Source organism: Bifidobacterium sp. W8114 (assembly GCF_016101165.1).
In the GTDB taxonomy this organism is placed as follows: Bacteria; Actinomycetota; Actinomycetes; order Actinomycetales; family Bifidobacteriaceae; genus Bombiscardovia; species Bombiscardovia asteroides.
The window spans coordinates 339,443-570,128 of record NZ_JACFRA010000001.1 but is presented as its reverse complement, the minus strand read 5'-3'; the positions used below and the strand labels follow the sequence as shown (position 1 = coordinate 570,128).

The following is a 230,686-nucleotide window of genomic DNA, read 5'->3' as shown; positions in this document are numbered from 1 at the left end:
GAGCCAACAGCTGCTCCTTGGTGCGTGCTCCCACGGTCAGGGCCTCGACGAAGTAGACGAAGTAGGAGCGCATGCCCTGGCGCGAGGTGCGCCGCAGGCTGCGATGATCGGCCTCTGGCATGACATGGGCCAGGTTGCGCTCCAGCTGTCTGACGCCGCCTATCCGGAAGAGCCAGCAGAGGTCGGCCGCTGCCAGGAAGAGGCCGCGCAACAGCCCCTCGGGCATCAGACGCGCGTGCTGCGCCAGAAAGATGAGCAGTCGGTCCGGCATAGGCTCACTCGTGGTTGGGATTGGCAGGCTGCGGGTTGCGGCCCATGTCCTTGGCGACGTGGCTGATCCGCTGCCAGACGGTGACGATGCCCAGCAAAGCCAGCAGGACCAGGAAGCAGCTGAGCACGGCCAAGGGCAGCCCGGCACCGGTCAGGGCCATGCCCACCAGGATGATGACCAGCCGGTCCGACCTGGTGGCGATGCCGTTCTTGGCCTCGAAGCCCTCGGCCTCGGCCCGGGCCCGGGCGTAGGAGGTGACGAAGGAGGTCATGATGGCGAAGAGCGCAGCAGCCATGCCCACCTGGGCCCAGATGTCGGGACCCTGGTGGCTGCCATCGGCCACCCAGGCCAGCTCGTGGCGGCGCAGGTAGATGATGACCCCGGTCAGGACGGCCCAGTCGGCTATCCGGTCAAGGGTGGAGTCCAGGAAGCCCCCAAACTGGGTGCCACCGCCGGTCAGTGCGGCCACGGAACCATCCAGGGAGTCGAAGGCCACCAGGATGGCCAGGACGATGGCCCCGGGCAGGAGCCAGCCGGTGAACCCGGTCACGATGGCAACCAGTGTGGTGCCTACGGCTCCGATGATGGTGACACCGTTGGCGCTCACGCCCAGACGAACCAGGCCGCGGGCGATGGGGGCGATGATGCGCTTCCAGGGGCGCCGTAGATGCTCGAACATTGGTCAGTCCTGACTGCAGGAGGTGTTTGCTCGGAAGTCGTCCGCCGAGTTGATCTGGGCGCGGACCTTGATGGCCTCGTTGATCCAGGCGCGGGCCTGCTCCACGGGCACGCCGTTGAGCTGGCTGCCGTCGCGGAAGCGGAAGGAGACCGCGTTCTTGGAGACATCCTCCTCGCCGGCGATCAGGATGAAGGGGGCCTTGGACTTGGCCGCGTTGCGGATCTTCTTGCCGAAGCGGTCGTCGGAGCGGTCGATCTCGCAGCGGACCATGTCATCGCGCAGCTGGTCCAGCAGGTGCTCCAGGTGGGGGGCGAACTCGTCGGCCACGGGCACGGCCTGCACCTGGACCGGGGCCAGCCAGGCTGGGAAAGCGCCGGCGTAGTGCTCCAGCAGGATGGCGAAGAAGCGCTCGATGGATCCGAAGAGTGCCCGGTGGATCATGACCGGACGCTGGTGGGAGCCGTCGGCGGCGATGTACTCCAGCTGGAAGCGCTCGGGCAGGTTGAAGTCCAGCTGAATGGTGGAGACCTGCCAGGTGCGTCCGATGGCATCCCGGGCCTGCACGGAGATCTTGGGCCCGTAGAAGGCGGCGCCCTCGGGGTCGTCGACCAGCTCCAGCCCGGAGTCCTTGGCCACCTCGGCCAGGGTGTTGGTGGCCTCCTCCCAGACCTCGTCGGAGCCGACGAACTTGTTGGGATCCTTGGTGGACAGCTCCAGGTAGAAGTCGTTGAGGCCGAAGTCCTTCAAGACCTTGAGCACGAACTGGAGCAGGTTGGTCAGCTCCCCCTTCATCTGGTCCCTGGTGCAGTAGATGTGGGAGTCGTCCTGGGTCAGGCCGCGCACGCGGGTCAGGCCGTGGACCTCGCCGGACTTCTCGTAGCGGTAGACAGTGCCGAACTCGAACAGCCGCAGGGGCAGCTCCTTGTAGGAGCGCTGGCGGGACTTGAAGATCAGGTTGTGCATGGGGCAGTTCATGGGCTTCAGGTAGTAGTCGAAGCCCTGGCGGGTGACCTTGCCGTTGGCGTCCTTCTCCTCGTCCAGGTGCATGGGCGGGTACATGCCGTCCTTGTACCACTGCAGGTGGCCCGAAATCTCGTAGAGGTGGCCCTTGGTGATATGCGGGGTCTGCACGAAGGAGTAGCCGTTGCGCCGGTGCATCTGACGGGAGTAGTCCTCCATGGCGTTGATGACGGCCGCGCCCTTGGGGTGGAAGACGGGCAGTCCGGGCCCGATCTCGTCGGGGAATGAGAAGAGGTCCATCTCGGCGCCCAGCTTGCGGTGGTCGCGGCGTGCGGCCTCCTCCAGACGGGCGGCGTAGGCCTTCATGTCGTCCTTGTTGGCCCAGGCAGTGCCGTAGATGCGCTGGAGCATGGGGTTCTTCTCGTCCCCGCGCCAGTAAGCGGCTGCCGTGCGCATGAGCTTGAAGCTGCGGATGTAGCGGGTGTTGGGCAGGTGGGGGCCCCGGCAGAGGTCCTTCCAGACCGTGTTGCCCTCGCGGTCCAGGTTGTCATACATGGTCAGCTCGCCGCCGGTGGCCACCTCGGTGGCCTCCTCGCTGTTGATCTCGGCCTCCTTGGCTCCGATCAGCTCCAGCTTGTAGGGCTGGTCGGCCTCCTCCTTGCGGGCCTCCTCCTCGGTGACCACGCGCCGGCGGAAGCTCTGGGAGGACTTGATGATCCGCTTCATCCGCTGCTCGATCTGCTTGAGGTCGTCGGGGGTGAAGGGCCTGTCCACGTCGAAGTCGTAATAGAAGCCATCCTTGATGGCCGGACCGATGCCCAGCTTGGCGTCCGGACGAATCTCCTGGACGGCCTGCGCCATGACGTGGGTGGCCGAGTGCCGCATGATGGCCAATCCCTGGTCGCTCTCCAGGGTGATGGGCTCGACCTTGTCGCCCTCATGCAGGGGTGTGTAGAGGTCACGTGGCTGCCCGTTGAGGTCGACGGCGATGATGTCCTTGTCGTCAGCAAAAAGCTGGACGCCGGTCTGATCCGCCGCCACCTCCTTTCGTTCGCCCTTGACGATGATGGAGATGCTCGACTGTGTCATGAATGCCGTCCTTGCTATCGGAGCCCGCGTTACAGGGTGCAGGCTGGACATGGTTATCGAGCCACAGCCTAGGTCGTCACTCAGACAAGGAGGGGCCTTTGTTGCCCATGGAGCGCAGATAATCCTCGGCTTCCCGGACCAGCTCCTCGGCGGCCGGCTCGTCCACCTGGGCCTGGTCGACATCCATCTCCAGACGGTGGACGTAGTTGGCCAGGTCGTCGTTGCAGCGCAGCAGCATGCCGGCCTGGGCCTTCCATTCGGCGGCCTTGTGGGGCAGCTCCCCCTCGTCAAGGTGGACACCAAGCATGGCCGAGAGTCTTTGCAGGAGCTGCAGGGTGCCCTGGGCGCACTCGTCGCTGCCCAGGTACTGGGGCACGGAGACCCAGATGGACTCGGTGCTGTAGCCGTCCTGGGTGGCCAGGGCATCCAGGACGGTGGGGATTCCTATGGGGCCGGAGTGACCGTCGGTGTCGGTCTTGGGCTGGTCGCCGGCCAGATCGTCGATGGGCAGGGGCCTGGTGTGGGGGCAGTCGGCGAACATGGCGCCCAGGGTGATGATGGCCTCCGCCTCGTCGTCTTCGGCCCAGTGGATGCTGCGTCGGCAGAAGTCGCTCCAGTGGTAGTTGGGCTCCGGACCCATCTCCAGCAGGAGAGTGTGGGTGTCATCAATCTGCACCCGGTAGATCTTGGCGGAGGGCCAGATGATCCGCCGCCGACCCTGCACATGGCAGAGCATGGGCCGTGACATCTGATAGTCGTAGAACCCGTCGCCCGGAATGCTGCCGATCTCGTGGGACTCGTAGACGTTCAAAAGGTGGCGGATGACGTTGGTCGAGGCTGAGCACGCATCGTTCCAGCCATCGAAGGCGGCCACCATGGTGCAGTGCTGCCTGGCTTCTTCACTCATACCTCTCACCCTACCGGTAGGAAGCCTTGTATTGCGCGGCTTTGCCATCAGCGGAGGGTGGCTCTATGACGCGGCGACACGCGCTTTTTGCCAAGTGCGGAGGTCTACGCTACAGTAGTGCAACGTGCTTCGGCAGTCACCACCACGGTGAAAGTTGAATGTGCGGGCATAGCTTAGTTGGTAAAGCGCGACCTTGCCAAGGTCGAGACCGCGGGTCCGAGTCCCGTTGCCCGCTCGAGGTTTCGAGCAGTTTAACCAATACGGTGGGTTAGCCAAGCGGTTAGGCAGCGGCCTGCAAAGCCGTATAGACGAGTTCGACTCTCGTACCCACCTCTCTCTCGAAACGAGAATGACCCGGGCGGTTGGCGCAGAGGTAGCGCACTTCCCTGACACGGAAGGGGTCACTGGTTCGAATCCAGTATCGCCCACGAGGATCACTTCGGTGGTCTTTTCCAATCCGGGCGATTGGCGCAGCGGCTAGCGCACTTCGTTCACACCGAAGGGGTCGCAGGTTCGATTCCTGCATCGCCCACCTGGATTTTCTACCTCTCCCCTATCTCCTTTCTAGTGATAGTCATCAGTCAGTGTTTGTTGGTTTGCAAACCTTATCAACTCTCATTGATATTCGACTCGCAGATTACTGAATCAGGAATTTAGCTAATAAATTATTGTTACCAATCCATCCAAGGTTTACTGTTCAGGCTCGCTTAGAGCAGCCAATCCCGCTGAATTGCGCACTGTCTGGCGCTTGCAATGCCGGTTGTCATTGCGGATAGCGAACGGAGTGTTGAGCATGTCCGGGACCTTGTGATAATTTGCTCTTAGCAACAGGTCGGGGGACCTGCCAGAAACGGGAGTACCTGATGCATCCTTGAAGAGGTGATAGTATGAAGAAAGGCCTAGGCCAATGAGGGCACGTAACTAGCCTGGCTGATTCTGCAATGCATCACAGCTTGAGGAAACTGTGGGCTCCCTGTTTTACCTATGTCATACTTGCGTGGTCTGTCTGTGTGGCCACGTCCCGGTTGTCGCCAGTGGCGACAACCGTGCTGTAAAGCTCCTCCGGCGGCACAGAAATATACCCCCCTCTCCTGCCGCCGGAGGTTTTACTTTTTAGGCCCTATTTGAGGGCCTGCAGGTACCGGTAGAGGGTGGGGATCGAAATCTTGAGCTCGGGGGCTACGATGCCCACCGCGCCCTTGATGAGGAAGATGCCCCGGTCCTTGATGTTGCGGATGATGTCCAACCTGTCCTGCTTGGTCAGCTTGTCCATGGGGATGTTGAACTGGCGGACCTCATCCCGGGTGATCCTGCGGATGTTCTCCGCGGGCTCCTCGCTTATGTGGCTGCGCGAGGTCTCCGTTGAGATCTGCACATCGTCGGAGTCGATCGAGGACAGGGTCTGCAGCACATGGGCGGCCTGCTGCAGCTCGGTGATGTTGATGCTGATGCAGAGCAGGCCAATGACGGTTTGCTCCAGGTTGCGGACCAGGTAGGAGGAAACGCGGAACTCGTGCTTGTTCAGGCGGCGCCCACGATAGTCGGAGACGAAGTCGGCCCCGTCCTGGTCGGCCCGTATGGCCAGTTGGAGCGTCTGATCAGTAATCCCGTCACCCAGGGAGCGTCCGGAGAGCTGCCCGTTGCGGATGAAGACGATGGAATTCTCCGGGCGGGTGATGTCATGCACAACAATCTCGGCCATAGGACCGAAGGAATCGGCTATGAATTCTGCCAGGGGAAATACCTCTTCAAGGTTGTCTACTGTGAAATGCATGGCTGATCCTCAACATCCTAACAGGGCGGCTTGTAGCCACCGGTTGGTGCTGCGGGAAGCGAAAGGTATTGGATGGCGTGATATGGTCCATCACCTCCATACCAGCCAATCGGCCTCCTCTAATCCCGTATATTAGACCTTCTTTTGCGCACTTCAGTCCTTTGCATACGGCCTATTGAGACCGCAGGAGTGCCGAAGTGCCGAAGGAGTTTTCATGGTAACGCATCAAGGCAGCTGAATCTTGCTTTTCGTAAACCCGGCCAGTCGTAACGGACTCGGCATCGTAGCGGAGCTGCTTGACACGAATCCTGCAGGCCAGAAAGACGGCGGAAACCTGGTAATCGTGGAAAACCGAGTGATTCAGAAGCCGAGCATCATTGCCTGTAGCGTGTCTATGACAAAGTACAGGAATAATGTGAATCTGGTCATATTATTCGGGATCGGCTGGATTTGAAAGCGACTTTGCCATAGATGTTGAACGGGCTGATACGATACATGCCTATATGAGCAAACAGTAGCCGGGCTGGCTATGGGTTTCTGCCAGTGGCCAGCCTGGCCGCTGTTCCTCCTCTCTGAGGCAGGGCGGGGGCGTGCATGCCTGCCCTTGGCTTCTTTCTGCAGAAGTGTGGTGGGGGCGCGAGAGGAAGTGTCAGCTTTCTTGGGGCTGAGCCTTCAGGGACACTTTTCCTCTCAGCTCCCCCTATGTGGCCGGGGGCGGGGGGATTGATACGCCTCCCGGCCTGTCTACTCGTGCGAAGCGTGAAGCAGCTGGTGCTGTTCTCTTCGGTGGCGGCGTGAGGCCAGGACCCCGCACATGCCAGTCATGCCGGTGCTCAGGGCCAGCAGGATGCCTTCCCCTCCGGCTCTTGGGAGCACGCCTGCGGGCAGGTACGTGTATCGGAGGGAGGTGTCCGGCGTTTGGGGTGTACCGCCCAGCGTGTAGTCCACGCTGACCGTGACCATGCCCGGCTGGTGTGCGGGCGTGAGTACGCTGACGCTGCCGCCATCGCCGCTTTTCAAGTTCGTGCCGGGGCTGGTGTCGAATCTGACGCCGGTTATCACCGGCGGCAGGTTGAACACCACCGGCACAGGAACAAGACTCCCGGCTTTGTTGTTATTTGAGCCTGTAGGGATGCTGTTGTTGCCGAGCTGGCCATAGCCGTTGTCTCCCCAGGCGTAGGCGTTGCCGTCACTGCCCAAGGCCAGCGAATGATATTGCCCGGTGCTGACCAGTACGGCTTTCAGTCCCTTGCTTGTGTCAGTGGGGCTGGCGGAATCAGACACAAGCACGGGAACAGTCGAATCCTTGCTGCTGTTGTTGCCGAGCTGACCCTTGCTGTTGTATCCCCAGGCGTAGACGTTGCCGTCACTGCCCAAGGCCAGCGAATACCAGAATCCGGCTGTGACATTTACAACTTTCAGCCCTTTGTCCGCATCATTGGGGCTGGCGGGGTTGCGCACGCGCACAGGATTAGGATTCGGGCTAAAGAGTCCGCTTTTGCTGTTGTTTCCGAGCTGGCCATAGTAGTTCCATCCCCAGGCGTAGGCGTATCCGTCGCTGCCAACGGCCAGCGAAAACTGGTATCCGGCACCGATCTGTGTATAGGTAAAATCCGTGGGCGTGCCTGTAGGTGTCCCCACTTTGACCGGCGTAGCTCGGTCGGTGCTCGTCCCGTCGCCGAGCTGGCCAAAGTTGTTTAATCCCCAGGCATAGACGTTCCCGTCGCTGCCCAGAGCCAGCGAATGAAAAGCTCCGGCACTGATCTGCACGTAGCTGAAATCCGTGGGCGTGCCTGCAGGCTTCTTGACCCTGACCGGCGTATGCCGTTCGGTGGTCGTCCCGTCGCCGAGCCGGCCATAGCCGTTCAATCCCCATGCGTAGGCGTTTCCGTCGCTGCCCACGGCCAGCGAATGATAGCTTCCGGCGCTGACCTGCACGTAGGTGAAATCCGCAGGCAAGTCCGGATACGTCTTGCGATCAGGCTGCTTCACCATGACCGGCGTAGACCGGGCGTTTTCGGAGGTTGTCCCGTCTCCGAGCTCACCCTGCTTGTTGCCTCCCCAGGCGTAGGCGTTGCCGTCGCTGCCCACGGCCAAAGAAAAACCAAAGTCTGTAGCCGGGACGAATGATGATGCGCTGACCTGGCTGAATCTGATGCCTCGCCTGGCGCTGTCTGGCGGGGTGATGGTCGTGGATTCGCCGCCCAGTTGACTGCCCTTGTCGGGACTGATGCTCCATGTGCTGTTCCGGCTTTTCGGCGTCCACTTAGCGGTCAGGGTCAGGTTCTTGTCGACGGGCTTGCTGAAATCATAGGCGATCTGACCGATGAACCACCCGTCGAACAGGAAGCCCTCACGCGCCGGGTCTGGGGAGGGCCTCTTCACCCTGCCGTTCGGAGTGGCGAAATTCTGGTCTGCTGGTTCTGGTTTTCCTCCGCCCGTATCGAAGTGGACCGTGAGTGTGGATCGTGGTTCAACGTCTCGTGTCAGCGGCTGGTCGACCGTGTACTTCAGGCTCCTGGTGAAGGGCTGGCCGTCCTGCCTGCCGGTGATGGTGATGGCGGCTGGTCCCGGCTTGTGGGCGGGTATGTTCGTCTGCCATAAGTCGTTGTTCCTGGTGAGTTTGAGCGGCTGGCCGTCCATGCTGGCTGTTTCCAGGCTGGGCACCTGGGTTGTGTCGAGTCTGGCTGGCTTGCCGGGCTGACCCTGCTCGTCCAGGCTCCACGCGAACATGTTGCCCTGCCGGTCGATGGCGGTGATCCTGCTGCCGGCCTTGACGGCCTGCATGTACTGCTGGCTCCCGTCATCCGCCCGGATGGGTGTTTCACCGGGCTTCCAAGCCCAGATGCGGCCTTTGGAATCAACCAAAGCTGCTTGTGTTGTATTGACGCTTATTGCTGTCACGGCAGAATGATCGGGCAAGAACAGCGATTCTGTCTGGCTTTGTCCATTGTCTAGATAGCTGGTCTGGCCTGTCGAGTCCAGCAGCACGAAGCCATGATGCATGGATGATACCTGAACAATGCGGTTGGCAAGCTTGATTGGTTGGATCTGTTTAGCATCAGTAGCCGCCGGCTTCCAAGTCCAGACCTGGCCCTTGTTATCCAAGGCGAGCAGGCGGTCCGCATTACCAGTCACCTTGACTGCCAATGCCTGTCTGGGCAAACTTATGGCCTTTCCTGTTGACTCACCCATATTGGTCCAAACATGGACTTTACCGTTTTGGCCCACAGCTATGAGGTGGTCAGCAGCTATGGCAATGCTGGCGTACGTTGTGGAGTCTGAGACGAGCAAAGCTGGCGTATCCTCGCTCTTATTCCAGGTGTAGATGCGGTGGTCCTGGCTCAAGGCCGCGTAGCTATCACCAACGACTCCAGCTATGAATCGCATGTCGTCGGACGCATTTGAAGGTGATGGCACCTGAACAGGCATTTCAGCGTTCGGTGTCCAGGTGAATAGGCGGCCATCGCCGGTCATGCCGATCAGCTTGTCGTCATAGGCTGCCAATGTGCTGAAGGAAAGCGAATCCGCATTCGGGGGTGTGATGGTGATGCTGGTGTCACCAGAAGCCGGAGCATGGTCAGGATTGAGCGCCCAATTAGAAACAGGGGTCCACCTGGCCTTCAAGATGATGTCCCTGGTGATCGGGGTGTGGAAATCCATCAGTGTGTCACGCTCGGACCAGCCGTCAAACCGGTAGCCGTCACGCTTCGGATTATCAGCAGGTGGTGATGCCAAGGCTCCATCCTGCACGGTCACGCGTTCAGATCTGGTCCCATCGGCGGGGTCGAACACCACAGTGTGCGAATCGGTAGAAGGCTGGCTTTCGATAGGTGGAGAAGGGCTAGACGGGGAGATTCTCGGGGATTGGGAAGGACCAGTTGGAGACTGACTAGTAGAAGGGGAAATTGATGAAGTCGTCAGCGGCGAGGGTGAAGGCAGACTGGAAGGTTGTAGATGGCCTAGGGAACCGTCATCTATTTGATCAGGATAGCTGCCCTCTCCCTCGTTGGCATCTGAAACAGAGGCGAAGACTGTGCCGGTTGCCATGCCGGTCAGCAGCAGGGGTATCAGCAATAATGCTGATAGTAGTGACCTTAGGCTAAACCTATGGATACAAAAATCGGCAGACGTCGACAACGAAGCCACGGCAAACCTCCCCAAAGAATGCAGGATGCCCACTGACCCCTGTCCCCCGCAACCTTGGGCATCACGTGGCCAAATCCTATCACGTAGCCAAGTGAGCGTCGAATCCCCCGGCAGTTCACCCAGGCTCAGCTGGCCGCCACGCCGCCTACTGCGGGCAGGGCGCCGACCATGAGCATGATGGCCACGAAGATGGCCAGGCCGATCCGGTAGATGACGAATCCCCGGTAGGAGAAGCGCGAGACGATCTTCAAAAAGGCGATGATGACGATGTATCCCAGCAGGAAGCTGACCACGGTGGCGCAGATGGTGGCCCCCCAGCCAGGGAAGGCGGCGTCCGCGTTGATGTTTTTCAAGGATTTTACCGTCTCGAGTATGCCGGCGCCGAAGACGGCGGGAATGGCCATGAGGAAGCTGACCCGGGTGGCGGACTCGCGGGTGTAGCCCAGGGCGCGGCCGAAGGTCATGGTGCCGCCCGAGCGGGATACGCCGGGGATAAGGGCCAGCATCTGCCCGATGCCGAAGAGCAGGGCGTCCCGGGCGCTCATCTGGCGGATCTCCTTGTTCTGGCGGCCGTGGCGGTCGAAGTAGTCCAGCAACAGGCCGAAGACGATCAGCACCACCACGGTGATCCAGAGGTTGCGCAGCTTGGTCTCGATGATCTTCTGGAAGAGCAGGCCAGCCACCACGATGGGCAGGGTTCCCAGAATGATGTACCAGCCCAGGGCCGCGTCATGGTCCTTGGAACCCATCCGCTCGCGCCAGGAGGAGCCGTCCTTGCCGGCCAGGCAGCGGAACCAGTGGGTCAGTATGCGGGCGATGTCATGCCGGAAGTAGAGCAGGACCGCCAGCTCGGTGCCGAATTGGATGATGGCCGTGAAGGCCGCGCCCGGATCCTGGCCCAGCAGGCCGCCCACAATGCGGATATGGGCGCTGGATGAAACGGGGAAATACTCCGTCAGGGCCTGCACCAGGCCGAACAGAATGGCTTCGAAGAAATTCATGGACCCCTCTTGCTATGTCGGACAACAATGGCAAGCATAGCCACCGCGCAGGGCAGGCAGAGCCAAGGGCCGGGCATGTCTCGCAGAATGCCCACAATGGGTCTTGTCGGAATCGACGACTCGACGAATAGGGGTGTGGATCATCATGGCCAAGACCTACAGAAAATCCAGGGGCGGGGCCCCGGCGGGATTCTTCGAGTGCGAGGGGCGCGGGCTTCAATGGCTGGGTCAGGCCCAGGCGCAGGGCGGTCCCCGGGTGGTGGATGTCTATGACTGGGGCCCGGACTACCTGGACATCGAGGAGGTGACCTCCGCCTCCCCCACGCCTGGCGCGGCCTACCGCTTCGGCGCCCAGCTGGCCCATATGCATGATGCCGGGGCCGACCACTTCGGTTCCGCGCCCGAGGGCTACACGGGCACCTGCTACTTCGGACCCCTGCAGGATCCGCTGCCCATGGACGTGGGTGACTGGGAAGACCCGGCCACCTACTGGGGCGAGGGGCGGCTGGAGCCCATGGTGGGCATGGCCATGGATCGGCGTGCCCTGAACCGCGATGACATGAAGATGACCGAAGAGGTGATTCAGGCTCTGCCGGAGCTGCTGGGCGCTGCCGCCAAGGACAAGCCCGCCCGGGTCCACGGGGACCTTTGGAGCGGGAACGTCATGTGGACCAGGAACGACGGGAACACCCAGGCCGTCCTGATCGACCCTGCGGCCCACGGCGGCCACCGCGAGGAGGACCTGGCCATGCTGCAGCTGTTCGGCATCCCCTACCTGGGGCAGATTCTGGACGGCTACCAGAGCGTGCACCCGCTGGCGGCCGGTTACCGGAACCGGACCACGCTCTGGCAGCTCTACGCCATCGCCGGGCACTGCGCTTTCTTTGGCGGCGGTTATGTGAGCGAATACAGGTCCATGTGCCGGTCGCTGCTGGGCTGAATCAGCTGACTCAGCTGAAGATGTCCTTGAGCTTGCCGAAGATTCCCTTGCGGCCCCCCACTCCGGCAGGCTTGGCACTCTGCGGGACCTGCTTGGCTTCGGAGTCGTGGCTGTTGGCGAAGTCCTCAATCAGGCGGCGCTGATCGTCGTCAAGCTTGGTGGGGATCTGGACCAGCACGTGGACGATGATGTCGCCGCGCTCCTCCCGGTTGCCCAGTCTGGTGACGCCCAGGCCCTTGATGGTGATCTCCTGGTCGGGCTGGCAGCCGGCGGGAATGTCCACCTGGCGCTGACCGTCGAAGGTTTCCAGGTCAACCTGGTGGCCCAGCACGGCCCAGGTCATGGGCACGGCAATCCAGCAGTGCAGGTCCTGGCCGCTGCGGGTGTAGTGCTTGTCGGGCTTGATGCTGATGTCCACATACAGGTCGCCGGCTGCGCCGCCGCCCTCGCCCACCTCTCCCTGGGAGGCCAGCCGCAGCCGGGAGCCGTCAGCCACGCCTGCGGGCACGTTGACGCCCACCTCGCGCCTGGTGCGCACACGGCCATGGCCGTTGCAGACCGGGCAGGGGTGCTCGATGATGGTGCCGTGGCCCTCGCACCGCTCGCAGGGTGCCTGGCTCATCATCTGCCCCAGCAGGGTCCGTACCACCTTCTGGGCATAGCCCTTGCCGTTGCAGACCGGGCAGGTCACCGGCGAGGTTCCCTTCTGGGCCCCCGAGCCGCCGCACTCCTGGCAGAGGCCGTAGGTGCTGATGGGGGTGCGCACCACGCCGCCGAAGATGGCGGTCTTCATGTCCACGGAGACCTGGGCCAGGGCGTCCCGGCCGGGCTGGGTGCGCGGAATGGGCCCTTGGGTGGTGCCCCCGAAGCCGCCGCCGAAGAACTGGTTGAAGACGTCGCCCATGTCGAAGGGGCCGCCTGCCTGGGAGGCCTGGGGATCGTTGGGGTCCACGCCCGCGTCGTACATGCGCCGCTTTTCGGGGTCGGAGAGCACCTCGTAGGCGCTGTTGACCTCCTTGAACTTGTCCTCGTATTCAGGCCCGGCGATGTCCGGGTGGTACTTGCGGCTCATCTTGCGATAGGCACGCTTGATGTCCTGATCGCTCGCGCCGCGCTCGACTCCCAAAACCTCGTAGTAATCTGCCACCGATCATCCTTTTCGTTTGATGCCCTCTCGACCCATAGTTGCATGGGCCCACGATACCTATGACTTATGCGTTTGCCTTGACGGTCACGGTTCCCCGTCGCCGGCCAGGAAACCGGTCAGATAGGAGGCCACGGCACGAACCGCGCTCATGGTCGCCGGATAGTCCATATGGGTCGGGCCGATGGAGCCTACAAAGGCGACCGGCTCGTCGGCTTCGGAGCCGTCGGTCTGCCTGGACCGGGCATGCCCGTATCCGCTGGTGACCACTGAGGCGTGGGCCAGCTCAGGGGTCCGGGTCTCGGTGCCGATGGCCACACTGACCCCATTGCTCTCACGTGAGAGCTCGCTCTGGGCCCGCATGAGCCGCATGAGCACCACCTGCTCCTCCAGGGCGTCCAAGAGTGAGCCCAAGTCTCCCAGGGAGACGGCCTGGCTGTGGGTCAGCTGTGAGGTGCCGGCCATATAGAGGCCGCTGGTCTGCTCCCGGGTGGCCATCTCGTCGAAGACCGTGGCCACCAGGCGCAGCATGGATTTGTCGCGGCCCTCGGCAAGGGAGTCGGCCAGCAGGCGGCAGCGGTCGGCGGCGCGGTCCAGGGGCAGGTCCTGGCACTGCCTGTTGATCTGGTCGGAGAGGTCCGCCAGGGCGTTCGGATCCTCCTGCAGGGGCCCGTGCAGGGTGCGCTGGACCACCCGGCCGGTGTCGGTGATGACCACCATAAGTACGGTCCCCCGGCTCAGTCCTATAAGCTCGGCTCTGCGCAGGTTCGAGCTGGCCAGGGAGGGCGAGGCCACCACGGCGATCTGCCCGGTAATCTGGGCCAGAAGCCGGGCGGCGTGCTGCAGGGTGTCCTCAAGGTTGACCGACCCGGACAGGAAGGCGTTGATCCCCCGGCGCTGGGCGGCGGACAGGGGCACGATGGTGGCCAGCCTGTCGACGAAGTAACGGTAGCCCTTCTGGGTGGGGATGCGGCCGGCCGAGGTGTGGGGCTGGATCAGGTAGCCCTCGCTCTCCAGGGCCGCCATGTCGTTGCGCACGGTGGCGGAGCTGACTCCAAGCTGATGATTTCTGGTGAGCGAACCCGACCCTACCGGCTCGCGAGAACGGATATAGTCCTCGACGACCGCGCGCAGCACCAGCATGCGTCTGGTATTAGGCAATGTCGCTCCTTCCGTCATGGTTTCATTATTAGCACTCGGGTCATGAGAGTGCCAAAACGTCGTGCGAAGAGCCGAATTGTGTCGTCTCAAACCGATACGATGGAAACGCATAGTGAAGGTAATCGAACATTTTCGACACAAGTCGAACATGGAGACCTCTACATTGGAAGGAAAGCAGCACCATATGGCAGATTTCACATGGTCCGAACTCGATGAGCGGGCTGTCAAGATGGCCAAGGTCCTCTCGGCCGACGCGGTCGAGAAGGCCGGAAGCGGCCACCCCGGCTCCCCTATTTCGCTGGCGCCCATCGCCTACGCGCTCTACCAGCACTTCATCCGTCACGACCCCAACGACCCCGACTGGGTTGGGCGTGATCGGTTCATTCTTTCCGGCGGCCACGCCTCGCTGACCCAGTACGTGCAGCTATACTTCTCCGGATACGGACTGACCCTGGACGATCTGAAGCGCTTCCGCACCGCCGGCACCAGGACCCCCGGCCACCCCGAGTACGGCCTGACCCCCGGCATCGAGATGACCACCGGCCCGCTGGGCCAGGGTCTGGCCTCGGCCGTGGGCTTCGCCTATGGACAGCGTTACGAGCGCGGTCTGCTGGATCCGGACGCACCCGAGGGGCAGTCCCCCTTCGACCATAAGGTCTGGGTCATCTGCGGCGAGGGAGACGTCGAGGAGGGCGTCTCCTCCGAGGCCAGCTCCCTGGCCGGCGACCAGCGCCTGGGCAACCTGACCGTCATCTTCGATGCCAACCACATCCAGATCGAGGGCGACACCCGCATCGCCCTGGGTGAGGACATTCTCAAGCGCTACCAGGCCTACGGCTGGTACACCGACGAGTTCAGCTTCATCCAGCCCGACGGCTCCTACAAGGAGGACGTCGAGGGCCTGGCTGCCGTCCTGGAGAAGGCCGAACAGGTCACCGACCGTCCCAAGTTCATCAAGGTGGACACCCTGATGGCCTGGCCCACCCCCGGCAAGACCAACGATCCTTCAGCCCACGGCTCCGCCCTGGGTGCCGAGGCCGTCGCCGGTCTGAAGAAGACCCTGGGCTACGACCCTGAGCAGAGCTTCCAGATTGATGAGGAGGCCTTGGCCCACGCCCGCGAGGTCGCCCAGCGCGGCCTGGCCGCCCACAAGGACTGGGACGAGAAGTACCAGGCCTGGCGCAAGGCCAACCCCGACAAGGCTGCCCTCTATGACCGCATCCATGCCGGCAAGCTGCCCGAGGGCTTCGATAAGGCCCTGAACGACCTGGAGTCTGGCTTCGAGCCCGGCTCCAAGGTGGCCACCCGCAAGGCCTCCGGCGCGGTCATCAACGCCCTGGCCCCCATCATGCCCGAGCTCTGGGGAGGATCCGCCGATCTGGGCGGCTCCAACAACACCAACATCAACGGTGCCGTCTCCTTCGCCCCCGAGGCCGACAAGACCGTCCAGTGGCCCAAGGCCAGCAAGTACGGCCGCCAGCTGCACTTCGGCGTGCGCGAGTTCGGCATGGGCGCCATCACCAACGGCATCCTGCTGGGTTCGGACACCAGGCCCTACAACGGGACCTTCTTCCAGTTCAGCGACTATGAGCGCCCCTCGGTGCGTCTGGCCGCCCTGATGGACATCCCCAACCTGTATGTGTGGACCCACGACTCCGTGGCCCTGGGCGAGGATGGCCCCACCCACCAGCCCATCGAGCACCTGACCGCCGTGCGCGCCATCCCCCAGATGGAGGTTGTGCGCCCGGCCGACCAGTACGAGACCGCTGAGGCCTACCGCGCCTTCTTCGAGAAGGACAACACGCACCCCACGGCCATGATCCTGACCAGGCAGGGCGTGCCCACCCTGGAGGAGACCAAGGCCAAGGCCCGCGAGGGCGTCCGCAAGGGCGCCTACGTGCTGGTCGACACCGAAGGCCAGCCCGACGTACTGATCATGGCCACCGGTTCCGAGGTGCAGCACGCTGTGGCAGCCTCCAAGACCCTGGCCGAGCAGGGCGTCAAGGCCCGCGTCATCTCCGTGCCCTCGCTGGAGTGGTTCGAGGAGCAGGACGACGAGTACAAGGAAGCTGTTCTGCCCGCCTCCGTCAAGGCCCGCGTCTCCGTCGAGGCCGGACTGGCCACGCCCTGGTACAAGTACCTGGGCAGCTATGGCAAGCCCGTCTCCATCGAGCAGTTCGGCCTGCAAGGAAGCGGCGATGAGAACATGCGCGACCTGGGCATCACCGCCGATCATGTGGTCGAAGCAGCACAGGCCTCCCTGGAGGAAGTCCGTCGGGCCAACTGAACCCGGCATCGTGATCAATAGGGGGGCCGTCCGTGACGCCGGCCCCCTCCCCTTGCAGGCACGCCCGAAACGCGGGCCTGTGGGAATACAGCAACAGACTTCCCGGTAGTGCATAGTGAATGTGATTCCATCGGGAACCCAAATAAGGAGTGACAAGATGGCAGAAAATGCAAACACCCAGCGCACCAGCGATTCAGGTGTCTCGATCTGGCTGGACGATCTGAGCCGCACCCGCATCGAATCGGGCAATCTGCAGCAGCTGATCGCCGAGCGCAATGTGGTGGGCGTGACCACCAACCCCTCGATTTTCCAGAAGGCACTGAGCCAGGTGGGTCCCTATGACGAACAGCTCAAGCAGCTGGGCCGCATCCCCGTCGAGGAAGCCGTCCGCGAGCTGACCACCACCGACGTGCGCAACGCCACCGACATCTTCCGGGAAGTTGCCGAGAAGACCGACTATGTGGATGGACGTGTCTCCATCGAGGTCGATCCTCGTCTGGCCCATAACACCGAAGAGACCGAGAAGCAGGCCGAGGAACTCTGGGCCAAGGTCGACCGTCCCAACGCCATGATCAAGATTCCCGCCACTTTGGAGGGCCTGCCTGCCATCACCGCCACCCTGGCCAAGGGCATCTCGGTCAACGTGACCCTGATCTTCTCCCTGGAGCGCTACAAGCAGGTCATTGACGCCTTCATCGAGGGCATGGTCCAGGCCGACAAGAACGGCCATGACCTGAAGCACATGGGCTCGGTCGCCTCCTTCTTCGTCTCCCGCGTGGACACCGCGGTTGACAAGCTGCTGGAGGCCAATGGCTCGGACGAGGCCAAGTCCCTGGAGGGCAAGGCCGCTGTGGCCAACGCCCGCCTGGCCTACGAGCTCTTCGAGAAGGCTTTCGACAGCGATCCCCGCTGGGCCGATCTGGAAGCCAAGGGCGCCAAGCGTCAGCGTCCGCTCTGGGCCTCCACCGGCACCAAGAACGCCGCCTACTCCGACTGCAAGTACGTGGACGAGCTGGTGGCCCCTGACGTGGTCAACACCATGCCTGAGAAGACCCTGAACGCTCTGGCCGACCACGGCAACGGCGCTCCTTCGGTCAAGGGCACCTACGAGGAGAGCCACCAGGTGATGCAGAAGCTGGCTGACCTGGGCATCAGCATCAAGGACGTGACGGACAAGCTGGAGGCCGATGGCGTCGCCGCCTTCATCGACTCCTGGGATTCGGTCCTCTCCGACGTGCAGAAGGGCATCGACCGCGTCAACGGATGAACGCCTGACTGACAGCTGCTGACTGACACTCGCTGCCAATAAAGATTGTGCCCCCGTCCGGCTCAAACCGGACGGGGGCACAATTCGTATCAGTTACTCGGCCTTGGTCTCCTCGACCACCTGCTGCAGGGTGGCGATCAGGGCTGGGCTGTCGTTGGGCATGTTCAGCCTGGTCAGGGTGCCGCCGGCGGATTCGATGGCCTTGGCCAGCTCCATGTCCACGTCGTAGCAGATCTCCAGGTTGTCGGCGATGAAGCCGATGGAGGCGGAGACAATGGTCTTCATGCCGCTCTTGGTGATCAGATCCTTGGCCACGGTGACGAAATCAGGCCCGATCCAGGGCTCCTGGGTGCGGCCTGCCGACTGCCACGCCAGTACGTACTGGTCCTCATTGAGACCGGCTGCCCGAGCCACAGCATTGCTTAGGCCGATGACCTCATCCTTGTAGGGGTCCCCTCCCTGGATGATGCGCAGGGGCAGGGAGTGGGCGCTGAAGATCACCTTGGTGTCCGGCCGGTCGGTCAGATCCTTCTTGGCCACCAGCTGGTCGCTCCAGAAGTGGATCAGCTCCTGGTGGTTCCACCAGGACCGCACCGGCAGGTATTCCATGCCCGGATGGGCCTCGACGGCCTTGCGGGCACGGTTGTGGTAGTCCTCGCTCGAATAGGAGGAGTACTGCGGGGCCAGTGGCAGGCCGATGACCCTGGTGATGCCGTCGGCGGCGATCTGGTCGACCGCATCCTTGATGAAGGGGGTGATGTACTTCAGCCCCTCGTAGACCTTGTAGGCGCCGGGATGGGCCTTGTCCAGCGCAGCCTGGAGGCCGTCGCGCTGGGCCGTGGTGATCCTGGCCAGGGGCGAAGGCAGGCCGATGGCCTTGTAACGGCCGACCAGCTGGTCCATGAGCGGCTTGGGCGGCTCCTGCCCATGGCGGATGTTGGTGTAGTACCCCCTGATGTCGGACTCCTGGTAGGGGGTGCCGTACGCCATGAGGAGGACTGCTGTAGGTTCAGTCATCAGCAACTTCTTTCTGTGAAAATGGAATGCAGTATGTCAGGCCGATATTGACCAGGGCTATGACGATGACCACCAGGAACATGTTCCTGTAGGAGGCCAGCCCGGCCTGTCCGCCCGCCTTGCCCAGCTCAATGGCTGAGGCGAAGAGCAGGGGGGCGATGGTGGTGCCGATCTTCTTGCAGGCCGACAGCCCGCCGATGGCCTGCATACGGTTCTCGGGCCCGGCCAGCCTTCCGGCGATGACCTGGAGTGGCGAGGACATCATGGAGCCCATGCCCACCCCCATCAGGAAGGACAGGACCATGAAGAGCTGCAGGTTGTGCAGGGTAAGGGTGATCACCAGGGCCATCAGGCCTATCAGCGATGAGGAGAAGACGAGCGTGGTCCGATAGCCGAACTTGTCGACCAGGAGCCCGCCAAGCCAGGACCCGACCACAGAGCCGAGCCCGACGCCAACCATGACCATGCCGGCCGAGCGGACCGGGAGCCCGAAGACGGAGTGGACGTAGGTTGGAATGTAGACGAAGAGGGAGAAGAACATGCCTCCCAGGGTCCCCAGCAGCAGGGTGAGTCCATAGGAGGGCAGCTTGAGCAGGCGGATGGGCAGGAAGGGCATGGTCTCGCTTGAACCGCCAAGATTGCGCTCATGCACCAGGAAGACCGCGCCGGCCACCACGGTGACCAGGAGGCATCCGATGATCAGGGCCAGATAGGCGGTTCCGTACTGCAGGAAGGTGATCGCCACCATCAGCAGGGCCAGAGCGATGCTGAAGGAGCCCAGGCCCAGGTAGTCGGTCTTCCAGGCGCGGTCGGTCTGGGAGTCGCCCATCATGAACCAGGCCAGGATGAACAAAATGGCCAGGAAAGGCAGCATCATGAAGTAGTAGGCCCGCCATCCGTGGGTGATGCCCAGGAGCATGCCCGAAAGGACCGGGCTGACCATGGCGGAAAGACCGGCGATGATGCCCACCGTGGAGACCTTCCTGCCCTGGTTGTTCCTGCGGGCGCGCTGCAGCAGGACGTTCATGGACAGGACCATGATGCCGCTGTCTCCCAGGGACTGGATGAACCGGCCCAGCAGCATGACCGCATAGTTGGGCGAGACCGCCGTCATCAGACATCCAAGGAACCAGAAGGCCAGCTCCCAGAGGAAGACCTTCCTGGTCCCGTGGGCGTCGGAGAGGTTGGAGGTGATGGGGGTGCCCACCACCAGTCCCAGGGTGTAGAGTCCGACCACCCAGGAGGAGCCCATGGTGGTCAGGCCGAAGGTCCGTGTGATGGACGGCAGCATGGTCGGCACCGCTCCCCCATCCAGCTGGGTGATGAAGACGATGACCATGAAGAACCATATGGGCGTGGAAAGGATCGATCTTCGCTCTCTTGTCGTCATGGTGCTACTGTCCCATCTGATCCGTGAGCAGCCTGTCAATGCGCTCGGGATCGGTCTGGGTGCCTACCAGGAAATAGGGGAATTCGCCGTAGATGGAGCTGGCTTCGATGTAGCGCATCTCGGTGACGATCTTCTTGAATTCGACGGGGTCGTCGGCAAAGAGGGTGACGCCCCACTCGTAATCGTCCAGGCCGATGGAGCCCGTCAGGATGATGGAGACCCTGCCGGCGTAGGAACGGCCGATCTTGCCGTGGTCGTGCATGTAGGCCTTGCGCTGGTCGTAGGGCAGCGTGTACCAGTTGGCGCCCGGAACGCGGGTCTTCGACATGGGATAGAAGCAGATGTAGGGCTTGTCGGGCGTCTTGGGATGAAGGCTGGCATTGACATAGGACCATCCACGGTCCGTGGTCGGCTTGCCCGAGTAGAGGCCCACTTCAGTGACCGACACATAGGAGATGGTCGGCTCCAGATAATCGGACAGGCGCAGCTTCTCCAGGGCGGTCTCGACCTCCTGCAGCTGATCCAGGGTCTCTCTGAGAACCATCAGGCCCAGGTCGGCTTTTTGCCCGTTGACCCGGCACCAGTAGTGGCTTCCCTGGCCCTGGGACTGGACCTGGTCCAGCTGTGCGGCCAGAGCCTTGAACTCATTCAGGCATTCCCGGCGTTGATCCTGGGGCACTCGGCGCCACTTGGCCCAATCGATCTTCCAGAAGAGGTGGAGACAGAACCAGCCCTCCAGGCTCGGTGCAGCTTGCTCAGCCATGAGCACTTCCTTTCGCTTGCTTGGCTTGCACGACATTGTGTGGTGCGCCGCTCGTCAGGCACACCGTTCTCTACTCTATCCGTAAGGCGGCTGGATCGTTGGATTATCGGTGCATTGTGAATGACATATTGTGGTAATAGTCAAGGACTATGAGCCTTGCGCCACCGTCGCCCAGATATGGAAAAACCCCGGTCGATGCCGGGGTCAGGTATTGCAGGTATTGGTTGCTGGAATCAGGCCAGCTTGTACTTGGCGATGAGATCCAGGGCGATGATGATGGCTACCCAGATCAGGGCCACGATAATGGTCAGCCGGTTCAGATTCTTCTCAGCTGCGCCCGAGGTGCCCGCGTTGGAGCCGATTCCACCGCCGAACATGTCGGACAGGCCACCGCCCTTGCCCTTGTGCAACAGAATCAGCATGGTCAGCAGTATGCTGGCGAGGATCACAACGACTTCGAGCACAATCTTGACAATGGTCACAGCGCATACCTCCATGTAAGGAACTGGAAACAAGTATACAGATACCCGGGGAAAAACGCATCAGCCCTTGGCGGCCAGTCGCACGATTCGCGAGAATTCCTCCACATCCAGGGAGGCGCCGCCCACCAGAAAACCGTCCACGTCCGGCTGGGTGATCATCTGTGAGGCGTTCTTGGAGGTGACCGAGCCGCCGTAGAGGATGCGCACGGCCTGGCCGGCTGGCTCCCCGAACTTGTTTGAGATGTGGTCGCGGATGGCCCTGGCGGCCTGCTGGGCGGTGTCGGGAGTAGCCACCATGCCGGTACCGATGGCCCATACCGGTTCGTAGGCCACGATCAGGTTGGCCATGTCCTCCTTGGCCAGGTCTCGGGTGACGTCATTGACCTGTCCTACAGCGAAGTCCAGCTGTATGCCCTGGCGACGCTCCTCGTAGCTCTCCCCCACGCAGAGGATGGGCTTCATGTCCGCAGCTAGGACGGCCCGGACCTGGTCGACGATGTTGGCATCGTCCTCAGGATGGTACTTGCGCCGCTCGGAATGGCCCACGATGACGTAGCTGCAGCCCAGCTGAGCCAGCATGTCCGCGGACACATCCCCGGTGAAGGCCCCCTGGGTGGTGACGGAGACGGCCTGGGCCCCATACTCGATGGGCAGGTTGTCGGCCTCCACCAGCACCTGGACGGAACGCAGGGCGGTGAAGGCGGGCATCAGAGCCACCCGGCAGCGCCTGCGGTCGAAGTGGGCGTCGCGCAGGAGCCAGGCCAGCTTCTGCACGAAATAGGTGGCTTCCAGGTGGTCGAAGTTCATCTTCCAATTACCGGCCACCAGGGGAATGCGTGCCATACCAGACCTTTCCATCCGCGCAACAACAGCAATGCCGGGCCGCCGGATGCGAAACCCGGTGACCCGGCATTGCCCGTCTGTTTGCCGATTTTACTCCAGCACCTTCAGACCCGGAAGCTCCTTGCCCTCAAGGAACTCCAGCGAGGCGCCGCCGCCGGTGGAGATATGCGAGAAACCATCCTCGGGGAAGCCCAGATTGCGCACGGCCGAGGCGGAGTCACCGCCGCCGACGATGGTGAATGCTCCGGCCTTGGTGGCATCGACCAGCCCCTGGGCCACAGCCCTGGTGCCATCGGCGAATGCCGGGAACTCGAAGACGCCCATGGGGCCGTTCCAGACCACGGTCTTGGAGTCCACGATCTTGTCGTGGAAGAGCTTCTGGGAGTCAGGACCGATGTCCAGACCCATCTTGTCTGCGGGGATGCCGTCGGCGGGAACCACCTGGTGGGGCGAATCCGCCTTGAACTCGTCAGCCACCACGATGTCGGTGGGCAGGACCAGCTCCACGCCCTTCTCACGGGCGGTGGCGATGTAGCCCTTGACGGTGTCGACCTGGTCCTCCTCCAGCAGGGAGGAGCCGACCTCATAGCCCTCGGCCTTGAGGAAGGTGAAGACCATGCCGCCGCCGATGACCAGACGGTCGGCCTTGCTGAGCAGGTTCTCGATGACGCCCAGCTTGTCGGAGACCTTGGAGCCGCCCAGGACCACAGTGAAGGGGCGCTCGGGGTTCTCGGTCGCCTTGGACAGGGCCTTGACTTCCTTCTCGACCAGCAGGCCGGCTGCGGAAGGCAGGAACTTGGCTACGGAGTAATTGGAGCCCTGGGCCCGGTGGACCACGCCGAATCCGTCGGAGACGAAGACGTCGCCCAGATCGGCGATCTTGCGGGCATAGGCGTCACGCTCGGCCTCGTCCTTGCTGGTCTCCTCGGGGTTGTAGCGCACATTCTGCAGCAGGACCACGTCGCCGTCGTTCATGGCGGCCACCTTGGCATGGGCATCGGGGCCGTAGGTGTCCTCAGCCAGAGGAACCTGCACGCCCAGCAGCTCACCCAGGCGAGCGGCAACGGGGGCCAGGCTCAGCTCGGGAACGACCTTGCCCTTGGGGCGACCCAGGTGGGCCATGAGGATGACCTTGGCGCCCTGGCCACGAAGCTGCTCGATGGTTGGCAAGGCGGCGCGGATGCGGCCGTCGTCCGTAATGGTGGTGCCGTCCAGCGGCACGTTGAAGTCCGCGCGGACGAGCACGCGCTTGCCCTTGAGATCACCGAGGCTCTTCAGTGTTTTCATGCGTATCCTTTCTGACTGCGGGTCCATGCGCCCGCTCCCCTGCAATGGTACTCAGGCAGACCGACCTGTGTGAGCTATCTCACTCTTGTTTGGCCTGCTTCTCGGCCCTCTTCTTTTCCACCTTGGTGGCCAGCTGCAGCAGACGGCGGATACGCCCGGCGATGGCATCCTTGGTGACCGGCGGATCAGCCAGGCGGCCCAGCTCTTCGAGGGAGGCCTCACGGTGATCCAGCCGAAGCTGGCCGGCTGCACGCAGATTCTCGGGGATGTCGTCGCCCAGAATTTCAAAGGCCTTGGTGACCTTGGCGCTGGCCTCGACGGCTGCCTTGGCGGAGCGGCGCATGTTGGCGTCGTCGAAGTTGGCCAGGCGGTTGGCCTTGCCACGGGATTCACCGTCGCTGCGCTTGCCGGTCCACTCCCTGGAGGACTTGGGGGCGCCCATCAGGTTGAGCATGCGTTCGATGACGTCCGGGTCGCGCAGGGTGACGCGCTCGGAGCTGCGCACCTGGCGGGCCTTGGCGTTGATACCCAGACGGCGGGCTGCGCCCACCAGGGCCAGGGCGGCCTCGGATCCAGGGCAGACGATTTCCAAGTAGGACGCCTTGCCCGGGTCGGACAGCTCGCCATGGGCCAGGAAGGCCCCTCTCCAGGCGGCCTTGACCTGGGCGATGTTGCCGGAGACTATGTCGGCGGGAAGACCACGAACCGGATGCTTGCGGCGGTCCAGCAGACCGGTCTGCAGGGCCAGGGCACCGCCCGCCCGCAGCACGCGGACCGAGTAGCGGGTCAGGTTCCCGGTGGGGGCCTGCCTGTTGACCTGGATCAGATCGGAATCATGGCCATAGACGTCCCTGATGGTGTTCTGCAACCACTGCGCTGCCGGCAGGGAGTCGAATTGCGCTTCCACCACAATGTGGCGCTGAATGATGTGCAGACCGCCACCGAAGCGGATCATGGCCGCTGATTGTGCTTTCTTGGCAGAGGGGGGTTCGTTGTCAATCGCGGCCAGCTCGCTTTTGACATCATCAAGTAGGGCCAAGAGCCGTCCTCCTACGAAAAAATACTGAAAAATGAATACTTCCAGGCCGCGCGACACACCAGCCGTGCAAACCACCGGATTACTGTGATACCGAATATCTTGGACAAATTGCGCCTTTGGCTATCCGCGGGAACGGTGCGGCAGCTCGCGGGCTGAGACGGTCACCTCCATTCCCCGGGACCGCAAACGGGCGGCCAGAGCGTCGGCCATGGCCACCGAGCGGTGCTGTCCGCCAGTGCAGCCAAAGGCGATGGTCACATAGTGCTTGTCCTCACGCGCATAGCCGCTGAGCGCGGTCAGAATGGCGGTGGTGTATGCATCCAGGAACTCCCTGGCTCCCTTGCTGGCCATCACATAGTCACGGACGGGGCCATCATGGCCATTCAGGTCGCGCAGCTCGGGGACCCAGTAGGGGTTGGGCAGGAAGCGGACGTCGGCGACGAAGTCGGCATCGATGGGCAGGCCGTACTTGAATCCGAAGCTCATGATGTGCACGCCCACGGTGGTCGGACCGGAGCCCAGGATCATTTCATAGAGTCGGGTTGAGAGCTGGTGGATGCTCAGGTTGGAGGTGTCGATGACTATATCGGCGCGCTCCTTGAGTCCACCCAGCAGGCGGCGCTCCTCGTGGATGCCGTCGATCAGGCGGCCCGAGCCCTGCAGGGGGTGGGGACGGCGGACGGACTCATATCGTTTGACCAGCACCTGATCGGAGGCATCCAGAAAGAGGATGCGGCAACGTACGCCCAGGTCGTCCAGATGGCTGAGCACAGCTGACAGGTCGTCGAAGTAGGAGCGGGAGCGAACATCGATGACGGCGGCCAGGCGGTGCAGGGAGCTCCCGGCCGAGGTCATCATGTCGACCAGTGGCACCAGCAGGCGCGGGGGCATGTTGTCGACCACATACCAGCCCATGTCCTCCATGGAATCGGCAGCGCGGGAGCGGCCTGCGCCGGACATGCCTGTGATCAGCAATACTTCGAAGCCTGCGAAGGGCGGTTTTCCCGTTGTCATCGTCATGCCTCCCTCAAAGCTTGGTCCATAGCAGCCACCGGAACAGCGGCCAGGGGTCGGTCGGTCATCAGTGCCACCTGACGCACGGCCTGATAGAGCAACATGCGTTCACCGCTTATCACCCGAGCGCCCGGCTGGCGGCGGAAGGCCCTCATGAGCGGGGTGGGCCGGGGGTCATAGACCACGTCGAGCAGGACCGGACCCAGTCGTCCATCTTCGTCGGCCTCGGCCCTCTCGGCTGTGCTGAGCAGACGGGCAAGGGGATCGGCTGCACCCGAAGGCAGGGTGGAGACGACAATATCAGCCCTGGTCAAAGCTCTTTGGGCTGCCTCAACCTGATCCATCGCGGTGACCGTTGGTTCGGGCAGACCCAATCGGGAAGCAAGGTCCAACATGTGGTCGCAGTGTTCCGAGTTGCGAACCAGCAGATCCACACGCTCGACCCCCAGCACCTTCAAGGCGCAGAAGGCGGACTCGGCTGTATTCCCATTGCCGATGACCAGGGCCTGCGCCCCTGGGTACGGTTGATCGGGAAGCCGGTCCTGCCGGTCCTGGCCGGCAGCCTCCAGCAGGGCGGCCAGATCGTCAGGGTCCTCATCGGCCCGGCAGCGGTCGGCTGCTTCCAAGAGGGCAGCTACAATCCCCTCTACATCTGTGTTGTACAAAGAGATGCCTTTGGCGGGGCCGCCCTGTGCAAAGACTGCTGTGTTGGCAACTCCTAGGGTTTTGGACCAGCAGTCGCGAAAATCTCCCAGGGGGCCAACAGCACTCTTCAAGGGCATGGTCAGGCTTAGTCCTGCCCAGGACGGGTCAAGGCCGTGGATAAAGTCCGCAAGACCGTCAGCGTCCATGCACACCCGGTCGTAGCGCCAGCCGTCCAGGCCCAGTGCTGCATAGGCTGATCCATGCAGGAGGGGCGAAAGAGAATGGCTGATTGGGTCGCCCAGGACGGCACAACGACGATCAGGTCCATTCATATCCGCAATCACGCACCAATCAAGATCAGGGCACGGCCCTCTGCCAGCCTCCTGAGCCATTTTATCGCTGGCTGTCCCCGGTTTGGTCTTGGTCACTGTGCAAGGCCTGGTAGATGGCCTCGGCCTTGGCGGAGCCGATGCCTTTGACGGCTTCAAGCTCCTCCTGGGATGCCTGGCGCATGCGCTTGACCGACCCGAAGTGATTGAGCAGCTTCTTCTGGTAGGTAGGGCCGATGCCCGGAATCTCGTCCAGGGCCGAACGGAGGGCACCCTTGCGCCGGGTCTGCCGGTGGTAGGTGATGGCGAAGCGGTGGGACTCGTCGCGCACCCGCTGTAGCAGGTACATGCCCTCGGACTGGCGCTTGAGGATGATGGGATAGTCGTCGTCAGGCACCCAGACCTCCTCCAGGCGCTTGGCCAGGCCGCACAGTGCCACATCGTCCACCCCGCAGTCGTGCAGGGCCCGGGCGGCCGCGGTCACCTGTGGCTTGCCGCCATCGACCACGATCAGGTTGGGCTTGTAAGCGAAGTGGCGGGCGGCGGTGTTCTGCTGGACGATGGCTCCCTCCTCCTGCTCCACCAGCTCGGGTGCCTTGTCGCTGGCCTTTCGCTCGGCCTCCATGCTGTCGCCGCTATCGCCGGCGATGTTGCCGTGACGGAAGCGCCGGGTCAGGGTCTCGTAGATGGCACTCGTGTCGTCTATAGCGCCCTTGCCGTCCTCGCCGCGGATGGCGAATCGACGGTACTCGGACTTCTTGGGGACGGCATCCTCGAAGACCACCATGGAGGCCACCTGGAACTGGCCGCCCACGGTGTTGGAGATGTCGTAGCACTCGATGCGCAGCGGGGCGCGGTCCAGCCCGAGGGCCTTGGCCACGTCGTTCATGGCCTGGGTGCGGGTGCCCATGTCGCTCATGCGGCTGAGCTTGCTGCGCTGCAGGGCCTGACGGGCGTTGGCGTTGGCCCGGTCCATCAGGGACTTCTTCTCCCCCCGGCTGGCCACCCGAATGGTCACTGCGGATCCGCGCAGCTCCCGCAGCCACTCCTGCAGGTCACCGGTCCGATCCGGCTGGATGGGGACAATGACCTCGGGAGGCACGGGCGAGATGGGGGCCAGCAGGTCGGCACGACCGGTCTGATCCTGATGCTGGTGTCGGCTCCTGGTGGCCCTGGCCCGGGCTTCTGCATCCAGGGCCGTGACCTTCTGGGTGGAGCCCATGGCATCCCTGTCCTGGCTGATGGAGACAGGGGTATCCGACTCTCCGGGCAGCTTATGCAGCTCGCTGTCGTTCTCATTCATCAGGTCCGAGTAGACCTGCACCAGCAGGTCGCTGATCAGTTCGCTGTCGGAGACGTCCTCGACCCGCTCCACGCTCCAGTTGCGTTCTCCGCGGATGGCTCCTGAGCGCACAAAGAAGGCGTGGACCGAGGCCTCCAGTTCGTCGGAGGCCACACCGAAGACGTCCACATCCACGTTGGAGGCGAAGGCGACGGCATTCTGCTCGATGACCGTGTCCAGCATGGCGATCTGGTCGCGCAGGCGGGCGGCCTTCTCGAAGTCCAGCTCCTTGCTGGCCTTCTGCATGCTCCTGGTCAGCCCGGCACGGTAGCTCTTGCCCAGCCTGCCGGTGATGACCCCGGTCAGCTCCGTGCACAGACGCCGGTGGTCGCTGGCGCTGATCCGGCCCACGCAGGGGGCCGAGCACTTGCCGATGGAGGCCAGCAGGCAGGGGCGGCCGCTGAGCTTGGCCTTGCGGAAGACACCGGAGGTGCAGGTGCGCACCGGGTAGGTTTTGAGCAGGGCATCCAGGGTGTGCTTCATGTCCCAGACCTTGGCATAGGGGCCGAAGTAACGGGTGTCGTGCCGCTTGCGCACGCGGGTCATCCAGACCCGGGGAAACTCCTCCCCCACGGAGACGGCCAGGTAGGGGTAGGTCTTGTCATCCCGCAGCTTGACGTTGAAGCGGGGGTCGAACTCCTTGATCCAGGTGTATTCCAGGGTCAGGGACTCCAGGTCGGTGCCCACCACGGTCCACTCCAGGCTCCGGGCCGTCAGCACCATGGTCTGGGTGCGAGGATGCATGTTTTCCAGGGGCTGGAAGTAGTTGGTCAGACGGTTGCGCAGGTTCTTTGCCTTGCCCACGTAGATGACCCGACCATCGCCGTCCCGCCACTTGTATACCCCCGGCTGGGCGGGGATGTCCGAGGTCTTGGGGCGGAAGAGGTCGCGGCTGTCCCCCAGCAGGGGTGCGCCGTTCTTGTTGACGCCGGTCGTGGTGCCGGTGGCTGACTCCTCTTCCAGGGCTTGGGCGGTGCGTCGCCATACCTGCGGCGTGTGCCGCTCGAAGCAGCTGCGGGTCATGATCGAGTGGCCTTGGCTACCTTGGCGGGATCCAGCATGGGCTTCAGATACTTGCCGGTCCAGCTGTCCGGATTGGCGGCCACCTGCTCGGGAGTGCCCTGGGCCACCACGGTGCCGCCGCCGTCGCCGCCCTCGGGTCCCAGATCGATGATCCAGTCGGCGGTCTTGATCACATCCAGGTTGTGTTCTATGACGATGACCGTGTTGCCCTTGTCGACCAGGCCGTGCAGGACCTTGAGCAGCTTGCGGACATCCTCGAAGTGCAGACCCGTGGTGGGCTCGTCCAGGATATATACGGTCTTGCCATCGGAGCGCCGCTGCAGCTCGGTGGCCAGCTTGACCCGCTGGGACTCGCCTCCGGACAGGGTGGGAGCCGGCTGTCCCAGGCGGATATAGCCCAGACCCACGTCCACCAGGGTGTCCAGGTAGCGGGCGATGGAGGGATAGGCCTTGAAGAAGTGCGCGGCCTCCTCGATGGGCATGTCCAGCACGTCCGAGACGGTCTTGCCGTTGTAGGTGACCTCCAGGGTCTCCCTGTTGTAGCGCTTGCCATGGCAGGTCTCGCACTGGACGTAGACATCGGGCAGGAAGTTCATCTCGATCTTGATGGTTCCGTCACCGTGGCAGGTCTCGCAACGGCCACCCTTGACGTTGAAGGAGAAGCGGCCTGGACCGTAGCCGCGCACCTGGGCCTCGGGGGTCTTGGCGAAGAGCTGGCGAATCTTGTCCCAGACGCCGGTGTAGGTGGCCGGGTTGGAGCGCGGGGTGCGGCCGATGGGGTTCTGGTCCACGTGGATGACCTTGCGCACCTGGTCCACGCCCTCCACCCGGGTGTGCTTGCCGGGCACGATGCGGGCGTTGTTGAGCTGGTCGGCAAGCACCGGATAGAGGATGGAGTTGACCAGGGTGGACTTGCCGGAGCCGGAGACGCCGGTGACCAGGGTCATGACCCCCAGCGGGAAGGAGACCTTGAGATTCTTCAGGTTGTTCTCGCGAGCCCCCACCACGGTCAGCTGTCTGGTCTTGCTGGTCTTGCGGCGGCGCTTGGGCACTTCGATGGAACGGCGACCGGCGATGTAGTCGGCGGTGATTGAACGGGAGGCCTTGACCAGGTCCTGCGAGCGCCCGGAGAAGATGACCTCCCCGCCATGCTCGCCGGCCCCCGGGCCGATGTCGACCAGCCAGTCGGCCTGGCGGATGGTGTCCTCGTCGTGCTCGACCACAATCAGGGTGTTGCCCAGGTCGCGCAGCCGTTGCAGGGTCTTGATCAGCCGGTCGTTGTCCCGCTGGTGCAGGCCGATGGAGGGCTCGTCCAGCACGTACATGACGCCCACCAGGCCCGAGCCGATCTGGGTGGCCAGGCGGATGCGCTGGGCCTCGCCTCCGGAGAGGGTTGCCGCAGCCCTGGACAGGGTCAGGTAGTTCAGGCCCACGTCGTTGAGGAAGCGCAGACGGGCGCGGATCTCCTTGAGGACCTCGCCGGCGATCTTGGCCTGGGCGCCCTCCATGTGCAGGCCCTCAACCCATTTCAGACTGGCGGACACGGCCATGTCGCAGACCTGGGCGATGGACAGGCCGTCCACGGTCACTGCCAGCACCTCGGGCTTCAGACGCTTGCCCTGGCAGACCTGGCAGGGCACCTCGCGCATGTAGGACTCGTAGTACTGCTTCATGGGCTGCGAGTCGGTCTCGTCGTGGCGGCGCATCAGGGTGCGGACCACGCCTTCGAACCCGGTGGTGTACTCGCGCAGGCGGCCCCAGCGGTTCCGGTAGGAGACGTCCACCTTGAAGTCGTGCCCGTACATGACGGCGTGGCGGACTTCCTCGGGCAGGTCCTTCCAGGGGGTCGAGGTGGAGAAGCCCATTTCCTTGGCCAGGCCGTCCAGCAGGTGGCCGTAGAAGCGCTGCTGGCTCTTGGTGCCGCTCCAGGGCTCCACGGCCCCGTCCTTGAGGCTCTTCTCCGGGTCGGGCACCACCAGCTCGGGGTCGATCTCCAGGTTGAATCCCAGGCCTGTGCAGGCCGGGCAGGCTCCGTAGGGGGCGTTGAAGGAGAAGGTCCTGGGCTCGATCTCGTCCAGCTCCAGCTCGTGGCCGTTGGGGCAGGACCGCTTCTCGGAGAAGGGCTGGCGACGCTCGGGATCCTTGGCATCCAGATCCACGAAGTCGGCCACCACCGTGCCCTTGGCCAGCCTCAGTGCGGTCTCCACAGAGTCGGTCAGGCGCTGGCGCATGCCCTCGCGGATGACCAGCCGGTCCACCACCACCTCGATGGTGTGCTTCTTCTGCTTGGTCAGCTTGATGGAGTCGGACAGCTGGTGCATGTCCCCGTCGATGATGGCCCGGGAGTAGCCGTCGGAGCGCAGGAGCTCTAGGGTCTCAACGAACTCGCCCTTGCGGCCCTTGACGATGGGGGCCAGCAGCTGGAAACGGGTCCCCTCCGGCCTGGACATGAGGGTGTCGACGATCTGCTGCGGCGACTGGGCCCGCACCTCGGCCCCGCAGACCGGGCAGTGGGGAATGCCTGTCCTGGCGAAGAGCAGGCGCAGGTAGTCGTAGACCTCTGTGATGGTGCCCACGGTGGAACGGGGGTTGCGGTTGGTGGTCTTCTGATCGATGGAGACGGCAGGGCTCAGGCCCTCGATGAAGTCCACGTCGGGCTTGTCCATCTGGCCCAGGAACTGGCGGGCATAGGCTGAGAGGGACTCCACATAGCGGCGCTGACCCTCGGCGAAGAGGGTGTCAAAGGCCAGGGAGGACTTGCCGGAGCCTGACAGACCGGTGAAGACCACCATCCGGTTGCGGGGTATGGACAGGTTGACGTTCTTGAGGTTGTGGGCCCGGGCGCCCTGGATGACGATTTTGCGGTCGTTGGGCACCATGGACAGGTCCGCCACCAGGGACCCCTTGGATTCGATCATGCGCGGGTTCTCGATGGCCGCGTCCACTGTCGACTTAGGCTTGTTCTGCTGCTTCACGTGCTTCCCATCCGCTTCCCTGAAGACCCATGGCCAAGGCTGAGGCCAAAGCCTGACCATAATATCGCCGGGGCCGAATAATTCGAACAGGTGTTCGACGATGGCTTAGATGGCCGGGTCCGGCGGATCCAGGGGCGGGCGGCCGCAGCCGTTGAGGAAGCAGTCGTGCTGATGGTCGTTGATCATGCCGGCCGCCTGGAGGAAGGAGTGGACCGTCACGGGCCCCAGGAAGCGCAGACCCAGGTCACGCATGTCCTTGCAGACGATGGCCGACAGATGGTCGTAGCGTGGTATGGATGAATCGTCCGGGTAGTCGTGGTTGATGGTCAGCCCGCCGGTGAAGGACCAGCAGTAGCGGTCGAACTCCTCCCCGGGAAATTGGCGGGCGATCAGGGTGGCGTTGGCCACCGTGGCCTCGATTTTCCGTCGATTGCGGATGATGGCCGGGTCGGCCATGAGAGAGTCGATGCGGCCGGCATCGAAGGCGGCGACCGATTGAATATCGAAGTTGTCGAAATCCTTGAGGAAGGCCTGGCGGCGATGCAGGACCAGTTGCCAGCTGAGTCCGCACTGGAATATCTCCAGGGAGAGCATGGCGAAGAGCCTTTGGGAGCCGTGCAGGGGGCGGCCCCACTCGCGGTCGTGATAGCTGCGCATAAGCGGATCAGCCACCTGAGCCCAGTCGCATCGATGTGAAGGTTCGGCCATGCTGCACTCCCCTTTCCAGCGTTCGGCTTCAGGCTAGCACCGGCGGCCGCCCGGGCCGGGTGGTCAATACCACCGAGCAAGGCTGGCCGATTTAGAGTTGAGACAGAGGCCGGCCGGCCCGTGCCCGGGGACATCCCCACGGCGGGCAGCAGGGTTGCGGCCGGCAAGGAGAGGAAGCATGTGCCATGACTGACAAGGACAATCCGCGCAGACTCTGGACCGACGATGAGGACCCGGTCGAGAGGGCCAAGCGCACTTCCCCTGCCATGCAGGGCAGCCAATCGGCTTCGGGATCGACTTCGGCAACCGGGAGTTCAAGGAATGGAAGTTCGGCATCGTCTGATGCGTCGGCTTCGAATTCATCCAGCTCGGGTTCATCGCCTTCGGTAGCCGCAGCCAAGCGGTCCGGTGATTCGTCGAAGAAGGCATCGACTGGAAAAGCCAGTGCCGATGAGACCACCAACAAAGGCAAGAGCAGTTCTGATCGCAGCGGCAATGAGGCAGCGCAGGGATCAAACCAAGCACAGAACCAGCAGCAAAAGCAGGGTCAGACCGAAAAGGAGCAGGAATCCTCCAAGGGCCGAGGCTGGAAGCTGTTCGAGGACATCCTGCTCTGGGTGGCCTGGGTGGCCATGGTGGGTTTCAACGGCTATGCGGAGGTCTACCACTTCAATGGCACGACAGTTGGAGGCCTGGCTCGCAAGGTGGACCTTTGGATCATGCCCGCCGGCTACGTCTTCGCCATCTGGGGGGTCATCTACATCGCCCTGGCCATCTGGCTCTTCCGCTTTTGCCTGGCCGGTCCCAGCCGCAAGCGTCTGGGTTTCCTGCCCTTCACACTGAGCGGGCTGCTCTTCGTGGCCACCTGCTGCCTGAACATCGCCTGGCTGGCCCTGTGGCACATGGAGCGCAACTTCTGGGCCCTGGTCATCATCCTCATCCTGACTGTGCTGGCCTGGATGCTCTATGCCCTGGTGCGTCGGGATGCCACCAAGGCCGGGACCCCCACCGCCGCCAAGGCCCTGGACTGGATTCCGCTGTCCATCTACGCCAGCTGGCTGAGCGTAGCCACCCTGGTCAATGCCGGATACATGGTGGTGGCCGGGCACAAGGTCGGCAGTGCCGTCCAGGGATTCGCCACCATCATCGTGGTCGGCGCGCTCCTGGCGGTCGCCTACCTGATGAACAGGCACGGCAAGGACTGGGTCTTCGGCCTGGTGGTCATCTGGGCCTGCCTGGGCATCGGCATCAGGATCTTCTCCTTCGCGGCCGCCATGGGTGTGCTGGTCATCGCCCTGACCGCTGTGGGCGCCTTCCTGGTCTACTTCCCCTGGAACAGGTTCAGGCTGGTCCGCCGCTGACCCACCCGTGGTTCATCCATTGCCCCGTCAGCCGAGACGCACTGGCGGGGATTGCTTCTTGCTACCATGATTCCTTGCAAGTTTTGAATCCATGAGGAAAGCGGGGTCGGAGGCGGCATGGCTATTGAGGCGCAGGGACTTGAGATCCGGATAGGTGCCCGACTACTGCTGCAAGCCACCGACTTCCACGTGACCAAGGGCGACCGGATCGGCCTGGTGGGCCGCAACGGCGCCGGCAAGACCACGCTGACCCGGGTCATCACCGGCGACATGCTCCCCTCGGCCGGCAAGGTGCGGGTGACCGGACAGCTGGGGTATCTGCCCCAGTCCACCCATGCGGGCGACTCCGAGCAGACCGCCCTGGACCGGGTCATGAGCGCCAGGGACATCGCCGCCATCATCCAGCGGATGCGCAAGGCCGAGACCGAGATGACCAGTCCTGACCCCAAGGTCATGGAAAAGGCCATGAAGCGTTACGACAAGGCCCAGCAGGACTTCGAGAACGCCGGCGGCTATGCGGCCCAATCGCAGGCCATCGTCATGGGCGAGAGCCTGGGGCTGAGCCAGGAGACCCTGCAGCAGGCACTGGGCACCCTCTCCGGCGGACAGCGCCGACGGGTCGAGCTGGCCAGGATCCTCTTCTCTGACGCCGACACCCTGATTCTGGACGAGCCCACCAACCATTTGGATGCCGACTCCATCGAGTGGCTCAAGGGCTACCTGCGCCGATTCGAGGGCGGCTTCCTGATCATCTCCCATTCCACCGAACTGCTGGACGAGACCGTCAACCGCATCTGGCACCTGGACGCCCAGCGCTCCTGCATCGACATGTACACCATGGGATGGAAGGCCTACCTGCGCCAGCGGGTGGTGGACGAGGAACGCCGGCGCCGCGAACGCGAGGTGGCCGAGAAGAAGGCCGACCGACTGATGCGGCAGGGAATCCGTCTGCATGCCAAGGCCACCAAGGCTGTGGCGGCACAGAACATGATGCGTCGCGCCCAACGTCTGCTGGCCGACACCCAGGAGGCGGAAAAGGCCGAAAAGGTGGCCGACCTGCGCTTCCCGGATCCCGCCCCCTGCGGCCGCACGCCCATCATGGCCGAGGACCTGTCCAAGGCCTACGGCTCCAACATCGTCTTCGCCGGCATCAACCTGGCCATCGATAAGGGCTCCCGGGTGGTCATCCTGGGTTACAACGGCGCCGGCAAGACCACTACCCTGCGGCTGCTGGCCGGCATCGAGCAGCCCGATACGGGCAAGGTGACCCTGGGGCATGGGGCCAAGATCGGCTACTTCGCCCAGGAGCACGACACACTGGATAACGATGTCACCGTTCTTGAGAACCTGCAGCATGTGGCCCCTGACCTGGACAACACCCAGGCGCGGACCATCCTTGGCTCCTTCCTCTTCTCAGGGGACGATGCCATGAAGCCCACCAAGGTGCTCTCCGGCGGAGAGAAGACCCGCCTGGCCCTGGCCACCCTGGTGACCAGCCGGGCCAACGTCCTGTTGCTGGACGAGCCCACCAACAACCTGGACCCCGCTTCGCGCGACGAGATACTGAAGGCCATCGCCAAGTACGAGGGGGCCATAGTGCTGGTCACCCACGACGAGGGGGCCGTCAAGGCCCTCAACCCTGAGCGGGTCCTGCTCATGCCCGACGGAGATGAGGACCTCTGGAGCGACGACTACCTGGATCTGGTGGCCGAAGAGTAGCCAGCCACCGGTTGGCCCGTGCCAGCAGGTTGTATGTCGTCAGCGGGTCAGTCGTCCTCCCCCAGGACTTCCACGCCCTTGACACCTGGAGTCTGGCCGATGGATTCAACCAGCTCGGTCACATCACCCTTGCCCAGCAGGTTGACGGTGACATCGGCCCCCTTCCAGGCATCCCGGTGCAGCTCGTGGATGGTCAGCACCCGGGACTCGAAGCCCATGCGGGTGGCCAACAGCAGGGATTCGCGCAGGCAGCCGTGACCGTCCTGGTAAACAATACGCAGAACCGTGTTCTGACGGTTGCGCAGGAACCACTTGAGGATGGGCGCGATGACCAGAACAGCCAGGAAGTAGAAGACGACCGCCAGGATGGCGATGGCGAAGAGCTGGACCCCGCAGGCCATGCCCACGGCGGCGGCCACCCAGATGGCGCTGGCCGTCGTCAGACCCTTGACCGAATCATGGTTGAAGAAGATGACCCCGGCACCGATGAAGCCGATGCCAGAGGCCACCCCGGCCGCGATTCGCGAGGCATCCCAGGAGTAGTTGCCTACAGCGGCCTGTATGCCATAGAGGGAGACCATGGTAAACAGGCAGCTGCCCAGACCCACCAGAATGTGGGTGCGGATGCCAGCGTCGTGTTTGAGGAACTCGCGCTCGAAGCCGATCAGGCCACAGAGAACCACCGTCAAAACCACCGCCATGATCTGGCCCTGATTCGGCATTGCGAATCCCTGCATGATTTCCTTTCCTGCCCTCTTAAATAGGCAGACCTTATAACGCTTGCAGGACATGGCCATCGGATAGAGTGGAGCCAGCACGTAGCCGGCCACGCCGCCGAACGTGGACCTGTTGAATGAGGGGTGTGATGCCATGAAGCCGTCACCAGATGAACGACGCGAAGCCCGCCGGACCCTGGCCACCAGCGCCTATTCCGCCGATATGATCAGATCATTGGAGCAGCCGTTTTTGGATGACGGGGTGCCCCTGATGCGTGTCGCCGCCGGATCCCTGGCCTCCGTGGCCGACGTCATGCTGACCCAGGCCGGGCTGGAGCCTGCAGGCGCCAGGATCGTTCTGCTGGCGGGGGCCGGCAACAATGGCGGCGACGGTCTCTATGCCTCGGCTGACCTGGCCGGACATGGGGCCGATGTGACCGTGGTGGCAACCGGTCGAAGCCTCCACCAGGGCGGGTTGGACGCCCTACTGCGTGCCGGCGGAGTAGTCACGGCCCTGGACCCCCAGGCGGCCATCCTCGGCTGTGAGACCCCCTCCGGACCGGACCAGGCATCCGAGGAGCTGGATCAGGCCCTGGAACTGTGCAGACAGGCGGATCTGATTATCGATGCCATGACCGGGATCGGCCTCAAGGGGGCGCTGCGCGGCATTCCCGCCGCTCTGGCCGCAGAACTGGGCATGGAGAGCGGTCTGCCCGACAGGCCCGCCTGGCACGACCCCGCCAGTCAGGATGGGCCACTGGTTCTGGCCGTGGATACCCCCTCCGGCTTGGATGTGGACGAGGGTACCCTGCCCGGCGCCTACATCCCGGCGGATGTGACCGTAACCATGGGAGCCATGAAACCCTGTCTGATGCTGCCCCCGGCCGCCTACGTCTGCGGCAGAATCGTCCTGGTGGACTTCGGTTTTGACACCTCGGCCCTGGTTCCCAGCGTCTCCTGTATGAGCGCGGAAGAATGCGCCAGTCTCCTGCGGGCGCCACGGGTGGATGACACCAAGTACAGCCGGGGCGTGGTCGGCCTGGTCACCGGATCCGCCCTCTACCATGGCGCAGGATTGCTCTCCAGCAAGGCTGCTGCCAGAGGCAACGTGGGCATGATCCGCTACTGCGGCCCCGAACAGGTGGGTGACCTGATCCTGCAGGAGCTGCCTGAGACAGTCCTGGGCCGGGGAAGGGTTGAATCCTGGGTGCTGGGCTCTGGTGTACCCAACGGGCAGGCCCAGGAGGCCGCCGGACCTGAAGGCCAGGACGGTCAGCGGGATCTGATTGCCGATATACTCAGCCGTCAGGCCGCCGATCTGGACGAGGACGAGGCGGCAGCCGACCCGCCGGTGGTAGTGGACGCCGGTGCTTTGGATCTGCTGCCGGACCGGCTGGGCCCGCGCACGGTGCTGACCCCACATGCTGGTGAAATGGCCGCTCTGCTCAATTCACATGGCGAGAACGTGGACGGCGACCAGGTCATGGCCGAACCCCTGCACTGGGCGATTCGAGCCTGTCAGCTTACCGGGGCCACCATTCTGCTCAAGGGAGCCATCACGCTGGTCGTCGGCGAGGACGGCACCGACCGTCCCCGCGTCATGACCACCGGTTTCGGCCCAGCCTGGCTGTCCACAGCCGGATCGGGAGACGTGCTCTCCGGAACCATCGGGGCCATGCTGGCCCAGAACGCCGGCCCAATCCAGGATGATGCCACACTGATGGTGGATCTGACGGCTGCCGCGGCCTTCCTGCACGGGCTTGCCGGTTCCCTGGCCAGTGGCGGCAGGCAGACCGGCTGGGAGCAGCCGTTGATCTTCGACCCGCGCAAGCCCCAGGATTTCGTGGATCTGGTAACAGAGGACGACCAACCGGAAGGTCATGGATTTGCTACAGGACTCATAGGACAGCCAATCCGTGCCGGGCAGGTGGCCGATGCCCTGCCCAGGGCCATAGGTCTGGTGATGTCAAGGGCCGAGGGGACCACTGACCCTATCGAGCAATCCGCACAGGATGGAGACGATGCCTCCCTCTTCTTCGAGAACAGCTCGCTCTGGTTCTAAAAACACGTCATCAGAAAAGGAGTCGATTTGGTGACCTCGCAACTCATCGTCATGCGTCACGGGGAAAGCGCCTGGACCCAGAAGTCGGTCAACCGTTTCGCCGGTTGGGTGGACGTGCCCCTGACGGAACGCGGACTGCGACAGGCCCGCCATGCCGGACGGCTGCTCAAGGAATCAGGCCTGCTGCCCGACCTGGTCTTCACATCGTTGCTGACCCGCAGCATAGTCACTGCCAACACTGTGCTGGATCTGGTTGGTCGGGCCTGGATTCCGGTGGAGCGCACTTGGAGGTTGAACGAACGCCACTATGGCGCCTTCCAGGGGCAGACGCGACCGGCAATGCTTGAACGTTACGGTCAGCATCAATTCGACATCTTCCGGCGTTCCTACGATGTTCGGCCTCCGGCCATCGAAACCGAGTCACCCTACTTCCAGGGACAGGATCCGCGCTATGCCCCAGCCATGGGGGACGGGCTGGACGGTCGGAATCCGGCAGACATCCGCGCCGAGTGCCTCAAGGATCTGTTGAAACGTCTGCATCCCTACTGGCGTAGCCGAATAGCCCCCAACCTGGAGCAAGGACGGAATCTGCTCATCGTCACCCACGGCTCGGTGGTCCGCAGCCTGATCAAGGTTCTTGAGGATGTTGACGATAAGGACATCCAATCCATCAATGTCCCCACCGGCGTCCCCATGGTATACAGTTTCGAGACCGATGAAGACGGCAACCCCCAGGTCCTGGGTCCGGGGCGCTATCTCGATCAGGAGGCCGCGGCCCAGGGCATGGCTGAAACTGCAGCCCTGGGCCGATAGAGCCTTGGGTATAGATTGGCTTGTATGACACTGCTCCAACTGCGCTACATCGTCAAGATTGTCGAATGCGGTTCCATGAACGAGGCCTCGCATGAGCTCTACATCTCCCAGCCTGCCCTGAGCTCATCGGTCAAGGAGCTGGAGAACGAGCTGGGAATCGAGATCTTCACCCGTCATTCCCAGGGGATCGCTCTGACCGTGGACGGGGCGGAATTCCTGACCTACGCCCGTCAGATACTGGACCAGACCGACCTTCTGGAGGCCCGCTACCGGCAGGTCAGGCCCCGCAAGCAGCTCTGCCGGGTCTCCACGCAGCACTACATGTTCGCAGTCGAAGCATTCGTGGAGATGATCAACTCCATCGATTCCGACGAGTACGAATTCACCATACGTGAGACGCGCACCAGGGACATCATCGACCAGGTGGCCACCCTACAGTCCGAAATCGGCATCATCTACGAATCCGACTTCAACAAACGGGTTCTGTCCAAGATGCTCCGCGAGAAGCACCTGGACTTCCACCCTCTTTTCCGGGCGGACCTGCATGTCTTCATCGCCCGGACCAATCCGCTGGCCGATCGGGCCATGGTGACCATGAAGGATCTGGAGCCCTACCCCTTCCTGCAGTATGAGCAGGGCGAAGAAGGCTCCTTCTACTTCGCCGAGGAGGCTGTCTGGCCCGACTACTCCCCCAAGCAGATCACCGTGAGCGACCGGGCAACCATGCTCAACTTCATCGTCGGGCTGAACGCCTACACGGTCTGCACCGGCATCGACAACGAGGACCTGAACAACGAGAAGATCGTCAGCGTCCCCCTGGAGTCGGATGAATCCATGCTTGTGGGCTGGATCGTGAACAGTCGGACCAAGCTGTCCCATGCCGCCGAACTCTACCTGGACAAACTGCGCCAGGTGGTGTCCAACCATGGATACTCGCTGATCGAGCAGGAGCCAGTCGAGTAACAGCAAAGCAAGCAGCGGGTTACTGTACTTCCAGCGCTTTTCCTTGGGCTCCGATGGAGGGCATCTTTCCTTGTTGGCCCACATCCTGTGATTTGAGTCCCAGGGCCTTGAGCAGGGCCCGGTCCAGATGTTCCAGGCCTCCCTGGCTCTTCGCCGCTGCAGTCAGATCCCAGACCTTGCCGTTGATCATGATGGTGGGGGTCGAAAACTCCCCCTTGGCGTCCTTGGCATCCTTGCGGGTGATGGAGTAGGCGTTGACCTTGTCAACCCATGGCCTGTATGTACCCTGTGCGAAGCGGTCTGCCAGGGACCTTGGCACACCTACTCCTACAGCCTGGTCGGCCAGACGGGCATCGGAGACCGCCTGATAGGAGCTTTCATCGGGCTGGAAATCAGCTGCGAAGACGGCGGCGGCGAAGGCCGGCAGGTGGTCCGGGTCCTCCTGTGCCACCATGGCCAGGGCGTTGTCCACGCGGCTGGAGTACTGGTCGCTGGATACTGAATCCAGGAAGTTCAAAAAGTTGTAGGTGACGTTGATCTGACCGGCGCTGATCATGCGCTGCAGCTGGGGATCGATGACCCGGCCCACCTTGCCGCACCAGGGGCACATGGGATCCATGAAGATCTCAAGGGTAGGCGCATCGGCAACCTTCTTCCTGCCGCCGACCCCCTTGGCCGAAACGGTCAGCCCTCCCTGGTCGTCGGCCACCGATGGCTTTACAGCGACCTCCTGCAGGGCCTTGTAGGCCTTGGCGTCACCGCTGGGTCCCCGATTGGAGTGGACGGACGACGATTCGGCGGAAGAGTTATGATCTGTCCGGGCGTCTCCTGTACGGCTGGTCCATAGCATGTAGATGCCTGCAACAAGAACCAACACAAGAGCCACTGCAACCAGTATCAGCGGCAGCCTCCGGGCTCGCTGGGCAGGCTTGTTCTCTTCTTCAGGCTCGCCTTCTTGAGGCCGGCCTGTCTCTACCGGTTCCTCAACAGTCGAAAGACGCCCATCAGCATGTTCTGCAGCATCCGAAGATTTCACTGCGTCAGCTGACGTGGCCGCGACGGCAGGCTTGGCGTTTTTCAATTCGTCGTCTTCAGTCTGGTCAGGTTTATCATGACCATTCTGCTCCAGCGGTTTCGTCACGATCCATGGCCTTCCTTGCGATGATGATCCGAGGTATGCCCGTCGGACCTTTACCAATCTACACGAAGGTCGTCCGACAGCATGACCATCCGAAGAATGTGCGTCGATGTGGCATGTAAGCACAATCGACTTGCCAGCGTGAGCCAGGCTTTTACTCAGGCCCCGTAACGCTCCAGGTAGTCCCTGGCGGCATCGGCCGTGCTCCGGTCCAGGATGGGCGACCCATCCGAGCCTTTGATGGAGGCAGCCGCATCGAAAATCTGACGGACGTTGACAATGCTGATGACCGGGAAGTGGAATTCGTCCATAATTGACTCCACAGCCGAGCCCCGGCCTTGACCGGTGCGCTCCATCCGGTCCACAGAGAGCACCAGACCGACTATGGTCACCTTGGCCTGGGACATGATCTTGGGTACCACCTGGCGAACCGCGGTCCCGGCGGTCATGACGTCATCCACCAGAAGCACCCTCATGCCGTCCCTGAGCTGGGTGCCGACCATGAGGCCTCCGTCTCCATGGTCCTTGACCTCCTTGCGGTCGAAGGTGTAGCCGACCGGCATCCCATGTGCCCCGCTCAGTGCAATGGCCGTGGAGACGGCCAGGGGAATCCCCTTATAGGCCGGACCGAACACCGTGTCGATGTCGGCGGGCAGGGTCCCCTGCTTCACGGCCTGCACGATGGTGCGGGCGTAGAACTCACCCAGCAGGGCGATCAGCCGTCCGTCGTTGAAGGCCCCCGCGTTGATGAAGTAGGGCGAGCGACGCCCCGACTTCAGGGTGAAATCACCGAACTTGAGGGCTCCGCTCTGCAGCAGGAAGCTGGTGAAGCCCTCCTGGATGCGGCGGGTCTGCTCCTGGGCATCCCCGTCATGCCCGGCCTTGTTTTCAGCTGCGGATGCGCTCATCGCCAGCACTCCCCTTTCTTGAGCAAATCGGCCAGATCGGGCCGCTCGTCCAACAGATCGTCCAGCTCCCTGGCCACCCTCATGGGCGCCACAGGGTCCACCAGGGCCGCAGCCCCCACCTCCACGGCGTTGGCCCCCGCATAGAGGAATTCCAAGGCCGTGCGTCCCGAGTCGATGCCCCCGATGCCGATGATGGGAATGTCGGGCAGTGCCTGGCGCACCCGCCAGACGAAGGACAAGGCAATGGGCAGGATGCAAGGGCCGGAGACGCCGCCGGTGCCTTGCGCCAGGATGGGTTTGCCTGTAGTAATGTCGATGCGCATGCCTACCAGGGTGTTGATCAGGCTGAGGGCATCCGCTCCCCCATCCACCGCCGCCCGGGCCACCTCCACGATGTCGGTGACGTTGGGGGTCAGCTTGACCACCATTGGTTTGTCGGTCAGACCCCGCAGCCGGGTGATCAACCGGTTCAGGGCCTTGGCGTCGGTGCCCACTGACATCCCCCCATGAGAGACGTTGGGGCAGGAGACGTTGATCTCCAGCATATCCGCGGAGGAGTCTGCCAGGCGTTCCACAACGATGGCGTAGTCCTCGTCGCTGTGGCCGGCCACATTGGTGACCACGTTGGCTCCCAGGGCCTTGAGCCTGGGCAGTTCGTCCACCAGGTAATGGTCCACGCCCGGGTTTTGCAGCCCCACGGAGTTGACCATGCCGGCGGGGCTCTCGGCTGTCCTGGGCGTGGGGTTGCCTTCCCAGGGTACCGGCGAAACCCCCTTGGTGGAGATGGCGCCCATCTGGGAGACATCGTAATAATCCCCGCAGGCATCCAGGTTGAAGGTGCCTGAAGCGGTGCCCACAGGGTTCTTCCATGGCGTGCCGGCCACAACAGTGCCATGCCGCCAGGCGTGCGGTTCCAGCGGATCCATCGTTATGGCCGTCTGCGTCCCTGCGATTGTCAGCCCGCTCATCGTGCCTCCTTCTTGACCCGGTCCGCATCCCAGATCAGACGGTCGGCGGCAAAGACCGGTCCATCCTTACAGACCTTGAGCCTGCCATCAACGGTGTCGACCACGCAGGCCACGCAGGTGCCGTAGCCACAACCCATACGGGACTCCATGCAGCACTGGGCCGGCAGGCTGTATTTGCGGGCCCAGGCGGCCACGGCCCGCATCATGGGCAGAGGTCCGCAGGTCAGGATGATGGTCCGCTCGGGATCGATGTCGCCGCGAACCCGATCCAAGAGGGTTATGACATCCCCGGAGGCGTTGTCGATGGACTCCAGCTGATCGGTCAGCGAGCCCATGATGGCATCGGCGAACCGATGGTCCCGGTATCCCAGCAGGGCGGTGGTACGCACAGCGGACCGGCCTTGAAGGCACTGCGCTGCGCGGATCAGCGGAGGAACGCCCAGGCCGCCGCCCACCAGCAGATAATGAGCCGGCTTCTCCAGGTCGAAGCCATGGCCCAGGGGTCCCAGCAGGTCCACAGCCATGCCTGGCTGCAGGCGGGAGAATTCATAGGTCCCCTGGCCAACTACGGCGAAGATGATCTCAATCTGCTCGCCATCCAGAACTCGGCTGATACCGAAGGGTCTGGGCATCATGGTCATGCGATCGGCCGAGTAGAGGTTGATGAAGGCTCCTGCCGGGGCGTGGGCTGCCAGGTAGGGGTCTTGGATGGTCATCCGCCAGACCTGCCGGTCCAAGGGCTCCATGCCGGTGACCTGGGCCGTGCGGCGTCCGGGCATCCGGCCTGCCTGTCGGGCCTGATCCTCCACCCGGCTGGTGGATATGAAGAGGTTGGGTTTCATCGGGCCTCCTTGATCGCCTGATTGAGAGCGTCCTTCATGGCCTGTGCGGCTTGGCGGGCATCGCGGGTGACCATGCCAAGGGCCGCCTGAACGCTGAGCCGCGGGCTGTAGTCCGGATCCTTCCGCCATGCTGCGATGATCCCCCGGGAGGAGTTGACCACAGCGCCGCCGCCGGACCGGTCGAACATGGGTGCCACGTCGGCCGCCGAACCGCCCTGGGCTCCGTAGCCGGGGACCAGGAAGAAGGTGTGGGGCATGGCCCGGCGCAAAAGGGCTCCGTCCTCGGGGTGGGTGGCACCGACCACGGCTCCAAGTCTGGAGTATCCTGATTCGCCGATTGAGGGCCGCCCCCAGGATTCGATCAAGTCACCCAGGTGCTGATAGATGGTGCCGCCACCCGAGTCGGCGTCCAGGCCCAGCTCCTGGATCTGGCTGCCTGAGGGGTTGGAGGTGCGCACCAGGGCGAAGAGGTCACCCTGAATCTGCTCGGCCGCCTGCAGGAAGGGTTCCACCCCGTCGGAGCCCAGGTAGACATTGATGGTCAGGGCATCCTCGTACCAGGGGAACCTCCCGCCTGCTCGGGTCGGCCCACCCATTGTCTGTCCAGGATTGAGGGGCAGGGGAAGCCCGTCCAGGTGGGCGGCGTAGGCTTCGGCGGTTGATCCGATGTCACCGCGCTTGACATCCCCGATGACGTAGAGGCCACGGTCTGCCGCAGCCCGGCAGGTGCCGGTGTAGGCCCTGATGCCCCAGGGTCCAAGGGCCTCGTACATGGCAATCTGGGGCTTGACTGCAGGCACCAGGTCGGCAACGCCCTCCAGGATGGCCAGGTTGAAGCGCAGATAGGCCCGGGCCAGGTGGTCCGCCCAGACAGCCTGGGCTTGCTCGTCTTGGGTCTGCTGCGGGTCCTTGGGGTCCAGACCCATCTGGGCCATGCTCCCGGCTGCGCGCTGTCTGGCCTGTTCGATCAGCTGGCTGGGCAGCAGTTCCGGTCGCGGATCCAGACCGACCACGGTCGGATTGTGCTTGTCCTCAATGAGCGCGGTCAATCGGTCCATGCTCAGATCCTTTCCCTGGTGATGACGCGGCTTGCGGGCAGTCGGGAGAAGACCAGACGCCCATCCTTGATGGTGGCCATGACCCGGCCGGACAATTCCGCCCCGGCGAAGGGGGTGTTCCGTGCCTTGGAATGGAAGCGGCTGGGATCAACCTTCCACTTGGCATCAGGGTCCAAGATGACCAGATCGACGGGCGGCTGGCCGGTGTCGCTGCGCCGGTCGGCCTCCAGTTGCAGATGACCGGCCTTACAGCCCCTGTTTGCCTTGTGCGAGGGCAGGTCTTCAGGCAGGAGTCGATGCATGCCCATGAGTTCGGCCGGAGCCAGGGACATGAGCTCGATCATGCGGTCATGGCTGATGAGCCCGCTCTTGACCAGGACCTGGTTGCAGACCGCATAGGCAGTCTCCAGGCCGACGATGCCATTGGGCGCGTCCTTGAGCCCCAGCGCTTTCTCGGCAAGAGTATGCGGGGCGTGGTCGGTGGCGATCATGTCCACAGTACCGTCGGCTACGGCCTCAAGCGCAGCCTGTTGGTCGGCGCGGGAGCGCAGCGGAGGGTTCATCTTGGCCATGCTGCCGCAGCGCAGCAGATCCTCGTCACAGAGGGCCAGATAGTGGGGCGCGGTCTCGCAGGTGACCGGCAGACCACGGGCCTTGGCCCGTCGGACGGCTTCGAATCCCCCGGTAGTGCTGACATGCTGCAGATGCACCCTGGTGCCGGTGCGTTCCGCCTGTTCGATGTCGCGATTGATGATGGCGGTCTCGGTTGAGGCGGGAATCCCTTCCAGTCCCAGTTGGCGGCTGATGGTACCCAGGTTGACCTGACCGTGCTCGTGGTGTTCGCAGTGATCCAGGATGGGCAGGTCGAAAGCCCTTGCGTTGGCGGCCACAGCCTCAAGGGTTTGGTTGGTTACTGCCGATCCGTCGTCACTGATGGCCACTACGGGGTGTGCCCATCCGTGGCCGGGCAGGTGCCCCGACCATTCGTTCGGGTTTGAGGCCTGACGGCCGGCCCGGTCCATGGTGGCGGCCACACAGAGGGCGTAGTCCACCGGCAGGCGCAGCCCATGGTCCCGCTCATAGGATTCCAGATAGTCGATGACCGTGCGCCCGTCGGCCATCCTGGCGTGTCCATCCATGGCAGGTTGGGTGTTGGGCATGAGCAGTATCAGCCCGTAGCCTCCGGCCGCTGCGGCAGCTGTGCCGGTGACCATGTCCTCCTTGTCGGTCTGACCGGGGTCCCGCAGGTGGACATGCGGATCGACCAGTGCCGGGGCCAGCACCAGCCCCGAAGCATCTATCCGGTCCACATCTGCCGACATGGCGCCGGTCTCGTCAATCAGCCTGCTGTCAACCGCCTGGGGAAGCACCAGATCGGCTGCCCTGCCGCTGCGCCAATCGGTCAACCCCAGCAGCCGCATGTCAGTCTTCAGCCTTCTCGTCGCAGTAGTCGCAGCGGTAGACCCCGGCAGCGTCCAGGTGGAAGCGCTGATCCACGCCGGTCTCCACCGTGGTGACGCAACGAGGGTTGACACAGGTGATGACGTTGACCAGATGGTTGGGGCGGTCCGGCTGATGCTTGCTGACGATCCTGCCCTGTCGCACCACATCGACGGTGGCCTCGGGGGCGATGAATCCCAGGGCGGTCAGATCCAGATCCCCGGTCTGCTCGATCTTGATGATGTCCTTGGACCCGTACTTGCGACTATCCGTGTTCATGATCAGGGCCAGCCGCGTCTTCGCCGGGTCCACACGCAGGTAGTGCAGCACCTTCAGGGCTGTACCCGCACGGACATGGTCGATGATGATGCCGTCAACAATGCTGGTGACCTTCATGCCGCCACCTCCTTCCGCTCGCGGTAACCGGGCAGCTCGTCACCCAGCAGGGCGCTCTCCAGGGCCATTCTGACCAGCATGCCGTTGCGAACCTGCTGGAAGTAGGCCGCACGCTGATCATCGTCCACCTCCACGGCGATCTCATTGACCCTGGGCAGGGGGTGGAGGATGGCCATGTCGGGGCGCGCAGCCCTAAGCTTGTCGGCATTCAGAATGTAGGTGTCGCGCAGACGCAGGTAGTCGTCCTCGTTGAAGAAGCGCTCCTGCTGGACACGGGTCATGTAGAGCACATCCAGGTCGCCGATGACCCCGTTCAGGTCCCCGGTCTCCCGGTAGGTGCAGTCGGCCGAGGAGCGGATCCTCTCCAGGACGTATTCCGGGGTGCGCAGCTCGTCGGGACTGATCAGGACGAAGTCCACGTGGCCCAGGCGGCAGAGGGTGGTGATCAGGGAGTGGACGGTGCGGCCGAAGGTCAGATCCCCGCACAGGCCGATGGCCAGGTGGTTCAGCCGACCCTTGCGGGCGCGGATGGTGGCCAGGTCGGTCAGGGTCTGGGTCGGGTGCATGTGTCCGCCGTCGCCGGCGTTGATGACCGGGACCGTGGCTGCCTTGGATGCCACCAGGGCGGCACCCTCCTTGGGGTGCCGGATGGCCACGATGTCGGCGTAGTTGGAGACGGTCTTCAGGGTGTCGCTGATGGACTCACCCTTGGAGACGCTGGCCAGCTGGGCGCCGGCGAACCCGATGACCTGGCCGCCCAGACGGAGCATGGCCGTCTCGAAGCTGAGCCGGGTGCGGGTGCTGGGTTCATAGAAGAGCGTGGCCAGGACCCGGCCGTCGCAGGTGTGGGCCACCTGGCGGCGGTGGGTGTCGATGTAGGCCGCACGATCCAGCAGGTCCAGGATCTGGGTCATGGGAATGTCGTCGAGGGTCACCACACTTCGCCCACGAAGCGGAACGGTATTTGCGGGGCCGGAACGAGAATCGACGGCGGAAGAGGTGTTGGATGCGTGATCAACTTGTTGGGACAACGGCTCACCTTCCTCAAGGTGGCCACCTTATGTGACCTGAACAAGCATACGACCCCGGATGGACCCAGGGTCAGCTCCCGTAGAAGAGTCGTTCCATGACCTGCCTGCAGCGGCGCATGGCCGCCAGCAGCTCGTTGACGAAGCGCTGGCCTCGGTGGGCCGGATAGCCCAGGCAGACCGCTATACCCCCCAGAACCTGCCCGTCGTCCGGCAGAATGTCCGCCTGCAGGACACGTCCGGACCAGAGGAAGTTGGCGTTGCGGGCTGCGGTGCAGAGCACCCAGCTGCGGCGCAAGGCCTTGGCATCCTTGGCCTCGATAAGTCCCGCAGTCTCCAGGGCGTCCAGGGCGGTCAGCGTGCCGGTGACCTGTAGCTCGGGCAGATCGTGGGCGTGACGCAGCTGGAGGAGCTGAACCGTCCACTCCACGTCGGACAGCCCTCCCCGCCCCAGCTTCAGATGCCGATCCCGACGCACGCCGCGTGGCAACCGCTCCGCCTCCATCCTGGCCTTGAGACGGCGGATCTGCCCCAGCTCCTCCTCATTGGGCGGCTGTTGAGGGTAGCGAAGCGGATTGGCTATGCCCTCCAAAAAGTCCTTGGCCAAGCCGGCGTTCCCTGCTGCGAATCTGGCCCGGATCAAGGCCTGATGTTCCCAGGTTTCCGACCATTCGCGGTAGTAGCGCCGGTAGGAGTCGAGTGAACGCACCAGAGGCCCCTGACGTCCTTCAGGGCGCAGGTCAAAGTCCAGGTCGATACCGGGCTCCAGGCTGGCCGGTCCGGCCAGGACGGCCCGCAGGTCGGTGGTCACTCCACGGGCGAATTCGGCAGCCTGGTCCTGGTCGGCGCCTGATGCAGGACGGTAGACCAGCATGATGTCGGCATCCGAGTTGAAATTGACCTCCCGGCCACCGTAGCGCCCCATTGCGATCAAGGCCATCTCTGCCGGCGCTTGACGCGGGTCTTCGTCACCCGAACCTGTCTGCCCCAGACGGTGATTCACGGCCCAGTCCAAGGCCGCGTCAATGGCTGCATCGTAGACATCGGACATGCCCGCCAGGCAGGCCCGCTGATCGTCCACCCCGCTCATCCAGCCCAGCCCGATCCGTTCGATCTCCTGGCGGCGCATGGCCCGCACCGCAGTGGCGAACTCCTCAAGCGAGTCCGCATGCCGGGTTCGATAGGCTGCGGTCCGCTTGTCCAAGGTGTCCCGATCACGGGGGATCATGTCCTGGTCATGCCCCAGCCAGGTCACCGACTGGACGGACCGGGCCAGGGCGCCGGACAGGTAGCGGGAGTTGGACAGGATGTGGCATAGGCGGCGGGCGGCCGAGGCGGAGTCCCGCAGGAAGCCCAGATAGGTGCTCTTGCCGCCGAAATGTTCCTCCAGGGTTCGCCAGCCCAGGAGTCCCATGTCCGGATCCTGTCCCTCCCCCAGCCACTGGAGAACGGCGGGCATGAGAATGCGGTTGATCCGCGCCGAGCGGGTGACCCCTGTGGTCAGGGCCGTGACGTGGCGAATGGCTGCATCGGGGTCGGCAAAACCGATGGATGCGAACCGTGCGCGGGCCGCCTGGGGGCGCAGACTGACTTCGTCCTCGTCCACCTGGGCGTTGATGGGCAGCATGGGGCGGAAGTAGATGGCCTGATGAAGGTTACGTACCTCGATCCTGGTGGCCTGGTATTGGGCCAGCATCTGGTCGGCATGCAGGCCGAAGGCTCGGGCCAGCCGTCGCAGATCGCGGTTGCTCTCCAGTTCCTCAAGGCTGGGCGGCCGCTGACCAAGGGTGCCTGAACGGTTGATTTTCGGGAAGAGATGGGTGCGACGCAGCTGCCACATCTGCAGGCGATGCTCCATGACCCGCTCGAACCGGTAGTCATGGTCCAGCTGTTCGCCGTGTTTACGTGAAATGTAGCCGCCCTTGGACAATGCCTGCAGGGCATCAAGCGTCGCCGGACAACGCAGATCGACATCGCTGGAACCATGGACCAGCTGGAGCATCTGAACGGTGAATTCAACGTCCCGCAGCCCTCCCCGGCCCAGCTTGATCTCACGCTCCTTGCGATCCTCCGGTATCAGCCGCTCAACCCGCTGGCGCATCCTCTGACAGTCGTAGACGAAGTTGGGACGCTGGCAGGCACCCCAGACCAGGGGGGCGATCATGGACGAATAGTCCTGGCCCAGGGCCTTGTCGCCAGCGACCGGACGGGCCTTGAGCAGGGCCTGGAACTCCCAATTCTCGGCCCATTGGGCATAGTAGTCGGCGTAAGAGGCCAGACGGCGCACCAGGGGGCCGTCACGTCCCTCGGGCCGCAGGGCGGTATCAACCTTCCAAAGCGGCGGCTCAGTCGATCCGGGAATGACCGCCTGGCAGACCCGCTGCAGGAGGACGGCCATGGCAGTGCCCACGGCAATGGGATCGGCCCCGTTCGTATCCACCTCCGAGGCAGGCTCCACTATGTACATGAGGTCCACATCGGATACGTAGTTGAGTTCCTGGGCACCGAGCTTGCCCATGCCAATGACGGTCAGACGGCATGAATCCGCATTGGGAACCTGACGACTGGCGATGCTCAGAGCCCCTTGCAGTGCAGCGTCGGCCATGTCCGACAGGGCCCGGCTGATTTCTGGCTCCGGCTCCAGGGGATCCTCAGATGCCAGGTCCCGGGCCATGACGGCAGCCAGCTGCAGCCGGTATTCGAACCGCAGTGCATCGGCATAGGCCACCAGCGGGGGCTCTGAGTCCGAATTTGTCTCCACCTTGTCCAAGGCGTCAAGAACCCGCTTCTGCCTGGTTTCCGCCGTGCAGTCAGCAAGGTGGTCGGGGTCTTTGGCGGCCGCCTCTACCAACTCCGGCCGCGAGCGCATCAGTCGGCCCATGGCCTCCGAGGCCCCCAGCACCCTGATCAGTGACTGGGCCGCCTCTTGAATTTCCTGCGGGGATCCGGCCAGAAAGCCCGGCCGGTCTCCCTGCGGAAACTGCTCCAGAATTCGTATCAGCCCAGCAAGGGCTTCGTCAGGATCACAGGCCTGGTCGAGGCTCTGGACCAGGGTTTGTTCCAGCTCCTGATCGTCAACCAGACGGGCAAGCCGATCCAGCCGGAACCGGGCCTTGTCCAGGTCGTGCAACCCAAGGTGTATCAGGGTCGAAGTGGTCGGTTGCGCCGGATCTTCCATGACTCATCCCCTGCCTTTGCTGAGGTTCCGCGACGACTCTGATGCCCCGGAACCGGTACAGGCATTATAGGGGTGACGGGTCGTCAGCCCCTGTGGCACTCCCGGAATACGCAGTATATGGTGAAGATCAGCTTGGGTCATGGAACTTGCTGCCTTCCCGCACCGCTTCAGTCAGAGAGAGGATACGATAGCCAATGCCGGCGGAGCATAGGCGACTCCGCCATTCGCATCGACAACGCAACGAATCCCGAAGTAGTGGTCCTGGAGGCATTCTGAACACGACCTGGGACGGGTTTCCAAATCCCCATGGGGAGACTCTTCAACACATGCTTTTCCCTGACACCATCGTTTCCATGGAGGTGCTCCCTGCCCGCCATCCATTATCGATTCCGCTCTGTGGCGGCTATGATAGCTGTCTATAGCGTCCACGAACACATTGATGTGCGAACAAGTTCGCAGGTCGATCATCGTAGAGGAGCTGACCTGGAATGCATGAAATGCCGCCTTGTCCGTCATGCAGTCCGCCAAGGCGCTCAACTACATCAAACGCATGCGTACCAGGGCCGCGTCATTCTCCGGTCTGCCACGATTTGTTGGACGTTTTCGCGGCTTTCGCACGCATAGCAGTCATACGCGGCGCCAGAAAGGCCTTACCCGGGCAATCATGTACGAAGGAACCCTGGAATGCAGCTGACCGATACCCTACTGACCATCGCCTGTGTCTTGATAGGATTGGTATGGGGGCTGATATGCGGACTTCTACCGAAGAAAAACGACCGACTGACCGATTCGCAGCAACGCTGGACACCGGTCCTACCCCTGGTCGGTGTCGGCCTGGTGGTGATGCTCATTCTGCTGGGACATGATCTGGCCTCCTGGATAACCATCGGAGGGATGATCCTTGGGCTGTTGATTGGCATGATACCGCCGTTGCACAGAGCCGCGCTCAAAGCTCTGCCATGGCTGAGACCCCGCAATGACGATTGAGGACGAAGCGCAACTGAAAGTTGAGAACCACGCTCGCTCGATCATCAATGCGGGGCACAATACACCGCTTTTACGCCGTCAACTCTTATCACTGGAGGACTCTGAGTTGGCGCCCACCTGCCGGAAGAGGTGACGGACGTTGTGCCAGATGCGCCTGGTGACGCCGGAATGGTTCATGGAGTAAAGGTGGATGCCATCCACCCCATGGGCCACCAGGTCGGCGATCTGCTGTGAGGCGTATATGATGCCCGCCTCGCGCAGGCTGGCCCGGTCGTCGCCCCAACGTTCCAGGATGGACTCGACCGCAGCCGGGATCCGCGCCTTGCAGACCTCGCTCATGTGCCGCACCTGGCCCTCGTTGGTGATGGGCATGATGCCGGCCTCAATGGGCACCTGGATGCCGGCTGCCCGTGCCCGGTCCAGGAAGTCCAGAAAATCAGCATTGTCGTAGAAGAGTTGCGAAACCAGATGATCCACGCCGGAATCCACCTTGATTCGCAGATTCTCAATGTCCTCCTCGGGCGAGGCGGCCTCCGGATGGGTCTCAGGATAACAGGCCCCGTATATAGACAGGTTGGGCCGACGGGACCGGATGTAGGCGGCAAGGTCGCTGGCATGCTCGAAGACCCCGGCAGGCTCACGGCCCTCCACGCTGTCGCCTCGCAGGGCCAGCACCGCTGCCACACCTGCATCGTCGAACATGTCCAGTGCCTGGTCGATCACCTGGCGGTCCGCGTACTGGGCGGTCAAGTGCGCCACGGCAGGGATGCCGTACTCGGTATGGATGGTCTTGGCTATGCGGGCCGTGGCCGTGCGGTCCGAACGCCTGCCGGTCCCGTAGGTCACCGAGATGAAGTCGGGCATCAACCCTTCCAGTCCATCCAAGGTGTCATAGATGGTGCCCACCGGGGCATCGCGCTTGGGGGGAAAGACCTCCAGGGAAAAGATAGGCTCATGCATGATCCGACTCCTGACTGGACGATAGCTCCGCGCGCACCTGATGGGCGGCGGCCACCATGTGCTCCAGGCTGGGCCAGGTCTCCTTGTCCCCTCTGGTTTTCAATCCGCAGTCGGGGTTGATCCAGACCTTGGCCGCATCCAGCTTCTTCAGGATGGCGTGGATCCGGTCCACGATCTCCTCGGTGGAGGGGATGCGGGGCGAGTGGATGTCGTAGACTCCGGGGCCTGCCTCAGTCTCGAACTTGGCCTCCTGGATGGCATCCAGTACGGTCAGGTCGGAGCGGGAGGCTTCGAAGGAGATCACATCGGCGTCCATGGCATCAATGTCCTTGATGATGTCGTTGAACTCCGAGTAGCACATGTGGGTGTGAATCTGGGTAGTGGGTTTGACCCCGGAATGGACCAGCCGGAAGGCGGGAATGGCCCAGTCCAGGTATCGGCTGTGCCAGTCGGAGCGCCTCAGCGGCAGCTTCTCGCGCAGGGCGGCCTCGTCGATCTGGATGATGCGGATGCCCGCAGCCTCCAGATCCAGGACCTCGTCACGGATGGCCAGGGCCAGTTGTCGGGTCTGCTGCTTGTGATCGATGTCCTCGCGGGGCCAGGACCAGTTGAGGATGGTCACCGGACCGGTCAGCATGCCCTTGACCACATGGTTGGTGCGGGACTGGGCGTACGAGGACCAGCGCACGGTGATGGGCCGGGCGCGGGAGATGTCCCCCCAGACGATGGGAGGCTTGACGCAGCGGGTGCCATAGGACTGAACCCAGGCATTCCGGGTGAACAGGTAGCCCTTGAGGTTCTGGCCGAAGTACTCGACCATGTCGTTGCGCTCGAACTCGCCGTGGACCAGAACGTCCAGGCCGATCTGCTCCTGGTGGTCGATGACCTGGTCGATCTTGCGGGCGATGAAGTCGTCGTAGTCCTCCTGGCTGATCTCCTTCTTGCGCAGGCGGGCCCGCTCGGCGCGGACCTCGGCGGTCTGGGGGAAGGAGCCGATGGTGGTGGTGGGCAGCAGGGGCAGACCCAGCTCCTGTGCCTGGATCCTCTGGCGCTCGGGCCGGGCCGGGGTGCGCACAAAGTCCTCGTCCTTAAGGCCGGCCAGGCGCTGCTGCACCTGGGGGTCGGGCTGGACGCGGCTGCCATCGAAGAGCTTCTGGTTATCGGCAAGGGCCTTGCTGGAGCGACGCTGGTCCTCATCGGCATCGGCCAGCCGGGCCAGGTCGTGCAGTTCGCCCAGCTTCTCCAGGGCGAAGGCGAAGTGGGGCCGCACGGTGTCGGCATCCAGCCCATCCTCGTCGGCCACGGTGTAGGGCACATGCAGGAGGGAACATGCGGTGGAAACCACCACATTCGAGGTCACCTGGTGCAGGGCATCCAGAAGGCCCAGGCTGACCGCGTAGTCATTGCGCCAAATGTTGCGTCCGTTGACCAGGCCGGCGAAGATGGTGGTTCCCTCGGGCACGCCGTGCTCCTTGAGGGCCGCCAGATTCTCATCCCTGCCCTCGACCAGATCCAGACCGATCCCGTCGAAGCCCAGTTCAGCAAGCCGGTCGTAACAGTCGCCCACATGGCCGAAGTAGGTGTTGAGCAGAATACGGACCTTGCCTTGGTCACTCTCGCGGGCATTGAGGATTGGCTCATAAAGAGTTCCAAAGAGGTCCAGGTCGCCCTGTTCCTTGTCCAGAACCAGGTAGGGCTCGTCCAGCTGTACCCAGTCGGCGCCAAGGCTGATGAACCGCTCCAGAATGGTCGCATAGGCCTTGCCCAGGTCCCGGACCAGTGCCGGGTCAGGATCCAGCAGCTCGCCCTGGGGGCCGCGTGCCAGCTTGAGGAAGGTATAGGGGCCGATCAGCACCGGCTTGGCGGCGATGCCCTGCTCGCGCGCCTCCTGGAACTCCTTGAAGGGCTTGTCTCCTTCAAGGGCGATTTTGGTGTTCTGATCGATCTCGGGAACCAGGTAGTGGTAATTGGTGGTGAACCACTTCTTCATGGGCAGGGCGGTCACGTCACCCTGCTCCCCCTGGTAGCCGCGGCCCATGGCGAAGAGGATGTCTTCGGGACCCAGGCCCAGCTTCCGATAGCGCTCCGGCACGACGCCTAAGAGGATGGAAGTATCCAGGACCTGGTCGTAGTAGCTGAAATCATTGACGGGAATCAGGTCGACGCCGGCCTCCTGCTGAAGCTGCCAGTGCCTGGAGCGCAGGTCGGCGGCCGTGCGCCGGACCTCCTCCAGATTCCGTTCGCCCTTCCAGTAGCCCTCGATGGCCCTCTTGAGTTCACGATGCGCACCGATGCGCGGGAACCCGGACACGGATGTAATCGCTGCCATGAAACCTCCCAGTTTCGTCCTGATGTCTTCGGTCAGCCTATCAGCGGTGGGGTGAGGCGGGTAATTGGTGCAAATAAGGTGTCGCCATAACCTGAATCGATAACGACATAACCGCAGCCACGGGATTACCGGTCGCTAAGACTGCCTATAGAGGATTTCCACGGCTTGTTCTTCCGGTCAGTCTTCAAGATCCTGGGGCCCAAGAATACCAAGCAAACGGGACTGGTGGGTTCCCCAGTCGGTCAATGGTCGCTCAGACCCCAGCACGACCATAGTGGCCGGAGGGAGTCCTAGATTGAGCAGGTCCAAAAGGTCGGGGTCGGAGTTGTCCTCGGCCAGCCACTGTGAGCAGATAGACATGGTGGGCTCATGACCCAGGATGAGGACCCGGCGGTCACGGTCCTCGGTCTGCGCCAACTGGTCGAAGACCGCCTGCATGCCGGATTCATAGAGGGATTCCCGGTAATCGACCCGCGGCCCATCCCCCAGGGGCTTGAGCATGCCGTCCAGGGTCTGACGGGCCCGAGGCGCACCCGAGCAGATGATGCGGTCGGGCACCAGGCCCAGAGCGGTCAATCCACGGCCCATGGTCCGGGCCTGCCGCTGGCCCCGGTCGGTCAGCTGACGGCTGCGATCGCCCTGTGACCCCTGGCGTTCGGTCTTGGCGTGACGCATGAGCATGAGGGTTCGGCTGCACCGCCGCAGATCCTCAACCTTCAGACCCTTTCGCAAACCCATGCATACTTCCTTTCCCGACGATCTCATCAGTCGCCATTTCCATTATGGCAGAGCCCGGAGGATACGCCGGTCATGTGTAATCAGTCTTCCTGACCCTCCCCGCCCCGCAGGGTGCGCACCTGGTGGTCAAGGTCGCGCAACACCTTGCGCAGCTTGCGATCGGAGACCCGGCGCAGCTCCAGATCCTCGAGATCCTCCAGGTCCTCCATGTCGCGCTTCTGACCGGAACCGCTGCTCGTGGCAGTCCGCCGTCCCTGATCCACGTCGGTCTTGTAGTCCTTGGTGGCCCGGATATGCTTGCGCAGAGCCTCCTGGCCGGGAGCCATGGCCCTGCTGATCAAGAGGAAGCCGGTGTGCCCGATCATCTCATGCTCGGGGCGGACCGCCAGGCCGTCGGCCTTCCAGGAGCGTTCCAGGCTCTCCATGATCTCAGGCTCGGCCCATCGGCCATCGGCGCGCAGGGCCTCGGCAAGTCTGCTGAGCTGGGTGGTGGTGGTCACGTAGGCGGTCAGCACGCCGCCGGGGGCCATGACCCGATAGGCCTGCCCCAGACGGTTCCAGGGGTCAAGCATGTCCAGAACAATACGGTCGAATCCGTCCTCGGGCAGGTCGGCCGCAACGGTGTCAAAGTCGCCGGTACGCAGGTCCCAATGGGCAGGGCGCTGCCCAAAGAAGACCGTCGCGTTGCCCATGGCCACCCGGGCGAACTCCTCCCGCCGTTCGATACTGGTCAGCTTCCCCTCCGTGCCAACGGCATCCAGGATGCCCAGACTCATGGCCCCTGACCCGGCTCCCGACTCCAGGACCCTCATGCCAGGACGGATGTCTCCCAGGAGGATGACTCTGGCCACATCCTTGGGGTACATGATCTGGGCGCCGCGAGGCATGGAGAGAATGTAGTCCTCCAGCCTGGGACGCATAACGGTGAATGCCCATCCTCCGATGCTTCGCGAGGACTTCCAGGGCTTGGCCCTGTCAGGCGTCTCTGTGTCAGTGCCGGCATCCTGATTGTGACGCATCCGGCGCCACTTGTCTGCCGAGATGGTCACCACTACGGATCCCTCGGGCAGACCGATCATGGCCTCGTGCGGCAAGAGGCCATGATCCGTTTGGGTCAGGCCGCCTGGTTCCAGCATGACCGTCAGCTTGCGACCACGCCGATCAGTCAATTGGACCCGCTCCCCTACGCTCAGCGGACCGCGTCTCAGGCTCATGCCTTCTCAGCCCTCCTCGCCCTTGGTGAACTGGGAGTTGTAGAGGGAGGCATAAGCGCCGCCGCGCTCCAGCAGCTGGTCGTGGGTGCCCTGCTCGACCACCGAGCCGTGGTTGACCACCAGGATCAGGTCGGCATCGCGGATGGTGGACAGCCTGTGCGCGATGACGAAGGAGGTCCTGCCCTTGCGCAGGGTGTTCATGGCCTGTTGGACCAGCAGCTCGGTCCTGGTGTCCACCGAGGATGTGGCCTCATCCAGGATCAGGATGTCGGGGTCGGACAGGAAGGCCCGGCAGATGGTCATCAGCTGGCGTTCGCCCTGGCTGAGCTCGCTGCTGTCCTCATTGAGAACGGTGTCGTAGCCCTTAGGCAGCTTGCGGATGAACTCGTCCACATGCGTTGCCTTGGCGCCATCGATCATGGTCTGCTCTGGGATGGTCTGCCCCTCGTCCAGCCCGTAGAGCAGGTTGTCGCGGACGGTCCCGTCGAAGAGCCAGGTGTCCTGCAGAACCATGCCGAAGTGGCTGCGCAGGTCGTGACGGGTCACCCTGGAGGTGTCCACGCCGTCTATGGTGATGCGCCCGCCCTGGATCTCGTAGAAGCGCATGAGCAGGTTGACCAGGGTGGTCTTGCCCGCCCCGGTGGGTCCGACGATGGCGATGGTCTGCCCGGGCTTGGCCTCGATGGACAGATCCTTGATCAACGGCTCGGCCGGATCGTAGGAGAAGCGGACGTGGTCGAAGCGGACGTGCCCCTCGACCTTGCCTCCGGTCTCCTGGCCCAGATGGTCGGGATGCTCGATGTCCGGCACCTCCTCGGCCTCGTCCAGGAAGTCGAAGACCCTGCGGCAGGAGGCCAAAGAGGACTGGAGCATGGTGCCCATGGAGGCCAGCTGGCCGATGGGCTGCGAGGCCTGACGGGTGTACTGGGTGAAGGCCTGCAGACCACCCAGGCTCATGCTGCCGTTGAGCACATGCACGCCGCCGATGATGACCACGATCACGAAGCTCAGGTTGCCGAAGAAGGTTGACATGGGCGTGACCAGGGCGGAGAAGAATGAGGCCTTGAAGCTGGCCTGGTAGAGCTCCTGGTTGCGCTCCTCGAACTCCTCCTCGGCCTTGCGCTGGTGGCCGAAGGCCCGGACCACCATGTGGCCGGAGAACATCTCCTCCACGTGGCTGTTGACCTGTCCGGTGCGGATCCACTGCCGGGTGAACTGGGGCTGGGTCTTCTTGAGGATGAAGCCCGCGCACAGGGCCATGACCGGGATGATGATGAAGGCGATCAGGGTCAGCAGGGGCGAGATGGTCAGCATCATGATGAAGGCCCCGATGATGGAGAAGACCGAGAAGAGCAGCTCGCCCAGGATCTGTTGCAGGGTGCCCGAGATGTTGTCGATGTCGTTGGTGGTCCGGCTCATGACCTCGCCGCGCGGGGTCCGGTCGAAGTACTGCAGGGGCAGCCGGTCCAGCTTGTCCTCGATCTGCCTGCGCATGGTATAGACCGCGTCGGAGACCAGCCGGGTCATCAGGAAGTTCTGCACCAGCCTGACCAGGATGGAGACCAGGTAGATGCCGATGACGAACATGAGGATGGTGCCGAAGCGCCCCCAGTCGATGCCCACGCCCACCTGGACGTTCATGGAGTCGATCATCCGGGCGAACTTGTCCTGCCCTCGGGACTGCAGGTAGGTGACCACAGCCTGCTTGGGAGTGCCGGGCTTGGCGCCCATCTTGACCAGCATGGACCCCAACAGTCCCTCGAAAAGGACGTTGGTGGCCTCGCCCATGACCTTGGGGCCGATGACGATCATGGCAACGGCGGTCATGCCGGCGAGAACCATGACGATGACCCTCCAGGGGCTGGCCAGCAGATAATGGACCAGCCGGCCCACGGTGTGACGGCGGCCGCCCACGGCCTGCGAGCCTGTATTCGTGCTCAAGTCCTTAGCCATCTACTCGGCCCTCCCCTCGTCAATGCTGAGCTCTTCCACGTCGGGACCCTGCCCGCCCTGGGACTGGACGATCTCCTGATAGGTGGGGCAGTCCTCCATGAGCTCGTCGTGGGTGCCCCGGCCGACGATGCGGCCTCGTTCCAGGACCAGAATCTGGTCGGCCTGGCGGATGGATGCCGCCCTCTGGGCTACCACAATCTGGGTGGCTTCGCGGGTGACCGGCACCAGGGCCTCATGCAGGGCACGGTCGGTGGTCATGTCCAGCGCGGAGAAGGAGTCGTCGAAGGTGTAGATGCGGGGGTTGCGCAGGATGGCCCTGGCCATGCAGAGCCGTTGCTTCTGCCCGCCAGAGAAGTTGGTGCCGCCTTCGGCCACGCGAGCGTCCAGACCCTCGGGAATCTCTCGGACGAAATCCTCGGCCTGGGCGATGCGCAAGGCTTCCCAGATGCGGTCGTCGTCGGCGTCGGGGTCCCCATAGTGCATGTTGTCGCGAATGGTGCCTGTGAAGAGGGTGGCCTTCTGCGGGACCGGCCCGAAGATCAGGGCCAGCTGGTCCGGGTCGTACTCGCGCACGTCGTGTCCATCCACCAGGACCTGGCCGTCGGTGACGTCGAACATGCGGTTGGCCAGTCGGATGATGGTGGACTTGCCGGATCCCGTGGCCCCGATGATGGCCGTGGTGGTTCCCGGCCGGGCGGTGAAGGAGATGTCGGAAAGGACCGGGTCCTGGGCGCCCGGGTAGCTGAAGTCCACCTGCTTGAACTCCAGCAGCCCCTGGGGCTGCTCGTTGCGGTAGGGGTGCTCAGGAGCGGCGATCTCGCTGGTGGCTTCCAGGACCTCGTTGATCCTTCGGGCGGCCACAGCGGCCCTGGGCAGCATGACCGACATCATGGCGGCCATCATCAGACCTGACAGGATGATCATCAGGTACTGGATGAAGGCCTGCAGGGCGCCGATCTGCATGGCGCCGGAGTCGATGCGGCGGCCGCCGAACCACATGATGGCCACATTGGACATGTTCAGCAGGAACCACATGAGCGGCACCATCATGCTCATCAACCTACCGGTGGAGATCAGGACGCCGTAGACGTCGCGGTTGGCCTTGTCGAAGCGTGCTGCCTCGGTTTTCTCACGGACGAAGGCTCGGATGACCCTCACCCCGGAGATCTGCTCGCGGACCAGGCGGTTGACGGAGTCCAGCATGTTCTGCAGGCGTGTGAACAGGGGTCCCATCCTGCCCATGAGCACCAGGGCCACCACCAGGATCAGGGGGACGATGACCGCCAGTGACCAGGTCAGGGGTCCGTCCTGGCGCAGGGCCAGAACCAGCCCGCCGATCAGCATGACCGGGGCCTGCAGGATGATCATCAGGGTCTGCATGGTGGTCATCTGCATCTGCTGGACGTCGTTGGTGGTGCGTGTGATCAGGGAACCTGCCGAGAAGCGCTCGATCTCGTTGAGGCTGAAGCCCTCCACCGAGGCGAACAGGTCCCTGCGCAGCTCATAGCCCATCCTCATGGCCAGCCGGGTGGCGCAGTAGACGGCGACCACGTTGGCCACGATCTGAATGGCAGTGATGCCCATCATCTCCCAGCCGATCCTGTAGATGGCATCCTGGTCGCCTACGGCCACGCCCTTGTCGATGATGTCCGCCTGCAGGTTGGGCAGGTAGAGGTTCAAGGCCGTCTGCGCCACCTGAAAGAGCACCAGAACGGCCACCTGCAGCCAGTAAGGCCGCAGGTAGCGGGTCCATATCTTGATCACGTCAACATCCTTCACGCATACAGGTCTGCCGCGGTCCCCGGGCAGACAAACCACCACAGTCTATACCCGCGCCTTGGTGAACAAATTTCCTATTCCTTGAGCTGATACGGGCGTGTCAGAACGTCGGCGGCCAGTGTCCTTCAGACGGCGAAGGCACCCCAACGTCCGTCGCGGTGGACCACAGTCAGGTCCAGACCGAAGAGCTCGCTCAGACGCGGACCTGTCAGCCCATCCTCCAGGGGCCCCTGGTAGACGATGGTGCCGGGATCCGGATCGCCCGTGTCTGCAGTGTCCACAGGACGTCGTCCCATCATGGCTATCCGATCGAAGCCCAGAGGGATCTCCTCAAGGCGGTGGGTGACCAGGATGACCGTGCGGTCCCTGTCCTCCCGGCCGATATCGCTCAAGGCCCTGAGCACCAGCTCGCGTCCGCCCAGATCCAGACCGGTGGTCGGCTCGTCCAGGATGAGCAGGTCGGGATTGGCCATCAGCGCCCGGCAAATCAGCACCCGGCCGCGCTCCCCCTCTGAGAGTCGGTACATCCGCTTGCCCTTGAGGTAGGCGATGCCGAACCGGTCCATCAGGGCCATGGTGGCCTCCTCCTGCTCGGCCGTGAAGGTCTCCCTCCAGCGGCCGGTGGTATCGCTGAATGCGGTCAGCACCACGTCGTAGGGATCCTCCTGAGGGCTGATGGTCTTGGCCAGGCCAGCAGAGGCCAGACCAATCCGGTGACGGTAGGAGAAGACGTTCACCTTGCCCAGCCGGTTGCCCAGGATCTCTACACTGCCGGTGCTGGGGAAGCCTCGGGTGCTCATCATGGCCACCAGGGTGGATTTGCCCACGCCGTTGGGCCCGAAGAGCACCCACTTCTGCCCGCGGCCCACCTCAAGATTGACATCGTCGAGAATGACCCGGCCCTGACGGCGGAATCCCACATGCTGCATGAGCACAGCCCGCTTTTCTGCCACGCTTTCGGTCATGGTCACAGGGCCGTTCCGTAGGAGTCCAGACGGGGATTGTCCCGGTTGCCGCCGACCAGGAAGAGCCCCAGTACGCCCAGGCAGAAGACCGCCGCGATGGCGATGGTGGCCCAGATGGGAACGTGGGGCAGCCACATGCAGACCAGGAAGGCCAGGCCGGAGCAGATGATCAGCGCCCAGACCAGGATTCGCAACCATTGACGCACGCCGCTGGGAGCCCTGAGCAGACGGGGGTTGCGGTCGTTGGGGTCCACGGAGTCCTTCTGCACCAGGTCATCGGTGTGCCCGGTGGGCTTCCACTCGGCGCTCTGGCCAGCCTCCAGCCGGCGGGAGCGCTCCTGCAAGGCCCGCTCGTCCATCACACCGGCCCTGCCCTTGGCCGTCATCCTCCGGTCGTCGCTGCCGCCACGGCGGCTCCGCTTGGCCTGCGCCCTACGTTCAGCGCGGTTGGTCATATCCCACTGCCTCCATCCCTTCGATCGGCACCATTCTTTTTCATATTAGCGTGGGCGCCGGTCGGCCGCGGGCAGGGTCATGGCGCGCTCATCGGCTCGGATGGGGGCGGGCAACTCGGTAGCGCCGGTCAGATACCGGTCCACGGCCGCCGCGCAGGAGCGACCCTCCGCCAGGGCCCAGACCACAAGGGACTGCCCACGTCCGGCATCGCCGCACACGAAGATGCCGTCGCGGTCGGTGGCGTAGTCGGCATTCCGGGCCACGTTGCCGCGCCCGTCCAGGCCCACGCCGGTCTGTCCTGTCAGGGTGGCCGTCTCCGGATGGGCGAATCCAATGCTGATCAGCACCAAATCGGCAGGCAGGACCCGCTCGGTGTCAGGATGCGGGATGATTCGGTCCTGATCGTCACGACTGACGTCCACCACGCGAACGCCACGCACCTGCCCCTCAGAGTCACGGTCGAAACCGGTGGGGGCGCTGGTCTGATCCAGGTTGATCCGGTCATCGGAGCCGTCGCCCAGGTATTCCAGACTGTCCACAGCGTACTCGTAGTGGCCTCCCTCCTCCATGGAGGAGGTGGGATTGTAGAGCCGGGCGTAGGTCGGCCAGGGCCGGTTGTCGGGTCTGGAAGAGGGCTCCCTGGGTCGGATCTGCAGGACGGTGACCGATTTGGCGCCCTCTCGCAGGGCCGTGCCCAGGCAATCCGAACCGGTGTCGCCACCGCCGATGATGATGACGTCCTTGCCGGCCGCATCGATCTTGTTGAGGGGCTCGCGGCCCATGAGTTTGCGGGTGGGGTCGGGCAGGAAGTCCATGGCGTAGTGGATGCCCTGCAAATCCCGTCCGGGCAGGTCAACCCGCCGAGGTTCGGTGGAGCCGATGGCCACCACCAAGGCGTCATAGCGGGCCCTCAGCTGGTCCCAGGTCAGGTCTCGGCCCACCTCGACCCCAGTGCGGAAGCGGGTCCCCTCGGCCTCCATCTGCTCCAGCCGACGGTCCAAGAGGGACTTCTCCAGCTTGAAGGCGGGAATGCCGTAGCGAAGGAGCCCGCCTATGGCATCGGCGCGTTCATAGACCACCACCGTGTGACCGGCACGGGTCAGCTGCTGGGCGCAGGCCAGCCCGGCGGGACCGGACCCGACCACGGCCACGGTCATGTCGGTCAGCCTCTGAGGCGGCCTGGGCTTGACCAGGCCTAGGGACCAGGCCTGGTCTATGATGGTCTGCTCGTCCAGCTTGATTGTGGTGGCCGGTTGGTGGATGGAGAGCACGCAGGAGGACTCGCAGGGAGCAGGGCAGATCCGCCCGGTGAACTCCGGGAAGTTGTTGGTCAGGCTCAGCCGCTCGTAGGCCTCCTCCCAGCGGCCCCTGGACAGCAGGTCGTTGAACTCGGGGATCAGGTTGCCCAGGGGGCAGCCGGTCATGCAGAAGGGGGTGCCGCAGTCCATGCAGCGGGCGGCCTGCTCGGCGGTCCAGGGCCCGGGGCCGGTGGACTGGTGTACATCCCGCCAGTCCTTCAGACGTTCAGCGACCGGGCGCTCGGCCAGCTCGTGCCGGGTGCGTACCTTGAGGAATCCCTTGGGGTCGACCATATCAGTGCGCTCCTTCCATGACCTGGGCGTAGGTGGCGTCCCAGACACCGGGCGCGTTGAAGTCCACCTGCTCGCGTTCGGCCTCTTCCATGGCCTGCTTCATGGCCAGATAACGACGGGGTACCAGATGGGTGAACCGGGCCAGCGCGCTTGGCCAGTCTTCCAGCAGGGCGGCCGCAGCCTTCGATCCTGTCAGCCGGACATGCTCAGTAATCAGTTCCTTGAGCATGGCCGCCTGGCTCTGGTCGGGCTCCAGGGCCAGCAGGGAGCCGTCATTCCAGGCTTCAGGATTGAGCCGGGAGGTATCCATGTCCAGCAGGTAGACATCCCCTCCCGAGAAACCGGCGCCGAAGTTTCGGCCAGTGGACCCCAGAACGACCACCAGGCCGCCGGTCATGTACTCACAGCCGTGCTCGCCCAGGCCCTCGACCACGAAGCGTCCGCCGCCATTGCGTACAGCAAAGCGCTCCCCGGCCCGTCCAGCCACGAACATGTCGCCCGAGGTGGCACCGAATCCAGCCACGTTGCCGCAGATGACGGTCTGGTGCGGATCGAAGCGGACGCCCTGGGAAGCGTGGAGGATCAGACGACCGCCGGACAGACCCTTGCCTGCATAGTCGTTGGCTTCGCCAATCACCCGGATGGTCTCGCCCCTGGGAATGAAGGCGCCCAGGGATTGACCGGCCGAGCCTGTCAGCGTGATGTCCACGGTGTTCTGCGGCAGGCCGGCTGCGCCGTATTTGCGAGTGATCCTGTAGCCCAACATGGTGCCCACACTCCGGTTGACGTTGCGCACGGTTCCCTGGATGGCCACCGGCCGTCCCTCGTCCAGGGCATCGACGGCCTGGTTGATCAGATCCACATCCAGGGACTTGTCCAGCTCATGGTCTTGGGCCTGGGTGTGGTGCAGCACAGTGCCGGGGGTGGGACCGGGCTTGCGCAGGATGGCATCCAGGTCGATGCCCTGGCTCTTCCAGGTCTGCACAGAGGGGTCCCGGCGCAGGCACTCCACGTGGCCGACCGCCTCCTCCAGGCTGGCGAATCCCAGGGAGGCCAGGATCTCCCGCACCTGGCGGGCCATGAACATGAAGAAGTTGATCAGATCCTCGGGCCGCCCGGTGAAGCGCGAGCGCAGTTCCGGATCCTGGGTGGCTATGCCCTGGGGACAGGTGTTCTTGTGACAGGCCCGCATCATGACGCAGCCTTCCACCTGGAGTGCCGTGGTGGCGAAGCCGAACTCCTCGGCCCCCAAAAGGGCGGCTATGACAACATCGCGGCCGGTCTTGAGCTCTCCGTCGCACTGGACCACAATCCGTGAGCGCAGGTCGTTCATGACCAGGGTCTGCTGGGTCTCGGCCAGGCCCAGTTCCCAGGGAGTCCCCGCGTGCTTGATGGCGTTGAGTGGGGCCGCTCCTGTGCCGCCGTCCTGGCCGGAGATGAGGACCACGTCGGCATGGCACTTGGCCACCCCTGCGGCCACGGTTCCCACCCCGTGTTCGGAGACCAGCTTGACGTGGATACGGGCTCTTGGGTTGGCCATTTTCAGGTCGTGGATGAGCTGCTTGAGGTCCTCGATGGAGTAGATGTCGTGGTGGGGCGGAGGCGAGATGAGCTCGACCCCAGGGGTGGAACGCCTGACCTGGGCGATCCAGGGCGGAACCTTGGCGCCGGGAAGGTGGCCGCCCTCCCCCGGCTTGGCTCCCTGTGCCAGCTTGATCTGCAGGTCGGTGGCCGAAACCAGGTAGTCGCTGGTCACCCCGAACCGGGCCGAGGCCACCTGCTTGATCCGGCTGGTCCTGGCAGGGTCTGCGATTCGGTCCGGGGACTCGCCCCCTTCGCCCGAGTTGGACCGGGCTCCCAGGCGATTCATGGCCAGGGCCATGGTCTCATGGGCCTCCTGGGAGATGGACCCGTAGCTCATGGCGCCTGTGGAGAAGCGGGTGACGATGGACTCGGCAGCCTCCACCTGGTCAAGCGGAATGGGCGCCCTGTCGGAGTGCAACTCCATGAGTCCACGAAGGGTCATGCCCTGCTTGGCGGCCGCATTCACATGGTCCGTGTAGGCCCTGAACAGTCCGTAGTCCCCTCGCTTGGTGGACTGCTGGAGCAGGAAGATGGACTCTGGGTCGTTCAGGTGATCCTCGCCGGTGCGCCGCCAGTGGTAGTTGCCGCCTGTCTCGAGGTCATGCCCGGATCCGGCGGTCCACTCAATGGGGTAGGCCACCCGATGGCGCTGGGCAACCTCGGCGGCGATCTCATCCAGTCCTATGCCGCCCACCAGGGAGGTGGTGCCGGTGAACCAGCGGTCGATGACCTCCTGGCTGAGCCCGACGGCCTCGAAGAGCTGGGAGCCCCGGTAGGACATGATGGTGCTCACGCCCATCTTGCTCATAATTTTGAGGACACCGGTGCTCAGCGCCCGGACCAGGTTGTCGGAGGCCTTTTCGGCATCCACATGCAGGTCCCCGCTGTTGGCCAGGTTCTCCACAGACTCCAGAGCCAGATAGGGGTTGACGCAGGCTGCGCCATAGGCAATCAGCAGGGCCACATGGTGGACCTCGCGCACGTCGCCGGCCTCCACCGCCAGGGAGACCTGGGTGCGGGTGTGCTGACGCAGCAGGTGGTGCTGAACGGCACCGGTCAGCAACAGGGAGGGTATGGGTCCCCAGATGTGGTTGGAGTCCCGGTCGGACAGGACAAGCACATTGCAGCCCTCCTCGATGGCCTGGTCCACCTCCCCTTCAATGGCCTCCAGACGCTCCTCAAGGGCCTTGCCGCCTCCGGCAACCTGGTAGAGGCCACGAATCAGACGGGGGCGGAAGCGGCCTTCCAGGACCGGCGCTCGGTCCAGACGCTTGATCTGCGCCATCTGGACGGAGTCCACCACAGGAAGATCGATGTGGATCTTCCAGGCGTGCTCGGGGGTGTCCTCCAAAAGATCGGGCTCGGGCCCGATGGCCGAGGCGATGCTGGTCACCAGCTCTTCGCGCTCCCAGTCCAGGGGCGGATTGGTGACCTGGGCGAACTTCTGGGTGAAATAGTCGAAGAGCATACGGGACCGGCGTGAGAGCACGGCGATGGGCGCGTCATTGCCCATGGAGCCGATGGGCTCACGGCCGGTTTCGGCCATGGGCCCCAACAGCATGGTCAGGTCCTCCCGGGTGTAGCCGAAGGCCTGCTGCCGGCGGTGGACCGAGATGCGCGAGTAATTGACATGCTCGCGCTCAGGCAGATCGTCCAGGCGGACGGTACGCTCGGAAACCCATTTTCTGTAGGGGTGCAGACCGGCCAGCCGGCGCTTGATCTCGCTGTCAGGCACTATCCGGCCCTCTTTGGTGTCGGCCAGGAACATGCGCCCCGGCTCCAGCCTGCCCTTGGCGACGATGGACTCCTGGGGCGTGTCCTCCAGGACACCGGCCTCCGAGGCCAGGACCAGGTGGCCGTCATCAGTCAGCTGCCAGCGGCCTGGACGCAGGCCATTGCGGTCCAGTTGGGCGCCCACCAAGGTTCCGTCGGTGAAGACGATGGCCGCCGGGCCGTCCCAGGGCTCGATCAGGGCGTCGTTGTACTCGTAGAAGGCCTTCAGGTCCGAGTCCATGTTCGGGTCCTGCTGCCAGGCCGGGGGCATCATCATGGATACGGCGTGGGGCAGGGACCGACCCGCCAGGTGGAGCAGCTCCAGGGTCTCGTCGAAGGTGCCAGAATCTGAGGCTCCAGGGGTGTTGACCGGCAGGAGCGGGGCCATGTCACCCAGCAGCTCCGAGCTCAGCATCCCCTCCCTTGCTGACATCCAGTTGCGGTTGCCCTGGATGGTGTTGATCTCCCCGTTGTGGGCGATCATCCGGAAGGGCTGGGCCAGGGGCCAGGAGGGGAAGGTGTTTGTGGAGAAGCGGGAGTGGACGATGGCCAGGCGGGCCTTCATGGCCGGATCGCTCAGGTCGGGGAAGAAGCCCTGCAGCTGCTTGGTGGTCAGCATGCCCTTGTAGGTGATGGTCCGGCAGGACAGGGAGGCGAAGTAGACGCCCAACTCGTGCTCGGCCCGCTTGCGGACCCGGTAGCCCAGCCGCTCCAGGTCCAATCCTCCTCGGCCTTGAGGACCGGCATCACACATGATAGGCATGAGGAAGCGGGGCATGGAGGCCAGAGCCTGCAGACCCAGCCCGTTCGGGTCGGTGGGCACTGCCCGCCAGGCCAGGACACGCAGCCCCTCCTGGCCGGCAATGGAGGCTATGGCCTCCTCCTGGCCGGCAGCCTGCGCCGGATCCCTGTCCAGGAAGGCCATACCCGCCAGATAATGGCCGGCTTCAGGCAGATTCCGGTAGACCCGGGTGCGCATGAACTCGTCGGGCATGGAGAGCATGATGCCGGCCCCATCGCCGGTGTTGGGCTCGGCTCCCACGGCCCCTCGGTGGTCCAGGTTGACCAGGACGCGGATGCCCTGCTCGACGATCAGCCTTTCGTCCCGTCGGTTGAGGGTGGCCACCATGCCGAAACCGCAGGCATCGTGTTCCGTATCAGGGTCATAGAGCCCCTGAGGGCCGTGGACATGTAGATCGAGAGGGGCCGTGAATGACACCGCAATCACCTCATTCGTGGACGGGGGCGGGGCCGGCATGCTCCGCCCTTGAGGAGCCTTGTCAATGGTGAATCAACAGAATAATGCATCCACAGGTGACATCCGTGTAACGTTCCGCAGTGTCTAACGAATTCCTACCGCCTCCAGGACCTGGTCGATGACCAGATCGTTGAGCAGGCGACCCCTTCGGGTCACCTGGATTCTGTCAGGCACGGGCAGCAGGAGGCCCTGATCGACCAGATCCTTGAGGATCTTCGGATCGGCCGGACGACCGGCCAGCCTGGTCAGTCGATCCAGTCCCAGGCCTTCGGGCAGGCGCAGGGCCAGCATGACCGTCTCCTCCAGGTCCTGCCTCCAGCCCAGAAGCTCGGCATCCTGCCAGGGCACATGTCCTGCATCCATGGCGGCCGCCCAGTCCCTGGGGTGGGCGATGTCCCAGGAGCGGATGGCCCGGGCACGCCGCTCCTCCAGGCCGGGCTCCTGCGAAAGCCACCAGGATGTCCACGGATCGGCCTTTTCCGCTGATGCTGTTCCGGTGGCCCTGAACCCAGGCGATACGGAAGGCATGGGCTTCTGCTCCCGGGCTTCATCCACCGGCGCCATGCCCGAGTCCTGACCATCCAGCCCCCGATAGTGGGAGTGGGCGCCGGGCCCGATGCCGGCCCAGTCCACGTTGTGCCAGTAACCCAGGTTGTGGCGACTCTCCTGGCCGGGGCGGGCCCAGTTGGAGATTTCGTACCAGTACAGGCCCGCCTGGGAGAGCATGTCATCAGCCATCTCGTACTTGGTCGCCTCGTCATCGTCATCGGGGGCGGGCAGTTGGCCCCGGCGCACAGCACGGCCCATCTTGGTGGTGGGTTCCAGGGTCAGGGCGTAGGCGGAGACGTGGTCCACCCCCAGGTCCAGGGCCGCCTGCAGGCTGGTCCGCCAATCCTCGAGCCGCTCCCCCGGCGTCCCATAAATCAGGTCCACACTGGCTCTGAGACCCAATTCTTTAGCAGCGGCCACATCGGTGGTCACATTGGCCGGCGTATGGGTGCGGTCCAGGGTGGCCAGGACACTGGGTACCGCTGACTGCATGCCGAAGGAGACACGGTTTATGCCGCCCCTGAACAGTTGCTCCAGATAGGCCCGATCGACAGTGTCAGGGTTGGCCTCGGTGGTAATCTCGGCCCCGGGGGACAGCCCCCAGAGGTCGGCTACGGCCTCGACCATGCGCACCAGGTCCCGGGCGGGCAGAATGGTCGGGGTGCCTCCGCCGAAGAAGATGGTGGACACGGGCGGCTCTATCAGCCCCCTAGATGTCTGCCAGTCCCGGACCATACGCATCTCCTGGATGGCCAGATCGGCGTAGTGCTCCCGGCTGGCGCCCCCGCCCAGGTCGCTGGCCGTATAGGTGTTGAAGTCGCAGTAGCCGCAGCGGCGCATGCAGAAGGGTACATGGATGTAGACCTGGTAGGATCCCACCCGTTCAGCCCTCCTTCTTGGCGGCGGCCCGTATCTTGTCCTTGGTGTCCCGGTCCTGGGCCTGGCCTGTACTCAGAGCGGCGATGAAGGCCTCCTGGGGCACCTCGACATGTCCCAGCATCTTCATGCGCTTCTTGCCCGCCTTCTGCTTCTCCAGCAGCTTGCGCTTGCGGGTGATGTCGCCTCCGTAGCACTTGGCCAGCACGTCCTTGCGCAGGGCGCTGATGGTCTCCCGGGCGATGATCCGGGACCCTATGGCGGCCTGGATGGGAATCTCGAACTGCTGACGCGGAATCAGCTTGCGCAGCTTCTTGGTCATCATCACCCCGTAGGCGTAGGCCTTGTCCTTGTGGACGATGGCCGAGAAAGCGTCGATCTTCTCCCCCTGGATGAGGATGTCCACCTTGACCAGGTCGGCGGACTGGGTCCCGTCCGGCTGGTAGTCCAGGCTGGCGTATCCCTTGGTCCTGCTCTTCAGCTGGTCGAAGAAGTCGAAGACGATCTCGGCCAGGGGCATCCGGTAGTGCATCTCGACGCGCTCGGGGCTCAGGTACTCCATGGTCCCCATCTGCCCGCGATGGTCCTGACAGAGCTCCATGACCGGTCCGATGAACTCCTTTGGCGTGATGATGTCGGCGCTGACCACGGGTTCCAGAATCTGGCGCACCTTGCCGTCGGGGAACTCGCTGGGATTGGTCACCGTGTGCTCGCTGCCGTCCTCCATGGTCACCTGGTAGGTGACGTTGGGGGCCGTGGCGATCAGGTCCATGCCGAACTCCCTGCTCAGGCGCTCGGTGACGATCTCCATGTGCAGCAACCCCAAGAAGCCGCAGCGGAATCCGAAGCCCAGGGCCACGGAGGTCTCAGGCTCGTAGACCAGGGCGGCATCGTTGAGCTTGAGCTTGTCCAGGGCGTCGCGCAGCTCGGGGAACTGGGCGTTGTCAATGGGGAAAAGCCCGGAATAGACCATGGGCTGGGGATCCTGATAGCCGGGCAGGGGCTCCTCGGCGGGATTTGCCTCGGTGGTGACCGTGTCGCCCACCTTGGACTGGCTGACGTCCTTGACGCCGGTGATCACGTAGCCGACCTCTCCGGCACCCAGGGCCTTGGTAGGGGTCATATCGGGGCTGATCACGCCCAGCTCGATGGGGTCGTGCACGGTCCCCCGGCCCATCATGCGGATCTTCTGGCGCTCCTTGAGTTCACCATCCACCATCCTGATGTAGGTGACGATTCCCCGGTAGGAGTCGTAGACCGAGTCGAAGATCAGAGCCCGGGCCGGGGCCTTGGGATCCCCCTTGGGGGCCGGTATCCGGTCCACGATACGGTCCACCAGTTCGCGAACACCTTCGCCGGTCTTGCCCGATACCCGCAGCACCTCGTCCGTGGAGCAGCCGATCAGGTTGGCTATCTCCTCAGCGTGCTTGTCCGGCTCGGCCGAGGGCAGGTCGATCTTGTTGAGGACGGGGATGATTGTCAGGTCGTCCTCCAGGGCCATATAGAGATTGGAGAGGGTCTGCGCCTCGATGCCCTGGGTGGCGTCCACCAGCAGGACCGCACCCTCGCAGGCCTCCAGGGCCCGGGAGACCTCGTAGGTGAAGTCCACATGACCGGGGGTGTCAATCATGCCCAGGGTGTATTCGACGCCGTCCTTGACCCAGGGCAGGCGAACGGCCTGGGACTTGATGGTGATGCCGCGCTCCTGCTCGATGTCCATCCTGTCCAGGAACCGGTCGTGCATCTCGCGCTTGGGCACAATCCCGCTCAGCTGCAGGATCCGATCGGCCACCGTGGATTTGCCGTGATCGATATGGGCGATGATGCAGAAGTTGCGGATCAGCGATTGGTCGGTGAATCCTGGTTGGTTCTTGGCTTCCTGCACCGGTCTGCTCTCCTCACGTACGTCTGGTCTAACGATTCTAGACGATGCCCTGGGCCGAAGCACCCGCCTCTGGCGGATTCTTCTCCCGGTCGGGTGCTAGTATGGTGGGTTGTCTGTACAGATACATTCATCGTTTGGAGCAACATTGGCAAACATCAAGTCGCAGAAGAAGCGGGTCATCACCAACGAAAAGGCGCACCTGCGCAACAAGGAGGTCAAGAGCGCAATCAAGACCTCCGTGCGTTCCGTGCGCAAGGCCGTGGATGCCGGTGACAAGGAGGCCGCTCAGGCTGCCTACCAGGTGGCCGCCCGCCGTCTGGACAAGGCCGCCGGCAAGGGTGTGATTCACCGTAATCAGGCCGCCAACCGCAAGTCCGGTCTGGCCAACGCCGTCAACGCCCTCTGAACCGGGTGCCCCATTGGGGCCGGTGACCCAAGCGCTTGGGTCACCGGCCCTTTTTGGCATCCGGGTCCTCGTCGGTGTGCTTGATGGTGACACTGATATTCGACCGGCCACGCATCAGGTGACGGATGGCCCTGGCCAACTGGGCGTCGCTGAGTGGGAGTCGGGCCGAGTGCCGGTCCACTGCCCCAGGCACCAGGATGTCGAATTTTACCGAGATAATGCGCAGGACGACCACCAGGGCCACGATGGCCAGGTCCAGGATCATGTCGACCCGGGCCGGATAGAGGCCATGCTGCTGAGCGCGCGTGGAGGCTAGGGTCAGCAGGCAACCGATCAGGGAAGGCAGCGCGTACCAGTGCTGGTCCTGGATGACCGCAGGCACCTGATTGAGCAGGATGTCTCGCAGCAGTCCCCCGACCAGGGCCGTTGCCATCCCCATGAAGATGGCCGTCATGCCGCCGGTTCCACACATCAGGGCCTTGGCGGTCCCGTTGACGGCGAAGGATCCCAGGGCCATGGCATCGGTGACCAGCATGGACCAGGTCATACGGCTGATTTCGGGATGTGCGACAGCCACCACCAGGCCGGAAGCCAGGGTGACGATGACCGAGCCCTTGTCGGTGATGCCACTGGGCGGCACCTGACCCAGAAGAACGTCACGGACCACCCCGCCGCCCAGGGCACTGATCCAGGAGACCAGGAGGATGGCGATGATGTCGTAGCCCTTGCGCACGGCAGCCAGACCGCCCGAAAGCCCGCAGCTCAAGATGCCCAGGTACTCGATGACCATGAAGATCAGGTTCCCCTCCAAGGCCGTCTTCATCCCGCGCCTCTCCTCCCGGAATCGTCCCGCACTCAAATCCGTCTATAGATTAGCCAAATACAGAGCTGAACAGGCCGGTGATGTGCGCAAGGCCACAAATATGAGAAAGGCGGCTTCAGGGCGACATTTCGCCCTGAAGCCGCCTTCCTTTCATGACCTGTCAGGCTGGAATGAGGTCAGCGCTCAGCAGACCTTCCACATCCAGTCGTGCGGATCCTCGATTTCACCCAGCTGGATGCCCAGGAGCTCGTTGCGGAAGTCCATGGTGACCTTGCCTGAACCGCCGTCTGCCACCTGGACGTCGAAGTTCTCGGACCTGAAGCGCCCGATCGGGGTGATGATTGCAGCAGTCCCGCAGGCGAACACCTCGGTGACCTCGCCCGAGCGGATGTCGTCCAGCAGGGTGTCCAGACGGATCATGGTCTCGACCACGTCGCGACCGTGATCCTGGGCCAGAGTGATCAGGGAGTTGCGGGTGACACCAGGCAGAATGGTTCCGGTCAGGCTGGGGGTCTCCAGGTGCCCGTCCTTGTGGACGGTGAACATGTTCATGCCGCCCAGCTCCTCCAGGTAGGTCTTGGTGGCCGCGTCGACGAAGCAGACCTGCTCGCAGCCGTGCTCGGCACCGCGGTTCTCCCCCAGCAGGGAAGCCGCATAGTTGCCGCCGCACTTGGCGAAACCGGTTCCGCCTGGGCCGGTGCGGAACCACTTGTCCTCCACCCAGATGCTGACCGGCTTGACACCACCGGCGAAGTAGGGTCCCGAGGGCGAGGCGATGACGCAATAGTCCACCGCATGCGGGGCGCGCACGCCCAGGAAGGGCTCGGAGGCGAACATATAGGGACGCATATAGAGCGTGTACTCGCGCCGCCTGGGCACCCAGGCTGCGTCACGGCGGACCAGGGCCGCGACCGATCCCAGAAAATCATCGGGCTCGAGCGGGGGCAGGGCCAGACGCTTGGCTGAGTTGTAGAAGCGCTGTGCGTTGGCATCAGGCCGGAAGAGCCAGATGGAACCGTCGTCGTGGTAGTAGGCCTTGAGTCCCTCGAAGGCCTCCTGGGCGTAGTGAAGCACCGAGGCCCCCGGATCCAGGCTGATCGGTCCGTAGGGCTCAACCCTGCGATCCTTCCAGTCGCCTTCCGAAGTCCATCCCATGTGGGTCATATTGTCCGAGAAGAGCTGGCCGAAGGCGGGCTTGTCAATCAGCCGGGCACGCTCCTCGTCAGAGGCGGGATGATCGTTGGGAATGACCTTGAAAGCGTCCGCCAACTCATTGAGTGCCTTCGGGTCGTGATGTGATTGCTCTGCCATTATCTACCACTTCTTCTTGCTACTGTATTTGGTTGCTCGGGTGCGATGCTTGTGGCGATGCCCGGTACCCGAACTATCGCATAGGCAGGCCTTGACCTGTCCGGCGCATTTCGCATTGTGACCGTCTTGGACAAAAAGGCCGCAGGATCGTGATGATCCCACGGCCTTGCAAATTGAACCTTTGGGTTCACTCGCCCTGGTCGTCGGCCTCCGGAGCAGCTTCCGCCTCGGCCTGATCGGTCTCCTCGGTGGGGGTCTCCAGGCTCTCCTCCTTGGGGATCTCGACGGAGACGATGGATTCCTCCATATCGTCGATGATCAGCTCGGAACCTTCGGGCAGCTTGATGTCCTTGGCCAGGATCTTGTCACCCTCGGCCAGGCCTTCAACGCTGATGTCGATGCGCTCGGGCAGGTTGGACACGTCAGCCCGGACCTGCAGGTTCTGGGTGTCAATCAGGGCCACGGCAGCGCCCTTGGTCTCGCCGCTGACGAAGACGGGCACCTCCACGGTGACCTTCTCGCCGGCGCGGACCTCATAGAAGTCGATGTGCTCCACCTGGCGCTTGACCGGGTTGCGCTGCACGTCCTTGACCACGGCCGTCTTGGTCTGTTCGCCGAAGCTGATGGAGAAGAGGGCATTGGCGCGACGCAGAGCCAGAGTGGTCTCGCGCATGGGCAGCTTGATGTAGTCGGGCTGGGCGCCACCGGCGTAGATGGTGGCGGGAATCTGCTGGGCCACGCGCATGCGGCGTGCCGCCCCCTTGCCGAATTGATCGCGGACTTCGCCCTCGAGCTTAATGGTATTAGCCATGTTGGCTTCCTTCCTTGAATGGTTCCTCAAGACCGACCTGGGCCGGTCCTGGCGCATCGCCGCGTCGGATTCCGGACCGCCCAAAAGGAAAGGACGCCGATGATCCAGCCGAGTCGATAACGGAGGCCATGAAGCCTCCCTCGCCAAAGCAACGTGGCTACTCTAGCACCGGGCCCGCCCTTCTCCAAGTAGGCGGCTATTCTGGACATATCCCGCGATTATTGAAGGAGACAACGTGTCGTTACTAGCATCGGTCAAATCTTTTGTGGCACACCAGGTGGGTCATGGGGAGGGACCGAATGGCGAGGAGAATGCGAATCCGTCACAGGCCGCGCCTCGGACCGCCGAGGAGTCCCTCTCCCTGCCCAACACGCATTTCTGGTCGGCCGACTACGCCACGACCTCGAGAATGGATCCGGCCTCGGGACTGCTTTCGGCAACCACCGCCGGCATGGGACCAGTGCCTGACGACATGACCGTCTATGACATCTACGCCGACCGGGCCCGCCGCACCCCAGACCAGCCGGTCCTGCACTTCGTGGAGAACGGGAGCTGGACCTACCGGACCGGCCGAGAGATTCTGCACGACATCAGGACCACCGCCAAGGGCTTCTTGCACTACGGGCTGAAAAAGGGTGATGCCGTGGCCTTCATGTGCAGGACCAGCTACGAGTGGGACATCGTGGACGCCGCCGTCCTGTCCATCGGCGGGGTCATCGCCACCATCTACGACACCGATTCGGCCGAGCAGATCCGATTCATCGTCAACAACTCCGATGCCAGGCTGCTGGTGGTGCAGACCGCTGAGATGCGGGCCAAGGCCGAAGGAGCCGACAAGGAGTGCCCCACCCTGGAGCGGATCGCCTGCCTGGAGTCCGGTGCCCTGCAGGAGTTGCAGGCCTATGGGGAATCGGTCAGCGATGCCGAACTCGACGAGCGGATCAATTCCATACGGAAGACGGACCTCTGCTCCATCGTCTACACCTCCGGTTCCACAGCGGCCCCCAAGGGCGTGGAGATGACCCATGAACACTACTGCCAGCTGGCCAGAAACCTGAACGCCTTCATCCCCAATCTGACCCACGATCCGGATGGATCCATCCTGCTCTTCCTGCCCCAGGCCCACACCTTCGCCCGGGCCATCAGCTACGGGGTCGTCTACGGGACCATGCACGTGTACATCTCCTCCGGACTGGCCACCCTGCTGTCGGACCTGCAGGAGTCCAAGCCCACGGTCATCATCGGCGTACCCAGGGTCTTCGAAAAGGTCTACAACGCCGCATCCCAAAAGGCCGGGCATGGCATCAAGGGCAGGATCTTCAACGGGGCGGCACGGGCGGCACGCACCTATATGGAGGACATCTCCCGTAAGGGCTGGCCGACCAGGCGCAGCGCCCTGCGGCGAGCCCTCTACGACCCGCTGGTTTATTCTTCCCTACGCCAGGTGCTGGGCGGACGGGCCAAGTGGATCGTCTCCGGAGGCGCTCCCCTGGACCCTGAACTGTTGGGCTTCTTCCGCGGCGCCAATGTGCCGGTCTACGAGGGCTACGGCCTGACCGAGACCACCGCACCCTGCGCCTTCAATCCCCTGGGCACCCCCTACCACAGGGGCTCGGTGGGCATCCCCTTCCCGGGATTCACCATCCGCATCGCCTCGGACGGCGAGGTGCAGATCAAGGGCGTCTGCGTATTCCACCGCTACCACAAGAACGAGGAGGCCACCCGCGATTCCTTCACCGAGGACGGCTGGTACGCCACAGGCGACCTGGGGCGGCTCTCCCGTGATGGGTTCCTCTTCCTGACCGGACGCAAGAAGGACCTGATCATCACGGCCGGCGGCAAGAACGTCTCCCCCAGGCCCATAGAGGAGGTCATCGAGCGTTCCGAGATCGTCTCCCAGGCCCTGGTTCTGGGCGACAAGCGGCCCTTCATCTCGGCCCTGGTCACCCTGAACGAGTCCGCTCTGCGGCCCTGGCTGGCCTCCAAGGGCCTGGATCGCAACATGTCCCTGCAGGAGGCGGCGCAGAACGCAGTGGTCCGGGCCGAGGTCCAGGAGTATGTGGACCGGGCCAACGAAGGGGTCTCACGGGCCGAGTCGGTCCGCAAGTTCATCATCCTGCCCGAGGAGTTCACGCAGGACAACGGACTGATGACACCATCCATGAAGGTGATTCGGCCCAAGGTCATCGAGCGCTACGCCGACCTGCTCAACACCCGGATGTACACGGCCAAGCGCACCCCGGCACCCCGCCGCTGAGCAGGATCAGAACCCCAGGCGCTCCAGCTGCTTGGGGTCGGTCTGCCAGTTGCGGGCCACCTTGACGTGCAGATCCAACCGGACCTTGCGGCCCATAGTCCGGTTGACGGCGGTCCGCAGCTTCTTCTTCACCCGTACCAGGTGCTCGGCCCCCCGTCCGATGACGATGGGCTTCTGGGAGTCGCGCTCTACATAAATGCCGATGTGAACCGTGTCGCGCCCGCCCTCCGAATCCGGCTCAATGGACTCCACACGGACGGCCAGGGAGTGGGGCAGCTCGTCGTCGAGCTCCTCCAGGTAGGCTCCGCGGACCATCTCTGCAATCATATCCTCGGGACGCTCCTCGGTCAGCTGGTCGTCAGGGTAGAGCTGAGGTCCCTCGGGCATGGCATCCATCAACACCTGGGCCACCTCGTCCACGTTGTCAGCCTCCAGTGCGCTGACCGGAACAATCTGCGAGAAGTCGGCAAAGTTGCCAATCTCCAGGAGCTTGTCCACCAGTTGGCCTTTGCTCAGCTGGTCAATCTTGGTCACTACGGCAATCAAAGGCTTTCGCCAGACCCACTTGCCGTCCTTGTCCTTGCGGGCGAAGTCGGACCGCAGCCGGCTGAGAATGCGGCGGTCGCCGGGGCCGATGGCCTGATCGGCAGGCAGCAGAAATGCAATGGCGTCCACGTCCGAAAGGGAGGCCTCCACCACGTCGTTGAGCCGCTGGCCCAGCAGGGTGCGAGGACGGTGAATGCCTGGGGTGTCCACCAGGACCACCTGGGCTTCAGGACGGGTCATAATCCCCCGGATGGCCTTGCGGGTAGTCTCCGGCCGGGAGGAAGCTATGGCGATGGGCCTGCCCACCAGGGCGTTCATGAGGGTGGACTTGCCCACATTGGGTCGGCCCACTACTGCCACGAATCCCGATCGGTGGACCGGCACCTTGGCATCGCTCTGTTCTTCCTTGGTCATGAATTCTCCTGACTGTCCTGCTCGGGTTGATCCCTGTCGGCCTGTTCGTCTTCTTGTTCTGCACCGTCCTCCAGGGCGATGCTGGATCCGTTGGCTGGTTCGACCACGATGGTGGCGATCTTCTTGCGGCGGCCGACCGCCTCGCCTGCGGTCAGCCTAATACCGCGCGTCACCGCCGACGAGCCTGAGACGGGCACGGAGCCCAGCAGTTTGGTCAGCAGACCGTAGACCGTATCCACATCGTCCTCATCGATGGTGATCTCGTAAAGCTCCTCCAGGTCGGCGATGGGCGTGCGGACCGGCAGCTGCCAGGTGTGCGGACCAATCTGCTTGGGCTCGTCGTGCTGGACCCGGTCGTGCTCGTCCTCCAGCTCACCCACGATCTGCTCAATGGCATCCTCAATGGTGACCAGGCCTGCGATGCCCCCGTACTCGTCCACAACCACAGCCAGGTGGTGGCGGGAGCGCTGCATGTAGTGGAAGAGGTCGTCCACCGGCTTGGACTCTGGCACCAGAACGGGCCGACGGATGATGGAGGCGACCGATCTGTCACCCTTGTGGTTGAAGGCCAGGGCCCGGACCACGTCCTTCAGGTAGACGATGCCGACCAGGTCATCTACGTCGTCCCCGATGGCAGGAATACGTGAGAATCCCGACCGGGAGAAAAGCTTCATGGCCGAATCCAGACTGGCATCCTTTGAGATGCAAATCATGTCGGTGCGAGGGACCATGATCTCGCGGGTCAGTGTGGTCGACAGGGTCAACACGTTCTTCAGCATCTCGGAGATTTCCGGATCGAAGGCACCGGCCTCCACCAGCTGGTCGACCATGGCACGGCCCTGTTCGATCTGGATTTTCTCCAGCTCCTCGTCGTCGGAAAGGTCGCCGCGATGGTTTTTGCGGGAGCGGGCTTCAGCCTGCCGACGGCGCTTGAAAGGCGTCAGAAGAACGGCCAGCCCGACCAGGCGAACGTGCTTGAGCAGTGCCTCCATGGGCTGGCGGGAGCGGCCATGCGGACCCAGGGTGACGGAGACGGCGGCCACCAGGATGGCCATGATCACCCCGCACAGCAGCTGTTCCCAGAGGGGTAGGCCACCAAGAGCAGCCATGCAGGCCACCAGGACACCGACCATGATGTCACAGATTATGCGGAAAAAGGCACAGGCGCTTCCCGTCACCTGCCGCTGGGAAATCAGGCTCTGGGCCTGGTGAATGCGGTCGATCCGCTTCATCCTGGCGAACTGGCTGAGTTCCTGGTCGGTCTGCAGGCCCAGGATCAAATTGTTGAGACTGGATCGGGTCACCCGGTTGAGCGCCCCCTGGGCCTCGGCCAGCGCCAGGGAGAGTACGACCAGGGCGATGGCGGCCAGAGCCATGATCACCAGGGCGACGATAGTCCGTTCACTCATGGGATCTGCCTCTCTGATGGGCACCACGGCCGTACCGCTCATAGATCTCGAGAGCGTTGGTGGCCCCGGCCGGCAGCGCGGCATCAACGATAGGCCCCTGGCGCAGAGCCAGGAAGGTCAGCAGCAGCTGGCGTTGCAGACCGAACATCTGCGCCTCCTGCTCCCTGCTGGCGTGGTCGTATCCCAGCAGGTGCAGGGTGCCGTGAATGGCCAACAGCAGCATCTCCTCCATGGTGGAATGGCCGGCTGCCAGGGCCTGCTGGGCAGCCACCCAGGGGCAGATGACAATGTCGCCCAGGATGCCCTCCTGTCGATGGTTCTCGTCACCGGGGCGCAGCTCGTCCATGGGGAAGCTCATGACATCAGTAGGGCCGGCCAGGTTCATCCAGCGCTCGTGCAGCACCGCCATGGGCTCGGGATCGTTGAAGATGATGGTCATGTCGGACTGCGTGCTCACCTGCATCTGGTCCAAAACCCATACCCCTAGGTCAGAGAAGGTCTTGGCATCGATCAGCCACTGGGTCTCGTTGGTCACTTCTACGCTCATGCCTGCTCCCGTCCCCGGCTGCGGGCCCGATCAGCACGGTCGTAGGCCCGGACAATCTGCCCGACCAGCCGATTACGCACCACATCAGCCGCCTGCAGGTGCACAAAGGCGATATCGTCGATGCCGCGCAGCACATCTTCTATGGTGGCCAGACCAGATGCTGGCCCGCCCAGATCCACCTGGGTGACGTCGCCGGTGATGACCATCTTGGTGTTGAAGCCCAGGCGGGTCAGGAACATCTTCATCTGCCTGCGAGTGGCGTTCTGCGCCTCGTCCAGGATGACGAAGGCATCATTCAAGGTGCGCCCGCGCATATAGGCCAGCGGGGCCACCTCAATGGTCTCGTCGGCCAGAAGACGGTGGAGCCGCGAGGTGCCCAACATGTCAGCCAGGGCATCATAGAGGGGCCGCAGGTAGGGATCCACCTTCTCATTGAGGGTGCCAGGCAGGAAGCCCAGACTCTCCCCCGCCTCCACGGCAGGCCTGGTCAGAATGATGCGCCCGATGCGTCCGGCCCGAAATTCCTGAACCGCCTTGGCCACCGCCAGATAGGTCTTGCCAGTTCCAGCCGGGCCAATGCCGAAGGTGATGGTATGCGTCTCAATAGCCGCCACATAGGCGGACTGGCCAGCGGTCTTGGGTCTAATCGGACCCTTGGAGGCCTGGGTCAGGGGGCGGCTACGAACTGCCCTGGCGGCAACCTGACGGGATTGGTCGACGTCTTCCAGGGTGCTGTCCTCATCCGGTTCTGCAACGCTTGTTCCCCGATAACTGCGGTCTGCAGAAGTACTGTCTGTCGTAGTCCGATCCTGGGTTCTGTGGTCTACAAGGGTTTGGTCTGCAGCATTGTTATCTGTAATTTTCTGCTCTTCTGGGTGGGAGTAAGTGTCAACGGCCCCCAAACGGCGGTGGTCCAGTATTCGCCCCACCTGATCGGCATCCACGGGAACCTGATCGGCGGTCTGCATGAGTTCGGTCAGTAAATCCCGGATCTGAGCCGCCTGAACGTCGCCCTGTCGGTCCTGTGCGCGCAGCATGATCCGATTGCCACGAACCAGGATGGACACTGCCGGGAAGGCACGCTCAATCCTGTCGATGACTGCATCCTCTGGCCCCAGCACCTGAACCGGGTCGATTCCCTCCGGAATCTCAAGGGTTCGCGTAGTTACCGCCACGGATTCCCTTCCTGCACGATGACGACGGTGAACATGGACCTCATTCGGGCAGCACCTGTCCGGTCAGGACGTGGGCGTGGACATGGAAGACGGACTGGCCGGCATCCTCTCCCGTGTTGAAAATCAACCGGTAGGCTCCATGGAAGTCCTGGTCGGCAATCTGTTGCGCCACCTGGACGATGTGGGCAAGAGTGTCAGGATCAGCCTTGGCCAATTCGGCAACTGAACCATAATGATGACGCGGGACGATCAGGACATGAATGGCGGCCTTGGGGTTGGCATCCTTAAAAGCGTAAACGGTCTCATCTTCGTAGACCTTTTCGCTGGGGACCTCCCCTGCCACGATTCTGCAGAAAATGCAGTCCTCCTGTCGATCGTCATCGCTCATGACCACTCCTTAGTGTTTGCCGATATTGCTGTTTTTGCTGTTTTCTCTGTTTTCCATCTTATGGGCGAGGATGTATATTGCGTGCGACTTCATGCGCTGGGCTCAGGGGCTTCTGACTGCCAGCGACCCAGCATGTCCGCCAGCAGGGTCAGGGCCACAGGTCCGGCCAAAGCAGCCCGGAGGATGTTGCCGCCCAATCGGACCGGCAGGGCCCCCTCCCTCATCATGGCCTGGACCTCCTGATCCGCAATCCCGCCCTCGGGACCCACAACCACGGCGACCGAGGAGCCAGCCGGCAGTCTGTCGACACGGTTACGGACCGCATCCCATCCCAGGTCGGCATCCTGGTGCAGAACCAGGACCAGGCCTCCTCGATCGGTCGCCTTCCGGCACCAGGAGACCAGACCATGGCTGTCCAACTTGTCCAGTAGTCGAGGTCGGTAGGCCCTACGACTCTGTTCGGTGGCAGCGTCCAAGGTGGCCTGCCAGTGCCTGTCGTTGCGGCCGGGCCGCCATTTGGCTATGGACCGGTCAGCCTGCCAGGGGATGACCTGATCCACCCCGATCTGTGTGGCCATGTCGATGGCCTCCTCGTCCCTGCCACCCTTGGCCAGGGCCTGAACAAGAATCAGTTCCTTTTCGGGAGGTGCCTGCCGCCCTACAGCTGTGACCTCCACCAAGCCGGTCGAAGCATCCCTGACCAGAGCGCCGATGCGCAGTCCGCCCCCATCTGAAAGATCCAGCTGGTCACCGTTCTTCAACCTCATGGAGCCCAGTGCATGGCGACGGATGTGCTCGGGCAGGGTCAGGCGCCAGCCAGTGTGGAGCTCATCGCTGGCCAGTGGGGAGTCATCGTGGTCGGGATCCAGCAGGAAGAGGGGTGCAGTCATGGTGTCAGGCTACAGCCCGCCACCGAAAAGCGCTCTCTTTGACGACACGCTCCTCCAATCGCCCAGTGCGCAATGTCGCCTTAGATGCTATGATTATCTCCGTTGCGATTACGCACCTGTCCGGGTGGCGGAATGGTAGACGCGCTAGCTTGAGGTGCTAGTGCCTATATATATACAGGCGTACGGGTTCAACTCCCGTTCCGGACACTCAATTCCCCCACAAAGAGGCCGCTTCCTTTAGCATCCTTCCTAAATATCCATATTTATTGAAAATAAGAGTCACATAGAGAATTCACGCATCCATGTATGGCTGGAATCGTTGTTTTTCGTCGATGCAGCTTATCAAAACGGCTCTTTCTGACTTGATATTCCCGTTCTTCATCGAACATGACCCACGCTTGGTTTTCGGTTGCACCGCCTATGCTGTTACCAGGACCAGAAGGAGGAACGGCAGGCGTGCTCAAGGTGAGAATCGACTCCATCGAGGATGACAGAATCGAGGCCTACACCAGGCTGACCGAACCGCAGCTGCGCAACCGCCTGGAACCCGCTAAGGGCCTGTTCATCGCCGAGTCCCCCAAAGTTATCTCCCGCGCCCTGGATGCCGGAGTTGAGCCGATCTCCTTCCTGGTTGAGGAACCTTGGCTGGATGGGATGCGCTCCATGTTCGACCAGGTGGATGCAGCCTTCGGACCGGACGTTCCCGTCTATGTGGCCAGCCCTGCACAGCTGAAGACCATCACCGGCTACCGGCTCCATCGAGGCGCGCTGGCCGCCATGCGACGCTGGCCTCTGCCCACTGTGGAGCAGATCTGCCGATCGGCAAGGCGGGTGGCCGTCATGGAGAACATTGTTGATCACACCAACATCGGCGCTCTGATGCGTTCCGCGGCAGCCCTGCAGGTGGACGCGGTCCTGGTCACCCCCTCCTGCTCCGACCCCCTTTACCGCAGGGCCGCGCGTGTCTCCATGGGCACCGTCTTTCAGGTTCCCTGGACCAGAATCGGCGGCGACGACATCCACGCATGGCCCGACCAGGGCATGCGCCAACTACACGATCTGGGCTTTACCACGGCGGCCATGGCCCTGAACCCGGATGCCATCAGCCTGGATGAACTGGCTGAACGACTGGGTCCTGGGCCTGACCAGATTGAGCGTCTGGCTCTGATCTTCGGCACCGAAGGTGACGGGCTGAGCCGCAGGACCATCGCCCGGGCGGACCTGACTGTGCGCATTCCCATGAGCCACGAGGTGGACAGCCTGAACGTGGCTGCCTCAAGCGCCGTGGCTTTCTACGCGACCAGACCCGAGCGTGCCAACTGAGTCTTGCTGGCTGACCAAGCCGGGCAACTGACCGATCAATCCAAATCAGCCAGTCAAGCAACCAACCAAGCCAGCCAGCTGACCAAGCCAACGACTGAGCCCTATGAAATGTAGCAAATTCCTACTGCCCTCCGCCGCTTCGCCTCATAACCGGGCACCTAATATCGGGGAACCATTGACATCAGGTGATTTTCTGCATCGAGCCAACCTTGACATCAGGCATCTTCAAGTATCAGACAGCCGCGAAAGACGAATGCCCTCGACGCAATCAGCTCTGCTGTGAGACGGCCTGCGAATCCTCATGAATATAATCGTCCGGATCGATGGTTCCCCGCCAACGACCAATGGCCTTGAGACCGTGGTACATGACCAGCGTGGCGACCGAGCCGATGGCGATACCGTTGAAGCTGACTCCGGCCACCGCGAAGGTGAAGTCGGCGATGCCCACGATCATGACGACGGCGCCAACGGTCATGTTGACGGACTTGCCGAAGTCCACCTTGTTCTCCACCCAGATTCGGATCCCAAGCATGCCGATCATGCCATAGAGCATGGTGGTGACCCCGCCCAGAACGCCGGTGGGGATGGTGTTGATGATGGCCCCGAACTTTGGGCAAAGGGAGAGCAGGAAGGCGAAAATCGCGGCGCACCAGTAGGCGGCCGTGGAGTAGACCTTGGTGGCGGCCATGACGCCGATGTTCTCCGCGTATGTGGTGGTGCCCGAGCCTCCGCCCAGCCCGGCCAGCGTGGTGCCCAGACCGTCGGCCATCAGGGCGGTGCCGATCTGGTCGTCATAATCGCGGCCGGTCATCAGGGCCACCGACTTGACATGACCGATGTTCTCGGCCACCAGGACAAGCACCACGGGGATGAACATAGCCAGGACTGATGGGTCGACCTGAGGAGTGTGGAAGTGAGGCAGACCGAACCAGGCGGCCTTCTCCACAGCCGCGAAGTCGACCTGGCCCTGGGTGACCGCGAAGATGTAGCCGACGATGACTCCCAGAAGGATGTTGAGACGGCCAATCAGACCCTTGAAGAGGACCGCTATCAACATGACGGCCACCAGGGTGACCAGTGCGGTCAGCGGGGCAGACTTGAAGTTCTTCCAGGCCGAGGGGGCCAGGTTGAAGCCGATGATGGCGACGATGGCACCGTTGACCACCGGGGGCATGATCATATCGATCCATCGCGAACCTGCGAAGTGGACGATCAGACCAATCAGGAAGAGCAGGGCGCCGGTGACCATGATCCCGAAGGAGGCCACAGCCAGACCCTTGTGGGCGGTGGTCACTGCCAGGACCGGGGCGATGAAGCCGAAGGAGCTGCCCAGGTAGGAAGGCAGGCGGTTGCGGTTGATCAGCAGGAAGAGGGCCGTGGACATGGCCGTGAAGAAGAGGGTGGTGGAGGGGTCGAATCCAGTCAGAATGGGAACCAGGAAAGTGGAGCCGAACATGGCGATGACATGCTGTGCACCGATGCCAGCCGTACGTGGCCATGTGAGTCGCTCATCGGGTTCCACCACTTCGCCCGGAGCCAATGTTTTCCCGTCGCCGTGCAGTTTCCAGCCCATGGACAATGCCATTTCACTGTGCTTTCTCTCGTGCGCCGTGCCGGTCACGGCGGACCGGAATCATCAGTATATTCACATGGGAGGACCCGAAACCATCTACCGGGCGGATGGTCTCACTGATAGGTGGGCATGTTCTCGAAGTTGAAGCCGATGGCGGCCAATTGTTCACGACCCTCAGGGGTGATCATGTTCAGGGTCCAACGTGGCGACCAGGTCCAATCGATGCGGAACTCCTCGACCAGGCCCGCCAGGACGCTGGCACACTGATCCTCGATCAGGTCAGTCAACGGGCAGGCCGGCGTGGTCAGGGTCATGGTAATGATGGCCCGTCCCAGTTCGTCGATTTCAATGCCATAGACCAAGCCCAGATCGACAACATCAATACCCAGCTCGGGATCGATGACCTGGTGCAGGGCCTCCCTGACATCCTCTGCAGTGGCCCGGCCGATGTCGTCAACTGCCTTCAGAGGGATGGCCTCCTCAGCAGCAGCCTCGGCATCAGCTGCATTCTGATCCGCAGGCTTCTCACCATTGGTGGCTGACGCACTTTCCGCGGATTCTACATTCGAACCCTGTCCAGCCGACGCACCTTCAGTGGAAGCTTCAGGGGTAGCTGCGTCAACAGGCTTATCGTCAGACTTGGCCGAATCGGACTTCTTATCCTCCTGGCCATCGACCTTACGCATGGAAGTGCCCTCGGCCGATTTCAGAACCGTCTCCGCGCCCAGGGGATTGCTGGCCAGAGCCTGCGCCGTGCCAGGGTCGCTAATGGCCCTGCCCACCGAGGCCAGGATGGAGTCCTGGGGCTCGGGAACCAGATTCGTATTGCCACTCATACCTGCTCCTCCTTCTCACCTTCGCCGCCCTCACGTCCAGCCGACAGGGCCTGGGCCACCGAGGCCTTCATGCCCTCCCAACCCAGCAGAGCGCACTTGATTCGCATGGGGTACTTGGACACACCCTGGAAGACCATGGCATCGCCAAGGGCATCCTCGGCTTGCTCATCCTCAAGTCCAGCTCCGCGAGATTCCATGAGCCTGCGGAAGTCGGCAGCCAGGTCCATGGCATGATCAACGGTCTGCCCCTGGACCAGATCCACCATGATGGACAGACTGGCCTGGCTGATGGAACAGCCTGAACCCTGCCAGACGATTCGCTGGATGAGGTCGGGGCCGCCCTGCTCGCCAGGCGCCACTTCCACATGGATGGTGGCCTGGTCCCCGCAGGTGGGATTGAACTGATGGGACTCGGCAGCCAGGCAGGCCTCGTGCTCCACCCGGATGGTCACGCCGTCGCCATCGGAGTCTCCTCCCCCATCAGCCTGATCCCCTACGCGCCCGTGAGGATCACGGGCTGCGTCCAGAATCACCTCCTGGTACATCTGCTCCAGTTCTTCGTCATCCATCCCGAAATCCGCCATGTCCTTAAACCTACCAGTAAGTCTTTGCTAAAACCGTCAATGTGCCGCCGGTGAAGACCCTCAGCCCACTTTGAAGAAGCTGCGGACACCGGAGACGGCATCCAGCAGGGCATCCGTGTCGGCCACAGTATTGTAGACGCCGGTAGAGGCCCGGTTGGAGGCCATCAGGCCAAAGTGACGATGCACCGGCTGAGCGCAGTGGTGCCCCACGCGGATGGCAATGCCGCGTGAATCCACGTACTGGCCTACGTCGTGGGGATGGACTCCCTGAACGTCGAAAGCGACCGTGCCGATCCGGTCCTCTGGTGTGGTCGGACCTAGGATGCGCACTCCGTCCAACTCCCCCAGCCTCAACAGACCGGCGGTGATGGCCTTCTCATGTTCGGCCACCTTATCCATGCCCAAATCCATCAGCCAATCGGCGGCTACTCCGGCCCCGATCATCTGTGCCACCGGCTGTGTACCGGCCTCGAACCGAGCCGGGGGATCCATATAGCTGGCAGGACGATCCAGATAGGCCAACTCCACCATGGAACCGCCGAATGATGCCGGAGGCAGGGCCTCCAGGAGCTCCCTACGGCCATAGAGGAAGCCCACACCGGTCGGGCCATACATCTTGTGGGCGCTCCAGGCAGCGAAGTCCACATCCATGGCGTGCAGATCGACAGGCAGATGAGGCACCGACTGGCAAACGTCCAGCACCACCAGGGCGCCCACCTGATGGGCACGGCGGACGATGGGCTTTATGTCGGTGATGGCACCGGTCACATTGCTGACGTGGGTGACGGCGACCACCTTGGTGCGCTCGGTAATGACCTGGTCGGCGGTATCGGCCAGAACACGGCCCTCCGGATCCAGATCGAAATACCTGAGGACCGCTCCGGTCCGGTAGCAGAGCTCCTGGAAGGGCAGGAGGACCGAGTGGTGCTCGGCCTTGCTGACCACCACTTCATCGCCAGGCTTCAAGGCGAATCGACGTGCCGCCTTCCCACCGCGACCCAGGCTGGCGTTGCCGAAGGCCGTGGCCAGCAGGTTCAGTGCGGCCGTGGCACCGGCGGTGACCACAATCTCCTCGCCGCCCTCTTGGCCCTCTGCCCCTACCAGGGCGGCCACACGGGAGCGGGCATGCTCGAAGGCCATGGTGCTGCGGGCCGCCAGCTCATGGGCACCCCGGTGCACCCCGGCGTTGTCCTTCAAGTAGAAGTCCCGAACGGCATCGATGACCGCCAGGGGCTTCTGGGCAGTGGCAGCCGAGTCCAAGTAGACCAGAGGGTGTCCATGCACCTGCTGGTCCAGAATCGGAAACTGCTGGCGAATGCTGTCATCGATGACCATTGCGGACCTCTTCTCTCATCCTCAGGCCAGGGCCGATTCCGAGTCGGCGCCCTCAGGCAGGTACTGGTCATACCCGGTCTCCTCCAGGGTGTCGGCCAGCTCGGGGCCACCGGTCTTCACAAAGCGGCCGTCGGCGAAGACGTGGACGATATCAGGCTTGATGTACTTGAGGATCCTGGTGTAGTGGGTGACCATGAGCACGCCCATGCCGGTGTTCTCCTTGGCCCTGTTGACACCTTCCGAGACGATGCGCAAGGCATCAACGTCCAGTCCGGAATCAGTTTCGTCCAGGACGGCGAACTTGGGCTTGAGCAGCTCCAGCTGCAGGACCTCGGCGCGCTTCTTCTCACCGCCGGAGAAGCCCTCGTTGACCGAGCGCTGGGCGAACTTGGGATCCATGCGCAGCCGCTTCATGGCCTCATTCAGATCCTTGGTCCACTGGCGGATGGCCGGGGCCTTGCCGTCGACCTCGGTCTTGGCGGTACGCAGGAAATTGGTCATGGATACGCCAGGCACCTCGACCGGGTACTGCATGGCCAGGAAGAGCCCGGCCTTGGCCCGCTCGTCCGGGGTCATCTTGAGCAGATCCCGCCCATCCAGCAGGGCCTGGCCCGAGTCGACCTCATACTTGGGATGGCCGGCCAGGGTGTAGGCCAGGGTGGACTTGCCCGAACCGTTGGGCCCCATGATGGCGTGGGTCTCACCGGAGTGGACGGTCAGCGTGGCCCCCTTGAGGATCTGCTTGCGACCCTCCTTGGTCTCCACCGAGACGTGCAGATCCTTGATTTCCAATGTGGACATGTCAGTTCTCCTCCAAAACGTGCTGCATCTCTTGATCCTCGCCGGCCGCCAGCCTGCGGTCGATGACCCCCATCAGGTGCCCGGAGACGCTGGGGACGTCGATCTCCTCCACCAGTTCGCCGAAGAAGCCACGAACCACCAGCTTGCGGGCCTCCTGTTCGGGAATGCCACGGGACTGCAGGTAGAAGAGCTCCTCATCGTCGAAGCGTCCGACCGAGCTTGCATGGCCTGCCCCGATGATGTCGCCGTTCTCGATCTCCAGGTTGGGCTCGGAATCGGCGATGGCCCCAGGGGTGAGCACCAGGTTCCGGTTGAGCTCATAGGAGTCGGTTCCAGGCGCCGTGGGCTGAATGAGCGCGTTGCCCACCCAGGTGGTGTGCGCGCCGATTCCGTCCAGGGCCCCCTTGTAGACCACACGGGACTTGCAATTGGGATGGTTGTGCACCACCATGGTTCGATGCTCCATGTGCTGGCCGGGATCGACGAAGTAGATGCCCAGCATGTTCAGGTCACCCTGCTCGCCGCCGAAGTCCTGGTCCATGCGCAGCCGCACGACGTCTCCACCCAGACTGACCACGGAGTGACGCAGGGAGGCCTCGGCACCCAGGTGAATGCGGTGGTTGCCGATATGCTTGCTGCCCTTGTCCCACTCCTGAATGAAGGTGGTCGACATCTGCGAATTGTCACCGATGTCGATTTCAACACCCTCAGCCAGACGTGCCTGGCCCTGGTGCTCGACCACCAGATCGGCCTTGGTGCCCGCTTCGGCCTTGATCACCAGGTGGAAAGCATCCAGATCGAGGCCGCCACCGTTGACACGGACCAGCACAGGCTGATCCAGCGTGCCCTTGAGGTTGACCACAGTCGCCTGCCTGCCGCTCGCCCACTCCACAGCTGCCGCTCGGTCGCTGGGCTTGAGGACGGTGCCGCAGGGAGCCTGATTCATGGGAATCCGGCTGAAGCTGACCTGATCTGTGGGCGGTTCGGACCCGTCGATCATGGTGACTGAGACCTTGGTCAGACCGCTGGGCTTGAAGACAGCGAAGAACTCCTCCATCCGGTCGATGGGGGTGAACCGCCAGTCATCCTGCTTGCGGGTGGGCATGGGGAAGTCATCAGGGTTGAAGGAACGTGGCTCCTTGTCGGCACTGGACGGCATAGTGGCCGGGAAAGCGTAGGGATCCTTTGGATCCGCATGCGGAATGGTTATTTCGCTGTTTTGTGACATCAGCCTACCGAACCCTCCATCTGCAATTCGACCAAACGGTTAAGCTCCAACGCGTACTCCATGGGCAGCTGCCGGGAAATGGGCTCCACGAACCCGCGCACGATCATGCCCATGGCCTCCTTCTCCTCCAGGCCGCGGCTCATCAGATAGAAGAGCTGGTCCTCGGAGACCTTGGAGACGGTGGCCTCGTGGGCCATGGAGACGTCGTCCTCGCGAACATCCACGTGCGGGTAGGTATCCGAGCGGGAGTAGTCGTCCACCAGCAAGGCGTCGCAGACCACCGAGGAGGAGGACTTCTCGGCGCCTTTGATGATCTTGACCAGGCCCCGGTATGCGGCCCTTCCCCCGTTGCGGGAGATGGACTTGGAGACGATGGTGGATGAGGTATGGGGTGCCAGGTGAATCATCTTGGCGCCCGTGTCCTGGTACTGCCCCTTGCCGGCGAAGCCCAGGGAGAGGGTCTCGGCCTTGGCGTAGGGCTCGGCCAGGATGCAGGCCGGATATTTCATGGTCGCCTTGGACCCGATGTTGCCGTCCACCCACTCCATGGTGCCGCCCTCGCGCACATAGGCGCGCTGGGTGACCAGGTTGTAGACGTTGTTGGACCAGTTCTGGACCGTGGTGTAGCGCACACGGGCGTGGGGCTCGACCACAATCTCCACGTTGGCCGCGTGCAAAGAGTCAGTGGAGTAAATGGGTGCTGTGCAGCCCTCCACATAGTGGACGTAGGAACCCTCGTCGGCAATGATCAGCGTGCGCTCAAACTGGCCCATGTTGGGTGTGTTGATACGGAAGTAGGCCTGCAGGGGGATGTCCACATGGACTCCCTTGGGCACATAGACGAAGGATCCGCCCGACCAGGCCGCCGTGTTCAGTGCGGCGAACTTGTTGTCGTCCGGGGGGATGACCGTGGCGAAGTACTTGCGGAAGAGGTCCGGGTACTCTTTCAAGGCAGTGTCCGTATCCAGGAAGATGACCCCTTGTTTGCGCAAGTCATCGCGGATGGAGTTGTAGATGACCTCGGACTCGTACTGGGCGGCAACACCGGAGACCAGCCGCTTCTTCTCGGCCTCGGGGATGCCCAGCCGGTCATAGGTGGTGCGGATGTCGTCGGGCAGGTCCTTCCAGTCCTTGGCCTGCTCCTTCAGGGGCTTGACATAGTACTTGAAGTCGTCGGCATCGAACCCGCTTAAATCCACGCCCCACTTGGGCATGGGCTTTTCCATGAAGGCCCGATAGCCCTTGAGACGCATCTGCAGCATCCAATCAGGCTCGCCCTTGTCGGCCGAGATGGCCCGGACCACGTCCTCATCAATGCCCTTGTGGGCGTTGCGCCCGGCATCATCGGAGTCGTGCCAGCCATAGGTATAGTCGCCGAACTCGGAGATGATCTGGTCGTCTTTTTTGATTTTTTCTTCGTTGACGCGGGAGCGGTCGGCCACATACTGGCTCATTTCCACATCCCGCGATGTGTCTGTCCGCTGCGAGGTGCTGTCCACGAGCTGAGACCTCCTAACACACGCACGGCCGCCATATGCGGCCGTTCACACCATTACAGGATAACCGGGACGATAGTGAACCGCCAGACCTGGGCTTACGCTCTCTAAGGAATCCAGCCCGCCCTCTTGACAAAAGCACCGATACGGACAATCGCCCGCCTCCCATAAGAGGGAAACGGGCGATCATGGTCAACGTTTTTGAAAAGGGATTGACCTCAGGCGGCCTCCTGGCCTCCGTGCTCCAGGCTGGCCTTGACCAGGCCGGCGAAGAGGGGGTGCGGCTTGGTGGGCCGGGACTTGAACTCCGGGTGGGCCTGGGTGCCCACATAGAAGGGGTGCTGGTCCTGGGAGAGCTCCACGAACTCGGTCAGCTGCCCGTCCGGGCTGGTGCCCGAGATGTGCAGGCCGGCCTTGTCCAGCCGCTCCTTGTAGGCCACGTTGACCTCGTAGCGGTGGCGGTGACGCTCGGAGATCTCGGTGGAGCCATAGAGCCGGGCCACCAGGGAATCGGGCTTGAGCACTGCCGGGTAGGCGCCCAGCCGCATGGTGTGGCCCATGTCGCCGTGGCCGGCCACGATGTCCTTCTGCTCCTCCATGGTGGCGATGACCGGGTTCTCGCAGTCAGGCTCGAACTCCGAGGAGTTGGCATCCTCCAGCCCCAGGACGTGGCGGGCGAACTCGATGACCATGGACTGCAGACCCAGGCAGAGACCCAGTGCGGGCAGGCCGGTCTCGCGAGCGTAGCGCAGGGCGCCGATCTTGCCCTCGATGCCACGGATGCCGAAGCCGCCGGGGACCACGATGCCGTCCACGCCCTCCAGGGCCTTGCGGGCGCCGTCCATGGTCTCGCAGGTATCGGCGGCCACCAGCTTGACCTGGACCTGGGACCGGTTGGCGAAGCCGCCGGCCTTCAGCGCCTCGATGACCGACAGGTAGGCGTCAGGCAGGTCGATGTACTTGCCCACGATGGCGATGGCCACCTTGGTCCGGGGGTTGTGGACCCTGTCCAGCAGATCCTCCCACTCATTCCAGTCGACATCGTGGAAGGGCAGCTCCAGCTTGCGCACCACATAGGCGTCCAGACCCTCCTTGTAGAGGATCTTGGGTACGTCATAGATGCTGGGAGCATCAACACAGTTGACCACGCCCTCGGCATCCACGTCGCACATCAGGGAAATCTTGTCCTTGATGGCCTGGTTGAGCGGCCGGTCGGAGCGCAGCACCAAGGCGTCAGGGGCGATGCCCAGCTGGCGCAGGGCCATGACCGAGTGCTGAGTGGGCTTGGTCTTGAGCTCGTGGGCGGCGGCCACGTAGGGAACCAGGGAGACGTGGACGAACATGCAGTTGTCCGGGCCGATGTCCCGACGAACCTCGCGGGCAGCCTCCATGAAGGGCTGGGACTCGATGTCGCCCACAGTCCCGCCGATCTCGGTGATGATCACGTCCACGTCGTCACTGGCCTGGGCCCGCATGCGGCTCTTGATCTCGTTGGTCACGTGGGGAATGACCTGGACGCACTGGCCCAGGTACTCCCCCGCCCGCTCCTTGCGCAGAACGGACTGGTAAATCTGACCAGTGGTCACGTTGGCCTTCTGGGAGAGGAAGACGTCGGTGAAACGCTCGTAGTGGCCGATGTCCAGATCGGTTTCGGCCCCATCCTCGGTCACGTAGACCTCGCCGTGTTGGAAGGGGTTCATGGTCCCCGGATCGACGTTGATATACGGATCCAGCTTCTGTTGAAGAACGCGGATTCCGCGGCTTCTCAGCAGTCGGCCCAGAGAGGATGCGGTCAGTCCCTTGCCTAGTGAAGAGACCACGCCGCCGGTGACGAAAATGTGTTTGGTGATATGCCCTTGCGAATTTCCATGTTCTCTGACCATGGAACTTCAGCCTATCAGCCAGGAGCGACCAGAAACCGGCCAACACTCGAGGAAGCGGGACGGATTCAGGGACGTCTCAGATGCAGGTGGTCGGCCAGGTAGCGGCCGGTCACCGAATCCGGGTTGCGGGCCACGGATTCAGGGTCGCCCTGGGCCACGATTCTTCCGCCCCGGTCGCCGCCTCCCGGGCCCATATCGACCACATGGTCGGCGTTGGCGATCATGTCCAGATCGTGCTCGATGAAGATCACCGTGGCCCCCTTGCCGACCAGGCGCTCCAGCACTCCAATCAGGACACGCACATCCAAGGGATGCAGGCCTGTGGTGGGCTCGTCCAGGACGAACATGGAGCCGTTCTGCCTGCGGCCCAATTCGTTGGACAGCTTCAGCCGCTGGGCCTCCCCGCCAGAAAGCGAAGGGGTATCCTCCCCCAGGGTCAGGTAGTCCAGGCCCAGATCCTTCAGGGTCTGCAGGCCTCGGCGGATGGCCGTGTACTCGCGGCCATGCGCGAAGACCTCCAAGGCCCGGCCCACCTCCATGGCCAGCAGATCGGGCAGGCTCAAAGGCTCCGAATGGGTCGGCGTGGACAGACGGTAGTGCTCGGCCTCCGGACGGTACCGCCGACCATGGCAGCTCGGGCAGGTGATCGGAATGTCGGGCAGGAACTGTACATCCAGGCTGATCTGGCCTGTTCCGTCGCACTGGGGGCAGCGCAGGGATCCGGTGTTGTATGAGAATGCCGAGATGCCCAGCTTGTCCTTTTTCGCCTGGTCAGTAGCCGCGAAGAGACGGCGCAACCGGTCCATCAGCCCCGAGTAGGTGGCCACCGTGGAGCGCACGTTGATGCCGATGGGCGAGGAGTCCACCAGGCGAACCCGGTCGATGCCGGCCGGGTCCAGGCTGCGCACATGTTTGGGCATGGGATCGCCCTGGATACGGGCTTGCAGGGCGGGGACCAGGGACTCCAGGATCATGGTGGTCTTGCCGGAACCGGATACGCCGGTCACTGCTGTCATGCATCCACGAGGAATGGCCAAATCCAGCGGTTGGACCGTGTGAATGGATCCTGCCTGCATACGGATCCACTCATTCTCTGCGGGCATGGGATGCCGATCGCGTACCAAAACGGGCTCGCGTCCATCCAAAAACCCGGCAATGCGCGAGTCAGGGACGGCGGCAATCCGCTCGGGGGCTCCCTGGGCCAGGATCCTGCCGCCGCGCTCGCCTGCTCCGGGACCCATTTCGATCAGATAGTCGGCTGATTGCAAAACCTTGACGTCGTGGTCGACGAAAACCACTGAGTTACCGTCGGCCAGCAGGTCGCGCATGACCCCTATCAGCCCCTCCAGGTTGGCAGGATGCAGGCCGGTCGAAGGCTCGTCCAGCACATAGAGCACGCCTGTGGTTTCATTGCGCACAGCCCTGGCCAGCTGGGCCCGCTGCCGCTCACCTGTGGATAGTGATGCGCTGGAGCGGTCCAGGGTCAGGTAGCTCAGTCCCAGCTGCATCAACCGCCTGCCCATTTCGTCCAGGGTCTTGCAGAGGGCCGATGCCATAGGCCGCATAGGTTCGGGCAATGTGGGCGGCAGTCTCCGACCCCAGTCCAGCACCTTATCCAGGGGCCAGGAGGTGACCTCGGCCAGATTGTCCCCGTTGATCTCGGGCAGACGCGCCCGTTGGTTGAGCCGGGTGCCCTTGCAGTCCGGGCAGGTCCGTTCGGTCAGGAACTTGGCCACCTTGGCCAGGCGCTTGTCGTCGTTGGCCCTCTTGAGCTCCTCGGTCACGGTCAACCGTGCGTTCCGGAAGGTGAAGTCCAGCTCATGGACCCCCTTGACCGAGGTGATGGTGATGTGCTTCTTTTCAGCCGGGCCCTCGAAGACGATCTTCCGCTCCCGATCGGTCAGATTCCGCCAAGGTACGTCGGTGCGGACTCCGAACTCGCGCACGATGTCGGGCTGGACGTTGAAGCCGAAGGTCCGCCAGGGCACCACGGCCCCTTGGTCGATGGTCAGGCTGTCATCGGGAACCAGGGTGGCGTCGTCCACCTCGCGCACGGTCCCGGTCCCCTGGCAGGTAGGACAGGCTCCCAGTGAGTTGAAGGCCAGTTCCTCGGCGCTGGGAGGCTCCACTTTAGCGCCGCAGATCGGGCAGGTGATGGGGATCTCGGCCGCCACTGCCAGGGTGGGCTCCTGGCGATGGCCATTGGGGCAGACATGGCTGGCCAGCCGGGAGAACATCAGCCTGAGCACGTTGAGCAGCTCGGTGGCAGTGCCGAAGGTGGATCGCATGCCGCCCACTCCCGGCCGCTGGCGCAGAGCTAAAGCCGGCGGCAGGAAACGCACCGACTCCACCTGGGGACGTTGGGCCTGGGTCATCCGCCTCCTGGTGTAGGTGGACAGGGATTCCAGGTAGCGCCGGGAGCCCTCGGCATAGAGGACCCCCAGAGCCAGGGAGGACTTGCCGGAGCCCGAGACCCCGGCGATGCCCACCAGGTGATTCAAAGGAATGTCGACATCCAGGTTGCGCAGGTTGTGGACCCGGGCGCCGCGGACAAGGATGGCCTTGGGCGGTGCGGAGAGTTCCTTGCTGGTCTCTCCGCTGTCGCTCATGCGGTCTCCAGCAGGTGGGCCACAGCTTCCAGGGCCAGCCGGTAACCGTAGAAGCCCATGCCGGTGATGGTGCCGGTAGCCACCGGCGAGATGACACTGCGTCGGCGGAAGGCCTCCCTGGACGAGGGATTGGAAATATGGACCTCCATCAGCGGCAACCCTGCCTGGGTGACCTGGACGGCGGCATCGGCAAGGCCATAACTGTAGTGGGTGAAGGCGGCCGGGTTGAGCACCACCGCGCTACCCTGGTCCACGGCCTGATGCATCCAGCGGATGACCTGACCCTCGTCGTCCGATTGCAGCACCTGAGCATCCAGACCCAGCTGCTGACCCCAGTGTTCGCAGTCACGGGTCAGCGCCGCCAGATCCTGACGACCGTAGACCTCAGGGTCGCGCACACCCAGCCGACCCAGGTTGGGTCCGTTGACCACCAGAACCTTCTGCCTGCCCTTGTCGGCATCCGCCATCTGTCAATCCTCCTTGCGTATGGCCTGGAAGGCCTCCTTGATCGCCGAGACCGGCGGGTCGTCCAGGTGGGTGGGTTTGCCCAAACCGTCAAGAATGATAAACCGCAACTTGTTGCCACGGGCCTTTTTGTCCCGATGCATGAGGGCCAGCACCTGGTCGAAGTCTCCCCCATTCCACCAGGTCCTCAGTCCCAGGGAGGAAAGAAGCCGCCGGTGGTAGTCGACCGCCCCCTGATCCAGATGGCCGGTGATCCTGGCCAGCTCTGCTGCGAAGACCATGCCCACAGACACGGCCTGACCATGCCGCCAGGTGAAGTGTTCAATCTTCTCGATGGCGTGTCCCAAGGTATGGCCGTAGTTGAGGAACTCCCGCAAGCCAGACTCCTTGAGATCCACCGAGACGTGCCGGGCCTTGACCTCGACGGTGCGTTCGATCAGATCCTGGACCACGGTGCCCAACCACTGGTCGGACTCTCCTCCGTTGAAGGCACGCAGGGAGTCTGCCCGCTCCTCCAGCTCACGCAGAATACCTCCGTCCATGATGAATCCGGACTTGGCCACCTCGCCCAGACCCTCCACAAAGATTTCATTGGGCAGTGTCCGCAGAGTCCGCAGATCAGCCAGGACGCCGACAGGGGTATAGAAGCTGCCAACCAGATTCTTGCCCTGCTCCAGGTTGATGCCGGTTTTGCCTCCGGTGGAGGCATCCACCATGGCCAGCAGGGAGGTGGGGCAATTCACATAGCGGATGCCCCGCATCCAGGTGGCGGCGATGAACCCTGCTTGGTCCGTAGCCGCTCCCCCGCCAAGTCCCACGACCGCGTCGGAGCGGGTGAAGCCCTCGGTGGCCAGGCGCTCCCAGATACCCTGGCTGACCCGGATGATCTTGCCGGCCTCCGCGTCGGGAATGGTCAGATCCACCACCTGATACCCTGCCTGGCGAAGCAGGGCCCGGGCATGGTCGGAATGGCGCTGGACCGGCTGGGTATGAATCAGGGCCACCCGCATGGTCTGGTCGCCAAGCAGTTCATGCAGTCGTCCGGTCACCCCAGCGCCGATTCTCACATCGTAGGGGTCTGGACCGCTGACGTGAACCACCCGCTCAGTCAAGGCATCGGCCAGCCGTCGGGCCAGAGCGCGGGGGGTGGTATTCCTGGATTTGAGGGTGATGGTGGCCAGTTCCTGGTAGACGCTGCGGCGCTCACGATAGAGAGCCATCCAACGTTCCGATGCGCCGCCGCGCAGAAGGGGCCGATGATCCGACAGTGCCGCCCGGCTCACCCCCTCCTCGGGATCGATCTGCAGGTAGACCACGGCGCCGCCTGCCCGCCGATAGTCCTGCAATGCCTGGAAGACCTCGGTGCTCATGGGGGCTCCTCCTCCCAGGGACAGGATGCCGCCAGGGAAGTCTTTCAAGAGGTTCAGGACCGCCCTGGTCTCCATACCCCGGAAAGCCTGTTCGCCCTGAGTATCGAAGATTTCGCTGACCGATCGGCCCGCTTCCTCCTCAATACACTGGTCCGTATCCCGGAAGTCCGCCTTGATAAGGGCGGCCGTCTCCCTGCCCAGCCTGGTCTTGCCCGCACCGGGCATGCCGATGATGACGGCCTTGGGCATGCTGCTGCTTTCAATCATGCGATTCCGCCCCTCACCGCAGATGCTCGGGCCAGGACTGTAGGTAGGCCTGGGCGTTGCGCCGAACCTCGTCGAGCGAATCTCCGCCGAACTTCTCCAAGGCGAATCGCGCCAGGGTCAGATTCATCATGGCTTCGCCGATCACCGCGGCGGCAGGCACAGCGGTCACGTCGGAACGCTGATGGATGGCCTGGGCTGGGAGGCCCGTGGCCACATCCACCGTGCGCAGGGCCCGCGGCACCGAGGAGATGGGCTTCATAGCGGCCCTCACCCTGATGGGTTGCCCATTTGAGGTGCCACCCTCCAGGCCGCCTGCATGGTTGCTGAGTCTGCGGATGACGCCGTCGGGACCGGGCTCCATCTCGTCATGGGCCTGCGAACCGGGTCGGTCAGCCTCGCTGAATCCATCGCCGATCTCCACGCCCTTGATGGCCTGAATGCCCATGAAAGCACCGGCCAGGGCCGCATCCAGACGCCGGTCGCCTTCCACATAGGTGCCCAGGCCTGCTGGCACACCATACGCGATGACCTCGAAGACCCCACCGGCGGTATCGCCGTCCTTCTTGATCTGGTCGATCCTGGCTATCATCCGCTTCTCGGCATCCTTGTCCAGGGTCCTGACCGGTGATGCGTCCAGGGCTGGTCCGTCCTCAGGGCCGGGCGTGACCTCATGACCCTCCAGGCCGACCCCGGCTATGGAAATGACATGGGAGACGGTTCTTATGCCCAGAGCCTGCTGCAGGAAGTCGGCGGCCACCGAGCCCAGGGCAACCCTGGAGGCGGTCTCCCTGGCAGAGGAGCGTTCCAGTACCGGGCGCGCATCCGTAAACCCATACTTGCGCATGCCGGTCAGATCAGCGTGGCCGGGCCTGGGCCTGGTCAGGGGGGCGTTGCGACCAGTCGCCGGCGGCTCCTGATCGGTGGGCAGTTCGTCCACGCTCATGATCCGCTCCCACTTGGGCCATTCGGTGTTGCCGATCTCGATGGCCACCGGTGAGCCGAGCGTCCGTCCATGCCTGACCCCGGTCAGCAGACGTACCTTGTCCTGCTCAAAGCCCATCCTGGCCCCGCGGCCATAGCCCAGCCGACGACGGGCCAGGGCCGATTCGATGTCCTTAGTGGACACGGCAACCCCGGCGGGCAGACCCTCCATCATGGCCACCAGGGCCTCTCCATGGGATTCCCCTGCCGTCTGCCAGCGCAACATATTCAAGCTCCTCGTTTGTTCCTCGTTTGCCAGGTTAGGGCTACGTATGATTATCTTAGAAGATGGTCTACCTCATCCCAGCGCCGGGATTGCTGACCGCCCTCCTCCTGGCCCTGATCGACATCCGTTCCCGGCGAGTCCCGCGTCTTTTGGTGCTCTTGGGACTGGTCCTGCAGACCATAACGCTGCTGGTCTTTTCGCTGATCCAGGGTCAGCCGAAGCTGCTCGTCCAGTGCCTGCTGCTGACCCTGGCTTCTGCAGGCCTTCAGTTTCTGCTGGCCCTGGTCCGGCCCGGCGCCCTGGGACTGGGCGACGTGACGTCCACGGGTCTGGTCGCCCTGAGCCTGTCGGTTCTCGGGTGGACAACCATCCTGGTCTGGTGGCTGATGATGGGGCTGCTGGGACTGGTCGCCCTTGCTCTGGTCTGGTTGGCTCGTAGCCGCATACCACCCGACAGAACACACAACCCTCTCTCGCTGGCCTATGTCCCGGTCATCCTCGTCGCGGCGCTAGTGGCCTTGATCATTGATGTCCTCTAGGACCGGCAGGCCTCTAAAGTCACTGACAATAGAGATTCCATGAAAAGCGCTACTGGCTCTGCTCGTTGTGCTGAGCCTCCCAGGCCTTGTATTCCTTGACATCGCGGTTGAACTGATCCTGATTGTCGCTGAACCTGGTCTCTCCCGTGTCCATATTGACGGTCACAAAATAGAGCCAGTCGCCCGACTCAGGGTGCATGACCGCCTGGATGGCCTCATCTCCAGGACTGCCGATGGGACCTGGGGGCAGACCCTGGTGGACCCTGGTGTTGTAGGGGTCATCGGCGTTCTGCAGCATGGCGTCGGTCAGCTTCAGGGCGGAGACATTGTTGGAGTATGCCACGGTGCTGTCCATGCCCAGGGGCATCCCCTTGGCCAATCGGTTTTCGATGACCCGGGCCACCTTGCTGTAGTATTCCGACCTGTTGACCTCGGCCTCGGTGATGGATGCCGTGTTGAGAATGGTCTGCCGATCCTGGCCTCCGGGGACGCCCAACTGGTCCAGGTGCTCGATCCGCTTGGAGACCAGATTGGTCAGGATGGCCTTGGCCGACCCGGCCTTCCGCACGTCGTACTCGCCAGGCTGCAACCATCCCTCGAAGTTACCCTGTGCTTCCTGGGGTAGGATGCCCTCGCCCTTGGCTTGAATCAGGGCATCGAATTCGTTCTGCGGAACCCCGGAAAGCTGGACGGCCCGGGTAACCACATCACGGACCCGCTCGCCGGCCCGTACCTGCAGGAAGCCTCCGGCCTTGCTGCTGTCGGTCAGAATAGCCACCACATCCGAGGCCTTCATCCGCAGACGCAGATCGAAGGTGCCGGGCAGAAGCCTGGATTCGGACTGTGTGCTGGCGATGGCATGCAGGAAGGCAGCCGTGGACTTGACCACCCCGGCCTTGACCAGATTGGCACCCACCTGATCCGCCCCCTGGCCGCTCTCGACCGTGAACTCCAGAGATTGTCCGCCGGGGCCTGGATAGTCTGGGGCAACCTCCTTGGTGGCTACGATCCTGGGGGTGCCATGGCGCAGCCCTCTGACCAGTATCGCCATGCAGGATGAGGCAAGCACAACAGCCAAGACGATGATGACAATCATGATCTGTTTGCGACGTTTGCGTCTTTCACGCCGACGGCGCATCTCACGGCGCGAACGAGGAGGACGAGGCGGCATAGCGGACACCGGGGCCTGCCCATCGGCCATCCACTGAACCTTGTCCTGGAAGAACTCCTGCATGTCATCGGCCAATTAGCACTCCTTGTCGGCACGTTGGTCGTCCAGGGCCGACTGCAACAGCACAACAGCGGACTGCTGATCGACCACGGGACGATGTCTTCGCCCGTCCACGCGGGCATCATAGAGCTGACGATGGGCGCTGACAGTCGTCAGTCGTTCGTCTCGCAATACTACACTGGGAACTTGCCCAGGGGCAATGTCCGCATCCTGTGCAGCCTCCTGCAGACGGCCAGTCAGGGCACGCACCCAACGGGCCGCCTTTTTGGCGCTTCGACCAGCCTGGCCACTCAGGAGCAGGGGGTGTCCGACTACGACCCTGGACACACACTTGTCCATAATAAGGTCTTCCACCGGGTCCAGGGCTTGAAAGTAGTCGCCCTGAACCCTGATGTTGCCAGCGGGAAAGGCCAGGGTCAGCTCCGGGTCCGACAGGGCCAGACCCACCCTGGCTTCACCAAGATCCACCCCCAGCCACACGGCTGTCTGTGATCCCACGGGAAGCTCAGCCTTCTTGGACCTGAGCACTCAGGGCTTTCAAGGCCTGATCGATGGCCGAAGCATCCTGGCCGCCGCCCTGGGCGAAGTCAGGCTTGCCACCGCCGCCGCCTCCCAGGACCTTGGAGGCCGTCCTGACCAGGTCGCCGGCCCTGAGACCGCGGTCACGGGCAGCCTGGTTGGTGGCTACGAAGATGACAGGCTTCTCATCCTCGCTGACACCGGCCAGTGCGACCACAACCGGGTACTCCTCGCCCATCCGGGCCCGCAGGTCGGTCACGGTCTTGCGCAAGGCATCGACCGCGCCGAAATGCCCCATGTTCCTGGATGCGATCTTGACCTCGCCCGGGGCATGCAGGGCCTGATTGGCCAGTTCAGGCACAGCCTGGGCCATCTGCTGCTCATAGGTGGCCGCCAGTCGGCGGTCGGACTCCTTGAGCTTGGCCAGCAGGGCCGAAATCCTGGACTCAAGCTCGTCAGGGCGGGCGTTGAGCTTGTCGGAAAGCTGAGAGACCAGGGCGTGCTCACGGGCGTTGTATTCGTAGGCCCCCTGGCCCACCACGGCATCCACACGACGAACGCCGGTGCCCACCGAGGCCTCGGACATGATGGAGACCGCGCCGATTTTGCCCACGTGGTCCACGTGGGTTCCCCCGCAGAGCTCCCGGCTCCAGCCGTCCTCGCCGATGGAGACCACACGGACCACGTCGCCGTACTTCTCTCCGAACAGGTGCATGGCTCCCAGGGCGATGGCGTCGTCGTACTTCATCTCCTGCGCGGTCACGGCCAGGTTGTCACGCAGGCGGTCGTTGACACGTGCTTCCACCGCATCCATGGCCTGACGGCTGGGTGCCTGCGACCACTGGAAGTCAAAGCGCAGCCTGTTGGGCGCATCCTCGGAGCCGCGCTGCGTGGCCTGCGGACCCAGCTCCTCGCGCAGGGCCTTGTGGACCATGTGAGTGGCGGTGTGCGAGCGGGCAATGGCGCCGCGCCGGTTCCGGTCGATGGTGGCCGTGGCCGTGGCCTGCAGGGTCAGCGTTCCTTCAGTCAGCCGGCAGCGGTGGATGGTGAGTCCCTTGATGGGCTTTTGCACGTCGTCCACCTCCAGGACGGCCCCATCGTCGGTCAAGATCTCGCCCTGGTCGGCCAGCTGGCCGCCGGCCTCGGCGTAGAAGGGCGAGCGATCCAGAATCACCTCAACCTGGGCAGGGGCCTTGACAGCCGGAACCGCCCCCTTGCCCTCCTGGATGATGCCCAGGACGGTCGAGCGGCTGGAGAAGTCGGTGTAGCCCAGAAAGACCTGAGGCTCGTCCAGGCTCTTGCGCATATCGTCGTAGACGCTCAGATCCACGTTGTGCCGCTTCTTCATGGCATCGGCGCGGGCTCTGGACTTCTGCTCGTTCATGAGCTTTCGGAACTCGTCCTGGTCCACTTTGACGCCCTGCTCGGCAGCCATCTCCAGGGTAAGTTCGATGGGGAACCCGTAAGTGTCATGCAGGGTGAAGGCATCCTTGCCGGAGACCTCGGGTTCGCCCTTCCCACTCTTGGCCTTGTTGACGGCCGTATCCAGAATGGTGGTTCCCTTGTCCAGGGTCCGGCGGAAGGCCAGCTCCTCGCCATAGGCCGATTCGGCCACCTCGGAGAAGGTGTCGTTGAGCTCTGGGTAGCTGGGGGCCATGGCCTCCTTGGAGACCGGGAAGAGCTGGGGCAGAACCTCCTGGTCCACGCCCAGCATCTTCATGGAGCGGATGGTCCGGCGCAGCAGACGGCGCAGCACATAGCCACGGCCGACGTTGCTGGGACGGACACCGTCGCTCATGATCATCAAAGCCGAGCGAACATGGTCTGCCACCACACGGAAGCGCACGTCATCCTGGGCGTCATCGCCGTAGTGCCGGCCGGACAGACCCTCGGCCGCCTGGATGACGGGATAGACCTCGTCGGTCTCGTAGATGTTCTGCTTGCCCTGAAGCAGGTAGGCCAGGCGCTCCAATCCGGCGCCTGTGTCGATGTTCTTGTGCTCCAGCTCGCCCACGATGTGCAGGTCGGTCTTGGAGCGGACGTTGTCCACCTCATAGTTTTCGAAGACCAGATCCCAGATCTCGATGTATCGGTTCTCGTCCGCCGAGGGACCGCCCTCCTTGCCGTAGGCAGGCCCGCGATCCACATAGATCTCGGAGCAGGGGCCTCCGGGGCCGGGGCCACCGGTGGTCCAGAAGTTGTCCTCCATGCCCAGGATTTCCATGTGCTCGGGGTCGAAGCCCTCGTTCTTCCACAGGGAGCGGGCCTCGTCATCATCGGTATATGTGGTCACCCAGATTGTATCGGGATCGAAGCCGTAGCCGCCCTGGTCCTCGGGCTTGGTCAACAGGTCCCAGGCGTAGTGGATGGCCTCCTCCTTGAAGTAGTCTCCAAAGGAGAAGTTGCCCAGCATCTGGAAGAAGGTGCCGTGACGGGTGGTCTTGCCCACCTCATCGATGTCCAGGGTGCGCACGCACTTCTGGTTGCTTGCCATCCGGCTCTTGGGCGGGGTCTGCTCCCCCAGCAGATAGGGGATGAAGGGGACCATGCCGGCGATGGTGAAGAGCGTGGTGGGATTGGGCGAGATCAGGGAGGCGGAGGGAACCACCAGATGATCCTTGTCCTGGAAATAATCGAGGAAACGCTTGGCGATTTCCGATGTGCGCATGCTGCTTCTGCTCCTTCAGACCCGGTGAACGCCGACGGGATTACGGGTTGTCCAAATGACTCGGTTGTCCGGAGCACGAACAAGTTGCCCGTACTCCGGACTCATAGCTGAATATGGTGATTTTACACCGGCCAGGCGCATCTGTCCTGGCCTGTCCGCCCCAGGCTCAGCCCTGGAAACGGTCCAGATAGCGGCGGTCCAGCTCGTCCTGCCGCTCCTGCATTGTCTGGGTGAACTGACGCACCAGTCCGGCCAGGGTCCGGGAGGCCACCTGGTCCTGGTCCTCACCCAGTACGAATTCCCTCGCTCGCTTGGGGGTATTGGCCCTCACATAGGCCTCGGCCTTGGTCACCAGGACCACGCCTGCTGTGACGCCCAGTCCCAGCCAGAAGATCCGTTTGAACATCAGCGGGTCCTCCCCTCGTTCCCCAGGCCGTCATTGGTCTTTTCCGCTGTGGAGGACTTGGATTTGGCGCTCTCGCGGCCTCCTGAAAGGAATGACGAAATCGTCTTGCGCAGGGCGTAGAAGAAAGCCGCCACTTTGATGACCGGCTTGCCCAGCATCGATCCGTACAGGTCGGTCAGGGCGCCGACGTTGCCTGCCGTGGTTGAGGCCGCTGCGGAGATGCGATTGACGTCAGTCAGGGTCTGATTGAGCTGGGTGACCGTGCTGGTGGACTCGTCCAGGGTGGGCACGACATGGTCACCCGTCTGCTTGATGGTCTGCGCCAGCTGATCGAAGAGCTTCCCCAGACGAATCAGGGGGTAGATCAGAAACCCCGCCAGGATAGCGAAGGCAATGGCCGCTATCAGGCCGGCAATCTGTCCTACGTCCATCTGCTACCTCTCTTCCATTGGTACGATACTGGGGACAACGCTAGCACGCGCCGTCTATCAGGCCAGGCCATGAACGGCCGGTTGAAGTCCGTTCAGCTGTTGAAGGACCGAACCTGCAAGGCCCGCTCGAAGGGGGCCTCCGTATCGAAGTCGAATATGGTGACACTTCCGTTGCTTGGGCGGCTGCTGGTGTCGTAACGCCCGCCGCCGAAGCGGTTGACCAGACTGAGCAGGGTGTTGCCGTGCGAGATCAGCAGGACGCAGTCATCATTCTTCAGCTGCTGGTCGGCGGCAATCATGGCGAATCCGCCGGCAATCCGAATCCAGTACTCGCTGTCGGACTCGGCATCGCCGAAGGGATCGGCCTCCTTGAGGAAGTCCCTGGTGGCGGCCAGACCAAACTGGTCCACAATCTGCTGGTAGGTGCCTGCTCCATGGGGCGCTCCTGCGGCCCACCAGGCCATGGCCATGTCCTGCCCCTCGAAGTAGCCGTAGAACTGCTCTCGAAAGTGGCTGTCGCTGATCGGCTCGGGCTTCTTCCCCGACTGGTTCTGGGCCAGGATCCTGCGGACTGTCTCCTGGGCTCGGGTGGTGTCCGAACAGTAAGCGGCCGCAAAACTCACCTTGCTCAATTTACGACCCGCACGGTCGGCATCCTCCAGCCCCGATAAAGTCAGGGGCGAGTTGGACCAGCCCTGAAGACGGTTGTAGCGATTGAAATAGGTCTGTCCATGGCGGACAGCATACAGATGGAGCAACATGCCCCTATTATCCCACCCACACCCCAGCAAGGGCGGCAGATCCTGGCACGCAAAGGGCCCCGGACGAACCGGGGCCCCAAAGTCGCAGGTGATCAGCGAGCGTAGAACTCGACCACGTACTGGATGTTGATCTGAACCGGAATCTCTTCGGGCTCAGGCTTACGGACCAGGCTGGCCTTCAGGGAGGCCAGATCCACGTCCAGGTAGCCGGGGACTGCGGGCAGCACATCCCGGTGGACGCCTTCAGCGGCGATCTGGAAAGGCACCATGGTCTGGCTCTTGGGCTTAACCTGAATGGTCTGGCCTGGCTTGACCCTGTAGGAGGGTCGGTCCACGATGTTGCCGTCGACCAGGATGTGGCGGTGGACCACGTACTGACGGGCCTGGGCTGTGGTGCGGGCGATGCCGGCGCGCAGGACCAGGTTGTCCAGGCGGCACTCCAGCTCGCGAAGCATGGCGGCACCGGTCTGGCCGGACTCGTGGGTGCCCCGTTCATAGGCGGCACGCAGCTGCTTCTCGGATACGCCGTACTGGGCGCGCAGCCTCTGCTTCTCGCGCAGACGGACGGCGTAGTCGGACTCGGTGCGACGGCGGCTGCGGCCGTGCTCGCCGGGGCCGTAGGGGCGCTTCTCGAACAGGCGCTGTGCCTTGGGGGTCAGGGCGATGCCCAGAGCGCGGGACAGGCGAACCTGGCGACGCGCACGCTGAATGTTGGTCATTGATGCAATCCTTACTTGCTTCTGTCGTTATCTGAACGAAGACGGCCGGAACCGTCGAGTCAGGCCTCTCCAATGCTTCACCGTGCCAAGCACGAACGACCTTGCGGCCGCCGACCCATTGACGGGCTGAGACTCCAGATAGGCCCGCGCACAAATGCGCAAACCAAGTGTTTATTAAACCACATGTGCCCGACCTGCGGGGACGAGTATGTTGTGATATATTCATACCAACGGTCGGTATGTTATTTAATCAAGGATGACCGACTTCCCCAACCGATCAGCGACGACTCGTTTCGGCAAACTGAAAGGAAGGCTAGCATGGCCCGCAATGCGCATCCCGAGTTGACGCAGGAGCGAATCATCAAAGCCGCGACCGAGCTCTTCACCAGCCAAGGTTACGACAAGACCAGCATGCAGGACATCATCGATGCGACCGCAGGCTTGAGCAAGGGAGCCGTCTACCATCACTTCCGGTCCAAGGAAGACCTCTTCGACGCCGTGGCCAATAGGTTGATGAAGACCATGAGCGAGGCGACCGACAAGATTCAAACCCAGACGGAACAGGGCACGGCCTTGGAGCAGCTGCAGTCGCTCTTCTCCCCTGAGCGAGCGCGAAAGAGGCTGGAGGCTGCGGATCTGATGTTCAGCAAATTCAACCCAAAGGCCAATCCCAAGATGATCGGAATGGAATTCATCGCCTTGGTGGATGAGCGGGACGACTTTGTCGACCTATTCAACCAGGGCAATCAGGACGGTTCACTGCATGTGGACCATGTCGAACAAACCGCGGAGATCTTCCGCCTGCTGACCAACATGTGGCTGCTGCCCTTCTTTCGCCGGGGCACGCAGACGGAGCTTCGCACCAGAGCCGCTTGCTTTTTCTCGATCATGCGGGGCCTGGGCATCCCCCTGCAGGACCAGGGATTCTCCGACCTACTGGCCTCCTTCGGCACCAATGCCAAGGGCAACAACAAGGAAAAGACTGAAAGCGAAGGCAGCAGATGAACCCGCCCGCTCACGACCAAACCTCAAGTATGGACCACTCCAAGGGCAAGGGGCTGCTGACACTGCCGTTCATTGCTCTTCTGACGACTGAGATTCTCTCCAATCTAGGGCAAACATGCTTGGTCTTCGCCCTTCCGCTTCACCTGCTCAACATCTCAGGATCGGCATCCCTCTATGGCATGGTCTCCGCTCTGGCGGTCCTTCCATCCATACTCCTGACCCCCCTGGGCGGAGCCCTGGCCGACCGGCTGCACAAGCAGTCCACCATGGCGGTGCTGGACATTCTGTCAGCATTGACCGCCTTCTTGTACATCCTGATAAGCCAGAAGATCGACCCGGTTTTTTTGACCGTGGCCTGCATGATGCTGGTCAATGCCTACAGAGCCTGTTACAGCCCAACGGTGCAGGCGGCCCTTCACTGTCTGGTGGACAGAAAAGACCTGACCCGCGCATCAGCCCTGGTTTCCCAGGCAATCTCCCTGGTAGGAATGATCGGACCAGTATTTGCCGGCATGGTCATGGGCTTCTTCGGAATCATGCAAGTGGTCGGGGTTGCCGCTTTGGTCTGTCTTCTTTCTGCCGTCTGGATCAGAATCGCCGTCAGGATTCCCGAACCGGCACAGGGTCCCTCCCAAGGCCCAGGAGCACTGGTGCGCCATCTGGCTGCGGACACCAAAGCGGCTGCACAGTTTCTGGTCAGGCACAGCAACCTCAAAGTGGTCATAGGACTCAGCCTGGCGGCCAACCTGATCTTTGCCTCGTACATCAACGTGGCCCTGCCATATATGATCACTCGGACACTGGGTCTGAGCAATGCCATGCAGGGGCTGGCCGAAGGGATACTGGCATGCGGGAGCCTGCTTGGAGCCATCTTGGTGTCCATCCGCCCTAGCTGGTTCTATCTGCAACGGATACCCTTGCTGCTCTCGGGCAGCGCCCTGGTCCTCCTGCCCATTGCCGCAGGGCTGCTTCTGCATTTGCCTGCTCATGTCCTCTTCGCCCTGGTAACCGGGTGCATGGCTCTGGCTGCGGGAATGGTGCAGACGGTCAACATCACTTCCATGTCCTATGAGCAGATTCATACCCCTGCAATGCTGATAGGCAAAGTAATAGGGCTGACCAACAGTCTATGCATGTGCGCGATTCCGCTGGGACAGGCCGCCTTCGGCCCGCTGATCGACCACTGCCCCATGACCTTGATCATCACTGGTGTTGTCATGGTGACACTGCTGACATGTCTGATTGCCAGACTGGCCATGAAGCCGGATGAATGATCAACGAGGTGAAGGCCTTTTGAATGCCGCGCCGGCGCTTTTTCGCTATTGGCGACCAAGGATCCATCGCTTAGCGACATAGACACAAAAGCGTCTCGATAAGGCTGACAGGCCTTACTTTGCTGAGGGGACTGTCTCGCAAATCCTCCGAGTGAAGGCGTCGCGGCGTTCAGGTGTATCAATCTTCGAATCTATGCAGCCCAGAATGCTGGCCCAGGTGAATTTGATACCGCAGAATTTCAGGATGAAGTACTTCCATCGGGTCACGGTGGAGCCATACATCTTGGAGACGAAGGCCGGCCCATGGCTGCTACTGATAATTTGCGCCGTCTTGCCTCTGAGCAGCCCCTCCGACTTAAGGCTGCTCTCATATCTGTAGGCAAATTGGGGCGTGAGTACCCTATCCAGCCAGCCCTTGAGGATGGCCGGTTCGCCCGCCCACCAAATGGGGAAGACGAAGACCAGATGATCGGCTCGTGCAACCATGTTTTGATAACGCTTAGGCGCTGATTCGTCCTCCATGTGCTTGACATAGCCGTAGCGAAGCACTGGGTCAAAGTCTTCCTGGCTGAGGTCGATCATTTCGACCGTGTGGCCTTTACGCCGGGCAGCTTGTGCATAAGCCTGGGCGTTGGTGTGGCTGAAACTACCTCCATAGGGTGATCCTTGAATAATGAGTATGTTCATATCATTTACTTCTTCAGTTGTGCTGCATTTGGTTTTGGCTCTATTCTCCAAAATTATTTTATATTCGGTAGATTACCGTAAGCAAAACCGTTGACAGAAAGATGATATGAATGCAGAAAAACTACCCGATCATACTGGGGTCGGAGCTGACAGGAGCGACCAGGGTGGCCCGGGTGCGTGTCAGGCGTGAGACCATAAGGCCGACACAGGCATAAGCCAGCGCGAACAAGGCAACCACGGTCAGCGGAAGGCCCCAGGAGGCCAAGCCTGCTGCGCTCGAATCCATGATTGATTGGACTGCAGTGTTGTACCACCAGCCCGGCGTCAGTTTGCCGATGGTCTGCATGACCGGAGGCAGGGGGCCGCCGGAACTTGACCCGGAGGTGAACATAACCACCAGGCCGAAGGTGACCCCGACGGAGTTTATGAGCGAAGAAGAAGGATTAAACTGAGCAAGCATGAATCCAAAGGATGCCGCCGATACAGCGAATACCAGCATGACGAAAAAGCTCAGCAGCAACCTCCCCCAGCCAAGCGAAGCCAAGGACACCCCCGATGCCGCCATGCTGAAGGCAACGAGTGCCACGTAGTATACCCAGGAGAAGCCTGCCAGGATGAGGACTGCCGTGAGCTCCTGTCCATTCAGGCTGCTTGACCGCACTGGAGAGGCAAGCAGGCGTCGATGTCGGTCGGGAGAACTGAAGGCTCCGAAGAGCGTGGCAACGCAGACCGTCAGCGCCGTCATCAAGGGAAAAGCGGCCAGGCCGACTGTCGTAGCGAAGCCTTTCAACAAAGCTCCATGGTTATCAGTCTTGGGGCTGGCATGGATGCCCATATGTGGCTGGTTGCCGGCATAGTGTGCCACTGCATAGGCAGCCGCATCCTTGACCGCCGCAGATGAATGCAGCTCCATCGAACCTTTTTGGCCCAGACCCGTAAGCAAGGCAGTACGAAGAGCATCAAAATAACTGTCCACCTGCAATTGTGCCAGACTGCCGCGGCTGGAATTATAGGAGGCAGCCGTTTCAACTTTAGGAAAACTCGGTGTCTTACCGTCGCTGTGAGCTTGGGCAGCAGTGTCTTCAAGCGCATCAAGGAACCGTTGGCCATATCCGGCTGGGATGATAACGGTCAAATCGCTTTTGCCGGACACATTGGCATCCTGCAGAGCTTGAGGCTCATCTTTGACTGTCACCAATTGGGCTGACTTGCCCAGATAATGCTCCAGACCCTGGCCCATCGCGCAAGCAGCCTGGTTATCGCAGTCCCGGTTGATGACGACTATTTTCGCCTGCGCAGGTTCAAAGCGACCAACCGAGCTTGAGGTATTGGCACGTACCGCGGCCTGCATGTTCGTGGAACCGATGACAATCATGATCAGGCTCATACCCACCAAATACAGGAGCAGGTAGAACTTATGCGCCCAGATGACACGCAGTGCTGTTTTACAAGTATTCATACCGTTGTTTCCTTAGGAGCAGACCACAGATGGCCAGGAAGATGGCAGCCATAGTGACCAGAATGCCGCAGGTACGGGCGAAGGGTGCCAGGCTGTCGTAGTAGACGATGTCGTAAAAAAGGTTGGAGACCTGTTTGACGGGGTTGAGCAGGTGAAGGATGGGGGCATGCTCCTGGATGGCATTGTTCAAGTCCATGGCCAGGCTGCCGTAGAGACCGATAAAGGCACTCAGGGTGCAGTCGATGCCTATGACCAGGCCAACCTTCGTCTCGGTGGGGAGTTTGGGAATCGCGCCCATCATAGAGCCGAAAGCAGTGGCCATGAAGGTGCCTACGGCGATAGCTATGAGGGCTATCGGGTCACGACCACCGGTTTGCACTCCACAGACTGTGCGGACGAAGATGTAGGCAACCAGTAGGCTGACTGCGGAGAAGAGCCAGGAGGCCAGGAAGGCGCCCGCTGCCTGCCGCCACTTGGGGCTGGGAGAACTGGCTCGTCGGGCTCCCAAGGCTGAAAGGTTGGGCTGAGTCTTGGCTATCATCTCGGCAGCGGTGCTGGCACCGATAAGGCAGGCCATAGCCAGCACAGCGAAGAAGTAGGGCGCGGTCATAGAAGGGTGGATGTGCGTCAGGCGGATTTGCTTGGTGTAGGTCGGTCCGCCGGATTGCAACAGAATTTGATTGCTTGGTGAGGCAATGGCTGCCCTTGCGGAGTTGGCTTGGTTGAAACTGCCCAGCGAAGCGGACAGAATGGAGACCGCTATGCCTTCTGAGGCGGTTGCATCGGATTGGATGCTGGCGGCTTCGCGGTCGGACAGGACCATGTTGACCAGTCCGTCAGAGCCCGCGTACAGGTATCCGATGTCCTTCCGGTTATCCAGACGTGTGTTCGCTTCGGCCTTGGAAGCCACCGTCGTCGGGATAAGCAGCTGAATGTCATCGGACCCGGCCTTGGGTTTCTTCGATAGTGAGGAAACGAGCTCGTCAGCACCTGGGCTGGCTTTCCAGTTGGCGTCCGAGACAATGGCGAAGTGCTGTGCCTCGGCAGTGTAACTGTCTTGCAGGTTGCCCATGATGCCCAGCATCAGAGCGGCCAGAATGACCGGGAAGGCCAGAACCCAGAATAGGGAGGAGGTGTTGCGTATCGACGTCTTGACGTTGATCAGGAATGAATTCCACATGGATAGGTGCTCCTTACGGCAATTGAGCCTGGGGACCGCGCTCAGTCGCGCAGTTCCTTGCCGGTCAGTTCCAGGAACACGTCGTTCAGGGATGGCGGACGGCTGGTCAGGTGGCCGTAGCTGGTCTGGGTGGATTCCAGGACCGTCAGCACATCCTGGAGGTTGTGCTCGCCCTGTCGGCAGTGGATGACCAGCTCCTTGCCGTCATAGTCGACGGATTGGGCCAGGGGCAGGGCACGAATCTGGGCCAGGGTGGAGTCCTGCAGATCCAAAGTCTCGACGGTGACCTGCTCGCCGGCCTGGACCATGCCCTTGAGCTCCTCGGCAGTGCCTAGGGCAATTTGACGGCCGTGGTCCATGATCATGATGCGTGTACAGATTTGTTCGACCTCCTCCATGTAATGGCTGGTGTAAACCACCGTGGCCCCCTGGGCGTTCAGCCGTTCGATCCCCTCCAGAATGGCGTTGCGGCTCTGTGGATCAACGGCGACGGTGGGCTCGTCGAAAAAGATGAGGTCGGGCTGATGGGCGATGCCACAGGCGATGTTGAGCCTGCGCAGCAGACCGCCCGACAGCTTGCCGGGACGGAATCTGCGGAAGTCGCCCAGACCCACGAAGTCAATGGCCTGCTCGACCAGGTTCCTGCGGTCGGCCTTCTTGGGTACATAGAGGGAGCAGAAATAGTCGATGTTCTCCTGCACGTTCAGTTCGTTGAAGACGGCCACATTCTGTGGAACCACGCCGATATGACTTTTGAGGTCGTAGGAGGTCGGAGTCATCTCCTGCCCGAATATCCGAACCGTTCCGGATTCAAAGCTGAGCAGTGCCAGTATGCAGTTGATGGCGGTTGACTTGCCTGAACCATTGGGGCCAAGCAGTCCGAATACTTCACCACGACCGACTTCCATGTCGAAGTGGTCCAAGGCCACCATGTCACCGTAGCGCTTCACCAATGCGTTGACCTTCAAGGCCGGCTCTTGCTCACGTGAACTGTTCATGATTCCATCATCCCAGCTACGGCTGGCCCAACACCGTGACAGCCGTCATCAATGTTGTGGATGCTCAAACCACAACTTATGACATTTGTCATGGGTGCTCCCGCATGCGGATAGGCGCAGGAAGGGGTAGCCCGCCAATTACTATTTGAGACAACAGGGCAACGGGCGAGGAGACATTCATGGGCAGGATAGCTGGCTGGCTGGTCCTGCTTAGTCTGGGGACCTTATGCGGATCATGGTCTGGTTCAGGGGTTTCAGGAACCCTGATCGCCGGGCTTCTGGCCTCAATAGCCGCAGGAGCCCTTTGTGAATGGCTGCTGCCAGCGCCAGGTTCCATCTGGGGCGGTGCTCTGGTTTCGCTTCTGGCAACGTTGATACCAGATTGGCTTTTCTTCTTGCCGGCCCTGGCCTTCGAGGCGGGAGTCGGGCTCGGAAGCATGGTCCCGGCTACCAGATCAGCCAGCCTGAAAGACTCCCAGGCCAAGGATTCTGGACTGGCCTGGCCCAGGCTACTCTCGGCCTTGCTTCCGGCATTCCTTTGGCTGATACCTGCCATGGCCGACCTCATCCTGTTCACAGGCCTCACCCAACGCTATGCCCTGTTAACTTTGTTGACATCAGCACTGGCGCAAGGCGGCGGACTGACGTGCGCGCACTTGGCCGTAGCCAAGGGGCGTGTATGGCAGATCGAAGACACCGAGCGCTACAGGATCCGCCAACTGCACGGCCGCATCAGCGACCTGGACGAGGAGCGGGCCCAGGCGACCCGGATGGCGCACTTATCCGAGCGGACCCGGATCGCCCGGGATATTCATGACAATGTGGGCCACCTGCTCACCCGAGCCATCATGCAAGTCCAGGCTGGCCGGGTGGTTGCGCAGAGCAAGGGCGATCAGAGCACCGAGCGGATACTGGATGATGTCGGCAAGACCCTGAATGAGGCCATGACCACAATCCGCCGTTCGGTGCATGACTTGGAGGATGAGGGCACCGACTTCGCATCCCAGATGGAGGATGCCAGCTCCGAGGCTTCTATGGGGCGGCTGAAGGTCGATCTGAACAACGGCATCGAGACAGCGCCTGCACCAGTGTGTCGTTGCCTGGCCACCATTGTTCGCGAGGCCCTTACCAATACGGTCCGCCATTCTTCAGCAAGGTCGGCACAGGTCATTCTGCGCGATCTACCAGCCTTCTGGCAGATGGCGGTGCAGGATGATGGTGGAATTCAGGACTCGCAGCCTGACAGCTCGCCCATTAAAGAGCCAGGGCTCCAGCGCGGCATGGGGCTGGCTGATATGGAAGCCAGGGCCAGAGCCTTGGGAGGCACAGCCAACAGCGGCCCCAACCGACAAGGATGGAAGGTTTTCGTATCCTTGCCCAAGGAACCCTGGTTCAGCCAGAGTGCAACTGAGCATGTAGAGGATAAGAAGGTTATGGCATGAAAGTCGCTATCGCTGATGACGATCCAATCGTCTGCTCGTCCCTGTCAACGATTCTGACCGCAACCGGCGCTGCAGACGTGCTCTGGACAGCCAATGACGGCCAGTCAACCCTAGATTGTTTTCAGGCCGCTGGTGGCAGGCCTGACATACTGCTGCTTGACGTGCAGATGCCTGGTATGGACGGCCTGGAGGCGGCGGAGCGCATCATCGCCATGGATTCGACCGCCCGTGTACTCTTTCTGACCACCTTTGCAGATAAGGAGTATATTTCCCGTGCCTTGGCCTTGGGTGCCAAGGGCTATGTAATCAAGCAGGACGTGGCTTCTGTGGTGCCGGCCCTCCAAGCCGTGATGGCAGGGCAGACGGTTCTTGGCGCTGAAGCAGTGGCTAATCTCTCACTTGGCAAGCAGGAGGAGCAGACACGAAAAGACCCAGCAGAACCTGTTACCCGGCGCTTCCAAACACTGACCGACCGTGAGCGTGAAATCGTCGCCCTGGTGGCCGACGGCCTCGACAACCAGGCTATTGCCAAGCGGCTCTATCTCAGTGAGGGCACCGTCCGCAATCACATCTCAGCCATCCTGGCCAAGACCAACCTGGCCAACCGGACCCAGCTCGCTGTGGAATGGCTGTCCTCGCAAGAGTCGTGAGCATACAGCTTTTGGAGTCTCGTCCGTTCAGAGCTTTTCAATCGGAGCCAAGCGCAGCATCAGCCTCTTGGTCCCCTCGGAGCCGAAGTCCACTGTCAGAACCGAGTTGTGCCCCTTATCCTGAATGTCGACCACCTTGCCCAGGCCATACTGGTCGTGGGCCACCCTGTCACCCAGGGAGAAGTCCTGAATGGACAGGCCATTCGATTTTGGTTGGGCTGAGGCCCTGCCAGCGTGTGAGGTTGACGATGAGCTTGTTGTGCTGCGTCTGGTCGTGACCCTTCCATTTCTTGAGGAGGAACCGCGAGAGCCATACCCGGATGATCCGAACGAGCGCTGCGAAGGAGTCCGCGAGCGCCCGTACCCATTGCGGGAAGAGCCGAACCCACCGAATGAATGATGACCGAATGCACGGCCGTCGCTTTCATCCTCGAAGCCGCCGAATTCGTCCTCGTCGTCACCCAGGTCCCAGCCTGCGCGCATCCGCTCGTTGCCGGCCTGCCGACGCTTCCAGTCGATCAGACCGTCAGGGATGTCATCCAGGAATTGGCTGGGCAGCATCTCATTGACCTGCCCCCACTGGGAGCGGACGGCCGCCCGGGTCAGGTAGAGACGCCTCTTGGCACGGGTTACGCCCACATAGGCCAGTCGACGTTCCTCTTGCATCTCATCGGCATCCTCAAGGCAGCGGGAATGAGGGAAGGTCCCCTGCTCCATGCCGGTCAGGAAGACCACCGGATACTCCAGACCCTTGGCCGTGTGCAGGGTCATCAACGTTACCTTGCCCGAGTCGTCGCCCAGACCAGGCAGCTGGTCCGAGTCGGCGACCAGTGCCGTGGTCTCCAGGAAACCGGCCAGCGTAGCGTCGGGGGTCTTCTGCTCGAACTCGGCGGCCACGGACTGCAGCTGGCCAAGGTTCTCCAACCGGGAGGCATCCTGCGGATCGACCGACTTTCGAAGCTCGTCCAGCATTCCGGACTCCTCCAGCACCTTCTCAACGATCTGAGACGGCTTGGTATCGTGCTCTGCGGCAAAGTCGATCAGGGAGGCAATCAGATCCCTGAAGGCCTTCATCCGCTTGACCATCAGCGTGGAGGCCCCGGGCACCTCCTCGATATGCTGCACCCCCTCCCAGAAGGAGACCTGATGCAGATCCGCATAGGAGGTCGCCGCCGCCTCGGCACGTGCAGCCAGGCCCCGCTTGGGCACGTTGAGTATCCGCCGCATGTTCACATCGTCCTGGGGGTTGGCGATGGCATGCAGGTAGGCCAGGGCGTCCTTGATCTCCTTGCGCTCGTAGAAGCGGGTCCCGCCCACCAGCTGATAAGGCAGGCCGGCATTAATCAGCCCCTCCTCCAGGGCGCGGGACTGGGCGTTGGCCCGGTACATGATGGCCATGTCGGAGTAGGGAATGCCCTCCTCGCTGCGCAACCGGGCGATCTCGGTGGCAATCCAGGCGGCCTCCTGCTGGGCGTTGTCGGCTGCATAGCCCACGATGGGCTCCCCCTTGCCCAGGGCAGTCCAGAGTTTCTTGGGCTTGCGGCCCTCGTTCTTGACGATGATGGCATTGGCCGCATCCAGAATGGTCTGGGTGGAACGGTAGTTCTGCTCCAGGAGGATGGTCCGTGCTCCGGGAAAGTCCTTCTCGAAGTCCCTGATGTTGCTGATGTCAGCCCCTCGGAAGGCATAGATCGACTGGTCGGAATCCCCCACCACCGTAATCCAGGCGGAATCCTGCTTGTCGGCATCGGCGCCGGCCAGCTCGCGCATGAGCACATACTGGGCATGGTTGGTGTCCTGGTACTCGTCCACCAGCACGTAGCGGAAGCGATGGTGGTAATACTGCGCCACCATCGGGGACTGCTGAAGCAACTGGACCGTGCGTACGATCAGATCGTCGAAGTCGACGGCGTTGGCCTGAGCAAGCCGATGCTCGTACTCGGCGTAGATCACGGAGTAGAGCTCCTCCTCGTTGCCGAAGCGGGCGGTGATCTGCTGGCCGCGCTGCCCTGGCCGGTAGTCGGGGGCGTACTCCTGCAACTGTCTGCGCCAATCCTGCAGGTTGTTCTTGTAGTCGGATATGTGGCTCAGAATGTTTCTGGGGGTGTAGCGCTTCAAGTCGATGTTGAGATCCTTGCCGATCAGCTTGATCAAGCGCTCGGAATCGGCTGTGTCATAGATGGTGAAGCCCGACCGCAGGCCTATCTCTTTGCCGTCCCGCCTGAGAATACGCACACAGGCCGAGTGGAAAGTGGACACCCACATGCGGTCGGCTACGGGCCCGATCAGCCTGCGCAGACGTTCGCGCATCTCGGATGCCGCCTTGTTGGTGAATGTGATGGCCAGGATCTGGCTGGGCCAGGCGCCGAACTGGCTGAGGATCCAGGCGATTCTGCGGGTCAGCACCCTGGTCTTGCCTGAGCCTGCGCCTGCCCCGATCAGCAGGGCCGGCCCCTGGTATTGCACTGCCTCGGCCTGACGATCGTTGAGACCCTTGAGCAGCTCCTTGGCGCTGCGCTGGATCAAGTCCGGTTCCTCGTTCACAAGCCACCTCTTGCCATCTGGTCTCGGTCACCGTCACAGGCCGGATGGCGCACACCCGGCAAACAACTATTTCTACCACAAAGCGGTGTCATCGACCTTGGCTCAAGGGTTAGCCGCAGACATACCGGCAGACATAAAAGACCCCGTCCGCTTTAGATAGGGAAAGCGGACGGGGCAGGTCGGGGAAGTCGAGATGACCCAGTCAGTTGCGCATTTGGTCCTTGGCGTTGTTGACAGCCTCGGTGGCGCCCTGCTCAGCCTTGGCCTTGCCGACCTTGACATCGGCCTTGGCCTGGTCCATCTTGTCGGAGGCGGCGTCCTTGGCGTCGCCCATCTTGTCCTGGGCAGCGTCCTTGGCGTCGCCCAGCTTATCGGCAACGGCGTCCTTGGCATCGGATGCCTTGTCCATAACCGTATCCTTTACATCGCCAGCGACGTCGGAAATCTTCTCGCCGGCAGACTTCATGGCATCCTTTGCATCATCCAGAATCCCCATATGGTCCTCCTTAGGTCCTTTAACGCATCGTGACGATGCGTGACCATTGCGGTCAATTTTCACTGTAACAGTCAGGGCCTTGAATCCGCGGATTGACGGACTGACACGCCAGGAAGACGCTCCAATGCGCTGGAGGTGAAACCTGGCGGATCCGTGCAACCGGACCACAGTCGCAGAACCGGGTTATCTTGGTTTCTATCCGTCGGGACCACAGGGGTCCCGCTTTCATGACGACAAGGACGATGACATGCAGGAACTTGAGGAGCGAATCCGCCGCCAGGGCACGGTCAAGCCTGGCAATGTACTCAAGGTGGACGCCTTCCTCAACCATCAGTGCGACGTGCGGCTCTTCGACCACATGGGCGCTGAATGGGCCCGCTTGTTCGCTGGACACCGGATCGACAAGATTCTGACCATCGAGGCATCCGGCATCGGCATCGCCTGCCTGGCCGCCCGCCACTTCGGCGACGTGCCGGTGGTCTTCGCCAAGAAGACCCAGTCCATCAACCTTGACGGCGACCAGTACACGGCCCGCATCTACTCCTTCACCAAGCAGCGTGAGTACCCCGTCATCGTGGCCAAGCGCTTCCTCAAGGAGGGCGAACACGTGCTGATTCTTGACGACTTCCTGGCCAAGGGCAACGCCCTGCATGGTCTGATCGACATCTGCCACGACGCCAAGGTCATCATCGAGGGCATCGGCATCGCCGTGGAGAAGGGCTTCCAGGAGGGCGGCCGCACCCTGCGCAAAGAGGGCTATAACCTCAAGTCCCTGGCCATCGTGGCAAGCATGGACCCGGACCAGGGCACCATCACCTTTGCTCACAATCCTGCCTGAGCAGGTCGGCACCCGGTCCGGGTCGCAGGAACAATAGCGTCAGTCAACCTGATGCTCGCTGCTGCCGCCCTCCAGGATGGTCTTCACATCGTTCAGGGAGATGTTGACCATGGCGTTCACGGCGGCATCGGTGTAGAAGCCGATGTGGGGCGAGACCTCCACATTGGGCATGGCCTTGAGAGTCTCCAGGGCCTGGTTATCGACCTTGGTTCCGCTCAGATCCTTTTCGAAGATGCCTGCCTCACCCTCGATGGAGTCGATGGCGGCACCAGCGATGGACTTGGTCTGCAGGGCCTCAATCAGGGCCGGGGTGTCCACAATGGGGCCTCGGGCGGCGTTGATCAGGAAGGCCGAGGGCTTCATGGCTTCCAGGGCCTGCGCGTTGATCAGATGGTGTGTGGTCTCGTCCAGCGGCGTATGAACGGTGACGATGTCGGCCCGCTTCAAAAGTGTGGGCAGATCCACGTAATCCAGGGTGTCTGCCAGCTCGGGGCGGTGGACCGGATCGTTGGCGAGGACGGTGGAGCCCAGCGCCCGGAAGATCCTGGCCACGGCCGATCCGATCTTGCCGGCTCCGATGATCCCCACGGTCAGGTTGTGGATCTCGTGGGCCTGAAGCCCATCCCAGGTATAGTCGTCCTTGGCCTCGCGAGCGCTGGCCTCCCCCAGATGCCGGACCAGACGCATGACCTGGGCCAGAACCAGTTCGGAGACCGACCGGGGTGAGTAGGCAGGCACATTGGTGACGACCAGCCCGTTCTCTCGAGCGGCTTGCAGGTTGACGATGTCATACCCGGTGATTCGCAGGGTCAGTTGCTTGAGACCATACTCCTTGAGCCGCTGGTAGAGCTCGGGCTCAGGCAGGGCCGCATGCTGCTGGATGACGATTCCGTCGTATCCCTTGATCATGTCCACGGTTTTCATCCCCAGATCGTGGTCGGTGGTGTCCACCTGAATGTCATTGGCTTGCGCCCAGGCCTGAATGGCCTCCTGCTCGTCGGGGCGTACTGAATACATGAGAATGCTGGTCATTTTCTAGTCCTTGGTAACTGTCCTCGTTGATTGTTGCTAGATGATGGTTGTGATGATTGCCGAGTGAATCGCCGGAGGGATCAGCCGCGATTTTGAGCGCGCATATAGTCGCCGATCCGCTCCACGGCGGTATGCAGATCATCCATGGAGGCAGCATAGGAGATGCGGACGTAGCCTTCTCCCCCAGGCCCGAAGCTTGCTCCGGGGATTACCGCCACCTTGGCCTTTCGAGCCAGGTCGTAGACGAAGCTCCAGCTGTCGCGCATACCCTCGGGCAACCGGGCGAAGATATAGAAGGCGCCCTTGGGATCGATGACATCCAGACCGACCTCGGGCAGGGCCTTGACCAGATAGTCCCGCCGCTTGCGGTAGGCCTCGCGCATCGGATCCGTGTCATTCATGCCCTTGGTCAGAGCCTCCTGGGCCGCATATTGGGTGTTGGTGGTCACCGAGGTAACAGTGAACTCGTTGACCTTGCTGATCTGATCAATCACGTCGGCGGGACCAGCCGCGATACCGACCCGCCATCCAGTCATGGCATGGGACTTGGAAACCCCGCCAAGAACGACTGTCTGCTCGGGCAGGATGGTGCCCATGGACACATGGTCGCCCTGGTAGGTCAGCTCGGCGTAGATCTCATCGCTGAGCACGAAGAATCCATGCTTGCGGGCCACCTGGGCCAGGGCCTCCAGATCCTCACGGGCATAGGTCACCCCAGTGGGGTTGGTCGGATAGTTGAGCACCAGAGCCTTGACCGGCCCATCGCTGTTTTCTATGGCGGACTCCAGCTTGTCCGGCCTGAGAATGAAGCCGTCATCGGATGTGTCGACGAAGACGGTTTTGGCGCCGCTCAGCTGGGCGATGGGGATGTAGAGCGGGAAGATGGGCGTGGGCAGGATGACCGTGTCGCCCGGGTTGATCATGGCGGTAAGGCCCGAGAAGATGCCCCCGGTGGCCCCGGCCGTAATCACCATCTGCGTGTCAGGGTCGTAGTCCAGTCCATACTTGGCGTGTAGATAGCCGGCCGCCGCCTTGCGCAGACTGGGCATGCCGCGGCTTTCGGTGTAATGACTGTGGTTGTCCTGGATGGCCTGGATGCCCGCCTGCTTGACGTGCTCGGGGGTGAAGAAGTCCGGCTCCCCCAGGGTCAACTTCACGATGCCGTCTATTCCGGCGATCTCCTTGTTGAATTCGAGAATGTCGCTCGGCGCCAGAGCTTTGACCCTGGCATTCATATGATCCGCCAATGTCATTGGCTTGTCCTTTCCCATGCCGTTACTACAACCATTGTCGCTGGTGCTGCCCTACCGACTATGCGGTGACGATGCACGGGAAATGCTGTCGACGACTGCAGGGCCGGTGAGTTCCGATCCATGCAACCGTTCCTACAAGGCACGCGGCGTCACAGATCGAATCCGTGCCACCAATAGGTAAATCGTGTGCCCTGCATGCCGAAACCTCCTGCGGTGTCTACAATCAGCATTGATAGTAAGCGTACAGCGAAGTTGCGGCAATCCGATAAACGCGACCATTATTTGACCAGGCACTTCCATTTTGCGGACGCGACAGGTATCCAAAACACATTTTTATAGCAGGTGACATGGTACCAGGCCAGATTAATCTTCAGGTTCCCTGGTAGGCTTCCTCGGCTCACCCATTCACCAGGCTGGCAAATCGCAGACCGCGAATCTTTACCAGCACATTGAGATAGCCCCCTCCCCACACAAACTCTCATCTCATTCCAACCCATTACATCCCGAAGCATTTATCGGTTGTATGCTGAGCTCATCTCTTCGCTATGGTCGGCAAGCTATGGTCAGCTCAAACGAATCGGGTAAAGAGTCATGTCAAAGCTGTGTCGTACTACCAAACTCGATCATAAAAGTGGCCTTGTCTGACTGTACAGGCCTTTGCATTGAGATCGCCGTCATATACTTTTGCCTCAAAGACAGGCAAGAGACAGAATTCTTGGATGTCTGTCAAAAAGGGGTGAGGAAATGACCAATCGAGTGGCGCTGGTCACTGGAGCCACCAGCGGCATAGGGTATGAAACCGCTCGGATGCTCGCCGAGCATGGATACCGGGTGTATGCAGCAGGACGACGTGTCGAACGACTGAAGCCGCTGGGCGACAAAGGGGTGACAGCCGTGCGGATGGACCTGACCGATTCCGCCTCCATCGAGAAGGCCGTCGCACGAATCCTGCAGAAGGAGAGGCGGGTTGATTTGCTGGTCAACAACGCCGGCTATGGCTCCTATGGCCCGGTCGAGCAGGTCTCCATTGATGAGGTCCGCCGACAATTCGAGGTCAACCTCTTCGGCCTTGCCCGCCTGACCCAGCTGGTACTGCCCGCCATGCGCCGGGCCAGACGCGGCCGGATCGTCAACACCTCTTCCATGGCAGGCCGGATGGTTACCTATATGGGTGCCTGGTACCACGCCACCAAGTACGCCCTTGAAGCCTTCAGCGACGCACTGCGTATGGAAATGCGACCCTTCGGCATCGACGTGGTCCTGATCGAGCCAGGAGCCATCGCCACCAACTGGGGCGCAATCGCCGCCGACCATCTTCAGTCAGTCACCCGCAAAAGCGCATATCAAGAGTCAGGATCCCGAGCCACTAACGGACTGCGCAAGCTTTACTCCAGCACACTTTTGACCCAGCCATCGGTTATCGCCAGGGCCATCGTTCGTGCCTCGACGGTACGCCATCCCCGTCCACGCTACCTTCTGGGCTTCGGCGCCAAACCTTTGGTCGCACTTCATGCCCTTCTCCCCACCCGTGCCTGGGACTACCTGATGGTTCATGCCAAGGACCTATAAACGCTAAAACTATGTGCCAGAGCAGTACACCATTGAAGCCAGGTGTGCGCAAGGAAGTTTAAGTTTGGTGAGGCAAAATTCTGACCCAGCTATTGTGAAATACCAAGAGTCTGATATACATCACTTTCCTTGCCTAAGGCTAGTGCTGATGAGGACGGCCGTGTGGATGACGTTAGGTTGGGATGTTGCAAATACTGTGCCGCACCATTCGTTGATATTTGTTTCAGACTTTGACTACTCCCAAACAAAGCAATTGCTTTAAGCGCCTTTGAGCAATGGACGGTTATAATGTAATGAATTATCGTCAGCTATTAGCGCACAGCCTGCATGTCTTTCGATAGGGGGTTTGGTTGAAGCCTGAAGAATCTGAGTTCAGCGACGATCCGGACTCGCCCTTGGCATTTTTCCGGAACGGAATAAAGAATGGCATCACTAAGGGCAATACCGCCATCAAAGACATCGTTCATGCACTGGAACGTGAATCCTCCGAATTCGCCTTGGCTCATAAAGCCATGAATAGCGATTTGCGTTTGGTGGTAGATGCTCCAAAAAATACCCTCGATGCCATCGCTAATGGTGACATCAAGCTAACCACCGATAGAGCAGGCAACACCTTTGCCCAACTTTTGGATACCAACGGGCGATATGGAAAGAAATTACCCATCAAGCGCGAGGATTTCAGCGAGGGAATTGATCCCGTTCAAGCGGCGAACGCAATACAACTCAGGGCAATTCAAGGTCAACTTGAAGACATCGCCCGCCAGATTGCAGTCATTGATGTGCGCGTGCAGGAAGTACTCGAGGGGCAACAGAACGACAGGCTCGGCCTCCTACAGAGCGGCATGCGCCTTTATCTGCAGGCCCGTGAAGTTGACGACGACACTCTTAGAAAGCTGCTTATATCTCAGGCTTTGCGCGCTCTATCGGACGCAGAGGCCCAGCTCGAGCTGAAGATGGAGTCTGACGTAAAATATCTCGCAAATGGCGACTACGAACATGAAAAAGGCAAACGTACAAAACTCATCGATGAAAGAATGGAGAGCATCAACGGTTGCTTTCCTGCCATACACGAGGCGTCAATTGCCAGAGCAGCCATTTTTTGCGAACAGGGAGAACCCAAGGCCATGGTGAAAGCCCTGGAAACATATTCGCACTTTATCAAAACGACTGTAGGAGACAATGCGGGCCTTCTAGCGGAATGCGATCGCTCCGATACAGGAACAGAACAGGGAATTTGGCGATCTCGGGCCGCACTCCAACTTGACGTATCCAAACTAAGCAAATCCCTAGCGTTGCCCGAAAAGCACTTGTACCTAAAGATAACTGATAAAAAGGATGAGAGCCATGAAGAGCGTTAGAGGCTGCACCAACCAGGAATGCGACTCTTACAAAGAGAACTTGAAATATAAAAAAGACTTCGATTACTGTCCGAAATGCGGCTCAAAACTGATGACCGTATGCAACTCCCGTGGATGCCACACTTTCTTGGATAACCCGGATAGCATCTTCTGCGCCCGCTGTTTGGCCAAAAGAAAAGACCGTGCGGATCATGTGAAGAAGAGCATGTCCACCATCGGCGGAAGCATGTTGGTAGCAGGTGGTTTCCTCGCAAAAAAAGGCAAGACAATCGCCTCAGTTTTAGCGACGGCAAGCAAATTCATACCAAAATGAAGGCCTTCATGGACCGGAACAACATGCCTTGGGCGTGGTGGCTGGCATCCAACATGCACTCCACCCCATATGCGTGGCCAGATGACTGAGTCGACACCATACCAGCAGTTTGCTGACCGGCCAGGGAGCAACACGCTACGCCCAGATCAGTAGGTTCGAAATATGCAACATACTGACGGATAGAGCCAGAAGGCGTTGGGAGTTGAGAGCGGCCAAGGCCGCGACATCAGAGTTTGACGACACAAAACGTGCGATTAGTGATTCCATGATGTTGTTATATAGTTGTTATGAAAGTGAGTCATAGGCGATTCATGAAAGCGTTGAGGTATCGGCGGCTTCTGTGACGACGACTCTCGCGGCTGGATTCTAAAAGTGATCAGAACTTCAGCGGCCAACAATGAGCACCAGGAATTTTGAGAGGAATAGCCATGAGCTTGACGAATGACAAGAATCCGAGGGTTGAAGTCACAAAGATATTTGCCGACTACGAACACCCCATGACTGCGGCAGTGGAATGGGCCCAAAGCATCGCCACTTCCAGGGGAATAAACCCCAGCAAGGATCAAGTTGTGTTTATCCGTGAACTCAGGCGTGCGGAGCCGAGTCTAAGTCTGAAATCCGCCGTGTACCTTGCTCAGATGACAGAGAAAGCTGTCCGAACCGAACACAACGCAGATGAAACAGGCATCTAGAGTCTGCTGGACACTGATAGCATTATTCCGTGAGCCCCACCAGTCCCATTCAAGCGAACTGGGGATATGGGTATACCTCGAAGTCATCTAAGTGACGATATATTGGGCTCACTATGATTGGGGTCCTTTTGTTGAAGCCAACCTCTCCCCCAATAAGATAGTGCTTTCAATTTTCTCAACTGCTATGTGGCGATGAGCCGCCTGCCCTCTGGTCGGGTATAACACCAGTGTGGCCATACTCTGATCTTAATGATGGCGGTGCTTCCCGAAACGCTTACGTGGATTGCCAAAGATCTGGGTCAGACTTGGCTTTAACCACTTCGCTAACCTTGCCCCTCGCATTACTCGGAGCCGATAAAGCGCCCTCTAATCGCGCAATAGAAGACTTCGAGACACCATATGTTTCCCTACATATTTATCTCTTCAGCAATTATGTTGGCTTTTTGTTTTTCTGCAGCTAATGCACGGCTATGCCATTTGGCATACATGTCAACCAAAGGAAACTGATATGCAGTCATAGAACACACACAAGGTACTGGCTCTAGTGCAAACAAGCGCGTCAGCGGCACCGATGTTGGTGTTACCGGAACGGCTAGCGTTCCTGAACTCATTACAACTGCGCAGAAGCCAATGATTGAACAGATCCGAACCAGAGAAAATGGTTCATCCCTCAGCACTACAGAACTTGATCAATTGGCCGATTGTCTGGATCAGCTTCCTACAGAGATTAAAAATGCCGACTCCAGGACCATTCCGCATTTCGCTGAAAAACTGGATAACTTCTTAGCTGACGGAACCTTCTTTTATAACTGACCCTCAGATAACCAGATCCAACCGAGGTTTGATTTGGGAGGGTTCATTTTCCAGACGGGAATTGTCTTTATCCAATACGGTGTCCCGGCCTATAGAATCATCAGCGGAATCAGCACGCTCGGTAAAGTCTGGGGCGGAATTTCCGGTATCAAATGGGCGCTGCGATCAGGTCATGCTGAGCTCTGATTGGAGGAGATGTTGCCAGAGTGCTGTTGTGAATAATTGGGATTGACTGTGTAATAAGGGAGTGCTTCGGCTGATTTATGCTCTGAGTATTTGCAATTCAGGTGACCACTGACACCATAAATGTTGATGGTCGCCAACTCTACTTGTAATTAAAGGAGTGTCGAATGAAACCTGGAAGAGACGCGGAACTTGTTCCGGATCCATTTATCGATATCTGGATTGTCAGTATCATCGTTAGCGACGTTGACGGGTCGATATTTACACTGGTCTTTCTCGTTGTAACCATTATCGAAAACTGCACATATAAGTTCAACAATTCTCGTTGATATCCAGCTGATAATCGTATTCCTTGTTGGTTCCCTAGAAGCCCTGAATATATTCGTTCAATCAAAAAACAGAACACCGAAAGTTCCTCAGGGCAGTAGTTTCAGCGGGAAACATAGTTATTACACTGGTTATCACTTCTCCTATGGCAGTTTTTATGCTCGGATAGGCTTTATGCTCGGATGGGGGCCATCTTCATGGCTCTTGATTCTCGTGCTCATCACTGGAAGCTTGCCATCGAATTACTATTTCCATCACCGACTGCTTCCAAAAAGAAGTAACGATAATCATGAACAAGAAGACCGTCCATTATTCTTGACCATTCAGTCAAATAATGCTATCTTGGCGTGCATGGGTCGCAAGAGAAGTTTCGATGATGATGAGGTGCTTGCCCGTGCCCGCGAGGTTTTCCTGGAGCATGGCTATGAGGGAACGTCGATTGATGCTCTGGTCAAGGCTACGGGTCTGCTCCGGGGCAGTCTCTACGGTGCCTTCGGCAGCAAGCGTGGCATGTTCGTGGCTGCGCTTCGTGATGCAACGGATTCGGAGTCGCGCGACTCAGGAGTGCTCAATCTGGTATTGGTGGCACTCATGGAGCTGTCAGATCATGATCTAGAGGTTCGCAGGCTGGTCAGGGATTACCTGGTAAAGCTGTCCAGCTCAGGATCTGACGATACCAATGCTGTGACCGTTGATGTCGCCACGCTCCTTGGTGAGACGCTGCTGCAGCGTGCACATATTCGGTTGCAGCCTGATGATGAAAGAAGATAAGTCATGAACAACAAAGTGGCAATTGTCGGACAAACGCTGGAGATTGAACCGCAAGGCTTGGATAAGATGTGGTCGTTCAAGGGGAAACTGGTGGTGCCGCTCGAGCATGTTCTCGGTGCCAGCGAGGATCCGGGCATTCTTGATGATGCCAAGGGGCTGCGTTCGCCCGGCCTTCATGTTCCCGGTAAATGGGCCGGCACATACATTGAGCATGGGGGAAAAACATTCTGGAATGTCACCAGACCGGAAAGTCCCATCGTCATCCAACTCAAGGGTGAGCACTATGACCGACTGGTGCTCGGAGTGGAACATCCCCGTGAGCTGGTTGACCGGATAAACGCGGCCATCATCGAAAAGTAAACGACGAATTGCAGCACCTGCACTCTTCTATTCACTATCGGCGCTCAAGTGGTTAGAAGGTTATCGAATGGGCCGACAAATTATATAACGTATCGGTATATGACTTGTCGGCCCAGATGCTCACTCCCACTCGATAGCGGCGATTCTGCTGTTCCGCCATTCCAGTTACACCCAGTTTCCGCGCCATCTCGAAGCGCGTGCCACCGAGTGACGCGACGATACGCTTCGTCGGCTTAATGGACAAAAACTAGGACAGTTTCGAAACTCAAACGCCATGACGCTTTGGGCAAAAGCCAGCCAACTCAACGACTTCCGTATCATAGAAACCACTTGGAGCAGAGGCCGACCTGAAACACCGGATAGACGAGCATCAAGATTCCGAAGCAGACCATCATCACACAAAGCCCGATTCCGGCCCATTTTATAAAAGAGTCTTTTCTTTGCTTGTCGGAATTCAACTCCAGCCGGTCGGGAGAATATGTCTTGCTGTACTCGTTGGCCCTTGAGGCCACTCTCGAAAGCAGTTCGAAGGCTTCGTCGAGATCTTCGGCGAGCCTGTCCACGTCGAACCTAACTTTGAAAAGATACGTTTCGTCATGCTACTTGAGCGCCGATTTGCCCTGCGGCAGTAGAACCTCTCGCCGTTCACCTCGTTTGCCAGAGCGGTCCTCTCGAGCAGCTGATGCCCACTCGTCCGCCCCACCTTGCGCAGACATCCCTCCCGCAATGTCCATGTCTCAACGGGTGGGTACCACTTATCTGGATGCGCCTGGGGCAACAGGCCAACAGCACCCCAGGTCGCGCGCAGAACGAGCAGCAGCAAATACTACAGAAAAGGCGCACGACAAATGCTGGACCTCGGACAACAGCACCGCGGAGGGCGAGCATTCTGACCACGACCGAGCAACTCTGGCTACTAGACAGGCGCTCGTATGGGGCGCCTTTTATTTTCCAGAGACTTAGCTGCCAGCTAAGGTATGCGCCTCATGGCTGTTTCGCGAAGTCCCGACCAGCTCGACCGACCTCGACCTGTCTCCGCTCCCACCAGTTGCGCCGCACACTTCCAAGCGGTTCAATCATCGCGCAGACGAAAAACACACGGTGCCATGCGCTGTGCTGCACGGGAAGATTGGAGGAATCATGTTGTAGACAGTCGAATGCACCGCACCCGAGAGCAACCAGAGCTGTGATGAATGGATGACGTTAATCGAGATGCAGGGGTGTATGAGGGCGAGCCGAAAAAAGGCGAACGACCTCATCTGGTCAGGAGAGATCGACTCGTACATGCTCGGCAGGAAACTCCTGGTATCGAAGGCATCTATGGACACCCACGTCGAGTCGAGGAGCAGCAGGAAATGAAGGCAGCGACCGCCCCAAGAGCCGCCCGCGGCCGAGCACGTGAGGGAGCCTCGAGACGAAAGGAGTTCGAGGACGACCATAATCAAGAGCATTAGCAGGAGCCAGGTGAGGTTCATCGCATCGACCAACGCGATATTCTGCGCCGACGAGGCGTACGCGACGCCATGTACCGGCTCGTCAAGGATCCCCACGACCCGTTCCCGAACAGCTATATCAACGGCAAGACGCGCGACGGCATCGTGCTGCATGACGAGCTCGTCGCATGGGTCGAGCGAAACAGCGTCGTCGGCTCACCCAGAAAGAGGTAGCGCCGATGGCGGCCGCAGGCACGAGGGAGTGCGAGGCGCCGTCGAACAGCCCCATGATGGTGAAGCCTGTGGCCACTGGCTGGGCAAGCTCACGGAACACCTTGTCACCGAGCGCCTCGTAGTCGCGCGCGGGGCGACTTCCCGGCTCGAAGGCCGCCACCGGCTTCCATTACCAGTTGCCCTCGTAGACCTTGCTGCTCGCGTAAATGACCATCCCGAACTGCTCGTCCGGGACGAACTAACCCGTGGCCTAGGCGTTGGTCATGCGGCCGAGCACGCAGGTGCGCAGTATCCGCCAGCGGGGCATGGGTATGCGCAGCGCGACGGCGATGGAGCACGTCGCTTCAACGGTGAGCGCCGTTCCGCACATCACGGTGGAGTCGAGCTTCACGGGGATGATGACCATGCCGCCCTCCGCAACAGCGAGATAGGCGTTGGGGGCACGGGGCTGCAGTCGATGAGGCAGACAGTGTAAGAGCCCGAGACGTCGTTGAGGACGGACTTCAGGCGCTGTTCGCGCAGCAGCATCTCGTTCTGGTCGACGAGGTCGATCGTCGACGCCACCACGTCGAGGTTCTCCGCGATGGCTTAGGCGACCTCCTCTACGGGGGCGCCGCCGTAGAGCAGCTCGACCAAGGCGCGCCGCTCGGAGACGACCCGTTCGTAGACGCCGAAGGATTCGGTGGCCGGCACATGCGGGTTGAGGTCGACGAGCAGGGTCCGAAGGGCCCGGGCGGCGCAGGTAGCCGCTAGATTCACGGCGGTCGTCATCTTGCCAACGCCGCCCTTGTAATTGACAATGGCTATCATGCGCATGGTCGCGTCCTCTTTAGAGTGGGGTGCGCCTCGCTGCCTTCGGGTCAGCGCGCCCCGAACCTTGGAGCGTCGGAACAAAATCGCACGGATTTGTCCGACAAACGGTCTGTACCACGGAAACGTACGGATATGTACGCTTTCATAGTGACAGGGCCGGAACCGGAAGGGCCGCCTAGGAGAGCAGCTCCATCTCGCCGAAGCCGTTGCTGCAGTGGCCGAGAAGAGCGTAGTTCTCCTTGACGACCATCATTGCCGCCTCGTCGAAGCAGACCGGGGTGTCGGCGTAGTCTTCGCAGTTGCCTGCGAGCTACTTCGCCACCAGCGCCTCTCGAAGCCCGCGCAGTCTGTGGGCCTCGAGGAAGCCGTCCGTCCCGATCCGGACCGTGACTTCGATGAACACCAGGATCCCGTCCTTGTCCACCGCCACGAGGCCGATCTCGCCGATGCCCTCGGGTCTCTGTCAGGCCTTGTCGACGATCTAGTAGCCCTTGGGCTCGTGGAATGTCTTGACCGCGCCCATCGCTTTTTCCTTCATGCCGTTCACCTCTTGCTCCTCAGACTCGGAGGCCCGCCTCTGTGGCGTGCCTTGCGTCACGTGAGTCGCATGCGGAGCAGATGGGCCAGCAAGGTAGGAAGCAAAGTCGGGCGTGGATACAGGAGTCTCCCTTCAGAAGTTTTTCGCGTTGTTCGCGCGCGCCGTGCATGGGGCGAAGAACCCGAAAAAGTGGCGCGGCCTGTCGGCGGTTGCCGGAATACCCCTGAGGATTAGCACCAACGATGTCGTGGCGCGGACGGCAGGCTGTCCCCGGGTCGCGACGCCGCGGTCCGAATCGGAATGGTCTTTCCCCGCGGCGCTTGCAGCCGATATGCGCACGGGATCGCCGGCGTTGTGCGGCTCGCTACGCGAAACGGTTATGGTACTGCACGACACGTCGTTGGGAGAAGAAGGCAAGCCGATGCTAGGCTACGAAGAAAAGGCGGAGCGCCTCAAGCTGATCGATGCCGGACGGCTGGCGAGAAGCCTGGATAAGTTGCTTGAGTCTTTGGCGCACGCCGAACAGTTGGATCCGCTCGATGTCGAGAGGATCCCGGCCTTGAGGTCGATAAGCACGAGGTGCGCCGCGCACATCCTGAAGGCGCAGAACAAAGTCCTCTACGCCGAGGAACGTGCGGGCGCCAGACCCAGCGAAAACCAAGAAACGCAGCTCAGGTCGAAAACTTTTCTCTGATTCCAATCGAAAACCTCTCACACCCTGTGTTTGCTTAGAGCCCGTACATCGGTTGTCCCTCCATTCCAAGTGCCGCGCCGTACCTCTGCGTGATAATGTTGAAAACGCATTTGTATTGTATTTCAAACGATAGGGACACAAATGTCTGACGGCTACAAGAAATTCATCCAGAGTGACGCCGACGAGACTGAGATCAGAAGCTTTCTGGTGGATGGCGACCAGATCTCCGTGACCCTGCGCATTACCGATACCCTAGGTGACGCAGCCAAGGAGGAGACGGCCCTCCGGGGCATGAGCTTCTCGGCGTTCGTGCGCACATGCATGATCGAAGAGCTGGCAAAGAAGGGACAGTAGCCGTGACCGAGCCCATCCATGATATATCGGCCGAAGGCTTCATAGAATCCTTCAACAGCCGATACACGACTTTCATTCTTAAAACACTACTGTGCGACCGCACGACGGGACAAAACATCATATGGGCCGACAACGAATACGAGGCCTTGGGCGATGGCTACATGGGTGATGACGAGATTACCGTTGAGAAGATCACAGGCATGAACTCCGACGCCATCAAGCCGCGTATCGCAAAGGAGCAAGAGAAGCAATCTCAGCGTACCAAAAGCCGCGCCGAGGTTTTCACTCCGTCTTGGCTTTGCAACCAGATGAACAACGATCTGGATGAGGCATGGTTTGGTCGACGCAACGTTTTCAACACCGAAACTATTGCGAATGATGGCACCAATACATGGACGACCACCAATGAGCCGATTAAATTTCCCAAGTCGAAGGGGCATGGTTGGCATGCCTACGTAAAGGCGCCGCGACTGGAAATCACTTGTGGTGAAGCACCGTTCGTGTGCTCACGTTACGATACCGTGGCCGGCGACGAACTGCCTGTAGGTGAGCGCGTGGGTTTTTTGGACCGCAAGCTACGCGTCGTGACCGAAAAGACCAAGACGCGCAAGGAATGGGTGCGACGGGCCCTCGACGCGCTGCGTGCGACGTACGGCTTTGAGTATCAGGGTGACAACCTGCTCATCGCGCGCATCAACGTGCTCGAGACGTTCGCCGAGCATTTCCGCAACCGCTGGGGGTCAGACGCTGAGCAGGATGAGCTTGAGCAGGCGGCTTGGATCGTTTCCTGGAACTTCTGGCAGATGAACGGCTTCACCGACGCCGTGCCCACCAACAAGATGGGTGCCGATGTGGAGTCGACTCTGAGGACACTCGATGAGCCCGAGCTGGGGCCGACACAACCTTCGTTTTTCGACCTGTTCAACGACGTGTTCCCCGACGAGTCAACCGAAGAAAACGAAGAAGAGGAGCCAAAGGAAACAGTTCCCCTATGCGTGATATACGACTGGCAGAACGACGAACCCTTCGAGTTCGCCAAATTGAAAGGCAAGGCAACAGCTATGGGAAAGAAGTTCTACGCGGTGATTGGGAACCCTCCTTACCAAACCAAGTCAAGGGGTGACAATAATAGCGATACTCCTGTGTACCATTTTTTCTATGATTCATCCTACAGTGTTGCTGATAAGGTCGAACTCATTTCACCCGCGCGCTTTCTATTCAGGGCGGGAAGCACCCCTTCTGCCTGGAATGAAAAAATGCTAAATGATGAACATATTAAAGTTGAGAAATACTATCCGTCTTCCACGGATGTGTTTTCCGATGTAGACATCAAAGGTGGTGTTGCTATCGTTTATCGCGATGCAGCGAAAGACTTTGGGTGCATAGGTTTTTTCTCACGCTATGAACAGTTGAGCGCAATTATCAAAAAAATTAAACCCCTTATGACGGATAACGTGGGCAGCATTTTTTCCAACCGCGGCTTGTATCGTTATTCAGAGCTAGCATATAAAGAGCATCCTGATGAGCTGACGCAAACATCCGATCCTCGAGTTGCTCCAAGCTCGTTCAATCGTATGCCGACGTTATTTACTGACGAAAAGCCTCGCGACGGTCATGATTACGTCAGAGTACTCGGACGAACCAATTCTGGACGTTCTTATAAGTATTTTCGTAAAGACTATCTAAAACCTGTAAGAAATTTAAACTGCTACAAAACTATAATTTCTAAGGCAAGTGGAACTGGAGCCTATGGGGAGACGCTTTCAAATCCAGTTATTGGCGAGCCAGGAATTGCCTATACGGAAACTTACGTTTCGATGGGCGAATTTACCACGCGCGATGAGGCGGAAGCACTCGCAAAATATATACAGACAAAAACCTGCAGAGCGCTACTAGGCGCGCTGAAGGTTACACAGAATATCGCTAAACCTCTTTGGCAGTTTGTCCCTCTTCAAGACTTTACTTCTAACTCAGATATTGACTGGTCGCTGTCCGTGGCTGAAATCGACCGCCAGCTCTATGCGAAGTACGGCCTCAGTGATAACGAAATCTCCTTCATCGAATCCCATGTGAAGGAGATGGACTAGCCATGGCAAGCATTGACATCTCCCAAATCATCGAGACTACCGCGCCTGCAGCGCCGCAGATTTACGCTTATACGACGCCCGAAATCGACCGCCATAAAGGCTGGACAAAGATTGGCTACACCGAGCAGGACGTGCGCGAACGCATCAAGCAACAGACGCACACCGCCGACGTGCGGTGGCACCTGGAGTGGAGCGGCAACGCCACGTGGGAGCACCGCGCGGGCACGTTCCACGACACAGACTTCCATGCGTATTTGGAGAAGCAGGGCGTCGAGCGCGAACAAAAAACGGAATGGTTCAAGATCAGCGGTGAGGAATCCCACCAGCAGTTCTATCGATTTCGCGACACCGACGGCGTGCTGGACACACCCGGCTCCGCCTCATACATCCTGCGCGCCGAGCAGCAGCATGCCGTTGAGCAGACGGACGCCTTCGCACGCGCCCATTGGGACAAGGGCGGCGCTCACGGTGGAGAGTTCTTGTGGAACGCCAAGCCGCGCTTCGGCAAGACCCTCACTGCCTACGACCTGTGCCTACGCATCCACGCGCAAAAGGTGCTCATCGTCACCAACCGTCCCGCCATCGCAAACTCCTGGTACGACGACTACGTGAAGTTCGTGGGCCTGGAGCACGGCTACCGCTTCATCAGCAGCGTGGACGCCTTGGCAGGCAAGCCCTACTGCCTCAGCCGCGAGGAATACCTGCGCGCTATCCGCAACGACCCGGAAGGCCCCAAGAGGTTCATCGAGTTCGTGAGCCTTCAGGACCTCAAAGGCTCCATCCGCTTCGGCGGCGTGTACAAAAAACTCAACGAGGTGGCCGACCTCACTTGGGACGTGCTCATCATCGACGAGGCTCACGAGGGCGTGGACACCTTCAAAACCGACGTGGCGTTCGACCACATCAAGCGGCGCTTCACGCTTCACCTCTCCGGTACTCCCTTCAAGGCCATCGCCAACGAAAAGTTCGCCGATGATGCCATCTATAACTGGACCTACGCCGATGAACAGCAGGCCAAGCGCGACTGGCCCGCCGACTCCGAGCTGCCGAACCCCTACGCCAACCTCCCCAAGCTCAACCTGCTCACCTACCAGATGAGCGACATCGTTGAGCAGGAGGCCCGCGGCGGCATGAAGATCGACGGCGAGCAGACCGAGTTCGCCTTCGATCTCAACGAGTTCTTCTCGACCAAGCAGAACGGTGACTTTGTGCACGAAGATGACGTGGACAAGTTCCTCAACGCGCTCACCACGCAGGAGAAGTTCCCGTTCTCGACGCCCGAGCTGCGCGACGAGCTGCGGCACACGTTCTGGATACTCAACCGCGTCGACTCTGCCCGCGCCCTCGCAAAGAAGCTACAGGCGCACCCCATCTTCGGAGACTACGAGGTGGTGCTCGCAGCCGGTGACGGCAAGATCGACGTCGACGACGAAAACGAGAAGTCGCTCGACAAGGTGCGCCGCGCGATCAAGGACCACGACAAAACCATCACGCTGTCAGTGGGCCAGCTCACCACGGGCGTGACCATACCCGAGTGGACTGCCGTGCTCATGCTCTCGAACATGACGAGCCCCGCATTGTACATGCAGGCGGCCTTCCGCTGCCAGAACCCGTGCCTGTTCGACCTAGGCGGAGGCAACTACGCACGCAAGGAGAACTCCTACGTCTTCGACTTCGACCCCGCACGCACGCTCACCATCTTCGAGCAGTTCGCCAACGACCTGTACGGAGAAACCGCGCAAGGTGGCGGCGACGCGAAGACGCGCGAGCGCCACATCCGCCAGCTGCTGAACTTCTTCCCCGTCTACGGCGAGGACGACGATGGGCAGATGGTCGAGCTCGACGCCGAGCAGGTGCTTAGTGTGCCGAGGCAGATCCACGCCCGCGAAGTAGTCAAGCGCGGCTTCATGAGCAACTTTCTGTTCCAGAACATCGCGAGCGTCTTTCATGCGCCAGCAGAGGTCGTGGAGATCATCCAGCGCTTCGATCCCTACGAGCAGGGCAAGGCGCAGAACGCCGAGAAGACCAAAGTCAAGATCGACGAGGGCACAGCCGACAAGCTCTCGATCAACGACGAAGGCGAGGTGGAGATTCCCGACGAGCAGGTCGTTGGCAAGGCGGCAGACATCTTCGGGCCGAAGGTCTACGGCGACATCACCGTCGAATTCTCGAGCTACGTGGACGACATCGCAAAGGCTCACGAGGCCGATGACGATGACAGGGCGATGCTCGACAACCTCAAGAAAGCCTTCAAGAAGAGCGTAACCGAGCCTTTGGTGCAGGCCGGTAAGGAGAGCTACGGCAGCGAGCTCAAGCCTCGCCAGCAGCAGCAGATCGAGCGAAAGGTTCAGGCGGATGCCGACATCCAGCTCAACCGCCAAGTAGGCGACTATCAGATCCAGGCGCGCCGCATCAAGCAGTTGCGAAAAGACGAGCTCAAGGCGGCAACCAACGCAGCCGAGCGCGCTGTGGTGAATCAACGGTACGACGAGCAGAAGGCCGAGACTTTCCAAGCGCTCGCCCAGAAGCTCGAGGACACCCGTAAAGAGCTCGTGCAGAGCGCCGGCGAAACCGTGGTGCGCGAGATAGAGACAGCGAAGAAGGAGGACGAGAAGCAGGGCATCGAGGACAAGGTGCGCGCCCATCTGCGCGGCTTCTCGCGTACTATCCCGTCGTTCCTCATGGCTTACGGCGAAGAGGGCACGACGCTCGCGAACTTCGACACTGTGATCCCCGCCGACGTTTTCCGCGATGTAACGAGCATCACTGTGGACGAGTTCCGCTTCCTGCGCGACGGCGGCTACTACACCGACGCCGAGACCGGCGAGACGAAGCATTTCGTCGGGCACATCTTCAACGAGGTAGTGTTCAACGACTCCGTGTGCGAGTTCGTCAAGCTACGCGAGCGACTGGCCAACTACTTCGACGAGTCCCAGACAGAGGACATCTTCGACTATGTGCCGCCCCAGAAGACCAACCAGATCTTCACGCCGCGCAATGTCGTGGTTGAGATGGTGGACCTTTTCGAGAAGGAGAACCCGGGCTGCTTCGACGATCCTAACCACACCTTCGCCGACCTGTACATGAAGTCTGGCCTGTACATCACTGAGATCATCAAGCGGCTGTATCGAAGCGCCGGCATGAAGGCCGCCTTCCCAGATGACCGCGAGCGACTGGACCATATCCTGGAGCGCCAGGTGTTCGGTATCGCGCCCACCAAGATCATATACGAGATCGCCACGCACTTCATCCTGGGCTTCCACGACGAGGTCGGCCAGGGATGCGACTCGAACTTCGAGCTCGCGGACTCCGCAGAGCTTGCCAAGGAGGGCACGCTGGATGCTTACGTTGAACGCGTTTTCGGGCCCAAGCTAAGCGAGGCGTAAAGCGCCATGGCAGACGCACTCGACAGCCTGCAAGATGGGCGTGCGGAGGCAGCACGCGCAGCGGCGGATGCCGTACGACGCGACGGCGCCGAGCTGTGCGCCCGCCTGGTTTTCCGCACCTCACGCAAAAAACTGAGGCGCGCAGGGATCACCACCCCTACCGAGCTCTATGACGAGCTGAAGCAGATCTTATGGAACGCTGACGAAAGCGTCACCCTGGGCGACCACCTCTCCGTCGGGTTCGGCAAGGTCGACCGCCGCCGCCAGGTGCGCGCCTTCGCCGAGCGCCATGCGGATGAGCCTGAGGACGTTGTTGCTAAAGCTTACGAACGCGAATACGGCTTCAGCGCGGGCATCGCCGCGATATGGCTCGACCTGTTTGCCGAACCCGCGCACGTGAGCGTCTCGGAGTGGCTTGGCGTCGAGACTGCCGAGCACTCAATTGGCGACGAGATCGCCTGCGCGGACGCGCCCGAGACACGCAACGTCGATTACGGGGCGCCCGCCCTCAAGGGTTTTCTCGCTCGGGAGCTTGCCGACCGCATCTGCGACGCAGGACTTGTGCGTCGGCGTTTCGCCTTCGAGTTTCCCGACGAGCGACCCGAAGCGCTCGACCACGGCATCGAGAGCGTAGGCTACTATCGGGATCATGGCTTGTTCTTCCAAGAAGGGAAGAGCCCGAAAGAGCACTTCACGCGGCTATTGGCCGACCATTCATCCTTTGCGAAAGGCGACGCCGGGTTTGAGAACGCCGTGTGGCAGCATCCCGCCTTCCACTACGTGCTGCGCCAAGCGCTTTCAAGTCATCGCGTGCTTGTCTACGAGGGCGACAGCTACATCTCGTTCACGCGACTGAACGACGTGGTGGGCGTAAGCATGGCGGACATCGAGTCGTACGCGCCCGCGGTGAGTATGGACGCGTCCAAATGTGAGCCCTTCACCGTGGCGAGCCTGCGTGCGAGCGGCGCCACCTCGCATCCGCTGTACAGGCTGGACATGCCCAACGACTTCTACGAGGGATTGCTCGACGCGGGAGGGCTCCTACGCAGCTGCACGCTCTCTGGAACCAAGGTGTTTGTTGCCGGCGGCGAGGCGCGGCTTTCCGCCTGTGACCTCATCGAGTGGGTCGTCGCCCATCACGAGGGAATCGAGCGCGATGACCTGCCGCGGCTTCTCGCGAGCGATTTGGGCATTACGTGCCCGGCGCCACTTCTGACAACGACCATTTACAACTCCGACATCTACTACGATGACATTTTAGGCGCATACTACTCATCCATAGAGGCATGGAAGAAAGAGGCACGAAATGGACTTGCTTGAGGAAGGGATCGCGACCGGCAACGTTTTGTCGACGGGGCGCAAGGAAAAGCACTCCATCGACAACGTGACGCGCGACTTCGACATCTACCGCATCAAGTGCGACCTTCTGTTCTATAACGACCAGAACGACCGAATCGCCACTTGGGTGAGTGAGTACAACTCAGCGCAGAGTGCGGACCTGCTCGCCCTCGGCCGCAACGAGTACAACGACGTCATCGAGGACTTCATCGTCGAGAGTAATCCCGGAGCGCTCAGGAAAACCGAGACGAGTATCGCCCTTCGCGGCCAGCTGAGGCCGGGCATCGTGCTCAACGACGGGCGTGTCATCGACGGCAATCGACGCCTGACCTGTGTCCGTCGCCTTGCTCGGGCAAACAACAAGGCGGGATGGTTCGAGGCCGCCATCCTTGACGACGCCACCAGCAGTGACCCCAAGCGTATCAAGCTGCTTGAGCTGGCAATCCAGATCGGCGAAGAGGAGAAGGTGGCATACGACCCCGTCGACCGACTCGTTGGCGTATACCGCGACGTGGTGAAGAACCACCTCATCACCCCCGCGGAGTACGGTAACGCGACAGGCATGTCCGAAGCCGAGGTGCGAAAGCTCGTCGACCGCGCCCAGTACATGGAGGAGTTCCTCGAATTCTGTCAAGCTCCCGAGCAATACCATCTCGCTCGCGCCCTCAAAGTTGACGGCCCCTTGGGTGAATTCAGCCGTGTGCTTAAGAAGTACGACAACAAGCGCGACAAGCAGCTCGTCAAACAGCTCATGTTCGCCAACATGGTTGTGCAGCCCGAGGGCGACATCACCCGATATGTCAGAGACTTCGGCAGCGTGGCGGGCATGGAAGCAGAGGCCGACTTCAAGGCTGCCGAGTTGCAGGCCATGTCCGAGCTTTTCGAGAAGATGGGGCCGAACGCCCTCACGCGCGAGAAGGTAAGCGAGCTACGCTCGGATGGCAACCTCGTCGACGGCTTCAAGCGCGCCGGTGACCGCGCAAGGGAGACAGTGCGCCGCGTCAAGCTCATGGACACTCCAGCCAAGAAATCCGCCGACTGCCTCTCGGAGCTTGAAAAGATCCTTCCCGAGATGCTCGACGAGCTAAGGCCCGACGATCTCGAGAAGGTGCGCCGCAACCTCCTAGCCGTCACCAACAAGGTGGAAGAATTGATTGGTGAGATTGATGAGCGTGCCTAGGGCCGTCGTCTGCTACGACGAGGCACGGCCAGGTATGTACCTGCGCATTGAGGGGCAGGACGTTGCCACATTCATGACCTCAGCGGCTTGGCGCGCCTGGCTGTACTACCCGGCGAGCGCAGTCGACGGCATCGACCGCGACCACATCCTGCTCGACGGCGGCATGGGTCTGCGCGAGTGCCAGGACATGCTAGAGGCTGTCAAGGAGGCTGACGGCCACGGCGTCGAGGTCGCGGTGGACCCAAGCTTCGACGCCTTTGTAAATGCCGGCGAGACGTACATCCACGAGCGCTCCGAGGTGGGGTTGGCCATCAAAGCACAGACCGCTGAGGGCATCGCCGACGACCCTCAGCTAGGGCCGCGCTTCCGAGAATTCCGCGATGTAGTGAACGCCTCGATGGTACGTTCCTTGCGCGACCGGCAGATGCTCGACGCCTTCTTCATGGCAGCAGTTGGGCACGCGGCGGACTTCTCGGTGCCCGGCGCCGGCAAGACTGCGACGGTGCTCGGCGTGTTCGCCTACCTACGCCACCTGGGGCTCGCGCGTCGCATCGTGGTGGTTTGCCCAAAGAACGGCTTTGAGTCGTGGGAGAAGGAATGGGTCGCCACTTTCGGAGAGAAGCTACCGCTGCGGTGCTTCTCGCTGGGCGACCCCTCCATAGCGGCAATGTCAACCGAACGCAAGCGCAACGCACTATCTCTCGACAGCGGCGCATGCAACCTGTTAACGTTCAACTACGAGTCACTTTCTGGCTACCTGCGGGAGCTGCACGCCATCATCCACGAACAGACGCTGCTCGTCTTCGACGAGGTGCACCGGGTAAAGGCCATCGGCGGCAGGCGCGCGAAAGCTGCGCTTGAGGCGGCTGACGGCGCGAAGTTCGTGATCGCCCTGACAGGGACGCCCATCCCGAACACCTACCAGGACATCTACAACCTGCTGCACATCCTGTATCCCGAGGACTACGACACGTTCTTCGGCTACGAGCCGGGCGAGCTACGCGCACCCGATGCGAATCTTCAGACAAGCCTTAACCACAGGCTGGCGCCCTTCTTCTGTCGAACGAACAAGGATGAGCTCGGTGTGCCGCGCCCAGAACCCGACGAAATCGTGGGGGTCGAAGCGACGCACGACGAGAACACGCTGCTGCGCGTCCTGTACGCGTCTAGCTCCAATGCGCTCGCGAGGATCATACGCACCCTGCAGCTTGAGAGCGACCCTGAGATGCTCTGCTCGGCCGTGGATCCCAGCGACCTCGAGTACGTGCTTGATCAGATTGGCGACGATTACTCGGACATCGACTACGTTAACTTCTCTCAGACGTTCTACGAAGCAATCGAACGAAGCCGCCCCAGCTCGAAACTCCTGGCGTGCGAGCGGCTGGTGGGGCGCATCGTGACCGAGGGCCGCCCTGTCATCGTATGGTGCATCTTCGTTCGCAGCATCAAAAACCTCCGCCGCGAACTCGCCGCCATGGGAATTCCCACCGAGGCAATCTACGGCGCAATGCCACAGGAAGAGCGACGCGAGATTTTGGACGACTTTCGTGCAGGGCGCTTCATGGTGCTCGTGACCAACCCTCAAACGCTCGCCGAGTCAGTCTCTCTACACAGTGTCTGCCACGACGCGGTTTATTTCGAGTACAGTTACAACCTGGTACATCTGCTACAGTCGAGAGACCGCATACACCGCCTGGGCCTGCCAGACGACCAGAAGACGCGCTACTATTTCATGCGCGAGAAGTTCATGCACGATGACAGGGATCTATCCCTCGACGCCGTGATCTACGACCGCTTAAAGGAGAAGGAGCAGACGATGCTCGACGCTATAGACCGCGGTTGCCTAGAGAGCGGCTACCTTGACGACGAGGATCTGCACATCATCTTTGAGCGGCTGCTGGGAGAAGGTGCCAGGGGCCTGGAATATTAAAAAGCAGAACGGCACATTGACGAAATTGGCTCACCAGTAATAACTGCGAAAAATAGATAAGTCTGAAAGGATAGATGCAGGAAAATCTACGATAAGTGACGTGCTCAACGGATTGTGCCTGCTTGAAATACCCTTCTCTACCAAAGAGCGTACTTTTGGGATAAGGGTAGTGGGTGCGCTTCCTCGGCCATATGGAATTCGTCACGGTTTCGGAGTGACTATATTTTCTGGGCTCCATCCTCCTGAAGCAGGCCTCCTCCGACAACACCTGGTCCGAGGTGTCCGAGGTTTGCACCGTCATCAACGGCCAGCGGGCGCCTCACAAACATGGTCATCTCCTTCAAGGCACCTTTCGCGAAAATCGACGCAAACAGATTATTCGAGCGTGATTTCATTCTAGAGACCAGAGAAGTCGCATTCAGGCATGACAAGTACGACCGACAGGATTTCGAGAAGGTCATCAATGCCACAGAGGGCAAGCCCGTTGAAGGCTCCTCGTCTATCATCCTTGCCTACAATTGTTTCCTTAAAACATTGACCCCGACAAAATCGACAGGAACACGATCAAGTCGAATGTTCGGCTCATTTGCATAGACCTTGCTGAGGGTGAAGACGAACAGCAGATATTCGACACCATCAACTCTTTCAAAGTACGCCTGACAACAGCGGAGCTCCTTAAGAATTACTTCTTCAATCGCGGGAACGAGCAGGCGTTTAAGGCGTGCGCGAGACGACGTCTTTGAACCCACGGTGGGCGGGGGGGTATTGGGAGCAGAAGGTCGTGACCGGAACCATCAAGCGCACGCTTGTCGACCTTTCTTCAGTGCCTTCCTTCAGATTCCAGTTCAGGAAAAGGAATGCGTCGCCACAACCGAGGACAAGCTCTGCTATTCACGCACGTCCAACCTCTTCCAATCCTATAAGGATTTCATCGGCAGATATTGCAACAATGATAAAAATGAAATTATGAACAGTATGAAGGCATATGCCGAAGTGTTCGAATCTACATTCGATCCAAGCTGCTGCGACGCGAACATTTCCTCCACCTCTGGTGTCGAGCGAATGAACGTGCCGATATTCAGCCTTAAGAACTTGACGCTTATCCCATATGTGCTTTTCGTTCGCAAGAGCGTGGAGTCTTCGGGCAAGGAATCAGGGGTCTATGCCCTGCTTGAGAGCTACATCGTTCGCCGGATGCTGGTTCAGGCGATCAAAAAAATTAAAATGGGATATTCACCTCGCTGATCTTGAACGAGATGAAGGACGCGTAGGGTCCAAGGAAGGCTTTTACAACCAGCGAAGAGGCAACGACGTACACGTCCGCCGATGTTGAGGTTCGAACAGCATTCGAAGAATTGCGCCTGTACAACCTTCAGCGCAGGGGCATCCTTTATCTACTAGAAAGAGCCATACGTCCGGGCATGAGCAGCACGGCTTTGCTCGGATTCAACCAATACACCTTCGAGCACATGATGCCCTAAAAGTGGCGCAATAAATAGTGAAATCTCGACGACGAAGCCGCCAGGCGAAGGGACCAGAAGCTCCTTACGCTCGGCAACCTCGCCATCATCACTCATTCGTTCAACGCCTCTATCCGAGACGCCGATTGGACCATCAAGAAGCAAGGAAAGTGATACAAAAACGACCTGGCTCTCTGATCTACTGGCCTTGCAGCAATGGCAGACGCCTTGAAGAAAGAGTCTCGAGAGTGAATGCCGCGGTGGCTTACACGGCGGCATATGGCGACACTTTCCCTGGATACTCCCGTTTTTCTTGAGATGGCGAGTTTCTTTACTCCCCACTAGTCGCCTGGAAAAACACAGAACAGATACCACTGAGAAGCCTATTGCGTATGATTTGAGTTTCGCAAGCCCTGAAATAGCTCCGTTTCGCCCTCGGTGACAAAAAATGTGCATCTACTCACTCGGGATAAATCTTTACTTCCCTTCCTCCGAATACCACCCTGTACTTTGCCGTCTTGAGGTACGTGGGATAAAATGAAATTGCAGGTGATAGGGAATAAAACGGCAAAGAAAAAGCCTCCGTTCCAACGCGGGAACGAAGGCCTGTTTATCGAGTTTATTCATCGCCGTCGCAGGCGGCTTTGCCGTGATTCACGTATGAAACGAAAATCGACGCCCCTGCACCGCATTCAAAAGCACAGGTCAAAGCTCTATCGGTCTACTCCCACTCGATGGTTGCCGGAGGCTTGGAGGTGCAGTCCAGGACCACGCGGTTGATGCCCGGGCACTCGTTGGTAATGCGCGTGGAGATGGTGGCCAGCACGTCGTAGGGCAGACGGGTCCAGTCGGCAGTCATGGCGTCCTCCGAGGAGACCGGACGCAGCACGATCGGCGAACCATAGGTGCGCTCGTCGCCCTGCACACCTACTGAATGCACATTGGCCAGCAGCACGACCGGGCACTGCCAGATCTGCCGATCCAGTCCAGCCTTGGACAACTCTTCGCGAGCGATGGCGTCGGCCTCACGCAGGGTCTCCAAACGTTCGCGGGTGATCTCCCCGATGATGCGGATGCCCAGACCGGGGCCCGGGAAGGGCTGACGCCAGACGATCTGGTCAGGCAGGCCCAGTTCGGTGCCGATGGCCCGGACCTCATCCTTGAAGAGGGTGCGCAGGGGCTCGATCAGCTTGAACTTGACATCCTTGGGCAGACCGCCCACGTTGTGGTGGGATTTGATATTGGCCGCTCCGTCTCCGCCGCCAGACTCGACTACGTCCGGGTAGAGCGTGCCCTGCACCAGGAACTTGACTTCCTTGCCAGTCTTGCCGGCTTCCTCGATCACCTGCCGCTGGGCCTTTTCAAAGGTGCGGATGAACTTCTCTCCGATGATCTTGCGCTTGCGCTCAGGCTCGGAAACACCCTTGAGGGCAGTCAGGAAGTCCTGCGAGGCATCCACGGCGATCAGCTTGATGCCAGTGGCGGCCACAAAATCATGCTTGACCTGCTCGGCCTCCCCCTTGCGCAAGAGCCCATGATCCACGAAGACGCAGGTCAGCTGGTCGCCGACGGCCCTGTGGACCAGAGCAGCCGCTACAGCTGAATCTACGCCGCCTGACAGGCCGCAGATGACCTGGTCGTCACCCACCGTGCTACGGATCTTCTCCACCTGCTGCTCGATGATGCCCGAGGCGTTCCAGTCCGACGGCAGTCCGGCACACTGATGCAGGAAGCGGTCGATCATGTCCTGCCCCAGAGGGGTGTTGGTCACCTCGGGATGCCACTGGACCCCGTACAGTCCACGGGAAGGGTCCTGCATGGCTGCCACCGGAGCACCCTCGGTATGCGCCAGAACCTCAAAGCCTTCGGGCGCACGATTGACGGCGACACCATGGCTCATCCACACGTCCTGGCGGGCGGGCGAATCCTGCAGTATTCCCTTGGCGCTGTCGATGAAGGCCTCGGTCTTGCCGTACTCCCCCAGTGCCGCCTTGTCCACCTCGCCGCCCAGCTCATGGGCCATGACCTGGAAGCCGTAGCAGATGCCCAGCACGGGCACCCCCGACTCGAAAATCCGCTTGTCTATGGTGGGCGCCCCGTCCACGTAGACGGAGGCCGGGCCGCCGGAGAGGATGACCGCCTTGGGATCCTTGGCCAGCATCTGATCCAGGCTCATCGAATGAGGCACCAGCTCGGAGTAGACCCCTGCCTCCCTGACTCGACGAGCGATCAGCTGGGCGTACTGTGCACCGAAATCGACCACCAGGACGGGACCCTGTGCCATAAGACTCCTTATATATATACGTATGCTGTATCTGCCATGAATGCCCGGAAGCGACAATTCAACGCCCGCGGACAAGTCCAGTATGGTTGCAGTTTTCGACAATGCTACAGTCATTGAGCCCTCATCGGCACCCCCGACTGCAATCCTTACCTGCAAGCAGACAATTCCATCGCATTTTCTCACAAGAGCGAACACACTATGCAAGAAAACGTTCAGAAAAGTCTGCTCGTTCACGTACCATGTAGGCATTGGGTACGAACCCGACAGATGCCTGAAATGACACTGTACGAGCTCGTAACCGAGGTAAATAAACAATCGCACTAAAGTGCAGGAGTACACATGACGAATCCTGTTATCGGCACCCCTTGGGCGAAGCTGGAGACCCCAATCGCCGAGGAGACCATCGAGGCCGTCGACAAGTATTGGCGGGCGGCCAACTATCTTTCCATCGGACAGATTTATCTTCGCAGCAACCCCCTGATGAAGGAGCCCTTCACCCGGGAGGATGTCAAGCATCGTCTGGTCGGCCACTGGGGCACCACCCCCGGCCTGAACTTCCTGCTGGGCCATATCAACCGTCTGATCGCCGACCATCAGCAGAACACCGTTATCATCATGGGCCCCGGCCACGGCGGCCCTGCCGGCACCTCACAGTCCTACCTGGATGGCACCTACAGCGAGTACTACCCCAAGATCACCAACGATGAGGCCGGCCTGCAGAAGTTCTTCCGCCAGTTCTCCTATCCGGGCGGCATCCCCTCCCACTTCGCGCCTGAGACCCCCGGATCCATTCACGAGGGCGGCGAGCTGGGCTATGCCCTCTCCCACGCCTACGGCGCCATCATGAACAACCCCAGCCTCTTCGTTCCCTGCATCGTGGGCGACGGCGAGGCCGAGACCGGCCCTCTGGCCACCGGCTGGCAGTCCAACAAGCTGGTCAACCCCCGCACCGACGGCATCGTCCTGCCAATCCTGCACCTGAACGGCTACAAGATCGCCAACCCGACCATCCTCTCGCGCATCTCCGACGAGGAGCTGCATGAGTACTTCAAGGGCATGGGTTACGAGCCCTTCGAGTTCGTTGCAGGGTTTGACGATGAGGACCACCTGTCCATCCACCGTCGTTTCGCCGACCTGCTGGAGACCGTCTTCGACAAGATCTGCAACATCAAGGCCCGGGCCGAAACCGACGACATGACCCGTCCCTGCTACCCCATGATCATCTTCCGCACCCCCAAGGGCTGGACCTGCCCCAAGTTCATCGACGGCAAGAAGACAGAGGGATCTTGGCGCGCCCACCAGGTGCCGCTGACCTCCGCCCGCGACACGGAGGCCCACTTCCAGATCCTCAAGAACTGGCTGGCCTCCTACAAGCCCGAGGAGCTCTTCGACGAGAAGGGCGCCCTGCGTCCCGAGGTCACCAGCTTCATGCCCAAGGGCGACCTGCGCATCGGCGAGAACCCCAACGCCAACGGCGGGCGTCTGCTCAAGCCGCTGGAACTGCCTGACATCCACGACTACGAGATCGACGTCAAGAAGCACGGTCATGGCTGGGGCGCCACCGAAGCCACCCGCGTCCTGGGCTACTACACCCGCGACGTGCTGGCCAAGAACCCCACCGACTTCCGCATCTTCGGGCCTGACGAGACGGCCTCCAACCGTCTGGCTGCCGCCTACGAGGTGACCAACAAGCAGTGGGATGCCGACTATCTGTCGGAGCTGACCGACGAGCACATGGCCCACACCGGCCAGGTCATCGAGCAGCTTTCCGAGCACCAGATGGAAGGCTTCCTGGAGGGCTACCTGCTGACCGGACGCCACGGCATCTGGAGCTCCTATGAGTCCTTCGTGCACGTCATCGACTCCATGATCAACCAGCACGCCAAGTGGCTGGAGGCCACGGTTCGCGAGATTCCGTGGCGCAAGCCCATCGCCGGCCTGAACCTCCTGGTCACCTCGCACGTCTGGCGTCAGGACCACAACGGGTTCTCACACCAGGATCCCGGCTTCGTCGACATCCTGCTGAACAAGAACTTCAACAACGATCACGTGGTCAACATCTACTTCCCCGCCGATGCCAACATGCTGCTGAACGTGGGCGAGCGTTGCTACAAGTCGACCAACTGCATCAACGCCATCTTCGCCGGCAAGCAGCCCGCCGCCACCTACCAGAGCGTGGACGAGGCCGCCGCCGAGCTGGAGAAGGGGGCCGCCCGCTGGGATTGGGCCTCGAACGCCAAGGATGCCGAGGATGCTGATGTCGTCATCGCCACCGCAGGCGACATCCCCACCCAGGAGGCCCTGGCTGCCGACGACATGCTGCAGAAGCTGGGCGTGAAGGTCCAGTTCGTCAACGTGGTCGACCTGCTGAAGATCCAGGATGCCGAGGAAAACGACCAGGCCCTGTCCGACGAAGAGTTCACTGAGCTCTTCAGCAAGGACAAGCCTGTCCTGTTCGCCTTCCACGCCTATCCCGGCTCCATCTACCGCCTGATCCACGGACGTCCCAACCACGACAACTTCTCCGTGCACGGCTACGAGGAACAGGGCTCCACCACCACGCCGTTCGACATGGTGCGCGTCAACAACATGGACCGCTGGTGCCTGGCCGCCTCCGCTCTGCAGCTGGTGGACGCCAACAAGTACGCCGAACAGATCGACAAGTGGACCAAGTTCCGCGACGAGGCCTTCCAGTTCGCCGTGGACAAGGGCTACGACCATCCCGATTACACCGATTGGGTCTGGCCCGATGCCAACCGCGCCGGCCAGGAGACCATCTCCGCCACCGCCGCGACCGCCGGAGACAACGAGTGACCCTACCCGATAACTCCTAAGGCCGATTGTCGGTGTTCCTTACCGGCATTGCCAGAATTCCCCGCCGTTTTCAACGGCGGGGAATTTTTTATCCATAGCGAGTCATGCATGGCCTCGCTTATGCCACCCTCAATGGAAAAACCTGGCAAACACTCATACTGCTGAACAGCAGGCGGGACAATTAACTCAACACCGCCATGGGGCTGCATAGCTGCAAACCCACGATGAGGCGGTTATTCGCAGGCATGGAATGGCACTTTTCATGTCGAAACGCCAAGGAGGGCACGCATGAAGGCAAGCACAAAGCTCATCAATATAGATAACCACGGTGATTATCTGGATATTGTCACCAATGGAGCCAGATTCAGAATCTACCTGCTTGATCGGAACATCATCAGAATACGGAGCACCTTCAATCAGCATTTCGGACCCGAGCTCTCCTATGCCTTGGTCAAGACCGCCTGGAAAGACAGCACTGACCGTCTTATGGCTGATGAGCGCGAACATGTCAAGCCGATACCAATTCACCTAACCGAATGCAAAGACGGTTCCAAAACCGTTTCCAACGGACTGTACACCCTGACTATCAGTCCGGAACCTTTCGCCTTCTCCATCAGCGACCAGGACGGCAATGTACTTCATCAGGATTTGCCGGGGCGGTCGTTTCTTCAGGATAGTCTTGGACGCTCCACGCACTATTCCAGCATGGGCAATCACGAGCACTTCTACGGTTTCGGCGAAAAATCCGGCGATCTCGACAAGCAGCGCCGCCGAATGCGCATGCACAACACAGACTCGCTGGGATGGGATGCCACTAAAAGTGACCCGCTTTACAAGATGATTCCTTTCTATATCGATTTTAACGAGGATACCGGTCTCGCGCATGGCCTTTTCTACAACAACAGTGCCGACTCAGTCTTCGACATGGATTCCGAACACAGCAACTATTGGCTGCGATATAGCTACTACCAGGTCGAAGCAGGAGACATAGATCTGTTCTTCATAGGTGGCCCGACCATAGCCGATGTCGTACACCATTACACGGATCTGACAGGCAAGAGCGCAATGATGCCCCTATCCTCTCTGGGCTATATGGGATCGACCATGTTCTATACCGAATTGGAGCAGGACTGCGACAAAGCCATCGAAGATTTTGTTGACACCTGTCGTCAGCATGACATCCCCTGTGACGGATTCTTCCTTTCCTCTGGATACACCAGCGGAAAGGACGGCAAGCGTTACGTATTCACTTGGAACAAGAAGCGCTTCCCAGACCCCAAGGGTTTCGTGGATCAGCTTAAGAAAAAAGGTGCGCTTCTCGCGCCAAATATTAAACCGGGCATGCTGACCACTCATCCCCATACCGGGCAGATGGAAAAGGAAGAGGCTTACGTCAGAACGTCGGACGGCAAGGACTGGCAGGAAGATCGATACTGGGGCGGCTCGGCGCATTTCGTTGACTTCACCAGCCCCTCGGGACGACGTGCCTGGGCTAAAGAGATGAAAGAGAATTTACTCAATCTGGGGATTACCAGCATTTGGAACGACAATAATGAATACGAGATCAATGACGATCAGGCTCTGGTTGATGCTGAAGGGCTCCATCTGCCCATCAGTATGCTGAAACCGATCATGTCGACCATGATGGCCAAGACCGCTCAGCAAGCTGTAAAGGAGTCCGCCCCCGGCACGAGGCCATATGTCATCAACCGTGCAGGATTCGCCGGAATCCAAAGGTATGCCCAGACCTGGGCCGGAGACAACGGAACTTCTTGGGATAATCTCAAATACAACGTTCCGACCATTCTGGGAATGGGCTTGTCGGGCGTAGCCAACCAGGGGTGCGACATCGGAGGTTTTGATGGCCCTGCGCCGGAGCCGGAGCTCTTTGTGCGCTGGGTTCAGAATGGAATTTTCCAGCCCCGCTTCTCCATCCACTCATGCAATACAGACAATACGGTCACTGAACCCTGGATGTATCCTGCGTACACCGAATACATCAGCCAAGCGATCTTGCTGAGATACAGCTTGATCCCTTACTTCTATGCCCTTCTTCACCAAGCCTCAATCGACGGCTCCCCCATCATGCGGCCCCTGGTCTACGAATTCGAGAATGATCGCCGTACTTATCAAGAGAGCTTCGAGTTCATGCTTGGCCCGTCCCTTCTGGTCGCCAACGTACTGGAGAAAGGCGCAGACAGCATCCGGGTCTACCTGCCTGAGGGCGCTGAATGGTTCGATTTGACCAACAATCAATATCTCTCGGGAGGACAGGAAATTACGGTTCCAGTAGACCTGGGCAGCATACCTCTCTACCTGCGGACCGGGGGCATCATCCCCACTTGTCAGGGGTTGACAAACCTCCATCAAGAGGTGATCGACCATCTTGAAATCCTCGTTGAACCCAATAAGGAGACCTCATTCGATATTTATGAGGATGACGGTATATCCACAGATTATCTTCAGGGTCTGTATCGTCAGACCAGATTGGGTATCCACCCGGATAAGCAGGGTGTCACTCTGGAGCTGAATAGCACCGGAGATTATGAAACCAAGGTCAAGCAGATGACGATTGCCGTCCTTTGCAAGACCATGGCGCCACTCGAAATCAGTTTGGATGAAAAACCCCTTGATCGTTACCTGAATATTGACCGATTCAAAGAAGCCACGGATGGATGGTTCTTCGATGGGCAGGCCCTGCGTGCATTGATTAAATTCCCCAGGCCTGAAGGGGATCACCATCAGGTCAGATTGGAATTCACGGCAAAGGATCTCATTTCCATTTGAGCGCCAACATACTTCACAACATACTTCAAAGGAGCACAGCATGGTAAAAGCGGAAGAAACCGCGCCAGTAGATGACGACGATATCGCAACTGAAGGATTTAATCTAGCTCGATGGATCATTGGGTACCTGGCCTTTTGGATCATCATGTCGATAGGCTTCGCCATGGTCAGCCAGGTTCTGCTTCCACAGCGCATCAAGGATCTGGGAGCATCCAATCCAACGGCCGTCCTGGGCACGATGACCTCAATCGGTTCCATAGTGGCCCTGGTTGCCAACATCGTGGTCGGCGCTTTGTCTGACCTGACCAAATCGAAATTCGGCCGCCGCTCGCCCTGGTTGTTCTGGGGCGCTTGGTTCACTCTGGCCTTCTACCTGCTCATGGGCAACATCGGCATCATCACCGGTCTGGTCGTCACATTGTGGCTATCTAAACTGAGCTTCAATATGATGAACTCCCCCATTTACTCGACGGTTTCCGACCGAGTGCCCAAACGATACCGCGGCACGATTTCGTCCGCCATCGGTTTTGGCAACACGCTAGGACTGGCGATTGGCGCCTGGGTGGGAGCCAGATTCATCGACAACGTACGAATGGGATTTACCATAGCTTCCATCTGCATGTTTATTTCAGCCATGCTTTTCTTGGCCATAATCCCCAGGGAGCCCGGCAATAAGGATGCAAAAAACGCCGCACCAGAGCAAAGCGCCTGGCGTCACATCGTCTATTCATTCACTCCACCCATGCATGCTCCGGATTTTTGGAAGGCCTTCTGCTGCCGAACGCTGCTCCTGCTCGCCATACAGATGCTTTCCGGTTACTGGCTGTATATCTGCCAGGACTACATTGGTCTGTCTAAGACTTCAGCGGCCGCAGTAGTGTCAACCATCGCCATCTTCCAAATGCTGGCATCAATCGTCGCCATGTTCGTAGGGCCGCTGTCCGATCGTCTCCACCGGCGCAAACCCATGGTGGCCATGTCGGCATTCCTCGCCATAATCGGATTCATCTTCCCCCTGGCCATGCGAAGCATCACCGGAATCTACATCGCTTCCATCTTTGTAGCTTTGGGACAAGGTATCTTTATGGCCATTGACCAAGCCCTGAATGTCGATGTCCTGCCCAGCAAAGAGAATGCGGGCAAAGATTTGGGATTCATCAACGCGGCAACAACAGCAGGACAATCCGCAGGCATGGCCCTGACTTCCATCATCGTGTCGATGACCGGGACATATATCTACATCTTCCCTATCGCGATCGTCATGTCCATCCTCTCCGTATTATTCGTGCTTTCGATCAAATCGGTCAGGTAAGACAGTGGTATACGCATCGGTGAAAGTCTCAGATTCCGGGTGGTCCGGAGACTTCACCGGTGCTTTCTCGTAAAATAAGTTTCGCAGGTACACAACGGACCGTCATTCTGTGATCGGTTATGTGCAGAATCTCATCAATAAGCATCTGAGCGGCTCGGAATCCCATGTCCTGGTGTGGGATGCGAATAGTGGACAGCATCGGAGTCATAAGCCGACCAGCCTGGTTGTCATCTATGCCTAAGACAGAGACCTGTTCGGGAATGGCCATGCCTTGGCGCTTTGCGTATCGTATAAATTCAATGGCAATATCGTCATTGAAGGCGAGCACAGCATCCGTGGGATTTCTCATGAACGACTTGAAAGCTCCAAGTCCCCGCATCTGCGCGGGATAGGCGCACGGCAGCACCTGGTAATCCAAACCGTATTTATCAGCTGAATCGACAGCTGCGTGTAGTCTGACAACGTTCTGCCATGAGTTTTCCGGCCCCTGCATATAAGACACGGAATGATGACCTGTCTGCCGCAGATATAGCATGGACGCATCTATGCTGTCCGACTCGTCCACCCGTATTGAAGCAACTCCAGGCACCACCCTGTTGAGTACCACTATTGGTTTGTATGAGGCGAAATGCCTAATCTGATTGTCGGAAAGTCTGGAAGAACCGAGTATGAGTCCATCGACATGATTCAGGATTCCACGGATGGATGCTGCCTCAAGACTGACGCTCTCTTGCGTATCGATTATGGATAATCCGAATTTGCGCAATTGGCAACATCGCTGTACTCCTCTGGATATACGCACCGATACAATGTTCTCCAAATCGGTGACCACAACAGCAAGAAAACCGTGAAGTCGATTTTCCATGGGTACATCCAGAAGATCATGGTGATACCCCAGCTTTTCAGCAGTCTTCAATACATGATTTCTGGTGCACATTCCGACTCTGCCCGGTCTTGAAAAAACACGGGAGGCCGTAGACAAGGAGACACCAGCCGATCGTGCCACCTCAGTCAAAGTCACATAAGCCTGCTTTTTCATTGTCTCTCCCTTGGGAGGATTCCTACTGTAATGTGACCCATGCCACAAATATATGCATGCGGCACCACACACCCTCCTGCTTTTCAACCAGTTGCATCAGCTACAGCGGATCACGCATTGCATGCACGGATTTTCTTCGGTGCATCCGTCACCTATACTGATAACTGTTTGTGAACAAAGCAGTCACATGAGTATATGGGACAGGAGATACACAGTGAGCCCTGCAAGCATCACCATCATCAGCCCGGAGGCCGCCAACGGACGGAATGTAGTAGCCTACGGCCTCGTCAAGGCCCTGGCATCGCGTATGAAGACCACGGTCGTACGTCCGATTGCCTGTCACAAGGAGATGCTGACGAGTACCCTCATCGCAGCCAGCAGCTCTCCTGATCTGGATCCCGATGTCTGCCGCGGCACCTGCCCCTGCAAAGCAACAAGCGACGAAGAACAGACACGTGCTGATGCCCTGGCAGCCTATGACCGCGTTGTGGCGCAAACAAATCCCGATATGGTCCTCGTCGTCGGAAGCGACCACTCCAAAGTCTTCGACCCTGCTATCATCCAACTCAATGCGGCCATCGCTGCAGATTTACGTTCCCCGGTACTCCTCGTGGTCTGCACTATCGGACGTGAGCCCAAACAGGTCATGAAAACCGTACAGGCCTGCCGTCGAACCATAGAAGCCAGCGGAACCACCCTGGCAGGTGTTGTAGTTTCCGGCTGTGAAGAAGGCCAAAAACAACCTCTTCAGGACTTTTTCAAAGATTACGATCGTCCTTGCTGGACGGTATCGAAAAAGGCATTTGACACTGACGCTGAGGCCGAACAAGTAAGAAATGACGCCTATAAAGCCTTCACTGAGGATGTGAATCCAGATGAAGTACTGAAGGCGGTTGAGGAAGCAAAGCCCAAAGTGACCACGCCTGTGGCCTTCCAGAACGACCTGCTGGCCAAGGCCAAGGCCAACAAGAAGACCATCGTCCTGCCCGAGGGTGGCGAGGACCGCATCATCAAGGCGGCCGACTACCTGCTGGCGCGTAACATCGTCGACCTGATCATCGTGGGCGACAAGGATTCCATTCTGGCTCGTGGCAAGGAGCTCGGCCTCAACAACCTGGACAAGGCATCCTTCCAGCCCATGGACGACGAGCAGGTGCTGGCCCCCATGGTGGAGCGCCTCTGCCAGCTGCGCGCCAAGAAGGGCATGACCCCGGAGCAGGCGCGCAAGCAGCTGGCGGATCCTTCATACTTCGGCACCATGCTGGTGGTGCTGGGCAAGGCCGACGGCCTGGTGTCCGGCTCCATCAACTCCACTGCCAACACGGTCCGTCCCGCCCTGCAGGTGATCAAGACCAAGCCGGGCGCCTCACTGGTATCCGGAGCCTTCCTCATGTGCTTCCCCGACCATGTGGCGGTCTTCGCCGACTGCGCCATCAACCTCAACCCATCCTCGGAGCAGCTGGCCGACATCGCCATCCAGTCGGCCCAAACCGCCCGATCTTTCGGCGTTGACCCGCGCGTGGGCATGCTCTCCTACTCCACCCTGGGATCAGGCAAGGGCCCGGATGTCGACCTGGTCGAAGAGGCCACCCGTCTGGCCAAGGAGAAGGCACCGGACCTGCCCATCGTGGGCCCCATCCAGTTCGACGCGGCCTGGTCTCCCACTGTGGCAGCCACCAAGGCCAAGGGTGATCCGGTCGCCGGAAAAGTCAACGTCTTCGTCTTCCCCAGCCTGAGCGCCGGTAACATCGGCTACAAGGCCGTACAGCGCACCTCGGGTGCCCTGGCCATCGGACCGGTCCTGCAGGGTCTGAACAAGCCGGTCAACGACCTCTCCCGCGGCGCCTTGGTTGCCGACATCATCAACACCGTGGCCCTGACCGCCGTCGAGGCCCAGGACTGATTACCGTCCCTAAAACGTCCCTGTAAACCCCTGGGGCTGCTGCTGAATCTTATCTTCAAGAAGGTTCTGGTAGCAGCCCCAAAATCATGTCGGCCTGGCAATATACCGCGCCTTGTAAGGGCCGACGAGTAATCTTGAAGACTGATTGAGGAGCGCAGGCTCTATACAAGCACATCAGGAGGATGCCCCAATGGCGAAAACCGTCCTAGTCATCAATTCGGGTTCAAGCTCGATCAAGTACCAGCTAGTCGATCTGGAGACCAGCCAGAGCCTGGCCTCGGGTCTGGTCGAGAAGATCGGCGAGCCCACCGACGGCCATTACAAGCACGAGGTCAACGGCGAAAAGCACGAGCTTGAGGAGCCCATCCACGATCATGAGGTCGGGCTCAAGCGTGTCCTGGGCTTCTTCAAGGAGTGTGGACCTGATCTGGACAAGGCCGGCATCATCGCCGTCGGCCACCGAGTCGTCCAGGGTGGAGCCATCTTCCCCAAGCCTGCACTCCTGACGCAGAAGACTCTGAGCCAGGTCAAGGATCTGGCTGTGCTGGCCCCCCTTCACAACGGACCCGAGGCTGAGGGCGCCGAGGTCATGAGCCGACTGATGCCTCAGACCCCGCAGGTCTTCGTCTTTGATTCCTCCTTCTTCTTCGAACTGCCCAAGAAGGCCTCCACCTACGCCCTCAACAAGGACATCGCCAAGCAGTACCACATCCGTCGCTACGGTGCCCATGGCACCAGCCATCAGTATGTGGGCCAGCTTGTTCCCGGTCTGCTGGGCAAGCCCGCAGAAGGCCTGCGGCAGATTGTCCTGCACATCGGCAACGGGGCTTCCGCTTCAGCACAGGTCTCCGGGCATCCTGTCGAGACCTCCATGGGCCTGACCCCTCTGGAGGGTCTGGTCATGGGCGGCCGCACCGGAGACATCGATCCGGCCGTTGTCTTCCACCTGATTCGCAACGCCCACATGAGCGTGGATGAGCTTGACACCCTCTTCAACAAGCGTTCCGGCATGACCGGCCTGACCGGCCATGGCGACATGCGCGAGGTCCATAAGCTGATCGCCGAGGGCGACGAGGACGCCAAGCTGGCCTTGGACATCTACATCCACCGCATCGTCGGCTACATAGGCAACTACACAGCCCAGATGGGCGGTCTGGATGCCATCACCTTCACGGCAGGCGTGGGCGAGAACGACGAGATCGTGCGTCGCCGGGTGATCGAGCAGCTGGAGCCCTTCGGCGTGAAGCTGGACCAGGAGAAGAACGACCAGCGCTCTAAGGAGGCCCGGATCATCTCCACCCCCGACAGCACGGTCGCCGTCTGCGTCATCCCCACCAACGAGGAGCTCTCCATCGCCCGCCAGGCAGAGGTCGTCGCCAGCCAGGGCGACGCCTATGGCAACAAGTTCCAGGCCTGACCGCTGACTTTACCTATCCTCAAAAATTTGAATAATGATTGCAGGATGGATGATTGTGATTGGGATCTGGTTCTAAGAACTTGCTCTCGAAACGAAGAAGGTCGGTGACCACAGCAATGCATGTGGTCACCGACCTTCTTGTATATGTCAATCCCCCAGGGCCGCCAAGGCCTCCTTGTGCAGAAGACCGTTGCTGGCCAGACCATTGCCTCCCCAGGGACCCGGGTTGCCTGCCAGGTCGGTGAAGCTGCCACCGGCCTCGGTCACGATGGGGACCAGCGCGCCCATATCATAGAGGTCAAGCTCCGGCTCGGCCGCCAGGTCGATGGCTCCCTGGGCCAGGAGCATGTACTGCCAGAAGTCGCCGAAACCACGTAGGCGCCAGATCCGGTCGGTCAGGTCGAGAAGCCGCTCCCGACGCCCTATGGCCTTCCACCCGGTCAGTGACGATATGGACATGGAGGCATCTTCCATCCGATCCACTCCTGATACGTGAATGGCCTTGGGGGCTTCGCCCTGACGCGCCATGTAGGCTCCCTGACCCCGCGCAGCGTACCAGCGAGTACCGAGCAGGGGGGCCGATACCACGCCGACCACCATCTGATGGTTCGCCTCCAAGCCAATCAGAGTCGCCCATACCGGGACCCCGCGCACATAGTTCTTGGTCCCATCAATCGGATCGATGATCCACCGTCTGCCGTTGGACTCCTGTTTTCCCAGCTCCTCCGCGTAGATGGTATCATCCGGCCTGGCCTGGGCAAGTACGCGACGAATCACCGCCTCCGCCTCTTTGTCGGCCTGGGTGACCGGGGTATTGTCCGCCTTGCGTTCCACCTTAAGATCCGGTGACTTGAAGTAGCCTACGGTGACCTGATCCGCCTGGTCGGCCATGGCGATGGCCAGATCCAGATCCTCCTGCCAAGTCCGCCTTTCGGCCTCGATGTTCATAACGCGGCTCCTTTCGCTCGAATCGGTATGGCTCAGTCTTGTCCCTCGCCAGCCAGCATCCGCTTCCACATACCCGGGAAGTCTGGCAAGGTCTTGGCCGTGGTACCGATGTTGCGCACCCGGATGCCAGGTATCTTGAGCCCAATCATGGCGGCAAAGGTGGCCATGCGATGGTCCGCATAGGTCTCCATGACGGCCCCGTGCATACGCTGAGTCGGCACTGGCTCGATGGCCAGGCCATCATCAAGTTCACTGGCCTGGCCGCCTATTCTGGCGATTTCGGTAGCCAGTGCCTTCAGCCGGTTGGTCTCATGACCACGCAGGTGGCCGATGCCGTGCAGGCGGCTGGGGCAGTCGGCAAAGACCAGGATGGCCGCAATAGAGGGCACGATCTCCCCTGCCGGGGACAGATCGAAGTCGCCGAGTCCATGGATGGCTTCCCCGCCGGTCACCCTGCAGGTGGCGCTGCCCTGCCCGTCTGGAACCATGTCTACCTTCGCGCCCATGGTCTCCAAATACTTGGGCAGCAAGCCGCCTGGCTGTGTGGTCCGCTCCGGCCACATGGGCACGCTGACTTGCCCGCCTCCTATCAGGGCCGCTCCCAGGAAAGGGGCTGCATTCGACAGGTCGGGCTCCACCTGGACCTGATCAGGCAGCTGCGTCCCAGCAGGCCCTCTACCTTCAACGCTCCACCTGCAACAATCGGGATTGGCCTGGACCTGGACTCCGGCCTGACGCAGATCCTCAACGGTCATGGCGATGTGTGGGAGGCTGGGAAGATGCTGGCCGGAGTGGACGATGGTCGTCGGGCCATCAGCCCTGGCCGCCAGCAGCAGGAGCCCGGAAATGAACTGCGAGGATGCCGAGGAGTCTATGGTCACCTCTCCGCCAACCAGGTGAGCCGGCGGCGTGAGCACAAAGGGCAGGAAGCCCTCCTGGCCCAGGTATTCGATCCTGGCTCCCAGCTGTGTCAGCCCGTCCAGCAGGGGCCTCATGGGACGTCGATAGGCTTGTTTGTCTCCGTCGAAGCGTGTGGGGGCATCGGCCAGCATGGCCAGGCCCGGCACGAAGCGCATGACGGTTCCAGCCAGTCCGCAGTCCACCCGGGCGCCACCGCGGAAACGGCCGCCTGCCGGTGGAATGACCGTTACATTCGTAGGGTCGTCCAAATCAACCCGACAGTCCACGCCGAGAGCCTCCAGGGCCGCAATCATCAGGTCCGTATCACGCGATCTGAGCAGACCAGTCAGCCTGACGGGTCGACTTCCCAAGGCCGCCAGAATCAGATACCTGTTCGAGAGGGACTTGCTCCCCGGTATGGTCACCGTTGCATCCAAGGGGCCACCAGCCTGCGGTGCCTCCCACGTCTCTTCCGCTGTCATGGTAACCATGGTAACCGCAGGCGCAGAGCTGTTCCCACTCCCTGTTCACCCGCCAAGGGTCCAGCGGGGACCTGGCCCTGTGCTATATTGATACATTGTGCTCATACGTTGATGCTTATGAGCGCCGGGCTATAGCGCAGCTTGGTAGCGCGCCTGCTTTGGGTGCAGGATGTCGCCGGTTCAAATCCGGCTAGCCCGACTTTTGCCTTCGTCCCATGTCGGGAGTCGGATCCTTGGCGTTCATGCCAAGCAATCCCGTAAAGAAAATGGCCAGAGCCAACAGGCCTGTCAAGCCCGCATAAAGAGACACGGTAATGACGATGCCGACCAGATTGCCTAGGGCCAGAAAAATCATCTGACCCAGAGGCGCCCCTATCATCATGAAAGTCTGTACCACTCCCATGGTTGCAGCCAGGTGGTCCTCGCCCACAGTACTGATAAGCATGGTCATGAACCGAGGATTAATCTTGCCCAGAAGATAGTTCATGACCAGGAGCGGGAGGAAGAGCAGGGCAGGAATGTGCAGCCATACCAGGTTGACCCCTACCATGGCGGCTGCGGCCATGACTCCGGTCAGCAGGTGGGCCATGGGCAGCCGCCGGAGCGAATCTGAGGCAAGGAGTGCACCGAGGATGAGTCCCAGGGAGGAGATGCCGTTGACGGCGGCTATGGTCGTTCCGTAGCTTCCCCACCAGACTTCGGGCATGGAAATCAGCCCCAGGTTGAGCAGGGGCTGCAGGGCCGTCCCCAGAAGGTTGACCAGACAGCCGAAGCCCACCATCAGGATCAGGAAGGTGGAGCTGCGGAACTCCCCCAAGGTCACACGGAGGCTGTAGGACAGGCCCACATGCTTGCCCACAGGTGAACCCTTGTCTGAGACCTCCACCCTGGCGAATTCCCTATAGCCTATGGCTATCAAAAGCCCCGCCAGCAGGAAGGTGGCTGCGTTGATCAACGCAAATACAGTGAATTTGTTGCCCAGGATGGCAATCAACACTGCACCTCCGCCTGCACTGATGACAGCCGCGACATTGGATGCAGCGGAAGTGATCGAGGTCGCCTGGTGGAGCTGGCCTGGCTGGACCAGGTGTTTGAGGACCGGCATCCACAGACTGCTCGCATATCCCTCCAGCATGGAAGATGCCATGTCCATGGCTACCAGCAGCAGAAAGACGAGTAGGCTCTTGGACCTGCCGATCGCCATGGCAATGACCAGATAGACGCAAACCTGAACCAGTTTGATTACCAGTTGCATCCGTGTTTTGCGCACGGTCCTGTCGGCCAGGTATCCGGTCGGGATGGCCGTCAGGGCTGGAGCCACCCAGGCCATTGAGGCTACGGAGACGGCCAGTCCGGCAAAGGGCATGGTCTGGGCATAGACGATGAAGACGATGTTGAAGAGTTCACCTCCGACCGTATTAAACAGACTGGCCAGAACCATGGTCACGAAAGGCTTGTTCTTCAGAAGCTCCTGCATGTCAGCGGCCGATCAGGGCAGTTCGATCTTTATGAGGGTCCGGTGAAGCAGCCACCAGGCCGGCAGGGAGGCCAGGAAGATGATCAGAAGCACCAGCGCAGACAGCAGCGGGGAGAGGGAGAGCAGGTTGCCCACCACAGCGTCCAGCAGGAGCAGGACCCCGAACATGATGGGCAGGGAGCGCTTCCAGAAGCCCAGGGAAAGGGCGATGCTGACCAGTCCGACCAGTCCTGCGAGACTGGTGGCCAGCATGAGGAGAACCTGTCCGAGCAGACCGCCTGGCGAACCCGTCCCGAGCGAGCCAACAAGGTGGTCGACCAGCAGAATGACAGTGAGGGTGATGACCGCCCCCGCAGAGTAGGACAGGGCCATGAAGAGGCCTACGAATACCAGCTTGGCCAACAGTATTCGGCTCCGTGATACAGGGCATGACAGGGTGAGCGCCAGGTTCCTTCCTGTGTAGGGTTCGATGAAAACCAGGTTGCAGAGGGCAGCAGCAACCAAAGAGAAACCCACCAGAAGGATGACCATGGCCATCTGCAGCACGAAGACCAGACTGGACAGCCGCCGATCAGACCGGCCGCCCGTGTGGCCAATGGCCAGGAACATGCCTCCCAAGGCCAAGGCTGCAGCCACCACTGCCAATCCTGCGAAGATGCAGGGCCATAGTCTCGTCTTTTTCAGCTCCAATTTCAACAGCGTCTTCATATCAGCCCTCCATGGCCTTGATCAGGGTCCGCTCGGCGGTCTCCTGGCTCTTACTGAGCAGTTCCGGCACGCTGGCCCGCAGGCTGACCCTGCCGTCCGCCACCACCATCACGCGGTCGGCAGTGCGCAGCACCTCGGAGAGGATGTGGCTGGAAAAGAGGACCGCACTGCCTTGGGCGGCCAAACTTCGCAGGCTGTCTCGCAGCTGTCCGATAGCTACCGGGTCCAGTCCGTTGAGCGGCTCATCCAGTAGGTAAAGGTCGGGATGATGGCCCATGCATCTGGCCAGGGCCAGCCTCTGCCTCATACCCGTGGAATACCTGCCAACGGGCGTGGCTGAATCCGCAGTCAATCCAACCTTCTCCAAAAGTTGGCTGATTCCAGTGATCTCGGCGATCCTACGCCCCCCGTCTGCCAGCGCGAGGTAGGCCAGATCAATCTCCAGGTTCTCCCTGGCATTGAGGGACTCGTAGAAGACGGGCCCGTTGATGGACACCCCCATTCTGGCGAGAATGCCAGGATAGCCTTCGCTAAGAGGTTTGCCCAGAAAGCGGACCCGACCGCCGACGGGCCTTTGCATTCCGGTCAGAATCTTCAACAGCGTGGACTTGCCAGCCCCGTTGACACCCAACAAGCCCAGAACCTCGCCCTGCCCCATGGTCAGATCCAGTCCGGACAGCACCTCCCTGCCTTCAAATACTTGGACGATACCGTCCGCCTCCAGCACCTTCATGAAACTCCTTTCTAAAATACCACTGGTATGTTTGATGGAAACAAAAACCAGGCACTCGTTGAGTGCCCGAATCTTGCCAGTAGCCAGAGCACTCCTGCCTTAAGAGATCTATCGGCTCTAAGCGACCCCTTGATCCTGATTCAGGTCAGATTCCACTTGCGTGGACTCCCCACCTGTGGCAGTCAGTGGATTGCTCTTCAGATGTGCATGCAAGTGCACAGCTGCGCGAATGACCCGATCATCGATGACCGGAGCCCCTATTCCCTTGAGCATATCGGCCAACAGGGTGAACTTGGAGACCACCTGGTCCCGGGTCATGGTAGAGAATCGGATCCCTATCCACATGTTGAGCAGGATGTATAGCACCTGGGCCAGATCCTCGGGATTGCAGGGGGCGATGGAACCGTCTTCCACACCTTCCCGGACGTAGGGGGTGATCACATCCACAATCCTGTCCATGGATTTCAGGTACATCTCCCCCACCATGCGGGGGCTCTTCAACAGGGTTCTGGCTGAAAAGGTCACATCGAGACGCGAGTAAGCCGACAGGGAGGCGATCAGCTCGTTGCGCAGTTTTTCCAGACCAGTTTTTCCGGGCCATTGCCCCAGCCAGTCCCCCTGGGATGAGGAGGAAGCCATGCGCTCTGTAACCGCACGGAAAATGGCCGTCTTGGAAGGAAAATGGTAGTAGACCGCCCCCTTCGTCATACCGCCCAGACCATCGACGATGTCCTGGATGCTGGTCCCGTCATATCCCTTTTCCAGGAAGAGCCGCTGGGCCACATCAAGGATCTGATTGCGATGTCCTTCGGGATCCTTCGGCGTGCCCATGCGGTGCTCCCCTTTCTGTCGGCGCATCAAAGCTTGACCATCCTGGCCCGACCATCCTGTCCGACAAAAAGCTATCATACCACTGGTATGTTCTGCTTGACCAATCATGAACTTTATGTCTCGACATCAATCCTTCTGCAGACGATGGATGGCCTCGTGCTGAATGGCAACCACCGCCTTGGCATCGGCGACTCCTGCTGCGCAGAGCTCCTGCCAGGAGACCCAGGCCGACTGGATGTGCTCGCCCGGGTCGAAGTCGGTTGGCCCCTGATGCCAGCGACGCAAATGCAGGACCACGATGTGTCCGAGTTCGTTGCTCATGCCCAGGGAGGAGTAGACATCGGGAGCGGCATCAATCCAGCCGTTCTCCGGATCCAGATGGCTTTCCGAGCCCGGAGCACCCTCAGGCCCGGGTACCAAACCGGTCTCCTCACGCAGCTCGCGCAGGACGGCCTTGACGGGGCTCTCGCCCGGGTCGATGAAGCCGGCTGGCAGGCCGAATACATAGGCCTGGGCGCCCACCCGGTACTCACGGGTCAGCAGATAGGCATCGGCAGTGCAGTCGTGCACCAGCATGACCACGCAGGGGGCGTGACGGATGAGCTGTCTGTCGATGATCTCCTTAGAACCGTCACGCCGGAACATGGCCACCTGCTGTTGGTCGATAACGAATATCGGACCGCGGAAGACCTCCCTATCATCCACCAGCTCGGGTACACGGGTCATATCGATGCCCTTGGCCCCCTGGGCATCCCGGTCGGCCAGTCTGTCGGCCAATCGTGCCTGCAGATCCTGTGCTTCATCGCTCATGCAATCATTCCTCCTCGATCATCAACCCCCAGCCGTCAGCGCACCACCATGGTCCAAGGGTCTGTGACGATTGATGAGACCTCCACCTGTGGACGAACACCAGTAGCCATCTCCAGGGCCCTGGCAATGTCTCCCTTGGCGTATCGGAACCAGAGACTTTCGATGGCCGAGTGCGGGGTGTTGATCAGCATGGGTCTGGGCTGATTGGGACGACCCGCCATCCGGGCCTCATAAAGGGCCTGCTGGTAGGCATCCGTGGCAGGATGATGGCGCAAATCGCTGGTGATGTAGACATCTGCCCCCGTGGACCGAACCAGGTCGAACTCGGAGTCCCCCGAGCCGGGCAGCAGGGCGACCGTGGAAACCATGGCCTCGGGCACACCGACCGCCTGAACCCCCAGAGCCGTCTTGGGCAGGAGGCCCACCACTGTATGGACCAAATCCTCAAATGGAATGGGCTCCGAAAGCCGTCCCCAACGACCCAGGCCTACCTGAATCCCCTGATCGGCGTGCAGGTCGCGCTCAGAGACCGGCCGTGGGGCAAGCGGTCTGGACTCCTGCAGATCCAGGGCATCGGCAGCAGCCTGGGCCACGCCACGGTATGCGGCATCAGCGTTGGTGTGCCCCACCCAGAGCCCGCAGTGGCCCTCAATCAGCCTGGTCACTATATCCCCTCGGAAGTCCAGGCCGGAGACCTGGTGGACTGACCTGAAGAAGAGCGGATGATGGGTGATCAGCAGGTCGGCCTGGTGGTCCAGAGCCTCCTGGACCACATCGGGCCGAGGGTCCACGGCGCACCAGATCCGTCTGACCGGCCAGGACGGATCCCCAGCCACCAGACCCGGATGATCCCAGTCCTCCGCGTAGTCCAGAGGGTAGAGCCCCTCCAGCAGATCCACCACCTGGCCCAGGGGCACCGAAGGCCTCTGAACCTCATCCTGTCGGTCAGACATGACGATCCCTCCTCGGATCCTGCTGGTCCCAGGCCACTCCATGTCAGGTCAGTGAGCAGCCAGCTCCCAGTCCTGGCCGATGCCGGTGGACACGTCCAGGGGCACGGCCAATTCTACGGCATGTTCCATGGAATCCTTGACCAGCTTGGTGGCCTTGTCGGTCTCTCCGGGAGCTATTTCCACCAGCAGTTCATCGTGGATCTGCAGGGAGATGCGGCTCTTCAGCCCCTGGTCGGACAAGGCACGGCTGGCCTTGATCATGGCGATCTTCATGATGTCCGCAGCCGATCCCTGGATGGGCGCGTTGAGGGCGGCCCTCTCGGCGGCCTCGCGGGTGGGACGACGCTTGGAGCGCAGCCCAGGGAAGTAGCGCCTCCGGCCGAACATGGTCTCGGTGTAGCCCTTCTCCCGGGCATCGGCCACCAGGGACTCCAAGTACTCATGGACCTTGCCGAAGGTGGCAAAGTACTTGGCACGCAGTACATCAGCCGCAGCCGGGCTGATCTTAAGCTGCTGGGCCAGACCGTAGGTGCTCAGCCCATAGGCCAGCCCGTAGCTCATGGCCTTCACGTGGGAGCGTTGGTCTCCGGTGACCTCCTCCATGGGGATGTCATAAACCAGGCTGGCCACGTACCGATGGAAGTCGGCACCCGACTTGAAGGCATCGATCAGGGCCTGGTCCCCGGAAAGGTGGGCCATGATTCTCAGCTCCACCTGGGAGTAGTCCGAGGAGAGCAACGCCTCATACCCGTTGCCAGGCACGAAGGCCGAACGGATCTCGCGGCCCCGGGCATCCCTGTTGGGGATGTTCTGCAGGTTGGGATCGACCGAGCTCAATCGACCTGTGGCGGCAACAGTCTGTTCATATGTGGTGTGCAACCTGCCATCCCGGGGATTGACCGCCTCGCGCAGGGTCTGCACGATCTGCTTGAGCTTGTTGGTCTCCCGGTGCTTGAGCAGCGCGCCCAGGAAGTCGTTGGCCCGCTCGTTGTTGACCGACTTTATATACAAGTCCTGCAGGACCGAGACGTTGGTCGAGTAGGAACCTGTCTTGGTCCTGTGGGTGGGCACCAGGCCCATATCGTCGAAGAGCACCTTGCTCAGCTGCTTGGGACTCTGCAGGTTGACACGGCTGCCGGCCTTATCCCAGGCTATTTCCTGGGCCTGGCGGGCCTCTGCGGCAAACCGGTCGTGCATCTCCTTCAGGCGGGCATCGTCCACCTTGGCGCCCTCGGTCTCCATCTGCGCCAGGACTGCGGAGGTGGGCAGCTCTATGGTGCGCAGCAGGCCGTACTGGTGACGCTCGTCCATAAGCTCCTGCAGACGCTCGGAGACCATCATGACATACTGAGCCTGGCGGAGAATCCGAGTCCCCCGTCGGCGTTCGTCCTCATCCTCTCGACCGTCCAAGGCCAGGGCCCCCTGGGTGGCCTCAGGTTCCTCCTCTACGGGGATGGCCAGGAAATGGGCGACGGCCTGCTCCAGGTTGTCGGCGTGAAAATCAGGCTCAGCCAGATAGCCTGCCAGCTTGGTGTCGAACAGGGGCAATGGCATATGCAGACCCTGGCTCTCCAAGAGGTGCAAGTGCTCCTTGTAGCCATGGACCACGCAGGTGCCGATCCGCTGGTCAATCAGCTCCTGGATGGCCGCGCGCATATCTTTGTCAATATCTTCTGCCATGAGGACCAGACCGTGGCCATCCATGGAGAGAATGGACAGCTCCTCCAGGCCATAGTCGCCATGCTTGGCCCAGCCGATGGCGTGCAGAACCCAGTGCTCCTTCATGGCCTCGCTGCAACGCATGGCATTCTGGTCGGAGTCGCCGATGTCCTTGATTTTATCCAGGGAATCGGCCATGGCCTTGACATGGTCCGCAGAGCGTCGGCAAAGGGCCTTGCCCGGCAGATGCTTCTCGCACCAGTCCCGCAGCTGGTCAGCGGATTCGGCCTTATCGCGCTCGGGCTGGGTGAACTCCTCCTGCTTGTTGCTGACATCGACCAGGGCGGAAGCTGGAGAGTAATCGTAATCGGCGACGGTATTGAAGCCCCGCAGGATCTTCTTACGGGTCTGCGGGCCGAACTGCAGCTGCTCGAAGATGGGCAGGACCTGATCCGTATGGATGGTGCCGAAGCGCAGATCCTCCACCTTCACGCCCAGGTTCAGGTCACGCACCAGGGCGTTGACCTTACGGTTGAGCCTCACCTGGTCAGCGTTCTCCGCCAGGGCCTGGCCCTTCTTGCCGCCGATTTCGTCAGCGTGCTCCAGAATGGAATCCAGCGATCCATACTTGTTGATCCACTTGGCGGCATAACCGTCGCCCACGCCAGGCACACCGGGGATGTTGTCGGCCCCCTCGCCTCGCATGGCTGCCAGATCCGGGTACTGCTCCGGGGTCACCTTGTAGCGGTCCATGATGGCCTGGGGCGTCATGTGCTTGAGATTTTTGAAGTGGTGGCCGGGGTAGAGCACGGTGATGTCGTCGTCCACCAGCTGGAAGGCATCCCTGTCACCCGACAGGACCAGGGTCCTGAACCCGGCCTGCTCGCCCATGGTGGCCAGCGTGCCGATGATGTCGTCGCCCTCGTAACCGGGCTTTTCGATATAAGTGATGCCCAGGCCCGTAAGCAGGTCCTGGATCAGAGGCAGCTGGCTCAGCAGTTCCTTGGGAGCAGCTTCACGGGTGCCCTTGTATTGGGGCAACATTGCGTTGCGGAAGGTGCCGCCCTTGACGTCAAAGGCCACGCCCATGTGAGTTGGCTTCTCCTTAGCCATGACATCCGCCAGCATGGTGGCAAAGCCCCATACCGCGTTGGTGGGTTGCCCCGTCGAGGTAGTGAAGCTCTCGACGGGAAGGGCATAGAAGGCCCGGAAGGCCAGCGAATGTCCATCGACGACCAGCAGGGTGCGGCCGTCCTTGTCCTGCTCCTTCGTCTGGTCGTCCATAAGAATGACTAACGATCGTTCTGATTGGCCACGTTGTTGATGACCACGTCGGCCACCTCCTGCATGGTCAGCCTGCGGTCCATGGAAGTCTTCTGGATCCAGCGGAAGGCCTCAGACTCAGTCATGCCCATGCTCTCCATGAGCAGGCCCTTGGCCCTGTCCACCCGCTTCCGGGCTTCGAAACGGGCCTTCATGTCGGTGACCTCGTCCTTCAGGGCGTTGATCTGATCGAAGCGTGAAATGGCCACCTCAAGGGCCGGCAGCAGCTTTTCCGGAGCAAAGGGCTTGACCACGTAGGCCATGGCCCCTGCATCAGCCGCCTTCTCGACCAGACTCTGCTGAGAAAACGCCGTCAGCATAACCACCGGGGCCAGATTCTCCTTGCCGATCTCAGTGGCGGCGGTAATGCCGTCGGTACCGGGCATCTTCACGTCCATAACAACTACATCGGGTCTCAGCTCACGGGTCAGATCAATGGCCTCCTGGCCGCTGGCTGCCTGGCCGACCACGTCATAGCCGGCATCCTCGAGAGCTTCGACGGTATCGAGCCTGATCAAAGCCTCATCTTCCGCCACAACCACGGTCCGCCCTTCGGGGGAATCGCTGCGGTTCTTACTCTCTGAAGCCACTTTCAACCTCGTTTCCTGAAAGTCCATCCTGGGTCCACCGAAAACCGATGAGTGACGGATGGGGTTCGCTTTATCGTGCCCCCGGTGAGACTCGAACTCACACTGCACGGATTTTGAGGCCGTTTCCTCTACCAATTGGGATACGGGGGCTTTTCGTTACCACAGAGAATCTACCATACTTTAGCGACGACGCAAGGTTATTCGTGTTGAATCTGCCTTAGAATGAAGACAGTTATGTATACAGGCACATCAGCAGTCGAAGGAGAGCATGATGACCACTCAGATCTATCGACGGTTCGATCCTTGGCGTACCTCCGCCGTCCAGGAGAAGGCCCGCAAGCAGATTATGGACAGCCACTACTTCAGCGTCGACAGGGTCACCTATGAATCCAGCGACAATCAGACCTTTGACCGCAGCATCGTCAGCGAAAAGCATGGGGACACCATCGCCGTCCTGGCCATCACCGATGACGGGAGGATCCCCCTGGTCGAGCAGTACCGCCTGCCCACCCACCGCTGGACCCTTGAGCTGCCGGCCGGCCATCCGCTCAGCGACATGGAAGCCCCCATCGATGTAGCCACCAGACGTCTGCGCGAGGAGGCCGGATACAAGGCTGCCTCCTTTAACCAGTTCGCGAGGTTCATCAACACCCCCAGCTTCTCCACGCAGCACACGACGCTCTTCTATGCCGAGGGCCTGACCCCGGTCCAGCCTGCCAGCCTGGCACCAGAGACCCCCCACCAGAATGTACGGCTCTTCACCGTGGACGAGGCCTATGACATGGTGATCGCAGGGACCATATTGGATGCTAAAACAACCATCGCCATCCTGCGGGCGAAAATCGGACTGTCCGACCTGCACTGATGCTGTTCCTGCAGCAACTGCCTGCTGCCGATACGGCTTGAGCAGCGAGCCAACTGGCGCACGAACATTCGCATAGCGAACCGGTGGCATCTCCCCTACCTTGGCAGGCGGGGAGATGCCACCGGTTCTTTGCTGTGCCAGCGTCAAATGAACCTAATGGTCCATCTGCCTGGTTGACTCAGTCGACAGCCAGGCGGCAGGCCGGAGACTCAGTCGTTGGCGCCAACCGTGTGCACGTAGATGCAGTCGGTGTTTCCTGGCTCATACTCACCCTGGGCGCTGCTGAGCACAACCAGGCAGTCGCCGTCGGAGACCTTGCCCTGCTTCTTCAGAGTGGAGTCCACGAAGGCCATGAGGCCTGCACGGTTGAAGTCGTGGTAGTCCTGCTCGCACATGAACGCCTCGGTGCCCCAGCTCAGTGCCAGCCAATGATAAGTGTGCTCATCGGTGGTCAGCGCATAGATGGGGGCGGCCGGACGCTCACGGGAGACGCGGTGCACGGTGTTGCCGGTCTGCGTGAAGGCCACGATGGCCTTGGCGTTGATCTTGTCTGCCAGATCCACGGCTGCGGATGAGACAGCACCGGAGTTGGACATGTCCAGGTTGTGCATATCCGGAATACGGTCAAACCCGTGGGTGGTGGCGTACTCGGAGATCCGGGCCATGGTGGAGACCGTGGTGTCGGGGTAGTCGCCCACGGCGGTCTCGTTGGAGGTCATGGTGGCATCGGCACCGTCCAGGACGGCATTGGCACAGTCGGAGGCCTCGGCGCGGCTGGGGATGGGCGAATGAACCATGGAGCCCAGGACCTCGGTGGCGACGATGACCGGCTTGGCGTACTGCCGGGCAAGCTCGATGCAGCGCTTGGTCACCAGGGGGACCTGCTCGAAGGGCATCTCCACGGCCATGTCGCCGCGGGCGACCATGATGCCGTCGAAGGCCTTGACGATCTCCTCCAGATTCTCAACCGCCTGGGGCTTCTCGATCTTGGCCACGATGGGGATACGACGACCCTCCTCGTCCATGATCTCATGGGCGCGGTCAATGTCGGTGGCGAAGCGGACGAAGGACATGGCAATGATGTCGGCGCCGGTGCGGATGCCCCAGCGCAGGTCCTCCTCGTCCTTGGGGGTCAGTGCCGGCAGGCTCACGGCCACGCCGGGCAGATTGATGCCCTTGTGCGAAGAGACCGGACCAGCCACGACAACCTTGGTGTGAACCTGATTGCCCTCGACCTTGGTGACCTCCAGGCGTACCTTGCCGTCATCGATCAGGATGGGATCGCCGGGATGGCAGTCTCTGGGCAGACCCTTGAAGGTGGTGGAGGTCATGTGCTCGTCACCCTCGACATCGTCGGTGGTGATGGTGAACTCCTGGCCCTCCTTGAGGATGACCTTGTCTTCGCCCTGCTCGTTCTTCTTGAACCAGCCGCAACGAATCTTGGGACCCTGCAAATCGACCAGGGCCGCCACGTTGCGTCCGGTCTCCTTGCTGGCCTGACGCACGTTGTTGTAAACCTTGAGGTGATCCTCGGGGGTGCCGTGGGACCGGTTGAGCCTGGCCACATCCATGCCGGCCCTGACCAGCTTGGTGATGTTCTCCAGCGACTCCGAAGCCGGCCCGATGGTATCGACGATCTTGGCTTTGCGCATATGCTACCTGCCTGTTCTTTTTCTTACTTGCCGTTCTATTGTACAGACTCGGCCTGATGTGAACCAGTATTTTCCGTTAGCGTTAACAATCCTTGTGGTTCAAGGGATTGTTATTTATTTTTCTCCCTGTGAGGCTGATTCAAGGGACTGATGGCGGCTCTTGATCACAGAGGCCAGTGCGGCTATGCCGATGGCCAGGACGATGACTAATAGGGATACCCAGGTCGGTATCTCCGGCACGACCGTCAGGGGCTGTCCGCCATTGATAAAGGGCAGCGTGTTGCCGTGCAGTGCCTCCATGATCAGCTTGACTCCGATGAAGGCCAGAACGACAGCCAGTCCCAGGGGCAGATACTCCAGCTTGTCCAGCAGGGAACCCAGCAGGAAGTAGAGCTGCTGGAGTCCCAGCAGGGCGAATACGTTGGAGGTGAAGACGATGAAAGGATCCTTGGTCAGGCCGAAGATGGCCGGAATGGAGTCGAAGGCGAACATGACATCTGTAGTGCCGATGGCCAGGAAAACCACCAGCATGGGTGTGAAGTATCGCTTGCCCTCGAAGGTGGTCCGCAGATGCTCACCGTCGTAATGGCTGGTGATGGGGATGACCCGGCGCAGGGTACTGATCAGCCCGTTCTCGTGGTACTCCTCCTGCTTGCCCCGGCTGGAGACCATGTTCCAGGCGGTATAGAGCAGGAAGAGGCCGAATATGAAGAATACCCAGGTAAAGCGGGTGATCAACGCCGTCCCGGCCAGGATGAAGACGCCGCGCAGCAGCAGGGCGATGGTGATGCCGATGCTGAGCACATAGCGCTGAAGTCGCAAGGGCACAGCGAAGTTGCTCATGATGATGACGAAGACGAAGAGGTTATCGATGCTGAGCGAATATTCGGTCAGCCAACCCGAATAGAACTCGATGGCCGGCTTGGACCCGGCCACCTTCCAGATCAGCGCACCGAAGATCAGAGCCATGACCACGAAGAAGGCAATATGCCGCACGCATTCACCGGTCGAAGGCACATGTGGCCGCCGTCCGATCACCAGAAGATCGACCACGAAGAAGACGGCCAGCACAACCAGGCTCACAACCATGAACGGCAGAGGTGTCTCGGACATATCACCAGACTTTAGCGGCAAGATATGACGTGCTGATCGCTCCGCATGTATGTCTCATCATCCTCACAGAAGGCGTCCTGCAGGTCGGGCCTGTGATGCTCTTGCCTGACATCACAGGCCCGCAATATGGCCGAGGCGCACCACCGGCCAAGGGCTCCGACCCAAAAGCCAAACCTACTTCTTGGCCTCGGTCATCTGCCGCAGCTCCTTCTTCAGATCCTTGATTTCGTCGCGCAGACGGGCTGCAAGCTCGAACTGCAGCTGTTGCGCAGCCGTGTGCATCTGATCGCTCAGCTGACGGATCAGGTCGGCGAGGTCCTGTGCCGGCAGACCGGCCTGGAGGATCTCCTGGTGCCGCTTGTCGGCCTCCTCCTTGTCGTAGAGGGGCACGCCCAGGTGAGAGTTGCCGGCCTTGTTAGCGTTGCGATAGCCGCCCGCCAGCAGGGTCTGGGTGTCCACGTCCTCCTTGGCCAGCATGTCGTTGACGTCGCTGATCTTCTTGATCAGCGGCTTGGGATCCACACCGTGTGCCTTGTTGTAGGCGATCTGCTTGGCCCGGCGACGGTTGGTCTCGCTGATGGCCTTGTCCATGGAGTCGGTGACCTCGTCCGCGTACATGATGACCTTGCCGGACACGTTCCTTGCCGCACGGCCGATGGTCTGGATCAGGGAGCGGTAGGAACGCAGGAAGCCCTCCTTGTCCGCATCCAGAATGGCCACCAGGGAGACCTCAGGCAGATCCAGCCCCTCGCGCAGGAGGTTGATTCCCACGATGACGTCAATCTTGCCCTCGCGCAGCTCCCGCAGGAGCTCCACCCGCCGCAGGGTGTCCACGTCGGAGTGCAGGTACTCCACCTTGATGTCGCGCTCCAGCAGGTAGTCGGTCAGGTCCTCGGCCATCTTCTTGGTAAGCGTGGTCACCAGAACCCGCTCATGACGATCCACCCGGGTCTTGATCTCGTCCAGGAGGTCGTCCACCTGGCCCTTGACAGGTCTTACCTCCACCTCGGGATCCAGCAGTCCGGTGGGCCGGATGACCTGTTCCACCACCCCGTCGGACAGGCCCATCTCATAGTCGCCCGGCGTTGCCGACAGGTAGACGGTCTGGCCCACCTTGTCCAGAAACTCAGGCCACTTCAGCGGACGGTTGTCCATGGCCGAGGGCAGACGGAAGCCGTGCTCGACCAGGGTCCGCTTACGGCTGGCATCCCCCTCATACATGGCACCGATCTGGGGAACGGTCACATGGGACTCGTCGATGACCAGCAGGAAGTCGTCGGGGAAGAAGTCCAGCAGGGTGTGGGGCGGCGTCCCGGGTTCGCGCCCGTCGAAGTGGCGGGAATAGTTCTCCACTCCGGAACAGGTGCCGATCTGGGTCAGCATCTCCAGGTCGTAGGTGGTGCGCATGGTCAGCCTCTGGGCCTCGAGCTCCTTGCCCTGCTTGCGCAGCTGGCCCACACGCCAGTCCAGCTCCTCCTTGATGGTCTTCAGGGCGCGCTCCATCCGCTCAGGACCGGCCACGTAGTGGGATGCGGGGAAGATGTGCACAGAGGTCTCATGGGCGATCTCATCCCCGGTCAGCGGGTGCAGGGTGGAGATGCGGTCGATCTCATCGCCGAAGAATTCGATGCGGACGGCCAGCTCCTCATAGACGGGGATGATCTCGACCGTGTCGCCGCGCACGCGGAAGGTGCCACGGGTGAAGGCGATGTCGTTGCGCTTGTACTGCATGTCCACGAACTTGCGCAGCAGGTCGTCCCGGTTGATCCGGTCCCCCTCGTGCAGGAAGAGCATGCGTCCGGCATACTCCTCGGGCGTGCCCAGGCCGTAGATGCAGGAGACGGTGGCCACCACCACGCAGTCGCGCCTGGTCAGCAGATTGGCCGTGGCGGCGTGCCGGAGCCGCTCCACGTCGTCGTTGATGTTGGAGTCCTTCTCGATGTAGGTGTCCGTCTGGGGAATGTAGGCCTCGGGCTGGTAGTAGTCGTAGTAGGAGACGAAGTAGGAGACCGCATTGTCGGGCATGAGCTCGCGGAACTCGGCGCAGAGCTGGGCGGCCAGGGTCTTGTTGGGCTCCAGAATCAGAGTGGGCCGCTGCAGGCGCTCAATCAGCCAGGCCGTGGTCGCGGTCTTGCCGGTGCCGGTGGCGCCCATGAGCACCACGTCGTTCTCGCCATTCTCAATCCGCGTAGCCAGCTCCTCGATGGCCTCTGGCTGATCGCCGGAGGGTTTGTAGGGAGACTTGACTACGAAGGGCTTATCGGTCCGCTCAATGTTGAACCCCATGAAACTCCCTTCCAGGATGCGTCATTCGCCAAGGCCCGTCAGCCGCTGTGGGAGGAGCCCTGGGCCAAGGATTTCAGCTCTTCATATATCCTATCAACAGACTCGAACATTTGTTCGATAGGCTGGGACCCGTCCACCAATAGGTCGGCCTGAGCGCGCCGCGCACTGCTGTTGGTCTGTGATCCGATGCGCTCAACAGCCTGACTCTGAGTCATATGCCGCTGATTCACCATGCGCGCAATCCTCACCTGGCTGGGGGCTTCCACCAGCAGAACCCTGTCAAAGTGAAAAGGTATGGCTGAGCGCACCTCGGTCAGCAGGGGCACCTCATGAACCACCACCTCGGAACCCTCCAGCCAGGGCCGCTCGGCCTTGGCGGCCAGGTCATAGACCAGCGGATGGATGAGATCGTCCAGATCCTTGCGGTCCCGGTCGGCCGTCGGCCCTCCGAAGACCCGCGCAGCCAGGGCTGACCTGTCCACTCCCCCATGGCCGTCCCCGCAGTCTGCTCCGAACCGCCCGAGGACCGCCCCTACCCCAGGTCCGCCCGGAGCGATGACCTCGTGGGAGAGCCTGTCGTAGTCGATGATTTTGGCGCCGTTCCGAGCCAGCCGAGCCGCCACCGTGCTCTTGCCGGCCGCAATCCCGCCGGTCAATCCCACACGTATCATCCACACCTCCCGTATATACCTTATGGCGGCACATATAAATGGAGGGGCCCGACCGAGGCCGGACCCCTCCATTCACTGCCTAATGCTCACTTCTTTTCCTTGAGCAGCTGCTCGCGCAGGGCGGCCAACTGGTCGTCGGAGGCCAAAGTGCCCTCGGAGCTGGACTCCGAGCTGTAGTTGGTGGTCTCCTCGGAGCTCTGACGGTGGGAGTGAGAACCGGAGGCGGGCGCCTGGGAGGACCTGCTGTCCTCGGCGGCCGAAGCCTCGGCGTTCTCCAGCTCCTTGGCCACGAAGGCTTTATGCTGCTCCCAGAGGTCGTGGGCGGCCGCATACTGGGACTCCCACTCCTCCCGCTGCTTCTCGTAGCCGGCGATCCACTCATTGGTCTCGGGGTCGAAGCCCTCGGGGTACTTGTAGTTGCCGTCCTCGTCGTACTCGGCAGGCATGCCGTAGATGGCCGGATCGAAGTCCTCGGAGGTCGGGTCGACGGAGTCGTCGGCCTGCTTGAGGGACAGGGAGATACGGCGGCGATCCAGGTCGACGTCGATGACCTTGACGAAGATCTCCTCGCCCTGCTTGACCACGGTCTCGGGGTTCTCCACGTGACGGTTGGCCAGCTCGGAGATGTGGACCAGGCCCTCGATGCCGTCCTCGACGGAGACGAAGACGCCGAACTGCACAATTTTGGTGACCTTGCCCTTGACGATCTGTCCGGGCACGTGGGTCCGGGCGAAGCGCTGCCAAGGATCTTCCTGGGTGGCCTTGAGGGACAGCGAAATGCGCTCGCGGTCCATATCCACATCCAGCACCTCGACGGTGACCTTGTCGCCCACCTTGACGACCTCGCTGGGGTGATCGATGTGCTTCCAGGAGAGCTCGGAGACGTGGATCAGGCCGTCCACACCGCCCAGGTCGACGAAGGCGCCGAAGTTGACGATGGAGCTGACCGTGCCCTCGCGGATCTGGCCCTTCTTGAGCTGGGCCATGAAGGTCTCGCGCACCTCGGACTGGGTCTCCTCCAGGTACTGGCGGCGGGAGAGGACCACGTTGTTGCGGTTCTTGTCCAGCTCCAGGATCTTGGCCTTGATCTTCTGTCCGATGTAGGGAGACAGGTCGCGCACGCGGCGCATCTCGACCAGGGATGCGGGCAGGAAGCCACGCAGGCCGATGTCGACGATGAGTCCGCCCTTGACGGCCTCGATGACGGTGCCCTCGACGACACCGTCAGCCTCCTTGATCTTCTCGATGTCGCCCCAGGCACGCTCGTACTGGGCACGCTTCTTGGAAAGGATCAGACGGCCTTCCTTGTCCTCCTTGGTGACGACCAGAGCCTCGATGGTGTCACCGACCTGGACTACGTCGTCGGGATCGACATCCTTCTTGATGGAAAGCTCGCGGGAGGGAATCACACCCTCGGTCTTGTAGCCGATGTCCAGCAGAACCTCGTCATGGTCGATCTTAACGACCGTCCCCTCGACCAGATCCCCATCGTCGAAGTTCTTGATGGTGGAATCGACTGCCTTGATGAAGTCTTCCTCGGATCCGATGTCATTGACCGCGACCTGGGGGACTTCCTTCTTGTTCTCTGCCATTAATTAAATTGTTTCTTGTATAGTTGGTGGATATTTTTACCGTATTGAGTTATGTGTTCCCGCCGGCAGGCGCGAACATTCCCTATGATAGGAGACACCACGGTCATTGTCGCCAGGGAGCCTCGGGCGTGTCGCAGGCAGGAATCTTTGCGGCTCGCTCAGCGGATTCGACCACATTGACCAGGAGCATGGCACGGGTCATGGGTCCCACACCGCCGGGGTTGGGCGTATAGGCGGATGCAGACAGCCTGGCGGCCGGATCTATGTCGCCCTTGATCCTCCAGCTCCCCTCCTGCTGATCCCAGATCCGGGAGACGCCTACATCCACCAGGACGGCACCCTGGCGAACCTGATCCTGACCTACCAACCCTGCTCGGCCCACGGCTGCGATGATTACGTCGGCCCTGCGCAGATGGGCATCAACATTCCTGGTGCGGGTATGGCAAAGCGTCACGGTGGCATCCACCCCGCGGTTGGTCAGGAGCAGACCGATGGTGCGGCCCACGGTCAGTCCTCGGCCCAGCACGCAGACATCCTTGCCGGCCAGGTCAATCCCGTAATGGTCCAGCAGGTACAGAATCCCCCGCGGTGTGCAGGGCAGGGGGGTCCGCACCCGGCCGTCGGCATGCAGAACCAGCTGGCCCAGGTTGTAAGGATGCATGCCGTCGGCGTCCTTGGCCGGATCGATGCGCTCGATGATCTCAGTGGGATCCACGCCATCCGGCAGGGGCAGCTGGACGATGTAGCCGGTGCAGTCAGGATCCCGGTTGAGCTGATCCACCGCAGCCAGAATCCGCTCCTTGCCGGCATCGGCAGGCAGATCCACTCGGATGGACCGAATGCCAACCTGACGGCAGTCCCGGTGCTTGCCCTCTACATATTTGAGCGAACCAGGGTCATCCCCCACCAGAATGGTCCCCAGGCCAGGGGTGCGCCCCATGGCCGTCAGCCTGGCCACGCGAGCGCGCAGGTCCTCCTTGAGTTCCGCAGCCGCCGCTTTTCCGTCCAGTTTCACCGCAGTCAATACATCTCCATCATCCAAGCGGGCGCAAACCCTTGCCGAAGTCGTCTGAGCCAGCCTAGCGCAGATTCCTCCACCAATGGAACCGCCGTCCAAGGGCCGGTCCGGGAGGACCCGACGGATGAGGTTGCGCGCTGTCCCATCCCCAGCGATAATGAGAATCATGCTCAATAAGAGCAGGATCACTACTTTGAATCCCTGCTGGAAAGGACGCCATGGATACGGACACGGATAGGACATCCACGCAGGCCTGCATCGTCTTCGACCATGCCGCCATCCGCAGATCCGGGCGACTGATCTGGTCGGAGGGAACCTTCACCATCCCCTCGGGAACCGTGACCGCCATCGTAGGCACCAACGGCACTGGCAAGACCAGCATGATGCAGGCCGAACTGGGCCTGCTCCCCTTGGATGCCGGCAGCCTGCAGGTCCTGGGACAGCCGGCCGGCCAGGCCAACGACCGCATCGGCTACGTACCACAGAGCTACACCTCGGACATCGACTCCAACCTGACGGCTGAGCAGTCCGTCCTGCTGGGGCTGACCGGCACCCGCTTCGGCATCCACCCCGTCACCCGGCAGGACCGCGAGCGCGCCAAAAAAGCCATGCGCTTCGTCGGCGTGGAGGACAGGGCCCATCTGCGCCTCTCCCAGCTCTCCGGCGGCCTGCGCCAACGGGTGGCCATCGCCCAGGCCCTGGTCTGCGATCCCGATCTGCTCATGCTGGACGAGCCCCTGGCCAATCTGGACCTGGCCGGGCAACGCGCCACCGTCCACTTGCTGGCACAGCTCAACAGCCGACTGGGGATGACCATCCAGGTGGTGGCCCATGACCTGAACATGTTGCTGCCGGTGCTGACCGGGGCGGTCTACCTGCTGGACGGGCACCCCCACTACGCCCGCATGGACGACATGCTGGACTCCGACCTGCTCACCCACCTCTACGGCACCAAGGTGGAGGTGGTCACCACACCCCAGGGGGACATGTTCGTGGCCCCCGACATGGACGAGCCGATCGGCCCCGTCCACAATCGCTATCAACCCAGCCAGGTGGCCCGCCTGCACGGGACGGACCGGGAAAGGACCTCATGACCACACCAGTCTTCGACCCCCATTGGATGGAGATCCTCGCCGCCCCCTTCATGCGCAACGCCATGGTTGCTGGATTGTGCATCGCCGTGGCCGCCGGAGCCATGGGCTACTTCACCATCGCCAGGCACTCCACCTTCGCCGCCCATGCCCTGGCCCACATCGGCCTGCCCGGGGCCACGGGCGCCGTCCTGCTGGGGCTGCCGGTATCTGCAGGCATGGGCCTGTTCGCCCTGGGCGGGGCGCTGGTCATCGGAGCCCTGGGCAAGCGGGCATCCCAGCGGGAGATCGCCACGGGCACGGTCCTGGCCTTCGCCACCGGTCTGGGACTCTTCTTCGCCAGGATGTCCAGCTCGGCCTCCCAGCAGATGCAGGCCATCCTCTTCGGATCGATCCTGACCATCACCCGAGGGCAGGTCATCGGCTTCCTGATCTTCGATGCGATCCTGCTGATCCTGCTGGCCCTGATCTACCGGCCCCTGCTCTTCAGCTCCCTGGACGAGCAGGTGGCCCAGGCCCGCGGCGTGCCCATCGGGCTGATGAACCTGACCTTCATGGCCATCATGGCGGGGGTCATCACCATCGCCGTCCCTGCAGTGGGGACCCTGCTCATCTTCGCCCTGGTCGTCACCCCGGCGGCCACGGCCAACATCCTGGTGGCCTCTCCCCTGCGGGCCATGCTCCTGTCAGGATTGATCTGTCTGGTTTCCATCTGGGGAGGCCTGGTGATTTCGGCCATGGTGCCAGCCCCGCCAAGCTTCATCATCGTGACCCTGTCCACCCTCTTCTGGGCTCTGGCCAAGGGATGGGCGGCTCTGCGCGCCTGATGCCGGTCAGTCCACCAGGGCGGTGGCCATGACGGCGATGCCCTCATCGTGACCGGTGAAGCCCATGCCATCAGTGGTCGTGGCGGTCATCCGAACCGGCGCTCCGACGGCCTGGCTCATGGCCTGCTGGGCCAGGTGACGACGGGAGGAAATTCTGGGGCGCTGGCCCACAATGACCAGGGAGGCGTTGAGCAATCTGCGACCGTGCTCATGCAGGCGGTCCATGGTCTTCTCCAGCATGGCCGCACCGTGCATGCCCGCTCCGGGAGCCTGTGATCCCAGGCCGAACAGGGTGCCTATGTCGCCCAGGTCGGCGGCTGACAGAATAGCGTCTATCAGGGCGTGAGCGGCTGCATCGCCGTCAGAATCGCCCAGCAGGCCGGGGGTTCCGTCATTCCAGGACAGGCAGGCAAGCCAGAGGGGACGCCCACCAGTTGGGTCGAAGCGATGGGCATCAAAACCCAGTCCGACGCTTGGATCCCCCATGACCGGTCCCAGCCTCAGCGCTTGGCCTTGCCCTTGCCCTTGGCCTTGGCGGCCTCCTGGGCCACACGCGCCAGGGTCTTGGAAGCCGGCTCCTTGGGGGACTTGGTATGGTGCTTGTCATCGCCGGGCATGGGCTCCGCATAGCCCAGGTTGACGTCCAGCAGACGCTGGGCCTCGTCCTCGTCCAGCTTCTCGGACAGGGCAATCTCGGATGTCAGGATCTTGCGGGCCTTGATCAGCATCCGCTTCTCGCCCGCCGACAGCCCGTGCTCGTCCACATCGCGCTGGGAGAGGTCGCGCACCACCTCGGCTATTTTGTTGACCTCGCCGGTGGCGATCTTCTCCACGTTCAGCTTGTAGCGACGGGACCAGTTCATCTCCTTCTCCTCGACCACCGGGGTGCGCAGGATTTCGAAGACCTTGGCCACCGCCTTGGCGTCGACGATGTCCCTGACGCCCACCTTGGCCGCGTTCTCGACGGGGACGTTGATGACCAGCCCGTCAGAGGAGAGCACAGACAGCTGCAGGTACTTGCGGGTGACGCCCTTGACGGTCCGTTCGGTGATGGCATCCACCCTGGCGGCCCCATGACGCGGATAGACGACCATGTCACCGACCTTGTAACCCATATGTCCTCCAGAACGAGTCGATAAAATACCATACAATAATGTCATTGCGCATGGACTTGCCGACGGGGCTCGGAGGTGACGCGATTCTCTGCGAGCACACTTCCCCTGGAGGCTCTGAAGACTATTCTGGAAGAAACGACGGTGGTGGAACAAATGCCGGCAAGGCTCCACCCCGCATGACGAGCATCGTTTTGCGGATCAGTGATCGAAGACAGAGGTAGGCATGATCAAAAACACAAGCCGCTACACTACACCCAGCACCATCCTGGTGGTTGAGGACGAACCCACCTTGGCCACCGCCATCGCCCAGCGCATCACCGCCGAAGGGTGGACGGCACGGGTGGCCTCGGACGGTGCCAGCGCCGTGCAGGCCGCATCCCAGATCAAACCCGACCTGGTCATCATGGACATCATGCTGCCCGTCATGGATGGGCTGGAGGCCACCAAGCGAATCGTGGCCGAGCGGCCGGTGCCGGTGCTGATTCTGACCGCCCGGGATGACGAGGCCGACAAGGTGACCGGTCTGGGTGCCGGGGCCGACGACTACATGACCAAGCCCTTCTCCATGCGCGAGCTGATTGCCCGCTGCAAGGCCCTTCTGCGCAGGGTGGAGCGGGCCAAGGTCATTGCCAAGAACTCCGAGAACGAGAAGGTGCTGGACTTCGGATCCCTGGTCATCGATCCGGCCCAGCGCATCGTGACCCTGCGTGGGGAGCAGATTCACCTGACCCCCACCGAATTCGACCTGCTGGCCACACTGGCCCGCCGACCCAAGTCCGTGCTCACCCGCGAGAAGCTGCTGGAGGAGGTCTGGGACTGGGTGGATGCCTCGGGCACCAGGACGGTGGACTCCCACGTCAAGGCCCTGCGCCACAAGCTGGGCTCGCAGATGATCCGCACCGTGCATGGAGTGGGATACGCCTTCGAGCCGCCCGAAGATCAGGAACAGGGCCAGGACCAGCGGTAGCGGCTGCGGATGCACGCCATGAGCAAGGACGGCGGAAGCAGGCGCAAAAGGCCCAGTCTGAGTGCGCGCGTGGACCGCGAACGGCCCATCGGATCCTTCGCCTCATTGAAGGTGGAGCTGAGCGTCCTGATCATCATCTCCACAGCCATCGCCTTCGTGATGGCCTGGTTCCTGCTGAAGATGGGCTGGAGCGGCTGGATCGCCATGCCGCTGACCCTGGCGGTGGCCCTGGGAATCACCTACTTCTTCTCCCGGGGACTCACCGCTCCCCTGCGGCAGATGCGGGATGCGGCCGAGGCCATGGCCGATGGGGACTACACGGTCCGGGTCCACGCCACCACGACCAGCCATGACGAGGTAGGGCTTCTTGCCCAGTCCTTCAACGAGATGGCCGAGGAACTCCAGCACGCCGACCAGATGCGACGGGACATGGTGGCCAATGTCAGCCACGAGCTGCGTACCCCCGTCTCGGCCCTGCAGGCCATGGTGGAGAACATGGCTGACGGGGTGACCGAGCCCACACCAGCCAACCTGGAGGGAATTCTGGAGCAGACCCACCGCCTGTCCGACCTGATTGCCTTCCTGCTGGATCTGTCGAGGATGGAGGCCGGGGCCGCCAGCCTACAGATCGAGGACTTCGACTTCGGGGACTTCATCGACGAGACCCTGCAGCCCCTGGTCATAGCCGATGCCGGGCACGCCCACGACATCCAGGTGGATCTGGAGAAGGGCCTGAGAATGGAGGGCGACCAGGACCGGCTGCGCCAGCTCTTCACCAACGTCATCAGCAACGCCCTGAAACACTCTGCCGACGGCACCACGGTGCTGATCCAGGCCCACGAGGACCGGCAGCGGGAGACCATAGTCACCAACGTGGTCAACTTCGGCTCGCAGATACCCCCCGAGGCCCGCACCGACATCTTCCGACGCTTCGTCAAGGGCAAGGCCGGGCCGGGCACGGAGTCGGGCGGCACCGGGCTGGGGCTGTCCATCGCCCGCTGGGCGGCCCAGCTGCATGGAGGCCAGGTACAGGTGGTGGACGATCCGCGTGGAGCGGACTTCGAGATCACCCTGCCCAGATATCACCGCGATCCAGACGAGGACGAGGGGAACGGGGACCTCACCGAGGGGTCCGACGCGCCGCATTGACGAGGAGGCACACCTCGACTCATAATGAAATCGAACATTTGTTCGAATGTCATCGAGTTCGAGGTGTGCCATGGTCGCTACCATCCATGGGTCGCCGGAGGCGGCCCCTGCTTCCTCCCTGCCGGAGTGCCGGGTCGATGCCCTGAGCCTCTTCCGAGGGCACCCCAGTCCCGTCCCCCAGGCCCTGGAGGCCGTCCATGCCGGCTTCCCCTCAGTGGCCCAGGACTACTTCAGCGGCGACTTCAGCTTCGACCAGAACGTCATTGTCCATCCCGACGCCACCTTCATCATCCACGTGGCCGGCGATTCCATGACCGGCGCCGGCATCTTCGACGGGGACCTGCTGGTGGTCGACCGGTCCCTGGAACCGCGCGAGGGGGACATTGTCATCGCCATCCTGGACGACGAGCTGCTGGTCAAGCGGCTGGCCAGGCATAATGGACGGACCATGCTGCGGGCCGAAAACCCCGCCTACCCCGACTTCATGCCCCAGGAGGGCGAGGAACTGGTCATCTGGGGGGTGGTCATCGGCAACTACCACTGGCAGCGGGTTGATGCCAAGGGTGAACCGCGAAGCGGTTCTCCCCTGCCTCAGGTCACCTATCCCGGCCACACCCTGCACGGACGCAGGCGTACAGGGAGCCAGGACCGGAAACCCGCTTACCCTTCCACGGGGTGGGGGTCGGCATGAGCGCGCAGAGACCGGTTGATCCTGCAGCCGGAACCGCTCTGACAGGCCGGGTGGTCCTGGCTGACGCCAACTCTTTCTTTGCCTCCTGCGAGGCCGTCTTCGACCCCTCCCTGGCTGACCGCCCGGTGGTCGTGCTGTCCAACAACGACGGCTGTGTGGTGGCCCGCAACCGCCCGGCCAAGGCCCTGGGCATCACCAACGGCACACCCTGGTTCACCATTCGTGAACGGGCCCTGCAGGACGGGGTGGTGGCCCGCAGCTCCAACTATGAGCTCTACGCCAGCCTCTCCCGACGCATGATGGCCATCATGGCCCATTTCCTGCCCAACCAGGAGGTCTACTCCATCGACGAGTGCTTCATGGACAGCATCTGGAACGACAAGCGCACTGTCGAGATCTGCCGGGAACTACGCGCCGCGGTCCTGCGGTCCACCGGCATTCCCGTCAGCGTGGGGGTGGCGCCTACCAAGACCCTGGCCAAGGTGGCCAACCACTGGGCCAAGGACCATCCCTCGACCGAGGGGATCACCCTTTGGAGCCAGGTGGAGGCCCAGTATGGCGACCAGGCTCTGGCGTCAGTGCCCGTCGACCAGGTCTGGGGGGTGGGCCGACGACTGACCGGCAGACTCATGGGCATGGGCATCACCACCGCCCTGGACCTGCGCGATGCCGATCCCTCCCTGATTCGGCACCGATTCTCCGTCATGCTGCAGCGCACCGTTCTGGAATTGAGGGGACGGCCCTGCATCGAGCCCGAGGGAGATGCCGCCAGGGGCGTGCGCACCAATCAGATTCTGTGCTCGCGCATGTTCTCCCACCCCATCGAGGGCTACCCCACTCTGGCCCAGGCGTTGAGCATATACGCCCAGAAGGCCTGCCGCCGTCTACGTCGGCAGCATGGCCTGTGCGGAAAAGTGCAGGTCTTCTGTTCCACCAGCCCCTATGCGCCCCAGCAGTTCTGCGCAGCCAGCCGGACCGTCCTCCTGGAGGATCCCAGCGACGATCCGCTGGTCATCGCCGGCGCAGCCAGCCGGGCGCTCAAGGGCCGGGTGGATCCGCACGCCCGCTGGATCCGGGCCGGGGTGGTTCTGCTGGACCTGACCGATGCCGACCACTTCCACACCCTGGAAGGCCTGGACGCAGCCCGGGACACCCATGGCCTGGGGGACGTCCTGGAGGACGCCACCCGTCGTTTCGGCCCCTTCCGTGTGGGCGTAGGCTACGGAGGCATCCGTGGCAAGGGCCGGGGCGATGAGGACACAGGGGCCGATTGGGCCATGAACCGGGGCATGCTCTCCCCTCGGGCCACCACCCGTTGGGACGAGATGGCCGTGGCCCAGGCCCGTTAGAGATCCTCCTGGCCTGGAGGAACGGCCGCCAGAGCCAAGGCAGCCAGCGGTAGGGCGCCTACAGCCTCCAGAGCACGAGCGCACTGGCGGATGGTGGATCCCGTGGTGATGATGTCGTCCACCACCAGGACGGGATGGCCGGCCAGCCTTGAGGGAACCGCAACCGCGATCCGGCCTGCCAACCGACGAGAACGGTCCCGGCGACCGCCCGCCTGGACGGACTTGGTTCTTACGGAGTCCATGGTCAGAGCCGATTCCACCCGGGCATCCAGACCATGCCACTTCAATGCCTGGACCAGGGACAGAAGGATCGGCTTCAGATGAACCCTCCCCCGCTTTCGCAGGGAGGCGGCCGAGGAGGGGGCGGGAACCACCAGAATCGCTTTCGCAGGCTTGGACCGGAGCAGAGGATCGATCAGCCTGGACAAGGCCGGAGCCAGATCGGCCATGACCTGGCCCAGGGGTGCGTCCAAGGGCCGGTTGTCATGGTCCTTCCAGGCCAGAATGATCCGCCGGACAGGTCCGCGATATGGAGCGCAGGCCAGGGCCAGGCCTACGGCATAGGCGGGCGCAGGTACCGTCAGGGGTCGGAAGAGCAGGGATCTGCAACTGGGGCAGAGCAAGAAATCAGGACGTTCACAGCCGGCGCAGGCTCGAGGAGCCAGCAGGTCCAGGGCCGAACTGGCCAAGACTGATGCGACGGCACAGGCGGCCCGTCGGAGCCGGCAGGATACCAATGGAAGATTGCGCATACCGCCCAGCCAACCCTCAACCATAGAGGACAGGCAAGCAGGAAAGGGCCATGTGCATGAACAGGCCGTCTGTTCGCAGATTCAGGCCAGGTCAGCCTCCATAGCACGGATCAGGTCCAATGCATCGGCCGGATTGTGCACACGCAGAGCCATGGCCCCGGCAAGCGCCGCTGGATAATCGTTGCCATCCGGATCCATCCTGTCACCCACGAAGGCGATCTGGCCGACATCCACGCCCAGTATCTTGGCCAGGGAGGTCATGGCGTAGGCCTTGTCGATGCCCTTGGCTGAGATGTCCACGCTGGTGGAGCCGCCGGACCGCACCTGCAGGTGGGGCAGGTCGGCGGCCACGGCCCTGGCCAGGGCGTCCTTGCGGCTGTTGTCCGGATCCCAGGCCTCCTTGGCGTCGACAGGAGCCTGCTGACCCAGGGCGGAGAAGGTTATCTGGCTGCCGCGATCCTCGATGCGAGGACCCCAGACCTGCTCCTCCCAGTCGCCCAGCTGCTTGGCCCTGCACTCCAGGCTGGCCTCGGCGGCCTGCCGGTCCTGGGCGCTCAGGTCGTGGGCGTAGACGCATTCCCAGCTTCCGTCCTGCCAGCGGTAGTAACGGGTGCCACTGGTGGGCATCAGATGCAGCTGGTCGAAACGGGTGTCGTCGGGCAGGGCATCCAGCACCTGGTCGCGGAACTGGCTGAACCGTCCGCCCGAGACGATGGCCACGGGTCGAAGCCGGGTCAGGGCGGCGAAATGGACAGCCATGGTCTGGTCCATACGGGTCTTGGACAGCGCCAGGGTATTGTCCAGATCGAAGGCCAGCACCCGTGCACCTGCGCAGATGGACCTTATGTCTTGGCCGCCCCACCAGGCCACGTTCACCGCACCGTCCTCCGTCATGATTGCTCCCATCCGCTTGTCGATCATCGCTCCATGCTACAAGACACCCTGAATCGACAATGCCTTCGAGATGGGGGCTATGGTGAGTGTCATGATCAACGATCAGCCGCCTTGGGCCCGCACTGTTTATCGGGACAGCCATGGACGGGGGATTCGTCGGCCCACCTTCGGCACCCGTCTGCCCCGCTATCGCACCAGGTGCGGGATCTTCGACGATCTGACCGCGGCACAGATCCGGCGGCTGGGCGCGGGCTGGCCCCAGCTGGTCAAGCCCGTCCAATTCGCCGTCGAGGATGTGCCGCCCTCCGATCCAACCCCCTGGGAGGACCGGTCGGACCTCTTCTCACGTAGTTTCCCGGCGAGCCGTGGCATCCCCGCCAGAATCGTCCTCTACCGGCTGCCCATCCAGAGCAAGACCCGAGACCGCACGGAGCTGGAGCTGATCATCCGCGACGAGCTGGTCCTGCAACTGGCAGACCTTTACGGGCGCGACCCCGAGGAGATCGACCCCATGTGGGGACGCTGAGGGCCGAATCTCAGGGCAGGACGGTGGAGTCCGGGCCGGAACGGATCACGGTGGCGGCAGGCATAAGCCCGTCAGGGGCCATGACCGCCAAACCGGCCAGGCCAGCCTGGTTGACCGCGTCCACGCCCAGGCGTGCGTTCCAGATCAGCCGGGATGAGCCATGCCCGGAGTTCTCGTTCAGCCGTACGGCGGCCACCTGGTCGCCCAAATCGTGGGTTGAAAGCCCATGCGCGCGACCTGCTTCCATAGTCAGCGAGCGCTCCCCCAGCTTGTTGCCTTTTTCGTCGAATCCAACCAGTTCGGCCTTGACCGGATCGGTCGATGGATTGACCAGGGTCAGGACGGCCTGGGCGGGCCGGGATATGGTCAGTGCCGAGGAGGCGGCGGCAGTCCCCGCAGGAATCAGAGCCAGGTCGGACTGGGACTGGTCCTGACCGCCCTGGCTGGTCACCTGCAGGACTGCGTGGACGGGCCGGTCGGCATGCACCTGCAGAGCCAGCTTGCCATCGGGCACGCCGCCCAGATCCACTGCCGTTGCCTGAGAACCTTGCAAATCCACCCGCCGCAAGGATTGCTGGCCGCCCTCATCCATCCAGGACAGGTCTACAGCAGTGGCCTGGGAACCCTGCAGAAGGAGTGTGGCATGGTCTGCCCCGCGCAGGCCGGGAATGACCAGATCACGGCCGGGAGCCGCCAGGGCAGTCACCTGATCCGATCCACGTGGCTCAAGTCCGTCCATGACATTGATGGAGACCGACATGGCCACCGGAGCCTGGGAGCTGCGAGCCTGGACATAGATGGCCTGCTGTCCAGGAGCCGCCGCAGACAGGTCGTATGAGGCATGGCCGCCGGGAGCCACGGTCATGGTCTTCCCGGTCTCCAGGGACAGGTGTCCTGAGGAGTGCGACCCCTGGACCTCAAGACTGATCACCGTGGCCTTGGATGACGGATTGTAGACCATCAGCCGCTGGGTGGTCCCTCTGCTGGTGGCGGGCAGCAGGAAGTCCCCGTCCATGACGGCCCGGGGACAGGCCAGCGCCTGGATTCCTCTAAGATCGCCCTTGGTGGCCCAGGAGACCATGCCGGCGGCAGCCCCCGTGCCCGGTTGAGACTTGAGCATCCGGGAATCGAAGGCAGTGGCCGAAGAGCCGGGGTCGAGCGAAGCGGCCATGACCTTCTGCCCATCCAAGAGATCGGGATCGGTCACCGGGGTGCGTTGCCCACCCCCCATTGGGGTCAGGCTGGAACTGCCGATGGATCCGAAGGCGGCGGCGGTGACACGGGAGCTCAGATCGCCCTCCGATGCCTTGAACTGGTCATCGCCGACCTTGTCCTCGTCCGCCACCGCCATTCGAGCCGGACAGTATGCCGCTACCTCTCGCTGGCTGACCCGGCTGGAAACGACCGTCGATCCTCGGGCGCCATCAGCCAGTGAGGCAGGAGGCGCCCAGATCAGAAGAGCGGCAATCAGGACCGCCACCAGGGGCGCCGTGACCAGAGCAGCCACCGAGGATCCCTTGCTTCGTACACTCATAGCTGCTCCCCTCCAAAGTAGCCTGGACGCGGCAGAGCCACCAGACAGTATCCCAGCAGGACCAGGGCCAGGGTCCACAGCCAGACCCTCCTCCAGGTGCTGGCCTCTGCTTTCGTGACCCCAGTCATGTCAACACCCACATTCTTGCCGGACTGCGAGCTCAGGCGGAAATAGGTTCCCTGGGCGTTGGCTACCACCTGCTGGGCGCCATCGCTGGCGGTGATGTTGGACACCAGGTCATCGTTGGGCGTGGACCCCAAGCCCACAGCATCGGAACGGTCGACGGGCACATAGATTCCGCCAAAGCCCAGGTCGGCCACAGCGGCTACGGCCTTGGAATCGGCATTGGCCATCAGGGCAGCCGCCGAATGCGAGAGGACATCCTCGCCGGCCAACCGAGTGCCATTCACCCTCTGGACACGCAGGGCAGGCGAGGCATCGATCAGCTCTCCTCGTATGGTGTGCAGGCCGGTGTAGGCTACACGGCCATGGGAGGGCGAAGTCAGCACCAGCACCCGGTGGGACGGATCCTTGTCCAGGTAGTCCTCCGCCACTGCCGGAAGTTGCCGGCCGTCCGCGGACAGGGGCCCACCGACAGGCGCCACCAGACCGGCCACCGCCACTGCAAGAGTGACCAGGGCCAGGACCAGGCCCAGCAAGAGTCTCAAAACCCGTCCGCCACCATCAATCGCAACAGCGGATGTTGAGGAGGACTGCGCAGGAGGCAGAGGCGGACGATCAGCATCGCTGTCAGGGGCCTGGTCATGCCCGGGAGCAAGGGGCGAGAAAGGACGAACGGCCCTGCCAGCCAGAAGGCCCAAGCAAGCCAGCAGCCCCATGAAGGCCATCATCATGCCGGGCAGGACCGAGCCGGCCACTGGGCCAGCCTGGTCCAGACCAGTGCAGACCGCCTGCGAAATCAGCGCCAGGACCAGGCCCAACAGGACCGTAATCCAAAGTATCCTGGCCGCCTTGAGCGCCCGAGGCACAACCAGAGCAACAAAGGCCAGCAGAGCCACCGCCAGTAGACAGCAGGCCAATGTGGTCGGGCGCCAGAGTTCAGGTCGCCACCTGATAAGCCCCGGGACCGAAGCATCCAAGCCCAGCAGGCGGGCCAACAGTTCCCCCAGGCTCCCGGTTCGAGGCTGGCCGGTTAGGTCCCCCGTGGGAATCATCAGGTCTGCGAAAAGCTGCCTCCAAAGCCCCTCCTTGGCATGATGCAGGGAGTTGACCAGGGTGGGCGCCAGTGCCAGCAGCGAAGGCAGGGGCATCAGCAGCAGCATGATCCGATGAGACGGCACCAGGCAGATTGCCATGATAAAGAGCGGAATCATGGCCAGTATGAGCTGAGGTTCGGCTGCCAGGACCGGCAGGAAGCAGATGGAAGCAAGAGCCGCCTGCTGCACCGAAGCCTTGGGGTGCACGGGGGCCTCGGTCTGATACAACCCCACAGCCTTGAAAACGAAGGCAAAGGCGGCAGGCATAAAGGCCATGACTGTCAGCATGGGCAACTGCAGACCATCCACGATGCCCAGGGCGAATGCCAGAAAGGCCCAGGTCAACCCCAGCAGGACGCGGATGGGATTGGATCTGGTGACCACGCCGGTCAGGGCCCAGAAGGACAAAGCGGCCAATCCTGTCTCCGCCAGGAGCATCAAGGCCATGGCCTGGGCCACATGACCGCCAGTCAGCAGGGCGAAAGGCAGGAGCACAAGGAGGAAGGGAGCAGGAACTGCGGGCTGTCCCACGCCCCCGGCCCAGGACCAGGAGGTGGTGGCCGCCGCCAGAAGACGGGACCAGTCGGCCCCTGACGAGGGCAGCGAGGGCGCATGGATGGCCCCTCCCGAGAAAACGGCGCGACAGATGGGCCAGTGGGTGGCCACCAGGGCCACCAAGACTGCTATGGTCATCCCTGACGCCCAGGCCAGGCGGCGCAGGAACTGCTGGCGCAAATGAGCCAGGGCCAGGTGGCTGAGCATAGGGTGTTCCTGCTGGTCGTGGAAAGCATGCCTGCGCTGCCGCCACTGCCGTATCTGCTGGCTGTTGGCCTGAAGAATGTCCAAGCGACGGGGACCGCCATGGCAGGCGGAGGTCAGACGGCGACGCATGGTCAGCAAGGCTGCAGGACGAGCCAGAATCCGCCAGGGCGCACACAGGCGGCAGAGGGCCCTATAAGGCCGTTTGCCGATGAGGTCAATGGCCATGAACCACAAAGCCGCCAGAACCCGCCAGAGCCAAATCAACGGCCACCATGGCAGGGCAAAATCAGTCATCAGGTAGCGTTCCCGAGCCAGTATCGGACCCATGGAGGCATCCAAGGGGTGGTCAGGCTGCACCGGCCGTCCATTCCGGTCACGCAATCCGCTCATCCGGGCACCGGCATGGGCCATCCGGGCGCTGGGCACCACCACCACCCGTCCCCCCGACAGGCAGATGCGGCGGCAGAGATCGTCGGCTTGGCCGAAAGTGCCAGCCCAGGCGCCTGGACCACCCAGATTCCTCATTGTCTGCATGGGCACCAGAGCGCCAGCCAGGCTCACGGCGAAGACATCCTGACGCGCGTCATACTGCTCCTGGTCGGGCTCGCTGTCCACTACAAGGCTCACCGTTCGGTGTTGGTAGGCATACCGACCCACGTCCCGCAGTCCCACGCCCTGCCAGTCATACTGCTTGGCGCCCAGCAGGGAGGCGGTGGGATTGCTGTGCCAGGTGTCCACCAACTTGTCCAGGCAATGATTGTCCAATGGACGGCAGTCATCGTGCAGAAGCCAAAGTGCGCGGATCCGACCGGGCAGACGGGCATAGCCAAGCGCCTTGTCGACGGCATCGCCGAAGGAGGAGGCGCCCCGGGCGCGAACCACCTGCACCTCCACCCGCGCTGGCCCGTCCACCGGAAACTGCGCATAGAGAGGCTCCACAGTGGCACCCGAGCAATCAGCGATGATCAGGACCCTGGGCAAGAGGCTCTGTCGCAAGAGGGCACGCAGGGTGTCAGACAGGTAGGTCAGGTCATGCTCGACCGTGATCACCGCCGCAACCGCATCCTCCACATGTGGGCTGGCGGCAGGCGAACATTCTTTTATGCCTGCAGAGAGGACCTGCCGGACATCCTGGGCTTGAGGCGCGACGAAACTCATGCGTTCCAGTCTACGCAATCCAGGTCACCGGATGCCCCGCTCGGGCACCTGCGGCGATTCAGACCTGACGCTGCGCGCGCATCCTCTTCTTGTAACGGCGGCGCTCCCGTTCACTCATCCCACCCCAGATGCCAAAGCGCTCGTCGTGTTCGACTGCCCAGTCCAGGCACTGCTTTCGGACGGTGCAGTCGGCGCAGACCCGTTTGGCCTCCTGAGTGGAGCCTCCCTTGCCCGGGAAGAATGCCTCCGGGTCGGTCTGTGCACAGAGCGCCTCGCTTCGCCAGGATGGTCCGATATTGACTTCGAACCATTGCATCAGCGGCGTCAGCCTATTTTTAGTTGTACTGCTGTATCGAGTGTCTATAAAACCACTCATAGCGACCCCCCAGTCCCTAGTGTGTTTACACACTTTTATTACAGCCGCTGCGGAGGTCTTCTGTCAACCCCTAAATGACTGCAAGCGCAACTGGGCAGCACGTGGAGGCGGCCGTATCGCCCGAAGAGGAGCTGCGGATGGGGGTCAGACTATACTATGACTGGTTTAAGCACGCGTTACCGCCATCCCGGTCCTTTCAGCCGGAATGACCCCTACAGCGACAGCCGATGAGGAAGGCATAACCATTGACGTCCCCAACCAGAAAGATGGGTCTGCCCAACATCAAGGCGGGCAGGAACGGCAAGCCCCAGCACAGCGATGGGTTCCGCAGCAGCCACTCCCTGCGCACGGGCATATGTCTGGCCCTCACCTTCGTTCTTTGCTTCCTGGCCTCTACGGTGGCGGCCTTCTGGACCGACATCAACGGTCACATGCACGTGCTCGAGCCCATCAGCCTGACCCAAGGCCATGGGACCCCAGAAGACATCTACAAGGGCAAAACCTTGAACGTCCTGGTACTGGGCCAGGACACCCGCGAGGGCAAGGGCAATTCGGTCCTGGGCGGCGGCGGGGATGACCTGGAGGAGAACCACCAGTCCGACACGGCCATGGTGGTCCAGATCGCAGCCGACCGCTCATATGTGAACGTGGTCTCCATTCCCAGGGACTCCATCGTGAACGCACCGGCATGCGTCACCAGCAAGGGCGAGACCATTCCGGCCCGCCACCAGGTCATGTTCAACTCCATCTTCGCTGACGGCTACAACCAGGGCGGCGATGTGAATTCGGCCGCCAGCTGCTCCCTGGCCGCGGTCCAATCCCTGACCGGCCTGGACATCCAGCAGTTCGTGGTGGCCGACTTCAATGGATTCAAATCCATCATCGACGCCCTGGGCGGAGTGGACATATGCATCCCCACGGATACCAAGGACACCTACACCGGCATTGACCTGAAGCAGGGCCTGCACCATCTTGACGGAACCCAGGCTACCGAGTACGCCCGTATGCGCCACGGAACCGGCGCCGACGGATCAGACATCATGCGCACCACCCGCCAGCAGTACCTGGTCAAGAGCCTGGTCAACGAGGCCAAGACCGTCGATATTTATTCAGACCTGCCCAAGGCCTACCGTCTGACCACCACCTCCCTGTCAACCCTGCAGCTGAGCGAGGGCCTGGGCAGCTTCCAGACCCTGCTGGGCCTGGGCAACTCGCTCAAGCATATAGACACTGCGCATATCTACGCCAGGACCATACCTGTCGAGGAATGGTCCCAGGACAGATACCGGGTGGTGTGGACTGACGAGGCCGACACCATCTGGCGGCTGCTCCGGGAGGGGAAGCCCTTGACCCAGGCCAACGAGGCTGCAGAGTCGGCATCCTCATCGGACAAGCAGGCCGGCAATAATCATGATGCCCGGAGCGACCAAACCTCACAGGGTTCCACCCGGACAAGAGGCAACGGCTCTGACACAGGGGACGGCACCCAATCCCCATCTGCGTCAGCCACCGCTCTGCCCAAGCCCGATCCCCGTACCGGACTGATCACCATGCCTGACAAGACCCTGATCGATCCGGACACGGGCGGAATCGTGGATCCGGACGATGGAGCCATCAGGGACGCGAACACCGGACAGTACATCGGCATGGCGGACCGCTACCTGTTCGCTACAGTCTGTGCCGTTCCGGCGCAGAGATAGCCGATTAAGCCCCCTGGAGTCATTCAGGCATGCTATTGCTTACCTAGTCGGCCAAAGGAAGGTAAAGGGTATGCGGACTGGATCAGACCAGGGAGGACAAGGACAGGAGCCTCCTAGCTTCATGCCCGCCGGACATCACCGTCCGGCGGCCGACCCCAGAGGCCCAGGTAGCGAGGCCAGACACGGCCATAGCCAGACTCCTCCCAGCTTCTCCCCCTCCTCCGGGACTGGGCATCAGCCGGCGCAGACCAGCAAAGCCCGGAAGGCCAGACGCACCAGCGGCTCCTCCAAGACCACACCCAAGCCAACGACCATGGCTGCACCTGTCGGAAACGACTGGAGCAGCAGAAGCGGCCGGAACCTGCGCAAGGGCACTGCCCTCGTCCGCAGACACCCCGTGCGCAGGTTCATAACCATTTCGCTGTTGGTCCTGCTGCTGGCACTGGTCGTGCTGGCGGGTGGAGGATGGTTCTGGATCAATGGCAAACTCACCCGCGACAAAATGCTGACCGATGCCTCTGACTCAGTAGCCGACACCTGGCTCCTGCTGGGGTCGGACCAGCGCGACGGTTCTCCGGGAGCCGGACAGGATGACAGCATCACCGGCTTCCGCACCGATACCATCCTGGTGCTGACCAGGCCACGCCACGGAGCCGCATCCTTGATTTCAATCCCCCGGGACTCCTTGGTCAAGCAGGACGGGGATTACATGAAAATCAACGCAGTGGCCTACACATCGGGCTACCGGGCCCTGACGGGTCAGATCGAGGACATCACCGGCCATAAGGTCAATCACGTGGCCCTGATTCGCTTCGGAGGCCTCAGTAAGGTGGTCGACGCTCTGGGCGGCGTCAGGCTTTGCTACGACGCAGACGTCAACGACCCCAAATCAGGCATGGTCTGGTCAAGTGGCTGCCATCAGGCTGACGGCGGTATGGCCCTGGCCTTCACCCGCATGCGCTACTCGGATCCCAAGGGGGATTTCGGGCGTGCCGAACGCCAGCGCCAGGCCATTTCGGCCATCGCCGCCAAGGCACTCAAGCCTTCGGTTATTCTCAATCCGGCCACGTCCGGCAAGGTCCTTTCGGCGGGGCTGGATGCCTTGGTGGTGGATGAGCGGACCAACCCCATAGATCTTGTGCGCATGGTCCTGGCCTTCCGTAGTGCCAGCGGCAGCAAGGGCGTCACCGGAAGCGTCTACTGGACAGATCCCGACTACTATCCGGGCGGGGGTATAGGCTCCACCGTTCTGCTGGATCAAGCCCAGAACACCGATCTATTCAACCAACTGGCCCAGGGTAGCCATGCCCCAGGAACCGTCGGTGGCATGTAGCATCCACCACCAATCCCAGCCACATTCCACATTCGACCACATGCCAGGTTTACCCTGGTGCTCCCCAGTCAGACCCTTCATGCTGAAGACATGATAAAGGCCTATTCATCAGCACATGCATTTCCGTTGTCTACCGCCGGGCCGAGAGTCGCGGACAAGGCTGCTGATGGCGATTGGCACCCTGCTGGCATCAAAGAGCGAAAATCCAAAAGGGGAAGGGCCCAGGTCATTCTGACCTTGGTTGCCCAAACGGCTCCAGCACTGGCCCAGGCGGGCATGATCTGGTACGTGGTCGGCCAAGGCCGCTGGATGTTGCTTCTCCTCTTGCTACCCAGCCTGACAGGTACCCTGGCCATGGTGCTTTTGAGCCTGTTGCGAACGCATCGTCAGCCATCGCAATCTCTCCCCGCCCAGGCACAATTGGAATACGGCATAGCATCGAATCGTGCATCCCCATCGACAAGCACGGAGGACCAGACACAACGGGATCTGACTGAGCTGGCTTCATACCCAGGCCCTGCGCTGGAGTCCCGACTGTTGGAATCGGGGGCTTCGGGGGCACATGGCCTGCTCTGGCAGGGCATCGTCCATGCCTGGCTTGCCGCATCAGGGAAGACGGCACCGGCAGTCATCGGTGTCCGCCCTGATCACAGTCCGCTGGTCATCGATCTGCCGCGCGACGGACCCCACGCTCTGGTGGCAGGCACCACCGGATCAGGCAAGTCGGTCTTCCTGCAGACCTGGTGTCTGGCCCTGGCAGCCAGTCAGCCTCCGGACAGGCTCAATCTGGTCCTACTGGACTTCAAGGGCGGTGCCGGATTCGGCCTGTTGGCCCGTCTGCCGCACACTGTGGGCTGCGTGACCAATCTTGATCTGGATCGGGCCGTGCGGGCCCTGAACGGCCTTCAGCGGGAGCTGGAACGCCGCCAGCGCCTGGTTGCCAGAGCAGGGGTGGAAGACACTGCCCTGATGACCGACCCACCGGCGCGACTGGTGGTGGTCATCGACGAGTTCCAGGCCCTGCGCCAACTCCTGCCTGACTATCTGGACAGGCTGACTTCGTTGGCTTCCCAGGGCAGGTCCCTGGGCATGAATCTGGTGGCCTGCACCCAGCAGACCATGGGGCAGGTCAACGCTCAAATGCGGGCCAATATGAACCTGGGAATCTGTCTGCGAGTACGGGACCCCCTGCAATCCAGGGAGTTGCTGGGCTCCTCCTGCGCTACAGCGATTGACCCTTCCTGCCCTGGTCTGGGCTTTCTGGAGCATGGCTTAGGCCCGCAAGCCTTCCGCACCTGCCCAGCGGCTGACCCGCAGACCCTGGTTGGCCAGATCATCAAGGCCAGTCGCTTCTGCGACAACCGACCGCCGGCACCGCTCTTCTCCTCTCCCTTGCCAGAACATGATCCGGCCTGCGGAAAGATCCTCTGGCAGTCGGGACGGCCTCTGATACCCCTGGGACACATGGATGACGGTGTTCTGCTCCATCTCTACCGCCTGTCGCTCAAAGGTCATACGGCCCTGATCGGACCGCCAGGGCGAGGCAAGAGCACCCTGCTGGCCCTCCTGGCTCGTTCCCTGCTCACCCTGATGAAGCCGGGAGCCCGGCCAGAGCCAAACTTCGATCTGCGCATCACACGTCGAGTCGCCCACAGCTACAGCAGCCGGGACTTCCCTGGTCCGGTGCCGGCACCTCCTCATGGCCGGCAGGGTGACGGCCGTGGGCTGGTTTGGATTCTTGACGATGCCCAGGATCTGCTGGATCCGCTCTGCCAGGATCCTCTGGCCTCGCTTCTGCGGGAGGCTCTGGGACAAGGGGGAACCGCGGTGGTTCTGGCCGTGGATACGGCCAGCGCCCTGCGCAGACCTGAGCGTTTCAGCCGTCGTCTGGTGTTCCCCTGTGGCGAACGCGGAGCCGACCTGGCGGCTGGCATCCCCGCCGATCAGCTGGCCACCCTGTCCACTCGGGCCAGTGCCATTCCTGGACGGTGTCTGGTTCTGGAGGGAGGTCTCGCCATTCCGCTACAGGTGTTCTCTTTAGCCGTAAAACAAATGAACCCTTGAAAAAAGTCACTCATCGTGCTTATCTTGCATAGGGTAGTGATAAAGCATCGATAAAAACTTCTTGGAGGCTTAGGTAGATGAGTAATGCGTTTGATTGGCGCGCCAAGGCTGCTTGCCGTGACAAGGACCCTGAGCTGTTCTTCCCCGTCGGCAACACCGGTGCAGCCTATCAGCAGATCGAGGAGGCCAAGGCTGTCTGCAGGACCTGCAAGGTCATTGACGCCTGTCTGAAGTGCGCGCTGGACACCAATCAGGATTACGGTGTCTGGGGCGGGCTGAGCGAGGACGAACGCAGGGCTCTGAAGCGCCGGGCCATGCGCGCGCGCAGGTCCCAGGCTATGCAGATGCAGTCCTGAATCCTTCGCGATTGCGCCAAACAGCAGAGGGGCGATGGCTTGATGCCACCGCCCCTTTCTTTTCCTGAAATGCAGCCTTCGGTTACAGTCTTCCTGACTACAAGGCGCCCCGTTTGAAAGTGCCCTGCATCACACGTCCTGGGCCACGCGCAGCTTGATGTTGATGACCACCCGGGTGCCACCATCCCGGCGGGGTTCCCACTTGACCGTGCCCCCGAAGTCGTTGGTGACGAAAGTGTTGATGATCTGCGTGCCCAGCCCGGACCCGGTGGAACGAGCCTGACCCTGATCCGACTCGGTGCTGTAGCCGTTGCCGTCATCCTCGACCACCACGTTGAGGTTGTTGCCGCCCCGGCCCACCGATATGGTGATATGCCCTTCGTCACGGCCCTCAAAGCCGTGCTCGACCGCGTTGTTGACCAGCTCGGTCAGCACCAGGGACAGGGGGGTGGCATCCTGGGCGGGCATCATCCCGAACTTGCCCACGTAGGAGATGGTGATGTGCTGGTCGCTGGTGGTGGCCAGGTCCACGCTCATCTTCAGTAGGTTGGCGATCACCTTGTCGAAGTCCACAATCTCGTCGGCGGTCTGGCTGAGGCCCTCATGAACCACGGCGATGGTCTGGACGCGGCGCTGGGCCTCCTCCAGCTCCTTGCGGACTTCGTCGGACTTGGTGCGTCGGGCCTGCAACCTCAGCAGGGCCGACACGGCCTGAAGGTTGTTCTTGACACGGTGGTGAATCTCGGAGATGGTGGCGTCCTTGGTCTGCAGCTCCTTCTCCCTACGGCGCAGCTCGGTCACGTCCCGGCAGAGCACAATGGCGCCGGTCCTGCCCTGCTTGCCATACAGGGGCAAGGAGCGCATGGAGACGGCCGACCCGTTGGCGTCCAGCTCCGAGTCCACGGCCGCCTTGCCCGACAGGACCAGTGGCAGGGAGTCGGGCACCGGATCGTTCTCCTTGAGCAGGGAGGTGCCGATCTCGCTCAGGTACTGACCAATCATGGTCTCCACCGAGCCCAGCCTGCGGAAGCAACTGATGGCATTTGGCGAGGCGTAGCGCACAACGCCGCTTGCCGTCAACACAAAGAAGCCGTCGGCCACCCTGGCGTTGTGCCGCTGGTTGAGCACCGAATCCGCGTAGGGGAACTCGCCGCGGGTGATCATCTCAAAGAGCTCCTTGCCCGCATTGATGCTCTCGCTCTCATAGCGGCCATTGGATTCACGGGTGGCCATGTTGGTCTCGCGGACCACCAGGCCCAGGGTTTTGCCCTGGTGTCGGATAGGGGCGTAGACGTCGCAGACCGTGGCGCGGCCGATGGTGCGCAGCTTGTTGGACCGCAGCACCCCCTTGGACCGCATGGCCGCATCCAGCTCCTCACGTCGGTCCGCCGGGAAGTGCTCCCCCACCACATCCTCGGTGCGCAGGGACATGACCGTGGAGGGTCGGCACTGCTCGGCCACGGTGAACTCCCCCTCGCCGGTACGCAGCAGGAGCAGCAGGTCCGCAAAGCTCAGATCGGCGATGACCTGCCAGTCGGCCACCAGGTGGTGGAGCCACTCACGGTCCTCCTCATTGCAGTCGTCGCAGGATGCCAGAATCTCGGAAAAATCAGCCATGCCCTCCATCATACAAAGGGCCCTGGGAAGCAGACAGGCGGGTCATGCCAAGGGCGATGATGACATGCGCGTCCGATACACAGGTCTGGGGTAGGGTGGTTCACGGATGTTTCACCCCTGCGATCCGACCCGACAGGCCGGAGCCAGTCAAGGGGCCAAGGGAGGGCCATGGCAACCAGGACCAGCGAGAACGGCAGACCGTCCGAGGATCAGGAGGTCGATCCCGATCTCGAGCGCCGTCGCCAGCAGCGCCGCCAGGAGCTGACCTACCTGCGCCGGGATGCAGAGGTGGCCCACGAGGCCCATCTGCAGGCCCGGGCCGATGCGGTGCGTGCCAAGGCCAAGGCCAAGGCTGCACGGATCCTGGCCAAGGCTGAGATCAAGGCCTCACGAATCGAGGGAATCCCCGACATGGAGATCGAACGCAAGGTCCGTCTGGATGTGCACGGCCGTCCCAAGCCCCTCTTGCGCGGCTGGATCCACGCCGTGGCCGCCCCACTGGCCCTGGCCGCCGGCATCGTGCTGATCTGCCTGGCCCACGGCACCGGCCTCAAGCTGGCCTGTGCGGTCTTCATGGTCGCCTCACTGGCGCTCTTCGGCAACTCGGCCCTCTACCACCTGGGCGACTGGACCCCGGGTACCACGGACGTGCTGCGCCGCCTGGACCACGTCAACATCTTCCTGCTCATCGCCGGCACCTACACGCCGATCTCCTTCGCACTGGACCCCTTCTGGCGGCGGATCATCATCCTGGGCATGTGGGGGGCCAGCCTGGTGGCCATGATCGTCCACGTCTTCTGGATCGAGGCTCCCCGCTGGCTCTACACCCTGGTCTACGTGGTCTTCGGAGTCTCGGGTGTAGGTTTCCTGAAGCTCTTCTGGGACTCCCCCATGGCCGGTCCGCCCGTGGTATGGCTGATCGTAGCCGGCGGCCTGGCCTACATCCTGGGGGCTGTGGTCTACGGGCTGCGCCGACCGGACCCCTGGCCTCGGGTCTTCGGCTTCCACGAGCTCTTCCACTGCGGGACGGTCATCGGCTACGCCTGCCACATCGTGGCCATCTACCTGGTGGTCTGCAACCTACGCTGAGAGCAACTCTCCAGTTGAACCGCCTTTTCAACAAGGACAATGGACCAGGATCAAGAATCAAGCAGTCACCCATAGACGAAGCCGCCCTCCGTCGACGATGGCGGGGAGCGGCTTCATTCAGGTCGGGTCGGGACAGTAAGGGGTGGTCCCGCTACTTGAGGGGCCTGGCATCCTTGACGGTGACCGAGATGTCCTTGCCATTGGGTGCCTTGTAGGTCACGGTCTGGCCCTTCTTGGCACCCATAAGTGCCGCGCCAATGGGCGACTCGGGGCTGATGACGTCATAGTCGGTTGCCACGGTCAGATCCCTGGAGCCCAGCACATAGACCATTTCGTTGCCGGCCATGGTCAGGGTCACCAGCGAGCCATTGCCCACCGTGCCCGCCTTGGGGGCCTTGAGGATCTTGGCATTGCGAAGCTTGACGATCAGCTCGTTGATCCGCCCCTCGTTCTTGCCCTGCTCCTCGCGGGCAGCCTGATAGCCGCCGTTCTCGCTCAGATCGCCCTCGGCCCGAGCAGCCGCGATGCGTTCGGTGATCTCGTCGCGGTACTCGCCCTGACGGTGATCAAGCTCCTCCTTCAGTTTGTCGTAAGCGGCCTGTGTCAGCAGAATCGTCTTTTCCTCAGCCATGTGATTCCTCCTTGTTTAATGCACTTGTCTCTTGGCCCGACCTGAACTGCAAAGTCAAGGGTATGAAAAAGGCGCCGGCCCTCACCGGCGCCTGGAGACCTCTGTCTACCGTGTCGATATGATGTCGATCACGAAAACCAGGGTATCGTCGCCGCCGATGCCGGCCTGGGGCATCCCCTGACGACCATATCCGTACTCCGGCGGAATGGAGACCACCAACCTGGACCCCACGTTGTGGCCAGGCACCGTCTGGTCCCAGCCGCGAATGACCTGCCCCACGCCGATGCCGAAGCTGGCCGGCTGATGACGCTGGAAGCTGGAGTCGAAGACCTGATCCGAACCCCAAACGACACCGTGATAGTTGACGGTGACGGTATCGCCCTTGCGAACGACAGGTCCGTCCCCCTCGACCAGCTCCACGGCGCGCAGCCCGCTGGGCGCCGGACCATGGAAGGTTATGGTCGGCGTGGCGCCGAATTCGGCGTTCACCTCGGGCATGGATTGGTCACTCATGACAACTCCTTTGGTTTTCTTGCGTACCAGAGTATCGGTTCGTCGGCCGGGTGACAAGTCGCGACACTGCCGTCCAAGCCGATGAGGCCTTGGTGCCCCGGGTGGGAATCGAACCCACAAGCCGGTGAAGGCGGCGGATTTTAAGTCCGATGCGTATACCATTTCGCCACCGGGGCCGTAACCCATAACGCCTTAGTATATCATTCGCGCAGGAGGGTCCGACCGTAGTCCAGGACCAGGCCATCCAGAAGGCCGTGCTCGCTGGCCACATAGGTTCCCGAAGCCAACGCACTCGGGCTGGCCTGGCCCAGCCGCTCCAGCAGACGGCTCCAAATCAAGGCGCCGCCGCCGATCACATCCACACGGCCGGGATGGATGGTCTTGAGTTCCCGACGAGCCTGCCGACTCATGTTCAACACCTGGTCGTCAGCCCTGCGAGCCGCATCGACTGAAACGGACCGGCCGTCGACGGCATGGCGATCATAGACCTCGCATCCCAGGGCCAGGGCGCTCATGGTGGTGACCGTGCCGGAGACTCCGATCAGGCTGCCTACCCCGGCTGCAGGAACCTGGTCGAAGGCCCGGTCGATCCAGCCGTCAACATCCTCAAGCGCCTGGTGGATCTGCTCCTGGGTGGGCGGATCGTCCAGCAGATGGCGCTCGGTCATCCGCACGGAGCCGATGTTCATGGAGTAGGAGGCCCTGACCTGGTCCACGGGCAGATCGCTCCCGTCCCCGCCCAGGACCAGCTCGGTGGAGCCGCCACCCAGATCGACCACCAGGTAGGGCGCAGGAGGCATGTCGGCGCTGACCCGCTGCTCCAGTACGCTGACCGCGCCCAGAAAACTCAGGGAGGCCTCCTGGGAGCCGCTGATAACCTCGGGCTTGACCCCCAGAATGGAGCGCACCCCCTCCTCAAAGCTTTCGCGATTGTGGGCATCCCTGGTGGCCGAAGTGGCCACAAAGCGCAGGCCATCCACCGGGTGATCCTGCAGCTGCCGGGCGAAGAGCCGGCAGGCCTCGAAGGCCCGATCCAAAGCCTGGTCGGAGAAGCGGTGGTTGCGGTCCACGCCCTCACCCAGCCGGATGACCCGCATCAGCCTGGGAGCCACCGGATGGAGCCCCTGCCGATCCACCCGGGCTATCAGCAGCCGTATGGAATTGGTGCCGCAGTCCACGCCCGCCACCGTAACCTGATCCATGGAAGCCCCCTTCATTGGTTCCCCTGCCGGTTCTCTTGCCGTGATGCCTCGGTCCAAGGCTGGGCGCACCTGCAGACCTGCGGATCAAACGCCTGACGCACCAGGTCCAGAACCCGGTCGCCCAGGGGATTGACCCCAGGGCCCATGACCAGGGACTGGGCAGTCAGAGCATGCAGACACTTGACCCTTTTGGGCATGCCACCGGCAGAGATTCCGGCGATGTGGCTCTCGTCGTCGCCCAGACGCTGGGCCAGGGCAGAGCGGAAGGCCAGATAGAGCTCGTGAGCCCTACGGTAAGCGCTGGCCAGATCCGGATCCGAGTCCAGCTCGGTATTCCAGTCGGCCATGACGCCGTCAGCCTCCAGCCGGGAGACGGCCTTGACCGCCTCGGGACTGGTCAGATAGCAGGTTGTTGGAAAGGGCGTACCATCTCCCAGCTGGGGCCGGGTGACCACAGCCAGTGGATTGCCACAGACGCAGCGGGCCCCCACTGCAACCATGCCCCGCGGATACCGACCCAGCTGGCGGTTCACGACGGCTATCTGATCCTCTATGGCCGGGGTCGCCAGAAGCTCCCGGACACGATCCCTGACCGCCTCCAGGTCCTGGTCAGTAACCAGGCCAGAGACTTCGACCCCATTCTGCCCGACCTTGGGCTCGACCCGGACCTTGTCCGCGGCTTGAGATTCCACTGCTGCCTGGGGCCTTCCCTGGGCCTTGATCACGCTGTCCTCATCTTTCCTGATCGTTTCCTGCTACTAAGTTCGTTAACCAACGGCGTGACGAAATCCGAGCCTTCGGAGTTCACTGCGCTCCCCCGCCCTCGGATGGAGAGGGGTCATCAGAGCCACCTGGACTACTTGAACCAGATGGACTGGCAGAGCCGGTCGGACTGGATTGCCCCTTGCCCCTATCGGCAGCAGGATTCTGGTCGGCCTTGGCGAAGGAGTAGGCCATCTCCTGATACCAGGGCAGGGAGTTCTTCCTCGGGGCCCGGACCCCCTTGCTTCCGGCCTGGTCCTCGTCCTTGTTTCCCGTGACCGCCTCCGGATGCAGGACCCGGATGGCATCCTCGTCGGGGAAGACGAATCCCAGCCGATCCCGGGCCTGGGCAGTCACATAGGCCTTGTCGTCCCAGCGTCTGATCTGGTTCTCCAGGTCACGTTTGTGCTCGACAAGCTGGGCCTGCTGGTTGCGCAGGCCGTTGAGCTCGGAAAGATTGATGGCGTAGGCGTGGAAGGTGGAGACCAGCTGAATCAGACCCAGGGCCACGATGATGACCGCCACAAAGAAAGTGATGGGTCCCAACGACCGCCTGCTTGTCCGCCGGTCGGCGCCGTCACGTTTATTGTTGGCCATACCCATAAAAATACCCGCGGCAGCCGACGCGGACCACCACGGGTGAGAGACTTCAGGGTCGGATCAAAACCTGCAAAGGCTCCGAGACCCGACCAGCAAGGCCTTACTTGGTGTATTTCTTGCAGGCCTTGAAGGCGCTGTAGCCGGCGTACTCGGCGGTGGAGCCCAGCTCCTCCTCAATCTCCAGCAGACGGTTGTACTTGGCGATGCGCTCGCCACGAGCCGGAGCACCGGTCTTGATCTGGCGGGTGTTCTTGGCCACGGCCAGATCGGCGATGGTGGTGTCGGAGGTCTCGCCGGAACGGTGTGAAACCATGGAGGTGAACCCGTTGGCAGTCGCCAGCTCGATGGCGTCCAGGGTCTCGGTCACGGTGCCGATCTGGTTGAGCTTGACCAGCAGGGAGTTGGCGGCCTTCAGGTCGATGCCCTTCTGCAGCCTCTTGGGGTTGGTCACCAGCAGGTCGTCGCCCACGAACTGCAGGCGGTCGCCCATGGCGGCGGTGATCTTCTGCCAGGCGCCCCAGTCCTCCTCAGCGAAGGGATCCTCGATGGAGACCAGCGGGTACTTCTCGACCAGACCCTGGTAGTAGTCCAGCATGTAGTCGGCGTCGCGGTCCTCGCCGTCGAAGTGGTACTTGTCGGTGTCCTTGTTGTAGAACTCCGAGGAGGCCACGTCCAGGCAGAGGCCGATCTGTTTGCCGGGCTCGTAGCCGGCGGCCTGAATGGCGTCGACGATGTACTTCAGGGAGTCCTCGTTGGACTTCATCTTGGGGGCAAAGCCGCCCTCGTCGCCCAGACCGGTCTCATGGCCGTCCTTCTTGAGAATGCCCTTGAGGGTGTGGTAGACCTCGACGCCGGCGCGCAGGGCCTCCCGGTAGGAGTCGAAGCCGTAAGGGGAGATCATGTACTCCTGGATGTCGGTCGCGAAGTCAGCGTGGGCGCCGCCGTTCATGATGTTCATGTTGGGCACGGGCAGGATGTGGCCGTTGGTGCCGCCCAGGTAACGGTAAAGAGGCAGTTCGGCGGACTCGGCGGCCGCATAGAGCGCAGCCAGGGAGACGCCCAGAATGGCGTTGGCGCCCAGCTTGCCCTTGTTGGGGGTGCCGTCCAGATCAATCATGGTCTCGTCCAGGGCGCGCTGATCGGTGGCGTCCATGCCGATGACGTTGGGAGCGATGGTCTCATTGACCGCCTTGACGGCGTCCAACACACCCTTGCCCTGATAGCGCTTCTTGTCGCCATCCCTACGTTCCCAGGCCTCGGCCTCGCCGGTGGAAGCACCGGAGGGAACCAGACCACGCCCCTCGGCGCCGTCCTCAGTCTGCAGAACGACCTCGACGGTCGGGTTGCCACGGGAATCAAGAATTTCGCGCGCGAACACGCTTTCAATTGCTGCCACAACTGCTCCTTCAATAAGTTGTTGTGATGTCTCTTACAGGATACTAGTTTTGTTGGACGGGCGAGGGACCCGCTGGCGTGCCATCGTCGGAGGACTTGGGCAGCCCCCAGGCAAGGTCGTCCAGCAGGGTGTCCACCCAGGCGGTCATGGCCGCTGAATCCATGGGTCCCGAACCCAGGGAGCCCGCGAAGGGCGCTGGAATCAGCAGGTTCTGCGTCACCGGGCGGTACTGGCTGCCCTTGTATATTCGTGCGATCCTGGCCTGGAGGGAGTCGGGCATGGTCACGGGTCTGATGCGCACCCTGGAGCCCTGGGAGGCAATCTCCGCTATGCCCAGGGAGCGAGCCTTGGCCCGCAGCCTGGCTACGGCGAAGAGGGTGTCGAACTGGGCCGGCGGACGACCATATCGGTCAGTCAGCTCCTCGTGCAGGTCGCGCAGATCCTGCTCGTTGCGGGCCGAGGCCAGCTTGCGGTAGGCCTCCAGACGCAGCTTGTCCGAATCGATGTAGTCCACCGGGATTGAGGCCTCCAGAGGCAGGTCGATGCTGACGGTGACCGGCTCGGTCCGCCCGGGTTCCTTGTACTCTTCCACCGCCTCGGAGACCATGCGCACGTAAAGGTCGAAGCCGACCCCCTCGATATGTCCGGACTGCTCGTCGCCCAACAGGTTGCCGGTGCCACGCAGCTCCAGGTCCTTCATGGCCACGTCGTAGCCGGATCCCAGGGCCGTGTTCTGGGCGATGGTGGCCAGCCGGTCGTGGGCGGTCTGGGTCATGGGCTTGCTGGGGTCGTAGAGGAAGTAGGCGTAGGCGCGCTCCCGGCCACGTCCCACCCGGCCGCGCAGCTGATGGAGCTGGGAGAGCCCGAAGCGGTCGGCCCGGTCCACAATCAGCGTGTTGGCATTGGGAATATCCAGGCCGGTCTCGACGATGGTGGTACAGACCAGCACATCGATGTCCCGATGCCAGAAGTCGCGGATGACCCCGTCCAGCTGCTTCTCCCCCATCTTGCCGTGGGCCACACCCACCTTGGCCTCTGGGACCAGGGTCTGCACCTTGGCCGAGACCTTGCCGATGTCCTCCACCCGGTTATGGATGTAGAAGATCTGGCCCCCGCGCAAGAGCTCGCGGCGAATGGCCGCAGTCACCTGGGCATCCTCGTAGGCACCTACATAGGTCAGCACCGGAAGACGGTCCTCGGGTGGCGTGGCCAGGGTCGACATCTCCCGGATGCCGGTCACCGCCATCTCCAGAGTGCGCGGAATGGGCGTGGCCGACAGGGACAGGACGTCCACGTTGGTTCGCATGGCCTTGAGGGTCTCCTTGGCCTCCACGCCGAAGCGCTGCTCCTCGTCCACGATCATCAGACCCAGATCCTTGAAGCGGATGCGCGGGTTGAGCAACTTATGGGTGCCGATGACCACGTCCACGGCCCCGCTGGCCAGGCCCTCCATGGTGGTCTGGTTCTCCTTTGCGGTCTGGAAGCGGCTCATGGCGGCCACATCCACCGGGAAGCCCTCGAAGCGCTCGGTGAAGGTCTGGTAGTGCTGCTGGACCAGCAGGGTCGTGGGCACCAGGACCACTACCTGCTTGCCGTCCTGGACCGCCTTGAAGGCGGCACGGATGGCTATCTCGGTCTTGCCGAAGCCCACATCCCCGCAGATCAGGCGATCCATGGGCACCGGCTTTTCCATATCGGCCTTGACATCGTCGATGGCGGTCAGCTGGTCGGGGGTCTCCTGGTATGGGAAGGCATCCTCCAACTCCTTCTGCCAGGGGGTGTCGGGGCTGAAGGCGAAGCCCTTGGTGCGCTGCCGGGCCGAGTAGAGCTTGACCAGGCCCTGGGCAATCTTGTGGACATGCTTGCGGGCCTTGGCCTTGGTGGCCGACCAGTCGGATCCGCCCAGCTTGTTGAGCCTGGGAATCTCGGCACCGATATAGCGGCTGACCTGGTCCAGCTGGTCGGCCGGCACGAAGAGCTTGTCTGGCGGCGCGTTGCGCTTGGAGGGGGCGTACTCCAGGACCAGATACTCCCGGCTGCCCTTGCTGGGGCCCACGCCCACGCTGCGCTGGCGCATGCCCAGGAAGCGGCCGATGCCGTGCTGGTCGTGGACCACATAGTCGCCGGGCTTGAGCTCGTCCAGGTCGATGGCCTTGCGCCGGCGGTTGGAGGTCTTGCTGCCGGCGGCCACACTGGTGCGGCCCGTCAGGTCACGTTCGGTGAGCAGGGCCAGATGGGCGGACTGGTCCACGAAGCCGTCCACAGCCAGGGAGCGGTGGTACTCCAACCCAGTGATCCCCGTGGTCTGCACGGCCCGACGCAGACGGCTCAGCGTTCCCTGGGCCGGAGCGGTCACCACAACCCGGTCGCCGCGCTCCAGCAGGGATGCAATGCCCGAGGCGGCCCGATCCTCGTCGCCTCGGTACTGGTCCGGGGCCAGGGCATCCAGACGCTCGGCCCCCTCCCGGTCCGGATCCACCGACAGGTCGGTCAGCTTCCAGACCTCCCCCCTGCGGTACTCCAGGGATGAGATGACCTCGTCGTAGTCCAGGAAGCTGGCCCTGTCGAAGCTGATGGGTGCGCCCGAGCCTTGTCCTGAGGCCGCTACATGCCAACTGGCGGCCAGGAACTCGTTGGCGGTCTTGACCAGGTCCTGGGCGGAGCGGGCCAGCAGCTGCGGCTCAGACAGCAGAATCAGAGCGCCCTCAGGCAGCATGGACCCCACCGGCACCAGGTCGTCGACCAGGGCAGGCAGAAGGGATTCCATGCCCTCCACCGGAATGGCCTGGGCGATGGATTCCAGCATGTCGTCGGCGTTGGGGATGCTCCCGATCAGGGAGCGTGCGCGGGCTCGGACCTGGTCGGTCAGCTGCAGCTCGCGGCAGGGCGGCGCCCAGATCCGGTCCAGGTCGGGGCCGTAGGTGCGCTGGTCTGAGGCGTGGAAGCTGCGGATGGTGTCCACCACGTCGCCGAAGAACTCAATGCGCACCGGGTGGGCCATGGTGGGGACGAAGACATCCAGGATGCCGCCTCGGACGGCGAACTGGCCGCGCTCCATGACCAGGTCCACCCGGGTGTAGGCGTTGCGGACCAAAGCTTCGACTGCCTGGTCCAAGGGCAGGTCCTGGCCGCGTAGGAAGACCAGGGGCTCCAGATCCTGCAGACCCTTGACCACCGGCTGCAGCAGGGAGCGCACGGGCATGACCAGGATGCGGATGGGTCCGAAGTCAGGGTCGCCCTGGACCGGGTGGGCCAGCCGCCTGAAGACGGCCATCCGGGAGGCCACGGTGTCTGCCCGGGGCGAGAGCCGCTCGTGAGGCAGGGTCTCCCAGGAGCGCAGCAGGGCCACATCACCCGGGTCGCCCTCATACCAGGAGCGGATGGCGCCGGTCATCTCCTGGGCATCACGTTCGGAGGGGACCACCAGAACGACCGGGGCACGTCCGGCTGCGGCAGCTGCCAGGGCTGGCCTGATGCCCTGGGGAGCCTGGACCATAAGGGAGGTGTCGGTGTCGGCAGCAGGCTCGGAGTCTCCTTGGACCAACCTCTTGAAGGCGGCATCCGCCTGCAGGTTGTCCAGAAGAGGACGCAGGGACCCATTCAGCGATTCCTGGGGCTCTTTCTTACCAGTCTCCTGCACTGACTGAATGTGCTCATCGACCATTGAACAGCTCCTGAGCCTGGCTGAGGCCCTTGGTGATCACGATTTCTGCGGCATCCGCGCCGTCGCCCAGGAACTCGGGCAGGCGCTTGCGCTGATCGCCGACAAAGGTGCCCAGAACCCAATCCACGGTGCGGCGATGGGCGTCCGGACCCCTCCGGGCATGCCCCACACCCATGCGGACCCGGGCATAGGCGTTGCTGCCCAGGGAACGGTCGATGGAACGGATGCCGTTATGCCCGCCCGAGGACCCACCGGCCTTGACCTTGATCCGGCCGAACTCCAGATCCATGTCGTCATGGATGACCACGACCCGCCCAACCGGTATGTGGTAGTAGGAGCAGATCGAGGCCAGGGCATCGCCGGAGTCGTTCATGAAGGTCAGCGGCTTGGCCAGGAAGAAGGGTATACGGCGTCCTTCAAGATCCAGGGTGCCACGGCCCAGCTGGGCCAGACCCTTATGGTCGCGCAGGTTGACCGACCAGCGTTCGGCCAGCAGATCGGCGCACATGAAGCCCATGTTGTGCCTGGTGCCCTTGTACTCGTCACCCGGGTTGCCCAGTCCGGCTATCAGCCAGAAATCGGATGCCATGTAGGTGATACCTCCTGCTCTCAAACGGGACGGTGAGATTCTACACAGGCTCCCCGACCCCTTTACGCTCAAGGGACAGGCTCCAGTAGGAGACGTCATGCAGGACGAACCGGTCCCAGGCGGCCTGGGGCAGGAGGCCGAAGCGGCTGAACCCGAACCGGTGCAGCAGAGCCTTGGAGGCCGAATTGTCATCGAAGATGATGGCCACGGCCAGACGCATGCCCTCCTGCCGGGCGCGCTCCAGCAGGGAATGGACCATCAGGGCGCCCAGACCCCGTCCACGGCTGTCGCGATCCACGTAGTAGCTCAGCTCGCAGGTCTCCTGGTAGCCGGGCCGGTCGTAGTATGCCGACAGGGAGCCGAAAGCCAGCACCCGGCCCTCCTGCTCCAGGACCAGGACCGGATGGCCCTGGTCCGGATCATGGGACAGCAGCCATTCCAAGCGCTGGTCCAGGCTGACCGGGGCCGTATCCGCCGTGGAACCACCATCCATGACCGCCTGGTTGTAGATGGCGGTGACCGCCTCCAGGTCCCCGCGACGGCAGAGCCGGATGCGCGGGGTGGCGCTCACTTGTTGCCGCCCTCCTGGTCGGATGCCTCCTTGAGGGCTTCACGCAGACGGTTCTGCGCCTCGCCGTAAGCGCTGAAGTCGCCCTTCTTCAGAGCGGCATCGCCGTCGCTCATGGCCTGGTTGGCCTTGTCCAAGGCCTGTTTCAGAGCCTGCCCGCCTGTCTCAGACGTCCCGCCGGACCCGGCGGACTTGTCCGGGGCCTTATCGGATTGCTCACTCTGGTCGGCATTGGAATTGGTGCGTCCTGTGTTGTCGGCATCGCCTGCCGATGCGCCCGAGTTGCCCTGGAAGGTCTTGTCAAGGGCCGCATCCAGGGTGGCTGAGGAAGAGACCTTGTCTCCGAAGGCCACCAAAACCCGCTTGAGCAGGGGGAAGCTGGTGGCGCCGCTGGACTGGACGTAGACCGGCTGGATATAGATCAGTCCGCCACCTATTGGCAGGGTCAGCAGGTTGCCGCGTTTGACCTTGGTGGATCCGGACTGGAGCAGGTTGAGCTCGGTGGAGACCGCAGCGTCCGAGTTGAAGTTGTTCTGGGCCTGCCCAGGGCCGGGCACATTGGAGTTCTTGGGCAGCTCCATCAGCCGGATGGTCCCGTAGTCCGGTCCTATCACCCCCTTGGTCGACCCGGCGTCGGAGTCCACGGAAAGGAACCCGGTCAGGATCTCCCTGGTGGAGGTTCCGGCGGGGATGAAGGTGGAGGTCAGCGAGAAGGCGGGCTTGTCGGTCCCCGGGGTCTGCAGGGTCAGATAGTAGGGAGGCTGCTTGATACCCGCCTTCTGCTCCTTGCTGGTCCCGGTCGGATCCACGGGGGTCTGCCAGAAGTCCTCGCCGGAGAAGAACTGGCTGGCCGAGTTGACGTGGTACTGGGACAGGAGCTGGCGCTGCACCTTGAACAGGCTCTCCGGGTAGCGCATGTGGCTCATCAGGTCGCCCGAGATGGACGAGAGCGGCTTGACCTGGCCGGGGAAGACCTTCTGCCAGGCCTTGAGCACCGGATCCTTGGCATCCCAGGCATACAAATCCACCGAACCGTCGTAGGCATCGACCGTGGCCTTGACGGAGTTGCGGATGTAGTTGGCCTTCTGGGAGCCCAGGCCCTTGACGGCCTCGGAGCTCAAGGTGGTCGTGTCCTGGGTGATGGGACCAAGGTCCACCTTCTGGGAGTAGGGGTAGGCGTCAGAGGTGGTGTAGCCGTCGACGATCCACTTGACCCGGCCATCCACCACAGCCGGGTAGACGCGCCCGTCCAGGGTCAGATAGGGGGCGATCTGGGCCACGCGCTCCTTGGGGGAGCGGTTGTAGAGAATCTGCGAGTCGGGCGTGACGCGGTCCGAGAAGAGGATCTGGTCGGATCCAAAGCGGATGGCGTAGAGGACCCGGGCCAGGAAGTTACCCACCGAGGGGCCGCCGTTGCCCTTGAAGGTGTTGGTGGCTCCCTTGGAGCCGGTGGGATAGTCGAACTCCCAGCCTGACGCGCCCTGGGGCGCGCCGACGATGGAATACTCGGGAGCATTGGGCGAGAAGTAGATTCGCGGCTCGTAATGCTGGCTGTCGGTCAGCTTGCCCTTGGTGGGGATGTCCTGCTCGAAGAACTCAGGCTGCCCGTCCGGGGTGACCTTGTTGCCGTAGGCGGCCACGATGCCGTAGCCATGAGTGAAGACCGTGTGGTCATTGACCCAGTTGCGGTTGTCGTTGCCCTCCAGGTCCAACTCGCGAGCGCCGATGACCGTGTCCTGGCTGACTCCATCGATGTCGTACTTGTCGACGGCCAGGGTGTCTTCGAAGGTGTAGTACTGCTTGGACTGCTGCAGCTGCCGGAAGGTGGGCGAGACAACCTGGGGATCCAGCAGACGAATCTGTGCGGTGGTCTCGGCATCCCGGGAGAGGGCGCCCGACTGGACCTCGGTGGTTGCGTCATAGGCCTCGGTCTTGAGCTTGTCCAGCCCGTAGGCCTTGGTGGTGGCGGCGATGTTGCGCTGGATGTAGGCGGATTCCATCTCCTGGGCGTTGGGGTTGACCCGGAAGCGCTGGACCAGGGCCGGCCAGAAGACGGTCAGCAACAGGGACAGGACGACGGTGACGGCCACAGCCAGGACGGGAATCCTCCACTGCCTGACTGCCGAACCCAGGGATCCGGCATGGACTCGGCCGGGTTCCAGGGTGGGTGAGCGCAGAATCCAGACGGCCAGGATGATGCCAAGCAGAGCCATGACCACGGACATGATCAGGGTGACGGGGATGGCCGCCTTGACCGAGGTGTAGGAGGCGCCGGTGATCCGGTCGCCCTCCTCGGTCAGCCTGCCGAAGACGCCCAGGGCCGTGTCGCCGGCCCAGACCAGCATGAACAGGAACAGCCAGACGGCCACCTGGCGACGGGCGGAACGGGTCATCTCCAGAATGCCGCGGCCCTGCACGGGCATGGTCAGGCGAATGCCGCCCATGAGGAAGTTGGTGACCAGACTGAAGACCGTTGCCGCCAACAGCATCATCAGCAGGGAGGAGACCAGCAGCTGCAGGCCGGGCAGGATGAAGACATAGAAGCCGGTGTCCAGGCCGAACTGGGGGTCGCGCACCCCGAAGGACTGGGCATTGAAGAGCAGGAGCACCTGCTTCCAATCCGCATTGAACTGGAAGCCGAAGAAGACGCCAACGACCAGGGAGACCACCACGGCCACCTTGAGCGCGGTGCGTGAGGAGACGCCCTTGCCCACCTCGATCAGATCGCCCCTGACCCTGATGGTGGACCCGTCAGGCGAATCGGGACGGCTGCGGATGGCCAGGATGGCCGAGAGCAGGGTCACCGCAGCCAGCAACAGGGCGTAGGCCAGCCACAGACCCACCTTGATGCCCAGCTGGGTCCAGACGATCTGCGCCGCTCCCAGCTGGGAGAACCACATGACGTCAGTGATGAAGCGGCTGAGCGCGAACAGGAGCAGGAAGACGACCAGGAGGACGGCCACAACCACGGCGAGGATCCTCGAGCCCCGGGAAGGTCCGTCACTGCCCTTCTTGCGGGAGGTGAGCCGGGGGTCACCCGGTCCGGGGAAGCGGAAGCGGGGTGTGCCGCCACCCCCCTGGCTGGGACCCTCGCCATCGGTTTGCACGTGCAGGATGACCGGGTCGTCTTCATTGCGACGCCGGCCTGGTCCGCCTGGACCACCCTCAGGGTCGAACATGGAACCGAAGAAATCAAAGAATGACATGTACCCAGCCTACATGAGACGGCGGTCTTGAATGGCTTGCCGGTAGACCTCCTCCACCTGATCGGCCACGGTGGTCACGTCGTAGCGGTCCAAGAGCGCCAGCTGGTCATGGCGCACCTTCCGCCTCCAGGAGGGGTCCCCCAGAGCCTGGGCGATTCGCCGGGCCAGCAGTTCGGGGGTGTTGGGCGAGTCGACGGCCACCAGAGCCCGTTCATCGCCCATCAGGGTGGACCGGTAGCCGGAATTGTCCCCAGCCAGCACCGGAGCCGTGCCCGAAGCGATGGCCTCCAAGAGGACGATGCCGAAGGATTCGCCCCCGGTGGAAGGAAAGACGGTCAGGTCGGAGGAGGCCAACAGGGCGGGCTTGTCCTTCTCGTCCACAAAGCCGGGGAAGGCCACCGGGATGCGTAGGCCGGCGGCCTTTCGACGGCAGTCCTCCAGCAGCGGACCCCTGCCGGCCATGGTCACATGCAGGCCTTCGGGCAGAATGCCGGCCCGCTCCCCCGCCCGGAGGGCCGAAATCAGGATCCCAGCCCCCTTGCGGGCCACGAACCGTCCCAGAAAGACCAGATGCTGCCCCTGGCCGTGCAGGCGCGCCACCTCTTGGTCACCGGCGGCCTGACGGGCCCGGCGCAGGGCAGCCACGTCCACAGGGTTGGCCACCACCCTGCTGGACACACCGGCGGTCTTCCGGGCATAGCTGGCCGCCACTGGCGAGACTGCGATGACCCTGTCGATGCGTCTATGGGTCCTGCGGTTGATCATCCCCAGCAGCCGGCCGCCCAGCAGCTGCAGGCTTCCCGTGGGGGCGATGTGGTAGGTGGCCACCAGGGCCGTTGACGGGTTTGCGGACCGAATGACCCGCCCTGCCAGGAAGGGACTGTATGGTGCCTGGACGTGCAACAGATCGAAGTGCCCCGCCTCCAGGACCCGGCGGATGGGCGCCTTGGGCGCAGGCAGGGGTATGCGCATCCTGTTGCCGTTGAAAGAGACCATGACGTTGCGGGAGAGGGAATGAACCCCGTCAACCGGCGGATGGGCGGTCTGCCCGACCAGATACTGAACCTTATGGCCCCGCCTGCCCAGCTCCCGTCCCAGGGTCAGAATGTGTTGCTGGACCCCGTCAAACACATCCAGGGTGTCATCGAAGACGAACCCGATGCTGAGCGTCACTGAACGTCCCGATCCGCTCCGGGCTCGGTCCCTGCGGCCAGTTGACGGCCCTTGAGGGCCAGGGCCACCAGGTGCCGGTCAGCGGCCTCCCGCTCCTGCTGCTCATCGTTGCCTGAGTCCAGATTGTCCACATAGATGGTCTCCACTTGCGCGACCTGGCAGTACTTGAGGAAAGTCTGCCTGCGCAGCTGGTTGTCCAGGGCCTCACCGATGCCGCTGGACCGGTACCATTCCTTTTCCCCACCGGTCAGCATGACCAGCTCCACCCGACGCCCGGCCAGGCCCCCCGGGGTTCCATCGGCGTTATAGGCGAAGCCCCGGCAGATGACCCGGTCGATGAAGCCCTTCATGATTGCCGGCATGCTGTACCAGTAGACGGGGAAGACCAGGGCCAGCACGTCCGCATCCTTGATGCGCTCCTGCATGGCCTGAACATCCTCGGGCATGGGTCCCTGGCCCAGGTAGTGGGTCCTGTCCTCCATGCCGAAGACGGGATTGAACCCCTCGGCGCAAAGGTCGATCAACTCGGTGCGAGCCCCGCCTTCGGCCGCCCCGTCCAGCAGGGCATTGCCCGCCGCATCGGTCAGACTCTTGGGTTCGGGGTTGGCCGTGACTGCCACGATCTTCATAGGGATTCGCTCCTTACATGTCATTTCGCACCTGCACCGACTGCGTGCAGACCCTTGTCATTGTCAGTCCTGGCAAGGACGGCAACACTGGTTAGGCAAATGCTTGACACTGCCCCCGGGGCCCATCTATGTTATTGGGTGGTCGGTAGGTGAAGCTACCGCATGGACAAGGCATGCTGCCGCAAAGTGGTGGAGACACCCCGCGCAGGTCAACAGTCCCCGTCGGATCAAGGCAGGGACTAATGCAGGGCCAAATACCATGCGAAGCCGAAGCTTGAACGATGACAATGGTCGGCTCATGGGCCGATCGCCACGCCGTCTTCGAGGCTGCCGACAGGGATGTTCCGCACCTTGGAGGGAGGCCATCGTGAATACTGTCGCACTGCCAGGAATGCTCCGTTCGCCACTGAACGACGACCGCAGCCAGGCATCGCGCTCCACCCGCATATGGACGGGCCTGGCCGTAGCCATAGGCGCACTGGTCCTGCTGGGGGCCCTGGCCTACCTGCTGCCGGCCCTGGGTGCGCCCATCGGCCCTGCAGGCGTACCCTCGCACGTCTCCACCGACCCGACCAACCTGCCCTACTACGCGCTGCGCTCCCTCTTCCGCATGTTCGCGGCCCTGATCATCTCCCTGGTCTTCGCCTTCCTCTACGGACTGGCCGCCGCGCGCTCCCGCCGCCTGGGCGCCGTGCTCATCCCCCTGCTGGACATCCTGCAGTCGGTGCCTGTGCTGGGCTTCCTGTCGGCCACCATCTCCATCTGGCTGGTCCTCTTCCCCGGGTCCATCATGGGCGTGGAGGCGGCCTCCATCTTCGCCATCTTCACCAGCCAGGCCTGGAACATGGCCTTCTCCTTCTATAACTCCCTGACCAGCGAGCCCGCCGACCTGGACGAGGCGGTGAGGCTGATGCGCCTGACCCGATGGCAGCGCTTCTGGAAGCTGGACGTACCCAACTCCATGATCCCCCTGCTCTGGAACTGCATGATGAGCATGGGCGGCGGCTGGTTCTTCCTGACCGCCTCCGAGATGATCTCGGTCAACAACAGGACCCTGGCCCTGCCCGGCATCGGCTCCTTTGTGGAGGAGGCCACCGCCGAACAGGACCTGGGCAAGGTGGGTCTGGCCATCCTGACCATGATCGTGGTGGTCCTGCTGATTGACTTCCTGCTCTGGAAGCCACTGACCGCCTGGGCCGAGAAGTTCCGCTACACCAGCAGCCAGTCCACCGAACCACGACGCAGCCTGGTGTTGACGGTCATCCGCCTGTCCGGAGTCAAGGACCTATTGGGCCTGGTAGGACACCCCCTGGCCGACCTGCTGGACCGGATCACCCGCCCCCTGGGTCGCACAGGAGCGCGCTGGAGCCGTGGAGGCGGACGCAGGCGGGCAAGCGACCTGGTCTGGTGGGTCTGCCTGGCCCTGATCGGTCTGTGGGGACTCTGGCAGCTGGACCGTCTGGTCATCCGTCCGCTGGGCCTGGGCGAGGTCGGGCATGTCTTCCAGCTTGGTCTGCTGACATTCCTGCGAGTGCTGATCCTGATGGTGGTCTGCACCATCGTCTGGGTCCCGATAGGCGCCCTGATCGGCATGAATCCGCGCATCTCCCGCTACCTGCAGCCCCTGGTGCAGATCTTGGCCTCCTTCCCGGCCAACTTCATCTTCCCCTTCGTCACCATGATCTTCATCATCTGGCGGATCGACATCAACTGGGGCAGCATCCTGCTCATGGCCCTGGGCACCCAGTGGTACATCCTCTTCAACGTCATCGCCGGGGCCTCCTCCATTCCCGACGATCTGCTGGAGATGTCGCGCAGCCTGGGCCAGAACCGCTGGCAGCGATGGAAGACCCTGATCCTGCCGGCCCTGTTCGGCTCCTGGTGCACCGGCGGCATCACAGCTGCCGGCGGGGCCTGGAACGCATCCATCGTCTCCGAGGTGGTCTCCTACGGCAAAACCGAACTGACAGCCAAGGGCCTGGGCGCCTACATCGCCCAGGTGACCGCCACCGGCGACACCCCCCGCATCATCCTGGGGGTGGCCGTCATGAGCATCTTCGTGGTCCTGGCCGACCGGTTCTTCTGGTCTCCCCTGCAATCACTGGCACAACGGCGCTATTCCCTGACATGAGAAGTCTGAGAGGTTCGACAATGACCAAGATCAATTCCAACGGGATCATCACGGCCGAGCACGTGACCAAGACCTACCAGTCCGACAAGGGCGCGGAGCTGACCGTCCTGGACAGCATCGACTTCACCCTGCACGAGGGCGAGGTGGTGGCCATCCTGGGCCGCTCCGGCGCCGGCAAGTCCACCCTGCTGCGCATCCTGGCCGGCCTGGTCCCGGCCAGCAAGGGCAGCGTCGAATACCGGGGCAAGCAGCTGAACGGGCCCAACCCCGGCGTGGCACTGGTCTTCCAGAGCTTCGCCCTGATGCCCTGGCTGACCGTCAAGGACAACGTCGAACTGGGCCTGCAGGCCCGAGGAGTTCCCAAGAAGGAGCGCGAGAAACTCTCCCTGGCCGCCATCGACGCCATTGGCCTGGACGGCTTCGAGAGCGCCTACCCCAAGGAGCTATCCGGCGGCATGCGCCAGCGTGTGGGCATCGCCCGGGCCCTGGTCCTCAAGCCTGATGCCCTCTTCATGGACGAGCCCTTCTCGGCCCTGGACGTGCTGACCGCCGAGAATCTTCGCCAGGAGGTCCTCAAGGTCTGGTCCGAGGAGGCAGGCAGCGTCAAGTCGGTCCTGATCGTCACCCACAACATCGAGGAGGCCGTGGAGATGGCCGACCGGGTCCTGGTCCTGGACTCGCATCCCGGCCGGGTCATCGCCGACGTGCCCATCAACCTGGACAGGCCTCGGGACAAGCAGTCCGACCTCTTCCAGTCCTGCGTGGACTACCTCTACTCCATCCTGACCGGTCAGCGCGACAGCGAGGACATCCGCCGCCGTCTGCAGACCAAGGTGCGCAACCGTCAGGCCGTGCGGGACTCGGTCCGAGACGAGGACACGGCCGAGCGCAACCTGCCCGACGCCACCCCCGGCGGACTGGCCGGTCTGGCCGACGTCATGGTCAACCAGCCCAACGGCATGGACCTGGCCGACCTGGCCGCCAAGCTCTCCTTCGAGGTGGACGACCTCTTCCCCCTGATCGACGCCGGGCTCATGCTGGGCATCTTCCAGGCGGACAACGGGCACGTCAGGCTGACCGACCAGGGCCGTGCCTGGCACGACGCCGACATTCTGGAGAGCAAGGAGATGTTCTCACGGATGCTGATGGACCACGTTCCGCTGATCCGCATCATCGACCGGGCCCTGAAGAACAGCGACGACAAGAGCCTGCACGGCTCCCTGATCCTGGACCTGCTGAGGGCCCACCACTCGGACAAGGAGGCCGTCCAGCAGTTCGACACCGCCATCACCTGGGGCCGCTACGGCGAGCTCTTCGACTACGATGCCGACGACGACCGGCTGACCCTGGACCCGGAAAACCACACCGAGTGAGCAACTGCAACAGCTATGGCAGTTGCGGTCCCCTTGGGCTCCTAGAATGAGCATCGGGCGATGGAACCCGCCCGGGGCTTGAGCCCCGAACCGCAAACTGCTGATAGTCCCTGCACCATGATTCGACGACCCCCGTCTGCGGGTCGGGTGCAGGCGCATGCCATTCAGCCCGACCCTGCGGATGCTGATCCGTCGGGAACCGAGGCCTCCAATGACCAAACCCCCTACCGGACCTGACATGGCCACGGCCCTGGTGGTGATGCTGGGCGGAACCCTGGGCACCGGCTGCCGGTACGCCTTGAGCCTGCTGCCGGGCCAGAGCGGTCCGCTGCATCCGGGAACCCTCCTGGCCAACCTGATCGCCTGCGCAGGCTACGCCCTGCTGACCGCCTTCCTGGCCGGGCTTCCCAAAAGCGCACATGCACGCCGAAGGCAGCTGACCAACAAGGGCCTGGGCATGGGCCTGTGCGGAGGGCTGTCGACCATGTCCACCCTTTCGCTGGAATTGGTCCAGGGCCTGTCTAGCGGTAAAGTCCAGGCAACCCTTGCCTACCTGCTGGTCTCCTTCGTCGGAGGCCTCTTGGTCTCCTCGGCCATGGCAGGGCTGGGAGTGCGTTTGGCCGCACGCATCCAGGCGGGTGCGCGATGACCATTACGTTTACATTGCTGATTTGCCTGTGCGGCGGCCTGGGTGCCGGACTTCGCTACCTGCTGGATACTCTGGTCAAGGCCCGCTGGCAGGTGGATCTGCCCCTGTCGACCATGGTCATCAACTTGTTGGCCGGATTGGCTGCAGGGCTGGTGGCCGCCCTGGCCGCCTTCCACGGACTGCCCGCCTGGGGATGGCTGCTGCTGGCCACAGGACTGCTGGGCGGCTTCTCCACCTTCTCGACAGCGGTCAACGAAGTGCTGGCCCTGGCCCGGCGGAGACGGCATCTGGCGTCTCTTGGCTATCTGGCAGCTTCGATCTTCCTGCCGCCTCTGTTGACGGCCCTGGGCTTCCTGCTGGCCGGACCCGGCATGTAGCAGGTCCGGCCAGCAATCGAGGCGTTCCAGAATCAGGCGCGAGCAGGTTCCGGACGACCCTGGGCGGAGTCTGCGGCAATCCCCAGCCGGTCGTCATGCCGACGCCACCAGGCGGACAGGACCGAGCCGGAGATGTTGTGCCAGACGCTGAAGAAGGTTGAGGGGATGGCCACAATCGGGTCGGCGGCGAATGCCTGCAGGGCCAGGGTCGCGCCCAGTCCCGAATCCTGCATGCCCACCTCGAAGGTGATGGCCTTCTGCTGGGCGTAGCGGAACCCCTTGGGATAGAGGCGGTACATGAGCCGGCTGAAGAGGAAGCCCAGCCCGTACCCGCACAGGTTGTGGAGCATGACCACCGGCAGGACCAGGGCGGTGGCGGCGGTGAAGAGCTTGGCATGGTTGACGGAGACCACCACGCCGATGATAATCAGGATGGCGATCTGCGAGACCGCCGGCAGGGCCACGGTCACCTTCTGCACCTTCTCCTTGAAGAAGGCGTGGACGGCCAGGCCCAGGGCGATGGGGATCAGCACCACCTCAAGGGCGGTCAGGAAGAGCTGCTTGGTGGGGATGGCCACATACTGGCTGGCCAGCAGGTTCATCAGCATGGGGATCATGAAGGGCGCGCACAGGGTGGAAAGCAGGCCTATGGACACGTCCAGGGCCACGTCGCCGCGCGACAGGTAGGACATAACATTGGAGGAGGTCCCCGAGGGGCAGCAGCCCACCAGGATGACACCCACAGCGATCATGCCGTCCAGCCGGAAGATGCGGCAGAGCAGCACGGCCAGCAGGGGCATGATCAGGTAGTGGGCCACGGTGCCGACGATGACCATGAGCGGCATCTTGACGATTCGCTTGAAATCGTCCAGACTCAGGGTCAGCCCCATGCCGAAGAGAATAATGCTCAGGAAGTAGTTGGTGTAGCTGCGGGCCCAAATGCTAATCTGCGGGACAAAGAAGTTGATGGCGGCCCAAACTAGGACCACCAGAATGAACCACTTAGTCAACCAGTCACTGAACCGCTGCACCTTTTGCATGATTCCTGACCACTTCCTCTCGATAGTTCTCTCTGTGGTAGAGCAAAATTAGAAAACCGAGGGCAGGCACGACGGCGAATGGTCACATTTTGGACGAGGATGCTCCGGCACCGACTGGAATTCAGTTGACCAGGACGGGAGTGCCCATGGGCACGGACTGCATGATCCACAAGGCGTCAGGCACGGTCAGCCTGATGCAGCCATGGGAGCTGGGTCGGATGCCCAACAAGTCAGCCTCCTCCTTTATGTAGCTGCCACTAAGATCAGTGGGAACCGAGTGGAAGAGGAAGACCCCGTGGTTCAGAAAGCTGGTGTAATAGCGGGCGCCCATCCCCTCGCTGGGGTTGTAGAAGTGGTCGCCGCGCTCGGCTTGGATACGGAAGTTGCCCCTAGGCGTGGAGTCATCCATACCTGTCGAGGCATACATGGTGTAGAGCAGTTGAGACCCATCACGCACGTAGACCCGCTGATCCTGAAGGCTGACCTCCAAGGAGATGCCAGGGTGGGCCGCAGGATCCGGGTAATCGACCTGCTGCGAAGGCTTGAGCCAATCGACAGGCTGAGTGGAGGAGCAATCAGGGTCTGTCTTCTGAACCTTTGTCTGCTTCTTTGCCGCTGATGAAGAGAAGGACTTGGATTTGCTGGGATGATGCGCCTTGGGAAATTGTCTCACCGAAACGGTTGATGTACTGGAAGTGCTCGCATCTGCCGATCGTTCTGTATGAGCCGCATCCACCGGCTGGAACAGATTGTCGACCAAAACTGTCAGCAACAGCGTCAACAGGGCGGTTGTCACTACCACAGGCGTGCGGCGGACAGGGTCCAGCAGCCAACGGAGCATGGCAAGCAGACGCCGCTTAAGGCGTTTGCTATCCAATCCCCAGACAGCCATGTCCTTCCCCTTCTTCGCCATCGAACGAACCTGTGTGCACAGTTCATTTTAGCGGCAGAAGGAACCAGGGCGGACCCAGCCTTTCAGCACCTGCCTGGCCCAATCCTCCAGCAGGTCGCAGACCAGGGCGGTCTGCTCAATCTGCACATTGTGGCCGGCCCGGTCCAGCACCGAGTAGGAGGCCCTGGGGAAGCGGCAGGCCAGGTCGAACTGGTCCAGGTAGCCCACACGGTCGTCCTGGCGGGCGCAGACAAAGAGCACAGGGGCTATGAATCCGGACCAGACCTGGTCAAAGTCCATATCCAGCTGGTAGTGCCCCTCCATTCGAGCCACCGTATCGGCATCGGCCGAACGAATGCCGGGCATGATGGTGCGTTGGTAGGCCTCAAGATGCTCCCGGGATTCCACCACAGCCATCTGCCGGTAGGCATGCCTGGTGAACTCGTCCACGTCGGCCAGGCCCTGGTCGTCCCGGACCAGCACCTGACGCGGGGGCAGGCGCCTGTGGGCGGTCACCGGGTCGACCACCGAGGAGAGCAGGGCCATCCCCCGGCAGCGGTCCAACCGACCGGCGGTGGCATGGCGGCTGAGCAGCCCACCCAGGGAGTTGCCCAACAGGGCGAAGGGGCCGCCGCCGCTGAAAATGTCCACCTGGTCATCCAGCCACCGGGCCAGACCGTCCAGGTCGAGGATGGACGGGTCAGGCGGCGTGCGGCCGAAGCCGGGCTGGTCCAGATAAATCCGCTCGAATCCGCCCACCCGCTCGAAGACGGGGTCCAGGTCGTCGAAGATGTGGTGGTCCACGCCGGACCCATGCACGAAGATCAGTGGCAGCCCATGACCCCGGCGAATGGCGAACCCGGGCTTGGAGTTCACTTCTTTGAACCGGAAGGGATGCCGGTCTTGAACTCCACGATGTCGCCGTCCTGCATGACGTAGTCCTTGCCCTCAAGGCGCATCTTACCCTCCTCGCGCACCTTGGCGTAGGACCCGTCTGCGGCCACGAAGTCGTCATATGAGACCACCTCGGCCTTGATGAAGCCCTTCTCGAAGTCGGTGTGGATTACGCCAGCGGCCTGTGGGGCGGTCCAGCCCTTGTGGATCTGCCATGCGCGCACCTCCTTGACCCCGGCGGTCAGGAAGGTCTGCAGACCGAGGATGTCGAAGCCCACCCGGGCCAGCTGGTCCAGGCCGGACTCCTTGAGCCCGGCATCGGTCAGCATCTCTCGGGCGTCGGCCTCGTCCAGCTCGGTCAGCTCGGACTCGAACTGGGCGTTGAGGAAGATGGCGGGCGCGGGAGCCACGGAGTCGGCCAGCTGCTTCTTCATGTCCTCGTTCTGCAGCTCGTCGTCGTCCACGTTGAAGACGTAGATGAAGGGCTTGGCCGTCATCAGATGCAGGTCGTAGAGCTCGTCCTTGTCGATGTCCCCGGCCTGGGCCGCCTGGTCGATGGTCCGGCCTTGACCCAGAATCCCCTTGGCCTTGCGGACGGTGTCCAGGTAGGCGGGCTTGATCTTGCCGCCTCGCTGGTCCTTCTCCAGCTTGGGCAGGGCCTTGTCGATGGTCTGCATATCGGCCAGGATCAGCTCGGTGTTGATGGTGTCGATGTCGTCGGCCGGATCCACCTTGCCGTTGACGTGGACGATGTCGTCGTCATTGAAGGCACGAACCACCTCGCAGATGGCGTCAGCCTCGCGGATGTTGGCCAGGAACTGGTTGCCCAGCCCCTCCCCCTCCGAGGCCCCCTTGACGATGCCGGCGATGTCCACGAAGGTGACCGTGGCGGGCACGATCTTGTCCGTGTGGACCAGCTTGGCCAGGACGGGCAGCCGGTCGTCGGGCAGGGGCACGATGCCGGTGTTGGGCTCGATGGTGGCGAAGGGGTAGTTCTCCGCCAGAACGTTGTTGCGGGTGAGGGCGTTGAAGAGTGTGGACTTGCCAACGTTGGGCAGCCCGACGATTCCTATGGTTAACGACATATGCACCAGTCTATTGCCCGGACTGCCCCGGCGTGGCTCCCCCTAGTCGCCGCGCTCCACCGCATCGATGGCCTCGATGACCGCTCCACGGAAGCCGTGCTTCTCCAGGGAGGCGACCCCCTTGATGGTGGTTCCGCCCGGCGAGCAGACCGCGTCCTTCATGGCCCCGGGGTTGGTGCCGGTGGCCAGGTAGAGGGCTCCGGTCCCCTCCACCATTCGCGCCGCCAGCCGGTAGGCCGCCTGCCTGGGCAGCCCATGCTCCACCCCGGCGTCGGCCAGGGCCTCCATGTACATGGCTGTGTAGGCGGGCGCACATCCGGCGATGGTCGTACCCACCGAGACCAGCTCCCGAGGCAGACGCTCGATCATGGCCACCGGGTCGAAGATCTGGGTGAAGAGCTCCCGCTCCTGGTCGGTCAGGGTGTCTTCCTCCTGGGTGACCAGAATCCCCTGCCCTACCGAAATGGGGGTGTTGGGGATGGCGCAGATCAGGTGGGTGCCCTCCTCCAGGATGTCGGCATAGTCCTCAAGGGTCATGCCGCCCACCACCGAGAGGACCATGCGGTCCGGGTCAGCCAGCTCATGGCGGATGGGTTCGCAGACCTGGGCCACCTGCCCCGGCTTGATGGCCAGAATCACCAGGTCGGCGGCCGCTGCCACCTCGGTTCCGGAGTGCATGGGCCGCACCCCCAGCTGGGCCGCCCGCTCCACCAGCCGGTCGTAGTGGGCTGCGCAGGCCACAATCCGGCCGCCGGGCAGCACACCCGCGTCGACAAGCCCCTGGGCCATGGCCTGGGCCATGTTGCCGTAACCGATGAATCCGAGAGTCAATGAGTCCGTGTCCATGCCCTCAAGTCTAGCCGCGCGCCGGGAAGAGACCCTCCAGATCGCCGCGCTCCAGGGCCAGCCGGTAGAGGTGGGCGAAGACCCTGTCCCCGTGCAGGCCGTCGTGCTCGAACTCGTTGGTCACCCAGGCATAGGCGTGACCCACGCGCGAGAGGGTGTCCAGCTGGAGCTCCGAGGGCACATAGAGGTCGTCGGCATAGACCGCGGCCTGCAGGGGAACCTGATTGTCGGCCAGACGGTCTGGATCGTACAGGTGGCCCCAGGAGCCCTCCTCCATGAGCAGGCTGACCGCAGGGCCGAAGGGGCGCAGGGCCGCCTCCTGCTCGAACATCCAGGGGAAGATCGCCTCCCCGGTGAACATGAGCGGGCGGGCAGCAGTATCGAATTCAGGACGGGCATCGCGCACCCGCTGTGCAGCCCAGCGCAGGGGTTCGCAGTCCCCGTCGGCGTAGATGAACTCCTGCAGGGGCCAGTAGAGCGGTGTGACGGCAGTGGCCGACCGCACCCCCTCCAGGAAGGCCTGCGAGAGGGTGGCCCGGGAGCTGCTGGCGCCGGAAGCGGGCAGGCTGCCGTCCCCGTCCAGGAAGGCTGTGTCCAGCAGCCAATGGAGACGCTCGAACCCGCCGCTCTTGCCCAGGTCGGCGCCCAGGGTCTGCAGCCGCTCCACGCTCAGAGGGTCGCCGCCGGGCAGGACCACATCGCCCTGGGCCAGCCGGTCGGCAATGGCCGCTACACGGTCTTGGTCCCCCGGATAGCGCTGGTAGAAGGCCTGGGACCGCTGGGCCATCTTGTCGAAAGTATGGGAGTAGAGCTCATAGGCATCAGCGGGAATGTGCGGTACGCCCCCGGTGGTAAAGGCCGCAGCCAGCCCCTGGGGATAGTTCGACAGGTAGGCCATGGTCAGGAAGCCGCCGAAACTCTGCCCAAGGGCCACCCAGGGATGGCCGGCGAAGACCGTGCGACGCAGGTGCTCGAAGTCCCGGATGATGGAGTCCGCCAGAAAATGCTTCAGATAGTCGGCCTGGGCCCGGGGCTCTCCCAGGGAGGCCATGGTGGAGCCGTCGATGGCGTTGGACCGGCCCGTACCCCGCTGGTCGGGCAGGACAATGCGGAAGTGGCGCAGGGCCTCGGGCATCCACCCGTCGGCGGTGGCGTTCAGTGGCCTTGGGGCGCCCGAGCCTGGTCCGCCCTGCAGGTAGACCAGCAGCGGCAGGTCGTCGTGGATGTGCTCGGGGGCGCAGACCACGCGGTAGAAGCAGCGGATGACCGCCTGGTCCGAATGACCTTCGGCTCGCCAGACGCCAGGTTTACTGCCCGCCCAGTCCAGAGGAACAGGAATGGACCCCTCGCGGACGTAGAGTCCCGGCAGATAGTATCCCTGGTTGGTCATACGCTGGCTCCTTTCTTTAAAATCAGTCGGGTTCATTGTCACCGGGCGGTTGGACCTGACTTGTGTGTTGTTGTCGGGCTGGGTGCTACGGTGAGAGGCGGGGCGTCGCTAGACGGCTGGCTTCCGCCAGGATTCGCGCAATTTGATACAGGTCTGGCGTTGGCAGGCAGAAAGACTTTCCGACAGTCAGAACTTTAAGGGGCAAGTGGCGCTGATTCTGCATGTTGTCGGTGGGAGGTTTTTTCATGCATCTGGTTTCCCGTCTGCGTCGTGCATCGGCGACGACGATCGTCCTGCTGGGTCTGCTTGCGGGCCTGGGCATCGCATCCGCCCAAGCTGACGCTCCTATCCTTGATCGTCAGACCCCTCGCGCATCTGACGGCACCTCCGCCACTCTCCCCAACAACGCAACCGACACCCCACTTTCCTCACCTTCACCGATACAAACCACCACACCATTAAGCACCACGCCAGGCACCCCGTCATCAGCCACCCCGTCATCGACGGCGGGAACACCTGACGGCGCGGGCCCCTCTCCGGCCAAGCCATCCGACAAGACGGATGCGCAGGCCGCGCACACCGTGCGTTTCGACCCGGCCGACGGCGGCAAGCCCACACAGGAGGCCGTGAAGACCGGCACCCTCGCCACTCCCCCACAAGAGAACCCGCAGCGTGAAGGCTTCAGGTTCGACGGGTGGACATACAACGGCCAGCCCTATGACTTCCGGACCCCCGTCCTGCAGGACACGATCCTGACTGCAAAATGGACCAAGGTCACGGACTGGAGGCTGAACCCGGACCATGGGCCCGCCACCGGCACCCGGCTGACCATCAGCCCGCCCGACAGGCAGGAACCCTGCTACATCAGCGTCCAAGCCGCCGGAGAGCAGATCCTCGGCCTGACCGGGGACGGCCGCATCCACACCTGGACACAGGACCACACACCCAGGCAGGTTCCCGCCCCCGCCCAGGCCGCCGACGGGTTCCGTTACCTGCAGGCCGCGGCAGGCAGCCGCCGGCAGGCCGCAATCGGATCAGACCAGCGGATCTACACCTGGGACAGCCAACAGACCACGCCCACAATCCTCGACACCGGCCCAGACGCCCTGTTCACCAGCATCAGCATCAACGACGACCGGCTCCTGGCCGTGGACCGTCAAGGCCGGGTCCACGCCTACCAGTCCAGCGATGCCGACAGCCGGAATCCGAATCCGAAATTCACACAACAGGCCACGACCGGCCTGCCCGAACCGGCGCAGGCCGTCACCGCCGCCGCCTCCGACAGCCGGATCCTCATCGTGGATTCGGACGGGCAGGCCTGGACCCGGAACGCGAACAACACGGTAAAAGCCAAGCCTGAACGTATCAGGCAGGACCCGGGCACGCGCACCGTCCAGGCCCAGGCCCTCAACCAGGGGTTCCTCCTCCTGGACGCGAACGGACAGGCCTGGTACCTGGCCTATGGCAAGAGCAGCCCCACAGCCGTCAGCCTGCCCAACAGCGAGCAGATCGGCAGAATCAACAGCGGCGAAGAACAGACCATGATCGTTGACAAAGACGGCCACATCTGGGCCTGGAAGCCGGGAAGCAAGCCCATCCGGGCGGACGATGGGAGCCGGCAGTACACGCAGGCCGCAAGCACCGGCAGCAGGATCACCGCCATCAACAGGCAGGGCAGCATGTTCACGTGGGGCCTGGACGGGCAGGGCCGGCCCGGCAAGCCCGTCAGGCTCGACACCATCTCCGAGTCAACCCTGCAATCAGCCAGCATGGACGGCCAGCCGCTGACACCCGACAAGACCGGCGACGCCTGGCAGACGGAGGTTCCCGCACGCCAACCCGGACAAGCCATCATCACCATCACCGGCAAAGAAGACAACCGGCCCTTCACAAGAAGCCTTACGTACACGGTCGACCAGCCGCTGACACGTGACGTCGAGCCACGATCCACATTTACGGTCCGATTCGACACGGGCGGAGGAAACCCCGGACCAGCAGACCAGCATTTCCCCGCCCCGTACGGCAGGGTGAAGCGGCCCTCCCCCGACCCTATGCGCGAAGGCTATCTGTTCGACGGGTGGTTCACCGGGCAGGCCGCCTACGATTTCAGCAGGCCCGTCGACAAGGACCTGACCCTGACCGCCAAGTGGACCGAAAGCCGGAACAGCACGTGGAGCATCAGCCCGGACAAGGGCAGCCAGCTGGGCAACGAGGCCACGACCATCACCCCGCCGGACAGCGCCAGGCGAGGCATCAGGTTCAGCCAGATCAGCGGATCAAAATACAACGGTGACCCTACCTATGGTTTTTCCTTGGCGGTGGGCAGCGACGGGAACGCCTACGCCTGGGGATACAACAGGTATGGCCAGCTCGGCGACGGGACGACCACCACCCGGACCACGCCGGTCAAGGTCAGCAAGCCTGTAGGCGCGCCAACGGATTTCACCTACGTGCAGGTCAGTGGCGGATACTACCATTCGCTGGCCATCGGCAGCGACGGATACGCCTACGCATGGGGACGCAGTGACTCTGGCCAGCTCGGCAACAACACCACAACAACATATTCGTCTGTTCCTGTGCGCGTGCGCGACCCCACAAGCCCCACTGATAAGAACAAAGGGCTGAAAGCTATACAAGTCAGCGCCGGAGGCGATCATTCGCTCGCCGTGGGCAGCGACGGGAACGCCTACGCCTGGGGAAGCAACGGCAGTGGCCAGCTCGGCGACGGAACGTACACCACCCGGACTACGCCGGTCAAGGTCAGCAAGCCTGCAGACGCGCCGACGAACTTCACCTACGTGCAGGTCAGCGGCGGATACAATGATTCGCTGGCCGTGGGCAGCGACGGGAACGCCTACGGCTGCGGAGACAACACCTATGGCAAGCTGGGCGACGGGACAAGCACCAGCCGGGCTATGCCAGTCAAGGCGAGCAAGCCTGCAGACGCGCCGACGGATTTCACCTACATACAGATCAGCGCCGGAGCCGGTCATTCGCTGGCCGTGGGCAGCGACGGATACGCCTACGCATGGGGACGCAGTGACTCTGGCCAGCTCGGCAACAACACTAGCGGCTTCGGTGCGCATTCGTCTGTTCCTGTACACGTGCGCGACCCCAGCAGCCCCACTGACGAGAACAAAGGGCTGAAAGCCACACAGGTGAGTGGCGGAGGGGATCATTCACTCGCCGTGGGCAGCGACGGATACGTATACGCCTGGGGAATCAACAACTATGGCCAGCTCGGCAACAACACCACAAGCGGCTCCACTGCGAACCCTGTTCCTGTACACGTGCGCAACCCCGCCAATTCCGCTGACACGAGCAAAGGACTTCAAGCCACACAGGTCAAAGTCGGATACGATTTTTCATTGGCCATGGGCAGCGACGGGAATGCCTACGCCTGGGGTGCCAACGGCAATGGCCAGCTCGGCAACGACACCACAAACACCAAGTTGGTTCCGGTGCCGGTGGTGTTCAACCTGCAGCTGGTAATCACTGGTGTCAAGTTCGACACCGATTCCGGCACGAACCTGACGCGCGGCGATGGCAGCAGCGTGATCGTGACAACGCCTGCGCACGCGCCTGGCATGGTCACGGTCAGCGTGGACTACACGCTGGGCGGCGCACCCCAAAAACCGGACACCTCCCTCAGATACACGTACACGCCTTTAGGCGTGCTCCCCCAGGCCGGAGGGGAAGGCATCCTGCTCGCCCTGGCCACCGGCATGACCGGCATGGGCGGGGTCCTCGCATCCCGCCGCCACAGAGGAGAAACACGCCAACTGTTTCACACTTCACACGAGTAAGCCAGGACAGGCGCCGTATCAATCCCCCCGCCCCGGCCTTCAACGAGGGCGCACGGAGGAATGTCACATTCAAGGCTCATCCCCAGAGGAGCCGACACTCCTCTTGCACCCCCACCACCACACTACCGTCGACTGCTATTGACAGTAATAGAAAGCAGGCATGCACGCCCCGCCTCTGCCCTTGAAAGGGATAAACTCGGGCAGATCGATTAAGGAGCATAGAACCCCCAAGTCCGCTCGGTTTTCGTCTCTGCTCCCGGTTTCGGATAATTACTGGAAACAAACGCTTTTGCTCAACCAAAAAATCCATTGTCGTCGGCGAATGACTTGGCTTGTGAGTTATAGGCGAGCTGGGTGGTAGGGTGAAAAGCGGGGAATGTCGAGAAGACGGCTGGCTTTCGTCTTGGCTCCTGCAACGTAATGCAGAGCTGGCGCTGAGCTATGGGCGGCTTTCCGACATGAAGAACTTTAAATAGGCAGGCGGTGTTTGCTCCGCTTGGTGTTTGGTGAAGGGGTTTTGGTTTCATGCATCTGGTTTCCCGTCTGCGTCGCATCATGGCGATGATGATCGTCCTGCTGGGCCTGCTGGCAGGCCTGGGTGTCGCGTCCGCCCAGGCGGACGCTCCTGTACTCACCGGGGGGG

The 230,686-nt window shown here is 62.0% G+C and carries 185 protein-coding genes, 8 tRNA genes and 2 riboswitches (2 of these 195 cut by a window edge); of the genes, 63 read left to right on the top strand and 130 right to left on the bottom strand.

Features of this window, described 5'->3' with window-relative positions; all coding sequences use genetic code 11:
* The 4 genes from H3T89_RS02330 to H3T89_RS02315 all read right to left on the bottom strand — a co-directional run.
* On the bottom strand, positions 1-271 hold the beginning of the coding sequence (locus H3T89_RS02330; protein ID WP_198216117.1) for a phosphatidylinositol mannoside acyltransferase. The gene continues 740 nt to the left of window position 1, outside the view; only the first 271 of its 1,011 coding nucleotides appear in the window; its start codon is at positions 269-271; its stop codon lies off the left edge, out of view.
* 4 nt (positions 272-275) lie between these two features.
* Positions 276-950 (bottom strand): phosphatidylinositol phosphate synthase, encoded by a 675-nt coding sequence (pgsA, locus tag H3T89_RS02325; protein ID WP_198216116.1) that lies wholly within the window; start codon positions 948-950, stop codon positions 276-278.
* Between the two features lie 3 nt (positions 951-953).
* A complete protein-coding gene (thrS, locus tag H3T89_RS02320; RefSeq protein ID WP_015021822.1) occupies positions 954-2,999 on the bottom strand; it encodes a threonine--tRNA ligase in 2,046 nt (681 codons plus the stop codon).
* 76 nt (positions 3,000-3,075) lie between these two features.
* Positions 3,076-3,906, bottom strand: a complete 831-nt coding sequence (locus tag H3T89_RS02315; RefSeq protein WP_198216115.1) for a PAC2 family protein — start codon at positions 3,904-3,906, stop codon at positions 3,076-3,078.
* Between the two features lie 162 nt (positions 3,907-4,068).
* Here H3T89_RS02315 and H3T89_RS02310 point away from each other — a divergent pair.
* The 4 genes from H3T89_RS02310 (at position 4,069) to H3T89_RS02295 (ending at position 4,438) form a co-directional block, all read left to right on the top strand.
* Positions 4,069-4,141, top strand: a tRNA-Gly gene (locus H3T89_RS02310).
* Positions 4,142-4,168: 27 nt separating this feature from the next.
* Positions 4,169-4,239, top strand: a tRNA-Cys gene (locus H3T89_RS02305).
* A 23-nt stretch (positions 4,240-4,262) separates the two neighbouring features.
* Positions 4,263-4,334 (top strand) — tRNA-Val (locus tag H3T89_RS02300).
* Positions 4,335-4,365: 31 nt separating this feature from the next.
* Positions 4,366-4,438 (top strand) — tRNA-Val (locus H3T89_RS02295).
* 588 nt (positions 4,439-5,026) lie between these two features.
* Here the strand turns inward: H3T89_RS02295 and H3T89_RS02290 are convergent.
* From H3T89_RS02290 to H3T89_RS02280, 3 genes are all read right to left on the bottom strand, one after another.
* A complete protein-coding gene (locus tag H3T89_RS02290) occupies positions 5,027-5,680 on the bottom strand; it encodes a helix-turn-helix transcriptional regulator (RefSeq protein ID WP_198216114.1) in 654 nt (217 codons plus the stop codon).
* Between the two features lie 744 nt (positions 5,681-6,424).
* Positions 6,425-9,730, bottom strand: coding sequence for an RCC1 domain-containing protein (locus H3T89_RS02285; protein WP_232348382.1), 3,306 nt, complete (start codon positions 9,728-9,730; stop codon positions 6,425-6,427).
* A gap of 224 nt (positions 9,731-9,954) precedes the next feature.
* The gene (locus H3T89_RS02280) at positions 9,955-10,830 is read right to left on the bottom strand and encodes an undecaprenyl-diphosphate phosphatase (RefSeq protein ID WP_029678827.1); all 876 of its coding nucleotides are present in this window, start codon (positions 10,828-10,830) and stop codon (positions 9,955-9,957) included.
* A 145-nt stretch (positions 10,831-10,975) separates the two neighbouring features.
* Between H3T89_RS02280 and H3T89_RS02275 the strand changes: the two genes are divergently transcribed.
* Positions 10,976-11,770, top strand: a complete 795-nt coding sequence (locus tag H3T89_RS02275; RefSeq protein ID WP_198216112.1) for a fructosamine kinase family protein — start codon at positions 10,976-10,978, stop codon at positions 11,768-11,770.
* Positions 11,771-11,780: 10 nt separating this feature from the next.
* On the opposite strand, the gene dnaJ is transcribed toward H3T89_RS02275, so the two are convergent.
* Both dnaJ and hrcA read right to left on the bottom strand, forming a co-directional pair.
* Entirely contained in the window at positions 11,781-12,917 is a 1,137-nt protein-coding gene (dnaJ, locus tag H3T89_RS02270) for a molecular chaperone DnaJ (protein WP_198216111.1), read from the bottom strand.
* Positions 12,918-13,001: 84 nt separating this feature from the next.
* Positions 13,002-14,075: a heat-inducible transcriptional repressor HrcA gene (hrcA, locus tag H3T89_RS02265; protein ID WP_198216110.1), complete on the bottom strand. Its 1,074-nt coding sequence runs from the start codon at positions 14,073-14,075 to the stop codon at positions 13,002-13,004.
* A 184-nt stretch (positions 14,076-14,259) separates the two neighbouring features.
* On the opposite strand from hrcA, the gene tkt reads away from it, so the two are divergent.
* Together tkt and tal are read left to right on the top strand one after the other, a co-directional pair.
* Positions 14,260-16,362 (top strand): transketolase, encoded by a 2,103-nt coding sequence (gene tkt, locus H3T89_RS02260; protein ID WP_198216109.1) that lies wholly within the window; start codon positions 14,260-14,262, stop codon positions 16,360-16,362.
* Between the two features lie 157 nt (positions 16,363-16,519).
* On the top strand, positions 16,520-17,629 hold the full coding sequence (gene tal, locus H3T89_RS02255) for a transaldolase (RefSeq protein WP_015021831.1): 1,110 nt from the start codon (positions 16,520-16,522) through the stop codon (positions 17,627-17,629).
* 93 nt (positions 17,630-17,722) lie between these two features.
* On the opposite strand, the gene hemH is transcribed toward tal, so the two are convergent.
* The 12 genes from hemH to H3T89_RS02195 form a co-directional block, all read right to left on the bottom strand.
* On the bottom strand, positions 17,723-18,646 hold the full coding sequence (hemH, locus tag H3T89_RS02250; protein ID WP_198216108.1) for a ferrochelatase: 924 nt from the start codon (positions 18,644-18,646) through the stop codon (positions 17,723-17,725).
* Positions 18,639-20,036, bottom strand: a complete 1,398-nt coding sequence (locus H3T89_RS02245) for an MFS transporter (RefSeq protein ID WP_198216107.1) — start codon at positions 20,034-20,036, stop codon at positions 18,639-18,641. Before H3T89_RS02245 ends, hemH begins: the two co-directional genes overlap by 8 nt.
* A 4-nt stretch (positions 20,037-20,040) precedes the next feature.
* Positions 20,041-20,799, bottom strand: a complete 759-nt coding sequence (gene hemQ / locus H3T89_RS02240) for a hydrogen peroxide-dependent heme synthase (RefSeq protein WP_198216106.1) — start codon at positions 20,797-20,799, stop codon at positions 20,041-20,043.
* 233 nt (positions 20,800-21,032) lie between these two features.
* Positions 21,033-21,281 (bottom strand): preprotein translocase subunit SecG, encoded by a 249-nt coding sequence (gene secG, locus H3T89_RS02235; RefSeq protein ID WP_015021835.1) that lies wholly within the window; start codon positions 21,279-21,281, stop codon positions 21,033-21,035.
* 60 nt (positions 21,282-21,341) lie between these two features.
* The gene (gene tpiA, locus H3T89_RS02230; protein ID WP_198216105.1) at positions 21,342-22,124 is read right to left on the bottom strand and encodes a triose-phosphate isomerase; all 783 of its coding nucleotides are present in this window, start codon (positions 22,122-22,124) and stop codon (positions 21,342-21,344) included.
* Between the two features lie 90 nt (positions 22,125-22,214).
* The gene (locus H3T89_RS02225; RefSeq protein WP_110417218.1) at positions 22,215-23,411 is read right to left on the bottom strand and encodes a phosphoglycerate kinase; all 1,197 of its coding nucleotides are present in this window, start codon (positions 23,409-23,411) and stop codon (positions 22,215-22,217) included.
* A 79-nt stretch (positions 23,412-23,490) separates the two neighbouring features.
* On the bottom strand, positions 23,491-24,450 hold the full coding sequence (whiA, locus tag H3T89_RS02220) for a DNA-binding protein WhiA (RefSeq protein WP_198216104.1): 960 nt from the start codon (positions 24,448-24,450) through the stop codon (positions 23,491-23,493).
* A gap of 120 nt (positions 24,451-24,570) precedes the next feature.
* The gene (gene rapZ, locus H3T89_RS02215; protein ID WP_198216191.1) at positions 24,571-25,464 is read right to left on the bottom strand and encodes an RNase adapter RapZ; all 894 of its coding nucleotides are present in this window, start codon (positions 25,462-25,464) and stop codon (positions 24,571-24,573) included.
* A 2-nt stretch (positions 25,465-25,466) separates the two neighbouring features.
* Complete coding sequence (locus H3T89_RS02210; RefSeq protein ID WP_198216103.1) at positions 25,467-26,441, bottom strand: shikimate dehydrogenase family protein; 975 nt, start codon at positions 26,439-26,441, stop codon at positions 25,467-25,469.
* A gap of 61 nt (positions 26,442-26,502) precedes the next feature.
* The gene (gene uvrC, locus H3T89_RS02205; RefSeq protein ID WP_198216102.1) at positions 26,503-28,803 is read right to left on the bottom strand and encodes an excinuclease ABC subunit UvrC; all 2,301 of its coding nucleotides are present in this window, start codon (positions 28,801-28,803) and stop codon (positions 26,503-26,505) included.
* Positions 28,800-31,721, bottom strand: coding sequence for an excinuclease ABC subunit UvrA (gene uvrA, locus H3T89_RS02200; protein ID WP_198204059.1), 2,922 nt, complete (start codon positions 31,719-31,721; stop codon positions 28,800-28,802). The genes uvrC and uvrA overlap by 4 nt, the downstream gene beginning before the upstream one ends.
* Before the next feature lie 162 nt (positions 31,722-31,883).
* Entirely contained in the window at positions 31,884-32,486 is a 603-nt protein-coding gene (locus tag H3T89_RS02195) for a DNA-3-methyladenine glycosylase I (RefSeq protein ID WP_198216101.1), read from the bottom strand.
* A 185-nt stretch (positions 32,487-32,671) separates the two neighbouring features.
* Here H3T89_RS02195 and H3T89_RS02190 point away from each other — a divergent pair, with 185 nt between their 5' ends.
* Together H3T89_RS02190 and H3T89_RS02185 are read left to right on the top strand one after the other, a co-directional pair.
* The gene (locus tag H3T89_RS02190) at positions 32,672-33,847 is read left to right on the top strand and encodes a TspO/MBR family protein (RefSeq protein WP_110417221.1); all 1,176 of its coding nucleotides are present in this window, start codon (positions 32,672-32,674) and stop codon (positions 33,845-33,847) included.
* Between the two features lie 117 nt (positions 33,848-33,964).
* A complete protein-coding gene (locus tag H3T89_RS02185) occupies positions 33,965-35,566 on the top strand; it encodes an ABC-F family ATP-binding cassette domain-containing protein (RefSeq protein ID WP_015021845.1) in 1,602 nt (533 codons plus the stop codon).
* A gap of 47 nt (positions 35,567-35,613) precedes the next feature.
* On the opposite strand, the gene H3T89_RS02180 is transcribed toward H3T89_RS02185, so the two are convergent.
* A complete protein-coding gene (locus H3T89_RS02180) occupies positions 35,614-36,303 on the bottom strand; it encodes an MgtC/SapB family protein (protein WP_015021846.1) in 690 nt (229 codons plus the stop codon).
* A 133-nt stretch (positions 36,304-36,436) separates the two neighbouring features.
* On the opposite strand from H3T89_RS02180, the gene H3T89_RS02175 reads away from it, so the two are divergent.
* Genes H3T89_RS02175 through H3T89_RS02165 form a run of 3 tightly spaced genes read left to right on the top strand, consistent with a single transcriptional unit; the run spans position 36,437 to position 40,120 of the window.
* Complete coding sequence (locus H3T89_RS02175) at positions 36,437-38,344, top strand: bifunctional ADP-dependent NAD(P)H-hydrate dehydratase/NAD(P)H-hydrate epimerase (protein ID WP_198216100.1); 1,908 nt, start codon at positions 36,437-36,439, stop codon at positions 38,342-38,344.
* A 30-nt stretch (positions 38,345-38,374) separates the two neighbouring features.
* Positions 38,375-39,157 (top strand): 2,3-bisphosphoglycerate-dependent phosphoglycerate mutase, encoded by a 783-nt coding sequence (locus H3T89_RS02170; RefSeq protein ID WP_198216099.1) that lies wholly within the window; start codon positions 38,375-38,377, stop codon positions 39,155-39,157.
* Positions 39,158-39,181: 24 nt separating this feature from the next.
* Positions 39,182-40,120 carry a LysR family transcriptional regulator gene (locus tag H3T89_RS02165; protein ID WP_198216098.1) on the top strand — a complete coding sequence of 313 codons (939 nt, stop codon included), beginning with the start codon at positions 39,182-39,184 and terminating at the stop codon, positions 40,118-40,120.
* Between the two features lie 19 nt (positions 40,121-40,139).
* Here the strand turns inward: H3T89_RS02165 and H3T89_RS08890 are convergent, their stop codons facing one another.
* The 9 genes from H3T89_RS08890 to H3T89_RS02120 form a co-directional block, all read right to left on the bottom strand.
* Positions 40,140-41,261, bottom strand: a complete 1,122-nt coding sequence (locus tag H3T89_RS08890) for a DsbA family protein (RefSeq protein WP_198216097.1) — start codon at positions 41,259-41,261, stop codon at positions 40,140-40,142.
* Between the two features lie 155 nt (positions 41,262-41,416).
* Positions 41,417-42,166: an orotate phosphoribosyltransferase gene (pyrE, locus tag H3T89_RS02155; RefSeq protein WP_232348381.1), complete on the bottom strand. Its 750-nt coding sequence runs from the start codon at positions 42,164-42,166 to the stop codon at positions 41,417-41,419.
* Positions 42,163-43,134, bottom strand: coding sequence for a dihydroorotate dehydrogenase (locus H3T89_RS02150; protein ID WP_198216096.1), 972 nt, complete (start codon positions 43,132-43,134; stop codon positions 42,163-42,165). Before H3T89_RS02150 ends, pyrE begins: the two co-directional genes overlap by 4 nt.
* Positions 43,131-43,976 (bottom strand): iron-sulfur cluster-binding protein, encoded by an 846-nt coding sequence (locus H3T89_RS02145; RefSeq protein ID WP_198216095.1) that lies wholly within the window; start codon positions 43,974-43,976, stop codon positions 43,131-43,133. The genes H3T89_RS02150 and H3T89_RS02145 overlap by 4 nt, the downstream gene beginning before the upstream one ends.
* Positions 43,973-45,034, bottom strand: a complete 1,062-nt coding sequence (gene pyrF, locus H3T89_RS02140) for an orotidine-5'-phosphate decarboxylase (RefSeq protein ID WP_198216094.1) — start codon at positions 45,032-45,034, stop codon at positions 43,973-43,975. The genes H3T89_RS02145 and pyrF overlap by 4 nt, the downstream gene beginning before the upstream one ends.
* Before the next feature lie 2 nt (positions 45,035-45,036).
* Positions 45,037-46,455, bottom strand: coding sequence for a dihydroorotase (locus tag H3T89_RS02135; RefSeq protein ID WP_198216093.1), 1,419 nt, complete (start codon positions 46,453-46,455; stop codon positions 45,037-45,039).
* Between the two features lies 1 nt (position 46,456).
* Complete coding sequence (locus tag H3T89_RS02130) at positions 46,457-46,870, bottom strand: aspartate carbamoyltransferase regulatory subunit (RefSeq protein WP_015021856.1); 414 nt, start codon at positions 46,868-46,870, stop codon at positions 46,457-46,459.
* The gene (gene pyrB / locus H3T89_RS02125; RefSeq protein WP_332461035.1) at positions 46,867-47,808 is read right to left on the bottom strand and encodes an aspartate carbamoyltransferase; all 942 of its coding nucleotides are present in this window, start codon (positions 47,806-47,808) and stop codon (positions 46,867-46,869) included. Before pyrB ends, H3T89_RS02130 begins: the two co-directional genes overlap by 4 nt.
* Positions 47,809-47,971: 163 nt before the next feature.
* Positions 47,972-51,076, bottom strand: a complete 3,105-nt coding sequence (locus tag H3T89_RS02120; RefSeq protein WP_198216091.1) for a bifunctional [glutamine synthetase] adenylyltransferase/[glutamine synthetase]-adenylyl-L-tyrosine phosphorylase — start codon at positions 51,074-51,076, stop codon at positions 47,972-47,974.
* A 684-nt stretch (positions 51,077-51,760) separates the two neighbouring features.
* Between H3T89_RS02120 and H3T89_RS02115 the strand changes: the two genes are divergently transcribed.
* Positions 51,761-52,063 (top strand): hypothetical protein, encoded by a 303-nt coding sequence (locus H3T89_RS02115; RefSeq protein WP_198216090.1) that lies wholly within the window; start codon positions 51,761-51,763, stop codon positions 52,061-52,063.
* A 78-nt stretch (positions 52,064-52,141) separates the two neighbouring features.
* On the opposite strand, the gene metF is transcribed toward H3T89_RS02115, so the two are convergent.
* The 12 genes from metF to lepA all read right to left on the bottom strand — a co-directional run bounded on the left by metF (position 52,142) and on the right by lepA (position 71,974).
* A complete protein-coding gene (gene metF / locus H3T89_RS02110; protein ID WP_110417232.1) occupies positions 52,142-53,023 on the bottom strand; it encodes a methylenetetrahydrofolate reductase [NAD(P)H] in 882 nt (293 codons plus the stop codon).
* Complete coding sequence (metE, locus tag H3T89_RS02105; protein ID WP_198216089.1) at positions 53,016-55,352, bottom strand: 5-methyltetrahydropteroyltriglutamate--homocysteine S-methyltransferase; 2,337 nt, start codon at positions 55,350-55,352, stop codon at positions 53,016-53,018. The genes metF and metE overlap by 8 nt, the downstream gene beginning before the upstream one ends.
* A 177-nt stretch (positions 55,353-55,529) precedes the next feature.
* Positions 55,530-56,090 (bottom strand): SixA phosphatase family protein, encoded by a 561-nt coding sequence (locus H3T89_RS02100; protein ID WP_198216088.1) that lies wholly within the window; start codon positions 56,088-56,090, stop codon positions 55,530-55,532.
* Positions 56,091-56,170: 80 nt separating this feature from the next.
* Positions 56,171-57,304, bottom strand: coding sequence for a tRNA (adenine-N1)-methyltransferase (locus tag H3T89_RS02095; protein ID WP_198216087.1), 1,134 nt, complete (start codon positions 57,302-57,304; stop codon positions 56,171-56,173).
* A gap of 6 nt (positions 57,305-57,310) precedes the next feature.
* Positions 57,311-59,245 carry an ABC transporter ATP-binding protein gene (locus H3T89_RS02090; RefSeq protein WP_232348380.1) on the bottom strand — a complete coding sequence of 645 codons (1,935 nt, stop codon included), beginning with the start codon at positions 59,243-59,245 and terminating at the stop codon, positions 57,311-57,313.
* A gap of 12 nt (positions 59,246-59,257) precedes the next feature.
* Positions 59,258-61,021 (bottom strand): ABC transporter ATP-binding protein, encoded by a 1,764-nt coding sequence (locus H3T89_RS02085; RefSeq protein ID WP_198216085.1) that lies wholly within the window; start codon positions 61,019-61,021, stop codon positions 59,258-59,260.
* A 140-nt stretch (positions 61,022-61,161) separates the two neighbouring features.
* On the bottom strand, positions 61,162-62,001 hold the full coding sequence (locus H3T89_RS02080; RefSeq protein ID WP_198216189.1) for an ABC transporter ATP-binding protein: 840 nt from the start codon (positions 61,999-62,001) through the stop codon (positions 61,162-61,164).
* A 2-nt stretch (positions 62,002-62,003) separates the two neighbouring features.
* The gene (locus H3T89_RS02075; protein ID WP_198203952.1) at positions 62,004-62,456 is read right to left on the bottom strand and encodes a tripartite tricarboxylate transporter TctB family protein; all 453 of its coding nucleotides are present in this window, start codon (positions 62,454-62,456) and stop codon (positions 62,004-62,006) included.
* 45 nt (positions 62,457-62,501) lie between these two features.
* A complete protein-coding gene (locus H3T89_RS02070) occupies positions 62,502-64,049 on the bottom strand; it encodes a glutamate synthase subunit beta (RefSeq protein WP_110417238.1) in 1,548 nt (515 codons plus the stop codon).
* Position 64,050: 1 nt separating this feature from the next.
* The gene (gltB, locus tag H3T89_RS02065; RefSeq protein WP_198216084.1) at positions 64,051-68,625 is read right to left on the bottom strand and encodes a glutamate synthase large subunit; all 4,575 of its coding nucleotides are present in this window, start codon (positions 68,623-68,625) and stop codon (positions 64,051-64,053) included.
* A gap of 123 nt (positions 68,626-68,748) precedes the next feature.
* Positions 68,749-70,092, bottom strand: coding sequence for a radical SAM family heme chaperone HemW (gene hemW / locus H3T89_RS02060; protein ID WP_198216083.1), 1,344 nt, complete (start codon positions 70,090-70,092; stop codon positions 68,749-68,751).
* Positions 70,093-70,096: 4 nt separating this feature from the next.
* Positions 70,097-71,974: a translation elongation factor 4 gene (gene lepA / locus H3T89_RS02055; protein ID WP_110417241.1), complete on the bottom strand. Its 1,878-nt coding sequence runs from the start codon at positions 71,972-71,974 to the stop codon at positions 70,097-70,099.
* A gap of 145 nt (positions 71,975-72,119) precedes the next feature.
* On the opposite strand from lepA, the gene rpsT reads away from it, so the two are divergent.
* Positions 72,120-72,380: a 30S ribosomal protein S20 gene (gene rpsT / locus H3T89_RS02050; RefSeq protein ID WP_015021872.1), complete on the top strand. Its 261-nt coding sequence runs from the start codon at positions 72,120-72,122 to the stop codon at positions 72,378-72,380.
* Between the two features lie 40 nt (positions 72,381-72,420).
* On the opposite strand, the gene H3T89_RS02045 is transcribed toward rpsT, so the two are convergent.
* The 3 genes from H3T89_RS02045 to H3T89_RS02035 all read right to left on the bottom strand — a co-directional run bounded on the left by H3T89_RS02045 (position 72,421) and on the right by H3T89_RS02035 (position 75,325).
* Entirely contained in the window at positions 72,421-73,203 is a 783-nt protein-coding gene (locus H3T89_RS02045; RefSeq protein WP_198216082.1) for a trimeric intracellular cation channel family protein, read from the bottom strand.
* 183 nt (positions 73,204-73,386) lie between these two features.
* The gene (locus tag H3T89_RS02040) at positions 73,387-74,514 is read right to left on the bottom strand and encodes a branched-chain amino acid aminotransferase (protein WP_198216081.1); all 1,128 of its coding nucleotides are present in this window, start codon (positions 74,512-74,514) and stop codon (positions 73,387-73,389) included.
* A 187-nt stretch (positions 74,515-74,701) separates the two neighbouring features.
* A complete protein-coding gene (locus tag H3T89_RS02035; protein WP_198216080.1) occupies positions 74,702-75,325 on the bottom strand; it encodes a 50S ribosomal protein L25/general stress protein Ctc in 624 nt (207 codons plus the stop codon).
* 235 nt (positions 75,326-75,560) lie between these two features.
* Here H3T89_RS02035 and H3T89_RS02030 point away from each other — a divergent pair, with 235 nt between their 5' ends.
* Positions 75,561-77,582, top strand: coding sequence for an AMP-dependent synthetase/ligase (locus H3T89_RS02030; protein ID WP_198216079.1), 2,022 nt, complete (start codon positions 75,561-75,563; stop codon positions 77,580-77,582).
* Positions 77,583-77,588: 6 nt separating this feature from the next.
* Here H3T89_RS02030 and era read toward each other — a convergent pair whose 3' ends face one another.
* From era to H3T89_RS02000, 6 genes are all read right to left on the bottom strand, one after another.
* Entirely contained in the window at positions 77,589-78,542 is a 954-nt protein-coding gene (gene era, locus H3T89_RS02025) for a GTPase Era (RefSeq protein ID WP_198216078.1), read from the bottom strand.
* Entirely contained in the window at positions 78,539-79,951 is a 1,413-nt protein-coding gene (locus tag H3T89_RS02020) for a hemolysin family protein (protein ID WP_198216077.1), read from the bottom strand. Before H3T89_RS02020 ends, era begins: the two co-directional genes overlap by 4 nt.
* Complete coding sequence (gene ybeY, locus H3T89_RS02015) at positions 79,944-80,498, bottom strand: rRNA maturation RNase YbeY (RefSeq protein WP_198216076.1); 555 nt, start codon at positions 80,496-80,498, stop codon at positions 79,944-79,946. The genes H3T89_RS02020 and ybeY overlap by 8 nt, the downstream gene beginning before the upstream one ends.
* The gene (locus H3T89_RS02010; RefSeq protein WP_198216075.1) at positions 80,495-81,673 is read right to left on the bottom strand and encodes a PhoH family protein; all 1,179 of its coding nucleotides are present in this window, start codon (positions 81,671-81,673) and stop codon (positions 80,495-80,497) included. Before H3T89_RS02010 ends, ybeY begins: the two co-directional genes overlap by 4 nt.
* A 40-nt stretch (positions 81,674-81,713) precedes the next feature.
* Complete coding sequence (locus H3T89_RS02005; protein WP_198216074.1) at positions 81,714-82,061, bottom strand: histidine triad nucleotide-binding protein; 348 nt, start codon at positions 82,059-82,061, stop codon at positions 81,714-81,716.
* An 89-nt stretch (positions 82,062-82,150) separates the two neighbouring features.
* Positions 82,151-82,951: a 16S rRNA (uracil(1498)-N(3))-methyltransferase gene (locus H3T89_RS02000; protein WP_198216073.1), complete on the bottom strand. Its 801-nt coding sequence runs from the start codon at positions 82,949-82,951 to the stop codon at positions 82,151-82,153.
* A gap of 118 nt (positions 82,952-83,069) precedes the next feature.
* Between H3T89_RS02000 and H3T89_RS01995 the strand changes: the two genes are divergently transcribed.
* Both H3T89_RS01995 and H3T89_RS01990 read left to right on the top strand, forming a co-directional pair.
* Positions 83,070-83,158 (top strand) — tRNA-Leu (locus H3T89_RS01995).
* 213 nt (positions 83,159-83,371) lie between these two features.
* The gene (locus H3T89_RS01990; RefSeq protein WP_232353173.1) at positions 83,372-84,274 is read left to right on the top strand and encodes a TrmH family RNA methyltransferase; all 903 of its coding nucleotides are present in this window, start codon (positions 83,372-83,374) and stop codon (positions 84,272-84,274) included.
* A 268-nt stretch (positions 84,275-84,542) separates the two neighbouring features.
* On the opposite strand, the gene H3T89_RS01985 is transcribed toward H3T89_RS01990, so the two are convergent.
* The 12 genes from H3T89_RS01985 to aroC all read right to left on the bottom strand — a co-directional run bounded on the left by H3T89_RS01985 (position 84,543) and on the right by aroC (position 99,928).
* The gene (locus H3T89_RS01985) at positions 84,543-85,859 is read right to left on the bottom strand and encodes a uracil-xanthine permease family protein (protein ID WP_015021897.1); all 1,317 of its coding nucleotides are present in this window, start codon (positions 85,857-85,859) and stop codon (positions 84,543-84,545) included.
* Positions 85,860-85,960: 101 nt separating this feature from the next.
* The gene (locus tag H3T89_RS01980; RefSeq protein ID WP_198216071.1) at positions 85,961-86,683 is read right to left on the bottom strand and encodes a metal-sulfur cluster assembly factor; all 723 of its coding nucleotides are present in this window, start codon (positions 86,681-86,683) and stop codon (positions 85,961-85,963) included.
* Positions 86,680-87,267, bottom strand: a complete 588-nt coding sequence (sufU, locus tag H3T89_RS01975; RefSeq protein WP_015021899.1) for a Fe-S cluster assembly sulfur transfer protein SufU — start codon at positions 87,265-87,267, stop codon at positions 86,680-86,682. The genes H3T89_RS01980 and sufU overlap by 4 nt, the downstream gene beginning before the upstream one ends.
* 60 nt (positions 87,268-87,327) lie before the next feature.
* Positions 87,328-88,602: a SufS family cysteine desulfurase gene (locus tag H3T89_RS01970; RefSeq protein WP_015021900.1), complete on the bottom strand. Its 1,275-nt coding sequence runs from the start codon at positions 88,600-88,602 to the stop codon at positions 87,328-87,330.
* 21 nt (positions 88,603-88,623) lie between these two features.
* Complete coding sequence (gene sufC / locus H3T89_RS01965; protein WP_015021901.1) at positions 88,624-89,403, bottom strand: Fe-S cluster assembly ATPase SufC; 780 nt, start codon at positions 89,401-89,403, stop codon at positions 88,624-88,626.
* 1 nt (position 89,404) lies between these two features.
* Positions 89,405-90,631 carry a Fe-S cluster assembly protein SufD gene (gene sufD, locus H3T89_RS01960; protein ID WP_198204234.1) on the bottom strand — a complete coding sequence of 409 codons (1,227 nt, stop codon included), beginning with the start codon at positions 90,629-90,631 and terminating at the stop codon, positions 89,405-89,407.
* The gene (sufB, locus tag H3T89_RS01955; RefSeq protein WP_081581024.1) at positions 90,631-92,085 is read right to left on the bottom strand and encodes a Fe-S cluster assembly protein SufB; all 1,455 of its coding nucleotides are present in this window, start codon (positions 92,083-92,085) and stop codon (positions 90,631-90,633) included. The genes sufD and sufB overlap by 1 nt, the downstream gene beginning before the upstream one ends.
* Positions 92,086-92,345: 260 nt before the next feature.
* On the bottom strand, positions 92,346-94,010 hold the full coding sequence (locus tag H3T89_RS01950; RefSeq protein ID WP_015021904.1) for a CTP synthase: 1,665 nt from the start codon (positions 94,008-94,010) through the stop codon (positions 92,346-92,348).
* A 65-nt stretch (positions 94,011-94,075) separates the two neighbouring features.
* Entirely contained in the window at positions 94,076-96,619 is a 2,544-nt protein-coding gene (locus tag H3T89_RS01945) for an excinuclease ABC subunit UvrA (protein WP_198216070.1), read from the bottom strand.
* Complete coding sequence (gene aroQ / locus H3T89_RS01940; protein ID WP_015021906.1) at positions 96,616-97,086, bottom strand: type II 3-dehydroquinate dehydratase; 471 nt, start codon at positions 97,084-97,086, stop codon at positions 96,616-96,618. The genes H3T89_RS01945 and aroQ overlap by 4 nt, the downstream gene beginning before the upstream one ends.
* Before the next feature lie 3 nt (positions 97,087-97,089).
* A complete protein-coding gene (locus tag H3T89_RS01935; protein ID WP_198216069.1) occupies positions 97,090-98,721 on the bottom strand; it encodes a bifunctional shikimate kinase/3-dehydroquinate synthase in 1,632 nt (543 codons plus the stop codon).
* Positions 98,722-98,734: 13 nt separating this feature from the next.
* Positions 98,735-99,928, bottom strand: a complete 1,194-nt coding sequence (gene aroC, locus H3T89_RS01930) for a chorismate synthase (RefSeq protein WP_198216068.1) — start codon at positions 99,926-99,928, stop codon at positions 98,735-98,737.
* 62 nt (positions 99,929-99,990) lie between these two features.
* Between aroC and H3T89_RS01925 the strand changes: the two genes are divergently transcribed.
* Positions 99,991-100,467 carry a prepilin peptidase gene (locus tag H3T89_RS01925; RefSeq protein ID WP_015021909.1) on the top strand — a complete coding sequence of 159 codons (477 nt, stop codon included), beginning with the start codon at positions 99,991-99,993 and terminating at the stop codon, positions 100,465-100,467.
* Positions 100,468-100,516: 49 nt separating this feature from the next.
* Here H3T89_RS01925 and mltG read toward each other — a convergent pair whose 3' ends face one another.
* From mltG to rpsD, 7 genes are all read right to left on the bottom strand, one after another.
* Positions 100,517-101,713 carry an endolytic transglycosylase MltG gene (mltG, locus tag H3T89_RS01920; protein ID WP_033511459.1) on the bottom strand — a complete coding sequence of 399 codons (1,197 nt, stop codon included), beginning with the start codon at positions 101,711-101,713 and terminating at the stop codon, positions 100,517-100,519.
* Positions 101,714-102,196 (bottom strand): Holliday junction resolvase RuvX, encoded by a 483-nt coding sequence (gene ruvX, locus H3T89_RS01915; RefSeq protein WP_015021911.1) that lies wholly within the window; start codon positions 102,194-102,196, stop codon positions 101,714-101,716.
* Positions 102,197-102,203: 7 nt separating this feature from the next.
* Positions 102,204-104,885, bottom strand: coding sequence for an alanine--tRNA ligase (gene alaS, locus H3T89_RS01910; RefSeq protein ID WP_198204230.1), 2,682 nt, complete (start codon positions 104,883-104,885; stop codon positions 102,204-102,206).
* Positions 104,886-105,051: 166 nt separating this feature from the next.
* A complete protein-coding gene (locus H3T89_RS01905) occupies positions 105,052-105,291 on the bottom strand; it encodes a hypothetical protein (RefSeq protein ID WP_110417261.1) in 240 nt (79 codons plus the stop codon).
* Positions 105,291-105,722: a DUF948 domain-containing protein gene (locus H3T89_RS01900; protein ID WP_015021914.1), complete on the bottom strand. Its 432-nt coding sequence runs from the start codon at positions 105,720-105,722 to the stop codon at positions 105,291-105,293. The genes H3T89_RS01905 and H3T89_RS01900 overlap by 1 nt, the downstream gene beginning before the upstream one ends.
* A 92-nt stretch (positions 105,723-105,814) precedes the next feature.
* On the bottom strand, positions 105,815-106,483 hold the full coding sequence (locus tag H3T89_RS01895; RefSeq protein ID WP_198204229.1) for a histidine phosphatase family protein: 669 nt from the start codon (positions 106,481-106,483) through the stop codon (positions 105,815-105,817).
* A gap of 92 nt (positions 106,484-106,575) precedes the next feature.
* Positions 106,576-107,202: a 30S ribosomal protein S4 gene (gene rpsD / locus H3T89_RS01890; protein WP_015021916.1), complete on the bottom strand. Its 627-nt coding sequence runs from the start codon at positions 107,200-107,202 to the stop codon at positions 106,576-106,578.
* Positions 107,203-107,520: 318 nt separating this feature from the next.
* On the opposite strand from rpsD, the gene H3T89_RS09080 reads away from it, so the two are divergent.
* Positions 107,521-108,207, top strand: a complete 687-nt coding sequence (locus H3T89_RS09080) for a TetR/AcrR family transcriptional regulator (RefSeq protein WP_198216067.1) — start codon at positions 107,521-107,523, stop codon at positions 108,205-108,207.
* Positions 108,204-109,481, top strand: coding sequence for an MFS transporter (locus tag H3T89_RS01880; RefSeq protein ID WP_198216066.1), 1,278 nt, complete (start codon positions 108,204-108,206; stop codon positions 109,479-109,481). Before H3T89_RS09080 ends, H3T89_RS01880 begins: the two co-directional genes overlap by 4 nt.
* A 114-nt stretch (positions 109,482-109,595) precedes the next feature.
* Here H3T89_RS01880 and H3T89_RS01875 read toward each other — a convergent pair whose 3' ends face one another.
* From H3T89_RS01875 to H3T89_RS01860, 4 genes are all read right to left on the bottom strand, one after another.
* A complete protein-coding gene (locus H3T89_RS01875; RefSeq protein WP_198216065.1) occupies positions 109,596-110,168 on the bottom strand; it encodes an NAD(P)H-dependent oxidoreductase in 573 nt (190 codons plus the stop codon).
* Between the two features lie 121 nt (positions 110,169-110,289).
* On the bottom strand, positions 110,290-111,627 hold the full coding sequence (locus H3T89_RS01870; RefSeq protein WP_198216064.1) for an ABC transporter permease: 1,338 nt from the start codon (positions 111,625-111,627) through the stop codon (positions 110,290-110,292).
* On the bottom strand, positions 111,614-112,807 hold the full coding sequence (locus tag H3T89_RS01865) for an ABC transporter permease (protein ID WP_015021921.1): 1,194 nt from the start codon (positions 112,805-112,807) through the stop codon (positions 111,614-111,616). The genes H3T89_RS01870 and H3T89_RS01865 overlap by 14 nt, the downstream gene beginning before the upstream one ends.
* Positions 112,808-112,848: 41 nt before the next feature.
* A complete protein-coding gene (locus H3T89_RS01860) occupies positions 112,849-113,805 on the bottom strand; it encodes an ABC transporter ATP-binding protein (protein ID WP_198216063.1) in 957 nt (318 codons plus the stop codon).
* Between the two features lie 179 nt (positions 113,806-113,984).
* Here H3T89_RS01860 and H3T89_RS01855 point away from each other — a divergent pair, with 179 nt between their 5' ends.
* Positions 113,985-115,247 (top strand): sensor histidine kinase, encoded by a 1,263-nt coding sequence (locus tag H3T89_RS01855; protein ID WP_198216062.1) that lies wholly within the window; start codon positions 113,985-113,987, stop codon positions 115,245-115,247.
* Positions 115,244-115,897 (top strand): response regulator transcription factor, encoded by a 654-nt coding sequence (locus tag H3T89_RS01850; RefSeq protein ID WP_198204222.1) that lies wholly within the window; start codon positions 115,244-115,246, stop codon positions 115,895-115,897. The genes H3T89_RS01855 and H3T89_RS01850 overlap by 4 nt, the downstream gene beginning before the upstream one ends.
* A gap of 27 nt (positions 115,898-115,924) precedes the next feature.
* Here H3T89_RS01850 and H3T89_RS01845 read toward each other — a convergent pair whose 3' ends face one another.
* Positions 115,925-118,441, bottom strand: coding sequence for a UvrD-helicase domain-containing protein (locus H3T89_RS01845; RefSeq protein ID WP_198216061.1), 2,517 nt, complete (start codon positions 118,439-118,441; stop codon positions 115,925-115,927).
* A 202-nt stretch (positions 118,442-118,643) separates the two neighbouring features.
* Positions 118,644-118,937, bottom strand: coding sequence for a hypothetical protein (locus H3T89_RS01840; protein ID WP_029678544.1), 294 nt, complete (start codon positions 118,935-118,937; stop codon positions 118,644-118,646).
* A gap of 247 nt (positions 118,938-119,184) precedes the next feature.
* Here H3T89_RS01840 and H3T89_RS01835 point away from each other — a divergent pair, with 247 nt between their 5' ends.
* Entirely contained in the window at positions 119,185-119,775 is a 591-nt protein-coding gene (locus tag H3T89_RS01835) for a xanthine phosphoribosyltransferase (RefSeq protein WP_198216060.1), read from the top strand.
* A 39-nt stretch (positions 119,776-119,814) separates the two neighbouring features.
* Here H3T89_RS01835 and H3T89_RS01830 read toward each other — a convergent pair whose 3' ends face one another.
* Positions 119,815-120,807: a D-2-hydroxyacid dehydrogenase gene (locus tag H3T89_RS01830; RefSeq protein WP_198216059.1), complete on the bottom strand. Its 993-nt coding sequence runs from the start codon at positions 120,805-120,807 to the stop codon at positions 119,815-119,817.
* 80 nt (positions 120,808-120,887) lie between these two features.
* A complete protein-coding gene (locus H3T89_RS01825) occupies positions 120,888-122,060 on the bottom strand; it encodes an aminotransferase class I/II-fold pyridoxal phosphate-dependent enzyme (RefSeq protein WP_198216058.1) in 1,173 nt (390 codons plus the stop codon).
* 744 nt (positions 122,061-122,804) lie between these two features.
* Between H3T89_RS01825 and H3T89_RS01820 the strand changes: the two genes are divergently transcribed.
* From H3T89_RS01820 to H3T89_RS01790, 7 genes are all read left to right on the top strand, one after another.
* A complete protein-coding gene (locus H3T89_RS01820; RefSeq protein ID WP_198216057.1) occupies positions 122,805-123,629 on the top strand; it encodes an oxidoreductase in 825 nt (274 codons plus the stop codon).
* Between the two features lie 350 nt (positions 123,630-123,979).
* On the top strand, positions 123,980-124,987 hold the full coding sequence (locus H3T89_RS01815) for a hypothetical protein (RefSeq protein ID WP_198216056.1): 1,008 nt from the start codon (positions 123,980-123,982) through the stop codon (positions 124,985-124,987).
* Positions 124,974-125,300 (top strand): hypothetical protein, encoded by a 327-nt coding sequence (locus tag H3T89_RS01810; protein ID WP_198216055.1) that lies wholly within the window; start codon positions 124,974-124,976, stop codon positions 125,298-125,300. The genes H3T89_RS01815 and H3T89_RS01810 overlap by 14 nt, the downstream gene beginning before the upstream one ends.
* Positions 125,301-125,728: 428 nt before the next feature.
* The gene (locus H3T89_RS01805) at positions 125,729-125,992 is read left to right on the top strand and encodes a hypothetical protein (RefSeq protein ID WP_198216054.1); all 264 of its coding nucleotides are present in this window, start codon (positions 125,729-125,731) and stop codon (positions 125,990-125,992) included.
* A gap of 630 nt (positions 125,993-126,622) precedes the next feature.
* Positions 126,623-126,805, top strand: a complete 183-nt coding sequence (locus H3T89_RS01800; protein ID WP_198216053.1) for a hypothetical protein — start codon at positions 126,623-126,625, stop codon at positions 126,803-126,805.
* Between the two features lie 861 nt (positions 126,806-127,666).
* Entirely contained in the window at positions 127,667-128,086 is a 420-nt protein-coding gene (locus H3T89_RS01795) for a TetR/AcrR family transcriptional regulator (protein WP_198216052.1), read from the top strand.
* Positions 128,087-128,089: 3 nt separating this feature from the next.
* A complete protein-coding gene (locus tag H3T89_RS01790; RefSeq protein ID WP_198216051.1) occupies positions 128,090-128,446 on the top strand; it encodes a hypothetical protein in 357 nt (118 codons plus the stop codon).
* Between the two features lie 317 nt (positions 128,447-128,763).
* Here H3T89_RS01790 and H3T89_RS01785 read toward each other — a convergent pair whose 3' ends face one another.
* The 4 genes from H3T89_RS01785 to H3T89_RS08870 all read right to left on the bottom strand — a co-directional run bounded on the left by H3T89_RS01785 (position 128,764) and on the right by H3T89_RS08870 (position 130,923).
* Positions 128,764-129,009, bottom strand: a complete 246-nt coding sequence (locus H3T89_RS01785; protein WP_198216050.1) for a hypothetical protein — start codon at positions 129,007-129,009, stop codon at positions 128,764-128,766.
* Between the two features lie 513 nt (positions 129,010-129,522).
* Positions 129,523-130,053 carry a hypothetical protein gene (locus H3T89_RS08880; protein WP_232348378.1) on the bottom strand — a complete coding sequence of 177 codons (531 nt, stop codon included), beginning with the start codon at positions 130,051-130,053 and terminating at the stop codon, positions 129,523-129,525.
* Between the two features lie 310 nt (positions 130,054-130,363).
* Entirely contained in the window at positions 130,364-130,519 is a 156-nt protein-coding gene (locus tag H3T89_RS08875; protein ID WP_232348377.1) for a hypothetical protein, read from the bottom strand.
* Positions 130,520-130,701: 182 nt separating this feature from the next.
* Positions 130,702-130,923 (bottom strand): AAA family ATPase, encoded by a 222-nt coding sequence (locus H3T89_RS08870; protein ID WP_267872859.1) that lies wholly within the window; start codon positions 130,921-130,923, stop codon positions 130,702-130,704.
* Between the two features lie 653 nt (positions 130,924-131,576).
* Here H3T89_RS08870 and H3T89_RS08865 point away from each other — a divergent pair.
* From H3T89_RS08865 to H3T89_RS01730, 8 genes are all read left to right on the top strand, one after another.
* Entirely contained in the window at positions 131,577-132,158 is a 582-nt protein-coding gene (locus tag H3T89_RS08865) for a hypothetical protein (protein ID WP_232348376.1), read from the top strand.
* A gap of 141 nt (positions 132,159-132,299) precedes the next feature.
* Positions 132,300-132,512: a hypothetical protein gene (locus H3T89_RS01760; RefSeq protein WP_232348375.1), complete on the top strand. Its 213-nt coding sequence runs from the start codon at positions 132,300-132,302 to the stop codon at positions 132,510-132,512.
* Positions 132,513-132,514: 2 nt separating this feature from the next.
* Positions 132,515-134,599 (top strand): Eco57I restriction-modification methylase domain-containing protein, encoded by a 2,085-nt coding sequence (locus H3T89_RS09100; protein ID WP_198216049.1) that lies wholly within the window; start codon positions 132,515-132,517, stop codon positions 134,597-134,599.
* 2 nt (positions 134,600-134,601) lie between these two features.
* Complete coding sequence (locus tag H3T89_RS01750; protein ID WP_198216048.1) at positions 134,602-137,985, top strand: DEAD/DEAH box helicase; 3,384 nt, start codon at positions 134,602-134,604, stop codon at positions 137,983-137,985.
* 6 nt (positions 137,986-137,991) lie between these two features.
* Positions 137,992-139,305: a hypothetical protein gene (locus H3T89_RS01745; protein WP_198216047.1), complete on the top strand. Its 1,314-nt coding sequence runs from the start codon at positions 137,992-137,994 to the stop codon at positions 139,303-139,305.
* Complete coding sequence (locus tag H3T89_RS01740) at positions 139,292-140,503, top strand: hypothetical protein (protein ID WP_198216046.1); 1,212 nt, start codon at positions 139,292-139,294, stop codon at positions 140,501-140,503. The genes H3T89_RS01745 and H3T89_RS01740 overlap by 14 nt, the downstream gene beginning before the upstream one ends.
* Positions 140,490-142,433, top strand: coding sequence for a DEAD/DEAH box helicase (locus tag H3T89_RS01735; RefSeq protein ID WP_198216045.1), 1,944 nt, complete (start codon positions 140,490-140,492; stop codon positions 142,431-142,433). The genes H3T89_RS01740 and H3T89_RS01735 overlap by 14 nt, the downstream gene beginning before the upstream one ends.
* Positions 142,434-143,399: 966 nt before the next feature.
* The gene (locus H3T89_RS01730) at positions 143,400-143,678 is read left to right on the top strand and encodes a hypothetical protein (RefSeq protein ID WP_198216044.1); all 279 of its coding nucleotides are present in this window, start codon (positions 143,400-143,402) and stop codon (positions 143,676-143,678) included.
* 152 nt (positions 143,679-143,830) lie between these two features.
* On the opposite strand, the gene H3T89_RS08855 is transcribed toward H3T89_RS01730, so the two are convergent.
* On the bottom strand, positions 143,831-144,010 hold the full coding sequence (locus H3T89_RS08855) for a hypothetical protein (protein WP_232348374.1): 180 nt from the start codon (positions 144,008-144,010) through the stop codon (positions 143,831-143,833).
* 604 nt (positions 144,011-144,614) lie between these two features.
* Entirely contained in the window at positions 144,615-146,177 is a 1,563-nt protein-coding gene (gene guaA, locus H3T89_RS01720; protein ID WP_198204213.1) for a glutamine-hydrolyzing GMP synthase, read from the bottom strand.
* 339 nt (positions 146,178-146,516) lie between these two features.
* Here guaA and H3T89_RS01715 point away from each other — a divergent pair, with 339 nt between their 5' ends.
* The 3 genes from H3T89_RS01715 to H3T89_RS01705 all read left to right on the top strand — a co-directional run bounded on the left by H3T89_RS01715 (position 146,517) and on the right by H3T89_RS01705 (position 153,090).
* Positions 146,517-148,991, top strand: coding sequence for a phosphoketolase (locus H3T89_RS01715; protein ID WP_198204212.1), 2,475 nt, complete (start codon positions 146,517-146,519; stop codon positions 148,989-148,991).
* 288 nt (positions 148,992-149,279) lie between these two features.
* On the top strand, positions 149,280-151,778 hold the full coding sequence (locus tag H3T89_RS01710; RefSeq protein ID WP_198216043.1) for a glycoside hydrolase family 31 protein: 2,499 nt from the start codon (positions 149,280-149,282) through the stop codon (positions 151,776-151,778).
* A 40-nt stretch (positions 151,779-151,818) separates the two neighbouring features.
* Positions 151,819-153,090, top strand: a complete 1,272-nt coding sequence (locus tag H3T89_RS01705) for an MFS transporter (protein WP_015021940.1) — start codon at positions 151,819-151,821, stop codon at positions 153,088-153,090.
* A gap of 28 nt (positions 153,091-153,118) precedes the next feature.
* Here H3T89_RS01705 and H3T89_RS01700 read toward each other — a convergent pair whose 3' ends face one another.
* Positions 153,119-154,129, bottom strand: a complete 1,011-nt coding sequence (locus tag H3T89_RS01700; protein ID WP_198216042.1) for a LacI family DNA-binding transcriptional regulator — start codon at positions 154,127-154,129, stop codon at positions 153,119-153,121.
* Positions 154,130-154,316: 187 nt separating this feature from the next.
* Here H3T89_RS01700 and pta point away from each other — a divergent pair, with 187 nt between their 5' ends.
* Positions 154,317-156,032 (top strand): phosphate acetyltransferase, encoded by a 1,716-nt coding sequence (gene pta, locus H3T89_RS01695; RefSeq protein ID WP_198216041.1) that lies wholly within the window; start codon positions 154,317-154,319, stop codon positions 156,030-156,032.
* Positions 156,033-156,222: 190 nt separating this feature from the next.
* The gene (locus tag H3T89_RS01690; RefSeq protein ID WP_198216040.1) at positions 156,223-157,449 is read left to right on the top strand and encodes an acetate/propionate family kinase; all 1,227 of its coding nucleotides are present in this window, start codon (positions 156,223-156,225) and stop codon (positions 157,447-157,449) included.
* 147 nt (positions 157,450-157,596) lie between these two features.
* On the opposite strand, the gene hisN is transcribed toward H3T89_RS01690, so the two are convergent.
* Both hisN and aroA read right to left on the bottom strand, forming a co-directional pair.
* Entirely contained in the window at positions 157,597-158,397 is an 801-nt protein-coding gene (gene hisN / locus H3T89_RS01685; RefSeq protein ID WP_198216039.1) for a histidinol-phosphatase, read from the bottom strand.
* A gap of 32 nt (positions 158,398-158,429) precedes the next feature.
* Positions 158,430-159,788, bottom strand: a complete 1,359-nt coding sequence (gene aroA / locus H3T89_RS01680; protein ID WP_198216038.1) for a 3-phosphoshikimate 1-carboxyvinyltransferase — start codon at positions 159,786-159,788, stop codon at positions 158,430-158,432.
* Between the two features lie 116 nt (positions 159,789-159,904).
* Between aroA and H3T89_RS01675 the strand changes: the two genes are divergently transcribed.
* Positions 159,905-159,978, top strand: a tRNA-Pro gene (locus H3T89_RS01675).
* Here the strand turns inward: H3T89_RS01675 and H3T89_RS01670 are convergent.
* From H3T89_RS01670 to H3T89_RS01630, 9 genes are all read right to left on the bottom strand, one after another.
* Positions 159,970-161,256, bottom strand: coding sequence for an MFS transporter (locus H3T89_RS01670; protein WP_198216037.1), 1,287 nt, complete (start codon positions 161,254-161,256; stop codon positions 159,970-159,972). The two genes, H3T89_RS01675 and H3T89_RS01670, sit on opposite strands and share 9 nt — an antisense overlap.
* A gap of 12 nt (positions 161,257-161,268) precedes the next feature.
* On the bottom strand, positions 161,269-161,964 hold the full coding sequence (locus H3T89_RS01665; protein ID WP_198216036.1) for an ABC transporter permease: 696 nt from the start codon (positions 161,962-161,964) through the stop codon (positions 161,269-161,271).
* Position 161,965: 1 nt separating this feature from the next.
* Positions 161,966-162,697 (bottom strand): ABC transporter ATP-binding protein, encoded by a 732-nt coding sequence (locus tag H3T89_RS01660; protein ID WP_198216035.1) that lies wholly within the window; start codon positions 162,695-162,697, stop codon positions 161,966-161,968.
* Positions 162,698-162,814: 117 nt separating this feature from the next.
* Positions 162,815-163,528, bottom strand: coding sequence for a TetR/AcrR family transcriptional regulator (locus H3T89_RS01655; RefSeq protein ID WP_015021949.1), 714 nt, complete (start codon positions 163,526-163,528; stop codon positions 162,815-162,817).
* A 126-nt stretch (positions 163,529-163,654) separates the two neighbouring features.
* Positions 163,655-164,338 carry an NUDIX hydrolase gene (locus tag H3T89_RS01650; RefSeq protein WP_015021950.1) on the bottom strand — a complete coding sequence of 228 codons (684 nt, stop codon included), beginning with the start codon at positions 164,336-164,338 and terminating at the stop codon, positions 163,655-163,657.
* A gap of 35 nt (positions 164,339-164,373) precedes the next feature.
* Positions 164,374-165,291, bottom strand: a complete 918-nt coding sequence (locus H3T89_RS01645) for a Nif3-like dinuclear metal center hexameric protein (RefSeq protein WP_015021951.1) — start codon at positions 165,289-165,291, stop codon at positions 164,374-164,376.
* Positions 165,292-165,339: 48 nt separating this feature from the next.
* On the bottom strand, positions 165,340-168,234 hold the full coding sequence (gene polA / locus H3T89_RS01640; protein WP_198216034.1) for a DNA polymerase I: 2,895 nt from the start codon (positions 168,232-168,234) through the stop codon (positions 165,340-165,342).
* An 8-nt stretch (positions 168,235-168,242) separates the two neighbouring features.
* Positions 168,243-168,890, bottom strand: a complete 648-nt coding sequence (locus H3T89_RS01635) for an ANTAR domain-containing response regulator (protein WP_015021953.1) — start codon at positions 168,888-168,890, stop codon at positions 168,243-168,245.
* Positions 168,891-168,939: 49 nt separating this feature from the next.
* Positions 168,940-169,013: transfer RNA gene (locus H3T89_RS01630), tRNA-Leu, on the bottom strand.
* Positions 169,014-169,134: 121 nt separating this feature from the next.
* On the opposite strand from H3T89_RS01630, the gene H3T89_RS01625 reads away from it, so the two are divergent.
* Positions 169,135-169,728, top strand: a complete 594-nt coding sequence (locus H3T89_RS01625; RefSeq protein ID WP_198216186.1) for an NUDIX domain-containing protein — start codon at positions 169,135-169,137, stop codon at positions 169,726-169,728.
* 209 nt (positions 169,729-169,937) lie between these two features.
* Here the strand turns inward: H3T89_RS01625 and pyk are convergent, their stop codons facing one another.
* The 6 genes from pyk to H3T89_RS01595 all read right to left on the bottom strand — a co-directional run bounded on the left by pyk (position 169,938) and on the right by H3T89_RS01595 (position 178,066).
* Positions 169,938-171,380, bottom strand: coding sequence for a pyruvate kinase (pyk, locus tag H3T89_RS01620; RefSeq protein WP_198216033.1), 1,443 nt, complete (start codon positions 171,378-171,380; stop codon positions 169,938-169,940).
* A 114-nt stretch (positions 171,381-171,494) separates the two neighbouring features.
* On the bottom strand, positions 171,495-172,493 hold the full coding sequence (locus tag H3T89_RS01615) for a TerC family protein (RefSeq protein WP_198216032.1): 999 nt from the start codon (positions 172,491-172,493) through the stop codon (positions 171,495-171,497).
* 174 nt (positions 172,494-172,667) lie between these two features.
* Positions 172,668-174,779, bottom strand: a complete 2,112-nt coding sequence (gene uvrB / locus H3T89_RS01610; protein ID WP_015021957.1) for an excinuclease ABC subunit UvrB — start codon at positions 174,777-174,779, stop codon at positions 172,668-172,670.
* A gap of 38 nt (positions 174,780-174,817) precedes the next feature.
* A complete protein-coding gene (gene coaE / locus H3T89_RS01605) occupies positions 174,818-175,450 on the bottom strand; it encodes a dephospho-CoA kinase (RefSeq protein WP_015021958.1) in 633 nt (210 codons plus the stop codon).
* A gap of 86 nt (positions 175,451-175,536) precedes the next feature.
* On the bottom strand, positions 175,537-177,042 hold the full coding sequence (gene rpsA / locus H3T89_RS01600) for a 30S ribosomal protein S1 (protein WP_015021959.1): 1,506 nt from the start codon (positions 177,040-177,042) through the stop codon (positions 175,537-175,539).
* 103 nt (positions 177,043-177,145) lie between these two features.
* Positions 177,146-178,066 carry a bifunctional methylenetetrahydrofolate dehydrogenase/methenyltetrahydrofolate cyclohydrolase gene (locus H3T89_RS01595; RefSeq protein ID WP_198216031.1) on the bottom strand — a complete coding sequence of 307 codons (921 nt, stop codon included), beginning with the start codon at positions 178,064-178,066 and terminating at the stop codon, positions 177,146-177,148.
* A gap of 212 nt (positions 178,067-178,278) precedes the next feature.
* Here H3T89_RS01595 and H3T89_RS01590 point away from each other — a divergent pair, with 212 nt between their 5' ends.
* The gene (locus H3T89_RS01590; protein ID WP_015021961.1) at positions 178,279-179,154 is read left to right on the top strand and encodes an ABC transporter ATP-binding protein; all 876 of its coding nucleotides are present in this window, start codon (positions 178,279-178,281) and stop codon (positions 179,152-179,154) included.
* The gene (locus H3T89_RS01585; RefSeq protein ID WP_015021962.1) at positions 179,151-179,978 is read left to right on the top strand and encodes a metal ABC transporter permease; all 828 of its coding nucleotides are present in this window, start codon (positions 179,151-179,153) and stop codon (positions 179,976-179,978) included. The genes H3T89_RS01590 and H3T89_RS01585 overlap by 4 nt, the downstream gene beginning before the upstream one ends.
* Before the next feature lie 6 nt (positions 179,979-179,984).
* Here H3T89_RS01585 and H3T89_RS01580 read toward each other — a convergent pair whose 3' ends face one another.
* Both H3T89_RS01580 and H3T89_RS01575 read right to left on the bottom strand, forming a co-directional pair.
* On the bottom strand, positions 179,985-180,464 hold the full coding sequence (locus tag H3T89_RS01580) for a 2-C-methyl-D-erythritol 2,4-cyclodiphosphate synthase (RefSeq protein ID WP_015021963.1): 480 nt from the start codon (positions 180,462-180,464) through the stop codon (positions 179,985-179,987).
* 14 nt (positions 180,465-180,478) lie between these two features.
* Positions 180,479-181,093 (bottom strand): CarD family transcriptional regulator, encoded by a 615-nt coding sequence (locus H3T89_RS01575; RefSeq protein ID WP_015021964.1) that lies wholly within the window; start codon positions 181,091-181,093, stop codon positions 180,479-180,481.
* 223 nt (positions 181,094-181,316) lie between these two features.
* Here H3T89_RS01575 and H3T89_RS01570 point away from each other — a divergent pair, with 223 nt between their 5' ends.
* From H3T89_RS01570 to H3T89_RS01555, 4 genes are all read left to right on the top strand, one after another.
* Complete coding sequence (locus H3T89_RS01570) at positions 181,317-182,060, top strand: response regulator transcription factor (RefSeq protein WP_015021965.1); 744 nt, start codon at positions 181,317-181,319, stop codon at positions 182,058-182,060.
* Between the two features lie 18 nt (positions 182,061-182,078).
* Positions 182,079-183,209, top strand: coding sequence for a sensor histidine kinase (locus H3T89_RS01565; RefSeq protein ID WP_198216030.1), 1,131 nt, complete (start codon positions 182,079-182,081; stop codon positions 183,207-183,209).
* A gap of 70 nt (positions 183,210-183,279) precedes the next feature.
* Positions 183,280-183,900: a LexA family protein gene (locus tag H3T89_RS01560; RefSeq protein ID WP_198216029.1), complete on the top strand. Its 621-nt coding sequence runs from the start codon at positions 183,280-183,282 to the stop codon at positions 183,898-183,900.
* The gene (locus H3T89_RS01555; protein ID WP_198216028.1) at positions 183,897-185,249 is read left to right on the top strand and encodes a Y-family DNA polymerase; all 1,353 of its coding nucleotides are present in this window, start codon (positions 183,897-183,899) and stop codon (positions 185,247-185,249) included. The genes H3T89_RS01560 and H3T89_RS01555 overlap by 4 nt, the downstream gene beginning before the upstream one ends.
* Here H3T89_RS01555 and H3T89_RS01550 read toward each other — a convergent pair.
* On the bottom strand, positions 185,246-186,001 hold the full coding sequence (locus tag H3T89_RS01550) for a ComF family protein (protein ID WP_198216027.1): 756 nt from the start codon (positions 185,999-186,001) through the stop codon (positions 185,246-185,248). The genes H3T89_RS01555 and H3T89_RS01550 overlap by 4 nt on opposite strands.
* An 81-nt stretch (positions 186,002-186,082) precedes the next feature.
* Positions 186,083-186,895: an HAD-IIB family hydrolase gene (locus H3T89_RS01545; RefSeq protein ID WP_198216185.1), complete on the bottom strand. Its 813-nt coding sequence runs from the start codon at positions 186,893-186,895 to the stop codon at positions 186,083-186,085.
* 91 nt (positions 186,896-186,986) lie between these two features.
* On the opposite strand from H3T89_RS01545, the gene H3T89_RS01540 reads away from it, so the two are divergent.
* Positions 186,987-187,421: a metallopeptidase family protein gene (locus H3T89_RS01540; protein ID WP_033511504.1), complete on the top strand. Its 435-nt coding sequence runs from the start codon at positions 186,987-186,989 to the stop codon at positions 187,419-187,421.
* 10 nt (positions 187,422-187,431) lie between these two features.
* Here the strand turns inward: H3T89_RS01540 and H3T89_RS01535 are convergent, their stop codons facing one another.
* The 3 genes from H3T89_RS01535 to H3T89_RS01525 are packed head-to-tail and all read right to left on the bottom strand — an operon-like array spanning position 187,432 to position 192,408.
* Positions 187,432-188,955, bottom strand: a complete 1,524-nt coding sequence (locus H3T89_RS01535) for a DUF5719 family protein (protein ID WP_198216026.1) — start codon at positions 188,953-188,955, stop codon at positions 187,432-187,434.
* Positions 188,952-192,092 (bottom strand): glycosyltransferase, encoded by a 3,141-nt coding sequence (locus H3T89_RS01530; RefSeq protein ID WP_198216025.1) that lies wholly within the window; start codon positions 192,090-192,092, stop codon positions 188,952-188,954. The genes H3T89_RS01535 and H3T89_RS01530 overlap by 4 nt, the downstream gene beginning before the upstream one ends.
* 58 nt (positions 192,093-192,150) lie before the next feature.
* Entirely contained in the window at positions 192,151-192,408 is a 258-nt protein-coding gene (locus H3T89_RS01525; protein ID WP_029678496.1) for a WhiB family transcriptional regulator, read from the bottom strand.
* A gap of 305 nt (positions 192,409-192,713) precedes the next feature.
* On the opposite strand from H3T89_RS01525, the gene H3T89_RS01520 reads away from it, so the two are divergent.
* From H3T89_RS01520 to H3T89_RS01505, 4 genes are all read left to right on the top strand, one after another.
* Positions 192,714-194,168, top strand: a complete 1,455-nt coding sequence (locus H3T89_RS01520; RefSeq protein WP_110417307.1) for an LCP family protein — start codon at positions 192,714-192,716, stop codon at positions 194,166-194,168.
* Between the two features lie 70 nt (positions 194,169-194,238).
* Positions 194,239-195,501: an LCP family protein gene (locus H3T89_RS01515; RefSeq protein ID WP_232348373.1), complete on the top strand. Its 1,263-nt coding sequence runs from the start codon at positions 194,239-194,241 to the stop codon at positions 195,499-195,501.
* Positions 195,502-195,738: 237 nt separating this feature from the next.
* Positions 195,739-197,565 carry an FtsK/SpoIIIE domain-containing protein gene (locus tag H3T89_RS01510; protein WP_198216024.1) on the top strand — a complete coding sequence of 609 codons (1,827 nt, stop codon included), beginning with the start codon at positions 195,739-195,741 and terminating at the stop codon, positions 197,563-197,565.
* A 77-nt stretch (positions 197,566-197,642) separates the two neighbouring features.
* On the top strand, positions 197,643-197,921 hold the full coding sequence (locus H3T89_RS01505; RefSeq protein WP_015021978.1) for a WhiB family transcriptional regulator: 279 nt from the start codon (positions 197,643-197,645) through the stop codon (positions 197,919-197,921).
* Positions 197,922-198,050: 129 nt separating this feature from the next.
* Here the strand turns inward: H3T89_RS01505 and H3T89_RS01500 are convergent, their stop codons facing one another.
* On the bottom strand, positions 198,051-199,538 hold the full coding sequence (locus H3T89_RS01500) for a sensor histidine kinase (RefSeq protein WP_015021979.1): 1,488 nt from the start codon (positions 199,536-199,538) through the stop codon (positions 198,051-198,053).
* Positions 199,539-199,706: 168 nt separating this feature from the next.
* On the opposite strand from H3T89_RS01500, the gene trhA reads away from it, so the two are divergent.
* Positions 199,707-200,627, top strand: coding sequence for a PAQR family membrane homeostasis protein TrhA (gene trhA, locus H3T89_RS01495; protein ID WP_198216023.1), 921 nt, complete (start codon positions 199,707-199,709; stop codon positions 200,625-200,627).
* Between the two features lie 151 nt (positions 200,628-200,778).
* Here trhA and H3T89_RS01490 read toward each other — a convergent pair whose 3' ends face one another.
* The 13 genes from H3T89_RS01490 to H3T89_RS01430 all read right to left on the bottom strand — a co-directional run bounded on the left by H3T89_RS01490 (position 200,779) and on the right by H3T89_RS01430 (position 215,560).
* A complete protein-coding gene (locus H3T89_RS01490; RefSeq protein WP_015021981.1) occupies positions 200,779-201,258 on the bottom strand; it encodes a GreA/GreB family elongation factor in 480 nt (159 codons plus the stop codon).
* 105 nt (positions 201,259-201,363) lie between these two features.
* Positions 201,364-201,771 carry an FKBP-type peptidyl-prolyl cis-trans isomerase gene (locus H3T89_RS01485; RefSeq protein ID WP_024627330.1) on the bottom strand — a complete coding sequence of 136 codons (408 nt, stop codon included), beginning with the start codon at positions 201,769-201,771 and terminating at the stop codon, positions 201,364-201,366.
* Positions 201,772-201,861: 90 nt separating this feature from the next.
* Positions 201,862-201,947: transfer RNA gene (locus H3T89_RS01480), tRNA-Leu, on the bottom strand.
* 24 nt (positions 201,948-201,971) lie between these two features.
* Positions 201,972-202,973 (bottom strand): Ppx/GppA phosphatase family protein, encoded by a 1,002-nt coding sequence (locus H3T89_RS01475; RefSeq protein WP_198216022.1) that lies wholly within the window; start codon positions 202,971-202,973, stop codon positions 201,972-201,974.
* Between the two features lie 11 nt (positions 202,974-202,984).
* Positions 202,985-203,593 carry a DUF501 domain-containing protein gene (locus H3T89_RS01470; protein WP_415873462.1) on the bottom strand — a complete coding sequence of 203 codons (609 nt, stop codon included), beginning with the start codon at positions 203,591-203,593 and terminating at the stop codon, positions 202,985-202,987.
* 184 nt (positions 203,594-203,777) lie between these two features.
* Positions 203,778-204,332, bottom strand: a complete 555-nt coding sequence (locus H3T89_RS01465) for an FtsB family cell division protein (RefSeq protein WP_232348372.1) — start codon at positions 204,330-204,332, stop codon at positions 203,778-203,780.
* Positions 204,333-204,435: 103 nt separating this feature from the next.
* A complete protein-coding gene (gene eno, locus H3T89_RS01460) occupies positions 204,436-205,731 on the bottom strand; it encodes a phosphopyruvate hydratase (protein WP_015021986.1) in 1,296 nt (431 codons plus the stop codon).
* Between the two features lie 43 nt (positions 205,732-205,774).
* Entirely contained in the window at positions 205,775-209,395 is a 3,621-nt protein-coding gene (gene mfd / locus H3T89_RS01455; RefSeq protein ID WP_198216020.1) for a transcription-repair coupling factor, read from the bottom strand.
* Positions 209,385-209,984: an aminoacyl-tRNA hydrolase gene (pth, locus tag H3T89_RS01450; RefSeq protein ID WP_198204185.1), complete on the bottom strand. Its 600-nt coding sequence runs from the start codon at positions 209,982-209,984 to the stop codon at positions 209,385-209,387. Before pth ends, mfd begins: the two co-directional genes overlap by 11 nt.
* Positions 209,985-210,024: 40 nt before the next feature.
* A complete protein-coding gene (locus tag H3T89_RS01445) occupies positions 210,025-210,555 on the bottom strand; it encodes a GNAT family N-acetyltransferase (RefSeq protein ID WP_332461036.1) in 531 nt (176 codons plus the stop codon).
* Complete coding sequence (locus tag H3T89_RS01440; protein ID WP_198216019.1) at positions 210,552-213,758, bottom strand: UPF0182 family membrane protein; 3,207 nt, start codon at positions 213,756-213,758, stop codon at positions 210,552-210,554. Before H3T89_RS01440 ends, H3T89_RS01445 begins: the two co-directional genes overlap by 4 nt.
* A 9-nt stretch (positions 213,759-213,767) precedes the next feature.
* Positions 213,768-214,931, bottom strand: a complete 1,164-nt coding sequence (locus H3T89_RS01435) for a glycosyltransferase family 4 protein (protein WP_198216018.1) — start codon at positions 214,929-214,931, stop codon at positions 213,768-213,770.
* Entirely contained in the window at positions 214,928-215,560 is a 633-nt protein-coding gene (locus H3T89_RS01430; protein WP_015021992.1) for an NAD(P)H-dependent oxidoreductase, read from the bottom strand. Before H3T89_RS01430 ends, H3T89_RS01435 begins: the two co-directional genes overlap by 4 nt.
* 134 nt (positions 215,561-215,694) lie before the next feature.
* A riboswitch (M-box (ykoK) riboswitch) is annotated at positions 215,695-215,853 on the top strand.
* A 98-nt stretch (positions 215,854-215,951) separates the two neighbouring features.
* Between H3T89_RS01430 and H3T89_RS01425 the strand changes: the two genes are divergently transcribed.
* The 4 genes from H3T89_RS01425 to H3T89_RS01410 all read left to right on the top strand — a co-directional run bounded on the left by H3T89_RS01425 (position 215,952) and on the right by H3T89_RS01410 (position 220,090).
* Positions 215,952-217,691: an ABC transporter permease gene (locus H3T89_RS01425; RefSeq protein WP_198204239.1), complete on the top strand. Its 1,740-nt coding sequence runs from the start codon at positions 215,952-215,954 to the stop codon at positions 217,689-217,691.
* A 20-nt stretch (positions 217,692-217,711) separates the two neighbouring features.
* The gene (locus H3T89_RS01420; protein WP_415873461.1) at positions 217,712-219,064 is read left to right on the top strand and encodes an ABC transporter ATP-binding protein; all 1,353 of its coding nucleotides are present in this window, start codon (positions 217,712-217,714) and stop codon (positions 219,062-219,064) included.
* A 47-nt stretch (positions 219,065-219,111) separates the two neighbouring features.
* Positions 219,112-219,184, top strand: a riboswitch (Fluoride riboswitch).
* 91 nt (positions 219,185-219,275) lie between these two features.
* On the top strand, positions 219,276-219,713 hold the full coding sequence (locus H3T89_RS01415) for a fluoride efflux transporter FluC (RefSeq protein WP_198216016.1): 438 nt from the start codon (positions 219,276-219,278) through the stop codon (positions 219,711-219,713).
* On the top strand, positions 219,710-220,090 hold the full coding sequence (locus H3T89_RS01410) for a fluoride efflux transporter FluC (RefSeq protein ID WP_198216015.1): 381 nt from the start codon (positions 219,710-219,712) through the stop codon (positions 220,088-220,090). Before H3T89_RS01415 ends, H3T89_RS01410 begins: the two co-directional genes overlap by 4 nt.
* Positions 220,091-220,122: 32 nt before the next feature.
* Here the strand turns inward: H3T89_RS01410 and H3T89_RS01405 are convergent, their stop codons facing one another.
* From H3T89_RS01405 to H3T89_RS01380, 6 genes are all read right to left on the bottom strand, one after another.
* On the bottom strand, positions 220,123-221,130 hold the full coding sequence (locus H3T89_RS01405) for a bile acid:sodium symporter family protein (protein WP_198216014.1): 1,008 nt from the start codon (positions 221,128-221,130) through the stop codon (positions 220,123-220,125).
* A gap of 121 nt (positions 221,131-221,251) precedes the next feature.
* Positions 221,252-222,043, bottom strand: a complete 792-nt coding sequence (locus H3T89_RS01400; RefSeq protein ID WP_198216013.1) for a L,D-transpeptidase — start codon at positions 222,041-222,043, stop codon at positions 221,252-221,254.
* Between the two features lie 27 nt (positions 222,044-222,070).
* Entirely contained in the window at positions 222,071-222,898 is an 828-nt protein-coding gene (locus H3T89_RS01395) for an alpha/beta fold hydrolase (protein ID WP_198216012.1), read from the bottom strand.
* On the bottom strand, positions 222,895-224,001 hold the full coding sequence (gene ychF, locus H3T89_RS01390; RefSeq protein WP_198216011.1) for a redox-regulated ATPase YchF: 1,107 nt from the start codon (positions 223,999-224,001) through the stop codon (positions 222,895-222,897). The genes H3T89_RS01395 and ychF overlap by 4 nt, the downstream gene beginning before the upstream one ends.
* Before the next feature lie 42 nt (positions 224,002-224,043).
* Positions 224,044-224,847 carry a pyrroline-5-carboxylate reductase gene (gene proC, locus H3T89_RS01385; protein ID WP_198216010.1) on the bottom strand — a complete coding sequence of 268 codons (804 nt, stop codon included), beginning with the start codon at positions 224,845-224,847 and terminating at the stop codon, positions 224,044-224,046.
* A 10-nt stretch (positions 224,848-224,857) separates the two neighbouring features.
* Entirely contained in the window at positions 224,858-226,237 is a 1,380-nt protein-coding gene (locus tag H3T89_RS01380) for an alpha/beta fold hydrolase (RefSeq protein WP_198216009.1), read from the bottom strand.
* A gap of 245 nt (positions 226,238-226,482) precedes the next feature.
* On the opposite strand from H3T89_RS01380, the gene H3T89_RS01375 reads away from it, so the two are divergent.
* Together H3T89_RS01375 and H3T89_RS01370 are read left to right on the top strand one after the other, a co-directional pair.
* A complete protein-coding gene (locus tag H3T89_RS01375) occupies positions 226,483-230,043 on the top strand; it encodes an RCC1 domain-containing protein (protein WP_198216008.1) in 3,561 nt (1,186 codons plus the stop codon).
* Positions 230,044-230,641: 598 nt separating this feature from the next.
* Positions 230,642-230,686: the start of an RCC1 domain-containing protein gene (locus H3T89_RS01370; protein ID WP_442859981.1), read on the top strand. 3,600 nt of this gene lie beyond the right edge of the window; 45 of the gene's 3,645 nt are visible here — the first part of the coding sequence; it begins with the start codon at positions 230,642-230,644; the stop codon falls past the right edge of the window.

What these genes read in the sequence shown, in the direction of transcription:
- pgsA (WP_198216116.1), bottom strand. Translation starts at nt 950, where the DNA reads ATGTTCGAGCATCTACGGCGCCCCTGGAAGCGCATCATCGCCCCCATC.
- thrS (WP_015021822.1), bottom strand. Translation starts at nt 2,999, where the DNA reads ATGACACAGTCGAGCATCTCCATCATCGTCAAGGGCGAACGAAAGGAG.
- H3T89_RS02315 (WP_198216115.1), bottom strand. Translation starts at nt 3,906, where the DNA reads ATGAGTGAAGAAGCCAGGCAGCACTGCACCATGGTGGCCGCCTTCGAT.
- H3T89_RS02290 (WP_198216114.1), bottom strand. Translation starts at nt 5,680, where the DNA reads ATGCATTTCACAGTAGACAACCTTGAAGAGGTATTTCCCCTGGCAGAA.
- H3T89_RS02285 (WP_232348382.1), bottom strand. Translation starts at nt 9,730, where the DNA reads ATGGCAACCGGCACAGTCTTCGCCTCTGTTTCAGATGCCAACGAGGGA.
- H3T89_RS02280 (WP_029678827.1), bottom strand. Translation starts at nt 10,830, where the DNA reads ATGAATTTCTTCGAAGCCATTCTGTTCGGCCTGGTGCAGGCCCTGACG.
- H3T89_RS02275 (WP_198216112.1), top strand. Translation starts at nt 10,976, where the DNA reads ATGGCCAAGACCTACAGAAAATCCAGGGGCGGGGCCCCGGCGGGATTC.
- tkt (WP_198216109.1), top strand. Translation starts at nt 14,260, where the DNA reads ATGGCAGATTTCACATGGTCCGAACTCGATGAGCGGGCTGTCAAGATG.
- tal (WP_015021831.1), top strand. Translation starts at nt 16,520, where the DNA reads ATGGCAGAAAATGCAAACACCCAGCGCACCAGCGATTCAGGTGTCTCG.
- hemH (WP_198216108.1), bottom strand. Translation starts at nt 18,646, where the DNA reads ATGACTGAACCTACAGCAGTCCTCCTCATGGCGTACGGCACCCCCTAC.
- H3T89_RS02245 (WP_198216107.1), bottom strand. Translation starts at nt 20,036, where the DNA reads ATGACGACAAGAGAGCGAAGATCGATCCTTTCCACGCCCATATGGTTC.
- hemQ (WP_198216106.1), bottom strand. Translation starts at nt 20,799, where the DNA reads ATGGCTGAGCAAGCTGCACCGAGCCTGGAGGGCTGGTTCTGTCTCCAC.
- tpiA (WP_198216105.1), bottom strand. Translation starts at nt 22,124, where the DNA reads ATGGCACGCATTCCCCTGGTGGCCGGTAATTGGAAGATGAACTTCGAC.
- H3T89_RS02225 (WP_110417218.1), bottom strand. Translation starts at nt 23,411, where the DNA reads ATGAAAACACTGAAGAGCCTCGGTGATCTCAAGGGCAAGCGCGTGCTC.
- rapZ (WP_198216191.1), bottom strand. Translation starts at nt 25,464, where the DNA reads ATGACAACGGGAAAACCGCCCTTCGCAGGCTTCGAAGTATTGCTGATC.
- H3T89_RS02210 (WP_198216103.1), bottom strand. Translation starts at nt 26,441, where the DNA reads ATGAATGGACCTGATCGTCGTTGTGCCGTCCTGGGCGACCCAATCAGC.
- uvrC (WP_198216102.1), bottom strand. Translation starts at nt 28,803, where the DNA reads ATGACCCGCAGCTGCTTCGAGCGGCACACGCCGCAGGTATGGCGACGC.
- uvrA (WP_198204059.1), bottom strand. Translation starts at nt 31,721, where the DNA reads ATGATCGAATCCAAGGGGTCCCTGGTGGCGGACCTGTCCATGGTGCCC.
- H3T89_RS02195 (WP_198216101.1), bottom strand. Translation starts at nt 32,486, where the DNA reads ATGGCCGAACCTTCACATCGATGCGACTGGGCTCAGGTGGCTGATCCG.
- H3T89_RS02190 (WP_110417221.1), top strand. Translation starts at nt 32,672, where the DNA reads ATGACTGACAAGGACAATCCGCGCAGACTCTGGACCGACGATGAGGAC.
- H3T89_RS02185 (WP_015021845.1), top strand. Translation starts at nt 33,965, where the DNA reads ATGGCTATTGAGGCGCAGGGACTTGAGATCCGGATAGGTGCCCGACTA.
- H3T89_RS02180 (WP_015021846.1), bottom strand. Translation starts at nt 36,303, where the DNA reads ATGCAGGGATTCGCAATGCCGAATCAGGGCCAGATCATGGCGGTGGTT.
- H3T89_RS02175 (WP_198216100.1), top strand. Translation starts at nt 36,437, where the DNA reads ATGAAGCCGTCACCAGATGAACGACGCGAAGCCCGCCGGACCCTGGCC.
- H3T89_RS02165 (WP_198216098.1), top strand. Translation starts at nt 39,182, where the DNA reads ATGACACTGCTCCAACTGCGCTACATCGTCAAGATTGTCGAATGCGGT.
- pyrE (WP_232348381.1), bottom strand. Translation starts at nt 42,166, where the DNA reads ATGAGCGCATCCGCAGCTGAAAACAAGGCCGGGCATGACGGGGATGCC.
- H3T89_RS02150 (WP_198216096.1), bottom strand. Translation starts at nt 43,134, where the DNA reads ATGAGCGGGCTGACAATCGCAGGGACGCAGACGGCCATAACGATGGAT.
- H3T89_RS02145 (WP_198216095.1), bottom strand. Translation starts at nt 43,976, where the DNA reads ATGAAACCCAACCTCTTCATATCCACCAGCCGGGTGGAGGATCAGGCC.
- pyrF (WP_198216094.1), bottom strand. Translation starts at nt 45,034, where the DNA reads ATGGACCGATTGACCGCGCTCATTGAGGACAAGCACAATCCGACCGTG.
- H3T89_RS02135 (WP_198216093.1), bottom strand. Translation starts at nt 46,455, where the DNA reads ATGCGGCTGCTGGGGTTGACCGATTGGCGCAGCGGCAGGGCAGCCGAT.
- H3T89_RS02130 (WP_015021856.1), bottom strand. Translation starts at nt 46,870, where the DNA reads ATGAAGGTCACCAGCATTGTTGACGGCATCATCATCGACCATGTCCGT.
- H3T89_RS02120 (WP_198216091.1), bottom strand. Translation starts at nt 51,076, where the DNA reads ATGGAAGATCCGGCGCAACCGACCACTTCGACCCTGATACACCTTGGG.
- H3T89_RS02115 (WP_198216090.1), top strand. Translation starts at nt 51,761, where the DNA reads ATGCAGCTGACCGATACCCTACTGACCATCGCCTGTGTCTTGATAGGA.
- metF (WP_110417232.1), bottom strand. Translation starts at nt 53,023, where the DNA reads ATGCATGAGCCTATCTTTTCCCTGGAGGTCTTTCCCCCCAAGCGCGAT.
- metE (WP_198216089.1), bottom strand. Translation starts at nt 55,352, where the DNA reads ATGGCAGCGATTACATCCGTGTCCGGGTTCCCGCGCATCGGTGCGCAT.
- H3T89_RS02100 (WP_198216088.1), bottom strand. Translation starts at nt 56,090, where the DNA reads ATGGGTTTGCGAAAGGGTCTGAAGGTTGAGGATCTGCGGCGGTGCAGC.
- H3T89_RS02095 (WP_198216087.1), bottom strand. Translation starts at nt 57,304, where the DNA reads ATGAGCCTGAGACGCGGTCCGCTGAGCGTAGGGGAGCGGGTCCAATTG.
- H3T89_RS02080 (WP_198216189.1), bottom strand. Translation starts at nt 62,001, where the DNA reads ATGACCGAAAGCGTGGCAGAAAAGCGGGCTGTGCTCATGCAGCATGTG.
- H3T89_RS02075 (WP_198203952.1), bottom strand. Translation starts at nt 62,456, where the DNA reads ATGACCAACCGCGCTGAACGTAGGGCGCAGGCCAAGCGGAGCCGCCGT.
- H3T89_RS02070 (WP_110417238.1), bottom strand. Translation starts at nt 64,049, where the DNA reads ATGGTCGACCCCAAGGGATTCCTCAAGGTACGCACCCGGCACGAGCTG.
- H3T89_RS02045 (WP_198216082.1), bottom strand. Translation starts at nt 73,203, where the DNA reads ATGAAGACGGCCTTGGAGGGGAACCTGATCTTCATGGTCATCGAGTAC.
- H3T89_RS02040 (WP_198216081.1), bottom strand. Translation starts at nt 74,514, where the DNA reads ATGGCAGAGCAATCACATCACGACCCGAAGGCACTCAATGAGTTGGCG.
- H3T89_RS02035 (WP_198216080.1), bottom strand. Translation starts at nt 75,325, where the DNA reads ATGGCTAATACCATTAAGCTCGAGGGCGAAGTCCGCGATCAATTCGGC.
- era (WP_198216078.1), bottom strand. Translation starts at nt 78,542, where the DNA reads ATGACCAAGGAAGAACAGAGCGATGCCAAGGTGCCGGTCCACCGATCG.
- H3T89_RS02020 (WP_198216077.1), bottom strand. Translation starts at nt 79,951, where the DNA reads ATGAGTGAACGGACTATCGTCGCCCTGGTGATCATGGCTCTGGCCGCC.
- ybeY (WP_198216076.1), bottom strand. Translation starts at nt 80,498, where the DNA reads ATGAGCGTAGAAGTGACCAACGAGACCCAGTGGCTGATCGATGCCAAG.
- H3T89_RS02005 (WP_198216074.1), bottom strand. Translation starts at nt 82,061, where the DNA reads ATGAGCGATGACGATCGACAGGAGGACTGCATTTTCTGCAGAATCGTG.
- H3T89_RS02000 (WP_198216073.1), bottom strand. Translation starts at nt 82,951, where the DNA reads ATGACTGCACCCCTCTTCCTGCTGGATCCCGACCACGATGACTCCCCA.
- H3T89_RS01990 (WP_232353173.1), top strand. Translation starts at nt 83,372, where the DNA reads ATGCTGTTACCAGGACCAGAAGGAGGAACGGCAGGCGTGCTCAAGGTG.
- H3T89_RS01985 (WP_015021897.1), bottom strand. Translation starts at nt 85,859, where the DNA reads ATGGCATTGTCCATGGGCTGGAAACTGCACGGCGACGGGAAAACATTG.
- H3T89_RS01980 (WP_198216071.1), bottom strand. Translation starts at nt 86,683, where the DNA reads ATGAGTGGCAATACGAATCTGGTTCCCGAGCCCCAGGACTCCATCCTG.
- sufU (WP_015021899.1), bottom strand. Translation starts at nt 87,267, where the DNA reads ATGGCGGATTTCGGGATGGATGACGAAGAACTGGAGCAGATGTACCAG.
- H3T89_RS01970 (WP_015021900.1), bottom strand. Translation starts at nt 88,602, where the DNA reads ATGGTCATCGATGACAGCATTCGCCAGCAGTTTCCGATTCTGGACCAG.
- sufC (WP_015021901.1), bottom strand. Translation starts at nt 89,403, where the DNA reads ATGTCCACATTGGAAATCAAGGATCTGCACGTCTCGGTGGAGACCAAG.
- sufD (WP_198204234.1), bottom strand. Translation starts at nt 90,631, where the DNA reads ATGTCACAAAACAGCGAAATAACCATTCCGCATGCGGATCCAAAGGAT.
- sufB (WP_081581024.1), bottom strand. Translation starts at nt 92,085, where the DNA reads ATGAGCCAGTATGTGGCCGACCGCTCCCGCGTCAACGAAGAAAAAATC.
- H3T89_RS01950 (WP_015021904.1), bottom strand. Translation starts at nt 94,010, where the DNA reads ATGGTCAGAGAACATGGAAATTCGCAAGGGCATATCACCAAACACATT.
- H3T89_RS01945 (WP_198216070.1), bottom strand. Translation starts at nt 96,619, where the DNA reads ATGAGCGACAGCGGAGAGACCAGCAAGGAACTCTCCGCACCGCCCAAG.
- aroQ (WP_015021906.1), bottom strand. Translation starts at nt 97,086, where the DNA reads ATGGCGGATGCCGACAAGGGCAGGCAGAAGGTTCTGGTGGTCAACGGA.
- H3T89_RS01935 (WP_198216069.1), bottom strand. Translation starts at nt 98,721, where the DNA reads ATGATTGAAAGCAGCAGCATGCCCAAGGCCGTCATCATCGGCATGCCC.
- aroC (WP_198216068.1), bottom strand. Translation starts at nt 99,928, where the DNA reads ATGTTGCGCTGGCAGACGGCAGGGGAATCCCATGGAGAGGCCCTGGTG.
- H3T89_RS01925 (WP_015021909.1), top strand. Translation starts at nt 99,991, where the DNA reads ATGGTCTACCTCATCCCAGCGCCGGGATTGCTGACCGCCCTCCTCCTG.
- alaS (WP_198204230.1), bottom strand. Translation starts at nt 104,885, where the DNA reads ATGCGCACATCGGAAATCGCCAAGCGTTTCCTCGATTATTTCCAGGAC.
- H3T89_RS01905 (WP_110417261.1), bottom strand. Translation starts at nt 105,291, where the DNA reads ATGTTCAAACGGATCTTCTGGCTGGGACTGGGCGTCACAGCAGGCGTG.
- H3T89_RS01900 (WP_015021914.1), bottom strand. Translation starts at nt 105,722, where the DNA reads ATGGACGTAGGACAGATTGCCGGCCTGATAGCGGCCATTGCCTTCGCT.
- H3T89_RS01895 (WP_198204229.1), bottom strand. Translation starts at nt 106,483, where the DNA reads ATGTTGCTCCATCTGTATGCTGTCCGCCATGGACAGACCTATTTCAAT.
- rpsD (WP_015021916.1), bottom strand. Translation starts at nt 107,202, where the DNA reads ATGACCAACATTCAGCGTGCGCGTCGCCAGGTTCGCCTGTCCCGCGCT.
- H3T89_RS09080 (WP_198216067.1), top strand. Translation starts at nt 107,521, where the DNA reads ATGGCCCGCAATGCGCATCCCGAGTTGACGCAGGAGCGAATCATCAAA.
- H3T89_RS01880 (WP_198216066.1), top strand. Translation starts at nt 108,204, where the DNA reads ATGAACCCGCCCGCTCACGACCAAACCTCAAGTATGGACCACTCCAAG.
- H3T89_RS01875 (WP_198216065.1), bottom strand. Translation starts at nt 110,168, where the DNA reads ATGAACATACTCATTATTCAAGGATCACCCTATGGAGGTAGTTTCAGC.
- H3T89_RS01870 (WP_198216064.1), bottom strand. Translation starts at nt 111,627, where the DNA reads ATGAATACTTGTAAAACAGCACTGCGTGTCATCTGGGCGCATAAGTTC.
- H3T89_RS01865 (WP_015021921.1), bottom strand. Translation starts at nt 112,807, where the DNA reads ATGTGGAATTCATTCCTGATCAACGTCAAGACGTCGATACGCAACACC.
- H3T89_RS01860 (WP_198216063.1), bottom strand. Translation starts at nt 113,805, where the DNA reads ATGAACAGTTCACGTGAGCAAGAGCCGGCCTTGAAGGTCAACGCATTG.
- H3T89_RS01855 (WP_198216062.1), top strand. Translation starts at nt 113,985, where the DNA reads ATGGGCAGGATAGCTGGCTGGCTGGTCCTGCTTAGTCTGGGGACCTTA.
- H3T89_RS01850 (WP_198204222.1), top strand. Translation starts at nt 115,244, where the DNA reads ATGAAAGTCGCTATCGCTGATGACGATCCAATCGTCTGCTCGTCCCTG.
- H3T89_RS01840 (WP_029678544.1), bottom strand. Translation starts at nt 118,937, where the DNA reads ATGGGGATTCTGGATGATGCAAAGGATGCCATGAAGTCTGCCGGCGAG.
- H3T89_RS01835 (WP_198216060.1), top strand. Translation starts at nt 119,185, where the DNA reads ATGCAGGAACTTGAGGAGCGAATCCGCCGCCAGGGCACGGTCAAGCCT.
- H3T89_RS01830 (WP_198216059.1), bottom strand. Translation starts at nt 120,807, where the DNA reads ATGACCAGCATTCTCATGTATTCAGTACGCCCCGACGAGCAGGAGGCC.
- H3T89_RS01825 (WP_198216058.1), bottom strand. Translation starts at nt 122,060, where the DNA reads ATGACATTGGCGGATCATATGAATGCCAGGGTCAAAGCTCTGGCGCCG.
- H3T89_RS01820 (WP_198216057.1), top strand. Translation starts at nt 122,805, where the DNA reads ATGACCAATCGAGTGGCGCTGGTCACTGGAGCCACCAGCGGCATAGGG.
- H3T89_RS01810 (WP_198216055.1), top strand. Translation starts at nt 124,974, where the DNA reads ATGAAGAGCGTTAGAGGCTGCACCAACCAGGAATGCGACTCTTACAAA.
- H3T89_RS01805 (WP_198216054.1), top strand. Translation starts at nt 125,729, where the DNA reads ATGAGCTTGACGAATGACAAGAATCCGAGGGTTGAAGTCACAAAGATA.
- H3T89_RS01800 (WP_198216053.1), top strand. Translation starts at nt 126,623, where the DNA reads ATGATTGAACAGATCCGAACCAGAGAAAATGGTTCATCCCTCAGCACT.
- H3T89_RS01795 (WP_198216052.1), top strand. Translation starts at nt 127,667, where the DNA reads ATGGGTCGCAAGAGAAGTTTCGATGATGATGAGGTGCTTGCCCGTGCC.
- H3T89_RS01790 (WP_198216051.1), top strand. Translation starts at nt 128,090, where the DNA reads ATGAACAACAAAGTGGCAATTGTCGGACAAACGCTGGAGATTGAACCG.
- H3T89_RS08880 (WP_232348378.1), bottom strand. Translation starts at nt 130,053, where the DNA reads ATGCAGCACGATGCCGTCGCGCGTCTTGCCGTTGATATAGCTGTTCGG.
- H3T89_RS08875 (WP_232348377.1), bottom strand. Translation starts at nt 130,519, where the DNA reads ATGGTCATCATCCCCGTGAAGCTCGACTCCACCGTGATGTGCGGAACG.
- H3T89_RS08870 (WP_267872859.1), bottom strand. Translation starts at nt 130,923, where the DNA reads ATGATAGCCATTGTCAATTACAAGGGCGGCGTTGGCAAGATGACGACC.
- H3T89_RS01760 (WP_232348375.1), top strand. Translation starts at nt 132,300, where the DNA reads ATGTCTGACGGCTACAAGAAATTCATCCAGAGTGACGCCGACGAGACT.
- H3T89_RS01750 (WP_198216048.1), top strand. Translation starts at nt 134,602, where the DNA reads ATGGCAAGCATTGACATCTCCCAAATCATCGAGACTACCGCGCCTGCA.
- H3T89_RS01745 (WP_198216047.1), top strand. Translation starts at nt 137,992, where the DNA reads ATGGCAGACGCACTCGACAGCCTGCAAGATGGGCGTGCGGAGGCAGCA.
- H3T89_RS01740 (WP_198216046.1), top strand. Translation starts at nt 139,292, where the DNA reads ATGGACTTGCTTGAGGAAGGGATCGCGACCGGCAACGTTTTGTCGACG.
- H3T89_RS01735 (WP_198216045.1), top strand. Translation starts at nt 140,490, where the DNA reads ATGAGCGTGCCTAGGGCCGTCGTCTGCTACGACGAGGCACGGCCAGGT.
- H3T89_RS01730 (WP_198216044.1), top strand. Translation starts at nt 143,400, where the DNA reads ATGAACAGTATGAAGGCATATGCCGAAGTGTTCGAATCTACATTCGAT.
- H3T89_RS08855 (WP_232348374.1), bottom strand. Translation starts at nt 144,010, where the DNA reads ATGAGTGATGATGGCGAGGTTGCCGAGCGTAAGGAGCTTCTGGTCCCT.
- guaA (WP_198204213.1), bottom strand. Translation starts at nt 146,177, where the DNA reads ATGGCACAGGGTCCCGTCCTGGTGGTCGATTTCGGTGCACAGTACGCC.
- H3T89_RS01715 (WP_198204212.1), top strand. Translation starts at nt 146,517, where the DNA reads ATGACGAATCCTGTTATCGGCACCCCTTGGGCGAAGCTGGAGACCCCA.
- H3T89_RS01710 (WP_198216043.1), top strand. Translation starts at nt 149,280, where the DNA reads ATGAAGGCAAGCACAAAGCTCATCAATATAGATAACCACGGTGATTAT.
- H3T89_RS01705 (WP_015021940.1), top strand. Translation starts at nt 151,819, where the DNA reads ATGGTAAAAGCGGAAGAAACCGCGCCAGTAGATGACGACGATATCGCA.
- H3T89_RS01700 (WP_198216042.1), bottom strand. Translation starts at nt 154,129, where the DNA reads ATGAAAAAGCAGGCTTATGTGACTTTGACTGAGGTGGCACGATCGGCT.
- pta (WP_198216041.1), top strand. Translation starts at nt 154,317, where the DNA reads ATGAGTATATGGGACAGGAGATACACAGTGAGCCCTGCAAGCATCACC.
- H3T89_RS01690 (WP_198216040.1), top strand. Translation starts at nt 156,223, where the DNA reads ATGGCGAAAACCGTCCTAGTCATCAATTCGGGTTCAAGCTCGATCAAG.
- hisN (WP_198216039.1), bottom strand. Translation starts at nt 158,397, where the DNA reads ATGAACATCGAGGCCGAAAGGCGGACTTGGCAGGAGGATCTGGATCTG.
- aroA (WP_198216038.1), bottom strand. Translation starts at nt 159,788, where the DNA reads ATGGTTACCATGACAGCGGAAGAGACGTGGGAGGCACCGCAGGCTGGT.
- H3T89_RS01670 (WP_198216037.1), bottom strand. Translation starts at nt 161,256, where the DNA reads ATGCAGGAGCTTCTGAAGAACAAGCCTTTCGTGACCATGGTTCTGGCC.
- H3T89_RS01665 (WP_198216036.1), bottom strand. Translation starts at nt 161,964, where the DNA reads ATGAAGACGCTGTTGAAATTGGAGCTGAAAAAGACGAGACTATGGCCC.
- H3T89_RS01660 (WP_198216035.1), bottom strand. Translation starts at nt 162,697, where the DNA reads ATGAAGGTGCTGGAGGCGGACGGTATCGTCCAAGTATTTGAAGGCAGG.
- H3T89_RS01655 (WP_015021949.1), bottom strand. Translation starts at nt 163,528, where the DNA reads ATGGGCACGCCGAAGGATCCCGAAGGACATCGCAATCAGATCCTTGAT.
- H3T89_RS01650 (WP_015021950.1), bottom strand. Translation starts at nt 164,338, where the DNA reads ATGAGCGATGAAGCACAGGATCTGCAGGCACGATTGGCCGACAGACTG.
- H3T89_RS01645 (WP_015021951.1), bottom strand. Translation starts at nt 165,291, where the DNA reads ATGTCTGACCGACAGGATGAGGTTCAGAGGCCTTCGGTGCCCCTGGGC.
- polA (WP_198216034.1), bottom strand. Translation starts at nt 168,234, where the DNA reads ATGGACGACCAGACGAAGGAGCAGGACAAGGACGGCCGCACCCTGCTG.
- H3T89_RS01635 (WP_015021953.1), bottom strand. Translation starts at nt 168,890, where the DNA reads ATGGACTTTCAGGAAACGAGGTTGAAAGTGGCTTCAGAGAGTAAGAAC.
- H3T89_RS01625 (WP_198216186.1), top strand. Translation starts at nt 169,135, where the DNA reads ATGACCACTCAGATCTATCGACGGTTCGATCCTTGGCGTACCTCCGCC.
- pyk (WP_198216033.1), bottom strand. Translation starts at nt 171,380, where the DNA reads ATGCGCAAAGCCAAGATCGTCGATACCATCGGGCCGGCTTCGGAGTCG.
- H3T89_RS01615 (WP_198216032.1), bottom strand. Translation starts at nt 172,493, where the DNA reads ATGTCCGAGACACCTCTGCCGTTCATGGTTGTGAGCCTGGTTGTGCTG.
- uvrB (WP_015021957.1), bottom strand. Translation starts at nt 174,779, where the DNA reads ATGGGGTTCAACATTGAGCGGACCGATAAGCCCTTCGTAGTCAAGTCT.
- coaE (WP_015021958.1), bottom strand. Translation starts at nt 175,450, where the DNA reads ATGATACGTGTGGGATTGACCGGCGGGATTGCGGCCGGCAAGAGCACG.
- rpsA (WP_015021959.1), bottom strand. Translation starts at nt 177,042, where the DNA reads ATGGCAGAGAACAAGAAGGAAGTCCCCCAGGTCGCGGTCAATGACATC.
- H3T89_RS01590 (WP_015021961.1), top strand. Translation starts at nt 178,279, where the DNA reads ATGGATACGGACACGGATAGGACATCCACGCAGGCCTGCATCGTCTTC.
- H3T89_RS01585 (WP_015021962.1), top strand. Translation starts at nt 179,151, where the DNA reads ATGACCACACCAGTCTTCGACCCCCATTGGATGGAGATCCTCGCCGCC.
- H3T89_RS01580 (WP_015021963.1), bottom strand. Translation starts at nt 180,464, where the DNA reads ATGGGGGATCCAAGCGTCGGACTGGGTTTTGATGCCCATCGCTTCGAC.
- H3T89_RS01575 (WP_015021964.1), bottom strand. Translation starts at nt 181,093, where the DNA reads ATGGGTTACAAGGTCGGTGACATGGTCGTCTATCCGCGTCATGGGGCC.
- H3T89_RS01570 (WP_015021965.1), top strand. Translation starts at nt 181,317, where the DNA reads ATGATCAAAAACACAAGCCGCTACACTACACCCAGCACCATCCTGGTG.
- H3T89_RS01565 (WP_198216030.1), top strand. Translation starts at nt 182,079, where the DNA reads ATGAGCAAGGACGGCGGAAGCAGGCGCAAAAGGCCCAGTCTGAGTGCG.
- H3T89_RS01560 (WP_198216029.1), top strand. Translation starts at nt 183,280, where the DNA reads ATGGTCGCTACCATCCATGGGTCGCCGGAGGCGGCCCCTGCTTCCTCC.
- H3T89_RS01555 (WP_198216028.1), top strand. Translation starts at nt 183,897, where the DNA reads ATGAGCGCGCAGAGACCGGTTGATCCTGCAGCCGGAACCGCTCTGACA.
- H3T89_RS01550 (WP_198216027.1), bottom strand. Translation starts at nt 186,001, where the DNA reads ATGCGCAATCTTCCATTGGTATCCTGCCGGCTCCGACGGGCCGCCTGT.
- H3T89_RS01545 (WP_198216185.1), bottom strand. Translation starts at nt 186,895, where the DNA reads ATGACGGAGGACGGTGCGGTGAACGTGGCCTGGTGGGGCGGCCAAGAC.
- H3T89_RS01540 (WP_033511504.1), top strand. Translation starts at nt 186,987, where the DNA reads ATGATCAACGATCAGCCGCCTTGGGCCCGCACTGTTTATCGGGACAGC.
- H3T89_RS01535 (WP_198216026.1), bottom strand. Translation starts at nt 188,955, where the DNA reads ATGAGTGTACGAAGCAAGGGATCCTCGGTGGCTGCTCTGGTCACGGCG.
- H3T89_RS01530 (WP_198216025.1), bottom strand. Translation starts at nt 192,092, where the DNA reads ATGAGTTTCGTCGCGCCTCAAGCCCAGGATGTCCGGCAGGTCCTCTCT.
- H3T89_RS01525 (WP_029678496.1), bottom strand. Translation starts at nt 192,408, where the DNA reads ATGCAATGGTTCGAAGTCAATATCGGACCATCCTGGCGAAGCGAGGCG.
- H3T89_RS01515 (WP_232348373.1), top strand. Translation starts at nt 194,239, where the DNA reads ATGCGGACTGGATCAGACCAGGGAGGACAAGGACAGGAGCCTCCTAGC.
- H3T89_RS01505 (WP_015021978.1), top strand. Translation starts at nt 197,643, where the DNA reads ATGAGTAATGCGTTTGATTGGCGCGCCAAGGCTGCTTGCCGTGACAAG.
- H3T89_RS01500 (WP_015021979.1), bottom strand. Translation starts at nt 199,538, where the DNA reads ATGGCTGATTTTTCCGAGATTCTGGCATCCTGCGACGACTGCAATGAG.
- trhA (WP_198216023.1), top strand. Translation starts at nt 199,707, where the DNA reads ATGGCAACCAGGACCAGCGAGAACGGCAGACCGTCCGAGGATCAGGAG.
- H3T89_RS01490 (WP_015021981.1), bottom strand. Translation starts at nt 201,258, where the DNA reads ATGGCTGAGGAAAAGACGATTCTGCTGACACAGGCCGCTTACGACAAA.
- H3T89_RS01485 (WP_024627330.1), bottom strand. Translation starts at nt 201,771, where the DNA reads ATGAGTGACCAATCCATGCCCGAGGTGAACGCCGAATTCGGCGCCACG.
- H3T89_RS01475 (WP_198216022.1), bottom strand. Translation starts at nt 202,973, where the DNA reads ATGGATCAGGTTACGGTGGCGGGCGTGGACTGCGGCACCAATTCCATA.
- H3T89_RS01465 (WP_232348372.1), bottom strand. Translation starts at nt 204,332, where the DNA reads ATGGCCAACAATAAACGTGACGGCGCCGACCGGCGGACAAGCAGGCGG.
- mfd (WP_198216020.1), bottom strand. Translation starts at nt 209,395, where the DNA reads ATGGTCGATGAGCACATTCAGTCAGTGCAGGAGACTGGTAAGAAAGAG.
- pth (WP_198204185.1), bottom strand. Translation starts at nt 209,984, where the DNA reads ATGGCATCCGATTTCTGGCTGATAGCCGGACTGGGCAACCCGGGTGAC.
- H3T89_RS01440 (WP_198216019.1), bottom strand. Translation starts at nt 213,758, where the DNA reads ATGTCATTCTTTGATTTCTTCGGTTCCATGTTCGACCCTGAGGGTGGT.
- H3T89_RS01430 (WP_015021992.1), bottom strand. Translation starts at nt 215,560, where the DNA reads ATGAAGATCGTGGCAGTCACGGCCAACCCCGAACCCAAGAGTCTGACC.
- H3T89_RS01425 (WP_198204239.1), top strand. Translation starts at nt 215,952, where the DNA reads ATGCTCCGTTCGCCACTGAACGACGACCGCAGCCAGGCATCGCGCTCC.
- H3T89_RS01420 (WP_415873461.1), top strand. Translation starts at nt 217,712, where the DNA reads ATGACCAAGATCAATTCCAACGGGATCATCACGGCCGAGCACGTGACC.
- H3T89_RS01415 (WP_198216016.1), top strand. Translation starts at nt 219,276, where the DNA reads ATGACCAAACCCCCTACCGGACCTGACATGGCCACGGCCCTGGTGGTG.
- H3T89_RS01410 (WP_198216015.1), top strand. Translation starts at nt 219,710, where the DNA reads ATGACCATTACGTTTACATTGCTGATTTGCCTGTGCGGCGGCCTGGGT.
- H3T89_RS01405 (WP_198216014.1), bottom strand. Translation starts at nt 221,130, where the DNA reads ATGCAAAAGGTGCAGCGGTTCAGTGACTGGTTGACTAAGTGGTTCATT.
- H3T89_RS01400 (WP_198216013.1), bottom strand. Translation starts at nt 222,043, where the DNA reads ATGGCGAAGAAGGGGAAGGACATGGCTGTCTGGGGATTGGATAGCAAA.
- ychF (WP_198216011.1), bottom strand. Translation starts at nt 224,001, where the DNA reads ATGTCGTTAACCATAGGAATCGTCGGGCTGCCCAACGTTGGCAAGTCC.
- proC (WP_198216010.1), bottom strand. Translation starts at nt 224,847, where the DNA reads ATGGACACGGACTCATTGACTCTCGGATTCATCGGTTACGGCAACATG.
- H3T89_RS01380 (WP_198216009.1), bottom strand. Translation starts at nt 226,237, where the DNA reads ATGACCAACCAGGGATACTATCTGCCGGGACTCTACGTCCGCGAGGGG.
- H3T89_RS01375 (WP_198216008.1), top strand. Translation starts at nt 226,483, where the DNA reads ATGCATCTGGTTTCCCGTCTGCGTCGTGCATCGGCGACGACGATCGTC.